Raw genomic sequence first — 230686 nt, 5'->3', positions numbered from 1 at the left:
GGGGGTTGAGCTTCACCTTCGACCGCTTCGCGTCCCAGCCGACGACCGTGATGTCGGACCGTGTGGGCGCGTCCTCGCGGCGCATCCCCGTGACCCACGCGGTGTACGGCGCGAGGCCCCGCTCGAGCGGCTCGACCTTGCGCAGCGCGCAGCACAGGTTCGGGTCGCGCTCGTGCAGCCGGGGCCCGTGCGCGGCGTCCTGCTGCTCGACCGTCAGCAGGGGCAGGACGGTGCGCAGCCGCACGTCGGTGAAGTCGGCGTAGTAGTCGCGCGTGCCGATGGTCTCCGCGAAGTGGTAGCCGGTGTCGAGGAAGATCACGTCGATGCCCGGCACGGTCCTCGCGGCGAGGTCGACGAGCACCTCGTCGCCCATGGACGACGCCACGACCAGGTCGGGGCCGAACCGGTCCGCGGCCCACCGCAGGATCTCGCTCGGGTGCGCGCCCTCGAGGTCGCGCCCGGCCTGCTCGGCCAGGGCGCGCAGCTCGTCGGGCGAGACCCCCGTCAGGGGGCCGGCGACGGCGCTCACCGCGCGCCCACCAGACCCACGAAGCGCAGCGCGAACGCGCGCCGGCACTCGCGGCACTCCCACTCGCCGTGCCGCTCCCCGGCGGGGAACAGGTCCTCGCCGGCGCAGAACGGGCAGTAGTAGGGCACAGCCCGCTGCCCGGAGCCGTCGCCGCTCATCGCAGGTCCTCCTCGTCCGCCCGGTGGGCCCACTCGGCGAAGAGCTCGCCGTCCAGGCGCTGCTCGTCGTAGCGGCGCGTCACGCGCTCGACGTAGTCCGGCAGCTCGGCCGCCGGCACGCGCAGGCCGCGCAGCGTGCGCCCGAGACCGCTCGTGAGGCCCAGCCCCCCGCCGAGGTGCACCTGGTAGGCGTCGGAGCCGTCGGGCGCGAGCACGCCCTTGAGGCCGATGTCGGCCACCTGGATCCGCGCGCAGGAGTTCGGGCAGCCGTTGAGGTTGATCGTGATCGGCTGCTCGAAGTCCGGCATCCGCCGCTCGAGCTCGTCGACCAGCGCGGCCGCGCGCGCCTTGGTCTCGACGATCGCGAGCTTGCAGAACTCGATGCCCGTGCAGGCCATCGTCCCGCGCCGGAACGTCGAGGCGGCGCGCACGCGCAGCCCGATCGCCTCGAGCCCCTCGACCAGCGCGTCCACGCGCTCGGGGAGCACGTCGAGCACGACGAGCTTCTGCTCGACGGTGAGCCGGATCCGGTCGGCCCCCGCCGCCTCCGCGAGGTCCGCGACCTGCGCGAGCAGCGGCCCGGAGACCCGCCCCACGGTCGGCGCGGCCCCCACGTACCGCAGGCCGTCGACCTGCTCGTGCACGCCGACGTGGTCCCGGCGACCGGACGGCGGCGGGGGCGGCTCGGGCCCGTCGGGCAGCGCGTGGCCGAGGTACTCGCGCTCCAGCACGTCGCGGAACACCTCGGCGCCCCAGTCGGCGACGAGGAACTTCAGGCGCGCGCGGTTGCGCAGCCGGCGGTAGCCGTAGTCGCGGAAGATCCCGGTGACGCCGGCCCACACCTCGGGCACCTGCTCGAGCGTGACGAAGGCGCCGAGCCGCACGGCGAGCTTCGGGTTCGTCGACAGCGCCCCGCCGACCCACAGGTCGAAGCCGGGGCCGAGCTCGGGGTGGACCACGCCGACGAACGACACGTCGTTGATCTCGTGCGCGACGTCGTGGTGCGGCGAGCCGCTGATGGCCGTCTTGAACTTGCGCGGCAGGTTGGAGAACGCGGGGTCGCCGATGAAGCGGCGCGTGATCTCCTCGATCGCGGGCGTGCCGTCGATGATCTCGTCCTTCGCCACGCCGGCGACGGGGGAGCCGAGCACGACGCGGGGGGTGTCGCCGCAGGCCTCCTGCGTGCTGAGCCCGACGGCCTCCAGGCGGCGCCAGATCTCGGGCACGTCCTCGATGCGCACCCAGTGCAGCTGGATGTTCTGCCGGTCCGTGATGTCCGCCGTCCCGCGGCCGAACTGCGTCGAGACGTCGGCGATCGCGCGCAGCTGCGGGACCGACAGCGCGCCGCCGTCGCACCGCACGCGCAGCATGAAGTACTCGTCGTCGAGCTCGTGCGGCTCGAGCGTGGCGGTCTTGCCGCCGTCGATGCCGGGCTTGCGCTGGGTGTACAGGCCCCACCAGCGCATGCGGCCGCGCAGGTCCTCGCCCGGGATCGACGCGAAGCCCTCACGGGCGTAGACGGTCTCGATGCGATGCCGCACGTTGAGACCGTCGTCCTCGGCCTTGAACTTCTCGTTCGCGTTCAGCGGCTCGCGCTCGCCGAAGGCCCACTGGCCCTCGGGTCGCTTGGGGGGTGCCACGACGGGTGTCTGCGCCACGGGGCGCCACCTTTCGGGGGATCTCGGGGCGTGCTCGCGCGTCCGCACGACGGGGGCGTCGTGTGCGCAGGACGCGGACCACGCGCCCGTGCAGGAAGGGACGGGGCGGGGTCAGCGGTTCCGCGGACAGCACGCACACGGGACCGCGACGGCGCGACAGCACCGACACATGAGGGAGGTCCCGTGGAAGATCACCGGACGAGAGTGTCACGCGTCCGCGTGACTCGGCACCATCCGTCCGGATGACGAGACCGGTGTTCGCCAGGTGGACGCGCGTCCGGCACGCGCCGGCGGGCACCGCCGCGGTCTGCGCGCCGCCGTATCCTCGAGCGTGTGACTCCCGCCGTGCCGGCCTCGCTCACCGCGCGCCGCCCCCAGGTGCCCGCGGACCGCCTGCTCGCCGAGCTCGTGCCCCCGCGCCACTTCGCGCACGAGTCGTTCGACACCTACCGGCCCGACCCCGCGCACGCGTCGCAGGCGCAGGCGCTCGCCCGCCTGCGCGAGGTCGCGCAGACGCTCGCCCGGCCCGCGGCCCGCAGCGGGTGGTTCGGCCGCCGGCGCCCGGCGCAGGCTCCCGCGGTCTACCTCGACGGCGGGTTCGGGGTCGGCAAGACCCACCTGCTCGCGTCCCTGGCGCACGCCGTGGGCACCGAGCAGGCGGCGTTCGGCACGTTCGTCGAGTACACCAACCTCGTCGGGGCCCTCGGGTTCGGGCCCACCGTGGAGGCGCTCGGCGGGAAGCGGCTCGTCTGCATCGACGAGTTCGAGCTCGACGACCCGGGCGACACGGTGCTCATGTCCCGCCTGCTGCGCGAGCTGGCCGACCGGGGCGTCGCGCTGGCGGCGACGTCGAACACCCTCCCCGAGTCGCTCGGCGAGGGCCGGTTCGCCGCTGAGGACTTCCTGCGGGAGATCCAGGCTCTCGCCGACCGGTTCGAGGTGATCCGGATCGACGGCGAGGACCACCGGCACCGGGCCGCCACGACCCACGCCGCCACCGTGCCCGACGCGCGGCTGCGCGCGGTCGTGGCCGGCCGCGACGACGCCACGCTCGACGACCTCGGCGCCCTGCTCGAGCACCTGTCCCAGGTGCACCCGAGCCGCTACGGCGCGCTGCTCGACGGGGTGGGCCTCGTGGCGCTGACCGACGTGGCGCCGGTCGACCGCCAGGACGTCGCGCTGCGCCTCGTGGTGCTCGTCGACCGCCTGTACGACCGCGACGTGCCCGTGCTCGTCGCGCGCGAGGGCGTCACGGACGCGGGGCTCGACCTGTTCACGCCCGAGATGCTGCGGGGCGGCTACCGCAAGAAGTACTACCGGGCGCTGTCCCGGCTCGGGGCCCTCGCGGCCGAGGGTGCGGCGCTCGCCGCGGAGCGGCCCGCCGCCTGACGCGCGCGCCCCGTGCCGCACCTCGACGGGGGCGGCACGGGGGCGCGCTCAGGCCAGGACGACCACGCTGCGCGCGGGGAGCTCCACGACGACGGGGCCGTCGGGGTGCTCGGCCGGCTGGACGACCCCGCCGTCCCACGCGGCACGGACCTCGACGGGCGCGGAGAGCGGCACCGGCACCGCGGCCGGCTCGTGCGCCAGGTTCAGCACCACGCGGGCGTCACCGCGGTGCAGCACGAGCGCCCCCTGCCACGGCCCGTCGCCCTGCCCCTCGACGGCGTGCACGTCGAGCGCCACGCGGCTCCGGTCACCCGACGCGAGGTCCGGCACCTGCCGGCGCAGCGCGACGAGCTCGCGGTACCAGTCGAGCAGGCGCGCGTGCTCCGGCTGCGCCGGCTCGGACCAGTCGAGGCGGCTGCGCTCGAACGTCGCCGGGTCCTGCGGGTCCGGCACCTCGATCTCGCCGCCGTACAGGCTCTCCCAGCCGTGGCCGCCGAACTCCTTCGTGCGGCCCTCGCGGACCGCCTCGGCCAGCTCGGGCTCGGGGTGGTCGGTGAAGAACATCCACGGGGTGCGGGCGCCCCACTCCTCGCCCATGAACAGCAGGGGCGTGAACGGGGAGAGCAGCACGAGCGCGGCCTGCGCGGCCAGCCCGCCGGCGTCGACGCGCGACGACGGGCGGTCGCCGAGCGCGCGGTTGCCCACCTGGTCGTGGTTGGCGTCGAAGACGACGAACCGGTGCCCGTCGACGTCGTCCGGCACGGGCCGGCCCCACGGCTTCCCGCGGAACGTCGACATCTCCCCGGTGTGCACGAACGCACCCGTGAGCGCCGTGCGCAGCGTCTCGGGGGAGCCGAAGTCGACGTAGTAGCCGTGCCGCTCGCCGGTGACGAGCGCGTGGATGCTGTGGTGCACGTCGTCGGCCCACTGGCCGGTCATGCCCCACCCGCCCTCGGCCGTGGGCGTGACCGAGACGACGTCGTTGAGGTCGGTCTCGGCGACGAGCGAGAGCGGGCGGCCCAGCTCCGCCGACAGCGCGGCCACCTCGTCGGAGAGCTGCGCGAGCAGGTGCCGGTCGGACTCGTCGACCAGCGCGTGGACGGCGTCCAGACGGAAGGCGTCCACGTGGAAGTCGCGCGCCCAGCGCAGCACGCTGTCGACGATCCAGCGCCGGACGTGCTCGGCGCCCTCCTGGTCGAGGTTGATCGCCGCGCCCCAGGGCGTGTGGTGCTCGTCGGTGAAGTACGGCCCGAACTCGTGCAGGTAGTTCCCCGACGGGCCGAGGTGGTTGTGCACGACGTCGAGGCACACCGCCAGACCGCGCGCGTGCGCGGCGTCCACGAACGCCTGCAGGGCCTCCGGTCCGCCGTACGGCTCGTGGACCGCCCACAGCGCGACGCCGTCGTACCCCCAGCCGTGCCGGCCGTTGAAGCCGGCCACCGGCAGCAGCTCGACGACGTCCACCCCGAGCCCGACCAGGTGGTCGAGCCGCTCGATCGCGGACGTCAGCGTGCCCTCGGGCGTGAACGTGCCGACGTGCAGCTCGTAGAAGACCTTGCCGCGCACGTCGACACCGCTCCAGCCGGTGTCCGTCCACGCGAAGCGCCCCGCGTCGAACACGCGGGCCGCGCCGTGCACGCCGTCCGGGAGCCACGCGGCCCGCGGGTCGGGGCGGCCGGGGCCGCCGTCGAGCGCGAACGCGTAGTCGGTGCCGTGCGGCAGGGGAGCGGGCCCGCGCCACCAGCCGTCACGGACGGCGTCCATCGGCACGCGCAGACCCGGGCCGCGCGCGTCGGCCCGGGCACCGCCGACGTCGACGCCCTCGGGCGCGCCGGACGGCAGCACGAGCTCGACGCGGCCGGCGGCGGGCGCCCACACCTCGGGGACGTAGGTCATCTCAGTGCTCCTCGTGCACGAGCAGGGCCACCGGCAGGCGCTCGAGCAGCTCGGCGACCGGCTGCACACCCCCGGTCACGGAACGGTCGGTGAGGACGTCGTGCCACGTGCCCTCGGGCAGCGCGACCGTGTGGTCGGCCCACCCGCCGAGCCGCTCGACCGCGGCGGCCAGACGCGTCGCGACGACCGCGACCCGCGGCTGGCCCGCGACCGTGCGCGCGTACGTGAGCGTGTGCCCCGAGGAGTGGGGGAGCGGGACGAAGCCCGCGTCCGGCCCCACGAACGCCTCGGGCAGGTCGCGGCGCAGCCGCACGGCGCGGGACGTGACGAGCATCTTCTCGTCCGCCAGCGACCGGGCGCCGGCGCCCCCGTCGAGCCGGTGCAGGCGCGCGGCGAGCGCGTCCGCGTCCACGGGCCGGCGGTTGTCCGGGTCGACGAGCGACAGGACGGGGACCTCGGTGCCCTGGTAGACGTCCGCGATCCCGGGCAGCGTCAGCTGCACGAGCTTCGTGCCGAGCGTCGCGGCGCGCACCGCCTCGTGCGTGCGGGCGTCCCACGCGGCCAGCAGCTCGAGCACGGCCGGGTCGGCGACCGCGCGCGTCGCGGTGCCGAGCACGGCCTCCTCGTACGCCGTGTCCGGCGCCGTCCACGAGGTGCGCGACTTCGCCTCGCGGATCGCCTTCGTGAGGTAGTCGACGAGGCGCTGCTCCTCGATCGGCGCCTGGCCGTCCCACGTGCCCACGAGCGTCTGCCACAGCAGGTACTCCGTGCGCCCGTCGAGCAGCGCACCCCGGTAGCCGGCGGTGGCGCGGCGCAGGTCGTCGACGAGCGCCGCCCACTCCGTCGGCAGCTCCGACAGCACCCCGATGCGGGCACGCGTGTCCTCGCCGCGCTTGGTGTCGTGCGTCGACAACGTCGTCATGCCCAGGGGCGTGGCGACCTGCGCGCGCGACGCCCAGGCGGCGAGGTCGGTCGGCGTGAACGCGAACCGGTCGGGCTCGCCGCCGACCTCGCACAGCGCGACGAGGTGGGTCCAGCGGTAGAACGCGGTGTCCTCGACGCCCTTGGCCATGACGGCGCCGCACGTCTGCTGGAAGCGCACGACCAGCTCGTCGCGACGCGGGTCGCGCGTGCGGCCGGCGGAGCCGACCTCGCGGCCCAGCAGCAGGTCCACCAGCACGGACATCGTCTCGTGGCGCTCCGCAGGCAGGCGGCGGCGGGCACGCCCGGCCGCGGCCTGCAGGACCGCGACCTGCTCGTGCGAGGGCGCCTCGCCGGGCACGACGTAGGCGCGGTAGCGGTCGAACGCGACGAGGAGCTCGACGAGGCACTCCTCGATCGAGCGCCACGTGTGGTCGCGCAGGCGCAGGTCCTCGTGGCAGATCTCCGCCGCGATCGTGGTGAGCCGGTGCACCTCGGCGTACAGCGGGCCGTCGACGATCTGCCGCTTGGCCTCGTCGACCAGCCGCTCGAACGCGTCCGGCTCGTCGCCGGTGTACCGGTGCATCAGCGCCCCGAGCCGCGCGGCGCCCCCGGGGTCGGTGAACGTCTGCTGGATGCGCCACAGCGCCTCGTACCCGGTGCTGCCCGCGGTGTCCCAGTCGCCGGGCAGCTCCTCCTCGCCCGCGAGGATCTTCTCCACGACGACCCAGGCGCCGTCGGTGGCCTCGCGCAGCCGCGCCAGGTAGCCGGAGGGGTCGGCGAGGCCGTCGGGGTGGTCGATGCGCAGGCCGTCGATCACGCCGTCGCGCAGCAGCCGCAGCACGAGCGCGTGGGTGGCGTCGAACACCTCCGGCTCCTCGACGCGGATCGCCACGAGCGTGCCGACGTCGAAGAAGCGCCGGTAGTTGAGCTCCTCGTCCGCGACCTTCCAGTACGCGAGCCGGTAGTGCTGCCGCTCGACGAGCTCGCCCAGCGGCAGCGCCTCCGTGCCGGCCCGGACGGGGAAGACGTGGTCGTGGTACCGCAGCACCCACGTGGTGCCGACCCCGGGCACGTCCTCCTCGACCAGGCGCAGCTCGTCGCGCGCGAGGACGGCGCCGATGCGGTCGCCCAGCACCGGCATGAGCACGGCGCCGTCGCCCGACGACCAGTCGACGTCGAACCACGCCGCGTACGGCGACTCCGGGCCGTGCGTCAGCACCGACCACAGGGCGCGGTTGTGCCACACCGGCGTGGGCACGGCCATGTGGTTGGGCACGATGTCGAGGACCAGGCCGAGCCCGGCCTCGTGGGCGACGTCGGCGAGGCGGCGCAGCCCGTCCTCGCCGCCGAGCACGGGGGAGACCTCGTCGTGGTCGACGACGTCGTACCCGTGGGTCGACCCGGGCGCTGCCGTCAGGACGGGGGACAGGTACACGTGCGTCACGCCGAGCGACGCGTAGTACGGCACACGCGCCGCGACGTCGTCGAACGTCAGGTCGGCCCCGAGCTGGACGCGGTACGTCGAGACGGGGACCTTGTGCGGCGCCCGGACGAGACGGCGCTCGGGCGTGGTCCAGGTCTCGGTCACTGAGCGCCACCCGCCACGCGAGCGGTGTCCCGCGCGGCCGACGCGGCCGACGGCGCCGCACCGGTGGCCGGTCCGCCGGGCGTCTGCGTCATCGGCGGGCGCGTGAGCACGACCATCGAGCGCGGGGCGACCTCGAGCTTGCCCCGCGCGTCGATCTCCGTGCCGGTCGCGACCGTCGAGTCCGTGTCGAGGATCGCGGTCCAGACCTCGCCGTACTCGGCCGCCGGGAGCTGGAACTGCCGCTTCTCCCAGTGCCCGTTGAACAGCAGCAGGAAGCTGTCGTCCACGACGTCCTCGCCCCGCATGTCCGGCTCGGCGATCGCGTCGCCGTTGAGGAACACCTGGACGGCGAACGCGTGGTCGGAGTCCCAGGCGGAGTCCTCCATGTGCTCGCCGCCGGGCGACAGCCACGCGATGTCGTGCAGGTCGGACTCCCCGCCGTGGTCGGGCGAGCCGGCGAAGAAGCGGCGCTGGCGGAAGACGGGGTGGTCGCGGCGCAGGCGCACGAGCCGCCGCGAGAAGTCCAGGAGCGACAGCCGGTCCTCGTCGAGGTCCCAGTCCATCCAGGTGATCTCGTTGTCCTGGCAGTACCCGTTGTTGTTGCCGCCCTGCGTGCGCCCGATCTCGTCGCCGTGCGCGATCATCGGCACGCCCTGCGACAGCAGGAGCGTGGCGAGGAAGTTGCGCTGCTGGCGCGCGCGCAGCCGGTTGACCTCCGGGTCGTCCGTCGGCCCCTCGACGCCGCAGTTCCAGGACCGGTTGTGGCTCTCGCCGTCCCGGTTGTCCTCGCCGTTCGCCTCGTTGTGCTTCTCGTTGTACGAGACGAGGTCCTTCAGCGTGAAGCCGTCGTGCGCGGTGACGAAGTTGATGCTCGCGATGGGACGGCGGCCCGTGTGCTCGTACAGGTCGGAGGAGCCCGACAGCCGGCTCGCGAACTGCCCGAGCGTCTGCGGCTCGCCCCGCCAGAAGTCGCGCACCGTGTCGCGGTAGTCGCCGTTCCACTCCGACCACAGGGGCGGGAACCCACCCACCTGGTAGCCACCGTCGCCCAGGTCCCACGGCTCGGCGATGAGCTTGACCTGGGAGACGACCGGGTCCTGCTGGACGATGTCGAAGAACGCGGACAGCCGGTCCACCTCGTGGAACTGCCGGGCGAGCGTCGCCGCGAGGTCGAACCGGAACCCGTCCACGTGCATCTCGGTCACCCAGTACCGCAGCGAGTCCATGATCAGCTGCAGCACGTGCGGGGAGCGCATGAGCAGCGAGTTGCCCGTGCCCGTGGTGTCGAAGTAGTGCGCGGGGTCCTCGTCGACGAGCCGGTAGTAGCTCGCGTTGTCGATGCCGCGGAAGCTCAGCGTCGGGCCCAGGTGGTTGCCCTCGGCGGTGTGGTTGTAGACCACGTCGAGGATGACCTCGATGTTCGCCTCGTGCAGAGCCTTGACCATCGACTTGAACTCCTGCACCTGCTGGCCGGAGGTCGTCAGCGAGGAGTACGCGTTGTGCGGCGCGAAGAAGCCGATCGTGTTGTACCCCCAGTAGTTCGACAGGCCGCGCTCCTGCAGCGTCGGGTCGTTGACGAACTGGTGCACGGGCATGAGCTCGATCGCGGTCACGCCGAGGCTCGACAGGTGCTCGACGACGGCGGGGTGCGCGATGCCCGCGTACGTGCCGCGCAGCTCCTCGGGCACGGCCGGGTGCAGCTGCGTCAGGCCCTTGACGTGCGCCTCGTAGATGACGGACTCGTGGTACTCGTGCTGCGGCGGGCGGTCGTGGCCCCAGTCGAAGAACGGGTTCACGACGACCGACGTCATCGTGTGGTCCTTCGAGTCCTCCTCGTTGCGCTCCTCCGGCGCGTCGAACCGGTAGGAGAACAGCGACGCGTCGCCGTCGATCTGCCCGTCGATCGCCTTCGCGTACGGGTCGAGCAGCAGCTTCGAGGGGTCGCAGCGGTGGCCCTGCGCCGGGTCGTAGGGGCCGTGCACGCGGAACCCGTAGCGCTGGCCGGGGGCCAGGCCGGGCACGTAGCCGTGCCAGACGAAGGCGTCGACCTCGGGGAGGTCGATGCGGGTCTCGGTGCCGTCGGCGTCGATGAGGCACAGCTCGACGCGCTCCGCCACGCCGGAGAACAGGGCGAAGTTGGTGCCCGTCCCGTCGTACGTGGCGCCGAGGGGGTAGGGGCGTCCGGGCCAGATCTGCATGGTGGACAGCGTGCCAGCGCACCGCCGGGTCGGCCCGTCGAGCGCGGGGCGACGGCCAAGGTCACAGCGCTGGTCGGCACGACGCGCGGGAGCGCGCCCCCCGACCGCTCAGCGCAGGGCGACGAGCCTGCGGACGTCGTCGTCGGGGAGCGCGTCGGCGACCGCGGTCACCTCGAGCGCGTCGAGCACGGCGACGCCGCCGTGGACGGTGAGGAACGCGGTGTCCGAGGCGTCGCGTCCCGTGGCCACGCGCACGAGCGCCGGGCGCGGGGCGAGCGTCGTCGCGTCGACGACGTGCCAGGCGCCGTCGACCCACGCCTCGGCCACCGCGTGGAGGTCCATGGGTGCCAGCCCGGGCGCGTACACGGCCACGACGCGCGCCGGCACGTCGAGCGCGCGCAGCAGCGCCACGACCAGGTGCGCGTAGTCCCGGCAGACGCCCTGCCGGGCCAGGAGCGTGCCGACGGCGCCGTCGGTGGGACGGCTGCTCCCGGGCAGGTACGCCAGGCGCGTGCCGACCCACGACGAGACCGCCGCGAGCAGGTCGGGGCCGTCCAGCCCGGCGAACTCGGCGCGGGCCGTCGGCGCCAGCGCGTCCGACTCGCAGTACCGGCTGGGCCGCAGGAACCACAGGCGGTCGGCCTCGTCGTCGCCCGGCGCGGCGGCAGCCCGTCCGCGCACCGTCGCCCGGTAGTCGACGACCAGCGCGCCGGGCGGGGCCGCGACGACCTGCAGCCGCGTCCCGTGCGGTCCGGCCGTCTCCCGCACCGGCGCCGGTGCGCCGTCGAGCGTGACCCGCAGCTCCTCCTCGGGGGCGTGCACGTGCGCCACGGCGACCTCGAGGACGAGCGTGGCGGCCGAGCGCACGGTCAGGGACAGGCGGGCGGAGACGTCGCGCTGCACGTGGCCATCGTGCCCGGCCTGTCCGGTTCGCGCCGCCCGTCCGGCCTAAGCGTTTCGCCGCTTCGGTGCCTTCTGCGTCCCCGGGACCGTCGGCTACCGTGACGTGGCGTCGCCGGCGACCGCCTGCGACGATCGAGCAGGACCAGTGACGAGCGTGAGCGAGGGCGAGATGACCGGACCGGCGCCGACCACGCCCCGTCTGACCGTCATCGTCCCCACGTACAACGAGGCGCCGAACGTCGCCGAGCTCGTGCGGCGCGTCGACGCCGCCACGCGCGGGCTGGACGCGGAGCTGCTGTTCGTCGACGACTCGACCGACGACACCGCGGACGTCGTGCGCGCCGTGGCACCGGGTGCCGGCCTGCCCGTGCGCGTGCTGCACCGCGACGACCCGGTCGGCGGCCTCGGCGGTGCCGTCGCGGAGGGGCTGCGGGCCTCGTCCGCGCCCCTGTGCCTGGTCATGGACGGGGACCTGCAGCACCCGCCGGAGCTGATCCCCGCGATGGTGGCGCGCGCGGGCGAGGAGGACGTCGACGTCGTCGTCGCCTCCCGGTACGTGGGCGACGGCAGCAGCGCAGGCCTGTCCGGCGTCGTGCGTCAGGCGGTGTCCTCGACCTCCACCGCCGTCACCCGCGCGATGTTCCCGGTGCGTCTGCGCGACTGCTCCGACCCGATGACGGGCTTCTTCCTCGTGCGCCGGGCGGCCGTCGACCTCGAGGTGCTGCGCCCGCGCGGGTTCAAGATCCTGCTCGAGATCCTCGCGCGGCACCCGATGCGCGTCGTCGAGGTGCCGTTCGTGTTCGGCGAGCGGTTCGCCGGCCGGTCCAAGGCGAACATGGCCCAGGGCCTGCACTTCCTGTGGCAGCTCGGCGGCCTGCGCTTCGGGCGGATGTCGCGCTTCGCCATCATCGGCGGGTTCGGCGCGGTGCTCAACGTCGCGATCGTCGCGGCGCTGACCTCGCTGGGCGCGGCGTGGCTGCTCGCCGCGCTCGTCGCGGCGGAGCTGACGATCGTCGGCAACTTCCTGCTCCAGGAGCGGTTCGTGTTCCGCGACCTGCGGCACGAGGGCAAGGGCGCGTGGGCGCGGTTCGGGCAGTCGTTCGCGTTCAACAACGTCGAGACGCTGCTGCGGATGCCGGTGATGGCGCTGCTCGTGGAGACGATGCACGTCGCCGCGGTGCTCGCCACGGCGATCACGCTCGTCGTGGCGTTCGTGGCCCGGTTCACGTTCCACTCGCGGATCGTCTACCGGCCCCGGTCCAGCCGTCGGCGGGTGCGCCTGACGCCGCCCGCGGCCGCGGCGGTCGCCGCCGCCGACCGCCCCGACGCGGTCACGCCCCTGCTCGAGGGCCCCGACGCCGTGGTGCCGTCCGAGCGTCCCTGACCTCGTCCCGCGACGGCGCTCGCCTGGCGCGCCCGCGCCGCAGGCCCGAGCATCGTGCCGAGCCCGCGGCGTGCACGCACGGCCGCCACCGGGGACGCGAGCGGAGGAGCGATGACCCACGAGCAGCCCGAGATCGACCGCACGCTGCTGACGACGTACCTCGAGGACCACGTGGCAGGCGCCTCCGCGGTCATCTCCCGGCTCACCCGGCTGTCCCGGGTGGAGGACATCGGGGACATGCGCGAACCCCTCGCGCGGCTGGCCGCCGAGCTGCGCGAGGAGCGCGCGACGCACGTCGCGACGGCACGCGACCTCGGCCTGCCGCTCTCGCGCTGGAAGGCGATGGCCGCCGCGCTCGGCGAGCGGGTGGCGCGGCTGAAGCCGAACGGGCGTGTCGTCGGCCGTTCCCCGTTGTCCCTCGTGCTCGAGCTGGAGATCGTGCGGTCGGGGCTCGAGGGCAAGCGCATGGGCTGGGTGACGCTGCGCGAGCACGCGGACGCGCTGGGGCTCGACGTGGCACGGGTGGAGGGGTTCGTCGAGCGCTCGCGCGACCAGGCCGAGCGCGTCGAGCACCTGGCGGCGCGCGCACGGGAGAAGGCGTTCGCCCCGCACCTGGGCACGACGTCGGCCGACGGGTCCTGACCGGCGCGTAGGCTCGCCGTCGCCGGGCCGGCGGGTGCCCGGCCGCGACGACCGGGGAGGACCGGATGACGGACGCCGAACCGCTGTACGACTGGCTCGTGCACGTGGCCGAGGTGCTCGACGTGGACCGCGCGCTCGTCGAGGACGCGACCGCACCGGTGCTGGGCATGGTGCGCGACGTCGCGCACGGGGTGGTCCGCCCGGCCGGACCCATGACCGCGTTCCTCGTCGGCGTCGTGGCCGGGCGCACCGGGGCGGGCACCGCCGAGGCGACCGCGCGCGTCCGCGAGGCGCTCGCGCAGGTCGAGCGCGAGCTGCGCGTGCGCGGCGCGGCCGGCGGCTGACCCGTCGACACCCGCACGGGGTCACCGGGCCGGCACGACGGTCGTCAGCCGGGGGCGGTGCCGTCCGCGGCGGTGCGCCGCGCCCGGTCGAGGTCGTCCGCGTCGTCGACGTCGAGCAGCTGGGCCGCCGGCAGCGGGACGGGCACGACGTCCAGCCCGGCGCAGAGGGAGCGCACCGGGCGGTGCGCGACCGGGCCGCGCAGCACCGTCGCCACGGCCGCCGTGCGGTACGCGGCGAGCAGCGGCTGCAGGCGTCCCTCGCCGTCCGCGGCGGCCGCCGCACCGGCCCGGGGGGCCGCGTCGAGCGCGGCGAGCAGCGCGGGCACGGCGCGCCCGGCGAACGGCTGGTCGCCGGCCACGGCGACGAGCACGCGCGCGCCCGGGGCGGTCGCGAGGCCCGCCGCGAGGGCCGCGAGCGGACCGGCGCCGGGCGGGTCCTCCCGGCACCAGCGCGCGTGCGGGGCACGGGCGCGCACGTGCGGTGCCGGCGGGTCGGCGACGACCACGGTCGGCCACGGCGCGAGGTCGGCGAGGAGCCGCTCGAGGACCGTGCGTCCGCCCACGTCGAGGGCGGTCTTGTCCCCGCCGCCGAGGCGGCGCGCCGTGCCGCCCGCGGGGACCACGACGAGGACGTCGGCGTCGCGTGCGCTCATGACCCCACCCCGGGGCCGCCGACCAGCTCGGCCACGTAGTCCGTCGCGGGGGCGTCCGCGAGGTCGTCGGGCGCGCCGCGCTGCACGACGCGGCCGCGCTCGAGGACCAGGACCTCGTCCGCGAGGTCGCGCGCGTCGTCCAGGGCGTGCGTCACGAGGACGAGCGGGACCCGCCGCGTGCGCACGTGGTCCGCCACGACGTCGCGCACGTGGCGGCGGGCGTGCGCGTCGAGCGCCGCGAACGGCTCGTCGAGGACGAGCGCGGCGGGGTCGACGGCGAGTGCCCGCGCGAGCGCCGCACGCTGGGCCTGCCCGCCGGACAGGCGCTCGGCGCGCGTGCGGGCGTGCGCGGCGAGGCCGACCGCCTCGAGCAGGCGGTCGGCGTGCTGACGCGCGGGGCGTGCCCGCTCGCCCGCAGCGCGGCGCCCGAACGCGACGTTCTCGCGCGCCGACAGGTGCGGGACCAGGAGCACGTCCTGCAGCACGACGCCGAGCCCGCGCCGCTCGGGCGGGAGGTCGACGCCCGCCTCCGCGTCGGCGAGGACCCGCTCGCCGAGCCGCACGTGCCCGCGGTCCAGCGGCACGAGCCCCGCCAGGGCCGCGACCGCCGTCGACTTCCCGCCGCCGTTCGGCCCGAGCACGGCGAGCACGCCGCCGGCCGGCACGACGAGGCGCAGGTCGAGCTGCCACGCGCCGCGGCGGACGACGAGGTGCGCGTCGAGGCCGGCCCCGACGCCGGCGGCGCCGCGGGCGGCCCTCACGGCGCCGCCACCTCGCGCGTCCGCGCCGCTCGCGGCGGCGCCGGCGCGGTACCCGTGAGCCCGCCGACCCACCGCCCGCGCAGCGCGACGAGCACCGCGACCGAGAGGACGAGCAGCAGCAGGGACATCGCGACCGCGGCCTGCGGGTCGCTGTCGAGCGCCAGGTACACCGCGAGCGGCATCGTGCGGGTCGTGCCGGGGAAGCTGCCCGCGAACGTGAGCGTGGCGCCGAACTCGCCCAGGGCGCGCGCGAAGCACAGCGCGGCCCCGGCGGCGATCCCCGGCGCCGCGGCCGGCAGGGTCACGCGCCGCGCGACGTACCAGCGGGATGCGCCCAGCGTCGCGGCGGCCGCCTCGCGCCGCGCGTCCGTGCCGGCGATCGCACCCTCGACCGCCAGGACGAGGAACGGCAGCGCGACGAACGTCTGCGCCAGGACCACCGCGGCGGACGTGAACGGCACGGTGACGCCGAACCACGCGTCGAGGTGGCGTCCCAGCAGGCCCTGGCGGCCCAGCAGGAGCAGCAGCGCGACTCCGCCGACGACGGGCGGCAGGACCAGCGGCACCGTGACGAGCGCGCGCACCAGCGCACGGCCCGGCACGTCGGTGCGCGCCAGCACCCAGGCGAGGGGAACGCCGACCAGCACGCACAGCAGCGTGCTCACGGCCGCCGTGACCAGCGAGAGCCGCAGCGCGTCGAGGACCCCGGGCGCCAGCACGCGCGCCCCGAGGTCCGCCCACGGCGTCGCGACGACCAGCGCGACGAGCGGGGCGACGAGCAGGACGAGCCCGAGCGCCGCCGGCACGAGCAGCGCGACCGGGGCGGGTCGGCGGCGGCTCACGGCGTCGTGAACCCGGCGGCGCGCAGTGCGGCGACACCGGCGGGGGAGCGCAGGTGGTCCACGACGGCGCGTGCCGCCGCCGGGTGGGGGGCGTCGGGCAGCACGAGGGCCGGGTACGTCGTCGCCACGTCGTGCGCGGCCGGCAGGTCGAGGCCCTCGACCTCGTCGCCGCCGGCGAGGACGTCGGTGCGGTAGACCAGCGCGGCGTCGACCTCCCGCAGCCGGACCTTCGTGAGCACGGCCCGCACGTCCTGCTCGAGCGTGTCCGGTGCGCCCGCCACGCCCGCGGACGCCAGCACCTCGGCCGCCACCGCCCCGCACGGCACCGCGGGGTCGCACAGCGCGACCGTCAGGGCGGGGTCGGCGAGGTCGGCCAGTCCCGTGACGCCCGCGGGGTTGCCGGCCGGCACCGCGATCTGCAGCGCGTTGCGTGCCACGACGACGGGGTCGCCGCCGAGCGCGTCGGTGACGGTCGCCATCGTCGCCTCGCTCGCCGTGACGAGGACGTCCGCGGGTGCGCCCGCGAGCACCTGGGCGGCGAGCGTCGAGCTCGCCGCGGGGCTCGTGCGCACGTCGAGGCCCGGGTGGCGGGCCTCCAGGTCGGCCTCCACGTCGGCGAGGACGTCCGTCAGCGACGACGCCACCAGGACGACCACCGGGCCGGTGGGGCCGCCCGGGGCCGCCGCGTCCGCAGGGGCGGGCCCACCCGCGCACCCGGCGGCGAGGACGAGGGGCGCGAGGGCGAGGGCCCGTCGCGCGTGTCGGGTCCGCCGCGGGTGCGTCATGCGCGTTCGACGTGCTCGACGGCGACGTTCGTCGCCTTCACGGACGCCACGGCCACGACGCCCGGCTCGAGACCGAGCTCGTCGGCCGCCTCCCGGCTGATGAGGGACACGACCCGGTGCGGACCGGCCTGGATGTCGACCTGCGCCATGACACCGTCGCGCACGACGCGGGTGACGATCCCGCGCAGCCGGTTGCGCGTCGAGTGCCGCCCGCGGCCGCCGTCGCCCGCGTCCTGCTCGTCGGCGACCTGCTGGGCGAGGCGTGCGAGGTCGACCCCGTCGACCTCGTGGCGCCCCGACGCCGTGCGCGTCGAGCGCAGCCGCCCGGCGTCGATCCAGCGGCGCACGGTGTCGTCGCTGACCCCCAGGAGGCTCGCGGCCTCTCCCACCCGGTACCGCATGGCGACAGGCTAGGCCATGCCGTGCCGCAGGCGCGGCGTTCTGCGGGGGAAGAGCGCCGCGTGTGCGGTGCGCGGACGCGTCCTGCATCCGGCAGCGCCCCGCGAAGGGGCGTGCGGGCCGGCGGGCGTGCCTAGGGTGGCGCCGTGAGCCCGCACGACTCCTCCCGCCTCGCCGCGCCCGCACGTCGCGTGGTCGTCACCGACGTCACGCAGGCGGTGGTGGACGTCGCGGCGCTCGCGGCGGCCGTGGCCGACGCCGCCGCCGGCGCGGTGGTCACGTTCGCCGGCGTGGTGCGCGACCACGACCACGGCCGTGCCGTCACGGCCCTCGAGTACGTCGCGCACCCCGACGCCGGCCGGGTCCTGGCCCGGGTCGTCGCCGCCGTCGCCGCCGACGCCCCCGTGGACGCCGTGGCGGTCGTGCACCGGGTGGGACCGCTCGAGGTCGGCGACTGCGCCCTCGGTGTCGCGGTGGCGGCCGCGCACCGGCAGGAGGCGTTCGCCGCGGCGGCGCGGCTCGTCGACGAGGTCAAGGAGCACCTGCCCGTGTGGAAGCGTCAGGTCCTCGGCGACGGCACCCACGAGTGGGTCAACTGCGCCTGAGGGGCGCGGGACGGGCGCCTCAGCCCCCGGCGAAGGGCGGCAGCACGTCGACGACCTGCGGGGAGCCCAGCGGCTCGTCCCGGTCACGGTGCAGCGTGCCGTCGACCAGCAGCGCGCAGACCGCGAGCACGTCGCGCAGGCGGCCGTCGTGCCGGGCGGCGAGCGCGTCGAGCAGCCCGCCGACCGTCACCCCGTCCGGCACGTCGACCCGCTCCTCGCCCACCCCCGCCGCCTCGTGCGCCGCCGCGAAGTAGCGCACGGTCAGCGTGTGCACCCCTGTGCCGGTCCCGGCCGTCCCCGCCGCCATGTCAGCCTCCGATCGCGCTCATCGTGCGGGCCGGCTGCAGGAACCCGACGTCGTCGATCCCGTGCCCCGGCTTCTTGCCCCACATCGCCGCCCGCCACGCCTCGGCCAGCGCCTCGTCGTCGGCGCCCGAGCGCAGCAGACCGCGCAGGTCGTGCTCCTCGCGCGCGAACAAGCAGCTGCGCACCTGGCCGTCCGCCGTCAGGCGGGTCCGGTCGCAGGCGCCGCAGAACGGGCGCGTCACGGACCCGATGACGCCGACGGTCGCCCCCGGCCGCCCGCGCACCGTCCACGTCTCGGCGGGGGCGCCGCCGCGGGCACCGGCCGGCTCGGGCTCGAGGTCGAATGCGGCCGTGAGGGCGTCGAGGATCTCCTGCGCGGTGACGAGCCCCGCGCGGTCCCACGACCCGGCGGGGCCCAGCGGCATCTGCTCGATGAAGCGCAGGTGGTAGCCGTGCTCGAGGGCCCACGCGAGCAGCGGGACGGCCTCGTCGTCGTTGACGCCGCGCACCAGCACCGCGTTGACCTTCACGGGCCCGAGCCCGGCGTCGCGGGCCGCGCGCAGCCCGGCGAGCACGTCCGCGAGCCGGTCGCGGCGGGTGATGGCGGCGAACCGCTCCGGTCGCAGCGAGTCGAGCGAGACGTTGACGCGCCCCAGCCCGGCGGCCGCCAGCGCGCGCGCCCGCTTGTCCAGGCCCAGCGCGTTGGTGGTGAGCGCCGTCCCGACGGGCGCGCCGTCGGGGGTGCGCAGCGCCGCGGCGGCCGCGACGATGCCCTCGAGGCCCCGGCGCAGCAGCGGCTCCCCGCCGGTGAACCGCACGTCGCGCACGCCGAGCCGCTCGACGGCGACGCGCACCAGCCGCACCACCTCGTCGTCGGTCAGCACGGTGGCGTCGGGCGCCCACGGCAGGCCCTCCGCCGGCATGCAGTACGTGCAGCGCAGGTTGCAGCGGTCGGTGAGGGAGACCCGCAGGTCGGTGGCGACGCGCCCCCAGCGGTCGACGAGCCCGTCGCCGCGCAGCCGTGCCGGCGGTCGCGGGACCGCGGTCGCCTCGACCGGACGGGCGGGGGGCGGTCCGAGGGCGACCGGCACGGCACCGCGGGACGTGACGGGCTCCATCGGGCCGATCATACGGACGCCCGCCGCGACGCACCGGTCTGCCGGGCGGGCGGGCGCACGCGTCGCGGTCGTGCCCGCACGGCGCGCCGCTAGGTTGGTCGCGTGCCCGAGACCGTCGACCACGCGTCCGTCCCCGCGCGCCCCGTGCGCACGCTCGACGAGCACGCGGCGGCGGTCCTCGCGCTCGCGGGGCCGCTGCCGGTGCAGGTCCTGCCCCTCGCGGCGGCCCGCGGCGCGGCGCTCGCGCAGGACGTGGCGTCGACGCTCGACCTGCCGCCCTGGCCCTCCTCGGCGATGGACGGGTACGCGCTGCGCGCCGCCGACGCGCGCGCCGGCGCCGTGCTCGACGTCGCCGACGACGTGCCCGCCGGGGACACCCGCGCGGTCGTGGTGCCGGCCGGGGCCGCCGTGCGCATGATGACGGGCGCGCCCGTCCCCGCGGACGCCGACACGGTCGTCCCGGTCGAGCTCACCGACGGCGGCACCGACCGCGTGGCGCTGCGCGACGTCGTCGCGCCCGGCGCGCACGTGCGCCACCGCGGCGAGGACGTGCGCGCCGGCGAGGTCGTCCTGCGCGCCGGCGACGTGCTCGGCGCCGCGGCGCTCGGCCTGCTGGCGGCGACGGGCCACCGGCAGGTGGCCGTGCACGGCCGGCCGCGGGTCGCCGTCGTGTCCACCGGCAGCGAGCTCGTCACCGACGGGGGTGCGCTCGCGCACGGGCAGATCCACGAGTCGAACGGCGTGCAGCTCGCGGCCGCGGCCGAGGCGGCCGGTGCGCGCGTGGTGGACGTGCGCGTCCTCGCCGACGACGTGCCGGACGTGCTGCGCGTCCTCGACGAGCTGGGCACGGGGGCGGACGTCGTCGTCACCACCGGCGGCGTGTCGGTGGGCGCCTACGACGTCGTGCGCGACGCGCTGCTCGCGGGCGGGCACGGGGAGCTCGTGCACGTGCGCATGCAGCCGGGCAAGCCGCAGGGCGTGGGGCGCCTGCCGTCCGGCACGCCCGTGCTCAGCCTGCCGGGCAACCCCGTGAGCGCGTTCGTGTCGTTCGAGGTGTTCGTGCGTCCGCTGCTGCGCCGCATGCTCGGCGCGCGGCACGTGCACCGGCGCCGGCTGCCGGCGGTGCTCGCGTCCGACGTGCGCTCGCCCGCCGGTCGTCGCCAGCTGCTGCGCGCGCGCCTCGACGTCCGCGACGGCGCGCTCGTGGCGACACCCGTCGGCGGGCCCGGCTCGCACCTGCTCGGCGCGCTCGCGCGGGCCGACGCGCTCCTGGACGTCCCCGCCGACGCGACCCGCGTCGCCGCGGGGGAGACGGTGACCGTGGTGGACCTGAGGGAGGGGGACGCGTGAGCGACCCGGGGAGCGGCGCGCCCGGCGCGCGCCTGACGCACGTGGACGAGCGCGGGGCGGCGCGCATGGTGGACGTGGCCGACAAGCCCGTCACGGTGCGCACGGCGCGCGCGTCGGGGCGGCTGGTGACGACGCCCGAGGTCGTGGCGCTGCTGCGCGGCGAGGGCGTGCCCAAGGGCGACGCGCTCGCCGTGGCGCGCATCGCGGGCATCCAGGCGGCCAAGCGCACCCCGGACCTCGTGCCCCTGTGCCACCCGATCGCGATCCACGGGGTCGAGGTCGACCTCACGGTGGAGGACGACGGCGTGCGCATCGAGGCGCGCGTGCGCACCGCGGACCGCACGGGTGTGGAGATGGAGGCGCTGACGTGCGTCGCGGCGGCGGGCCTCACGCTCGTCGACATGGTGAAGGCCGTCGACAAGGGCGCGTCGATCACGGACGTGCGGGTCGAGGCCAAGGAGGGCGGGCGCAGCGGGGACTGGCACCGTGACTGACTCCGTGGCTGACTCCGCGGCTGAGTCGGTGACTGACTCCGTGTATGGCTCCGTGGCCGGCCGCGCGGCCGAGGCCGCCCTCGGGCGCGCGGTCGTCGTCACGGCGTCCGACCGGGCGGCCGCGGGCACCTACGAGGACCGGTCGGGGCCGGTCCTCGTCGCCGCGCTGCGGGGGCTGGGCTTCGACGTCGACGACGCGGTCGTGGTGCCCGACGGCGACCCGGTCGAGGCGGCGCTGCGTGCGGCCGTCGGCGAGGGCGCGGCCCTCGTGGTGACGAGCGGCGGCACGGGTCTGGGACCACGCGACCGCACGCCCGAGGCGACCCGGCGCGTGCTCGAGCGCGAGGTGCCGGGGATCGCCGAGGCGCTGCGTGCCGACGGTGCCGCGCGCGGGGTCGCCGCGGCCATGCTGTCCCGCGGGCTCGCCGGGGTGGCCGGGCGCACGCTCGTCGTCAACGTCGCCGGCTCCACCGGTGCCGCGCGTGACGCGGCCGCGCTGCTCGGGCCCGTGCTCGTGCACGCCGTCCGGCAGCTGCGCGGCGCCGACCACGGCTGAGACCGGCCCGCGGGCGCGCGCCCGCGGGTGGCGTCAGGGGACGACGAGCCCCGGGTCCACCTCGCGCGCCCACGCGACGAGCCCGCCGTCGAGGTTGCGCACGTCCCGGACGCCGGCGGCCCGCGCGTACGCCGCCGCACGTGCCGAGCGCATGCCGGAGCGGCAGACGAGCACGAGCGTGCGGTCCGGGTCCAGGTCGGCCACCGCGGTGCCGTCGGCCCACCGGCCGAGCGGGACCAGGCGGGCGCCCGGGAGCGTCCCGGCCGCCGTCTCGCCGGGTTCGCGCACGTCGACCACGTCCACGTCGGCGGTGCCGGCGTCGCGCGCGGCCAGCAGGTCGCGCAGCCCGGCCGGGGTCAGGTCGGTGGGGGCGTCGGGGGTCGTCACGGTCTCGACGGTACCCGCCGCGCGGGCGGGTGCCGGTGCGGGCCGGCCGGGCCGTGCCCGCACCGGGACCTCGCGCCACGTCGCGTCGAACGCGTCGAGGACGGCGACCCGCCCGAGCAGGGTCCGCCCCGTGCCGCAGACGAGCTTGACCGCCTCAACGGCCATCGCCGAGCCGGCGGCCGCGCAGACCGCGCCGAGCACGCCGTCCTGCGCGCACGAGGGCACCGTGCCCGGCGCGGGGGGCTCCCCGAACACGTCGCGCAGGTCGACCCCGCCCGGCACGCCCGCCCAGAACACGCTGACCTGGGCGTGCCCGCGCAGGACCGAGCCCCACACCCACGGCAGCCCCAGGCGCGCGCACGTGTCGTTCACGAGGTAGCGCGTCGCGAAGTTGTCCGTGCCGTCGACGACGAGGTCGTAGCCGCCGAGCAGCTCCTCGGCGTTCTGCGCCGTCAGCCGCACCGGGTGGGTACGGACGGTGACGTCGGGGTTCAGGTCACGGACGCGCCGCGCCGCGGAGTCGACCTTGGGGTGCCCAACGTCGGCCGTGCCGTGCACCACCTGCCGCTGCAGGTTCGACGTCTCAACGACGTCGTCGTCGACGACCCCGAGCGTCCCGACGCCCGCGGCCGCGAGGTACAGCAGGACCGGCGACCCGAGACCGCCCGCGCCGAGCACGAGGACGCGCGCGGCCAGCAGCCGGCGCTGCCCGACCTCCCCGACCGGGTCCAGCGCCAGGTGCCGGGCGTACCGGGCGACCTGCTCGGGCGTCAGCGGCGGCCCGGGCGCGACGAGCGGGGGGAGCGGGTCGCTCATCCGTGCGGCGTGCGGTCGACGCTCGTCACGGTCGTGAGCAGCACGACGGAGTCCTCGAGCGCGAGCACGGAGTGCCGCTCGTGCGTGAGCGTCCACAGCTCGCCCGCGGCCACCTCCTGCTGCACCTCGTCGCCGACGTGCACGCGGACGCGGCCGACGAGGGCCTGCAGGCTCGCCGCCGGCGGCGAGGCGTGCTCGCCGAGCTCGGTGCCCGCGGTGAGCGCGATGACGGTCTGGCGCAGCTCCCCGTCGTGCACGACGAGCTCGGCGCTGCGGCCGTGCGCGTCCGCGCGGGCCAGGTCCAGGTGGGTGGTCACGAGGGCGTTCAGGTCCGGCATGCGCCCATCCTGGCAGCCGCCGCGGGAACCGCCCGTCGGGACGCCGCGGGTCGGCACGTCCTCACACCTGCCGGCCCGGGCGTGTGCGGAAGACGTTCGCGGCGGGTTACGCCAGCCCGCGGTCGGGCGAAACACGACGTCCCTAGCGTCGGGGCACGCGGCCGCACCTCTCGGCCGCCGACGACCTGCAGCCCCCGCACCACCGCGAGGCTCCGGGCACCGCCCGGCGCCCGGACGCCCCACCCGTGCCGCGCACCGCGCGCACCCGACGCCCGGAGGCTCCCGTGACCCAGACCACCACGCCCGCAGCAGCGCCCGCACCGCCGGTCGCGCCCGCCCCCGACGCCGCAGCGGCGGCCGCCGGTCTGACCGTCCGCCGCGGCCGCTGGATCGACGGCTGGGACCCCGAGGACGCGCAGCAGTGGCGCACGGTCGGCCGTGCCGTCGCCCGCCGCAACCTCGGCCTGTCGGTGTTCGCCGAGTTCCTCGGCTTCGCCGTGTGGGCGCTGTGGAGCATCGTCGTGCCCCGCCTGCCCGACGCGGGCTTCGTGCTCACCGTCGACCAGATGTTCTGGCTCATCGCCGTGCCGAGCCTCGTCGGGGCGACGCTGCGCATCCCGTACACGTTCGCGGTGCCCGTGTTCGGCGGCCGCAACTGGACGGTGGTCTCGGCGCTGCTGCTGCTCCTGCCGACGGGTGCGCTCGTCTGGGCCGTGCAGAACCCGCAGCTGCCGTTCGGCGCGCTGCTGGCCGTGGCCGCGCTCGCCGGCGTCGGCGGCGGCAACTTCGCGTCGTCGATGGCCAACATCTCGTTCTTCTACCCGGAGCGGGAGAAGGGCAAGGCGCTCGGCCTCAACGCCGCGGGCGGCAACATCGGCACCGCCGCGGTGCAGCTCGCCGTGCCGCTGGTCGTCGTCGCGGGCGCGGGGCTCTCGCTCGAGCGGGCCGGCCTGATGTTCCTGCCGCTCGCCGTGCTCGCGGCCGTGCTCGCGTGGCGGTTCATGGACAACCTGAGCAACGCCAAGGCCGACCCGCGGGCGTACGGCGCGGCCGCCCGCGCGACGCACACGTGGATCATCTCGTTCGTCTACATCGGCACGTTCGGCTCGTTCATCGGCTTCTCCGGTGCGTTCCCGACGCTGCTCGACGCCCAGTTCCCCGAGGTGACGCTCACCATCGCGTTCCTCGGTGCGCTCGTCGGCTCCGTCGCGCGGCCCGCCGGGGGCGCGCTCGCGGACCGCTTCGGGGGCGCACGGGTCACGGTCGTCGCGTTCGGCGTGATGGCGCTGGGCACGGTCGGGGCGATCCTCGCCCTGCGGGCGCAGTCGTTCGGCCTGTTCTTCGGCTCGTTCCTGCTGCTCTTCCTCGCCACGGGTGCCGGCAACGGCTCGGTGTACCGCATGATCCCGGCGGTGTTCCGGTTCGGCGCGAGCGACGACGCGGACCGGGGCCGGCGGGCGAAGGCGGCCGCGGGCTGCATCGGCATCGCCGGCGCGGTCGGTGCGGTCGGCGGGTTCCTCATCCCCCGGGGGTTCGCCGTCTCGACGTCGCTGACCGGGTCGATCCAGGCCGCGCTGTGGGTGATCGTCGGCCTGTACGCGGTCATGGCGCTGACCACGTGGGCGGTGTACCAGCGTCGCGGGTCCGCGTTCGGCGCGGCGACGATCTGACGGCGGGGCAGGGGAGGGCACCGGCGTGACGGCCACCACCACCGCGCAGTCCGAGGGCACGACCGCGACCCGGGTCGCGACCGTGTGCTCGTACTGCGGCGTCGGCTGCGGCGTCGTCCTCGACGTGACCGAGGACGACGCCGGCACCCGGCGCGTGACGCGCGCCGCCGGCGACCGCGGCCACCCGTCCAACGGTGGGCGGCTGTGCACCAAGGGCGCGACGAGCGCGGACCTGTTCTCCGCCCGCGGGCGCCTGTCGACGGCGCTCGTGCGCGCAGAGCGGGGCGGGGAGGCGGGCCAGGCGTCCCTGGACGACGCGGTCGCGCTCGTCGCTCGGCGCCTGCGGGAGGTCCTCGACACGCACGGCCCGGACGCCGTCGCGCTGTACGTGTCGGGCCAGATGAGCATCGAGGCGCAGTACCTGGCGAACAAGCTCGCCAAGGGGTACCTGCGCACCAACCAGATCGAGTCGAACTCCCGGCTGTGCATGGCCAGCGCCGGCACCGGCTACAAGCTCTCGCTCGGAGCGGACGGGCCGCCGGGCTCCTACGAGGACCTCGACCACGCCGACGTGTTCCTTGTCATCGGCGCGAACATGGCCGACTGCCACCCCATCCTGTTCCTGCGCCTGCTCGACCGCGTCAAGGCGGGCGCGAAGCTCATCGTCGTCGACCCGCGCCGCACCGCCACCGCCGAGAAGGCCGACCTGTTCCTGCAGGTGCGTCCGGGCTCCGACCTCGCCCTCCTCAACGGCCTGCTGCACCTGCTGGTGGAGTCGGACGCCGTCGACGAGGAGTTCGTCGCGGAGCACACCGAGGGCTGGGAGCAGATGCCGGCGTTCCTCGCGGACTACCCGCCGGACGTCGTCGAGGCCCTCACGGGCGTGCCCGCCGACGACCTGCGCGCCGCGGCCGCGCTCATCGCCGGTGCCGGGAACTGGGTGTCGTGCTGGACCATGGGGCTCAACCAGTCCACCCACGGCACGTGGAGCACGAACGCTCTGGTCAACCTGCACCTGGCGACGGGCGCGATCTGCCGGCGGGGCAGCGGGCCGTTCTCCCTGACGGGGCAGCCCAACGCCATGGGCGGGCGCGAGATGGGGTACATGGGCCCGGGCCTGCCGGGGCAGCGGTCCGTGCTCGACGCCGACGACCGCGCGTTCGTCGAGGAGCTGTGGGGCGTGCCGCCGGGCACGATCCGCGCCGACGGCGTCGGCACCGGCACCGTCGACATGTTCCGCCGCATGGCCGACGGCGAGATCCGGGCCTGCTGGGTGATCTGCACCAACCCGGTCGCGTCGGTGGCGAACCGCCGCACCGTCATCGAGGGGCTCGAGCGCGCCGAGCTCGTCGTGACCCAGGACGTGTTCGCCGACACCGAGACGAACGCCTACGCCGACGTCGTGCTCCCCGCCGCGCTCTGGTCCGAGGCCGACGGGGTGATGGTCAACAGCGAGCGGACCATGACGCTCGCGCGTCACGCCCTGGACCCGCCCGGGGACGCCCTGCCCGACTGGCAGCTCATCGCCCGCGTCGCCACCGCGATGGGGTTCGACGGGTTCGCGTACACGTGCGCCGAGGAGGTCTTCGAGGAGATCCGCGGCAGCACGAACCCGCGTACGGGGTACGACCTGCGCGGCGTCACGTACGCGCGCCTGCGCACCGGGCCGGTGCAGTGGCCCGCCGCGCCGGACGGGCCTGCGCGCAACCCGGTCCGCTACCGCAACGACGGCGTGCACCAGCCGGTGCACGTGCGCCCCGACGGCAGCCGTCCCCACCTGGTGTTCCCGACGCCGAGCGGCCGGGCCGTCTTCCACGCCCGCCCGCACATGGAGCCCGCCGAGACGCCCGACGACGACTACCCCCTCGTGCTCACCTCGGGACGCGTGCAGCACCAGTGGCACACGCTGACCAAGACCGGGAAGGTGCCGGCGCTCAACCGTCTGAACCCGGGCCCGTTCGTCGAGGTCCACCCCGACGACGCGGCGCGGCACGGCGTCACGACCGGGAGCACCGCGGAGGTGGCCTCACGCCGCGGGCGCGCCGTCCTGCCGGTCGTCGTCACCGACCGCGTGCGCCCGGGCACGCTGTTCGCCCCGTTCCACTGGAACGACCTGTTCGGTGAGTACCTCGCCGTGAACGCCGTGACCAACGACGCCGTCGACCCCCTGTCGTTCCAGCCGGAGCTCAAGGCGTGCGCCGTCACGCTGACCCCCGTCGCCGGGGCGGAGGTGGCCGGTGACGGCGCGCGCGCGGACACGGCGGTCGCGGAGCCGACGGGCGCGGACCCGGTGGGCGCGGGCCCGGCGGACGGCGTCCGGGCCCCGGCCGGTGGCGCGGGCACCCCCCTCGACGGCCCCGCGACGATGCGCGCGCTCGCGGCCGCGCTCGGCCTCGAGGACGTCGCGCCCCCGGCGCTGGGCCCCGACGAGCAGCGCTACCTCGCCGGCTTCCTCGCGGGCCTCGGCGGCGGCACCCCCGGGACGCCGGTGCTCCCGCCGACCGCACCGCTCGACGGTGCCGCGGCCCTGTGGGTCGACGGCGTCCTGGCCGGCATGTTCTCGCGCGCCCCCGGCGGCGGACGCGCACCCGCCCTCACCACGCCCGTCCGCGAGCTCGTCGTGCTGTGGGCGTCGCAGACCGGCACCGCGGAGCAGGTCGCCGCGGACGTCGCCGCGCGCCTCGCCGCCGCGACCGGACGCCCCCGCGGGTCGTGGCCATGGACGACGCCCTCGACACCCTCCCGCGGCGCGCCGACGTCGTCCTCGTCACCAGCACCTTCGGCGACGGTGACGCCCCCGACAACGGCACCGCCCTGTGGGAGCTGCTCGCCGACCCGGCCGCGCCGCGCTTCGACGGCGCCCGGTACGCCGTCCTCGCCCTCGGTGACCCCGCCTACGACCAGTTCTGCGGGCACGGGCGCCGCCTCGACCGGCGTCTGGAGGAGCTCGGTGCCCGGCGGCTCGTCGCGCGTCTCGACCGCGAGCCCGGCGACGACGACGCCGTCGCGCGCTGGGTCGACGACCTCGCGGCCGCGCTCGCGGGCGGTGCGGCGCCGTCCGCTTCGACCGGCGCCGGCGAGGACGGGCGGGACGACGGCGACGCGAGCGCGACGGGGACGGCGACGGGGACGGGGACGTCGGGGCGCGCACCGGGGGCCGGCGGCCCCGCGCGCACCGAGCCGCGCCCGGTTGCCGCCCACGCCGCACCCGCCTCTCCCGGGCCGCCCGCCCGTGCGACCCGCAGCCACCCCGGCACCGCCCGCCTCGTCGTCAACCGCAGGCTCGGCGCCCCCGGGTCCGCCAAGGAGGTCCGCGAGCTCGTGCTCGACACGACCGCGAGCCCGCTGCCCGTGCCGTACCGCGCCGGCGACGCGCTCGCGGTCCGGCCGGTCAACGCCGCCGCGCTCGTGGCGGAGTGGCTCGACGTCACGGGCGCGGACGCGGACGCGCGGGTCACCGTCGCGGGGGCCGGCACCCAGGGCTTCGCGGACGCGCTGCGGCACGAGCTCGACGTCACCCGTCCGTCCACGGCGCTCCTGCGGTTCCTCGCCGAGCGCACGGGCGACGAGCGGCTGCGCCGCCTCCTGCGCCCGGACAACCGCGACGAGCTCGCCAAGTGGTCGTGGGGCCGGCAGGCCGTCGACGTCGTCGCCGAGCTCGGCGTGCGCGCCACGGCGCAGGAGTGGACGGACGTGCTGCGGCGCCTGCAGCCGCGGCAGTACTCGATCTCGTCCAGCCCGCTCGTCGACCCGGCGCGCGTGCGCCTGACGGTGTCGGTCGTGCGCTACGCCGGCCCGACGGGCGCCGCCCGCACGGGCGTCTGCTCGGCGTACCTGGCCGACGCGCCCGAGGGCGCCGAGGTGGCCGTGCACGTGCAGCCCTCCACCCACTTCCACCTGCCCGAGGACGGCTCCGTCCCGGTCGTCATGGTGGGGCCGGGCACCGGGGTCGCCCCGTTCGTCGGCTTCCTCGAGGAGCGCCGCGCCCGCGGCGACCGTGGCGAGAGCTGGCTGCTGTTCGGCGAGCAGCACGCGGCGACGGACTTCTGGTACCGCGAGGAGCTCGACGCGCTGCGCGCCGAGGCGGTCCTCACGCGCCTCGACACCGCGTTCTCCCGCGACCAGCGCACCAAGGTCTACGTGCAGGACCGGATGCGCGAGCAGGGCGCGCGGCTGTGGGCGTGGCTCGAGCGCGGCGCGCACCTGTACGTGTGCGGGGACGCCTCGCGCATGGCGGCGGACGTCGACCGGGCGCTGCGCGAGGTCGTCGCACGCCACGGCGGGATGGGCGAGCAGGACGCGGCCGCCTACGTGAAGCGGCTGACCGAGCAGCGCCGGTACGCGCGCGACGTGTACTGAGCCCTCGGGCGTCAGACGACCGTGACGTCGACCCGGTGGTACCCCGTCGCACCGTCCGGCACGACGCCCTGCCGGGCGCCGGTCTGCGGGCCCTGCGGGTCGGACGCGCGCACGTGCAGCCGGTGGCCGCCGGCGCCGGCGTCCCGCCACGTCCAGCGCCACTGCCGCCACGTGTCGACGCCGCCGTCGCCCGCGAGCTCGGCGTCCTGCCACGGCCCGTCGTCGACCCGCACCTGCACGCCGGTGACGCCCCGGCCCTGCGCCCACGCGGTGCCGGCGACGACGACGTCACCGGCCGGGACGGTCGCACCGGCGCGCGGGACGTCGATGCGCGACTGCGTCTTCACCGGCCCGCGCTGCGACCACCCGCGCTGCGTCCAGTACGCCTCGGCCGCGTCGAACCGCGTGACCTCGAGCTCGGTGACCCACTTCGTCGCGGACACGTACCCGTAGAGCCCGGGCACGACGAGCCGGACGGGGAACCCGTGCTCGGGCGGCAGCGGGGCGCCGTCCATGCCGACCGCCAGCAGGGCGTCGCGGTCGTCCGTGAGCGCGTCGAGCGGGGTGGACGCGGTGAAGCCGTCGACGCTGCGCGAGAGCACCATGTCGGCGTCCGCGGTCGGCACGGCCCGGGCGAGCACCTCGCGGACGGGCAGGCCCAGCCAGCGCTGGTTGCCGACGAGGTCCCCGCCGACCGGGTTGGAGACGCACGCCAGGGTCACCCACGCCTCGACGAGGTCGGAGGCCAGCAGCTCGTCCCAGGTCAGCTCGACCTCGCGCTCGACGAGGCCGTGCACGCGCAGCCGCCACGTCGCCGGGTCGACCTGCGGCACGACCAGGGCGGTGTCGATCCGGTAGAAGGTCGCGGGCGGCGTGACCCACGGGTCGACGCCGGCGACCGCCACCTGCACGTCGGGCGGGGGAGCGGGTGCGGGACGGACGGGCCGCGGCAGCCGGAGCCCCTCGCGGACGGCCTGCACGCCGCGTCCGGCCGCGCCGGCGACGCGGCCGACCGCGAGCCCGACGACCCCCAGCGCGGCGGCGAGCGACGCAGCGAGCAGGAACCCGCGCCTGGACGGGTCCGGCGGCAGGGCCGGTTCCGACGGCACGGCCGGTTCCGACGGCACGGCCGGGCCCGCCGGGACGGACGCGTCCGCGCCGGCCCGGTCGGCGCCGGCCGGGGGAGGCGGCGCAGCAGGGTCCGCAGCACGAGCAGCCCGGCGGCGGCACCCGCGACCGCCGGCAGCGGTGCGAGCAGGCCGGCGTCGGGGCGCGTCACGGCGGCGAGGCCCGCCAGGCCCCCGAGTGCGACGACGAGCAGGGCGCCCCACGACCACCGCCGGTGCGCCAGGACCCCGGCGAGCGCCGCGAGGGCCGCCAGGACGACCGCCTGGCCGACCGCGAGCGCCGTCTTGTCGGCGGTGCCGAACGTCGCGACCGCCCAGTCCTTCAGCCAGGGCGGCGTGCGGTCGACGAACGCCGCGCCCACGGCGACGAGCGGGTCCGACGACGCGCCGGTCACGGCCGCGAGGACCGCCCCGACGCCGACCGTGACGGCACCCGCCGCGAGGCCGGACGCCGCGGCCGCCGACCGGTGCCGGTCACGTCCCATCCCGCCACGGTAGGCGCCCGCCGCGCGCGCGTCCCGTCCGCGGGGACGTCCCCCGTCGGCGTCCTCACACCGCCACCCGTGCGGGTGTGCGCGGATCGTTCCGCCGGGGTAACGCACGCGCGACGCCGCCCGAAACACGCCGTTCGTAGCGTCGGCTCACGCCCCCGTCGGACCCGCAGCCGCGGACCCGCACCGCCACCCGCACCGCCACCCGCACCCGGAGGCCCCCATGGACGCCCCCGCCACCTCGTCGTCGTCGGCGGCGGCATGGTCGCCCAGCGCCTCGTCGAGGCCCTGCGCGACCGCGACACCGCCGGTACCTGGCGCATCACGCTCCTCGCGGAGGAGCCGCGCCGCCCCTACGACCGCGTCGCGCTGACGAGCTACTTCTCCGGCCGGACGCCGGAGGACCTCGCCCTCGGCGACGCCGCCCTGTGGGACGACCCGCTCGTGACGCTCGTGCGCGGCGACGCCGTCACGGCCGTCGACCGCGCCGCGCGGACCGTGACCGCCGCGTCCGGCCGCACGTACGCGTACGACCACCTGGTCCTCGCCACCGGCTCGTACGCCTGGGTGCCACCGATGGAGGGCGCGGACCTGCCGGGCGTGTTCGTGTACCGCACGCTCGACGACGTCGCGGCCCTGCGCGGGTACGTCACGCAGCTGCAGGAGGACCGGACGCACCCCGTGCGGGGCGTCGTCCTCGGCGGCGGCCTGCTCGGCCTCGAGGCGGCCGGGGCGCTCGACGCGCTCGGCGCCCGGGCCACCGTCCTGCAGGTCGACACGCACCTGATGTCGGCGCAGGTCGACCTCGGCGGCGGCGAGGCGCTGCGACGCCTGATCAACCGCATCGGCATCGGCGTGCGGACGCAGGCGATGACGACGCGCGTGCACGAGCACCGGCGTGGCGGCGTCGGGCGCGTCGAGCTCGCCGACGGCACCCGCCTCGACGCGGACGTCGTCGTGGTGGCCGCGGGCGTGCGGCCGCGGGACGAGCTCGCGCGGGAGTCCGGCCTCCCGGTCGGCCCCCGGGGCGGCGTCGTCGTCGACGACACCTGCCTGTCCGAGGACCCCGACGTCTCGGCGGTCGGCGAGGTGGCCTGCATCCAGGGCGCCTGCATCGGCCTCGTCGCCCCGGCTACGCGATGGCGGAGGTGACGGCCGACCGCCTCCTCGGCGGCGGGGCCACCTTCCCCGGTGCGGACACCGCGACCAAGCTCAAGCTCGCGGGCGTGGACGTGGCCAGCTTCGGCGACGCGTTCGCCCGCACGCCCGGCGCGCTCGAGATCGTCTGGGCCGACCCGGTCGCCGGCGTCTACAAGAAGCTCGTCCTGTCCGACGACGCGCGCACGCTGCTGGGCGGTGTGCTCGTCGGCGACGCGAGCGCGTACGCGAGCCTGCGCCCCATGCTCGGGCGGGAGCTGCCCGGCGACCCGTCCGCGTTCCTGCTCCCGAGGGCACCGGCGGCGCCCCCGACCTCGAGCTGCCCGACGACGCGGGTGTCTGCTCGTGCAACAACGTCTCCGCCGGCGAGATCCGGCACGCCGTCAGCGACGAGGGCTGCCACGACCTCGGCGCCGTGAAGGCGTGCACGCGCGCCGGCACGAGCTGCGGGTCCTGCCTCCCGCTCGTCAAGAAGCTCATGGCGACCGAGCTCGAGAAGCTGGGCGTCACCGTGAGCACCGCGCTGTGCGAGCACGTCGCGCTGTCCCGCGCGCAGCTCTACGACGCCGTCCGCGTGTCCGGGGTACGCACGTTCACCGAGGTGATGGAGCGGTTCGGCACGCGCGCCGCCGGCCGCGGGTGCGACATCTGCAAGCCCGCGGTCGCCTCGATCCTCGCGACGACCGCCCCCGGGCACGTCCTCGACGGCGAGCGCGCCGCGCTGCAGGACACCAACGACCACGTCATGGCGAACCTGCAGAAGGACGGCTCCTACTCGGTCGTCCCGCGCATCCCCGGCGGCGAGGTCACCCCGGAGGGGCTCATCGTCATCGGGCAGGTCGCCCAGGAGTTCGGGCTCTACACCAAGATCACCGGCGGGCAGCGCATCGACATGTTCGGCGCACGCATCGACCAGCTGCCCCTCATCTGGCAGCGGCTCGTCGACGCCGGGTTCGAGTCCGGCCACGCGTACGGCAAGTCCCTGCGCACCGTGAAGTCGTGCGTCGGGTCCACGTGGTGCCGCTTCGGCGTGCAGGACTCCGTGGCGCTCGCGGTCATGCTCGAACTGCGCTACCGGGGGCTGCGCTCACCGCACAAGATCAAGCTCGGCGTCTCCGGCTGTGCGCGCGAGTGCGCCGAGGCCCGCGGCAAGGACGTCGGCGTCATCGCGACCGACAAGGGGTGGAACGTCTACGTCGGCGGCAACGGCGGCTTCACGCCCCGGCACGCGCGCCTGCTCGCGGAGGACCTCGACACCGAGGCGCTCATCCGCACCATCGACCGTTTCCTCCTCTACTACGTGCGCACCGCCGACCGGCTGCAGCGCACCGCACCCTGGATCGAGGAGGTCGAGGGCGGCCTCGACGGCGTGCGCGCGGTCGTCATGGACGACTCCCTCGGCATCTGCGCCGACCTCGACGCGCAGATGGCCCGGCACGTCGAGGAGTACGAGGACGAGTGGCGCGCCACCCTCGAGGACCCCGAGAAGCTGCGCCGGTTCGCGTCCTTCGTCAACGCGCCCGACCTGCCCGACCCGTCCCTGGCCTACGTGCCCGAGCGCGGCCAGGCCCGCCCCGCCACCGCCGCCGAGCGGGCCGCCGCCGCGAACGGCGGACCCGTCCTCGTCGCCGGCTCGACCCTGGAGGTCCGCTCGTGACCACGCTCGACCTCACACTCGGCGCCCCGCGGCGGACCTGGCTCCCCGTGTGCCGCCTCGACGACCTCGCGCCGGAGCGCGGCGTCGCGGCCCTCGTCCCCGACGGGCCGGACGGCCGCCTCGAGCAGGTCGCCCTGTTCCGCCTCGTCGACGACCGGGTGCTCGCCGTGCAGCAGCACGACCCGTTCAGCGACGCGCACGTGCTGGCCCGCGGGATCGTCGGCTCACGGGCCGTCGACGGCACCGAGGTGCCGACGGTCGCCTCGCCCATGTACAAGCAGGTGTTCGACCTGCGCACCGGCGCGTGCCTCGACCCGGCCGGGAAGGAGCCCGTGGCCGGCCGGTCGGCGGACCTGCGGACCTGGCCCGTGCGGGTCGTCGACGGGAGCGTCGAGGTCGCGGTGGCGGCCGAGGACGCGCCGTGACCGCGCTGCTCGCCGTCGAGCTGACCGGCCGCACGGTCGTCGTCGCCGGCGGGGGACCGGTCGCCGCCCGGCGCGTCCAGGCGCTGCTCGGGGAGGGCGCGCTGGTGCGCGTCGTCGCCCCGGCGGTGTGCGAGCCGATCGCCGACCTGGTCGTGGCCGGCGGATCGGTGCGGTGGGTCGACCGCGAGGTCGTGGCGGCGGACCTCGACGACGCGTGGCTCGTGCACACCGCCACCGGCGACCGGGCCACCGACCAGGCCGTCGTCGCGTGGGCGGCCGCGCGGCGCGTGTTCTGCGTCGACGCCGGCGGTCCGCGCCGCCCCGCCCGCGGCACGGCGCGCACCCCGGCCACGACACGCGCCGGCGACGTGCTGGTCGGGGTCGTCTCCGCGGGCGGCGCCGACCCGCGCCGGTCGGTCCAGGTCCGCGACGCGCTCGCGGCGACGCTGCGCGAGGGACGCGTCGACCTGCGCCGCCGCCGGCGCGGCGCACCCGGCCAGGGCCGCGTCGTGCTCGTGGGCGGGGGACCGGGCGACGTCGACCTGCTGACCGTCGCCGGGCGGCGTGCGCTGGCCGAGGCCGACGTCGTCGTCACCGACCGCCTGGGGCCGACGGGCGTGCTCGACGAGCTCCCCGAGGACGTGGAGGTCGTCGACGTCGGCAAGTCCCCGGGCACCACCCGGTGCCGCAGGCGGAGATCAACCGCGTCCTCGTCGAGCAGGCCCAGCGCGGGCGCGTCGTCGTGCGGCTCAAGGGCGGGGACCCCTTCGTCTACGGACGCGGCGGCGAGGAGCTGCTCGCGTGCCGGGAGGCCGGTGTGCCGGTCACCGTGGTGCCCGGCGTGAGCAGCGCGTTCGCGGCGCCGGCCGCCGCCGGCATCCCGCTCACGCACCGGGGGACCGTCGGCGCCGTGCACGTCATGAACGGCACGGACGGCTGGTCGGCCGCCGCCCTCACGGGTCTGCGCGACGCCTCGTGCACCGTCGTGGTCCTCATGGGCGTCGCCGCCCTGCCCGGTCTCGTCGCGTCGGCCCTCGCCGCGGGCGTCCCCGGCACGACGCCGGTCGCCGTGGTGGAGGAGGCCACGCTCGCGGGGCAGCGCGTGACGCGCGCTCCGCTGGACGCGGTCGTCGCAGCCGCCGCGGCCGCGGGCGTGCGGTCGCCCGCGGTCGTCGTGCTCGGCGCGGTCGCGGCGCCGGGCCTGCTCGAGCCCGGGCGCGGCCACGACCCGCGGCTGCAGGACCTGGCGCACGAACCCGCGCCGCCCGCGACAATGGTGCGGTGACCGCCACGATGATCGACCAGACGCTCGCCGGCTGCGTCGTGCTCGTGACCGCGGACCGGCGCGCCGGTGAGCTGAGCGCCGCCCTCGAGCGGCGCGGCGCCACCGTGCGGCACGCGCCGTCGCTCGGGATGGTCCCGCACACCGACGACGCGCTCCTGCTGGCCGAGACCCGCCGCGTGCTGGCCGACCCGCCCGACACCGTGGTCGTCACCACCGGCATCGGCTTCCGCGGCTGGGTCGAGGCCGCCGACGCCGCGGGCCTGGCCGACCGGCTCGTGGAGACGCTGCGGGGGACGCGGATCATCGCCCGCGGGCCCAAGGCGCGGGGCGCGATCCAGGCCGCCGGCCTCAGTGCCGACTGGGTGGCCGAGTCCGAGACGAGCGCCGAGATCGCGGAGGTCCTCCTCGACGAGGGCGTCGCGGGGCGCGACGTCGTGATCCAGCACCACGGCGCCGGCGCCGACGGCCTCGACGAGGCGTTCGTGCTGGCCGGGGCGCGGGTGCGCAACCTCGTCGTCTACCGCTGGGGCCCGCCGCCCGACCCGGCGGTCGTCGCCGCGTCGACGCGGGCCGTCGCCGACGGCGAGGTCGACACCGTCGTCTTCACGTCCGCGCCCGGGGCCGCCGCGTGGCTCGCCGCCGCCGACGCCGCGGGCGTGACCGACGCCGTGGTCGAGCGCCACCGCGCCGGCACGGTGGTGTTCGCGGCGGTCGGGCCGGTCACCGCCAAGCCGCTCGAGGAGCGCGGGATCGCCCCGCTCCTGCCGGACCGCGGACGGCTCGGCTCGCTCGTCCGCGCGATCGTCACGCACTACGGCGGGCTCGAGGCGCTCGACACCGTGGCCGGGCCCCTGCGCGTGCACCGCGCCGCCGCCGTGCTCGACGGCCACGTGCTGCCGCTGTCCCGCACCGGGCTGGAGGTCCTGCGGCTGCTCGCGTCCGCACGCGGCTCCGTGGTGCCGCGCGAGCGCGTGCTCGCGGCCCTGCCGGGGGAGTCCGCCGACCCGCACGCGGCGGAGGTCGCGATCGCCCGCCTGCGCGACGCCACCGGCAGCCGGGGGCTCATCCGCACCGTCGTCAAGCGCGGCTACCGCCTCGAGCTGCAGGAGCAGGCATGACCGACCCGACCCCGACCGTCGCGCCGGCGCCCGTGCCCGCACCCGTGCTGGTGGGGTGCTCCCACGGCACCGACAGCGTCACCGGACGCGCGGCGATCCGGTCGATCCTCGAGGACGTCGCGCGCCTGCGCCCCGACCTCGACGTGCGCGAGGCGTTCGTCGACGTGCAGCAACCGGAGGTCGCGGACGTCGTCGCCGACGCGCTCACGGGTGCGCCGGCCGTGGTCGTGCCGCTGCTGCTGTCCGTCGGCTTCCACACGAAGGTGGACGTCGCGGCGGCGGTCGACCGCCCGGGCGCAGCCGCCTCGGGGCCGCTCGGGCCCGACCCACGGCTCGTGGAGATCCTCGCCGACCGGCTCGCGGCCGCCGGGCTGCGGGAGGCCGACGCCGTCGTGCTCGCAGCCGCGGGCTCGAGCGACCCGGCGGCGGCCGACGCCGTGCGCGTCGTCGCCGACGGGCTCGCGGAGCGCCTCGGCCGTGCCGTCGTCGTCGGGTTCGGGGCCGGTGCGCACCCGCGCGTGCCCGTCGCGGTCGCCCAGGCCCGCGAGGGGCTCGCGCCGGGCGGCCGCGTCGTCGTCGCGTCCTACCTGCTCGCGCCGGGGTACTTCCTCGACCGGGTGCTCGAGGCGGGTGCCGACGTGGTCGCCGACGCGCTGGCCCCCGACCCTCGGCTCGCCGAGGTCGTGCTCGACCGCTACGCGCAGGTCCGGGACGTCGCCGTCGGGGCCTGGTCCCGCCCGACGGGGCCGCACCCGGCCGCCGCGACCGACGCGCCGGCCCGCGCCTGATCCCGGCGCCCGACCCGCGCGCCTGCCCGCTGCCCCCGACCGGCGGGCCCGACCCCGCGGCGCGCCGCGGTCCCGCCGCGCGCGCCCCGGGCTCGCGACCTGCGGTGGCGGCCCCCGGGGCGGCGCCTAGCGTCGCAGGTGCCGGCCGGTGCACGCGGGCCGGCCGACCGGCGCCCGCCGCGCACGTCCGACCCCCGCGGCCGGCGCACCCCCCGGCAGCCCCTGCGGAGGTGCGGCGATGAACGAGTCCTCGACGTCGAAGGCGGCCACGGCACCGGCCCCAGACGACCCGCGCAAGCCCGACTCCCCGGGCGACCTGCAGAAGCGGTCGTGGAAGTACGTCCTGCGCAAGACCGTGCGCGAGTTCATGAAGGACCAGTGCACCGACCTGGCGGCGGCGCTCACGTACTACGGCGTGCTCGCGGTCGCGCCGGCGCTGCTGGCGATCGTGTCGCTGCTGGGGCTGGTGTCCGACCCCGAGGAGACGGTCTCGCGCATCACGTCGCTCGTGGAGGACGTGGCCCCGGGCGGCGCGGCGGCCGCGATCGAGCCGATCCTGCAGAACCTCACGCAGGCGCCCGCGGCCGGGCTCGCGCTGGTCGTCGGTCTCGTCACCGCCCTGTGGTCGGCGTCCGGCTACGTCGCCGCCTTCAGCCGCGGCATGAACCGGGTCTACGAGATCGACGAGGGCCGGCCCGTGTGGAAGCTGCGTCCGATCCTGCTGCTCGTCACCCTCGTGCTCGTCGTCATCGCGGTCCTGGTGATCGCCGCGATCCTGCTGTCCGGTGGCGTGGCGCGCGCGATCGGCGACGCGGTCGGCCTCTCCGACGCGGCCGTCACGGTCTGGGACATCGCGAAGTGGCCGGTCGTCGTGGTCCTGGTGGCGCTCGCGATCGCGATCCTCTACCACGCGACGCCGAACGTCCGGCAGCCCAAGTTCAGGTGGATCAGCGTCGGCGCGTTCGTCGCGATCCTCGTGTGGGTCCTGGCGACGCTCGGCTTCGCGTTCTACGTGACGCGCTTCTCCAGCTACAACGAGACGTACGGCTCGCTCGCCGGCGTCGTCATCGCCCTGCTGTGGCTGTGGATCACGAACCTCGCGCTGCTGTTCGGGGCCGAGCTCGACGCCGAGCTCGAGCGCGGTCGCCAGCTGCAGGGCGGGATCGAGGCCGAGCGGACCATCCAGCTGCCGCCGCGGGACACGAAGGCCAGCGACAAGAAGAAGGCGAAGGCGGAGGAGGACGTGCGCCGCGGGCGGGAGGTGCGCGAGGCCGCGCAGCGCGAGCAGGGGCAGGACGGCGGGGCCGACGAGGGGAGGGGCGCGTCGGCGAGCGGTGCGCACCGGGACACCTCGGGACGCCACGGTCGCTGACACGACGACGAGGCCCCCGGACCGCAGGGTCCGGGGGCCTCGTCGTGCCCGTGGGCGCCGGGGGACGCTCAGCCGCCGGCGCGTCCGCCGGCCACCCCGGCGGGGACGCCGCGGGTGCCGGTCGGGAGGGCCGCACCCGCCCGGGGGACGGGGACGCCCGTGCGGCGGCCCGGCCACGACAGCAGGACGAACATGTCGCGCTCGCCGCGCGGCCCCACGAGCGAGGCGCGCACGACCGGCGTGACGCCGTCCCGCTCGCAGCCCGCGAGCTCGTCGGCGAGCGTGCGGGCCCAGGACGCGGCGAGCCGGCCCACGGGCGCACCGTGCGCGTCCAGCAGGCACAGACCGCGCTCCTCGCGCACGACCTCGAGCTTGAACCGGCCCAGCCGGTCGGGGCGCGGCAGCACGCCCGACCCCTCGCGGAACCCCTCGACCCGGACCGTGACGTGCCCGCCGGCCCGCGGGACGATCCGCGTCTCCGGACGTGCCACCCGTGCCCGGCTCATCGCGGCAGGGGGAGGCCGGCGGCCTCGGCCAGGTACTCGCAGACGCGGTACGGGTCGCCTCGGAAGCTCGCGGCCCTCTCCACCACCTGCGCGGCGAGGTCGCGGATCGGCACGTTGCCGTTGTTCGAGGCCGCGCGCAGCACGCCGAAGGCGCTCTCGGGGTCGACGCCGTACGCGAAGGCGACGATGCCCTTGGCCTGCTCGATGTGGGCGCGGTGCGCCGCCGACGCGGCGATGTCGCGGTTCGCCTCGCTGCGTGAGCGCTCGGCGACCTCGTCCGTGACGTCGAGGAAGTACCCCTCGACGACGGCGCCCTCCTCGGGCGCGCAGGGGCGGCGACGCCCGACGAACGCGACGACCCGGGCCCGACCCGTCGCGTCCATGATGCGGTGGACGCTGCCGAACGGGGCGTCCGAGCAGGCGGCGTCGTCGAGCAGGCGACGCGCCACGTCACGGTCGTCCGGGTGCTTGTGGGCGAGGACGAGCGCCGTGGTGGGCACGACCTCGTGGGGCTCGAAGCCGTGGAGGCGGTACACGTCGTCGGACCACCACCACGAGTCGGCCCGGGTGTCGTAGGTGAACGCGCCGACCTGCGACCGGGGCCTGAGGGACGTCCTGTCCCGACGGTTCGCTGCACTGTGCACGGGCAACCCTCCACGGATGACACACCATCGTGGGCCGCGCCCTGACCCCGTCGTCCACGTTACCCGGACATCCCGGACGCGCCACCCGGGACGGGTGGGACCGGCACGAACCGGGCGTGGCGAGGGGAGGCGTCGGCCCGACGCCTCGCGCCGCGACCCCGGGACGGCGGCTTCATCCCCACGTGTGCGGCGGGACGACGTCACCACATGCGGGCGCGTGCCGCATCCCGAGCGGGCGTCCGGGTCCGCGGCAGACGCGGTCGGGCGGACGGTGCCGCCGGGACGGACCCTCGCGGGTGCCGGCGGCACGGCGGGCACGGCGAGGCACCGGCCGCCCTCGGGAGGAGCGGCCGGTGCCGGTGCCGCGCGAGCGCGGCGCGTCAGACCGGACCGGTCACGGCCAGGAGCTCTCGCCGGACGCCATCACGAGCATCTCGCGGATCTCGGACCCGACGGGCTGGGTGAGGGCCGCCAGGACCGCGCCGGCGGTCGCGCGCGGGTCGTTGAGGTCCGCGTCGGGGCCGGGCTTGTACTGCTCGGTGCGCCCGTCGAAGAACGCGGTGCGCATCCCGCCCGGGATGAGGCACGTGACGCCGACGGAGCCCGCGAGCTCGGCCGCGAGGGCGTGCGAGAAGCCGCGCACGGCGAACTTCGACGCGCTGTAGGCGGTGGCGTCGCTCATGCCGCGCAGGGCCAGCGTCGAGGCGACCGTGACGACCGTGCCGCGCACCTTCTCCAGGTAGGGGATCGCGGCGCGCACGACGGCGACCGTGCCGAACAGGTTGACCCGGACCACCTTCTCCCACGTGTCCGGGTCGACGTCCACGAGGCGCCCGCACGCGTCGGTGCCGGCCGCGGTCACGACGGCCGTCGGCTCGCCGAGCTGCTGCACGAGCTCCTCGACGGCCTGCGCGGCGGCGGCGGAGTCCGACAGGTCCACCTCGACGAACGGGACGTCGGGCGACGCCGGCTTCGCACGGTCGAGCACACCGGCCTTCCCGCCGGCGGCGACGACGGCCTCGACGACCGCGGCGCCGAGCCCGGACGAGCCGCCGGTGACGATGACGGTGCCGACCTCGCGCGGCGCGAGCAGGACGGGGGACTGCGGCGTGGTGCTCACACGGTCTCCTTCGTGGTGGTGGCGGCCCGGGCGGCGCCCGAGCGCTGGATGATCGAGGTCGTCGAACGACCGTCGAGGTAGGGCAGCAGGACGACCCGGCCGCCGTGGGCGCGCACGGTGGCGGCCTCCGGCAGCTCGGCGCCGCCGTAGTCGCCGCCCTTGGCCCACACGTCCGGCCGGAGGCGGTCGAGCACGGCGCCGGGGTCGTCCTCGTCGAACACGACGACCGCGTCGACGCAGTCGAGCGCCTCGAGCACGCGGGCCCGGTCGGCGGCGGTCACGACGGGCCGCCCCTCGCCCTTCAGCCGGCGCACGGAAGCGTCGGAGTTCATGAGCACGACGAGCGCGTCCCCCAGCCGGCGGGCGGCCTGCAGGGTGGCGACGTGACCGGCGTGCACGATGTCGAAGCAGCCGCCGGTGGCGACGAGCGACCGGCCGCCGGTGCGCAGGCGCGCCGCGAGGGCGACGAGGTCGTCGGCGACGGGCGTGACACCCGGGTCGGCACCGGGGTCGGCACCGTCGGGACGGCCGCCGCGGGGGTCGGCGTCGGGCGGCGCCCCGCCGGCGGACGCGGGCTCCTGCACGCCGTCGTCCGTGCGTCGCCGGTACGCCTCCGCGCCGCCGGACGCCACCCACGCGCTCGCGTCGGCCACGCCCCGCGCCACCGCCTCCACCGGCAGCGCACCGGCGGCCAGCGCGAGCGCCGCGGAGGCGGCGAAGCGGTCGCCGGCGCCGCACGGGTCGCCGCCGGCGACGGCGCGCGCCGGCACGTACTGCGCCTCGCCGCCCCCGGCGAGGAACGCGCCGTCGGCGCTCGCCGTCACGGCCACCGCCCGCGCCGCCCACAGGTCGCGCAGGCGCCGCGCGAGCTCGTCCGGTGCGGCGTCTGCGGTACCGGGCTCGTCCCGCAGCGCCCCGCGGGCCTCACCGACGTTCGGCGTGACCAGCGTCGTGCCCGGCACGGGCGCGCCGCCGCGCGGGTGCGGGTCCCACACGACCGGGCGCGCGCGTGCGGCCTCGGCGAGCAGCGCACGCAGGTCCGCGTCGCGCGTGACGCCGGCGCCGTAGTCCGACACGAGCACGACGTCGGCCTCCGCGAGCACGCGGCGCACGTCGTCGACCGGCACGGGACCGGGCGTGCCCGGTCCGCCGTCGTCGATGCGCACGAGGGAGTGGGCCGCGCTGCGCACGCGGACCTTGCGCCGGGTGCCGCCCTCGTGGGGCAGCGCGAGCACGTCGAGCACGCGCGCCAGGGACGCGGTGAGCCGCCGCCCCGCGTCGTCGTCCGCGACGGGGGCGACGAGCGTGACGCGCGCGCCCTCCGCGGCGAGCAGGGCGGTCAGGCCCGCGCCGCCGGGGCTCTCGCGCACGTGCGTGACGTCGAGCACCGGTGCGGGCGCGTCCGGGCAGAGCCGGTCGACGCGTCCCTCGACGTCGCGGTCGAGCACGACGTCGCCGACGACCACGACGTGCGGGCGCGCCGCGCTCACGCGGGCACCTCGACGGCCGGCACGACCGCCGCGGCCGTCGCCGCACCCGCGCGCGTCCCGCGGGTGGTCCGCAGGGCGAGGTGCTCGTCGAGGCTCGCGCACACGGCGTGCACCGCGACCAGGTGCACCGCCTGGACCGCGGCCGTCGACGGCGCGTCGACCGCGAGCACCTCGTCCGACAGCGCGGCCAGCGGGTTCGGGCGGGGCCGGTCATCGACCAGACCGCGACGCCGACCTCGTGCGCGCGCTCGGCGGCGCGCAGCACGTTGGGGCTGCGGCCCGAGGTCGACAGCAGCACGAGCACGTCGCCCGGCCGTCCGTGCGCCTCGACCTGCCGCGCGAACATCTCCTCGAGGCCGTAGTCGTTGACGAGCGCCGTCACGCTCGAGCTCTCCGAGCACAGGCACAGCGCCGACAGCGGGCGCCGGTCGTGCAGGAAGCGCCCCACCAGCTCCGACGTCAGGTGCTGCGCCTCGGCGGCGCTGCCGCCGTTGCCGGCCGCGAGCAGCCGGCCGCCGTCCGCGAGCCGCTGCGCCAGGGTCGCGCCCCACCGCTCGACGGTGCCCGCCTGCAGGCGCAGGCTGCGCAGCCCGTCGGCCAGCTCGGCGTCGTGCGTCTCCATCCACGTACGCGCGCTCACACCGCCACCTCCTCGACCCGTGCCGCCGCGGCGACCGGGCTCGTCAGGGACTGGTACACCAGCTCGGTCTGCGCCGCGACGCCCCGCCACGAGTAGCGGGTGAGGGCGCGACGGCGGGCCGCGGCGCCGAACGCGTGCCGACGGGCGGGGTCGGCGAGCAGCCCGCGCAGGGCCGTCGCGAGCGACTCGGGGTCGCGCGGCGGCACGAGCAGACCCGTCACGCCGTCGACGACCGAGTCGAGCAGGCCGCCGACGGCGCTGCCCACGAGCGGCACGCCGCACGCCGCCGCCTCGAGCGGCACGATGCCGAACGGCTCGTACCAGGGGGTCGCGACGACCACGTCGGCCGACGACACGAGCGCCGGCACGTCGTCGTGGCCCACGCGCCCGAGCAGGTGCACGCGGTCCGCCACGCCGAGCTGGCGGGCGAGCGCGGCGAGGCGGCACGCCTCGGGGTCGTCGGCGAGCGCGGCGGCGTCCGGGCCGCCGGCGACCAGCAGCTCGGTGTCGGGCAGGTCGGGCAGGGCGTGCAGCACGGTGTCGACGCCCTTGCGCTCCACGAGCCGCCCGAGGCACACGAGCCGGTGCCGGCGCGTGCGCGGGAACGGTCCGGTCGCACCGCGGACGGGACGGAAGTGGTCGACGTCGACGCCGCACGGCACGACCCGCACCCGCGACGCCGGCACGCCGAGGCGCGCGAGCTCGCGCACCTCGTCGCTGCACGTCGCCACGACCGCGTCGACGCGCCGGCCGATGGTCGCCTCGGCGGTGACCCGCCCCGACGGGCTCGTGTCCTTCACGCCCTGGTGGCGCCGCTTGACCGAGCCGAGCGCGTGGTAGGTCTGCACGGTCGGGACGCCGTGCACCTCGGCCGCCTGCACGGCCGCCAGGCCCGACATCCAGAAGTGCGCGTGCACGACGTCGGGGGCACCGTGCGTCGCCCAGTCGTCGGCGACCCACGCGCCGAGGTCCGGCATCCACGGCAGCAGGTCGTCCTTGGGGACGGCCGTCGCGGGTCCGGCGGGGACGTGCACGACCTCCACGCCCGGCGTCATCGGGACGCGCTCGGGCAGGTCGGGGTCGTCGCGCCGGGTGTAGACGGTCACGTCGTGCCCCAGGTCGGCCAGCGCCGCGGCGAGCGCCGCGACGTGCACGTTCTGGCCGCCCGCGTCGACGCCGCCCAGCACGGCCAGCGGGCTCGCGTGCTCCGACACCATCGCGATCCTCATCGCGTCACCCCCTCGATCACCTCTTGCCAGTCGGACAGGAACCGCTCGATCCCGAACCGCTCGAGCGCGTGCGCACGGGCGGCGAGCCCGCGCTCCTTCGCCTCGGTCGGGTCCGCGAGCCAGCGGCGCAGGGCGGCGACGAGGTCGCGCGGGTCGCTGCTCACGACGCCCGCGGCCGCCGGCACCGACTCCGGCGCCGCCGTCGTCGCGAGCACCGCGACGGGCATGCCGAGGTGCATGGCCTCGATCAGGGCGAGCCCGAGGCTCGTCCACCGGTACGGGTGGAGGTAGGCGCGCGCGCCGGCCAGGCGCGCGTGCATCTGCGCCTGCGGGACGTCGTCGTGGAGGTGGTCCGCCTGCGCCGGCAGGTGCTCGGCGAGCGCGGCCATGCCCATGCCGTACACCTCGACGGGCAGGCGCTCGGCGACGTGCAGCAGGACGTCGGTGCCCGCGACGCGCCAGCGCCGCACGGGCTCGTTGACGACCGCCGCGACCCGCTCCCGCTCGCCGGTCCACAGGTGCCCGGGGTCGGGCACGCCGTGCTCGACCACCGTCACGGGCGCGCGCCCGTTGTCCCACACGAGCGCGTTGAACCGCGTGACGTGCACGACCGGGATGTCGTCGCGGTCGGCGAGCAGGTGCCGCGTCGCCACGGGGTGCTCGACGGGCGTGTTGTGCTCGACGTACACCGCGGGCACGTCCACGCCGGCCCGCTTGCCGGCCCAGCGCTCGAGGAGCTCCAGGTCGCGCGGGCGCTGCAGGACGACGACGTCGAACGGCTCGTCGCGCAGCTGCTCGAGCGGCACCTCGCGCACGGTGTCGGGCCACGGGTACGTGCGGGCACGCCCCAGGCCGTCGGGGGAGCGCTCGGCGTCCACCGGGACGAGGTACTCGTGCGGGCCCTGGACGAACGAGGTCATCCACGAGCCGTGGACGTGCCAGGCGAGGATCCTCATGCGACCACCTCCTCGGGTGCGGCCGGCACGTCGGCGACCGCACCGGCGACGGGCTCGACGGCGGGCGCGGACGCCACCGTGAGCGCGTCGACGGCGGCGACCACCTGCGCCGGCGTGACGGACGACAGGCACGGGTGCCCGGGCACGGGGCACTCGCGCGCCCGGCTCCCGGCGCACGGCGCCTCCTGGTCGCCGAGCACGACGCTCGGCACGGCCCACGGCGACCAGCGGTCGGCGGGGACGACGGGGGAGAACAGGGAGACCACGGGCGCACCGACGGCCGCGGCCAGGTGCGCGGGTCCCGTGTTCCCGACGACGACGGCGTCGGCACCGGCGAGGACGGCCGCCAGGCCCGGCAGCGTCGTGCGGCCGGCGAGGTCGACGACGCCGGCGAGCCCGCCCGCGACGGCGGCGGCCAGGTCCCGCTCACCGGGGCCGCCGGTGACGAGGACGGTGCGCCCGGCGTCGGCGAGAGCGGCGACGACCGCCCGCGCGTGCGCCGGCGACGGTGCGCGCGCGGGCACCGACGCGCCCGGGTGCACCACGACGTAGCCGTCCGCGGCCGCGGCCCGCGCGTCCGGCGGCAGGGCCTCGGCGAGGGCGGGCAGCGGGCGGCGGACCGCGAGGTGCCCGAGGTCGCCGTCGGGGAGGCGGCCGCCGGCCGCGACGGCGAGGTCGAGCGCCGCCTCGACCTCGTGGAGGCCGTCGGGGCGCCGGTGGCGCACGTCGAGCAGCGAGCCCGGGTAGTCGACGCTCGTGCCCGCGACGAACGGCACGCCGGCGAGCCGGAGCACGAGCGCCGCGGGCAGCGGGCTCTGGTGGAACGACGTGAACACCACGGCGCGGTCGTAGGACCGCGCCGCGAGCGTCGCGACGAGCTCCTGCACCGCCGCGGGGTCGACGGCCGGCGGCCGGTAGCCGCTCCACGGCGCGTCGAAGACGAGAACGTCGTCGACGTCGGGCAGCAGGCGCGCCGCGGCGGCGCCGGCAGGCGAGGCGAGCAGGTCCAGCCCGTCGGCGGTCGCGGCGAGGGCGCGCAGCGCGGGACCGGTGAGCAGCACGTCGCCGTCGCTGTCGAGACGGACGGCCAGGACGCGCGTCACGGGCGGGCCTCCTGCGGCGTCGCCACCTCGGCCGGGGCGGCCGCGGCGACCACCCCGGGCAGCAGGTGCGCGAGGGCGGCACGCAGGTCGGGTGCGACGACGGGCGCGGCCTCGACCTCCTCCGCGCGGGTCACGGGCGTGGGGACCAGGACGGCCCGGGCACCGGCGGCGACCGCGGCGCCGACGTCCGCGCCGATGTCCCCGACGACGGCGAGCTCCTGCGGTGCGACGTCCAGCGCGTGCGCGGCGGCCAGCACCATGCCCGGCGCCGGCTTGCGGCACCCGCAGCCGTCCTGCGGGCCGTGCGGGCACACCTGCACGGTGTCGAACGGACCGACCAGCTCGGCCAGCCGCGCGTGCACGGCGTCGACCTGCTCGCGCGTCAGCAGCCCGCGTGCGACGCCGGACTGGTTGGTGACGAGCCCGACCCGCACACCCGCGGCCCGCAGCGCGTCGAGCAGGTCGCGGGCGCCGTCGACCGGGCGGACGAGGTCGGGGTCGCCGTTGTAGGGCACGTCGTGCACGAGCGTGCCGTCGCGGTCGAACAGGACCGCGCGGGGCGCAGGGCGGGAGCGGTCCGGCACGACGCTCGGGGCTGCGGCCGTCGGGGCGTCCGCCGTCACGGGGCGCGCCGCGCTCACGCGGCCGCCGACGGTGCGTGGCGGACGGGGCTGACGTCGAGCAGGCGCATGAGTGGCCGACCTTCCGTGTGTGGTCCACAGTCGTCCCGGACGAGGTCCGGCTGCAGATCAGGTGCGCATCCGGGCTTCTTCCGGAGGGGTCCGACCCCGGGCCCAGCGTGGAGCACTTCACCCGCTCCTGCACCTCGAACGGTTTTGATCTGGTTGCCCGGCTTGTCCTGGGGCTTCGCGCCCCGCATCCTTCGCCCGCCCGTCCGCCCGAACGGAGAGCACATGACCACGACGCCCGTCCCGACCACCGTCGCCGCCACCCCGGAGGACGCCCGCACGCCGGACCCGGCGGACGGTGTCGCCCCCGAGCGGCTCGCCGCGCACGTCCTCGACGGACGCGTCGCCGACGCGCTCGGCACCCGTGAGGTCGCGCGCGTCTCGCCGGTCGACGGTGCCCCGACGGTCGTGCTGGTGCCCGCCACGGACGAGGAGGTCGCGCAGGCCGTCGCGGGTGCGCACGCCGCGCGCCGCGCCTGGCGCCGCACGGCACCGGGGGAGCGTGCGGCCGCGCTGCGCACCGCGGCCGCACGGGTGCGCGAGCAGGCGGACGTCCTCGGCGCCGTGCTGTCCGCGGACACCGGCCGCCTCCTGCCGACGTCGGTCGAGTCCGCCCGCGTCGCCGCGGACATCCTCGACGAGGCGGCGACGACGGGCCTCGGGGCGACCGGGCGCACCCTCGCCGGCGACCCGCTCGCGCTCGACGTCGTGCGCCGCGAGCCGCACGGCGTCGTCGCGGTCATCACGCCGTGGAACGACCCGTTCCCGGCGGCGGCGGGCCTGCTCGCCGCCGCACTCGTGACGGGCAACACCGTCGTGCACAAGCCGTCGGAGCGCAGCCCGCGCGCGGGCTGGGAGCTCGCCCGGCTCGTCGCCGAGGCGTTCCCTCCCGGGGTGCTGCAGGTCGTGAACGGCGACGGCGCGACGGGCGCCGCGATCGTGGCCGACGCACGCGTGGCGCTCGTCGCCCAGGTCGGCAGCTCGGCGACCGGCCGCGCGATCGCGGCGGCCGCGGGCGCACGCGGCGCACGGGTGCTGCGCGAGAACGGCGGCAAGGACCCGATCGTCGTGGACGCCGGCGTCGACCCCGCGTGGGCGGCGCAGCAGATCGCCACGGGTGCCTTCACGAACACCGGCCAGCTGTGCACCTCCGTGGAGCGCGTCTACCTGCACGAGGACGCCGCCGACGCCGTCCTGGCGGAGCTCACGGCGCTCGCACGGGACATGCGCGTCGGCGACCCCGCCGACCCGGCGACGCAGCTCGGGCCGCTCGTGGACGAGGCCCAGCTGGCCGTCGTCGAGTCGCACGTCGACGCGGCCGTCGCGGCGGGTGCGCGGGTGCTCGCCGGCGGGTCGCGGCTCGACCGCCCGGGCGCGTTCTACGCCCCGACGGTGCTCGACGGCTGCACGGCCGACATGGCGGTCATGACGGAGGAGACGTTCGGCCCGGTGGCCGCGGTCACCCGCGTCCCCGACTTCGCCACGGCGCTCGAGCTCGCCGACACGGGCGCGTACGGGCTCGCCGCGACCGTCCTCACGCCGCGCCTCGAGCACGCCCTCGAGGCCGCCGAGGCCCTCGAGGTGGGGACGGTGAAGGTCAACGCGGTGTTCGGCGGCGCGCCGGGCGGCTCCGCCGACCCGCGCCGCGAGTCCGGGGCGGGTGCGGGATACGGGCCCGACCTGCTCGCCGCGATGACCGTCCTCAAGGCGGTGCACGTCGAGGCGGCGGTGACGCCCACGGCCTGAGCGGCGCCCGTCCCGGCGGGCACCGGACGTCGCCGCGCGTCCGGTGCCCGCCGGTGCCACAGTGGCGCTGCACGCACGCCAGCCGCCGGAGGGAGCCCGCCATGCCCCGCACCGTCTCCGAGGTCGTGGACCGCGACGTCGTCACCGCCGAGGTCACCACCACCGTGCGCGAGGTGGCCGAGCTCATGCGCGAGCGGGCCGTCGGCGACGTGGTGGTCACCGACGGCGGCCGGCTCGTCGGCATCGTCACCGACCGCGACCTGGTCACCCGGGTCCTCGCCGTCGGCGGCACGGGCGGCGACCCGGTCGGCCAGGTCTGCACGCCGGACCCGGTGCACGTGGGGCCCGGCACGACCCTCGAGCAGGCCGCCGCGCTGATGGCCGACAACGCCGTGCGCCGGCTGCCCGTGGTCGACGGGGAGGTCGTGCTGGGCGTCGTCTCCCTCGGCGACGTCGCCGTGGCGCGCGACGCCGGCGAGACGCTGGGCGACATCTCCGCGGCGCCCTCGACCTGACACCGGCCGGACGCCCGTGCGCCGGGGTGCGTGCCCGTGCGCCCCCGGCGATGCTGGGACGCGACGTCGAGCACGGGGCGTCGTCCGTCCGCCGCCGGGCCGATCCGCCCGCCGCCGCCCACGAGGAGCACCGATGGCCTCGACCGCACGCCGCCACGCCCGTCCCGGGCACGGCGAGGACCGCGCATGAGCGACGACGACATGCTGCTCGTCACCCGCCTCGACGAGCTCGTCGAGGTCGTCGAGGCGCTCGGCGAGACCGCGTACGTGCGGTTCAGCGCGGGGCCCGACGTGGACCGCGGCAACCCCAGCACGGACGGTGAGAGCGGTGCGACCCTGCCCGGGCTGAGCGTCAACCGCCTCAGCCCGGAGCCGTGGTGGCAGCGGCCCCCGCGCGAGTGGATGGCGCGGCAGGTGTGCCAGTACGCCCACCTCGCGGGGGGCGAGCGCTACGCCTGGGTGCTCACCGGGCGCGAGGCGGGCCGAGGACCGGACAGCGAGCCGCTCGTGGACGACGTGCGGCCGGTGGCGCGCCTCGCGCAGAGCGCCCTCGACGAGGCGACCGAGGTGTACCACCGGGCCATGGACCCCGGTTCTATGCCCGGCTGACCTGCGGCGACGCGCGCTGCGGTCGTCCCCCGCCGGGCGCGCCCCCGGCCCCGCGCGATCGTCCGCCCGGCGTGCGCGGCCCTGCGACCGGTGCCACGGTGGGACGCATGAGCGAGGAGACCACGGGCTACGACCCGGCACAGGACCCTGACAGCGACCCGGAGAGCCTGAACCCGCGCACGGGGGCCCAGGCCAGCGGTGCGGCGAGCGCCGAGTCCGGCGACCCGGACGCCGACCCGGACAACCTGAACCCGCGCAGCACCGAGGACGGCACCGCATGACGGAGCAGCTGCCCGAGAGCTTCGACCCCCAGCAGCCGGACCTGCCGTCGCTCGGCGTCGACCCGGACCCCGTGCCCGAGGGGCACGAGGGCGAGGCGCCGACGCCGGACCGCGACGTCGAGGACCCGTCCTGACCGCGGCCCCGTCGCACGTCGCCGGCCCCGCCCGGGAGCACCGGGTGGGGCCGCGTGACGTCGTGACCCTGGGACCGGCGGAGCAGGCGCGCGTGCTCGGCGGCGTCCTCGCCCCGCTGCTCGCGCAGGGCGCGATCGTGCGTCGCCCGCGCGTGACCGTGGCGGCCGAGCGCGCCCGCAGCGACGCGCGCGCCGCGGCCGTGCTGGAGCGGCTCGCCGAGCGGCACGACCGCCGGCCGGTCGCCGTCACGCTCGGCCCGCGCCGCCTGGTGCTCCCGCTGCACCACGACGACGGCCGCGCCGTGCTCGACGCGTCTCCCGACCCGTTCTCGCCCGCGTCGTGGGAGAAGCGCGCCGCGCTGTCGCACTTCCAGCCGCGCGGCGTGCTCATCAGCCCGCTCGAGGAGCGGCCCGCGCTGCGGGAGTGGAACGAGCGGGCGCTCGACACGGGCCGCCCGGTCCACGCCGCGGGCGAGGGCGTGGTCGGGGCCCTGCACGGCATCGCCGACGCGGTGGTCCGCGGCGCGCGCCGGCAGGGCGGCCTCGGCTTCGACGACGTCGACGGGCCGCTGTGGTCGGCCGCCCGCACCGTCACGCTCGGTCCTGGGGCGCGGGACGACACCGTGCTGACCGACGAGCTGCAGGCACTGCGCACGCGCGCCAACTGGGCGTTCGCCGTGCCGCAGCGCCGTGCGCTGCGCGCCCGGTTCTCGCGGCACGTGCTCGACCACGTGCGCCGTGCGCCGCTGGACAGCCTCGCGGGCGCGGGGGTGGCCCGGGGCGGGAACCCGCTGCTGGCCGCGACGCAGGTGCCGCACTGGCTCTTCGCCTTCGACGCCGCCCGCATCGCGCTGTGGCGGGCGCTCGCCGTCGCGGCTGCGCGTCCCGCGCTGCAGGACGCCCTGCGCGCCGAGGCGGTCGACGCGGCGGCGGCGGGCGGGGTGCACGTCCTGCCACTGGCGCGTGCCGCCGTGCTCGAGAGCGTGCGGCTGTGGCCGACGACGCTCGTGCTCCTGCGCGAGACGGTCGCGCCCACGGTCTGGGGCGACGACGTGCTGCCGCCGGGCCACGGCGTGGCCCTCGTCAGCTCGTGGTTCCACCGGGACCCCGACCGGCGACCGGCTGCCGACACGTTCGACCCGGGCTTCTGGGACGGCACCGACTGGACCGGTCCGGCGGGCTCCGTCGAGCCGTGGCTGGTCGTGCCGTTCAGCGCCGGGCCCGTCGTGTGCCCCGGTGAGGACGTGGTGCTCCTCACGGCGTCGACGCTCCTGTCCGACCTCGTGCGCGACGTCCGGTGGAGCCCGGACAGCCACCCGGCGCTCGCCGACGACCCGCTCCCGCCGACGCTCGCCCACGAGCACCTGCGCCTGCGCGCCGCCGCGGCCTGAGACGCAGCCCAGGCCGGGCGGCCCGTCGAGAAGTCGCGGAGCAGGAGAAGCAGTTCTATCGTCCGAACCGTCCTCGACGTTCCAGCAGGTGGACGCACGAGGGGGGGAGCTCCGACCCGGTTCGCCGGTGCGGACGGACGACGGGAGCCGGCGATGACGCATGTTGCGCCCGCAGTGGCGGGCGGCCCTGCGACCACGACGGGGACGGCGCCACCGCCGCGACGACGACGCCGGCTCGACCGCGAGGCGATCGCGGGCTACCTGTTCATCTCGCCCTGGGTCGTCGGGTTCCTCGTCTTCACCGCCGGCGCCATGGCGTGGAGCCTGTACATCTCGTTCACGCGGTACAACCTCGCGACGGGTGCCACGACGCCGGTCGGCCTCGACAACTACCGCGAGCTCCTCGACGACCCGCGGGTGGCGACGGCGCTCGGCAACACGCTCTTCTACGCCGTGCTGGCCGTCCCGCTGGAGATCGCGTTCGCGCTGTTCCTCGCGGTGCTGCTCGACCGCGTCGGCCGGGGCGCGGGCTTCTTCCGCACGGTCTTCTACCTGCCGAAGATGACACCGGCCGTGGCGACGGCGGCGATCTTCTTCCTGCTGCTCAACGGCTCGAACGGCGCGGTCAACCGCTTCCTGCGCAGCCTCGGCCTGCCCGCACCGCAGTGGCTCGTCGACCCCGACTGGATCAAGCCGTCGATCGTGCTCATGTCGCTGTGGGCCGTCAGCGGCACGATGGTCATCTTCCTCGCCGCGCTGAAGTCGGTGCCGCGCGAGCTGTACGAGGTCGCGACGCTCGACGGTGCCGGCCCGTGGCGCCTGTTCCGGCACATCACCGTGCCGATGATCTCCGGGGCGATCTTCTTCAACACGATCGTGCTGACGATCGCGGCCTTCCAGATCTTCGACTCCGCGTACCTGCTGTTCTGGCGTGACCAGGGCTCGACCGCGCCCGACGCGTCGCTGTTCTACGCGATCTACCTGTTCCAGCAGGCGTTCCGGCAGTTCAACTTCGGCTTCGCCGCCGCGATGGCGTGGCTGCTCTTCGTGATCGTCATGCTGGTCACGATCGTCCAGGTGCGGTTCGGGAACCGCTTCGTCTACTACGAGGCGGATCGCTGATGGCTGCCACGACCACCCCCCTCGGCGCGCCCCGGCAGGTGCCCGCGGCGACGGCCCGCGCCCGCGGTGTCGACGAGGCGACGCCCGTCTGGCGGCGCAGCAGGTTCAGCGGCGTCGGTCGCGTCGTGCGCTGGGTCGTGCTGCTCGCGATCACCGCGCTGTTCCTGTACCCGCTCGCCTGGCTCGTGGCCGCGAGCCTGAAGTCGCGCGGTCAGGTCTTCGACAACTCGCTGGTCCCCTCGCCGGTGCGGTGGGACAACTGGGTCACGGTGTGGCAGGAGCTGCCGCTGCTCAGCTGGCTCACGAACAGCGTCTCGATCGCGGTGCTCGCCGCCGTCGCGGTCGCGGTGTCGAGCTCGCTCGTCGCGTTCGGCTTCGCGTGGTTCCGGTTCCCGGGCCGCAGCCTGCTGTTCGGCCTCGTGCTCGGCACGATGATGCTGCCCGGCGCCGTGACGATGATCCCGACCTACCTCATCTGGAAGGAGACGGGGCTGCTCGGCACGTGGGTGCCGCTGTGGGGGGCGAACCTGTTCGGCTCGGCGTTCTACATCTTCCTGCAGCGCCAGTTCTTCCTCGGTCTGCCGCGCGAGATCTTCGAGGCGGCGACCATCGACGGCGCCGGGTACTGGCGGCAGTTCTGGCGGATCGCCATGCCGCTGGCCGTGCCGTCGTTCGTCATCGTGCTGCTGTTCGAGTTCCAGGCCTCGTGGAACAACCTCCAGTCGGCGCTGATCTACCTCAACGCGGGCAGCGTCGAGCAGTTCACCGCGCCCCTCGGGATCGCGTACGCGATGACCCGTTACAGCCCGACCGCCGGCGGTCAGGGCGACTACCAGTACGTGATGGTGGCGTCCCTGCTGGTGACGCTGCCCATGCTCGCGCTGTTCGCCTTCGGGCAGCGCTACTTCGTCGACGGCATCGCGACGACCGGACGCAAGGGATGACCCCCATGAAGAACGCACGACGCACACCTCTGCTGACCGGGCTCGCGCTCGTCACGGCCACCGCCACGCTCGCCGCGTGCGGACCGGGCGGCGGCAACGGCGGGGGTGCCGGTGCCGGCGACCCGACCGACTTCACGACGGCGCCCACCGGTGAGCTGTCGGCCTGGGCGTTCGACAACGCGGACGACGTCGGCGAGGCCCGCATGGCCTACGCCGCCGAGCAGCTGTCCGACCTCGAGATCACGATGGACCAGACCTCGTTCGACGCCCAGAAGTTCACGACCCGCGTCGCGGGCGGGCAGGTGCCCGACGTCGTGCAGATGGACCGTCGCTTCGTCCCGACGTACGCCGCGCAGGGCCTGATCCTGCCGCTGGACGCGTGCTACGAGGCCCACGGGGTCGAGGCGGACGAGCGGTTCTACGACTTCGTCGTCGACGACGTCGAGTGGGACGACCAGCTGTGGGCGGTGCCGCAGTTCTACCAGCCGCCGGCGATCATCCTGAACACCCGCGTGACCGAGGCGGCGGGCCTGACCGACGAGCAGTTCGACACCTCGAAGCCGGACCAGCTGCTGCAGGCGGTCGCCGCCACCTACCAGGCGGAGGGCGGCACGCCGACGCGGCTCGGCTTCGACCCGGTCGCCACCGGGCAGGCGGGGCTCTGGGTGATCGGCATGGGCGGGCAGCTCACGGACGAGGAGGGCCGGCCCACCCTCGACGACCCGTCGAACCACGCGGGCGTGGAGCTGCTCAAGCAGATCACCGACGCGCAGGGCGGGTACGCGCAGGTGAAGTCGTTCACCGACGCGTTCGACACGTTCGGCGACGCCAACCAGTACGTCACCGACCAGGTCGCCGCCCAGGTGAACGCGCAGTGGTACCCGAACGTGCTCTCGCCGTACATCGGCCAGGTGCAGCTGCGGGCCGTGCCGTTCCGCGGCGCCGACGGCGAGCCGTTCTCCGTCGCGGGCGGCTCGGCCTTCGTGGTCCCCGCCGGGGCGCAGAACCCGGACGCCGCGTGCGCGTGGATGCTCGCGCTCACCGAGCTCGGGGCGTGGGAGGCCGCCGGTGAGGCGCGTGCCGCCACGCGCGCCGAGGACGGCGGCATCAACACCGGCCTGTTCACCGGCTCGCCCGAGGCGGACCAGCTCGTCCGCGAGCGCTGGGTCGTCCCGAGCGGCGACCCCGGCTTCGACCAGGTGATCGCCACCTACTACGACGTGCTGGACTACGGTCGGACCTACGGCGCGTCGCCTGCCGGGCAGGAGATCACCAACGCGCTCAACAACGCGGTCACCGCGGCGCTGCTCGGCGACGCGACGGTCGAGGAGGCGCTCGCCGACGCCCAGCACGCGGCGGAGCGGGCGTACGAGAACGTGACGGCGGAGGGGTGACCGACCAGGTCCTCCCGTGAGGAGAGGACGGCACCGTGGACGAGCCGGTCGACAAGGCCATGGAGCGCCTGCACACGACCCTGGTCGAGGCGACCGACGTGCAGCAGGTCCTCGAGGCGGTGGCGCACGCCTGCGCCGCCGTCATCGCGGGCGAGGCGGGGGAGACGACCGTGACCCTGCGCCGCGACGGCCGCGCCAGTGCGGTCGCCTGGACCGGCGAGCGGGCCCGCCGCTGCGACGAGGTCGAGTACGCGAGCGGCGGTGGCCCCTGCCTCACCGCCCTCGACGTCGCCGAGACGATCCTCGTGCACGACGTCGCGAGCGAGTCGCGGTGGCCCGCGTGGCGCGACGCGGCGCTCGAGTCCGGCTTCGTGGCGTCGGCCGCGTTCCCGGTGCGCGTCAACAGCGACCTCGAGGTGTCGCTCAACGCCTACTCGGACGTCGGCGGTGCGTTCGACGACGCGACCGTCGCGCGGGCGCAGCGGCTCGCGACCGAGCTCCGGCACGTCCTCGACTACTCCCTGCGCCTGGCCGACCTCGCCACGACGACCGCCGACCTGCGCACGGCGCTGGAGTCGCGGGCGGTCATCGACCAGGCGATCGGCATGGTCATGGCGCAGAACCGCTGCTCGGCGGAGGAGGCGCTGGCGCTCCTGCGGCGGGCGTCGCAGGGGCGCAACGTCAGGCTGCGCGACCTCGCGCACGAGATGGTCCGACGTGTGGGTGGCGCGGAGCCGCCCGTGTCGACGTTCGAGCCGCGCAACGGCTGAGCGGTTCGTCGCCGGTCCAGGAGACGACGACGGGGGCGGCGGGTGCACCACCCGCCGCCCCCGTGGTGCGTCGTCCGTCGCTCAGTCGCGGCCCAGCACGTCCTCCGGGCCGACCCCGAGCAGGTACGGGGCGAGCCGTGCGGCGAGCGCCTCGATGCGGGTCCCGTGCGAGACCACGTGCTCGACCACGCCCTCGGCGATCGTGCGCAGGCTCACGTTGCTGCGCATCGACGCCTCCCGCAGCAGGGCGAAGCCGAGCTCGGGCGTGACGCCGTAGGCGGCGGCGAGCATGCCCTTGGCCTGCTCGATGGTGGCGCGGGACGCTGCCGACGCGGCGATCTGCGCGGTCGCGAGCCGGCTGCCCTCGGCCGCGACCAGCCGGGTCACGTCCACCAGGTCCGCCTCGACGGCGTCCTCGGGCGTGCGCCGGTAGACGGCGACCACGTGGCGCTCCTGGCCCAGCGCGTCGCGCAGCCGGAACCGGGAGTGCGCCGGTGCCGCGGTGGCGCCCGTCAGCTCGGCCCACCACCGGTCCCGGTCGCCGGCGTCCACGTGTGCCAGCACGAGCTCGGTGGTGGGGACGACCTCGCCGACCTCGAAGCCGTGGAGCGCGAAGCACTCGTCCGACCACCACCACGTGCCGTCCACGGGAAGGTGCCGGAGCCGCGCCGTCACGGCGGCGGGGAGGTCGCGACCCACGGGGTGGTCGTCGCGGAGAGTGGTGGACACGGGATGGGGCCTCACGTCGGTCACGAACCGGCGGGCCGTGTCCTGACCCGTGGTGAAAGTTAGGCGAACGCACGTGGCGAAGCAAACGGGCGACGGGCCGCCCGCCGGCGTGTGCGCAGGTCAGTCCAGCGACCGGTACCCGTTGACCTTGTGGGTGCCGTCGCACCACGGCTTGATGGCCGAGCCGCCGCAGCGGCAAAGCGCGACCGTCGGCCGCGGCTTGGTGACGGGCATCCCGTCCTCGTCGCGCAGCTCGACGTCGCCACGGACGAGCACGGGCCCGTCGGGGCAGAACGTCACCGAGGCGCGCGGTGCGGGCGTGCGCGGCGCCCCGTGCGTCGGCGCGTCCGTGTCGCTCGTCACGTCGGTGCGGTGCAGCTCCTGGGTCATGGCGTGCTCCTCGGGTCGGGCGGGGGCCGGCGGGACCGACGGGCCGGCGCAGGTCACGTTCACGGTGCGCGGCGACGCGCAGTCGCGTGCCGGCATAGGGCACGCCGCCCCGCGCGCGCAGCGCGAGCGCGGCCCACGCGCACACGCCGCGCTCCAGGCACCACAGCGGCGCCCACAGTGCCGCCGTCGGCGGGAACCGGCCGGCACCGCCGGCGCGCCGACGGCCGACCTCGGCGAGCGCGACGACGGCGGCCGCCGCGGCTGCGACGAGGCCGGGCCGGCGCCGCAGGAGCGCGGCCGCCGTCAGCGGCAGCACGGCGAGCTCGGCCGCGAGGCGCGGGGGCTGCGCGAGGCTGTCGTACGCCTGGCGCACGCGCTGGTCGAGGAACCGGTGCACGTCCGGCGGGCGACGCTCGACGAGCACGTCGAGGGCGACGTGCTCGCGCCCGCCGCCGGCGCGCACGGTCCGCACGAGCTCGAGGTTCTCGAACAGCACGCTGTCGTCGTACCCGTGCGGGGGCAGCGCCGAGCGGCGCACGAGCAGCGTGCCCGGCCAGTCGCCGCCGAGCGCCCGGTTGAGCAGGGCGCGGCCGGTGTCCCACCGCGCGTGCCACGGTGCGGGCGCGAAGACGTTCTGGGGCCGGACGACGTCGGCGTCGTCGAGCAGGCGCAGCGCGCGGCGCAGGTCGGCCGGGTCCCAGCGCACGTCGTCGTCCGCGACGACCACGCGCTCGGCGTCCGTCACGCGCAGGCCGTGCCGCACGGACACGGCCTTGCCGTTGCGCCCCGGCGGCGGTGTCCCGACCCGCTCCTGGCGCACGCCGTCGGGCAGGCGGTGCGCGTGCGCGTCCTGCACGTCCGGCGGCGAGCCGTCCACCACGACGACCGGCAGCACGCCGGCCACGCGGGCCAGGTACTCCCAGGTCTCGTCGGGCACGGGCGCGGGGGAGCGCAGGGGCAGGAGGTAGACGGCGTCGTCCACGGTGGCCGGGCCGGCGTCCACGGTCGGCGCGTCGGGACGCGGCGCGGCGCTCACAGCGGCAGGCGCAGGGAGGACTCGCCCGCCTCCCACCGCGCGATCGTGCGCGCACCCGCCCAGCCCTCGACGGCGAGGCACACCGCGGCGCCCCACAGCACGTCGTCGACGAGCGCCGGCTCCTCCTCGGCGAGGTTGCCGGCGAGGTCGCGCGCCGCGATCTGCTCGTGCACCGCGTCGGCCGCGACGTGCTCGTCGAAGTACCAGGTGGTGGCCTCGTCGTCGTGACCGAGGCGGCGCAGGCCGTTGCCGTACAGCCGGTTGGGCAGCGACGACGTCATCTCGAACGCGGCGAGGTGCCCGACCGTCGCGCCGCGCAGCCGCCGGTGCAGACCGAGGAGGGACATGACGTTGGACGACGCCAGCGTCGCGGCGGGGACGTGGTCGACGTACCGGCCGTACGTGTCGTCGAGGCCGAGCCCGCGCATGGCCCGCGCGAACAGCGCGTGGTGCATGCGCTCGGGGTCGCCGCCGCCGTACTCGTCGGCCTGGATCTCCACGAGCGCCGCCTTCGCGCGTCCGCCGAGGCGGGGCACCGCCCACGTGTGCGGGTCGGCCTCCTTGAGCTGGTAGACCGACTTCTGCACGAGCAGCTCGCGCACCTGCTCCTCGGTGGCGCGGCGCGCGACCCAGCGGGACAGGCTGGGGGAGTCGTCCTCCTCGGTGAGGCGGAACAGGCGCGCGGCCACACCGGTGCGGCTGCGGTCGGTGCAGTCGGGCACGGGGACGCGCGTGCGCAGCTCGGCCTCCACGAGACCCTCGAGCGTCGTGCGCACCCGCAGCAGGTCGACGTCCCACTCCCAGGCGTCGTCGACGCCGGCCAGGCCGCGGTAGTGCAGCTCGTACAGGCACAGCAGCGCGTGCTGCACGTCGTCGTCCTCGAGCCACGAGGCGGGGGGCGCCGCGACGGCGGCCTCGACGGCGGCGCGCAGGGGACCCGCGTCCGTGCCGGTGCCGGTCAGGAGCCGCAGGAGGGCCTCGCCCACCGGCCCGCGCGGCGAGGGCAGCGGCATGGGCCGCGTGGGCGCGGGCCCGGGCTCGGCAGGGACGTCCGTCGGCACCGACGTGCTGGTCATCGTTCTCGTTCCCTCGGGCTGCGGCGCCGGGGCTCGACGCGCGACCCATCGTGGCCCCGGCCCCGCACCCCGCCACCGGAACGAGTGACGCCCTCGACGCCCTCACCTGCGGCTGCGTCCCGAGTCCGCACCCGGGACGCAGCCGCAGGACGGGGGTGGGCGGGTCAGACCCCGCCCGGACGCAGCACCGCCCGCAGGCAGCCGTCGTCCTTCTCCTTGAACAGGCGGTACGCCTCGGCGCCGTCCTCGAGGTCGAGCACGTGCGTGGCCAGGTACTCCGGCGCGAGCTCGTCGCGGGCCATGAGGTCGAGCAGCGTCGGGATGTACTTCTGCCCGTGCATCTGGGCGCCCCGCAGGGTGAGCCCCTTGTTCATCAGGGCGCCCAGGGGGAACCGGTCGGCCCACGCCGCGAACACGCCCAGCACGGCGACGCGTCCGCCCTTGCGGCAGTGGTAGACCGCCTCCCGCAGCGGCGTGATGCGCTCGGTCTGCACCCGGGCGAGCTGCGTGACCTTGTCGAGCGCCGCCAGCGGGCCCGTGGCCCCGGACGCCTCCATGCCGACGGCCTCGATGCACACGTCCGGCCCCCGGCCGGCCGTGAGGTCGAGCAGCGCGTCGCCGAGCGCGTCCTGCGGGTCGAGCACGTCGCAGCCCAGCTGGTCGCGCGCGACGGCGCGGCGGTACGGGTCGGTCTCGATGACGACGACGCGGTCCGCACCGAGGATCTGGGCGGACCGGGCCGCCATCTGGCCCACGCCGCCCGCACCCCACACGGCCACGACGTCGCCCGGCCCGACCTCGCCCAGGTCGGCCGCGCCCATCCACCCCGTCGCCGCGGCGTCGGAGGCGAACAGCGCGCGCAGGTCCTCGACCCCGTCGGGCACCGGGAACGCGCCGACGTCCGCGAACGGCACCCGCACGTACTCCGCGTGCGAGCCCGCGTACCCGCCGAGCGCGTGGGAGTAGCCGAAGCAGCCGCCGGGCGCGAAGCCCCACAGCGTCTCGGTGACCGCGGGGTTGCGGTTGCCGTTGTCGCACAGCGAGAACAGCTGCTGCCGGCAGTACCAGCAGCTCCCGCACGCGATGAACGAGCTGACGACGACGCGCTCGCCCACGCGCCGGTCGCGCACGCCGGGCCCCACCTCGACGACCTCGCCGAGGAACTCGTGCCCGATGACGTCCCCGTGCCGCATGAACGGGATGTACCCGCCGAGCAGGTGCAGGTCGGAGCCGCACGTGACGCTCGCGGTGACCTTGACGATCGCGTCGTACGGCTGCTCGATCGCGGGGTCCGGCACGTCGCCCGTGCTGACCTCGTTGACCCCGGTCCACTGCACGGCCCTCACAGGCGTCCCTCCCGTCCCGCGGCGCGCAGCACCGCGTCCAGCACCAGCCCCTGCGGCGTCGGGGGCCGGCCCGACAGGTCGTCGGGCGGCATGACCGAGCCCGTCTCCAGCCGCTGCTTCAGCAGCCGCAGCGTCTGCCGCGTGCCGGCCCGGTCGTGACCGTCGTCGTCGACCCGCAGCTCCGTCCCGCGCCCGCCGGGCGCCGGAGTGCGCCGTGCGCGCGCCAGCAGGGCACCGAGCTCGTCGTCCAGGTCCGCCGCGCGCGCGTCGACCTCGTCGGAGGTCACCGCGACCGTGACGGCGAGCGTCCCGCGGCCGGGTGCGTCGAGGGCCGTGCGGCCGCGCCGGAGCGCGACCGCCGTGGCGGCGCCCGCACCGAGCGCCGCCACGGCCAGCAGTCGTCCGCGCACGCTCACTCGCGGTGCAGCTTGTCCTGCACCCGGCCGGCGATCTTCTCGACCGCGTTCGGCAGGTCCGTCGTGCCGTACAGGCGTGCGTCCGGTCGGGTGGGCGGGGGAGCGGGGACGCCCGCCGGCGGCTCCGGCACGTAGGTGAACTCGCCCTTGCCGTCGGGGGTGGGGCCCGACGCCCAGCTGCCCTCGGACGCGTGCTCGCCGTTCGAGAAGTTGATGTACTGGTAGGACACGTCGCGGTGCTCCTTCGAGAGCGGGAAGTTCGACGGCACCGGCAGCAGCTCGAGGCCCTCCTCCTGCAGCTCCTTCGCGGCCGCGATCCACTGGTTCTGGTGCATCGTGTCGCGCGCGAGCAGGAAGGCGAGCATGTCCCGCACGCCCTTGTCGTCGGTCATGTGGTAGAGCCGCGCGACCTGCAGGCGGCCCTGCATCTCCGCGTTCGCGTTGGCCGTGAAGTCGGCCAGCAGGTTGCCGCTCGCCGTGACGTAGCCGGCCGTCCACGGGTTCCCGTTCGAGTCCACGGGCCGTGCGCCCGCGCCCGCGACGATCGCGTGCTGCGGGTCCGTGCCGCCGACGATCGCCGCGACGGTCGGGTCGTCCTGGACGGCACCGTCCACGATGCCGATCGGGGCGTCCTCGAGCAGCTGCGCGATCATCGTGGCCAGCATCTCGACGTGGCCGAACTCCTCGGCGCCGATCCCGTACAGCAGGTCCTTGTACTTCCCCGGGATGTGGGTGTTCCAGGACTGGAACCCGTACTGCATCGCGACGGTGATCTCGCCGTACTGGCCGCCCAGCACCTCCTGCAGCTTGCGGGCGAACACGGCGTCCGGCTTCTCGGGCTTGGCGTGGAACTGCAGCTCCTGGCGGTGGAAGAACATGTGGCTCCCTCTCGCTGGCACACGGGGCCCCCGCGGACGGGACGACCCGCCGGCACGCGCCATCTCCTCGACGCGCAGTGTCCTGCCAGTCAAACAACGCCTCGCGAGCCCCGCACCCGGAGACCGGACGCGCGTCCGATCCGGCGCGGACGGCGCCGACGGCCGCCGGATGGCACTGGCAGGGTGCGCGGGGGACCATGTCCTGCGCCGGCGCGTGCAGCGGCCGCGCGGCGCGAGAGCACCGGAGGAGCAGCGTGAGCGCCACCCGTGCCCCGACGGCGCCCGTCGTCCGGCCCGTGCGCGAGCCCGTCGTGTCCGTGGTCGTGCCCGTCCGCGACGACGCGGCGCACCTGGAGGCGTGCCTGCGGCGTCTCGCACGTCAGAGCGTCCCGCCCGACGAGGTGGTCGTGGTCGACAACGGCTCCTGCGACGCGAGCGCCGACGTCGCGCGCCGGTGGGGTGCCCGCGTCGTGGACGAGCCGCGTGTCGGCATCCCGGCGGCCGCCGCCGCCGGCTACGACGCGGCCCGGGGCGACGTCATCCTGCGCCTCGACGCCGACTCACGGCCCGACGAGGGCTGGGTCGCGCACGCCCTGCACGTGCTGGCGGACCCGCGCGTCGACGCCGTCACCGGGACGGGCCGGTTCGACCTCGCCGGCGGGCGTGGGCGGCGCGTCGCACGGGCGTACCTGGGCGCCTACTACGTGCTGGGCCACCTGGCGGCGGGCCACCCCGTGCTGTGGGGGTCGTCGATGGCCGTGCGCGCCGACGCGTGGCGCCGGGTGCGCGAGCACGTCACGCGCGTGGAGGACGTGCACGACGACCTGGACCTGGCGCTCGCGCTCGGACCGGCGGCGCGCGTCGTCGTCGACCGCGGCTGGTGCGTGGGGGTGTCGTCACGGTCCGTGCGGCTCGGCCCGCAGTGGGTCACCCGCCTGGGCCGCGCCTTCCGCACGCTCGGCCGGCAGTGGCGCGTGCTGCCGCCGTGGGAGCGGTGGGCGGCACGGTGGCGTCCGGCGGCGCGCCGGTCCTGACGTCGTCACGCGGACGGGCCGGGCCCGGGCGGTGGCGCCCGGGCCCGCCGTCGTCGCTGCGGCTCAGGCGTCGCCCTGCGGCGACGTCGCGTCCGTGCCGTGCTGCGTGAGCTCGCCGAGGAACTGGTGGCAGCGCTGCGCACGCTCGGAGTCCTCGCGCATCACCTGCTCGAAGAACGCCGCGATCTCCTCCTTGCCCGCGTTGCGGGCGTCGCGCACGTACTGCCCGTAGTCGTGCCCGGCCTTCAGGGAGTGGTACTGCACCGAGATGAGGTCGAACGTCACGTCGTCGAAGCCGGTCTCGCCAGTCGCCATGGGTGCCTCCTGCGGTCGGCGCCCGCGGACCGTGGCCGGCCCGGCGGGGCGGTGTGCGGCGGCCGCGTCCTGGACCCCCGTCGTCGTCCACGCTACGAACGGCGGGCCCGTCCGCAACCGGCGGGGCGACGTGCGTCACACCTCGAAGGTGGAGCCCGCCGGCGTCGACGGACCCGTGAGCCCCCGGCCCCGGCGTCGGCGCACCCCTGACGCGGGGTGCGCCCGCCGGCGTCAGACCGCCGCCCGTGCCCGTGGGTCGTGCGACACCGCGAGCACGCGGCCGACCACGTCGTCCCGCTCGACCACGTCCGCGAGCACCTGCCCGACCTGGCTCCGCGCGACCTTCATCGACGCGGTGCGGTCGTCGTCCGTCACGAGCGCGGGCGCGGTCACGGCGTCGTCCGTGAGGTTGACCGGCTGGACCTCGACCCAGTCGAGGTCGCTGGCGTGCACGAGCCGCGCCTGCCGGTCCGTGTCCGCGATCTGCGGTGCGATGACCACCGCGAACAGCAGCCGCATCACGAGCGGCAGCCGCTCCGCGCTGGTGCCGACGCCGTAGGACGTCTGCACGACCAGCCGGCGCACCCCGTGCCGGCGCATCGCCTCGACGACGACCGCCGTCCCGCGCGAGCGGACGTCCGGCACGGTGCCGCGCGGGCCCCGCAGCCGCACGGCGAACGGGTTCTCGCTGATGCCGAGCGTCACCACCACCGCGTCCTGCCCCGCGACCAGCGCGTCGACGGTCGCGGCGTCCGTCGCGTCGCCGTCGACCCCGCGCACGCCCGGCCCCGTCATGGCCGACGCGTGCCGCGACAGCGCCGTCACCTCGTGCCTTGCCCGCACGAGCGCGGCCACCGCCGCCCGTCCGGACCCACCCGTCGCACCCACCACCAGCACCCGCATGTCGACCTCCGTCGGTTCCCGGGTCCCGCCCGGACACCTCCATCCCAGGGCCCCGGCCCCGGACGCGGAACGACCGGACGTCGTCAGGGCATTGCCGATCGTCCGGCGCGGGCGGGAGCATGACCGGATGACGACGACCGCGTCGGCCCCGCCCGCGCGGGCCACGGCCGCCCCCGTGGGCCTGGGTCCCGGCGGTCCGGGCCCGTGGAGCTCCGCCGACCCGGTGGGCGCGGCGCTGCACCGGCTGCGCGTCACCGGGCTCTTCTACAACCGCACCGACGCGGCGGCGCCGTGGGCGGTCGACATGCCCGCGCTCGGCGCCTGCGTGAGCTTCCACGTCGTCACGGCGGGGGAGTGCCACGTCGAGGTCGACGGCACGTCGGTGCACCTGCGCGCCGGCGACCTCGCGCTCGTCCCGCACGGGCGCGGCCACGTGCTGCGCAGCGCGCCGGGCGTGCCCTCGCTGGGCCGCGTCGACACCCTGCCGCAGGAGTACGTGACCGACCAGTACTCGGTGCTGCGCCACGACGGCCCGGGCCCGCGGACGCTGCTGGTCTGCGGGATCCTCGCCGTCGACGGACCCGCGTCGCGGCACCTGCTCGCGCTGCTGCCGCCCGTGGTGCACGTGCCCGCGGGACGCTCGCCGTGGGCGGCGGACACGCTGCGCCTCATGGCGGCGGAGGTCGAGCACGCACGGCCCGGCGGCGAGGCCGTGACCACCCGGCTGGCCGACGTCCTCGTCGTGCAGGCGATCCGCGCCTGGTTGGACGAGCAGGACGACGCCACCGGCTGGCTCGCGGCGCTGCGCGACCCCCACGTCGGCCGCGCCGTCGCCGCCGTGCACGCCGACCCGGCCGCGCCGTGGACCGTGGCGGCGCTCGCCCGCGAGGCGGCGATGTCCCGGTCCGCGTTCGCGGAGCGCTTCACCGCCGTCGCCGGCGTGCCGGCGATGACGTACGTGACCCGCTGGCGGATGCACGTCGCCGAGGACCGCCTGCGCCGCGGGGACACCGTCGCGCGCGTGGCGGCCGCGACGGGCTACGAGTCCGAGGCCGCGTTCAGCCGGGCCTTCTCGCGCGAGACGGGGCGGCCGCCCGGGACGGTCCGCCGCGGCGACGGCTGAGCCGACCCGCACGCCCGGCCCGGGCCGTCGGCTCGCACCGGCACGCGCCCTGGCACACGCTGGACCCGTGCCGAACCGACTCGCCGCCGCCACGAGCCCGTACCTGCTCCAGCACGCCGACAACCCCGTCGACTGGTGGGAGTGGGGCGACGACGCGTTCGCCGAGGCGCGCCGCCGCGACGTGCCCCTGCTGATCTCGGTCGGCTACGCCGCCTGCCACTGGTGCCACGTCATGGCGCACGAGTCCTTCGAGGACCCCGCCACCGCCGCCTTCATGAACGAGCACTTCGTCAACGTCAAGGTCGACCGCGAGGAGCGGCCCGACGTCGACGCGGTGTACATGACCGCGACGCAGGCGATGACGGGCAGCGGCGGCTGGCCGATGACCGTGTTCGCGACGCCCGACGGCCGGCCGTTCTTCTGCGGCACGTACTTCCCGCCCCGCCGGGTGCAGCAGGTACCGGCGTTCCCCGAGGTCCTCGCGGCGCTCGCCGCCGCGTGGTCCACCCGGCGCGACGAGGTCGTCGCGAGCGCGGGCAGCGTCGCCGACGCGCTCGCGCAGCGTCCCGCCACGGCGGACGGGCCGTCCGGGGGCGACCTCGTGGACGAGCGCGTCGTCGCCCGCGCGCTCGGCGCGCTCGGCACGACGTTCGACGAGCGCGACGGCGGCTTCGGCGGCGCACCGAAGTTCCCGCCGTCGATGGTGCTCGAGTGGCTCCTGCGTCACCACGCCCGCACCGGCGACGCGGACGCGCTCGCGATGGCGCGCCGGACCCTCGACGCCATGGCCCGCGGCGGCATGTACGACCAGCTCGCGGGCGGCTACGCGCGGTACTCCGTCGACGCGACGTGGACCGTGCCGCACTTCGAGAAGATGCTCTACGACAACGCCCTGCTCCTGCGCGTGCACCTGCACGCCTGGCGCCTGACCGGCGACCCCCTCGACCGCCGCGTCGTCGAGGAGACGGCGGACTGGCTGCTCGCCGAGCTGCGCACGCCGCAGGGCGGGTTCGCGTCCGCCCTCGACGCCGACAGCGAGGGCCGCGAGGGCGCCTTCTACGTGTGGACGCCGACGCAGCTGCGCGAGGTGCTGGGCGACGACGACGGCGCGTGGGCGGCCGACGTGCTGGGCGTCACCGACGAGGGGACCTTCGAGCACGGCGCCTCGGTCCTGCAGCGGCAGGCGGAGCCCGACGACGCGGACCGGTTCGCGTCGGTGCGCGCACGGCTGCGCGCCGCACGCGAGCGGCGACCGCGGCCGGCCCGCGACGACAAGGTGGTCTCGGCGTGGAACGGCCTGGCCGTCGCGGCCCTCGCCGAGGCGGGCGCGGTGCTCGAGCGCCCCGACTGGCTCGACGCCGCCCGCACGTGCGCACGTCTGCTGGCGGACCTGCACACGCACCCCGACGCGGCCGGCGACGACCGGCTCGTGCGCACCTCGCGCGACGGCGTCGCCGGCACCGCGGCCGGGGTCCTCGAGGACTACGCGGACGTCGCCGAGGGCTACCTCGCGCTCGCGGCCGCGACGGGCGAGCACGAGTGGTCGGCACGCGCCGAGCGGCTGCTCAGGACCGTGCTGCGGCGCTTCGCCGACGACGCCGGTGGCCTCTTCGACACCGCCGACGACACGACGGACGCCGTGCTCGGCGCGCTGCGGCGGCCGCAGGACCCGACGGACGGCCCGACCCCGGGCGGGCAGCCCGCCGCCGCGGCCGCGCTCGTCACGCTGGCCGCCGCCACCGGCTCCCTCGAGCTGCGGGAGGCGGCGCTCGCGGCGCTGCGGGTGCCGCTGCAGCTCGCCGTGCGCTACCCGCGCGCCGCCGGGTGGGCGCTGGCGACCACGGAGGCGCTGCTCGACGGACCCCGCGAGGTCGCCGTCGTCGGTCCCGCCGACGACGCCGCGACGCGTGCCCTGCACCGGTCGGCCCTGGCCGCGTCCGCGCCCGGCCTCGTCGTCGCGCTCGGGGACCCCGACCGGCTCGGAGCCGAGGCGCCCGCGCTGCTGCGCGACCGTCCGCTCGTCGGGGACCGTCCCGCCGCGTACGTCTGCCGGGGCTTCGTCTGCGAGCGGCCCGTGACCGACACCGCCGCGCTCGAGCAGGCCCTGCGCGCCTGAGCGGCCCGTCCCGGCCGGGGACGGCGGGTCGCGGACGCACGACGGCCCGGCACCCGCGGGGGTGCCGGGCCGTCGGCCGTCGCGCGCCGCGTCAGACGGTCGGGGTGCCGCCCTGGACCGACCCACGCCACGCACCGGTCTCGGTGCCGCGGCTCTCGATGAACTCCTTGAACCGCTCGAGGTCGTTCTTCACCTGGCGGTCGTCGGCGCCGACCGCGGCACCGACCTTCTCGACCAGGGACTCCGCCTCCCACTCGATCTTCGCGGTGACGCGCGTCGAGGTGGGGCCGAGCGACTGGAACGACACGTGCCCCGCGTGGGCGGTGCCGTCGACGCTGCGCCAGGCGACGACCTGGTCCGGCTCCTGCTCGACGATCTGCGCGTCGAACTCGCGGTCGACCCCGCCGATCTTCGTCTTCCAGTGCGTCAGCGTGTCGCTGACCTGGGTGATCTGCTCCACGCCGTTCATGAAGTGCGGGAAGTCCTCGAACTGCGTCCACTGGTCGTACGCCGTGCGCACCGGGACGTCGACGTCGATCGTCTGCTCGATCGTGGGCATGCCGTCTCCTCCTGCGTGATCGGGGATCGTGCGTCGTCCACGCTAGGTGCGGTGCGGGCAGCCCGCGCGCCGAGCGGGGCCCGGTTCGGCCCGGCCCGCCCTCAGGCTCGCCGCTCGTCGGCGGCGTCCGTCGAGCCCGCCGCGTGCGTCGCCGCGGGCCGGGAGGAGCGCCGGGTCAGCAGGTACAGCACGACGCCGACGGCGAGCAGGACACCCGCGAGCAGCCAGTGCCGCGGCTCCTGCTGCGTGAGCAGGCCGAGGCAGGTGCCGATCGCGAGCACGGGCAGCGGCGTCCACGCGCGGAAGTGCGGGTGGTCGACCCGGTCGCGGCGCAGCACGAGCACCGCCAGGTTCGTGCTGAGGAAGACGAGCAGGAGCAGCAGCACCACGGTCGACGCGAGGTCGACGAGCGAGCCCGTCGCGGTCAGCACCATCGCGACGAGCGTCGTGACCACGATCGCCACGACCGGGGTGCGGCGGTTCGGCAGCACCCGGCCGAGGACGGCGGGGAGCAGCCCCTCGTCCGCCATGCCGTACGCGAGCCGGCTGGACATGATCATCGTGAGCAGGGCGCCGTTCGCGACCGCGATGAGCGCGACGGCCGAGAAGAGCGCGAGCGGCACGCCGCCCGCGGCGCGGACCACCTCGAGGAGGGGACCGCTGGAGGCCTGCAGGTCCTCGGGCGCGACGACGGCCGGCGCCACGAGCCCGACGAGCAGGTAGACCACGCCGGCCGTGACGAGCGCGGCGAACAGCGCCGTCGGGTACACGCGGCGCACGTCGCGCACCTCCTCGGCGACGTTCGCCGAGGTCTCGAAGCCGACGAACGAGTAGAACGCGATGAGGGCGCCACCGAGGGTCGCGGCTGCCGCGGTGGTGTCCGCCGGCAGCTCGAGCAGGCGCGCCGGGTCGCCCTCGCCGCGGCCCAGGACCATCGCCCCGAGCACCACGACGAGCAGCAGGCCGCTGACCTCGACCGCGGTCATGACGAGGTTCGCGCGCATGGACTCCTTGATGCCGCGCGCGTTGAGGGCGGCGACGAGCGCGAGGAACACGATCGCGGCCGGGATCGGCGGCACGTCGAGGAACACGCCGAGGTAGTCGCCCGCGAACGCGAGCGACAGGCCCGCGGCGGACGTGACGCCCGCGGCCAGCATCGAGAACCCGACGAGGAACGAGACGACCGGCCGGCGGAAGGCGCGCTGGGCGTACACCGCGGAGCCCCCGGCCTGCGGGTACTTGGTCACGAGCTCGGCGTAGGACGCGGCCGTCAGCAGCGCCATGCCGAGCGCCACCAGCAGCGGCAGCCACACCATGCCGCCGGCCTCGGCGGAGAGCTCGCCGACCAGCGCGTACACCCCGGCGCCGAGGACGTCGCCGAGGATGAAGAGGAAGAGCAGCGGTCCGGTGACGGACCGCCGCAGGCGGGTGGGCGCGTCGGCGCCGGTGTCGGTGCTGGTCACCCGCCCGAGTATCGGCGCGCGGTGCCCGTCGCGCGCGTCGGGCGCCGGGGCGAGCGGCGGCGCGCGGCCGCGTACGCGGGCAGCCGCAGCGCAGCCGCCCAGCCGTACGTGCGGTAGGGCCCCGGCACGTGCAGCACCGGCTCGAACCGCACGTCGGCGTCCGGGTCGACCTCCTCGGCCACGAGCCGGCCGCAGCGCTGCCACGGGCCGCCGGCCCGCGCCGACAGGAGCAGGAGGTCGACGCGCAGGTCGGGGTCGTCGGCGTCGCCGCGTGCCCCGGGACCGGGGACCGCACCGAGCAGGACCGGCCCGTCCGCCGTGCGGAACGGCATCAACGAGCCCAGGAAGCCGCCCCACGGGCGCAGGCGGGGTGCGAGCAGGAACCGCGTGAGACGTCCGCTGCCGGTCCCCGACAGCAGCAGGTCGTGCAGGCGCCCGTCCACCTCCCAGCGCACGGCGACGCCGTGCACGTCGGGCAGCCCGGACGGCAGGCCGACGGACCGCGACACCCGCACGAGCGCCGGACCCGCGTACGCGAGCTCGGCGCCCGGTGCGTGCGGGTCGTCGCCGAGGCGCAGGGTGCCCCGCAGCACGGTGCCGCGGGGGTGCAGCGGCCGTCCCCTGCGCAGCACCGCGAGCGGGCCGAAGACGGCACCGAGGACGCGGCCGGCGACGCGGGCGGCGGCCGGTGCCGCGAGGTCGGGCCGGGAGGGAGCGGACGCGTCGGGCGTGGTGCCCTCGGGGACGGGCATGCGGGTTCTCCGGGACGGCGGACCGGGCGGGCCCGGGCGACGCGGCGCGTGCCCGTCCAGCATCCCCGCCGCGTCGGTGCGCCGCGCGTCGACCCGCCCCGCACCTCGGCCGGTGGCGGCCCGACGGCAGGCGTCGCGGCCGGCCGGCGAGCGCTCCGCAGGCGCACCGGCCCGGGCGTCGCGAGACTGGTCCTGCCGCTCGGCACCGGGACAGGGAGGGGCAGATGGACGCCATCGTCGTCGCGGTCGGCGGGTCCGCCGCCGACACGGTGCTCGACTGGGCGGCGGCGGAGGCCCGTGACCTCGGCCGCCCGCTCACCGCCGTGCACGTGCGCCACGGGCGGCGTGAGGCCGACGAGGCGGCGGCGGGGGCCGACCTCGCCGACCGGCTCGCCGCGGCGTGCGCGCGCGCCGGGGCCGACGTCGCCACGTCGGTGCGGGTGACGAGCGCGGAGCACGTCGCCGACGCGGTGACCGCGCTCGACGCGCACATGCTCGTGCTCGGCCGGCGGGCGCGCCGGCGCGCCCCGGGACGCACCACCACCGCGGTCCTCGAACGTGCCCGCGTCCCCGTCACCGTCGTCCCGCACGGTGAGGACGACCGTGCGGCGCCCGGGGGCCCGGTCGTGGTCGGGGTCGACGGCTCACGGCACGCGTGCGACGCCCTGCGGCACGGCGCGGACGTCGCGGCGCGCCGCGGTGTCGCGCTCGAGGCGGTGCTCGCCTGGCAGATCACGACCCTCGCGCCGCTGCCCGGCAAGGAGTGGGGGTACGTCCCGCCCCTGGACGACTACGAGCGGCACGCCGCGCGCCTGCTGGACGAGGTGGTCACGCACTCGGGGGTGACCCTGCCCGAGGGGCGGCTCGTGCGCACGCTCGTGCACGCCCCGCCGGGCCGGGCGCTGCTCGACGCGGCGACACGGGCGGAGCGCCTGGTCGTGGGGCACCGGGGCCTGACCGGGCTCGACCGCGTCCTGCTCGGCTCGGTCAGCCGCGACCTCGTCGCGCACGCGCCGTGCCCGGTCACGGTGACCCGCTGACCGCCGCGGGCCCGCCGGCGCACCGGCCGCCCCGCGGCGTAGCGTGGCCGGCACACGGCACGGGAGGTCACGATGGGGCGTGAGCCGGACCCCGACCCGGGGCTCGAGCGCGCCCGTGCCGTCCTGCGCACGCACCGGGCGCGCATCATCGCCGGGGGAGCGCAGGGCGTCGGCGTCTCGCGCGACCAGGACGGGCCCGTGATCGTCGTCGTGCTGGCGCCGGGGCGGGCGGTGGACGGCCCCCGCGAGCTCGACGGCGTGCGGGTGCGCTACCGGAGCGGGTCGTTCCGCCCGACGTGAGCCGCGGCCACCCGCGCGACGCGGCTCACGCCTCCTGGAGCCCCCGCAGGTACCGCACCAGCTCGGCCGCGATGGGCTGCCCGGTCGACAGCTCGTAGTAGCTGTAGGCGGGGCTCGGGTTGACCTCGAAGCAGACCACGTCCCCGTCGGGCGTGACCTTCAGGTCGATGCCGGCGAAGGGCAGCCCCAGGGCCCGCGCGAGGTCGACGCACCGCCGCGCGAGCGCGGGCTCGAGCTCGACCGGCCGCAGCTGCGCCTCGCTCCCGTCGTGCCCGTCACGCCCCGCGTACCGGTAGTCGACCCCGTCCGAGCGGATGGCCGTGGCCAGCACGCGCGTGCCGACGACGTGGACGCGCACGTCCTCGCCCGGGACGAAGGCCTGGAACTGCGTCGGGCACCACCGGATCCGGTCGAGCCGGGCGTCGTCCTCGTCGTCGAAGACCCGCACCACCGAGCGCACCCCGCTCATCGACTTGTAGACGATGCGGCCGTGGCGGCGGCGGAACTCGCGCACGAGCTGCGGGACGTTGGTGACGAGCGTCTCCGGCACGTCCAGGCCGTGCCGGCGGATCAGCTGGACCTGGTAGGGCTTCGAGCCGTTCGACGCCATCGCGGAGTACCGGTTGACGACGCGGCACGGGGCCACGTCGGACCACCGGACCAGCACCTCGTGCACCGCCCGCGCGTGCGTGCGTGCCGGGGACCCCTCGGGCTCGTCCGCCAGCTCGGGCAGCATCCGGTCGTCCATGAGCCGCAGGTACGCGGCGGTGAAGGACTCCAGGGGGTGGCTCACGCCGCCGAGCTCGAGCCGACCGCGGACGCGGCCCTCCTCCACGCGCAGGTCCACCGACGCACCGGCCACGTGGCGCTGGTGGAACGTCGTGTACGCCGCACCCACCCGGTCCAGCTCGTCCACCACGAGCGAGAGCGGTGTCTCGCTCGGGATGCCGGCCAGCAGGATCACGGCGCACCTCCTGTCGTCGCCGGGAACAGGTCGGCGAGGGCCGCCACGCCGGCGTCGCCGCCCACCCGCAGGTCCGGACGCACCTGCACGTCGTGCAGGCACCAGCCGTCCGCGTCGCGCCGGAAGGTGAGCCCGAGCAGCGGGACGCCCGCGCACCGTGCGAGCCGGACGCAGGCGGCATGGAGCTCCGTCGGGAGGTGCCCGGGCACGACGCGGTCGCCCACCACGAGGACGTCGACGTCGCCGCGCCGGCGCAGGCCGGTCCCGCCGGGATCGGGGAACCGGGCCGCCGCCGGGTCGGTGTCGTCCACGCGGTAGGGGCGGGTGCGCAGCCCGCACCGCTGCGCCTGCAGGACCCACCGCGACGGCGGCGCGGCCGGGCCGCCGAGGCCCAGCGGCGTGGCGGGGTTCACGACCGGGCAGGGGAGGGCGTGCAACCAGCTGAGCGCGAACGCGTAGAGCTCCGCGAGGGCGTACTCCTGGTCCTCGGGAGCGGCCAGCGCGAGGTGGTGCGGGGTCAGCCCCGTCAGCCGGTTCACGACACCGCCGACCCCCGCGGCGTCGAGCTCCCCGCCGTCCGCGAGCGTCAACCGCGTCGACGGCGCGTCCCGCCCCACCCGGTGCTCGACGGCGAGCGGCATCGACAGGCTCGCCTGGTCGACGAGGCGCACGGGCGTGCGCTCCAGGGCCCGCAGGCGCCGGTAGAGCCACAGCGCGCTGTCGTCCTCCGGCGTGCACAGGACGAGCCACATCAGCGACGCACCTGCCGTCCGCGCCCGCCGCCGACCGTCACCGCTCCGCCGGCTTCTCGGTGTCCTTCGTGTCCTTGGTCTGCTTCGCGCGGGCCGCGCGTCGGCTCAGGTCGGCCGCGAGGTCGTCCTGGGGCAGGTCCTCCTCGTGGCGCAGCGCCCCGGCGCTCAGGTCCGGCCGCAGGTCGCGCCCGATGAAGTGCTCCACCACCGACTCCAGCCGGGCCAGCCGCTCCTCGACGCCGATCGGTCCGCCGGCAGCGGGGGGTGGGCCCTGGTAGCTCTCGCGCTCGCCCTTCTCGAGCTCGAGCTTCTCCGCCTTCTCCTTCTCGCGCTTCGGCTTCTCGAGCTCCGGCTTGCCCGTGGCCGTGCGCCTGCCCCAGCACACCCGCGTCAGGAGCGTCTCGTCGTTGGGCGCCTCGATCATCACCACCGCGACCGGCCGTCGCCCGGATGCCCGCAGCGTCAGGGTCTCCACGACGCCCTGCGGGCCGCTCATCCGCGCCGAGTCGACCAACCACCCCGCGGCGTCGTACCCCTGCACCGACGCCGCCTCGGCGAAGTGGACGAGGTCGAGGGTGACCTCGCGCGCCGCGGACGGCAGCGTGACGACCGCCCGGTACCCCACCTCCCAGCCGGTCAGGCCGCCCCACGACACGATGCGCGAGCTCGGCCACGCGGTGCCGGACGGGTCCTCGGCGACGAGGTCGACGCCGGCGACGTGCCAGGGGTTGGGCAGCGGGGTCGGTGCGAGCGCGCCGAGGTCCAGGCACTGCGTCCCCCAGCCCTGCGGTCCCGCCGCCCCGCGGGCGACGGGCCACGGCCGGACCTCCTCCGGCTTCGGGCCCTCGAAGATCTCCTTGGGTTCCTTGAGGTCCTTGCCGCCTTCCTTGAGCTCCTTGATCTCCTTGGGTTCCTTGAGGTCCTTGCCGCCTTCCTTGAGCTCCTTGATCTCCTTGGGTTCCTTGAGGTCCTTGCCGCCTTCCTTGAGCTCCTTGATCTCCTTGGGTTCCTTGAGGTCCTTGCCGCCTTCCTTGAGCTCCTTGATCTCCTTGGGTTCCTTGAGGTCCTTGCCGCCTTCCTTGAGCTCCTTGATCTCCTTGGGTTCCTTGAGGTCCTTGCCGCCTTCCTTGAGCTCCTTGATCTCCTTGGGTTCCTTGAGGTCCTTGCCGCCTTCCTTGAGCTCCTTGATCTCCTTCGGTTCCTTGAAGTCCTTGCCGCCCTCCTTGAGGTCCTTGAGGTCCTTGCCGCCCTCCTTGACCTCCTTGGGCTCCTTGATCTCCTTGGGTTCCTTGAAGTCCTTGCCGCCCTCCTTGAGGTCCTTGAGGTCCTTGCCGCCCTCCTTGACCTCCTTGAACGGCTTCGACGAGGCGCACACGTGCACGCCGAGCGCGGCCTCGGCGGCGGCGATCGGGTTGGCGATCCCGAAGACTCCCTCGGCCAGCACGACGTTCCCGGCGGCGTCCCGCTGCTCGTTGTTGCCGGCGAAGTACAGGCCGACCACCCGGTCCTCGGCGTCGACGACGACCGACCCGGAGTCGCCGCCGAGGCCGAAGGCAGCGCTCCGGGCGGCGTCCACGTCGATGCCGATCTGGTCCTCGAGGACGACGTCGCCCAGGCCGTCGCCGTACGGGACGCGCACCGTCAGGTCGATCGAGTCGACGGTGCCGTGGGTGAGCTCGGTCGTCCGGCCGCGCTTGCGGACCGCGGCGCCGAGGGAGGCGGTGGCCGTGCCGCGCACCCGCCCGACGTCGACGATCTCGCACCTCGTCTCGCGGTCCGTGACGCGCACGACCGCACCGTCGACACCGGGGCCACCCGCCGTCGTGCCGGCCAGCACGGCGCGCTCGAGCGTCCCGACGACGTCCGCCGGGCACGAGCCGCCGTCCACCAGGCTCGGCTGCGCGATCGTGTCGCCGACGCTCCACGTGTCCGTGACGGCGGCGACGTGAAAGTTCGTCAGGAGCATGTGGTCGCCGGTCTCGTCGTCCGTGACGACCGCGCCGAGCGTCCCGACGAACACGTAGTCCCCGGGCTCGGGCGCGTCCGGGGGCTCCAGGTGGATGCTGCGGCAGGGGCCGATGCTCATCCCGCCCCGCAGCGTCGGGTACCGGGCGGCGTCGATCCGGGTGCCGACCTCGACCCGGCGGAACCGCTCGACAGCCATGGGGGTGAAGGACATCTGGATGACGTCGGTCGGCACGCCGTCGACCTCGGGCGGCACCGCCTCGGCCTCCGGCACGTCGCGCTTCTCGGCGACGAAGACGCGCACCGCCAGCACGTCGGTCCGCGACCCGCCCACCACCTTCGGTCCGACGTCGACCGCGGTCACCCCGGGTCTGTCCATGAACTCCGCGGCGACGTGCTGCTTCGCGCTGCGTGCGGCTGACAACGTGACCATCGGGACCGGCCCCCCATCGGCGTCGACGGTGCCTCGTTCGTTGCTCCGGGCCCTTCACAAGTTCCTCTCGCCCCCGCAGGGGGTCAAGGTGGAAAAACCGCGGCCGGGGCGGGTCGGACGGGCGGGGTCGGGCACCCGTGCGCCGGCGCCGGGACGGCCCTGCTCACCGGCGCGCGTACTCCTCGACCTCGCCGCCCCACGCACCACGCACGACGCCCGTCCCGCGCGCGACCTCGCGGTCACCACGCGCGCTGCGCACGTCGGACCCGCCCACCCTCCCCACGAGCGCGAGGAGGCTCCCCCGGGCGACGAGCGCGGCCCCGAGGGCGGTGAGCCCGGCCCGCGCGCTCACACCCTCCCGCAGCCCGCGCGCGAGCGACAGGTGCACGGTGCTCCACGTGCAGCCCGTCCGGTGCTCGCGCGCGAGGACCCAGCCGCGCTGCGCCCGGTGCCGGGGCACGGGGTCGAGCACGAGCGCGTCCTCGCACCACAGGATCGTGCCGCCGGCGGCCGTCAGCGCGAGGGTCAGCATGGTGTCCTCTCCGCCGGTCAGCCCGAAGCGCTCGTCGAAGCGCAGGCCGCGGTCACGCAGCCGGTCGAGGTCGAGCAGGAGGTTGTGGGAGGCGGCCGCGGGGACCGGCGCCCCGTGCGTGCGGCCCGGACGGGGCAGGAAGAACCCCGACGCCTGCACCCACCGGTCCACCGGCTGCGGCAGCACCTTGCGACTCGGTCCTGCGACGGCGTCGGCACCGGTGCGCTCCCACATCGCGACGAGTGCGGCGAGCCATCCGGGCTGCGGCACCTCGTCGTCGTCCACGAACACCACGACGCGGGCACCCGTGCCACGGGCCGCGTCCAGCGCCCGGTTGCGGACGGCTGCCAGGCCGGGCCGTGGCTCGTGCACGTAGTCGATGCCGAGGCCCGCGCGGGCGTCCGTCACGGCCCGCGCCCCGCCCTGCGGGTCGTTGTCGACGACGAGGACGCGAGCCGGCGGCTGCACGTCGCCGACCTGCGGCAGGACGGCGTCGAGCAGCACGGCCAGCTGCCGCGGCCTGCGGTACGTGACGACCGCGACCACGGACCGGCAGGGCGGGCCCGCGGCACCCGGGCCGGGTCGCACCCGGACCGGACCGGGGGCGCGGCGCCGCGTCGGCGCCGCGCGCCTCCCCGTCGTCGCGATCCGCATGCCGCTCCTCGCCCGCTCGTGGCGGGTGCCCCCCAGCGTCCCGGGCGGTTCACACTAGGGGCCGCACGGTCGGATGAAGGGTTTCGCGCCCGGGTGGTATGCGGCTTTTCACCCGGTCCGACGCGCCGCGTCCGGCCCCGGCCGCCGTAGGTTGCAGGCGGCCGGCCCGCGCGCACGACGGACGCGGGCCGCCGACCACGGGGCGGTGCGATCGGGGTGGGGCCGTGGCGGGAGCGGATCGACCGGCCGACCGGGCGCGGCTCGTCACGCCCGGGTGGCCGGCGGCGCCGCCCACAGACGCCGCGCCTCTGCACGGCCTGGCGGTGGTCGTCGTCAGCTACGGGTCCTCGCACCTGCTCGACGCCGGCCTGCCCGCGACCCTGACGGCCGCCGGCGCCCACGTGGTCGTCGTCGACAACGACTCGGGTGACGCCGAGCGCCGTGCCGCCACGGCGCTGTGCGCGGCGCGCGGCTGGCTCCTCGTGCCGTCGGCGAACGACGGCTTCGGCGCCGGGTGCAACCGGGGGGTGGCGGCCGCGCGCGCGGCCGGCTGCGACGTCGTGCTCCTGCTCAACCCCGACGCGGCGGTCACGTCCGAGGACGCCCGCACCCTGCTGGAGCACGTGCGTCGTCACCCGGGGGACGTCGTCAGCCCCGTCGTCGTGCTGCCGACGGGGCGCGAGTCGTTCGTCGGTGCCGTCGTGGACGTCCCGGCCGGTCGCACGCGCCGACCTCGTCCCGGCGACGCCGCGACGCTGCGCCCGTGGCTGTCCGGCGCGTGCCTCGCGCTGCACGTCGACACGTACACCGCGCTCGGCGGGTTCGACGAGCGGTACTTCATGTACTGGGAGGACGTCGACCTGTCCTGGCGCGCCGTCGGCAGGGGTGCGCGGCTGGTCGTGCGGGACGACGTGCGGGTCGTGCACGAGGTGGGCGGCACGGAGGGTGGCGTGGGGAAGTCGCCGCTGTACTGCTACTGGAACTGCCGCAACCGCATGCTCTTCGCCGCGCTGCACCTCGCACCCGCCGACCGGCGGCGCTGGGCGCTGCGCAGCGGTGCGTACGCGCTCGAGGTGGTGCTGCGCTCCGGCCGCCGGGTCGCCGTCCGGTCGCCGCGCGCGGCCCTGGCGGCGGTCCGCGGGACGGTCGCCGGCCTGCTCCTGGCCCGCCGGAGCGCGCCCGACGACCGGGCGGGCCACGGCGGTGGTGACGGTGACCGCGGCGCCGGCGGGGGAGCAGGGCCGGGCGGCGGGCGGCGGGCCTAGGGCGCCAGGTCGGGCAGCACGTGGGCGAGCTCCGCCCGGGACGTGACGCCGAGCTTGGCGAACACGTTGCGCAGGTGGAAGTCCACGGTGCGCGGGCTGACGAACAGCTGTGCCGCGACCTGGCGGGTGGGCAGGCCACGGGCGGTGAGCGCCGCGACCTGCCGCTCGGCGGGCGTCAGCGCTGCCGTCGGTGCCGCCGCCGTGTCGCGGCGGCGCAGCTGCTCGCCCGACGCGCGCAGCTCCTGCGCGGCCCGCTGCGCCCACCGCCGCGCACCGAGGTCGTCGAACGTGTGCAGCGCCGCACGCAGGTGCGGGCGCGCGTCGACGCGGCGGCGGGCACGGCGCAGCCACTCGCCGTACGCGAGCCGGGTGCGGGCCTCGTCCACCCGGCGCGTCGACGAGGCGTGCGCGTCGAGGGCGCGCCGGAAGTGCTCCTCCGCCTCGTCGGGGGGTGCGAGCAGGGCGCGTCCGTGCTCGGCGGCCGCCACCGCCCAGGCGGCGTCCGTGCCCTGCGCGAACTGCGCCACGTCCGTCACCCACCGGCGTGCGAGGTCGGGGCGTCCGGCGTGCACGGCCGCCTCCACGCGGTCCACGACGACGAGGCGCTCGGCGAAGCCGTGGCCCATCTGCGCCCAGTGGTGCAGCGCCGCCGCGGGGGAGTCGGCGAGGACGGCACGGACCCACCCGAGCTGGCCGCGCACGGACGCCTCCGTGGTGCCCATCGGCCCGGCCGCGACCGCGTGCTCGAGCGCGGCGAGGCGATCCGCCGCGTCCTCGTCGCCCCGCAGGGCGGCCACGAGCGCGAGCCACGCCTGCGGCATCGCGGTCAGTGCGGGGCGTCCCGTGGCCGTCGCCAGGTGCAGCGCCTCCTGCGCGCCCGCGGCCAGCTGGTCCCAGCGCCCGGTCACGACGTCGACCGCGCCACGGCGCGTCAGCGCGTAGACCACCAGCGGCAGCGCCCCCACGTCCCGGGCCTCGGCGAGCAGCCGCTCGTGCAGGCGCAGGGCGACGTCGTCCTGACCCACGTGCAGCGCGACGAGCGCGAGGTTGGGCAGGAGCCCCTCGAGGTCGAGCCGCGCCGTGGCCGCCAGCTCCGCGGCGCGCCGCACGGCCGGCACGGCCGTGCCCCAGTCCTGACCGGCGAGCGCGACGAACGCACGCAGGACCTCGGCGACGCAGCGGCCGTCCGCGGTGGTGGGCCCGCTCGCGAACCGCAGGACCTCCGGGTCGGGCTCCACGTGGGAGGTGGCCTCGAGCGACGCCGCGAACATCGCCGCCACCCGGGCACGGTCGGCGTCGTGCGGCGCGACCGCACGCGCCGACTCCACCAGGCGGCGGTGCGCGACCTGCACCGACCCGGTGTTCCACTCCACCCGCGCACGCAGCAGGGCGGCGTCCGCCCGCACGAGCGGGTCGTCGCCCGTGAGCAGCGCCGCGTCGGCGAGCACGCCCGCGCGGTCCGGGCGTCCCGCGGTCCACGCCGCCGCCGCGGCGCGGTGCAGGCGTCGGGCGCGCGCGTCGGGGGCGGCGGACAGCTCGGCCGCCCGCTCCCACGTCGCGGACGCCGCCTCATGGCCGCCCGCCGCCGCGGACCGCACGGCCGCTGCCTCGAGCGCGCCGACCACGTCCTCGTCCGGCCGTTCCGCGGCCGCCGCGCGGTGCCAGGCACGCCGGTCGGCGTCCTGGGGCCGGTGCAGCACCTCGGCGAGCGCCGCGTGCGTGCGCCGGCGCTCGGCCGCGGTGGCGTCGGCGTACACGGCGGAGCGGACCAGCGGGTGCCGCACGTCGACGTGCGCCCCCGCCACCGTCACCAGGCCGGACCGGCGGGCTGCGTCCACGGCGGCGTCGTCCGCCCCCAGGAGCCGGGCCGCGTCGCGCACGACCTCCGCGTCGCCCGAGTCGTCCGCCGCCGCGACCAGGACGACCCAGCGGGCGTGCGCGTCCAGCGCCCGGTACCGGCCGAGGAACGCGCTCTCGACGCCGCCGGTGAGCGGCAGCTCGGACGGCAGCGGACGCAGTCCGGTCAGCACGTCGCGGTCGAGCGCGGCCGCGAGCTCGACGAGGGCGAGGGCGTTCCCGCCCGTGCGCGCGTGCAGCCGCTCGACGACCGTGCCCGGCACGTCGGCGCCCGTCGCCGCCGCGAGCAGGGCCGCCGCGGCGTCGCGGTCCAGGCCGCCCGCCACGACGAGCGGCAGGTCCGGCTCGGTCAGCGTCCCGTCGCGCGCCGCGAGGAGCACCGCCAGGTGCTCGCCCTCGACGCGCCGGCCGACGAACAGCACGGCCTCGCGCGACGCGTCGTCGAGCCAGTGGGCGTCGTCCACCGCGACGAGCGTCGGCCGTGCCGCGGCCGCGTCCGACAGCAGGGTGAGCACGGCGAGGTAGACGAGGAAGCGGTCGGCCGGTGCGGCACCGTCCTCGTCGCTCTCGCCGAGCGCGGCGCGCAGCGCGCGCGCCTGCCGGGCCGGCAGCGCCTCGACCCCGTCGCGCAGGGGACGCAGGAGACGGTGCAGCGCCGCGAAGGCCAGCGGCGCCTCGGACTCCACGCCCCGCACCCGCAGGACGCGCATGCCGTCGGCCGCGGCGACGGCGTCCGCGAGCAGGGCGGACTTGCCGGCCCCCGGCTCGCCGCGCACGAGAGCGGCGCCGCCGTGCCCGGCCCGGGCGGCGTCGAGCACGGCGCGCAGCGCCGCCCGCTCGGCGTCCCGTCCCGCGATCACGGGCCGGGAGCCTAACGCGGACCGCCGCGCTCGACGGGTGCGGTCGCACGGCGATCCCGGTGGTTTCACCGGCGCGGACCCGGCAGCCGCACGGCGAGGCTCGACGACGTCGCCTGACCGGACCACCGAGGAGACCGCCGTGCTGCCCGCCACCCCCCGCACGTTCGTCGGCACCGCCACCGTGCGCGTCGCCGACGTCGTCTGCGGCCACTGCCTCGACGCCGTGCAGGCGTCCGTCCGCCAGGTCGCCGGCATCCGCTCGGTGACCGTCGACCACGCGGCGCGCACCCTCACGGTCGTCGCCGACGAGCCCGTGGACCGCGCCGACCTCGACGCGGCCGTGGCGCGCACCGGGCACGCCGCCGTCCCGCTGCGGTGACCGACGAGGCGTCACCACCCGCTCCCGCCGTGCACCACCGACCGGCCCCGCCGGTCCCGACCCCGTACCAGGAGGCACCGACCATGTCCGCACCCGCCCTCACCCGTCCGTCCCCGCCGCCGCGCACGGACCGCCCTGCTGCCGTCGTGCGCGGCGTGGTCCGGACCTACGGCACCGGGCCGACCGCCGTCCGCGCCCTCGACGGCGTGGACCTGGACGTCGCCGCCGGCCGGCTCACCGCCGTCATGGGCCCGTCCGGCTCCGGCAAGTCCACCCTCATGCACGCGCTGGCGGGCCTCGACCGGGTCGACGCGGGCTCCGTGCGGCTCGGCGACGTCGAGCTCACGACCCTCGGCGAGCGGCAGCGGACCCTGCTGCGCCGCGAACGGGTCGGGTTCGTCTTCCAGAGCTTCAACCTCGTGCCGTCGCTCACGGCGCTGGAGAACATCACCCTGCCGCTGCGCCTGGCCGGCCGACGCGCCGACGCGGCGTGGCTCGAGGAGCTGGTGGGGACGCTCGGGCTGCAGGACCGGCTGACGCACCGCCCGCACGAGCTCTCCGGGGGCCAGCAGCAGCGCGTGGCCGTCGCACGCGCGCTCGTCACCCGCCCCGACCTGGTCCTGGCCGACGAGCCGACGGGCAACCTCGACTCCCGGCACGGCCACGCGCTGCTGACGTTCCTGCAGCGCGCCACGCGGGAGCTGGGGCAGACCGTCGTCATGGTCACCCACGACGCGTCGGCGGCCGCGTTCGCCGACCGGGTCGTGCTGCTCGCCGACGGCCGTGTCGCCGGCGACCTCGTCGACCCGGCCGTCGCCACCGTCCTGGCCGCCGTGGCCGGGCTCGAGGCGCGGCGGGCGGAGGCGTGACCGCCGTGGGGCACCTGGCCCTGCGCAGCGTCCGGGTGCACGCCGGACGCCTCGCCCTCACCGTCCTGGCGGTCGCGCTGGCGGTCGCCGTCGTGGCCGGCAGCCTCGCGCTCACCGGCACCTCCGAGCGCCTGCTCGACGCGCAGTTCCGGACCGCGGCGGCCGGTGTGGACGTCACCGTGCGCGGCGCCGCGGCGTTCGACTCGGCGATGGGCGTCGAGGTCGACCGCGAGCCGCTGCCCGCCGCGCTCGTCGACGAGGTCCGGGCCGCACCCGGCGTCGAGGAGGTCCAGCCCGTCGCCGAGGGGTCCGGTCTGCTCGAGGTCGACGGCAGCGCCGTCGTGCCCACGGGCGCGTCCGTGCTGTCGTCCTACGCGCCCGCGCCGTTCGGCGCGTTCGGGCTGCGCGAGGGACGTGCACCGGTGAGCACCGGCGAGGTCGCGGTCGACGCGGCCACCGCACGCGCGGCGGGTCTCGCGGTGGGGGACACGGTCGACGTCCTCACGGACGGGCGCACGACCCTGCGCGTGGTCGGCCTCGTCGGCTTCGCCGGCGACGACGGCGTGCCGGGGGCCACGGTCGCGCTCGTGCCGCTCGCGGACGCCCAGCGCATGCTCGGCCTCGGGGACGGCCTGACCGAGCTGCAGGTCCGCGCCCGGGCGGGGACGCGGGTCGCCGACGTGGTCGCCGACCTGCGCGCGCGGCTCGGTGACGACTACGCGGTCGCCTCCGCGCAGGACGGCGCCGCCGCCTCGGCCGCGGCGGCCGCCGAGCAGCTCGGCCCCCTGCGCCTCGTCCTGACGGCCATGGCGGCGGCCGCCCTGCTCGTCGGCACCGTCCTCGTCGCCACCACGTTCACCGTCGTCGTGGGCCAGCGCAGGCGCGAGCTCGCGCTCCTGCGCGCCGCCGGGGCGACCGCGGGCCAGGTCACGCGCCTGGTCCTCGCCGAGGCGCTCGTCGTCGGTGCGGTCGGCTCCGCCGCGGGCACGCTGCTCGGGCTGCTCGTCGCCGACGGGCTGCGCGTGCTGGCGCGGGCCGCCGGCAACGACCTGCCGGAGGGACGCCTGGTGCTGACCCCGTCGGCGGTCCTGCTGTCGGTGCTCGTCGGCCTCGGCGCCACCGCCCTCGCCGCGGCCGGCACGGCCCGCCGGGCGGCACGCGTGGCGCCCGTCGAGGCGCTGCGCGCGGCCGTCGACGTCGTCGCGCCGCCGGGGCACGGGCGCCGGCGCACGGCCGCGCGGCTCGTCCCGCTCGTCGCGGGGACCGCGGGCGTCCTCGCGGTGGCCGCCGGTGCGCCGGTCGTGCTCCTCGCGCCGGCCGTGGTCGCGACGGTCGTGGGCGTCGTCCTGAACGCCGCCCGCGTGGCGCCCGCGCTGACCCGGGTTCTCGGGGCGCCCCTGGCGTGGGCCGGCGTCCCCGGGCGGCTCGCCCGCGAGTCCGCCGCGCGTGCACCGCGCCGCACGACCTCGACGGCGATCGCCCTGGCCCTCGGGCTCGCCCTCGTCGCCTTCACGACCGTCGCGGCCGCGTCGCTGCGGGACGGTCTGTCGGGCGCCTACCGCGAGACGATCACCGCGGACCTCGTGGTCGAGAGCGCGCGCGGCGAGATGCTGGGCGGGCTCTCGCCCGCGGTGGTGGAGCGGCTGCGGTCCGTGCCGGAGGTCGCGGTCGCCTCGCGCGTGCGGTACGGGCACGTGGTGGACGGCGCCGCGACGACCGCGGTCGCCGCGGTCGACCCGCGCACGCTCCCGGCGGTCGCGGACCTCGACCTGGTCGACGGGTCGCTCGCGGCGCTCGCCGACGGGGGAGTCGTGGTCGCCGAGTCGGTCGCGGCCGAGCGCGGGCTGCGGGTGGGCGACGTCGTCGTCCTGACCCTGTCGCACGGCGGACCCCAGGACTTCGTGGTGGTCGGCGTCGTCGACTCCCTCGACGCCCAGGCGCTCTCGACGGCCTGGTTCGTCTCGCTCGACACGTACGCGCAGCACTTCACCGAGGACGTGGACGCGAGCGTCCTGGTGCGCGCCGCCGACGGCGTCACCGCCGCCCAGGCGCGGACGGCCGTGGGAGCGGCCCTGCGGGACCACCCCACGGCGGCGGTGCGCGACCAGGCCGCCGCGGCGCACGCGCGCGGTGCGAGCGTCGAGCAGGTCCTGGGCCTGGTGCACGTCCTGCTCGGGCTCGTCGTGGTCATCGCGCTGCTGGGCGTCACCAGCACCCTCGCGCTGTCGGTCGCCGAGCGGGTCCGGGAGATCGGGCTGCTGCGGGCCGTCGGCACGACCACCGCCCAGGTGGGCCGGATGGTCCGTGCCGAGGCGGTCCTCGTCGCGGGGCTCGCGGCCGTGCTCGGGCTCGCGCTGGGGATCGGCTCCGCGTCCGTCACCGTCTCCGCGGTGCTGGGGCGGGACACGCCCCTGGCCGTCGCGCTGCCGGCCGGGCCGCTCGCGGTCGTCGTCCTCGCGGCGGTCGGCGTCGGTCTCGTGGCGGGCCTCGCGCCGGCACGCCGCGCCGCGCGCACCGACGTGCTCACGGCCCTCGCCGCCGACTGACCGCCGCCCGCGGGCGCCCGGCGTGGATCCCGGTGGTTCCACCGGTGCGACGCGGCGTGCGCCCGCGGGACGGTCGGGCCGTGCCCCTGCCACCCTCACCACCGCTGGAGACGACCATGACCTCGACACCCACCCACCCGGCCGCCCACCCCGCCACCCACCCGGCCGCCCACCCCGCCCCCGCGCGGACGCCGCCGTCCCGACCGTCCGGCGCGGGACGCCGGCGGACGCCGCCACCGTCCACGCCCTCGTCCTCGAGATCGCCGCCCACGAGGGGGACCTCGAGCACGTGCGCGCGACCCCGGAGGACTGGGGGCGCCTGCTCCGCCGCGACGACGTCGTCGTCCTGCTCGCCGAGCGCGACGGGCACGCGCTCGGGTACACCTCCGCCGTCCGCCGCCTCCACCTGTGGAGCGGCACCGACGTGCTGGCCGTGGACGACGTGTACGTGCGCCCCGGCGCGCGCGACCAGGGCCTCGGGCGCCGCCTGCTGGTCGCGGCCGCACGCGTCGCCGACGCCGAGGGCCTCACGGTGACGTGGGGCGTCGCGCCGGGCAACCACGGCGCGCAGCGGTTCTACCGGCGCCTCGGCGCGACGCTGCGCGACACGGTCGTCGCCCGGTGGGAGCCGGCGGTCTACCGTCGCGCGATCGCCGGGGCGGAGACCGGACGGTGAGCGGGGCGACGTCCTCGGCGGCCGCCGCGCTCGTCGAGCCACGCGCCGGCACGGCGCCCCGCCGGCGGGGCGCGCTCGCGCTGCTCGTGTCGGCGCAGCTCGTCGTCATGCTCGACACGTCCGTCGTCAACGTCGCGCTGCCGTCGATCCAGCGGGACCTGGGCCTCGGCCCCGGAGGCGCCGCCTGGGTCGTCAACGCCTACGTCCTCGCGTTCGGCGGCCTGCTGCTGCTCGGCGGACGCGCCGCGGACGTGGTGGGGCGGCGGCGGCTGTTCGTGGTCGGCTCCGCGGTCTTCCTGGTGGGCACGCTCGCCGCCGCGACGGCCACCGACGCCGCGGTCCTGGTGGCCGCGCGGGCCGTGTAGGGTGCGGGGGCGGCCGCCCTGAGCCCGGCCGCGATGTCGCTCCTGCTCGTCATGTTCCCGGGCGCCGGCAGGGCGCGGGCCATGAGCGCGTGGGGCGGGGCGTCCACCCTGGGCGGGGCGGGCGGGGTGCTCCTCGGCGGGCTCGTCACCGGGTCCCTCGGCTGGTCCGCCGTCTTCCTCGTCACGGTGCCCGTCTCCGCCGCCGCGCTGCTGCTCGCCCCGCGCCTGCTCGACGCCACGAGGGGCGTGGGCGGGCGGAGGTTCGACGCGGTCGGGGCGGCCACGGTCACGGGCGCCGTCCTCGCGCTCGTCCACACCGCGCTCGGCGTGCCGACGCACGGCTGGCTCGCCGCGCGGACCGTCGCCGGGGCCGCCGTGGCGCTCGCGCTCCTCGCGGCCTTCGTCGTCGTGGAGCGCGCCGCGAGCGACCCGCTCGTCCCGCTCGACGTGCTCGCGTCGCGGACGGTCGCGACCGGGACCGCGCTGGCCGTGCTCGGCGGCGCGGCGCGTGCGTCGACCTTCGTGCTCGTGGCCCTGCACCTGCAGCAGGGGCTGCTGCTCGCGCCCGCCGCAGCCGGCCTCGCCATGGTGCCCACGTCGCTGACCGGGTTCGTCGTCTCGGTGGTCGTGCTGCCGCGGGTCCTGCGTCGGGCGGGGCCCGTCCGGACCATGGTCGCGGGGCTGGTCGTCCTCGCGGCCGGGCAGGTCGTCCTCGCCGGCGCGTCGGCCCCGGCGTCCTACGCCGTCGACGTCCTGCCCGGCCTGCTCCTCGTCGCCACCGGTGTGGCGCTGAGCTTCACGCCGACGACGATGGTCGTCGCGGACGCCGTGCCCGCGCACCGCGCGGGCCTGGCCTCCGGCCTGGTGAGCACCGGCACGCAGGCCGGGGCGGCCCTGGGCGTCGCCGCGTTCGCGGCGGTCGCCACGGCGTCGTCGGGCGGTGCGGGGGCTCCCGGGCCCGGGTTCACGGCCGCGTTCCTCGCCGCTGCCGCCACGGCCGCGACGACCGCGCTCCTGGCGTCCACGCTGCTGCTGCGTCCGGTGGCGCACCGGGACGAGCACGCGGGACGCGGGGCAGCGGGTCACCGCGGGTGACAGGAGCACGTCGCGAGGTCCGGTGGTCCCCGGGCGGTGACGCCTCCTGACCGGGCGCGGACGGCGGGACGCCGCGCCGTCACTCGTCGGCGGACTCCTTCTTCCCCCGCGTCACCAGGAGCGGGTCGGGTCGCCCGACGACGGCCGCGTCCTTGTCGTCGTAGTCGAACTGGCCCAGGAAGAAGCGCATCGCGTTGAGGCGGGCCCGCTTCTTGTCGTTGGAGCGGATGATCGTCCACGGCGCGTACCTCTTGTCCGTGCGCCGGAACATCTCCTCCTTCGCCGCCGTGTAGTCCTCCCAGCGGTCCAGCGAGGCGAGGTCCATGGGGGAGAGCTTCCAGCGGCGGACGGGGTCCAGCTGGCGGATCGCGAACCGCGTGCGCTGCTCCGTCCGGGAGACGGAGAACCACAGCTTCGTGAGGTGGATGCCGGACTCCACGAGCATCCGCTCGAACGCCGGCGCCTGCGTCATGAACGTCTGGTACTCCTCCTCGCTGCAGAAGCCCATGACGCGCTCGACGCCGGCGCGGTTGTACCAGGAGCGGTCGAACATCACGATCTCGCCCGCCGTCGGCAGGTGCTGCACGTACCGCTGGAAGTACCACTGGCCGCGCTCGCGGTCGCTCGGCTTCGACAGGGCGACCACGCGCGCGGTGCGCGGGTTGAGGTGCTCGGTGAACCGGCGGATCGTCCCGCCCTTGCCCGCGGCGTCGCGGCCCTCGAACAGGACGACAGCGCGCCGGTCGGTGTCCTCCAGCCAGTACTGGAGCTTGAGCAGCTCGACCTGCAGCCGGTACTTCTCGACCTCGTACGCGTCGCGGTCCAGGAGCTCGTCGTACGGGTAGCCCTCGCGCCACGTGTACACCGGGTTGCCCTCGGGGTCGATCAGGTTCGGGTCGGGCGTGTGGCTGTCCGTGACGGTGTAGCCGCTGTCGCGCAGGAACTCGATGTACTCGCGCAGGTCCGTGGGCGGGTCGACGACGGTCATGCCGTCCTCCTCGGTCGTCGCCGGGCAGAGCGGAGACCCGGTCCCACGAGTCTGCGGAGGGTCGCCGCCCTCAGCGAGCCGAACGACGCCCTGCGCGCTCAGCCGGGGCGGACCGGCCCCGTGAGCTCACGGCGCACGAGCCACCGCTCGCGCCCACCGCTGTGCGCGCTCGTCCGGGCGGCGCGGTGGAAGCCCGCGGCCTCGACGAGCTCCACCGTCCCGACGTACGCCGACACCGTGTCCATGCGGGTCCCCGCCGTCTCGGCGGGGTAGCCCTCCACGACGTCAACCCCGTGCGTCCGGGCGTGCTCGACCGCACCGTCGAGGAGCACGTGCACCAGGCCGCGCCGCCGGAACGCGGGCAGCACGACGACGCACACGAGGCTCCACGGGTCCCGCTCGTCGAGGGCCGGGATGGTCCGGGAGCGCACGAGGCGCCGGTAGGTGCTGCGCGGCGCGACCGAGCACCAGCCCGCGACCTCGCCGTCGAGGTAGGCGAGGCCGCCGGGCCCCGGGTCCTCGTCGCACAGGGCGCGCACGTACGCGGGACGCTCCCCGTCGGGGACGCGGGCGTCGCGGTACGCGGTGCACCAGCAGCCGCCGGGTCCTCCCCGTCGCCGTCCGAGCACGGCGGCGAGGTCGTCGAAGCGACCCCTCGCCGGCAGCACCTGCGTCGCCGTGTCGCGACCGTAGACGGGAGGTCCGACGCCGGCGGGCGCTTCACCGTGGTCGTCGTGGGCTCGTGCGTCGCCGCGTGCCTGTTCTGCGCTCCGCCAGCGGGGACGTCCGCTCAGGAGCCCGACGGCCCGTCGTCACCACCGGTCGCCCACGCGCGCACGGCACGCGCGACGGGGGCCGGCAGCAGCACGACCTGCGGTTCGGCGACGAGCCGTCCCGGCTCCGTGGTCCTGCGCGCGTGCGCGACGTGGTCGCGGTCGACGGGGTGCGGGCTCGCGTCGGGTCCGGCGCCGTCCTCGCCCTGCAGCGTGAACCACCACAGGTGCTCGGTGCCGTCGGGCTCACGCGTGCGGAAGACGGCCTCGACGGCCATCCGCTCCCGCTCGAGCGTGTCGAGGCACTCCTCGTGCCGCTCGCGCAGCATCGTCATCCAGCGGTCCGCCTCGGCCGACGCCCCGGCGCGCACCCGTGCACGGGAGAGGGCCACCCGCACGCCCGGCGGGAGTCCGACGACGTCCGTCATGCCCTCGTCCACCGCTGCCCTCCGCAGACGGCACCCGCTACCGGCGGGGTGCTCGACGGTGTGCTCGACCTGCGGGGTCGGTGACGGTCATGCGGGTTCCTCCTCGAGGTCGGGGGAGCGGGTCGTCGGCGGGAACGGGTGCACGTGCTCCGCGAGGACGTGCGGCGGCGGCAGGGCCGGGCCACGGCGCGCGCCGTCCCGAGGGACCCCGCCCGTCACCAGCCGGGCCAGGGGAGCACCTCGGCAGGCCCCGGGCGGCGGCCGAGGTCGCGCGCGGCCGCGTGCGCCACGGCGGGGTCCGGGGGGAACGCGCCGACGGGCAGGCGAGACGTCCCCGGCACGAGGACCCGCACGCAGCGCCAGCCGGTCGCGGCGACCTCCGGCGTCGTGAGGTCGACCACCCAGACGTCGCGCCCGGCGGCCCGGACGGCCGCCGTCGCACCGGACCACCCCGCTGTGGCGCGGGGGTCGCGGGGCGCGTCCGCACGCGTGGACGCGCCGGCGCGCTGCGCGCGGCGTCGGGCAGACCCGGGTCCGAGCCGCGCGTGCAGGCGCGTGCGGACCGCAGGGTCGAGCGTGAGCTGCACGTGCGCCAGCGGGTCCACCAGCCCCCGGAAGCCCGGGCCGGCCGCGTCGAGGTAGTCGCGGTCCCGGCGGTACGGCGCGAGCCCCGGCACGCCGGACCGGACGAGCGACCCGCCGGCATCGGCGAGGTCGCGCGCCACGACGAGCTGCCACAGCGCCCGTGCGGCGGCACGGGGCTGCGCCTCGTGGTCCGGCCCGGCCGCGACGGCGACCGTCGCCACGTCGCCGTCGTCGACCACGGCCAGCACCACCGGGACGCCGAGGGGCGACGGCAGGCGCCGCAGGTCGAGGGACAGCGGGCTCGCCCCCCACGCCGTCGCCACGCCCTGCACGACCGGCACCGCCTCGGGCGTCGGTGCCGCGGTGTCCGACCACCAGGTCCAGGCGGCGTCCTGCGCGGCCACGTCGCGGCAGGCTGCCTCCAGCGCCGCCGCGTCGCCGCGGCCCGCACCCAGGCCCGTCATGTTCATCGTGTGCGCGACCGGCAGGTCGGGGCGGGCGTCGAGCCAGCGGACGACCGCCTGGGAGTACGGGACGCGCCCGGCGGTCACGGTGCCGTCCGCCCGGTGCCGCGTCGCCGCCACCCACGCGGTGCGCGTCCGGTCGTCGACGCGCACCAGCGGGCAGCCGGGCCGGGCGAGCACGTCCGGGTCGACCAGGCGCAGGTCGGACAGGTCGAGCAGCGGCACGCCGCGGGCACGCAGCTGCGCCGCCGTGGCGTCCACGACGTCGAGCTGGCCGTGGTCCTCGCCGGCCCAGTGCCGCACGACGGCGTCGACGAGCACGTCCGGGTCGGGGCGGCCGTCGGTCAGCTGCACCGCGACGGCGTGCGCGTCCACCCCGGGGGCCGGTGGCATGCGCACCTGGTGGTGGTGGAACCCGGGTGGCAGGCCGGGGCCGTGGCGCAGCCGCACGGCGGTGAGGGCGTCGAGGAGCGCCGCGTCAGGCATGCGGCATCGGGAAGGTCAGCAGCTCGTGCTCGGCGAGCGGCTCCTCGCGCCAGCCGAGCTCGACCGCGAGGTCCTGGACCCGTCGCCGGCCGAGGAAGGGGAACGCGGCGGGCGCGTTGCCCACCGTCCCGGGCACGAGCACCCGCACGACGCGCATCCCGGTCGACGCCACGTCGGGCGTCGTCAGGTCCACCACCACCACCTCGAGCCCCTGCCGCTCGACCGCCGCGCGGTAGGTCGCCGCGGACCTGTCGGGCAGGTGCGGCACCTCGTCGAGGGCGCGCGTCGCGGGCGGGGCGAGCAGGTGCTCCACCCGTCGTGCCGCGCGCGGGTCGAGGTACACCTGCTGCTGCACCATGAGGTCGTCGCAGTCGCGCATGTCCGGGCGGAAGTCGTCGAGGTACCGGCGGTCGGCCCGCCACGGCTTGAAGGCCCGGCCGTTGAGCTCCCCGTCGGCCATCACCTGCCAGTGCAGGCCGTCGCGGCGCAGCAGGTCGCGCGACCCCTCCTGCAGCGTGAACGCCTCGGTCCACGCCTTGAGCGCGGCGTCGCGGAAGTCGGGACGGGCCGAGAACCCGACGTTGACGAGCGCCTCCACGTCGTCGTGCACGACCGCGGCGGCGACCGGCACGCCGAACTCGTTGTCGAGGTGCAGCAGCGACGTCCGGCCCGTGACGACGGCGGCGAGCGCCGGGTCCGGCACGACGGCCGGCAGGGGGTGGCCGTTGAGCCACCACACCATCGTCGCGTGCCGCTCCACCACCTCCTCCAGCGCGCTCGCGACGGCGAAGTCCTCGTCGGGGCCCGCGGCGATGCCGGCGAACGCGCAGAAGTTCGTCGGCGGCGCCGACGCGTACCCCGCGGAGTACCAGTTGACGTAGACGAGCGACGCCGGGACGAGCACCTCGCGGCCCCGCGTGAGCGAGCGGCCGGGGACCCAGTGCACCGGCAGGTCGCGCGTCAGCGGCACGAACGGGAAGCCCGGCGCGCCGTACTGCGCCTCGGAGTAGAGGACGAGCTCGTCGGGGTCGAGCGCGGGCACACCGCGGCGCCGCAGCTCGTCCCAGGACGCCTGCGTCACCGGGAGCGTGTCGAGGACGTTGCCGCAGTACCGCTCGACCGACTCGCCGACCGCGGCCGCCGACGCGCCGTCGGGGTCGTCGAAGGCGCTGCCCTGGCAGAGGACGTTGTTGGCCCACGGCGAGACGGCGCGGACGTCGCCGACGTCGCACTGCCGGGTGACGAGCGCGGCCGGCACCGACGGGTGGTGGCGCACGTCCCGCACGCGCAGCACGAGACCCGTGCGCGGGTCGACGAGGTCGTCGACCGGGTGCGGGCGGTGCACGGTGCTGCGGTGCGGCAGCGGCAGCACCGGGTGACGCACGTGCACGACCCCGCCGTCCCCGCGGGTCACCTCGTGCAGCACGTCGCCGGGCGCGGCGACGCCGTCGTGCGCGCGGGCGGACGCGTCGGCGACGACGTCGAGCACGGCGTCGAGGACGTCGGGCACCAGGTCCGGCGGCGGTCCGGCGTCCCCGCCCGGGGCGGGCGTGCGGACGGTGCGGTGCACGCGGTGGTCGCGGGACGCGGCGGTGCGGCGCGCGACGGCGTCCTCGAACGACGCGCCGACACCGGGCGTGACCAGCGGACCGACCCACGCGCGCCCCCGCGTCAGCTCGACCGGCAGCCACGGCACGCGCATGTCGTGGCACGTCCGGTCGACGTCGGCGAGGTCGCCGTCCCGCGCGCCCCGGACCGCGACGACGAGCAGCCGCCGGGTCGCGTACGCGCGGTTGACCACGGCGCGCGGGTCCCACGGCAGCACGTCGAGCGCGACGTCCGGCCCGGCGCGGTCGACCAGCGCCGCGACGAGGTCGGCGTCGCCGGTCAGCAGGGCGTCGAGGGTGGGCCGGGAGCGCGAGGGAGGCGGTGCGGACGGTGGTGCGGACGCGTCCCAGGCCCCGCGGTCGGCGAGGAGCGCCCGCAGCGGGCGCGCGGCGACGGCGAGCGTCGCGTCGACGAGCCCGTCGACGCCCGCGTCCCACGACGCCACGAGCAGCTGGACCGTCGCGGCGGGCAGGCCGACCACGTGGTGCGTGTCGTCCGGGGTCGTCACGACGCACGAGCTCGGGTCGAGCGGGCGCACCTCGACGCGGGCGGGCCGTGGCGGTGCCGCGGGCGCGGTGCCCGGGGTGGGGGCGTCGACGGGGGTGGTCGTCATGGGAGTCCCTCGCGGGTGGGCGCGACGGCGGCGGCCGGCAGCGCGGCGGGCGGGCGGTCGGCGTGAGCGGGGCCCGGCGCGGGCGTAGCGTCGTCGCTGCGCACCGCGCCGACGCGGGTCCGGCCTCGTGCGCTGGGGCCGGACCCGCGCCCGGGCTCACGCCCAGGAGAACGCGGTGGCCACGTGGCCGTGGTGGTTCGAGTTCGGCGCGAGGACGGTCTCCGCCGCGCGCTGCTCCTCGACCGTCGTGATCGTGATCTCAGCCATGGTTCGTCACCTCCTCCCTGTGCTCGTCGGGACCGGGACCGGCCGGGGTCGCGAGCACCTCGCGGTAGCGCGCGCAGCCGGGGACCAGGGAGTCGTGGGTGCCGTCCGCGACGACGCGGCCGCCGTCGAGCAGGACGACGCGGTCGCACGCGCGCACCACGGCGGGACGGTGCGTGACGACGACGGTCGTGCGGCCGCGGCGCGCCGCGCGCAGCGTCGCGAGGAACGCCGCCTCGGTACGCGTGTCGAGACCGGCGGTCGGCTCGTCGAGGACGAGCACGGACGGGTCGCGCAGCAGGCCGCGCGCGAGCCCGAGGCGCTGCCGCTCGCCGCCGGACCAGGCGGCGCCCCGCTCGGCGAGGACGGTGTCGAGGCCCTCGGGCAGCGCCCGGACCCGGTCGGCGAGGTGCGCGCCCTCGAGCGCGCGCCACAGCGCGGCGTCGTCGGCGTCCGGCGCCAGCAGGTTGGCGCGCACGCTCGCCCGGAACACGTGCGCGTGCTGCCCCACGAGCACCACCCGCTCGCGCGTGCGGGCGCCGGGCTCGTCGGCCACGCGCACGCCGTCGACGTGCACCTCGCCGGCCTCGTGCCCGACGAGCCGGGCGAGGACCAGCGCGAGCGTCGACTTGCCGGCGCCGCTGGCCCCCACCACGGCCACGTGCTCCCCGGGCCGCACGTCGAGGTCGACGCCGTCGAGCACCGCGTGGTCGGTTCCGGGGTACGTCACGCGCAGCCCTCGCACCTGCAGGGCGCCGCGCTCGTCGGACGAGCCCGCCAGGTCCGCGTGCGGGCCGTCGGCGGGCCGGGCGCCCGGGGAGCGGAGCAGCGCGGCGACCCGGGCGGCGGCCGCCGACGTCTCCCCGAGCCGCTGCAGCCCGGCGACCACGGCGAGGGCCGGTGCGAGCCCCGCGCCGGCGAGTGCGACAGCGGCCGGCACGGACGCCGCGGGGACGGCCCCGTCGACGGCCAGCGCGAGCGTGCCGAGCACGGCGGCGGCCCCGACGCCCTCGAGGGCCGCCTGCTCGACGCCGGTGCGCACGGCGAGCCCCCGGCGCACGCGCTGCACCCGGGCGGTGCCGGCGCGCACGGCCGCGACGACCGCGGGGACGCGGCCCAGCAGCACGGTCTCGCGCGCCGCGGAGCGCGCCTCCATGACCGTCGACGCGAGCGCGGCCACCTCGGCGCGCAACGCGGTGCCCTGCCGGCTCGCGACCGGCAGCGCGAGCACGGGGACGGCGAGCACGAGCAGCTGCGCCGCGGGCACGACGAGCCCCACGGGCCCGAGCCACGCGACCGCCCCTGCGGACACGGTCAGCGCCGCGCCGCCCCCGGCCACGACCTGGGCGGCCGTGTGGGCGTAGAACCACTCGAGCTGCTCGGCGTCGGTCATCGCCGCGGCGACCGTCTCGCCGGACCGGCGCCGCCCCAGCCCGAGCGGCGCGAGCCGGGCGATGGCGGCGTGCACGTGCTGGCGGACGCTGTCGATGACGCGGTAGGCCAGCACGTGCGCGAGCCACTGCTCGGTCCACGCGAGCACCCCGACGGCCACCACGGCGACGCCGAGCGCGAGCATCGCCAGCCCGGCTGGGTCGCCGACCGCGACCGTCGTCGCGGCGCGCACCGACAGCACGGCCACCGCGACGCCGGTCACGAGGGCCGCCCACACGACGACCACGACCTCGGCGAACAGGCGCCGCTGCGTGCGCAGGTACGTGCCGAGCGCGAGCACGGGCGCCGTCACGTCCCGCCACCGGGACGCCGCGGCGCCGGGCGCGGCCGCCGCGCTCACGGGACCACCGCCCCGGCGAGCGCCGCGAACGCCCCGCCGCGCGCGAGCAGCGCGTCCGGCGGCCCCTGCTCCACGACGCGGCCGGCGTCGACCACGACGACCTGCCGCGCGGTGCGCGCGACGTCGAGCCGGTGCGTCACGGCCACGACCGGCCGACCGGGGTCGAGGGCCACCACGCCGGCGACGAGCCGAGCCTCCGACGCGGCGTCGAGCGCGGACGTCGCCTCGTCGAGCACGAGCACGTCGCGGCCCTGCACGAGCGCACGGGCGACGGCGACGCGCTGACGCTGCCCGCCGGACACGAGCGCGCCGCGCTCGCCGACGGGTGTGGACATCCGCAGCGTCGGGTCCTGGGTGCCGATGCCGGCGACGGCCGCTGCGGTGGCGACGTCCGGTGCGCCCGCGGCGGGTCCCGCGGGGACGCCGAGCGCGACGTCGTCCGCGACGGTGCCCGCGAACAGCACGGGGTCCTGCGGCACGAGCGCCACGTGCGCGAGCAGCCGGTCGGCGTCGGCGGGGGTCCCGTGCAGCAGCACCTGCCCGTCGGCGGGGGTGAGCAGACCGGCGAGCACGCCGGCGAGCGTGGACTTGCCGCTGCCGGTGGCGCCGACGACCGCGGTGAGCCCGGCGTGCAGCTCGAGGTCGACGTCCGCGAGGGCGTCGTGCGCGGCACCGGCGTGCCGGACCCGGACGCCGCGCAGCGCGACGGGCGCGGCACAGGGCACGGGCGCCGGCTCCGGGGTGGCGACGGCCGCGTCTGCGGGTGCCGACGCGAGCACCTGGGCGACCTGCTCGCCCGAGTACGTGCCGAGGTACCCCGCGTGCCACGCGGCGGCGAGGTCGCGCAGCGGCCGCACGAGCTCGACCGACAGCAGCACCAGCGTGAACACCTCGACCGCGGCCAGGTCGCCGCGGCGTGCGGCGACGACCGCGAGCACGACCGCCGGCACGGCGACGAGCGCGAGGCTCGACAGCCCCGACTCGACGAGCGAGACGCGCAGCTGGTGCAGCGTGCGGGAGAGCAGGTGCTCGGACGCGCGGGCGAGCTCGGCGGCACGGCGGCGCTCGGCGTTGACCGTGACGAGGGTCGTCATGCCCTGCATCGAGTCGACGAACTCGGCGTGCAGCTGCTGGTAGGCGTCCCAGTGGTCGGCGCCGCGCGCCGCGAGCACGCGGTCCCAGGCGCGGGGGAGCAGCGGCAGCAGGGCGGTGGCGGCGACCGCGACGACGCCGACGACCGGGTCGACGAGCACGGCGGCGGTCCCGACGGCCGCGACGACGACGCCGGTGACGAGGAGCTGCGGCAGGTACCCGGAGAGGTAGGCGTCGAGGTTCTCGACGCCGTCGACGACGACGGCGTGGTCGCGGCCGGTGCGGCCGGCGGCCGGGTCGGTCGCGGCGCGGCGGACGAACGCCCGGGTCACGCGCTCGCGCAGGTCCTGCTTGGTGCGCGTCATGAGCGCCTGCGCGACGAGCTGGCGCGCGAGGACGAGCAGCGGCCGGGCGACGAGGACCGCCGCGAGTGCACCGAGCAGCGGCGTGAGGCCGTGCACCCGGTCGGCGAGCGGACCCGTCCCGCCGGTGAGCGTGCCGAAGACGCGGGACAGCAGCAGCGCCTGGACGACCCACGTGCCGGAGACGGCGACGCCCGCGGCGGCGATCGCGAGCAGCACCCACCGGCGCCGGCCCAGCAGCCGGGACAGTCGCACGTGCACCACGTCGGCCCCCTGTTGCGAGTGGTTATCATTCGCGATGTGACACTAAGCGCGCACACCGGGCACGTCAACGCCCCGTCCGCACCGCCAGCCCCTCCGGCCCCGGCCGCGGCGGGCCCCCGTGCCCGGCGGCCCGCGCTGTGGCTGCCCGTCCTCGGGCTGCTCCTGCTCGTCTCGCTCGTCGTGACCGTCGGCATCGGCCCGCTCGTCGTGCCGCCCGCGGACGTCGCCGCGGTCGTGCACGCGCGGCTGACGGGCGCCGCCCCGCGGGCGGCAGCACGCAGGACACCGTGGTCTGGCTGCTGCGCGTGCCCCGCGTGCTCGTGGGCGCCCTGGTCGGCGCCGTCCTCGCCGCCGCGGGGGCCGCCCTGCAGGCGGTCGTGCGCAACCAGCTCGCCGACCCCTACCTGCTCGGCATCTCCTCGGGCGCCTCGCTCGGGGCCGCGCTCGTCCTGACGACGGGGCTCGGGTCGCTCGTCGGCGCCGTCACGCTCGCCGCCGGGGCGTTCGCCGGCGCACTGCTCGCGCTCGCGCTCGTCCTCGTGCTCGTCGGCGCCGGCCGTGGGCTCTCGTCCCACCGCCTCGTGCTCGCGGGGCTCACGGTGAGCTACTTCCTTGCGGCCGCGACGAACCTCGTCGTCGTCCTCGCCGACAGCCGCGACGCCGTGCGGGCCGTCACGTTCTGGACCCTCGGCTCCCTCGGCCAGGCGGACTGGGGCGACCTGCCCGTGCTCACGGCCGTCGGTGCCGTCACGCTCGGCGTGCTCGTCCTGCGCGCCCGCCGGCTCGACGCGATCGGCCTCGGCGACGACGTCGCCCGCAGCCTCGGCACCGACCCCGCCCGCCTGCGCCGCCACGTCGCGGCCGTCAGCGCGCTCGGCGTGGCCGCGGCCGTCGCGGTCAGCGGGTCCATCGGGTTCGTCGGCCTCGTCGTGCCGCACCTGGCGCGCCGCCTCGTCGGCGCGACGCACCGGCTCGTCATCCCCGCGAGCGCGCTGCTCGGCGCCCTGGTGCTCGTGTGGGCCGACACGCTCGCGCGCACCGTCCTCGCGCCGCGGGAGATCCCGCTCGGCATCCTCACCGCGCTGCTCGGCACACCGCTGCTCATGGCCCTCGTCCGCCGGCGGCTGCGCCGTCCGGCCGTCGACGGCTGACCACCCCGCCCGCACCACCACCCTCCGGAGGACCCCGTGACGCACCCCCGCACCGCCCGCACGCGCCTGCCCGCCACCGGCGGCGCCGTCCTGCTGCTCGCCCTCGCCGCGTGCTCCACCCCCGCGGCGGGCGACGCCGACGCGGCGCCCGGCGGCGCGCTCACCGTCGAGGACTGCGGCGCCGAGGTCACGCTCGACGCCCGCCCGCAGAGCGTCATGACCGTCGGCACGGCGGCCGTCGCGCTGCTCGACGCCGCCGGTGCCGCCGACCGCATCACGGCGCGCTCGGGCGAGTTCGGCGCCCCGCTGCCCGCGGACCTGCAGGACCCGCCGGCGGACGACCTCGTCGTCGACCCGTCGGACCCCACCACCGAGGCCGTCCTCACGGCCGCGCCGGACGTCGTCCTCGGCTACGGGCTGTTCGCCGCGGACCCCGACCAGGTGCGCGCCGCGGGCACCGAGCTGCTCACCGTGCAGGGGGAGTGCGGGCACGACGCCTCGACCGACGCCCCCGCGCAGGTCACGCTCGCGACGGTCGGTGACGACGTGCGGCGCCTCGGCACCGTCTTCGGCACCGAGGCCGTCGCGGAGGCGGCCGCCGACGCCCTCGACGCGCGCGTGGCGAAGGTCCGGCGCGACGCGACCGGGGACACGGCGGCGTGGCTGTACTTCTTCTCGTCCTCCGACCCGCTGTCGGGCTACGGCGGGACCGGCATGCCGCACGCCGTCCTCGAGGCCGCCGGCCTGGAGAACGTGCTCGGCGACCAGCAGGACGCCTACCTGACGGTGGCGGTCGAGAGCCTGCTCGCGGAGCAGCCCGACTGGGTCGTGCTGTCCTACGGCCTGTACGGCGAGAGCGAGGAGGACGCGCGCGCCGCGCTCCTGGCCCAGCCGGGCGTCGACCGGCTGACCGCGGTGCAGGAGGGGCGCGTGGTGCTGCTGCCCGGCGACGCGTCGGCGCCGTCCCCGGCCGCGGTCGACGGCCTGGAGCGGCTCGTCGACGCGACGCGCTGACGTGGCCGGCCCCGCTGTCCTGCACGCCGAGGACGTCGGCGTGCGGCACGGCCGCGTGACGGCCCTCGCCGGGGTGGACGTGCGCGTGCACCCCGGCGAGGTCGTCGCACTCGTCGGCCCCAACGGCTCGGGCAAGACGACCCTCCTGCGGGTGCTCGGCGGGCTGCGCCGGCCGAGCTCCGGTCGTGCGCTGCTCGCCGGCACCGACCTGCGCCGCGTCCCCGACCCGCAGCGAGCCCGGCGGATCGCCTACGTCGGCCAGGACGAGGAGGGGGACCTCCCGTTCACCGCCCGCGAGGTGCTCCTGCTCGGCCGCGCCGTCCGCCACCCGGACTGGCGCCCGTACGACGCCGACGACCGGGCCGCCGTCGCGGCACTCCTGCACACCTGGCAGCTGACCGCGCTCGCGGACCGGGGGCTCGACGAGATGTCCGGCGGCGAGCGCCGCCGGGTCCTGCTCGCCCGGGCCTTCGCACAGGGCGGCGACGTGCTGCTGCTCGACGAGCCGACCAACCACCTCGACCTGCGCCACCAGCACGCCCTGCTCGCCCACGTCGCCGACGCGGGCGGCACGGCGGTGCTCGCCCTGCACGACCTCGACCTCGCGGCGGCGTACTGCACCCGGGTCGTGGTCCTCGCGTCCGGGAGGGTCGTGGCGGACGGTCCGCCCGCCGACGTGCTCACGGCCGACCTCGTCGCCGACGTGTACCGCGTCGACGCCCGGACCCTGCACGACGGCCGCCGCACGCACGTGCTCGTGGGCCGCTAGGCCACCCCGCGCCCGTCCGGGCCCCACCTTCCGCCCCCCACCCCACCGCCCCAAGGAGAAGCACCATGAACGGTCTGCCCGCGTACCACCGACGGCCGGGACGGCCCGCCCGCCTCGCCACGGCGGGAGTCGCCGCTGCCGCCCTCCTCGTCCTCGCCGCCTGCAGCGGCACGGCCGGCGACGCGTCCGCCACCGGTGCGACGCCGTCCGGCCCCGCCTCGGCGTCCAGCCCCTCGTCGGACGCCGAGCGACTCGTCGTCGCGGACCCCGCGGCGGCCGCCGTGCACGCGTACTCGGTGCCGGAGCACGAGCTGCTCGGCACGATCGAGGACGTCGCGGTCGCCGACCACCCCGGCTTCGTGCAGCTCGAGGACGGCCGCCTGCTCGCCGCGAGCACCGAGCCGCCCGAGCTCGTGGCCCTCGACGTGACCGGGCGCGCGCCGGAGGTCGTCGGCCGCGTGGACCTGCCCGGTGCCGCCGTCCACATCGCCGTCGACCCCCAGGCCGGCCTCGCGGCGGTGAGCACGTCGGCCCCGTCGGAGGACGGCGACGCCGGCATCACGGTGGTGGACCTGGCGTCGTTCGAGGTCCGCAGCGCGCTCGAGGTCACCAGCGAGGAACCGGGCATCGCGTTCGTCGAGGACGGCCTGCTCCACCGTGACGGGGCCGAGGACGGGCGGGTGGAGCTGCTGCCGCTCGACCGTGTCCTGGCGGGGGAGTCGGAGCCTGCGGCGACGGCGCCCGCGGGCGCGTACGGGCACGGTGAGGCGGTCGTGGACGGTCAGCTGCTGCTCGCCACCGACGCCGGTCTCGAGCGCTTCCGCGTCACGGGGGACACCCTGACGGCGGGGGCCACGGTGCCCTGGGCCGCCGACGGCGGCGACTGGGGCCGCGGCTACTACCTGCGCACCGTGGGACGTGAGCAGCCGCACGTGTGGAGCTACGTCCGGGACCAGTCGAGCCCGAGCTGGGCGCAGTGGCGCAACGACGTCTACGTGCTCCCGGCCGGCGCGGACGTCGCCCGGCGCGCGCCGCTCGGCAACGGCCTCGCGTTCCGGTTCGCCGTGGCCGACGACCGGGTCCTGTTCGCGCGCATGCACCCGGACGGCTACGTCGCCCACGTCGTCGACGCCGACCCGGCGTCGCCCACGTTCATGACCACGCTGCACCACGTCGCGCTGCCGGTGCCGACCGGGGCCCCGGCCCCCGACGACGACGTGGACGCCGTGTGGGCGTCCCCGGGGCGCCCCATCGCCGCGCTCACCGGCGACGGCGAGGTCGGGTACGTCTCCCGCGGCGGGGACGGGGTCATCGACGTGGTCGACACCGACGCCGGGACCGTGACCGGCACCATCGAGGTCCCCACGCCGCTCGACGGCGGCGGCTACCTCGTCACGGCGCGGCCGGGTGTGGAGCCGGTGGACCGGCTGGGTCGCTGAGCCGGCGCGGCACCGTGCCGGCGCGCCCACCGCCGGCACGGTGCCGCTCCCGCCCGTGGACGTCCTGACTCAGCCGCGGTGGGGTGCGCGTTGCCGCACCCCGGTCCCGGACGTCGAAGAAGCCGCCCCCGATCTCTCCGACGACGTCTGACCTGCGGTGGTGCTGGTGGACGACACGGGGTTCGAACCGGTGGGCTCGTCCGTGCCGGCGTCCGTGCCGGCGTCCGTGCCGGCGTCCGGACGACGTCCGGCTGCGTCCCGGGCTGTCGGGTCCTCCTGGGGGAGAGCGGCGGCCCAGGAGGTCGGACCACCGCGGACAGGCCTGGACGCACGGGCGCCGGTGCACCACTGGTGCACGGGCGCGCTCATGCAGGTCGCGCGCGTGGTCATGCAGTGCCCGGGTGCGTACGGCTGTCGGTCCCGGGCGGCGGCGAGCCGCTCGCGGACGGAGGGAGCCGAGCCTCGGCGACGCAGGGTCCACGCGCGGCCACGACTACGCCTTCTCGCTGTCGCCATCGCCACCGAGGACTGCCCACACCCGCTTGCCGGTGCCGTTCACGTGCCATCCGGCGCTGGCGGCGACGCTCTGCGTGATCACGAGGCCGAACCCTCCGGCGCCCGGTGCGCGTCGTCCGGCGACGACGGGCTCCTGGGCGGCGTCCTGGTCGGTCACGCCGACGAGGAAGGCACCGTCGCGTGCCCCGAGCTCGACGATCACAGGCGGTGCGCCGTGACGCAGCGCGTTGGTCGCGAGCTCCGACGCGACCAGGGTCAGGTCGGCGACGATCCGGGGCACAGTGGGCGCCGGCATGCCCGTCCCGGCGGCGACGGCAACCCGCAGATCGCGCCGCAGCCGGGCGAGGTCGCTCAGCTGGTCGATCCGCCACCGGGCGACGGTGACGAACGTCCGGGGTGCCTCGTGCTGGGGAAGGGCGCGGTTCAGCCCACTCCTCGGGTCATGCATGCACAGACCTCGCGAGGACGCCCGCGCAGCCCGTCACGAGACGACTCCCGGCCCCGGCGGCCCGTCCGTGCCACGAGCCGGTCGTGCGAGATCGACCGGCACCGCCTTCACCCCGCTGAAGGACGTGCAAGCCAGGAGACGGCGGCCGGGCGCTCCGCCCGGACCTGCACCGTTCGCGGGCACCGCTGGTTCCCGGATCTCGACGAGGTGCGCAGCGGGAGGCCGGTCGGCAGTCGGCTCGGACGGGCCGCCCCGCCCGCGGCGTCGCGGCCGACGGGCGGTCACCGTCACGACGGATCTCCTCGGGGGTGAACAGCGGCGCGACACCGATGAGCGAGATGAGGTCCGCGACCGGCCGTGCCGGCTGGGGCATGGAGACGTCCAGCCCCTCGGCGCGAGCCACGGCGCAGCACTGGACGAGGAAGGAGAGTCCGGCCGAGTCGATGAAGGTCACCTGCGAGGTGTCGAGCTCGACGGGCACGTGGCGCAGCAGGACGAGCGACAGGGCAGCGCTGGCTCTGTCCCGGAGGGCTGCGTCGATCTCCCCGGAGAGGCGGACGATCGTCCGGTCCGGTGTCTGGGTGGTCCTGATGGCGCCGGTCGAGGGGAGTGCGACCACGGGAGCCTCCGTGTCTCGTCTGCGGGTCCTGCCGGGAGCGGCCGCTCCTCGCCCGCGGGTGAGCGGGCGGGTGCTGCCGCCCTTCGCCACTTTCGCCTGATGCGGCCGGCCGTGGCGCGCGCGCAGTCGTTGCCTGACGCATGATTTGCATCATGCAAGCACGCGTCCGCCGCGATCGAGCCCGCCCTGAGTGACTCTTGACCAGATCGTGACCTCAGCGAGGTCGGCGGGGCCGGAGGTGCTCGAGAGAGGTCCGGGCCGGAGGGGGCGCGCGGAGACGGTCGCCCGCTGCGCGCCGTAGCGGCGCCGCACGGAGCCGGACGCAGCGGGACGGCGCCTGCGGCACGCTCCCCGAAGAGGACGGGCCGCACGGGGGACCGGTGGAAGGAGCCTGATGCGGTGGCTGTACCTCGGCTACGCCGCGGTCGGCGGCACCGCGCTCGCGCTCGCCGTCGTCAGCCGGCCCCTGCGCCGGCTGCCCGTCAGCGAGCCGCTCGCGGCCCTGCTCGTCGGCGTGGTCCTCGGCCCCCAGGTCCTCGGAGCCGTCACGACGGCACCGCCTACCCGTGACCTCCTCCTGCTCGAGAGCGCACGGCTCCTGCTGGCCGCCTCCGTCATGGCCGCCGCGCTGCGCTTCCCGGTCGGGGCGCTGCGTCCGCTCGTCCGGCCCCTGGTGGTGCTGCTCGCGGTCGTGATGCCCCTGGCCGCGCTGGTGTCGGCCGGGGCGGCGGTCGCCCTCGGACTGCCGGTCGGGCTCGCGCTCGTGGTCGGCGCCTGCCTGAGTCCGACCGACCCGGTGCTCGCTGCCTCGGTGGTGACCGGTGAGCCGGCTGAGCGCGGGCTGCCACGGCGACTGCGCGCGCTGCTCACCGCGGAGAGCGGTGCGAACGACGGGCTGGCGCTCCCGCTCGTCGGCATGGCGCTCGTCGCCGTGGTCGCCGGTGAGGAACCCGCGACCGCCGGCGCCCGCCTCCTGTGGGAGGTCCTGGGCAGCATCCTCGTCGGGGTCGCAGGCGGCGCGGCGGCAGCAGCGGCCGTCACGTGGGCGAACCGTCGCGAGCTCGTCTCGGAGGGGCCGAGGCTCGTGCTGACCCTGCTGCTGGCCGTCAGCGTCCTGGGCGTCGCACGACTGGCGCACACCGACGGGGTCCTCGCGGCCTTCGTCGCGGGTCTGGCGTACAACGCCAGGGCGGACGACGCCGTCCGGGCCCAGCAGGAGGGACTCGACGAGGCGGTCAACCGCTACGCGGTGCTGCCGTTCTTCGCCCTGCTCGGCGCCGTGCTGCCGTGGGAGGACTGGACGCGCGCGGGCTGGCCCGTCGTGACGTTCGCCCTCGCCGTGCTGGTGCTGCGGCGCCTGCCGGTGGTGCTGTCGGCGCGTCGTGCGCTCCGCCTTCCGGCCCTCGACGCCGGGTTCGCCGGCTGGTTCGGGCCGATGGGGGTCAGCGCCGTCTTCTACCTCGCCCACAGCGCCCGTGCCGGGGTGCACGATCCTCGGCTCTTCGCCTGGGGCGTCCTCCCCGTGGTCGTGAGCGTCGTCGCCTTCGGCGTCAGCGCGTCTCCCGGTGTCGCGGTCCGCGCCGCACGACGTCCCTCGGCTGCGTGAGGCCGGGGCGACCCCCGATGCTCGACGAGAGGTGGTCCTGACCATGTGGTTCGACTCGTGGAACGACGTCTGGCGGGTGGTCGCCGTCGGCGCGGCGGCGTACGTGGCCCTGGTCCTGGTGCTGCGTGTGTCCGGCAAGCGCACGCTCTCCAAGCTCAACGCGTTCGACCTGGTGGTCACCGTGGCCCTCGGCTCCACGCTCGCCACGATCCTCCTGAGCAGCGACGTGGCCTGGGCCGAGGGTGCGGTCGCCCTCGCCCTGCTCACCGGGCTGCAGATGGTCGTGTCCTGGACGACGGCACGCGCCGGCCGCGGTCGCTCCCTCGTCACGGCCCGGCCGACGTTCCTCGTCCGTGACGGCGTCGTCGACGACGCGGCCCTGCGGTCCCAGCGCCTCACGCGCAGCGAGGTACGGCAGGCGCTGCGCAGCAGCGGGGTCGGCGGCCTCGACCAGGTCGCGGCCGTGGTGCTCGAGAGCGACGGAAGTCTGAGCGTCGTCACCCGTGACCAGGTCGGCGACGGCTGGGCCCTCGACGGCGCGGCGTCGTGAGCGGCCACCGCCCGGCCCAGGCGTCGCGACTAGGGTGGCGATCGCACAGTCCGGGGACGTCGGTGGCACGTCGGAGGGCACCAGGAGACCGATGAACCGCACCACCGTCTCGGCCCGCACGCGGGAGGGCGACGTCGAGGAGTGGGACGAGCCGCTCGTCGAGGCATTCCTCAACGCGAGCCGCGTCCTGGTCGCCGTCGCCGCACGCTCCCTGGCCGCCGGCGACACGGAGATCACGCTCCCGCAGTACCGCTCCCTCGTCGTCCTGGCGTCCCGCGGGCCGCAGCGCGTCAGCGACCTCGCCGTCCTGCTCGCCGTGAACACGTCGACCGCGACGCGTCAGTGCGACCGCCTCGAACGGCGAGGGCTGCTCGAGCGCGCCCGGTCCAGCGACGACCGTCGCTCGGTGGTCGTCTCGATCACCCCTGTCGGGCTGGCGCTCGTCCAGAGGGTGTCCGACGCGCGACGGGAGGAGATCGGCCGCATCCTCGGCTCGATGACCCCGAGCACCGCGACGAGCTGCTCGCGGCACTGCGGCAGTTCAGCGCCGCAGCAGGCGAGGTGCCGGAGCAGAGCTGGACCTTGGGCTGGGGGCCCGACGTGGCTCGAACCTGAGAGCGCGCCACCTGGAGCGCGCTCCCGTACCCGACCCGTGAATCTCCGCAGCGAGTCGTCCTCGAGGGACGGGACCGCCGACGCCGTCGGACGTGCGAGGACGTGGGGGGCTGCCTAGCGTCGTGAGGGCCGTGGTGGTCCGCCACGGGCACGCCGACGATCCGGGAGGAGCGGTCCTGTGTCGACCAACGACCACGAGGCGTCGAGCCGGCGCGGGTCGGGCCACGACCCGTCCGGCGAACCGGACGGCCACGGCAGCGGCACCGGGCACCACGGTGGGGGCGGGCACGCCGGCATGCAGGGACGGGGGACGTACCTGCGGTTCACGGCGATGATCCTCACCGGCATGGTCGTGATGTACGCGGTCATGTACGCCGGGACCTACGAGTGGGGCCATGTCCGGTGGAGCGAGAGCCGGCTGTTCATGGCGCTCACCATGGGCGGCGCCATGGGCCTGGTGATGCTCGCCTGGATGCTGAACATGTACCGCAGCGCACGGGCCAACGTCGCCGTCGTCGTCGGGAGCCTGCTCCTGCTCGGCGGCGGCGTCGCCCTGGACCGCACGCAGGCGACCGTGGACGACACCGACTGGATGAGCGCGATGATCCCGCACCACTCCCTGGCGATCACGCGCTCCGAGCGGGCGCAGATCGAGGACGTGCGGGTGTGCGAGCTGGCCGTGGAGATCAGCGAGGCGCAGCGGCGGGAGATCCTCGAGATGGACTGGCTGATCAGGGACATCCGCGAGAACGGTGTCGCCGCCACGCCGCAGGAGGCGGCCGACCGCGCGGCCCCGGAGTACGACGAGCCGGCGGAGCGGAGCTGCCCGACGCGGTGACGCGGAGGCGAGCGCGTCGGGACGGACGGGCGATCGGGCACGAGCCCACAGCCCTGGTCGCCCACGGCCTTCGTCCTCAGGTCCCCGACGGGCGCGCCGCTCGACCCTCGCTGCCGGGTTGCCGCACCCGTCGCTGCACACCGGTCCCCGGAAAGCGGAGAAGCCGCCCCGGATCTCTCCGTGACGGCTTCTGACCTGCGGTGATGCTGGTGGGCGATACTGGGTTCGAACCAGTGACCTCTTCCGTGTCAGGGAAGCGCGCTACCGCTGCGCCAATCGCCCATGGGGGAGTGCTACGAGGTGGAGACGGGATTCGAACCCGTGTATACGGCTTTGCAGGCCGCTGCCTCGCCTCTCGGCCACTCCACCGGTGGAACCGGAGTCCACATCGGCTCGGGAGCCGGCGGATGATCCTCCGAGCGGACGACGGGATTCGAACCCGCGACCCTCACCTTGGCAAGGTGATGCTCTACCACTGAGCCACGTCCGCACATCTCCGTCCCGCCGTTTCCGGCGTTCCGGGGTGCGTCGAAGACTCTAGACCAGGTTCGACGCAGGAGTCCAACCGGCTCCGGTGTGCCCTGGACCACGTCCTGCCCGACGGGCGCTCGACCTCCGGACGAACCCCCGTGGAACGGTCGCCGACGCGTCGGTGCAGGCCGGGGCGTCGTGGGGGCGGGCGCACGGTCCCGGGCGACCGCGGTCTCGGTAGGTTGTCGGCCGTGCCCGCCCCCTCCTCCTCACGCCCCGGCCGCGCCTGGTTCGCCGGCGTGCGCGCGAGCGGCGTCGTGGCGCACGTGGACGTCCGTGCGGACCCGACGGCGCTCGCGACGCCGGGGTGGTGGGCACTCGTCGGCACCTTCGAGGGGCGCGTCGAGGCGTGGCGGTTCGCGGACGTGCGCCCTGCCCCGGACGCCGACGTGGCCGCGGGTGGTCCGGGGGAGTGGCACGGGCCCGCCCGCGACGCGTGGACGACGTCCCTCGGGCGCGACGCCTACGTGGCCGCCGTCCAGCGCGTCCGCGACCACGTGCGCGAGGGGGACGTGTACCAGGCGAACCTCTGCCGGGTCCTGTCGGCGCCGCTGCCCGCGGGCGCCGCCGCACCCGACGCCGGTGCCCTCGCCGCGCGCCTCGCAGCGGGCAACCCGGCCCCCTACGCGGGCGGTGTGCACGTGCCGGCGTCGGACGACGACCCGGGCTGCTGGGTCGTCACCGCCTCGCCCGAGCTGTTCCTGCGCATCCAGGACGGCACGCTCACCTCGGCCCCGATCAAGGGCACGGCGGCGACCGCCGGCGGGCTCAGCCCCAAGGACCGCGCCGAGAACGTCATGATCACCGACCTCGTGCGCAACGACCTGCAGCGCGTGTGCCGCCCGGGGACCGTGCGCGTCGCCCGGCTGCTCGACGTCGAGGAGCACCCCGGCCTGGTCCACCTCGTGTCGACCGTGACCGGCGACCTCGCGGACGGCGTGCGCTCCGCCCCCGACCTCGTCGCGCGCGTGCTCGACGCGACGTACCCGCCGGGCTCGGTCTCCGGCGCGCCCAAGAGCTCGGCGCTGCGGCTGATCGACGCGCTCGAGCCGGTGCCGCGCGGCCCGTACTGCGGCCTCGTCGGCTGGGTGCGGGTGGGACGGGACGGCGACGTGCGCGCCGAGCTCGCGGTCGGCATCCGCACGTTCTGGTGGGCCGACGACGTCCTGCGTTTCGGCACCGGCGCGGGCATCACGTGGCACAGCGACCCGGCCGCCGAGTGGGCCGAGACCGAGCTCAAGGCCTCTCGCCTCGTGGCCCTCGCCTCCTCCGACGGTCCCGCGGCCGTCGACGGGCCGCCGGTGGCAGGATGACGGGCGTGGAGCACGTGATCTGGGCGGACGGCCGCCTGCACGACCCGGACGACCGGGTGCTGACCGCCGTCGACCACGGGCTGACCGTCGGCGACGGGGTCTTCGAGACGTGCGCGGTGTACGCGGGCCGGGCGTTCGCGCTCACGCGGCACCTGGCGCGGCTCGACCGGTCCGCGGCGGGCCTCGGCCTCCCGTCCGTCCCCAGGACGCCGTGCGGGCCGCCGTCGACGAGGTCCTGGCGGCCGCACCGGACGCGGGCCGGTTGAGGATCACCGTCACGGGCGGGCCGGGGCCCATGGGCTCGTTCCGGCTCCCCGCCGACCAGCAGCGGCCGACGGTCGTCGTCGTGGCCGGCCCCGCGCGCCGGTCGGAGACCTCCCGTGTCGTGCGGGTGCCCTGGGTGCGCAACGAGCGCTCCGCGGTCGCGGGGCTCAAGACGACGTCCTACGCGGAGAACGTGGTGGCGCTGGCGCGCGCGCAGGCGGCGGGCGCCGACGAGGCGCTGCTCGCGGACACGCGCGGACGCCTCAGCGAGGGGACGGGCTCCAACGTCTTCGTCGAGACCGGCGGGGAGCTGCTGACGCCGTCGCTGGAGACCGGCTGCCTCGCGGGCATCACGCGCGCCCTGCTCCTGGAGTGGGCGGCGCAGGCCGGGCTGCCGGTGCGCGAGGCGGCCCCGGACGAGCTGCCGTGGACCGTGCTCGACGACGTCGCGGCCGGCCGCGCGCACCTGGCGCTCAGCGGCTCGATCCGCAACGTGTGCCCGGTCGTGCGCCTCGACGACGTGGACGTCACGCCGGGCCCCCTCTCGCTCGAGGCGCAGCGGCTGTTCCAGGCGCGCGCGGCGGACGACCTCGACCCCTGACCGACCCACGCCGGGGCCCGGCCCTGAGGGCGGGGCCACAGCACGACGGCCGGCCCTGCCCGTGGGGGCGGGACCGGCCGGTGGTGGTCGGAGCGTCAGGCCGTCAGCAGCGCCGCGATGAGGGCGCTGATCTCGCCCTCCATCCGGTCGGACTCGGACCCCGCGGGCACGAGGGCCTCGGTCGCGGACAGGAACCGCAGGAGCGGCTCGGTCGACGCCGCGAGCAGCGCGCTGCCCTCGACACCGCTGAGCGAGACGAGCGTGTAGTCCGGGTCGTCGTCCCGCCACACCTGGACGTCCCCCGCGCCGGCGGGCGCGTCGGCGGTGGCGTGCACCCCGAGCGCGAGCAGCTCGCGCCCCAGCAGCCACGTGGACATCGTGTGCGCGCCGGTGAAGACGGCCCGCACGGTGTACGGGTCGCTGGTCCGGAAGGACAGCTCGGCGGAGACGGGGATGACGCTCGCGTCGGACCCGATGAGCTGCATGGCGACGACCTCGACGACGTCGTACGACGAATCCGTCATCGGGTCCTCCTGGTGCTCGGCGCCCACACCTGGGCTCGGAGTTCACATCATGGCAGTGCACGTGCCCGATTGGACCGGTCCGTGCGCACAGTTCACCCGGCCGGACGCGCGCCGGTGGCCACGGTGCCCCCTCCGTCCCTCGCGCAGGGTAGTGGGCGTGGGACGTGCGTGACCAGAGTGACGACGACCCCGGTCGGGCCGGGGTGTGCGGCGCGTCCACCGTGCCCGGCGACGCGCGCCGCGGCCCGCTCCGGCGCCTGGGCGGGGCGCGTTTCGCCAACTGCCCGGGACGTCGGCTAGCATCGTGCACCGCAGCGCTCCACGGAGTGCGGCACGGGCGATTGGCTCAGTGGTAGAGCGCCTCGTTCACACCGAGGAGGTCACTGGTTCGAACCCAGTATCGCCCACCCGCCTCGACGGCCCCCGACCACGACGGTCGGGGGCCGTCGTCGTCCCGGCCGTCGTCGTCTCGGGTTCGTTGCCCCGGGCTGACGTCGCGCGGCGCCCACCCTCGGCGGCGCCCACCCTCGGCGGCGCACGCCCGCCACCTGCACGCCCTCCACCTGCACGCCCTCGACCTGCACGTCCGCGCCCGCGTGGAAGACTCCCGGACGTGGACTTCCTCTCCGCCTACGCCCACGGCTTCGCCCGCGTGGCGGCGTGCACGGTCCCGGTGCGCGTCGCCGACCCCGCCGCCAACGCCGCCGCAGTCCTCGACGCCGCGCGCCGGTGCGACGCCGACGGGGTGGCGGTGGCGGTGTTCCCGGAGCTGTGCCTGTCGGGCTACTCGATCGACGACCTCTTCCTGCAGGACACGCTGCTCGACGCCGTCGACGCCGCGCTGCGCCAGGTCGTCGCCGCGTCCGCGCAGCTGCGTCCCGTCCTCGTCGTCGGGGCGCCGCTCGTGCACGGCACGCGTGTGCTCAACACCGCGGTGGTGGTCCACCGCGGCCGCGTCCTCGGCGTCGCCCCCAAGGCGCACCTGCCCACCTACCGGGAGTTCTACGAGCGGCGCTGGTTCGCCCCGGGGGACGACGTGCGGGGCACCGCGGTCGTGGCGGGTCAGGAGGTGCCGATCGGCACGGACCTGCTGTTCGCGGCCACCGACGTGCCCGACCTCGTCCTGCACGTCGAGGTGTGCGAGGACATGTGGGTGCCGGTCCCGCCGAGCGCGACCGCGGCCCTGGCGGGGGCCACCGTGCTCGCCAACCTGTCCAGCAGCCCGGTGACGGTCGGCCGCGCCGAGGAGCGGCGGCTGCTCGTGCGGTCGGCCTCCGCGCGCTGCCTCGCGGCCTACGTGTACGCCGCGGCCGGTCAGGGGGAGTCCAGCACGGACCTCTCCTGGGACGGCCAGACGCTCGTCTACGAGATGGGCGAGCTGCTCGCCGAGGGCGAGCGCTTCCCCGACGGCGCCCTGCTGACGGTCGCGGACGTCGACCTCGCGCGCCTGCGCCAGGAGCGCCTGCGCATGGGGACGTTCGACGACAACCGACGCGCCCTCGGGCTCGCGGCCGCGGGCGGGGACCGGCGCACGGTGCGGTTCGAGCTCGACCCCCCGGCGGGGGACATCGGGCTGCGGCGGGCGGTCGACCGCTTCCCGTTCGTGCCCGACGACCCCGAGCGCCTCGCCCTCGACTGCTACGAGGCCTACAACATCCAGGTGTCGGCGCTCGAGCAGCGCCTGCGCTCGATCGGCGACCCGAAGATCGTCATCGGCGTCTCCGGCGGCCTCGACTCGACGCACGCGCTCATCGTCGCGGCCAACGCGATGGACCGGCTGGGACGCCCGCGCAGCGACATCCTCGCCTTCACGATGCCCGGCTTCGCGACCAGCGAGACGACCAAGGGCAGCGCGCTCGCGCTCATGGAGGCGCTGGGCACGACCTACGAGACGATCGACATCCGGCCCGCCGCGCTGCAGATGCTCACCGACCTGGGCCACCCCGCGGGCGAGGGCGCCGACGTCTACGACGTCACGTTCGAGAACGTGCAGGCGGGGCTGCGCACGGACTACCTCTTCCGTGCGGCCAACCAGCGCGGGGGATCGTCCTGGGGACCGGCGACCTGTCCGAGCTCGCCCTCGGCTGGTGCACGTACGGCGTGGGCGACCAGATGTCCCACTACGGCGTCAACGCCGGAGTGCCGAAGACGTTCATCCAGCACCTCATCCGCTGGGTCGTCGGCGAGGGCCACTTCGACGACGCGACCAACGCGGTGCTGCTGCGCGTGCTGGAGCAGGAGATCTCCCCGGAGCTCGTGCCCGCGCGTGAGGGGGAGCGGATGCAGAGCACGGAGGACGTCGTCGGCCCGTACGCGCTGCAGGACTTCACGCTGTTCCAGGTGCTGCGGTACGGCATGCGCCCGTCGCGCATCGCCTTCCTCGCGTGGCACGCCTGGCACGACACGTCCGCGGGCTCCTGGCCGCCCGGCTACCCGCAGGAGCGGCGGGCGCAGTACGACCTGCCCGAGATCCGGCACTGGCTGCAGGTGTTCGTCCGCCGGTTCTTCGCGCACCAGTTCAAGCGCTCGGCGCTGCCCAACGGGCCCAAGGTCAGCGCCGGCGGCACGCTGTCGCCGCGCAGCGAGTGGCGCATGCCGTCGGACGCGAGCGCGGCCGCGTGGCTCGCGGAGATCGAGGCGCGCGTGCCCGAGCGGCTGCCCTGACGCACGGTTTCCCGTACGGGCCGCCCGGGTCGGGTCGGTAGCATCGACCCGCCCGCTCGGCGCCCCGCCGACCTGCCGCGCCCCGCGGCGCGGGCGCACGACAAGGAGCCTGGACCCGTGCCCGAACTCATGGACCTCACCGTCGACGGCGTCGCACGACAGGTGGAGGCGGGCACGACGGGCACGGACCTGTTCGGCGACCGCCGGGACGTCGTCGTCGTGCGCGTGGACGGCGAGCTGAAGGACCTCGCGCTGCCCCTGCCGGCGGGTGCGAACGTCGAGGCCGTGACGATCGACTCGCCCGACGGCCTCGCGGTGCTGCGGCACTCGGCCGCGCACGTCCTCGCGCAGGCCGTGCAGGAGGTCAACCCGAAGGCGCGCCTCGGGATCGGCCCGCCGATCACCGACGGCTTCTACTACGACTTCGACGTCGAGACCCCGTTCACGCCCGAGGACCTCAAGGCCCTCGAGAAGGTGATGAACCGCATCGTCAAGGAGGGGCAGACCTTCCGGCGGTGGGACGTCACGGAGGCGCAGGCACGCGAGGTGCTCGCCGACGAGCCGTACAAGCTCGAGCTCATCGGGCTGAAGGGTGAGGCGTCGGACGCCGCCGAGGGCGCGTCGGTCGAGGTCGGTCTCGGCGGCCTGTCCATCTACCAGAACGTCCGGGGCGCCGGCCGCGAGTCCGAGACGGTCGTCTGGCAGGACCTGTGCCGCGGACCGCACCTGCCCAGCACCCGGCTGATCGGGAACGGCTTCCAGCTGACCCGCTCCGCGGCGGCGTACTGGCGCGGGTCGGAGAAGAACCCGCAGCTGCAGCGCGTCTACGGCACCGCGTGGCCGACCAAGGACGAGCTCAAGGCGTACCTCGAGCGCCTCGCGGAGGCCGAGCGCCGCGACCACCGCCGCCTCGGCAACGAGCTCGACCTGTTCTCGTTCCCCGAGGAGATCGGGTCCGGCCTCTCGGTGTTCCACCCCAAGGGCGGCATCGTCCGCATGGAGATGGAGCAGTACTCGCGTCGGCGGCACGTCGAGGCGGGCTACTCCTTCGTGAACACCCCGCACATCACCAAGGAGCAGCTCTTCCAGATCTCCGGCCACCTGGACTGGTACGCCGACGGCATGTACCCGCCCATGCAGCTCGACGAGGAGCGCGACGCGGACGGGCACGTCAAGCGGGCGGGGCAGAACTACTACCTCAAGCCCATGAACTGCCCGATGCACAACCTGATCTTCCGGTCGCGCGGGCGCTCCTACCGCGAGCTGCCGCTGCGCCTGTTCGAGTTCGGCACGGTGTACCGGTACGAGAAGTCCGGCGTCGTGCACGGGATGACGCGCGGCCGCGGCTTCACCCAGGACGACGCGCACATCTACTGCACCCGCGAGCAGATGCGCGACGAGCTGACGAGCCTGCTCACGTTCGTCCTGGACCTGCTCAAGGACTACGGCCTCGACGACTTCTACCTCGAGCTGTCGACCCGCAACCCCGAGAAGTCGGTGGGCTCGGACGAGGTGTGGGAGGAGGCCACCGAGACGCTGCGCTCGGTCGCCGAGGCCTCGGGCCTCGACCTCGTCCCGGACCCGGGCGGCGCGGCGTTCTACGGGCCGAAGATCTCCGTGCAGGCGAAGGACGCGATCGGCCGCACCTGGCAGATGTCGACCATCCAGCTCGACTTCAACCTGCCCGAGCGGTTCGAGCTCGAGTACACGGCGCCGGACGGCTCGCGCCAGCGCCCCGTCATGATCCACCGCGCGCTGTTCGGCTCGATCGAGCGGTTCTTCGCCGTGCTCACCGAGCACTACGCGGGCGCCTTCCCGGCCTGGCTCGCGCCCGTCCAGGTGCTCGCCGTGCCCGTCGCGGAGCCGTTCGAGCCGTACCTCGACGAGGTCGTCGCGCGGCTGCGCGCCGAGGGGATCCGTGCCGAGGTCGACCGGTCGGACGACCGCTTCGGCAAGAAGATCCGCAACGCCAGCACGCAGAAGATCCCGTTCGTGCTCATCGCGGGCGGCGAGGACGCCGAGGCCGGTGCCGTCTCGTTCCGCTACCGCGACGGCCGGCAGGACAACGGCGTGCCGGTGGACGAGGCGGTCGACCGCATCGTCGCCGCCGTCCGCGACCGTGTGCAGGTCTGAGCCGTGCAGGTGCCCGACGACCTGAGGGTCGAGGACGCCGGCGGCCTGCCGGGCGTCCCCGACGGGTTCGGGCGGCTGTGGACGCCGCACCGGATGGCGTACATCGGCGGCGCGGACAAGCCCGCCGACGACGCGCCGGGGGAGGGCTGCCCCTTCTGCCGCGCGCCGGGCCTGACCGACGAGGAGGGGCTGGTCGTCACGCGCGGCGAGGTCGCCTACGTCGTGCTCAACCTCTACCCGTACAACGGCGGTCACGTCCTCGTCTGCCCGTACCGCCACGTCGCCGACTACACGGAGCTGACGGACGACGAGGTCGCGGAGGTCGCCGCGCTGACGCGCACGGCCATGCGGGTGCTGCGCCAGGTGTCCGCGCCGCACGGGTTCAACCTGGGCATGAACCAGGGCGAGGTCGCGGGGGCGGGCATCCAGGCGCACCTGCACCAGCACGTCGTGCCCCGGTGGGGCGGGGACGCCAACTTCCTGCCGATCGTCGCGCGCACGCGCGCGCTGCCCGAGCTCCTGGCGGACACCCGCGCGCGCCTCGCCGCCGCGTGGCCCGTCGCGGGGGAGTGACGCGCCCGTGCTGAGCCGACTGCGCGGCGCCATGACGCGCCTGTGGACCCCGCTCGCCGACGCGCTCCTGCGCGCGGGCGTCTCGCCCGACGCGGTGACGGTGGCGGGCACGCTGGGGGTCGTCGTCACCGCCCTGTGGGCGTTCCCGACCGGGCACCTGCTGCTGGGCGCGCTCGTCATCACCGTCTTCTCGCTCACCGACTCCCTCGACGGCGTCATGGCGCGCCGCTCGGGGCGCTCCGGGCCGTGGGGGGCGTTCCTCGACTCCACGCTGGACCGCTTCGGCGACGCCGCGATCTTCTCCGGCCTGGTCGTCTGGTACGCCGGTGGCGGGGACGACCGCGTCACGGCGCTCCTCGCGCTGGTGTGCCTGGTGCTGGGGTCGGTGGTCCCGTACGCCCGTGCGCGGGCGGAGGGCCTGGGCATGACCGCGAGCGGCGGCATCGCCGAACGCGCCGACCGGCTGTTCGCGGTGCTCCTCGCGGCGGTCGTGGTCGGGCTCGGCGCGCCGACCGCGGTCATGACGGTCGTCCTCGCGCTCCTGGCGGCCGCGTCGGCCGTGACGGTCGTGCAGCGGGTCGCGACGGTCCGCCGTCAGGTCCGGGAGGCGGCACGGTGAGGGTCGACGTCGCACGGGCCTACCAGCTGGCGTGGCGGTACGGGCGACGCGTGCCCGCTCCCGTCGTCCGGGCGCTGACGGCGGTCGCGGCGGACGTGACGTGGGCGCGCCGGGGCGGCGGCGTGCGCCGCCTCGAGGCGAACCTCGCCCGCGTGCGGCCCGAGCTGGACGCCCGCGCGCTGCGCCGGCTGTCCCGCGCCGGCATGCGCTCGTACCTGCGCTACTTCGGCGAGGCCTTCACGCTGCCCGCGCTGACCCCGGCACAGGTGGCGGCGCGCGTGCGGGTCACGGGCCGTGAGCACGTCCAGCCGCACCTGGACGAGGGACGGCAGGTCCTGCTCGCGCTCGCGCACATGGGCAACTGGGACCTCGCGGGTGCGTGGGCGACCGTGCACCTCGCACCCGTCACCACGGTCGCCGAGCGGCTCGAGCCCGAGGCCCTGTTCCAGGAGTTCGTCGCGTTCCGCGAGAGCATCGGCCTGACGATCGTGCCGCTCACCGGGGGCGGCGACGTCTTCCGCCGGCTGACCCGTGTCGTGCGCACCGGTCCGGGCCTGCTGCCCCTGCTCGCGGACCGGGACCTGACGGCCCGCGGGGTCGAGGTGGACCTGTTCGGCCGGCGCGCACGCGTGGCCGCGGGTCCGGCCGCGCTGAGCGTGAGCAGCGGGGCGCCGCTCGTGCCCACCTCGATCACCTACGAGCGCCTGCACGGGGCCCGCCGGCGCGCGGCCGGCAGCCCGTGGGGGATCGTCATCACGTTCGGGGCCGTGGTCCCCGTGCCGACGGACGTCCCGCGGGCCGACCAGGTGCGCGCGGTCACGCAGGCGTGGGTCGACCGCGTCGCCGAGGCCATCCACGCCCGTCCGCAGGACTGGCACATGCTCCAGCGCGTCTTCGTCGAGGACCTGGACCCCGCCCGGGACGCCGCGGTGCGCGCCGGCGCGGACGCCGGGGGTGGCGCATGACGGCGCCCACGGCCACGCGCCCGCTGCGCGTCGGCCTCGTCTGCCCGTACTCGTTCGACGTCCCGGGCGGCGTGCAGTTCCACGTCCGCGACCTCGCCGAGGCGCTGCTCGCCCGCGGGCACGAGGTGTCGGTGCTCGCGCCCGCCGCGGACGACACGCCCGTGCCGCCGTACCTCGTCCCGGCGGGGCGCGCGGTGCCCGTGCACTACAACGGCTCCGTCGCGCGCCTGACGTTCGGCCCCGTCACCGCCAACCGTGTGCGGCGCTGGCTCGCGGCCGGACGGTTCGACGTGCTGCACCTGCACGAGCCCGTGACGCCGAGCCTGGGCATGCTCGCGCTGTGGATCGCGGACGGCCCGGTCGTCGCGACCTTCCACACGTCGTTGGTCCGCTCGCGCTCGCTGCAGGTGGCGTACCCGCTCGTGCGCCAGTCCCTCGAGAAGATCTCGCTGCGCGTGGCCGTCTCCGAGGACGCCCGGCGCACGCTCGTCGAGCACCTCGGCGGCGACGCCGTCGTCATCCCGAACGGCGTCTGGGTCGACACGTTCGCGTCCGCCGGCCGGGACGAGCGCTGGACGGGGACGCCCGAGGCGCCCACCATCGCGTTCCTCGGCCGGCTCGACGAGCCGCGCAAGGGGCTGTCCGTGCTGCTGCGCGCGCTGCCCGCGGTGCTGGACCGGTACCCGGGCGCGCGCGTCCTCGTCGCGGGCACGGGTGAGACCGGGCAGGAGCAGGCGCGGGAGGCGCTCGGTGCGCGTGCGGGCGCGGTCGAGCTGCTCGGCGGCGTCAGCGAGCAGGACAAGGGGAGGCTGCTCGCGTCCGCCGACGTGTACGTGGCGCCGCAGACGGGCGGGGAGAGCTTCGGCATCGTGCTCGTCGAGGCCATGGCGGCCGGCGCGACGGTCGTCGCGAGCGACCTCGGCGCGTTCGCGCGCGTGCTCGACGACGGGGAGGCGGGCGTGCTGTTCCGCACCGGCGACCACGACGACCTCGCGCGGACCCTGCTCGCCGTGCTCGGCGACCCCGCGCGGCGGGCCGCGGTGACCGCGCACGCGGCGCGCGTGGTCGGCCGGTACGACTGGTCGGCGGTGACGGACCAGGTGCTCGCGGTGTACGAGATGGCGGTCGCCGGGCGCGATGCGCCGGTGGGCGAGGACCCGTCGTCGCTGCGCGGGGCGCGCCTGCTCGAGCTGCGCCGGAGCCGGGCGTGAACGGCACGGCCTGGACCGACGCGGTGCTGCTCGTCGTGGCGGTCCTGGCGCTGCTGCTCTGGCTGGTCTGGGTGCGTGCGAGCCGCCTCGACCGGCTGCACCGCAAGGTCGGGGCGTCGCGGGCGGTGGTCGAGGCGCAGCTCGTGCGGCGGGCGACGGTCGCCGCGGAGCTCGCGACCAGCGGTCTGCTCGACCCGGCCAGCTCGGTCGTCGTCGGCGAGGCCGCGTGGGCCGCCCTCAGCGCCAGCGGCGCGGACGGGGACGTGCCCTCGGGCCTGCTGCCGGCGGACCTGCGGGTCCTGCTGCGCGCGGACGCCGGCGGGCGCGGGGGTGCCACGCCGCCGGGACCCACGCCGGGCGCGGACCGCGGTCTCGTGGAGAGCGAGCTGACCGCCGCCCTGCACGAGGTGCTGGACGACGTCGACGAGGTCGCAGGCCTCGCCGCGGACCCCGGCGGGCAGGAGCTCCTCGACGCCCTCGCGGCCGCGTGGTACCGGGTGCAGCTGGCCCGGCGCTTCCACAACGAGGCGGTCGCCCAGACGCAGCGCGTGCGCCGCGGGCTGGTCGTCCGGGCGCTGCGCCTGGCGGGGCACGCGCCCGAGCCGCGCACGGTGGAGCTGGACGACGCGTGGCCGGCGGGGCTGGCCCGTCCGGGGGAGGGCAGCGCCCCGCGCGCCGGTGGGACGCGCGGACCCGCGGGGAGCGCGACGAACTAGGATGTGGCGTCCGACCGCGGCGGCCGGCGCTCGAGGGCGCGCCCCGGAGCGTCGCTCGTCCCGAACCCTGGATCGAAGAGGTCTGCAGTGACCGAGAACACGCAGCACAGCACCGCCGCCGGCGAGGTGGGCACCGCGCGCGTCAAGCGCGGCATGGCGGAGATGCTCAAGGGCGGCGTCATCATGGACGTCGTCACCGCCGAGCAGGCCAAGATCGCGGAGGACGCCGGCGCCGTCGCCGTCATGGCGCTCGAGCGCGTCCCCGCCGACATCCGCGCGCAGGGCGGCGTCGCGCGCATGAGCGACCCGGACCTGATCGACGGCATCATCTCGGCCGTCTCGATCCCCGTGATGGCCAAGGCCCGCATCGGCCACTTCGTCGAGGCGCAGGTGCTGCAGAGCCTCGGGGTCGACTACGTCGACGAGTCCGAGGTGCTCACGCCGGCCGACTACGCGCACCACATCGACAAGTGGGCGTTCACGGTGCCCTTCGTCTGCGGTGCGACGAACCTCGGTGAGGCGCTGCGGCGCATCACCGAGGGCGCGGCCATGATCCGCTCCAAGGGCGAGGCCGGCACGGGCGACGTCTCCAACGCGACGACGCACATGCGCACGCTGCGCGACGAGATCCGCCGCCTGACGTCCCTGCCCGAGGACGAGCTGTACCTCGCGGCGAAGGAGCTGCAGGCGCCGTACGAGCTGGTCAAGGAGGTCGCGACCACGGGCAAGCTCCCCGTCGTGCTCTTCACCGCCGGCGGCATCGCGACCCCCGCGGACGCGGCGATGATGATGCAGCTCGGCGCCGAGGGCGTGTTCGTCGGCTCCGGCATCTTCAAGTCCGGCAACCCGGCGGAGCGCGCCGCGGCGATCGTCAAGGCGACGACGTTCTACGACGACCCCGACGTCATCGCGAAGGTCTCGCGCGGTCTCGGCGAGGCCATGGTCGGCATCAACGTCGACGACGTCCCCGTCCCGCACCGTCTGGCCGAGCGCGGCTGGTGACGTCGCCGCTCCCGCAGGACCCCGGCACCGCCCCCGCCCCGCCCGCCGGCGAGGACGGGGGCGGTGCCGTCCGCGGCTTCGGGCCGGAGTGGCGGCTCGGGCCGGACGGTCTGCTGTTCCGGCGGGCCGCGCGCGTCATCCTGCTCGACGAGCACGACCGCGTCCTGCTGGTGCGCGGGCACGACGCCGACCAGCCGGACCGCTCCTGGTGGTTCACCGTGGGCGGCGGGCTGGACGACGGCGAGGACCCGCGGTCGGCCGCCGTGCGCGAGGTGCGCGAGGAGACCGGCATCGCGCTGCACGCCGAGGACCTCGTCGGTCCGGTGTTCACGCGCTCGGCGATCTTCGACTTCTTCGCACGGCACTGCCGCCAGGACGAGGACATCTTCCTCGCGCGCGTGCGCTCGACCGACGTGGGTGCGCTGTCGCGCGCGGGATGGACCGACGTGGAGCTCGACGTCATCGACGAGCTGCGCTGGTGGGACCTCGACGCGCTGGCCGCCGTCGACATCGAGGTCTTCCCGGCCGGTCTGGCGGAGCTCGTGCGGTCCGTGCTCGTGTGGGACGGGCAGGTGCGGCACCTCGGGCTCGCCCGGGAGTGAGGCCACGCCTGCACCGCGCGGGTGCGCCGGCGGCGGCCGGGGCGGGGCCGCGCGCGACCTAGGATCGTCGTCCGTGAGTCCCACGATCGGTGTCCTGGCCCTGCAGGGCGACGTGCGCGAGCACGTCGCCGCCCTCGAGCACGAGGGTGCCCGCGCGGTCGGCGTCCGGCGCAGGAGCGAGCTCGACGCGGTCGACGCGCTCGTCGTCCCCGGCGGGGAGTCCACCACGATCGACAAGCTGCTGCGTGCGTTCGACCTGTTCCAGCCCGTGCAGCAGCGGCTGCGCGACGGCATGCCGGCCTACGGCTCGTGCGCGGGGATGATCCTGCTCGCCGACCGCATCCTCGGCGGCATCGAGGGGCAGCGCACGCTCGGCGGCGTCGACATCACGGTGCGGCGCAACGCGTTCGGCCGGCAGGTCGACTCGTTCGAGACCGACCTGGCGATCGAGGGCGTCGAGGGCTCGGCGGAGGAGCCCGTGCACGCCGTGTTCATCCGGGCGCCGTGGGTCGAGGAGGTCGGGCCGGCCGCGACGGTGGTCGGCCGCGTCGAGGAGGGTCCGGCCGCCGGTAGGATCGTCGCGGTGCGCCAGGGCCCTGTGCTCGTCACCTCGTTCCACCCGGAGGTGACCGGGGACACGCGGGTGCACCGCCTGTTCGTGCAGATCGTCCGCGAGAGCCGGTGAGCTCGCGGCGCCCGGCACCGTCGACGTGCGGGGCAGCGCGCCACCGGACCAGCGGAGACGGAGGGTAGACGAGGCATGTCGGGTCACTCCAAGTGGGCCACCACCAAGCACAAGAAGGCCGTGATCGACGCGAAGCGCGGCAAGCTCTTCGCGAAGCTCATCAAGAACATCGAGGTCGCGGCCCGCACGGGCGGCGGTGACCCCGCCGGCAACCCCACGCTCTTCGACGCCATCCAGAAGGCGAAGAAGTCGTCGGTGCCGAACGACAACATCGACCGCGCGGTCAAGCGCGGTTCGGGTGCCGAGGCGGGCGGCGCCGACTACCAGACGATCATGTACGAGGGCTACGGCCCCGGGGGCATCGCCGTCCTGGTCGAGTGCCTCACCGACAACCGCAACCGCGCGGCCTCCGACGTGCGCGTGGCGTTCACGCGCAACGGCGGCCAGATGGCCGACCCGGGGTCGGTGTCGTACATCTTCAGCCGCAAGGGCGTCGTCATCGTGCCGAAGGAGGGCACCGACGAGGACGCGGTGATGGAGGCGGTGCTCGAGGCCGGCGGCGAGGAGGTCACCGACCTCGGCGAGCAGTTCGAGGTGCTGTCCGAGGCGACCGACCTCGTGCCCGTCCGCACGGCCCTGCAGGAGGCCGGCATCGAGTACGACTCCGCGGACGTCGTGTTCTGGCCCTCGACGCAGATCGAGGTCGACGTGGACGGTGCGCGCAAGATCCTCAAGCTGATCGACGCTCTCGAGGACTCCGACGACGTCCAGAACGTGTACGCGAACTTCGACGCCCCCGACGAGGTCATGGCGCAGCTCGACGACGAGTGAGGCACCGACGGCGCGCCGGGACCCCGCCGGGTCCCGGCGCGCTGTCGTGCCTGCACGGTCCGCGCGGCACGGGCTGAGACGATGGGCGCGTGCGCGTCCTCGGAGTCGACCCCGGTCTCACCCGCTGCGGCCTGGGGGTCGTGGACGGCCTGCCCGGGCGGCGCCTGCGCATGGTCGCCGTCGACGTCGCGACGTCCGACGCGGGTCTCGACGTGGACCAGCGGCTGCTGCGCATCGAGCGCCGGATCGAGGAGTACCTCGAGGAGCACGCGCCGGACACCGTCGCGGTCGAGCGGGTGTTCGCGCAGCACAACGTGAGCACCGTGATGGGCACCGCGCAGGTCGCCGGGCTGGCCCTGGTCGCCGCCGCGCGCCGCCGCATCCCCGTCGCGATGCACACGCCGAGCGAGGTCAAGGCGGCGGTGACGGGCAGCGGCCGGGCGGACAAGGCGCAGGTCCAGTCGATGGTCCGCCGGCTCCTGGACCTGGAGACCGCACCGCGCCCGGCCGACGCCGCGGACGCCCTCGCGCTGGCGATCTGCCACCTGTGGCGCCCGGCCGGCGCCCTCGGTGCGCCGCAGCGCGCGCCGGGGTCGCTCACGGCGGCGCAGCGCGCCTGGGCGGCGGCGGAGCAGGCCGCGCGACGCCGCGCGTGAGCGTGTCGTTCGTACACGTGTTCGCCCCTGTGGCACAGTGAGCAGCCGTGCGCCCGCCGCCGCGGCGGGGTGCGGGATCGGGAGGTGCGTGCGGTGATCGCGTCGGTGCACGGGACGGTGCTGACGGTGCGGCTCGACTCCGCCGTCGTCGAGGTCGGCGGCGTCGGGATGCTCGTGCAGGCGACGCCGACGACGCTCGCGGGCCTGCGGGTCGGGCAGCCGGCACGCCTGTTCACGTCCCTCGTCGTCCGCGAGGACTCGCTGACGCTGTTCGGGTTCGCCGACGCGGACGAGCGGGACGTGTTCGAGGTGCTGCAGACCGTCACCGGCGTGGGTCCGCGCCTCGCGCTCGCGATGCTCGCGGTGCACACGCCGGACGGGCTGCGCCGGGCGGTCGCCGACGAGGACCTCGCGGCGCTCGTGCGCGTGCCGGGGATCGGCCGCAAGGGCGCGCAGCGCATCGTCCTCGAGCTCGGGGACCGGCTCGGTGCGCCGACGCCGGCGGCAGGCGCCCCGGCGCCCGCGGCGGGCTCCGCGGACCACCGCGACCAGGTGGTCGACGCGCTCGTCGGCCTCGGCTGGCCCCTGCGTGCGGCGCAGGACGCGGTGACCGGCGTCCTGGACGGCGGGGCCGAGCCCGTCGGGGCGGACGAGGTGCCGGGCGTGCTGCGCGCGGCGCTGCGGGTGCTGGGCGGCTCGCGTGCGTGACGACGACGCCCGGGAGGTCGCCGGCACGGCGGCGGAGTCGCTCGTGCGCCCGGGGGCGGACGACCTCGAGCGGGCCGCCGAGGCCGCGCTGCGGCCGCGGCGCCTGGACGAGTTCGTCGGCCAGCGGGTGGTGCGCGACCAGCTGTCGCTCGTGCTGCACGCGGCGATGAACCGCGGCCGCGCGCCCGACCACGTCCTGCTGTCCGGGCCGCCGGGTCTGGGCAAGACGACGCTCGCGATGATCATCGCCGCCGAGCTCGGCACGTCCCTGCGCGTCACCAGCGGCCCGGCGATCCAGCACGCCGGCGACCTCGCTGCGGTGCTGTCCTCGCTCGAGGAGGGCGAGGTGCTCTTCCTCGACGAGATCCACCGCCTCGCGCGGCCGGCGGAGGAGCTGCTCTACGTCGCGATGGAGGACTTCCGGGTCGACGTCGTCGTCGGCAAGGGCGCGGGTGCCAGCGCCATCCCGCTGTCGCTGCCGCCGTTCACCGTCGTGGGGGCCACCACGCGGGCCGGTCTGCTGCCGGCGCCGCTGCGCGACCGGTTCGGGTTCACCGGGCACCTCGACTTCTACGCCGACGACGAGTTGGAGCGCGTCCTGCTGCGCTCGGCCGGGCTCCTCGGCGTCCCCCTCGACGGTGACGCGGCCGCCGAGATCGCGAGCCGGTCCCGCGGCACCCCGCGCATCGCGAACCGTCTGCTGCGGCGGGTGCGCGACTGGGCCGAGGTCCGCGGCGACGGGCGGCTGACGCTCGCTGCGGCGCGGGCCGCCCTGGAGGTCTACGAGGTCGACGCGCGGGGCCTGGACCGACTCGACCGGTCGGTGCTCGAGGCGCTGTGCCTGCGCTTCGGCGGCGGACCCGTCGGGCTCACCACGCTCGCGGTGGCCGTGGGGGAGGAGCCGGAGACGGTGGAGACCGTCGCGGAGCCGTTCCTCGTGCGGGAGGGCCTGGTCGGCCGCACGCCGCGCGGCCGCGTCGCGCTGCCGGCCGCGTGGGACCACCTCGGGCTGGACCGGCCGGCACCCGCCGACACCCTGTTCGGCTGAGCAGGGCCACCACGCCGGGAACCCCCCGGCGCGGACGGACGTTGGAGGCTCCGGCCGCGGCGCCTAGACTGCGGCGGACGTCGACACCGATGCGGAGATTCCCGACCTCATGGACTACTCGTTCCTCGTCATCCTGCTCGTCGCCTTCGCGGCGCTGTGGTTCATGTCGAGCCGCACCCGCAAGCAGCAGCGCGAGATGATGGACCTGCGCAACACCCTCCAGGTGGGCGACGAGGTCATGACCGGCTCGGGCCTCTTCGGCACCGTCACGGCCGTCGACGGCGACGTGGTGACGCTGGAGTCCACGCCGGGCTCGCAGACCCGCTGGCTCAAGGCCGCGATCGCCCGCAAGGTCGACCCGCCGGTCGTCGAGGACGCCGAGGAGGTCGTCGTCGAGGACGACGTGACCGCTGCGGACCGCCGCGGCGACGACGTCATCGAGGTGCCGGACGACCTGTCGTCGCTGCCGCCGGAGAACCCGCGGCGCGACGACGACGACACCGACAGGAAGTGACCGCCGGCCCGGGCGACGACGCCCGGGCCTCGATCCCACCGGCCGCCCGCGTCCGGTGCGCGCACGAGAGAAGAACTCCGTTGGCCCCTCCTCCTCGCCGCCGTGAACGGCCGATCCGCACACTCGTCACCCTCGGGGTCCTGATCGGCGCGATCTTCGCGACGATCCTCGCCGGGAACCGCTGGGGAGACGCCGACCTGACCCCGAGCCTGGCGCTGGACCTCGAGGGCGGCACGCAGATCATCCTCGAGCCCGTCGCCGAGGCGGAGGGGGACGTCACGCCGGAGACGATCGCGCAGGCGATCGGCGTGATCCGGCAGCGGGTCGACGCGTCCGGCGTGGCCGAGGCCGAGATCACGAGCCAGGGCAACACGAACATCGTGGTGGCCCTGCCCGGCCGGCCGAGCGAGGAGACGCTCGACCTCGTCCGCACGCCGGCGCAGATGGAGTTCCGCCCCGTCCTCGTCGTCGGCGCGCCGACGCCGACGACGCAGGAGGACCCGGCCGCGTCCGCGACGCCGACACCGGAGGAGTCCGCGGCCGCGGCCGACCCCGCAGCGGAGGGCGGCGACGCGGTCGAGGGCGCGGACTCCGCCGAGGGCGCCCAGGGTGAGGCCGCGGCCACCCCGGCCCCGCGGAGACGGCCGCCGCCGAGGAGCCGTCCGACGAGCCGGCCACGGCCGAGCCGACGAGCCCGAGCGACCTCGCGTACTACGTGACGCCCGCGGTCCAGGCGCAGTTCGACGAGCTCGACTGCACCCTCCCGGAGAACCGCACGGGCGGCGTCCCCGGCGCCGCGGACAAGGCGTTCGTCACCTGCGACCAGGAGGGGACGGCGAAGTTCATCCTCGGCCCGGTCGAGATCGAGGGCTCGGACATCGACACCGCGACGTCGGGCCTGCGCACGCTGCCCAGCGGCGCGACCACGAACGAGTGGGTCGTCAACCTGGAGTTCACGTCCTCCGGCACGCCGAAGTTCACGGAGACGACGACGCGCCTGGCCACGCAGCAGCAGCCGCTCAACCAGTTCGCGGTCGTGCTCGACGCGCTCGTGATCTCCGCGCCGTCGGTCAACGAGGTCATCCCCAACGGCCAGGCCGAGATCTCCGGCACCTTCACGCGGGACTCCGCCGCCGCGCTCGCCAATCAGCTGAGCTTCGGCTCCCTGCCCATCAGCTTCACGGTGCAGAGCGAGGAGCAGATCTCGGCGACCCTCGGCTCCGAGCAGCTGCAGCGTGGTCTGCTCGCGGGGCTGCTCGGTCTCGTCCTGGTCGTCGTGTACTCGCTGATCCAGTACCGGGCCCTGGGTCTGGTGACGGTGGCCTCGCTGGTCATCGCCGCGGTCCTGACCTACGGCGTGATCACGCTGCTGTCGTGGTGGCAGGGCTACCGCCTCTCGCTGCCGGGCGTCGCGGGCCTCATCGTCGCGATCGGCATCACGGCCGACTCGTTCATCGTGTACTTCGAGCGCATCCGCGACGAGCTGCGCGACGGCCGCTCTCTGGCTGCGGCCGTCGAGACCGGCTGGCGTCGCGCCCGGCGCACGATCCTCGCGTCCGACGCGGTGAACCTCCTCGCGGCGATCGTGCTCTACTTCGCCGCGGTCGGTGGCGTGCGCGGGTTCGCGTTCACGCTGGGACTGACGACGGTCATCGACCTGCTGGTCGTCGTGTGCTTCACGCACCCGGTGATGGTGCTGCTCTCGCGCACGCGCTTCTTCTCGCACGGGCACCCGTGGTCGGGGCTCGACCCCCGGCGGCTCGGGGTGGAGCCCGGCAGGCCCCGCTACGTCGGCCGCGGTCGCGTCGTCACCGCGGACCGCGAGGCCGGAGGGGCCGAGCCCGTCACGAGCGGGACGTCCTCGGCCGCGCCCGCTCCGAGCAGGCAGGCCGTCGCCGTGGGCGCGGGCCAGCAGACCATCGCCGAGCGGCGGGCCGCGGCCCGTGCCGCGGCGGCGCAGCAGGAGACCACGACCGACGCCGACGACGCCTCCGCGGCCGGCACCGACGCGCCCGGCAGCGGGCGTCCCGAGGGGAGCGACCGCTGATGGCCGCCGGATTCGCCCAGTGGGGCAACGACCTCTACACGGGTCGTCGTTCGTACGACATCGTCGGCAAGCGGCGGCGCTGGTACGCCGTGTCCGCCGTGCTGCTGCTCCTGTCCGTCGTGCTGCTCGTCACGCCCGGCCTGAACCCGGGCATCGAGTTCCGCGGCGGCTCGGAGTTCCGGGTCTCCGACGTGGCGGAGGTCGACCAGGACCTCGCAACCCGCACCGTGCAGGAGGTGTCGCCCGAGGAGACCCCCGCGTGACGACGGTCGGCGGCTCGTCGCTGCGGATCCAGACCGCCCAGCTCGACCAGGAGCAGGTGCAGGAGGTGTCGCGGGCGCTCGCCGCCGCCTTCGACGTCCCCGAGGAGCAGGTCACCAGCTCCTACATCGGCCCGCAGTGGGGCCGTGACGTCTCGCAGAAGGCCCTCACCGGCCTCGCGTTCTTCCTCGTGTTCGTCGCGGCCGTCATGACGCTCTACTTCCGCAACTGGCGCATGGCCGTGGCGGCGCTCGTGGCGCTGGCGCACGACCTCGTCATCACCGTGGGGCTCTACTCCGGCGTCGGCTGGGAGGTCACGCCGGCGACGGTGATCGGCTTCCTGACGATCCTCGGGTACTCGCTCTACGACACGGTCGTGGTCTTCGACAAGGTGCGCGAGAACACCGCGGACACGCTGGAGCAGACGCGGTTCACCTACGCGGAGAAGGCGAACCTCGCCGTCAACCAGACGCTCGTGCGCTCGATCAACACGTCGGTCGTGGCGCTCCTGCCCGTCACGTCGATCCTGGTCGTCGGCGCGTTCATCCTCGGCGCGGGCACGCTGCGCGACATCGCGCTCGCGCTCTTCGTGGGCATGGTCGTCGGCACGTTCTCCTCGATCTTCATCGCCACGCCGTTCGAGGTGTCCCTGCGCGAGCGGGAGCCGGCGATCCGGGAGCACACGGCGAAGGTCCTCGCCCGGCGCTCCGGTGCCACCGTGGACGCGGGGGGCGAGGGGGAGCCGGTCGCTGCCGGTGTCCCGCGCGCCACGGCGGCCCTGCGGCCCGGCGCCCACCAGGGCCAGGCGGCGCAGCCGCGGCGCAAGAACCGGTGAGCGCGCTGACCGACGACGCCCGGGCGGCCCTCGTCCGGCGGGTCGACGCGCTGCTGCGCACGGTGCCCGACTTCCCGGAGCCCGGCGTGCAGTTCCGCGACATCATGCCGCTGCTCGCCGACGCCGGGGCGTTCGCGGACGTGGTGGGGGCGCTCGTGGCCGACGCCCCGGGGCCGATCGACCTGGTCGCCGGCATGGAGGCCCGCGGGTTCCTGCTCGCGGCACCGGTCGCGACGGCCCTCGGGGCCGGCGTGGTGCCGGTGCGCAAGGCGGGCAAGCTGCCCGGGCCGGTCGCGTCCGCGACGTACGACCTGGAGTACGGCTCGGCGACCGTGGAGGTCCAGCCCTTCACGATCCCCTCCGGCGCCCGCGTCCTGGTCGTCGACGACGTGCTGGCGACGGGCGGCACGGCCGCCGCGACGGTCGACCTCCTCGAGCGGTGCGGTGCGCAGGTGGCGGGCCTCAGCTTCCTCGTCGAGCTCGAGGCGCTCGGCGGACGCGCGCTCCTGCCCGGCCGGCGCGTGGACGCCCTGCTCGCGATCTGAGCACGAACGGCGCGCGGCGGTCCGCATCACCCGTGCGGACCGCCGCGTGCGGTTCCTCGTCGGCGCCGACGTAGACTCGTGCGACCAGGTCCTCGTCGTCGGTCGCGCCGGCGACGCAGGAAGACGGGTCCCGGGGGAGGGGGTGCCGTGAACGAGAAGGTCAAGGCCGCGCCGTCCGACGCGCCCGCCGCGGCGTCCACCCCGCCCGCGGGGTCCCCTGCCGCGACGCCCCCCGCCGGCACGCCCGGGACGGGTGTACCCGTCGCCGGTGACGGCGGCGACGGCGCGGGCTCGTCCGCGAGCCGTGTCCGCGCCCGGCTGGCGCGTCTGTCGGGCCGCTCCACCGTCACGTACCCGGCGCTCGAGCCGGTCCTGCAGGCCGTGCGGCAGAACCACCCCAAGGCGGACCTGTCCGCCGTGGAGCAGGCGTACGTCGTGGCGGAGCGCGCGCACCGCGGTCAGCTCCGCAAGAGCGGTGACCCGTACATCACCCACCCGGTGGCGGTCGCGACGATCCTCGCCGAGCTCGGCATGACGCCGTCGACGCTGGTCGCGGCGCTCCTGCACGACACCGTGGAGGACACCGACTACTCCCTCGAGCAGCTGCGGCGCGAGTTCGGGCCCGAGGTCGCGATGCTGGTCGACGGCGTCACGAAGCTCGACAAGGTGGCGTACGGCGACGCCGCGCAGGCCGAGACGGTCCGCAAGATGGTCGTGGCGATGTCGCGCGACATCCGGGTCCTCGTCATCAAGCTCGCGGACCGGCTGCACAACGCCCGCACCTGGAAGTTCGTGGCCGCGTCCTCGGCCGAGAAGAAGGCGCGCGAGACGCTCGAGATCTACGCCCCGCTCGCGCACCGCCTCGGCATGAACACGATCAAGTGGGAGCTCGAGGACCTCTCGTTCGCGACGCTCTACCCGAAGGTGTACGACGAGATCGTGCACCTGGTCGCGGAGCGTGCACCGGCGCGCGAGGAGTACCTCGCGACCGTGCGCGAGCAGGTGGGCACCGACCTGCGGAACGCGAAGATCCGCGCGACCGTGACGGGGCGGCCGAAGCACTACTACTCGATCTACCAGAAGATGATCGTGCGGGGCCGCGACTTCGCCGACATCTACGACCTCGTGGGCGTCCGCGTCCTCGTCGACACGGTGCGCGACTGCTACGCGGCCCTCGGCGCCCTGCACGCGCGGTGGAACCCGGTCCCCGGCCGGTTCAAGGACTACATCGCGATGCCGAAGTTCAACCTGTACCAGTCGCTGCACACCACCGTGATCGGCCCGGGCGGCAAGCCCGTCGAGATCCAGATCCGCACGCACGACATGCACCGGCGCGCGGAGTACGGCGTCGCGGCGCACTGGAAGTACAAGGAGAACGCCAAGAACGGCGCCCAGGACGGCAACGACATGACGTGGCTGCGTCAGCTCGTCGACTGGCAGCGCGAGACGGCGGACCCCACCGAGTTCCTCGACCTGCTGCGCGACGAGATCGCCGGCGCCGAGGTCTACGTGTTCACCCCGAAGGGCGACGTCATCGCGCTGCCGGCCGGGTCGACCCCCGTCGACTTCGCGTACGCCGTGCACACCGAGGTGGGGCACCGCACCATGGGCGCGCGCGTCAACGGGCGCCTCGTCCCCTGGACTCGACCCTCGAGAACGGCGACGTCGTCGAGGTCTTCACGTCCCGCTCCGAGACGGCCGGCCCGAGCCGCGACTGGCTCGGCTTCGTCAAGAGCCCCCGGGCGCGCAACAAGATCCGGCAGTGGTTCACCAAGGAGCGCCGCGAGGAGGCCGTCGAGCACGGCAAGGACGCCATCGCGAAGGCGATGCGCAAGCAGAACCTGCCGATCCAGCGGCTGATGTCCCACGAGGCGCTCGTCGCCCTGGCGCACGAGATGCGCTTCGCGGACGTGTCCGCGCTCTACGCGGCGGTCGGCGAGGGCCAGGCATCGGCGGCGTCGGTGGTGCAGAAGCTCGTGCACTCCCTCGGCGGGGAGCCGGCGGCGGAGGAGGACCTCGCCGAGACCGCTCGCCCCGGTCAGGCCACCCGACGGGTCCGTACCGGCGACCCCGGTGTGGTCGTCAAGGGTGTCGACGACGTCTGGGTGAAGCTCGCCAAGTGCTGCACCCCCGTTCCCGGTGACGACATCCTGGGCTTCGTCACGCGCGGGCAGGGCGTCTCCGTGCACCGCACCGACTGCATCAACGTCGAGGCGCTGCGACGCCAGCCGGAGCGCCTCGTCGACGTCGCGTGGACGCACACCAGCTCGCAGCTGTTCCTCGTGCAGATCCAGGTCGAGGCGCTCGACCGCAGCCGCCTGCTCTCGGACGTGACGCGGGTGCTGTCCGACCACCACGTCAACATCCTGTCCGCGTCGGTCTCGACGTCGCGGGACCGGGTGGCGCTGTCGCGGTTCGTCTTCGAGATGGCCGAGCCGTCCCACCTCGCCTCGGTGCTGTCCGCGGTGCGCAAGGTCGAGGGCGTCTTCGACGTCTACCGCGTCACGGGCGCCCGCGCCGCCGAGGAGCCGGTCATCCGAGCCTGACGCGGACCCGGCCCGCCCGTGGGCCGAGGGGCCGGCGCGCCGTCGCCGTGGCGGCACCGGCGCGGTCCGGGGGAACGCATCCTCCCGCCACGGTCACGACGTCAGCGCGGCCCGGAGCACGGTACGAGCCCGCCGCACGCCGCGACGGCCCTCGAACCTCGCCAGCGCCGCCTCGGCCTCGTCGAGCCCGAGGCCGAGCTGCGCGAGCCGCACGAGCGTCGCGTGCGCGAGCCCCGGCTCCTCGCAGCGGGCGACGTCCACCGCGGTCCGCAGCGCCGTCGTGACGCGGACCGGACCGACCGTCACGACGTCGTCGGCATCCAGCGCGGCCTCGCCCACCCACCGCTGCGGGTGCGGGTCGGGACGCCGCGCACCGGCCGCGACGAGGACGGCCACACGCCGGGGCGGGGTGCCGCCGGTGTGCAGCCAGGCCGCGGTGCGCCCCGCGACGGCGGCGCGGGGCGGGACGAGGGCGGCCACGGCGGCTGCGCGGACGGCGGGCGAGTCCGGCGTGCCGACCGTGCGCGCCACGTCGCCCCACAGGGGAACCAGCGCACCGTCCGCGTGCAGCCCCGCCCATGCCAGCGGCCCGACCTGGGAGCGGTGCACGACCGGAGGCACCTGCACGGGAACCGGGCGCAGGTCGCGCAGCGCCCGAGGGGTCGCGGGAGGCGGGGACGACACGGCCGGAGCAGCGGCCGGGCCGGTGCCGACCCCACCGGGCGGCGGAACGGTCCCGTCCTGGGCGCGGCGAGGACCGGGCGAGCAGGGACCGGGCGAGCAGGGGCCGGCCGTGCCGGTGTCCCGGGTGGGCGACGTCATGGACGTCAGCATGACGACCCGAGGGCCCTCGGTCCGGGGCGGGCGACGTCCTGTGGACGACGCCCGCCCCGGGCGGCGGGATCAGCCGCGCGCGTCCTGCGCGGCCCGCTGCACCTGCTCGAGCCAGGCCCGGCGCGCGTCGAGCGCGGCGCGGGCGTCCTTGACGCGGCGCTGGTCGCCGGCAGCCTCCGCCGCAGCGAGGTCCGCCTCGAGGGACGCGATCGCCTGCTCCAGCTGGGCGGCGGCACCCTCGGCACGGGCGCGGGTCTCGGGGTTGGTGCGACGCCACTGCGCGCTCTCCGCGTCGCGCACGGCCTGCTCCACGGCGCGCAGACGGCCCTCCACGCGCTGGATGTCGGCGCGCGGCACCTTGCCCGCCGCCTCCCAGCGGTCCTGGATCGAGCGCAGCGCCGACTTCGCGGCGCCGATGTCACGCACCGGCAGGAGGGCCTCCGCCTCGACGAGCAGCGCCTCCTTGACCTCGAGGTTGGCGCGGAACTCGGCGTCGACCGCCTGGTTCGCCGCGTCCCGCGCCGAGAAGAACGCGTCCTGCGCCGCGCGGAACCGCGCCCAGAGCGCGTCGTCCACCTGCCGGTTGGCCCGACCGGCGGCCTTCCACTGCGCCATGAGGTCGCGGAACGCCGCCGACGTCGCGCCCCAGTCGGTGCTGCCGGCGAGGGACTCCGCCTGCGCGACGAGCGCCTCCTTCGTGGCCTTCGCCTCCGCGTTGCGCGACTCGAGCTCGGCGAAGAAGTGCCGACGCTCGCGGTCGAACGTGGTCCGCGCGTGGCTGAACCGCTTCCAGAGGGACTCCTCCGTGGGGCGGTCGATGCGCGGGCCCTGGCGCTGCGCCTCCTTCCACTGCTCGAGGAGCGCGCGCAGCTGCTCGCCGGCGGGCCGCCACTGCAGGCGCGCGGGGTCCGTCGTCGCGATCTTCTCGGCCTGCTCGACGATGCGCGTGCGCGCCGCGACCGCCGCCTCGCGGGCCGCCTGGCGCTCGGCGTCCGCCTGGGCACGGCGCTCGGCGGCGCGTTCGCGCAGGCCGTCGAGCCGGGTGCGGAGGCCGTCGAGGTCGCCGACCGCGGCGGGCTCGGCCAGCTCCTGCGTGAGCTTCGTGAGCGTCTGGTCGATCTCCTTGACGGACAGGTCGGTCGCGGACAGCCGGGCCTCGAACAGCGCGACCTTGGCCTGCAGGTCCAGGAAGCGGCGCACGTACAGGCCGAGCGCCTCCTCGGCGGTCGCCCCGGGGAACTGCCCCACGACGCGCTCGCCCGCGGCCTCGCGGACGTGGACGGTTCCGTCCTCGTCGACGCGCCCGAACTGCGCCGCGTGCGCGGCCTCGGCCGGGTCGACCGGCGGCGCGACGGGCGCGGCCGGCGCGGGCGCGGCGGGAGCGTGCGAGGACGGGCGGGGCGTCGGGCGCGGCCCGGGCCGGACGGACCCCGGGGTCGGGCGGGGACCGGGACGGCGGGTCGCGGCGGGCGCGGGCGCCTCGGTGGACGCTGCGGTGTCGGACGCTGCGGTGTCGGACGCTGCGGTGTCGGACGCCGTCCCCGGGGTGGCGCTCACGTCGGGCGCGTCACCGCCCTGCGCCGCGGAGGTGTCGTCCGTCGTCGGCGCGGGGGTCGGCTCCGTGGCGGCCGTACCGCCCTCGAGGACGTCGGTGGCAGAGTCGGCCTCGGTCGTCGCGTCGGTGCCGGTCCCGGTCGTCGCCTCGGCGCCCGCCTCGGTCCCGGTCTGCTCCGCGGGAGCGGCGTCCGTCGCCGAGGCGTCCGCCTCGGACGGTGAGCCGGCGTCCTCGGCGGCGGTCGGCGCAGCGTCGTCGGTGCTCGTGGCGTCGTCGGCGGGGACGGCCTCGGTGGCGGGGGTCGTGGTGCCCTCGTCGGTCTGCGCCGTGGTGCCCACGTCCGCGGGGTCGGCCGCGGACGCCGTCTGCGTGAGGGCGGGAGCCTGGTCGGCGTCGTCCGCGGACGGCGTCGTGGTGTGCTCGGTCACTGGATCTCCACTCCCTCGATGGTGACGTCCTGGACGGGCCGCTCGGAGCCCGGCTGCGTCCCGGCGTCAGCGATGGCCTGCACGACGTCCAACCCGGACGTGATGCGGCCGAACACGGTGTAGCCACCCGCCGTGTCGGACGGGATGGTCGAGTCCTCGTAGACGAGGAAGAACTGGCTGCCCATCGACTCGGCGTCGTTGCCGATGCGGGCCATCGCGATCGTGCCGGCGGGGTAGACGTCGTCCGCCGGGGCGTTCTCCACGGGCCCCCAGCTGTAGCCGGGGCCGCCCGTGCCGGTCGCCGTCGGGTCCCCGCACTGCAGCACGTGGATGCCCGTGGTCACGAGGCGGTGGCACAGGGTGCCGTCGAAGTAGCCCTCCTGCGCGAGCGTCACGAAGTTCGCGACCGCCTGCGGCGCGACGGCGCCGTCGAGCTCCACCTCGACGGGCCCCTGCGACGTCGTGATCGTGCCGGTCCAGGTGCGTCCCTCCGCCGCGGCGGGGTCCGGCACGACGCCGCCGTTGCCCTCACGGGCGGGGTACGTCGGTGCGGGCGTCGCCTCGGCGGTGGGCGTGGCGGTGGCGGCCGGGGGAGCGTCCTCGTCCCGCGACAGCGCGACGGCGGCGACGATGCCCGTACCGAGCACCAGTGCGCCGGCGACCGCCCCGGCGATCACGCGCTGACGCCGGTGGCGGGCCTGCGCGGCGGCCCGACGGGCCTGCCACTTCTCGTAGCGCCGCCGCTCGTACTCGCGCTTGGAGTTCACCGCCACCCCTCGTCGTCGTCCCGCGGACCATGCGCCGCGCCGCGCCCGGACCCCCGCCGGACCCGGCACAGTCTAGGCAGGGCGCGGCACGCCGCGACCACCCCGCACGCCGTGCCCCGCACGGGGCGCCCGAACGGCGGGACGCGAGGTCTAGCGTGCGGGCATGCAGATCCTCACGCTGGTCGCACCCGTGTTCGGCGCGCGGTGCTCGGTGGTCGTCGGGACGCGCGGCTCGTGCGTCGTCGTGGACGCGGGCGCGGGGGCGGGGGAGCAGGTGCGGACGCTCGTCGAGCGGGAGGGCCTGCGGCCCCGGGCCGTCCTGGCCACGCACGGGCACGCCGACCACACGTGGGACGCGCCCGCCCTCGCAGCGGCGTACGACGTGCCCCTCGTCCTGCACGCGGCCGACGCGTACCGCCTGGCGGACCCGTTCGGGACGCTCGGGGTCCTCGACCCGCGGCACGACCCGCGGGGGCCGCTCGCACAGGCGCTCGTCGCCGCGGGCGTCGACCTCGCGGGGTGGCGACCGCCGGCACGCGTCGAGGCGTTCGGGTCGCCGGCGGACGGCCGGTCGGCCGACGTCGAGCTGGTCTGGGACGACGTGCGGCTGGTCGCCCGGCACGCGCCCGGTCACACCGAGGGGTCCACCCTGTACCTCGTCGACGAGGGGCGTCCCGCCCCGACCGTGCTGTCCGGGGACGTGCTGTTCGCCGGCAGCATCGGGCGCACCGACCTGCCCGGCGGGGACGACGCGGTGATGGCCGCCACGCTGCGCGACGTCGTCGCGACGCTCCCGCCGGACGCCGTCGTCCTGCCCGGGCACGGGCCCGCGACCGACGTGCGGACCGAGCTTGCGACCAACCCCTACCTGCCGCGCCCGCGCTGACGTCGCCGGGACGCGCCGACGGGCGTCGTACGTCTGGGATCATCGGGCGCATGGCGCGACCCACACCCCTGTCCGGATTCCCCGAGTGGCTGCCCGAGGGGCGGCTCGTCGAGCAGCACGTGCTCGACACCCTGCGGCGCACGTTCGAGCTGCACGGGTTCGCGGGGATCGAGACGCGCGCGGTCGAGCCGCTCGACCAGCTGCTGCGCAAGGGCGAGACCTCCAAGGAGGTCTACGTGCTGCGGCGTCTGCAGGAGGACGCGGACGCGGACGAGCAGGACCCCGGCCGCCGGCTCGGCCTGCACTTCGACCTCACGGTGCCGTTCGCGCGCTACGTCCTGGAGAACGCCGGCCACCTCGCGTTCCCCTTCCGGCGCTACCAGATCCAGAAGGTGTGGCGCGGCGAGCGCCCCCAGGACGGGCGCTTCCGGGAGTTCGTGCAGGCGGACATCGACGTCGTCGGGGCGGGCGCCCTGCCGTACCACTACGAGGTCGAGCTGCCGCTCGTCATGGCGGACGCCCTCGGTGCCCTGCGGGGGATCGGCGTGCCGCCCGTGCGCATCCTCGTGAACAACCGGAAGGTCGCGGAGGGGTTCTACCGGGGTCTCGGGCTGGACGACGTCGAGGCGGTCCTGCGCTCGATCGACAAGCTGGACAAGATCGGCCCGGACGCGGTCGCCGACCTGCTCGTCGCCGAGGCCGGCGCCACGCCCGAGCAGGCGCGGGCGTGCCTGCGCCTGGCCGAGGTGCGCGGCGACGACGCCGGCGTCGTCGACCGTGTGCGCGCCCTCGCCGCCGAGCACGGCGCCGGGACCGACCTGCTCGAGGAGGGGCTCGCGGAGCTGGGTGCGCTCGTCGCCGCCGCCGCGCAGCGCGCTCCCGGCGTCGTCGTCGCGGACCTGCGCATCGCGCGCGGTCTCGACTACTACACGGGCTCCGTGTACGAGACGGTGCTCGTCGGGCACGAGGACCTGGGCTCCATCTGCTCCGGCGGGCGCTACGACACGCTCGCGTCCGACGGGGCGACGACCTACCCCGGCGTCGGCCTGTCCATCGGCGTGTCGCGTCTCGTCTCGCGCCTGCTCGGCGCCGGTCTCGTGCGCGCCACCCGGTCGGTGCCCACGGCCGTGCTCGTCGCCGTGACGTCCGAGGAGCGCCGCGGGCGCTCGGACGCGGTCGCGGCGGCGCTGCGGGCGCGCGGCGTGCCCGCCGAGGTGGCGCCCAGCGCCGCGAAGTTCGGCAAGCAGATCCGGCACGCGGACCGGCGCGGCATCCCCTACGTGTGGTTCGTCGGCGACGACGGCGCCGACGGCACGCCCGGCGAGGACGAGGTCAAGGACATCCGGTCCGGGGAGCAGGTGCCCGCCGACGCGGCGACGTGGTCGCCCCCGGCCGAGGACCTGTGGCCGCGCGTCGAGGCGACACCGGCGGGCTGACCCGCGCCGGGAACGGCCGCGCCGGGTGCGCCCGGCGGGCACGCGCCGGACCGTCGCAGCGCCCGCGCCCGCGGGCGGGGGGCGCGGACGTCCCGCGCGCCGCCCGCGCGCAGCCGCGGCCGCACACCCCTAGCGTGACGCCCATGACGCACGCGGCCGCGCCGTCCGCCCGGGACCGGGTCACGCTCGACGGGCACATCGCCGGCGCGGGCACGCAGGAGGGCACCCGCCTCGTCGTCGGGCGCTGGCTGCGCTCACCGCTCGGCGCGTTCGCGGACGTCATGGTCGAGCGCGCGGACGGCACGCGCGTGCTGCTCGCGCCCCGTGCCGACGTCGCCGACCTGGTCACGCGCCTGTACGCGTTCGACGCCGTGCACGTCGTGGACGTGCGGGTCGCGGCGGACCGCGCCGCACGCACCTGGACCGTCGAGGCGGGGCCGCTCGACGCGCGCCTCGTGCTGGGGGACCGCACGGCGGTCGGCCACCTGCTCACCGCCGTGCCCCGCCCGCTCACCCGGTCGGCCGTGACGGCGGGCCTCGTCGCGGCCGTCGCGGGCGCCGTGCTGCCGGGCGTGCGCACCCGCGGCGCCGGCCGGGACGGCACGCCCGAGCGGTACGCCGCCCACGACCAGCACGCCGTCGTCGCGATCGACGCCCGCTGGGGCGACCGGACGCTCGGTGCCCTGCGACCGGTCGTGCCCGCGGTCCGCTTCGGCTTCTCGTCGGTCCCGGCGCGGCCCGCCGTCACGGCCGTGCACGTCGTCCTGGGCTGACGGACGGTACCGCCGGGCGACACCGGCGCCGGTGCGCGCCACGTGCGCGACCCGTGCGACGACGACCGGGGAGCCGGCGTTGACACCCGTTCGAACACGTGTTCGACTGGTGCCGTGCGATGGGACGGGCAGAAGGTCGAGGCGGCCTCCGACGGCGTGCTGCCGGGCATGGACCTGCGCACGCTCCCGGGGCTGGTGCGCAGCGTGCGCACGCCGGAGTTCGCGGGCGTCACGTTCCACGAGGTGCTGTGCCGCAGCGCCCTGAACAGGGTGCCGGACGCGTCGAGCGTGCCGTTCCGCTGGACCGTGAACCCCATGCGCGGGTGCCTGCACGCGTGCGCCTACTGCTTCGCCCGTCCCACGCACGAGTACCTCGACCTGGGCGCCGGCCGGGACTTCGAGTCCCAGATCGTGGTGAAGACGAACGTCGTCGAGGTCCTGCGGGCCGAGCTGGGCAGGCGCTCCTGGCGGCGCGAGCACGTCGCGCTCGGGACCAACACCGACCCCTACCAGCGGGCCGAGGGCCGGTACCGCCTCATGCCGGGGATCCTCGAGGCGCTCGCGGCGTCGGGCACGCCGCTGTCGGTGCTGACGAAGGGCACGCTGCTGCGTCGCGACCTGCCGCTGCTGTCCGACGTCGCCACGAGCGGCGGGTCGGTCGCCGTGAGCATCTCGCTCGCCACCGTCGACGACGAGCTGCAGCGCGTCCTGGAGCCGGGCACGCCGACGCCGCGGGCACGGCTCGAGCTCGTCCGCGCCGTGCGGGAGGCAGGCCTGACGTGCGGCGTGCTCGTGGCGCCGGTGCTGCCGTGGCTGACGGACTCCGAGGAGCACCTCGACGCGCTGCTCGCGGCGCTGGCCGACGCCGGTGCGACGGGTGTGAGCGTCATGGCGCTGCACCTGCGCGGGGCGGTGAAGCCGCTCATGGAGGACTGGCTGCGCACCCACCGCCCCGGGCTGCTCGCGCGCTACCGGCGCCTGTACGGGCGCGGCGCCTACACGCCGGAGGAGTACCGGCGGTGGCTGGACGCACGGGTCGCGCCCCTGCTGGCGCGGCACGGGTTCGCCGACCCGCGGGAGCACCGGGCGTGGCGGGCCGCCGCGACGTCGCCGTCGGGCGGCCCTGCCGTCGGCGAGACGGCGGACGAGGCCGTCGCAGCGGGCGCCGGACGCGCACGGGCGTCGACGTCCGCCCCGCCGCCACCCGCGATCGCCTCGCCGACGCTGTTCTGACGTCGGCCCGCGCAGGTGGGGCGCACTAGGATCGTGCGGGCGTCCGCCGGACGCGTCCCCGTCACCCCGAGCGCGAAGGACCACGCTGTGCTCCGCACCCACACCGCCGGCTCCCTGCGAGCCGAGCACATCGGCACCACCGTCACCCTCACCGGGTGGGTGGACCGCCGCCGCGACCACGGTGGGGTGGCCTTCGTCGACCTGCGCGACGCCTCGGGGATCGCCCAGGTCGTCGTCCGTGACGAGGCGGTCGCGCACAACCTGCGCGCCGAGTTCGTGCTCCAGGTGACGGGCGAGGTCGGCCGCCGCCCCGAGGGCAACGAGAACCCGAACCTCGCCACGGGCGAGATCGAGGTCGTCGCGCACGAGGTCGTCGTCCTCAACGAGTCCGCGCCGCTGCCGTTCCCGGTGTCGACGTCGCTCGACGAGCCCGTCGGGGAGGAGGCGCGGCTGCGCCACCGCTACCTCGACCTGCGCCGGCCCGCGCCCGCGCACGCGATCCGCCTGCGGGCGAAGGCGAACGCCGCGGCGCGGCGGGTGCTCGACGCCGACGGCTTCGTCGAGGTGGAGACCCCGACGCTGACGCGCTCGACCCCGGAGGGTGCCCGCGACTTCGTCGTGCCGGCCCGTCTGGCGCCGGGCAGCTGGTACGCCCTCCCGCAGTCGCCGCAGCTGTTCAAGCAGCTGCTCATGGTCGGCGGGCTGGAGAAGTACTACCAGATCGCCCGCTGCTACCGGGACGAGGACTTCCGCGCCGACCGGCAGCCGGAGTTCACGCAGCTCGACGTCGAGGCGAGCTTCGTCGACCAGGACGACGTGATCGCCCTCGGCGAGAAGATCCTCGTCGCCCTGTGGGACCTGATCGGCTACACCGTGCCGACGCCGATCCCGCGCATGACGTACGCGGACGCGATGGAGAAGTACGGCACCGACAAGCCCGACCTGCGCTTCGGGCTCGAGCTGACGGACCTCACCTCGTACTTCGCCGACACGCCGTTCCGCGTCTTCCAGGCGCCCTACGTCGGTGCCGTCGTGCAGCCCGGCGGGGCCTCCACGCCGCGTCGCGGGTTCGACGCGTGGCAGGAGTGGGCGAAGCAGCGCGGGGCGAAGGGGCTGGCCTACGTCACGGTCGGCGAGGACGGCGAGCTCGGCGGCCCGGTCGCCAAGAACATCTCCGAGACCGAGCGCGCGGGTCTCGCGGCCGCGGTCGGCGCGAAGCCCGGTGACGCGGTCTTCTTCGCCGCCGGCACGGCGTCGGAGGCGCGCGCGCTGCTCGGTGCCGCACGCCTGGAGATCGGGCGTCGCGGCGGTCTGGTCGACGAGGACGCGTGGTCGTTCGTGTGGGTCGTCGACGCCCCGCTGTTCAAGCCCACCGGCGAGGACGACGACGTGGCGGTCGGCGGTGGCGCCTGGACGGCGGTGCACCACGCCTTCACCTCGCCGACCCCGAGTGGGTCGACCGCTTCGAGGAGGACCCGGGCGCGGCGCTCGCGTACGCCTACGACATCGTCTGCAACGGCAACGAGATCGGCGGCGGGTCCATCCGTATCCACCGCCGGGACGTGCAGGAGCGCGTCTTCGCCGTCATGGGCATCGGGCCCGAGGAGGCGCAGGAGAAGTTCGGCTTCCTGCTGGACGCGTTCCAGTTCGGCGCCCCGCCGCACGGTGGCGTCGCCTTCGGCTGGGACCGCATCGTCGCGCTGCTGACGCGCTCGGAGTCGATCCGCGAGGTCATCGCGTTCCCGAAGTCGGGCGGGGGCTACGACCCGCTGACCGGCGCGCCCGCGCCGATCTCGCCCGAGCAGCGCCGCGAGACGGGCGTCGACGCGAAGCCCAAGCAGGACCCCGGCGCGGCGGGGCAGGCCGCGCGCGCGGAGTGACGACGACGGCCGGGGGGCTGCTCCCGCGGCTGCCCGGCGCGTTCCGGGCGCGCCGTTGGCTCCTCGCCGACCGCGACCGCTGGCACGCCGCCGACGTGCGCGGCGACGACCACGCGGTCGTGCTGGTGCGGTCGGAGGAGGCCGGCGACGTCGTTCTCGGGGCCGGCGACCCGGACGCCGTCGCCGCCCTGGTACGCGACCTCGCGCACGAGCGGCGTGCGGCTGGAGCCGGGGCCCTCGGCTGGCTGACGGTGCCCCGCAGCACGGTCCTCGGGGCGTCCGAGCTGGAGGCGCTCGGCGTCGCGCCCTACTCGACGTGGGACCGGATGTCGACGGACGAGCCCCCGCCGGCGGTGGCGGGGGAGGAGTCTGTCGTCCGGCTCGGCCCCGCCGAGGCGGACGAGGCCGCCGCCTGCCTCGCGGAGGCGAACCCCGGGACGCGCGCCCGCCCGGGCGGCGCGGACGACGCCGGCTGGTGGGGCGTGCGCGAGCAGGGACGGCTCGTCGGGGTGATCGGGGCGGCCGACCGCCTCGGTGCGGCCGACGGTCGGCGGTCGTGGCACCTGCACGGCCTGGGCGTGCGGCCGGCAGCCCGCGGCCGGGGCCTCGGCGCCGCTCTCACGGCCGCCGCGCTGCGCGCCGGGCTCGGCGCGGGCCTGGCCTGGGTCTCGCTGGGGCTCTACGCCGACAACGCGGTGGCACGTCGGCTGTACCTGCGGCTCGGCATGGCCGTGGACGAGGAGAACGCGTCGTACGCCGCGCCGGGGTACGGCGGGTCCTGGCGGCGCTGAGCGGGCACGTCGCGGCGGGCCCGCGGCCGGCACGGAGGCGGTGCGGCCGCCCTGCGGCCCGGCCGGCAGGGCGGCGGTGGCAGGCGCGGGGCGCCCAGGCCGGTCAGTGCAGGATCGCGAACCGCTCGTGCAGGCGTCGCAGCGGCCGCGGCGCCCACCAGTTGGCGCGGTCGAGGATCGTCATCGTCGCCGGGACGAGCAGCAGGCGCACGATCGTGGCGTCGATGACCACGGCCACCGCGAGGGCGAAGCCCACCTGCTTGATGACCACGAGCTCGCCGGCGACGAAGCCCGCGAAGACGACGACGATGATCGCCGCCGCCGACGTGATGATCCGGCCCGAGCGCTGCAGCCCCAGGCGCACCGCCTCGTCCGTGCGGTGCCCGGAGTCGTGCAGCTCCTTGACCCGTGCGAGGAGGAACACCTCGTAGTCCATCGCCAGCCCGAACGCGAACGCCACCACGAGCGCGAGCACGTACGTCTCGATGCCGCCGGTGGACGTGAACCCCAGCAGGCCCTCGAGGTGCCCGTCCTGGAACGCCCAGACCAGCACCCCGAGGGAGGCGAGGATCGACAGCGTGTTGGTCAGCAGCGCCTTCAAGGGGATCACGACGGAGCCCGTCATGAGGAACAGCAGCAGGAGGGTCGCGACGGCGACGACCGTGAGGGCGAGCGGCGCGCGCTCGGCGAGGGCGTCGGTGAAGTCGATCTGGCTCGCCGCCTGCCCCACGACCCAGCGCTCGAAGGGCGCGTCGAGGGCACGCACCTCGCGCACGACGTCGACGGCGACGTCGCCGCCGGGGTCGTCCGAGTCCGGTCGTACCCCGAGGACGACGTACGAGCCGCTGGGCGTCGGCGGGTCGACGGAGGCGACGCCGTCCAGCGACGCGAGCTCCTGCGCCCACGCGCCGGCCTCCTCGAGGGACGCGGCCGCGACGACGGTGACGGCGGGGGCCGACGCGCCGGCGTAGTCCTCCTCGAGCGCCGCGACGTACTCGCGCTGCGTGGTGCCCGACGGCAGGAGCTCGATGCCGCTGATGCGCAGGTCCATGCGCAGGACGGGCAGCGCGAGGACGACGAGCACGGCGCAGGCGCCGAGCATCACCCACCAGGGCCGTCGCTGCACGCGCGCCGCGAGGGCCGAGAACGCGCCCTCGTCGTGCCGCACGTCGGACGCGCGCGCGAGGACGCGCCGCACGCCGGGGATGCGCGCGAGGACGCCCTCGCGCGCCAGGCGTCGCCCCGCGAGGGTCAGCAGGGCGGGCACGAGCGTGAGCGCCGTGGCGGCGGCCACCAGCACGACCAGCAGACCGGCGGCGGCGATGGCCCGCAGGATCTCGGGCCGGAAGGCGAGCAGACCGGCGATGGCGATGGCGACCGTGACGGCGGAGAACGCGACCGTCCGCCCGGCGGTGGCCATCGTGGCCTCCACGGCCGCGACGACGGCGCCGTCCCCGCGCCTGCGCCGGCTGCCGGCACCGCCGTCGTCGTCCACGCGCCGGTGCAGCTCCTCGCGGAACCGTGACACCACGAGGAGCCCGTAGTCGATGGACAGGCCGAGACCGAGCACGGTGACGACGTTGACGACCGACGCCTCGACGTCCATGAGGTAGGTCAGGGCGAGCAGGCTGCCGAGGCCGCCGGCGATCGACGCGAGCGCGCCGGCCATCGGCATGGCGGCGGCGAGGAACCCGCCGAAGACGAGCACCATGACGACGAGCGCGATAGGCAGCGCGACCAGCTCACCGGTGCGCAGGTCCTCCTCGACCTGGTCCGTGATCTCCTCGACCACGAGGTGCTCCGCCCCGACGACGCCGCTGACGTCGGGAGCGAGCGTGCGCAGCTCGCCCGGGACCTCCCGCAGGCGCTCCTCGACCGCGGCCAGCGCCTCGTCCTGCGCGGCCGCGCCGAGGTCGGGCTCGAGCTCGACGACGACGAGGAAGCCGTCGCCGTCCTCCGCGAGCAGGGGCGCCGCGGCCGGGTTGGCGGGGCCCTGCGGCAGCGCGAGGGGGTCGATGACGGCGGCCACCCCGTCCACCGCCGCGAGCGCGCCCCGCGCGGGGTCGAGCGCGGCGCCCAGCTCGGGCGTCGCCGGGTCCACGCCGTCGAGCACGAGCGTCACCGACGGCCCCGTGGTCCTCGCCCCGGCCAGCAGCTCCTGGCCCTGCGTGCTCTCCGCGCCCGCGACCCCCGGGGCGCCCGTGGCCACGCGGTCGAAGAGCGTCTCGCCCTGCACCCCCAGGACGGCCAGGCCGTAGCCGGCGACCGTGAGCACGAGCCACACGACGACGGTCAGGCGGGGGTGGTGGGCGACGAGCCGGCCCAGGCGAGGGAACACGCGGGCCATCGTGGCAGGTCGCGCGCAGCCCCCGCACGTCGCGGCGCGGGACCCGCGGCACCGGGCGGCGGCGCCGCACGGTGGCGTCGGTGGGCGACCGTAGGCTCGGGGCATGGACCTGTTCGACGCGGTCACCTCCACCGCGCAGGGTGTGCCCGCACCGGGGGCGGGTGCGCCGCTCGCCGTCCGGATGCGGCCGCGCTCGCTCGCGGAGGTCGCGGGGCAGGCCCACCTCCTGGTCCCCGGGTCGCCGCTGCGGCGCCTCGTGGAGCCGGCGGACGACGCGGCACGGCGTGCGGCCCCGTCGTCGGTCGTGCTGTGGGGACCCCCCGGCACCGGCAAGACGACGCTCGCGTACCTGGTGGCGGCGACGTCGGGCCGCCGCTTCGTGGAGCTGTCGGCCGTGACGGCCGGGGTCAAGGACGTGCGCGCGGTCGTCGACGACGCACGGCGCCGGCTCGCGACCGACGGCGCGGAGACGGTCCTGTTCGTCGACGAGGTGCACCGGTTCACCAAGGCGCAGCAGGACGCGCTCCTGCCGAGCGTCGAGAACCGCTGGGTCACGCTCGTCGCGGCCACCACGGAGAACCCGTCGTTCTCCGTGAACTCGCCGCTGCTGTCCCGGTCGCTGCTGCTGACGCTGCAGCCGCTCACCACGGACGACGTGCGCGCGCTGGTGCTGCGGGCGGTCGAGGACGAGCGCGGTCTCGGCGGCACGGTCTCGCTCGCCGACGACGCGCTCGAGCACCTGCTGCGGCTCGCCGGCGGGGACGCGCGCAAGGCGCTGACCATCCTCGAGGCGGCCGCCGGCGCGGCCCTCGCCGACGCCCCCGGGGCCACCGCGCAGGACCCGGTCGGTGTCGACCTCGCGACGGTCGAGCGGGCGATCGACGTGGCGGCGGTGCGCTACGACCGCGACGGTGACCAGCACTACGACGTCATCAGCGCGTTCATCAAGTCGATGCGCGGGTCGGACGTGGACGCCGCGCTGCACTACCTCGCGCGCATGGTCGCGGCGGGGGAGGACCCGCGCTTCATCGCCCGGCGGATCGTCATCGCCGCCGCCGAGGAGGTGGGCATGGCGGACCCGAGCGCGCTGCAGACCGCGGTCGCGGCGGCGCAGGCGGTCGCGCTCATCGGCATGCCGGAGGCGCGGATCATCCTCGCGGAGGCCGTCGTGCACGTCGCGACGGCGCCGAAGTCGAACGCCGCCTACGTCGGCATCAACCGGGCGCTCGAGGACGTGCGGGCCGGGCGGCTCGGGTCCGTGCCGCCGCACCTGCGCGACGCGCACTACGCCGGTGCCGCGGCGCTCGGGCACGGCGCCGGGTACCGGTACGCGCACGACGAGCCGCACGCCGTCGCACCCCAGCAGTACCTGCCGGACGAGCTCGCCGGCACGCGGTACTACGAGCCGAGCGACCGCGGGTTCGAGCGGTCGGTGCAGGAGCGGCTCGCGCGGATCCGCGACATCCTCGGACGTGCGTGACCGTGCGTGACCGTGCGTGACGCGGCCCACCGGCGCGCGTTTGGGTGCGGGCGGCACGACCCGGTAGAGTGACGCGGTCGTCCACCCGAGGTGGACGCCACCTGGGGCCCTAGCCCGCGACGCACGCCGACCGCACCGTCCTCGACGGGCGGAAACCGCGCCGCACCGTGGTCGGCCCCACGCCCGCCGGATCCCTTCCGTCCGGAGCCTCGCTCCGGTGCGCGGGTGTGTTCGTCAACGAGACACGACAGGAAGTACCGCTGTGAGCAGTGTGACCCGTTCGCGCCGCCAGGTCCGCCTGAGCCGCGCCCTCGGCCTGGCCCTGACGCCCAAGGCCGTCAAGCACTTCGAGAAGCGCCCCTACCCGCCCGGTGAGCACGGCCGCGCCCGTCGCCGCACCGAGTCGGACTACGCCGTCCGTCTGCGTGAGAAGCAGCGTCTGCGCGCCCAGTACGCGCTGCGCGAGAAGCAGCTGGCCAAGGCGTACGAGAACGCCCGCAAGGCCCCGGGCCTGACCGGTGAGGCCCTCGTCGAGGACCTCGAGACCCGTCTCGACGCGCTCGTCCTGCGTGCCGGCTTCGCCCGCACGATCCTGCAGGCGCGCCAGGTCGTCACGCACCGGCACGTGCTCGTCGACGGCAAGATCGTCGACCGTCCGTCCTTCCGCGTGAAGGAGGGCCAGACCCTCCAGATCAAGCCCAAGAGCCAGACGACGACGCCGTTCCAGGTCGCCGCCGCCGGCGCGCACCGCGACGTCCTGCCGGCCGTCCCGGGCTACCTCGACGTGCAGCTCGAGAAGCTCACGGCCGTCCTCGTGCGCCGCCCCAAGCGCGCCGAGGTCCCGGTCACGTGCGAGGTCCAGCTGGTCGTCGAGTACTACGCCCGCTGACGCACCGCACCGCCCGACCGGCGACGCACCCGTCCCGGTCCTGCACGAACGCCCCGCAGCGCGCCGCGCCGCGGGGCGTTCGTGCACGTGGCCGCCGCTCGGCGCGCGGGTAGGGTGACCGGGGCGCGGCCGTCGGCCGCCGCCCACACGTACCGAGAGGGGAAGCGCCGCATGATCGGGGACGTCGCCGGGCTGATCGCCGCCATCGCCTTCGTGCTGCTGGTGGGCGTGCTCGCCGTGCCGCTGGTGAAGCTCGGACGGGTGCTCGACGAGGCGCGCGCGTCGGTGCGCTCGCTCACCGAGCACAGCGTGCCGGTGCTCGACGAGACGGCCCAGCTCGTCGCGTCGTCGTCGACCCAGCTGGACAAGGTCGACACCGTGACGACCGCGGCGGCGCAGGTGAGCGAGAACGTCTCGGCGCTCACCTCGCTCGTGACCGCGACGCTCGGCGGCCCGCTCGTGAAGGTCGCCGCGTTCTCCTACGGGGTGCGGCGTGCGTTCGCCGGGCTGCGCCGGGGTCCGCGGTGAAGCGCCTGTTCTGGGTCGGTGTCGGCGTCGCGCTGACGGTCGCCGCGGTGCGCAACGGCCGCCGCGTCGTCGAGACGTGGGCGCCGGCAGGCACCGTGGAGACGGTCGAGGGCGTCAGCCGCGTGTCGCGCGCGCTGCACGCCGCCCGCAACGACTTCCGCGCCGGCGTCGCCGCCCGCGAGGCCGAGCTCCTCGAGGCGCTGGTGGGCGACGTGGACGTCGACGAGCTGCGCGCGTCCGCCCCGCGCCGCAAGGACGAGCTGCGCGCGGCCTTCGGCGGCACCCCTGACCGGGACGACCTCGCGGGGGGCCTGCGCGCGCGCGGCTGGGACGGCGCGCCGACGCAGGACCCCGACGACGACGACCGGGCCCCCTTCTTCTGACCCGCAGGCCGGACCCCTCCGCCCCGCACCACCGCTCGAGCCGACGCGTCCGCGCCGGCAGAACCCGACCGAGGACGACATGCGCACCGCCGAGATCCGCCAGCGCTGGCTCGACTACTTCGCGAGCAAGGACCACGCCATCGTGCCGTCCGTGCCGCTCATCTCCCCGGACCCGTCGATCCTCTTCACGATCGCCGGCATGGTGCCGTTCATCCCGTACATCCTGGGCACGCAGGACGCTCCCTGGCCGCGCGTCGCCAACGCGCAGAAGTGCATCCGCACCAACGACATCGAGAACGTGGGCCGCACGACGCGCCACGGCACGTTCTTCCAGATGCTCGGGAACTTCTCGTTCGGCGACTACTTCAAGGAGGGCGCCATCGAGCTCGCGTGGGGCTTCCTCACGGGCTCGCAGGCCGAGGGCGGCCTCGGCATGGACGGCGACCGCTTCTGGGTGACGATCTGGAACGAGGACGCCGAGTCCGCGGACGCGCTCGTGCGCGTCGGGGTGAACCCGGACCACATCGTGCGGCTCACGCGCGAGGAGATCTTCTGGGACACGGGCCAGCCCGGCCCCGCGGGCCCCTGCGCCGAGTGGCACTACGACCGCGGTCCCGAGTTCGGGCCCGACGCCGTGGGCGGCACGGTGGACCCCGGCGGCGACCGGTACGTCGAGATCTGGAACCTCGTGTTCGACCAGTTCGTGCGCGGCGAGGGCCGCGGCAAGGACTACCCCCTGCTGGGTGAGCTCGAGCGCAAGGCGATCGACACCGGCGCCGGCCTGGAGCGCATCGCGTACCTCCTGCAGGGCGTCAACAACATGTACGAGACCGACGAGGTCTTCCCGGTGATCCAGCGCGCGGCGGAGCTGACCGGCCGCCGCTACGGCGCCGGCGGCGAGGACGACGTGCGTCTGCGCGTCGTGGGCGACCACGTGCGCTCGGCGCTCATGCTCATCGGCGACGGCGTCACGCCGTCCAACGAGGGTCGCGGCTACGTGCTGCGCCGGCTCGTGCGGCGCACGGTCCGCTCGATGCGCCTGCTGGGCGTCGAGGAGGCGTCGCTGCCCGAGCTCCTGCCCATCAGCCGCGACCTCATGGGGGCCTCGTACCCCGAGGTGATCCGGGACTTCGACCGCATCTCCCAGGTCGCGTACGGCGAGGAGGACGCGTTCCTGCGGACCCTGACGGCCGGCACGACGATCTTCGAGGGCGCGGTCGGCCGGGCGCGCGCCGCGGCCGGCACCTCGCCCGCGGTGCTGTCGGGCGAGCAGGCGTTCGCGCTGCACGACACCTACGGCTTCCCGATCGACCTCACGCTCGAGATGGCCTCGGAGCACGGCGTCACGGTCGACGAGACGGCGTTCCGCTCGCTCATGCAGGCGCAGCGCGAGCGCGCCCGCGCGGACGCGCTCGCCAAGAAGACGGGCCACGCGGACACGTCGGCGTACCAGCAGCTGCACGCGACGCTGTCGGAGGAGAGCGGCGCGCCCGTGCGCTTCGTCGGGTACACCGACACGTCGGCGCGCGCGAAGGTCGTCGGCCTGCTCGTCGACGGCGTCCCGGCGCCGTCGGCGACCGCGCCCGCGCACGTGCAGGTGGTGCTCGACGTCACGCCGTTCTACGCCGAGGCGGGCGGCCAGCTCGCCGACACCGGGACGATCGCGCTCGACGGCGGCGCGCTGGTCGAGGTGGACGACGTGCAGGCGCCCATCAAGGGGCTGTCGGTGCACCACGGCCGGCTGGTCGACGGCACGCTGACGCTCGGCGACGCGGGCACCGCCACGATCGACACGACGCGTCGGCGTGCCATCGCGCGCGCCCACACCGCGACGCACATGGTGCACAAGGCGCTGCGCGAGGAGCTCGGCGACACCGCGACCCAGGCGGGGTCGGAGAACGCGCCCAGCCGGCTGCGCTTCGACTTCCGCTCCGGTGCGGGTGTGCCGTCGTCGTCGCTGGCGCAGATCGAGGGCCGGGTCAACGAGCGGCTGCAGGACGACCTCGAGGTGACCGACCGGGTCATGGCGATCGACGAGGCGCGCGCGCTCGGTGCGATGGCGCTCTTCGGTGAGAAGTACGGCAACGAGGTCCGCGTGGTCTCGATCGGCGGCGACTGGTCGCGCGAGCTGTGCGCCGGCACGCACGTGCGCCGCTCGGGCGAGCTGGGGCTCGTCACGCTGCTCGGGGAGTCGTCCATCGGGTCCGGTGTGCGCCGCGTCGACGCGCTCGTGGGCGACCAGGCGTACGGCTACCAGGCGAAGGAGCGGGCGCTGGTGAGCCAGCTGTCGGGCCTGCTCGGCGCGCGTCCGGACGAGCTGTCCGACCGCGTGTCGTCGCTGCTGACGCGGCTGAAGGAGTCGGAGAAGGCGCTCGCGTCGCTGCGGCAGGGTCAGCTCCTCGCGGCGGCCGGCACGCTCGCGGCGGCGCCCCAGCAGGTCGGCACCACGCTCGTGGTCACGCACGACGCCGGGGACGTGGCCTCCGCGGACGACCTGCGCACGCTCGCGCTCGACGTGCGGGGCCGGCTGGGGGAGGCGTCCCCGTCCGTCGTCGCGGTCGGTGGGACGAGCAAGGGCCGGCCGGTCGTGGTCATCGCGACGAACGCCGCCGCGCGCGAGGCCGGCCTGCGGGCCGGGGCGCTCGTGCGCACGGCCTCGGGCGTGCTGGGCGGCGGTGGCGGCGGGAAGGACGACGTCGCCCAGGGCGGCGGCTCGGACGCGGCGGCGCTGCCCGCCGCGCTCGACGCGGTCCTCGCGGCGGTGCGCGGCTGACGTGCCGGACCTCGACCCGGCGGACGGGCCGGATGCCGTGACCCGCGGCGTCCGGCTCGCCGTCGACGTCGGCACCGTGCGGGTCGGGGTCGCGGCGAGCGACCCCGACGGCATGCTGGCGACGCCTGTGGCGACGCTGCGGCGGGCCGAGGGACGCGCGCGTCCGGGGTCTGCGGACGTCGTGACGATCGCCGAGCACGTGCGTGAGCGCGACGCGCAGGTGGTCTACGTCGGCCTGCCTCGGCATCTCTCGGGCGGCGAGGGGTCGTCGGCAGCGCTCGCGCGCGCGTACGCTGTCGCACTGGCGCGCTCGGTCGCCCCCGTGAGGGTGCGGCTGGTCGATGAGCGGATGAGCACGGTGACCGCACATCAGGCGCTCCAGGCGTCCGGCCGATCCGGACGCCGCCACCGACAGGTCGTCGACCAGGCGGCCGCGGTGGTCATCCTGCAGCACGCGCTCGACGCCGAGAGGGCGACGGGGCGGCGCCCCGGGGAACGGGTCGACGTCGACCGACGCGCTCCGCGCCGAGGCGTGGAGGGGCCTGCGGGCGACGGCACGACGACGGTGGAGTGACGGCAGGTGAGCAACCAGACGGAGTGGTGGGCCTCGGTGACGTCCGACGAGAGCGCGGCCGACCTGTTCGGTGCCGAGCGGGTCGGGCACGCCCCGACGCCCCCGCAGGGCGGGACCGCACGCCGGTCACGGTCCGCGGGGCGGCGGCACGCGGAGCGCATGCGCAAGCAGCGCCGGCGCCGTTCGGTCGCCGTGCTGGTCGTGGCGCTCGTCATGGTCGCCGGTGCCGCCTACGTCGTGTTCTCCGTGCTCGGCGGGGCCGACCTGTTCGGCGGACGGGGGCAGTCGCAGGAGGCGCAGGTCGAGGACTTCCCGGGTCCGGGACGTCCGGGGGCGCCGCCCGTCGTCATCAACCCCGGTGACACCGGCGCCGCGATGGCGACGACCCTCGTGGAGGCGGGCGTCGTGGCGACCGCCGGCGCGTTCCTCGACGCGTACGAGGCGAACCCCGACGCCGCGTCGATCCAGCCGGGCACGTACCAGCTCCTGCTCGAGATGAAGGCGTCGGACGCGGTCCTCGCGCTGCTCGACCCGACGAGCAAGGTCTCGATGAAGGTCACGATCCCCGAGGGCTACACGGCGGCGCAGATCTTCGACCGGGTCAGCGAGGTGACGCTCCTGCCGGTGGACCAGGTGGCCGCCGCCGCAGCGGACCCGGCCGCGATCGGGCTGCCCGCCGAGGCCGGCGGCAAGGTCGAGGGCTGGCTGTTCCCGTCGACGTACCAGGTGGAGCCGGGTGCCGACGCGGCGTCCGTGCTGCGGCAGATGGTCGAGCGCACGGTGCAGGAGCTCACGAGCCGCGGCGTGCCGCAGGACCAGTGGGAGACCGTGCTGAACAAGGCCTCCCTCGTGGAGCGCGAGGCCCGGCACGACGAGGACCGGCCGAAGATGGCGCGCGCGATCCAGAACCGCCTCGACCGCGGCATGATCCTGCAGATCGACGCGGCAGTGGCCTACGGCCTCAACATCTCCGGGACCCAGCTGACGCGGGAGATGACGCGCGACGCGTCCAACCCCTACAACACCTACATGCACACGGGCCTCCCGCCCACGCCGATCGCGTCCCCGGGTGGCAAGTCGATCGACGCGGTGCTCAACCCCGAGCCGGGACCGTGGATCTTCTGGGTCGCGGTCAACCTCGACACCGGTGAGACCCGGTTCGCCGAGACGCACGAGGAGCACCTCGAGAACGAGGCCCTGCTGCGCCAGTGGCAGGCGGAGAACGAGGGGTGAGCCGGCCGCGTCGCTGCGCCGTCCTCGGCCACCCGGTCGCCCACTCGCTGTCCCCGGTCCTGCACGGTGCCGCGTACGGCGCGCTCGGGCTCGACGACTGGCGCTACGAGGTGCACGACGTCACCGAGGAGGCCCTGCCCGGGTTCCTCGAGGCGCTCGACCCCACGTGGGCCGGACTGAGCCTGACCATGCCGCTCAAGCACGCGGTGCTGCCGCTGCTCGACCACGTCGAGCCGCTCGCGCAGGTGGTGGGCGCGGTCAACACGGTGCTGCCGCAGGGTGCGGGTGCGCGCCGCACGCTGACCGGGGCCAACACCGATGTGCACGGCATCGTCGCCGCGCTGGGGGAGGCGGGCGTGACCGGGGGCGTGCGGTCGGCCGCGGTGCTCGGCGCGGGCGCCACGGCGGCGTCGACGCTCGCCGCGCTCGCCCAGCTCGGGTGCGCCACGCCGTCCGTGCACGTGCGCTCGGCCGCGCGCGCGGGCTCGCTGCTGCGGGCGGCCCACCGGATGGGGGTCGAGCCGGTCCTGCGACCGCTCGACGCGTCCGCCCCGGAGCTCGCGACGGCGGACGTGGTCGTGTCGACGCTGCCGGCGCGCGCGCCCGACGCGCTGGCGCCCGCCCTGCCCGACGCGGCGCGCGGCGTCCTCCTCGACGTCGTCTACGACCCCCGCCCGACGGCACTCGCACAGGCGTGGGAGGCCCGCGGCGGGCGCACGGTCGGCGGTGAGCGGATGCTGCTCCACCAGGCCGTCGAGCAGGTGCGCCTCATGACGGGTCGCCCGGCCCCGGTCGCGGCGATGGACGCCGCGCTGCAGGCGGCGCTCGCACCCGTCGTGCGCTGACGCCGCGCGCCGGCACCGTCGGCCGACCCCGCCGGCTGACGGCCGCCGCCGGGCGGGCAGGGCACCGGTCCGCCGTCACACCGACCCGGGCCACCGCCACGGTCGGGTGATGACGACCACCCGCCGTACGGGTGGTCGTCCGCCGACCCTCCCGGGGCTGCTCAGGCCCGCGTCGTCGCCTGCCGATGTCCCCGTTCGGGTGCAGCACCGGCGCACCCGACGAGGGTGGAGGGACGCGCGTGAAGCAGCTCGGGGAGATCCTGCTCGACGAGGGGCTCGTGTCGGAGGCGCAGCTCCTCGCCGCGATCGACGAGCAGGCGTCCATGGGGACGTCGCTCGGACGCACGCTCGTCGAGCTGGGGATCCTCAGCGAGGCCCAGCTCGTGCGCGCGCTCGCCGCGCAGGTCGGCATGGAGTTCGTCGACCTCGACGAGTACCCGGTGGACCGGACCGCGGTCGCGATGGTCCCGGCGTCGGTGTGCCGGCGGTACTCGGTGCTGCCGGTCGCGATCCGCAACGGCGCGCTCGTGCTCGCGACCGCGGACCCGGCGAACGTCGTCGCCGTGGACGACGTGCGGACGGTCGCGCGCGTCCCCGTCGTGCCCGTCGTGGCCACGTACGACAACGTGCTGCGCGCGATCGACCGGTTCTGCCGCGCGGACGACGAGATGGAGGACCTGTCCTCGGCGTTCGTCGAGGAGGCGCCCGAGCCCGAGGTCGACCTGTCCCGCATCGGCGACAGCATCGACGACGACGCGCCGATCGTCCGCTACGTGAACCTGCTCGTGACGCAGGCGATCACGGACCGCGCGTCGGACATCCACATCGAGCCGAGCGAGCACGACCTGCGGGTGCGTTACCGCATCGACGGCGTCCTGCACGAGATGCAGCGCTCGCCCAAGAACATCCAGGGCGGCGTCATCAGCCGCGTGAAGATCATGAGCGACATCGACATCGCCGAGAAGCGCAAGCCGCAGGACGGGCGCATGTCGGTCAACCACAACGGGCGCAAGATCGACCTGCGCGTGGCGACCCTGCCGACGGTGTGGGGCGAGAAGATCGTCATGCGCATCCTCGACAACTCGACCGCGAGCCTGGACCTGCGCGACCTGTCCTTCCTCGAGCACAACTACGAGACGTACCGCGAGTCGTACACCAAGCCCTACGGGATGATCCTGGTGACCGGCCCGACGGGGTCCGGCAAGTCGACGACGCTGTACGCGACGCTCAACGCGGTGTCGAAGCCGGACATCAACGTCATCACCGTCGAGGACCCCGTCGAGTACCGGCTGCCCGGGATCAACCAGGTGCAGGTCAACCCGAAGGCGGGTCTGACGTTCGCCGCCGCGCTGCGCTCGATCCTGCGCTCCGACCCCGACGTCGTGCTGCTCGGTGAGATCCGCGACCACGAGACCGCGCAGATCGCCGTCGAGGCGGCGCTCACGGGTCACCTCGTGCTCTCGACGCTGCACACCAACGACGCGCCGTCCGCCGTCACCCGGCTCACCGAGATGGGGATCGAGCCGTTCCTCGTCGGGTCGGCGCTCGACTGCGTCGTCGCCCAGCGCCTCGCGCGGCGGCTGTGCCCGAAGTGCAAGGAGCCCTACACGCCCACGCCCGGCGAGCTCGAGGCCGCGCGGTTCCCGTGGGTGCCGGGCGAGCCGATCCCCGAGCTGTTCCGCCCCGCCGGCTGCGTGGCGTGCTCGCGGACCGGGTACAAGGGCCGCCTCGCGCTGCACGAGGTCATGCGGGTCACCGAGGAGATCGAGCGGCACGCCGTCGCGCACGCGTCGTCCGCGGAGATCGGGGCGACTGCGGTCAGGCAGGGCATGCGGACCCTGCGCGACGACGGCTGGTTCAAGGTCGCCGCGGGCGACACGTCGCTCGAGGAGATCCTGCGGGTCGTCGCCTGACGGGCGCCGCGGACGGCGGCGGGTCTCAAGTCGGGACCGCGCGCGGCCGATGACGAACGTGCCGTGCACCGCTGCGGCGACGGCACACCGTGCTGGAGAGCCTGGAGGCAGACGACGTGACTGAGACCTACCGGCCGGCGTCGGGCGAACCGACGCGGCCCCTGCCGCCCTACCAGCCGGCGGGACCGGCTGCGGGGGAGGCGCGCCCCGTGCCGCCCGGGACGTACCAGCCCGTGCCGTCCCAGAGCCGGCCCTTCCCACCCACCGCGGCGCCGCCGCCGGCCGCCACGCCCGCGCCGCCGTTCGGTCCCGGCGCGCCGTACGCGCCGACGCCTGCGGGGACGCACCAGGCCGAGCCGGCCCGCCCTGCGGAGCCGCGGCCGGCCGCGCGCCCCGGTGCCACCGCGTCGGCGCGCGCCGGCATGGGCACCGCGCGCCACGAGGGCGACGTCTCGATCGACGAGGTGCTCATCGAGATGCACCGCCTCGGCGCGTCCGACGTCCACCTGACGGCCGGCTCCTCGCCGATGGTCCGCGTGTCGGGCGCGCTGCGGCCGCTGGAGCAGTTCGGCACGATGCTGCCCGACCCGCTGCGCCGCAGCGTGTACGCGATGCTGACGCAGAAGCAGCGCGAGCAGTTCGAGACGGCGCTCGAGCTCGACTTCTCGTACTCCGTCCGCAACGTCGCGCGGTTCCGCGTGAACCTGTACCAGCAGCGCGAGTCGATCGGCGCGGCGTTCCGCGTCATCCCCTACGAGATCAAGCCGCTCGAGGAGCTCGGCGTCCCGGCGTCGGTCGGCTCGTTCGCGGGCCTGCCGCGCGGGCTCGTGCTCGTGACGGGCCCGACGGGCTCCGGCAAGTCGACGACGCTCGCGTCGATCATCGACCTCGCGAACCGCACGCGCGAGGACCACATCATGACGGTCGAGGACCCCATCGAGTTCCTCCACCGGCACAAGAAGTGCATCGTCAACCAGCGCGAGGTGGGCGCCGACACCCACTCGTTCGCCAACGCGCTCAAGCACGTGCTGCGCCAGGACCCGGACATCATCCTCGTCGGCGAGATGCGCGACCTCGAGACGATCGGCGTCGCGCTCACGGCGGCGGAGACCGGCCACCTCGTGTTCGCCACCCTGCACACCCAGGACGCCGCCCAGACGATCGACCGCATCATCGACGTCTTCCCGTCGGGCCAGCAGGCGCAGATCCGCACCCAGCTCGCGGCGGCCATCCAGGGCGTCGTCTGCCAGACGCTGTGCAAGCGCGCGACGGGCACGGGGCGCGTCGTCGCGACCGAGGTGATGCTCGCGACGCCCGCGATCCGCAACCTCATCCGCGAGGGCAAGACGCACCAGATCTACTCGGCGATGCAGGCCGGCGCGGACGACGGCATGCACACGATGGACCAGCACCTGGCCGAGCTGGTCAAGCGCGGCAAGATCACGTACGAGGTCGGCCTGGACAAGGCCCACCACACCGAGGACTTCAACCGCCTCGTCGGGCGCACCGCGCGCGTGCGGCAGGGCGCCTCGTCCATCCAGGCCGGCGGGTTCGGCGGCATCCAGGGCGGGGGCCCCGCCACCATCGCGTCCCTCGGGGGGTACTGATGGCCGTCATGCGCACGTACGAGTACGAGCTGTCGGACCGCACCGGCAAGGTCGTCAAGGGACGGATCGACGCGCAGAACGAGGAGGCGGTCGCCAACCGCCTGCGCTCGATGGGCATGGCGCCCATCGCGATCACCGAGGTGTCCACCAGCGGCCTGAACACCGAGATCTCCATCCCCGGCCTCGGGGACCGGGTGAAGCTCAAGGACCTCGCCGTCATGGCGCGCCAGCTCGCGACGATGATCAGCGCGGGCCTGTCGCTGCTGCGCGCGCTGACGATCCTCGCCGAGCAGACCGAGAGCAAGCCGCTCGCGAAGGCGCTCGCGACCGTGCGGTCCGACGTCGAGACGGGCGGGGCGCTGTCCGAGGCGCTCACCAAGCACCGGGAGATCTTCCCGCCGCTCATGATCAACATGATCCGGGCGGGGGAGGTCGGCGGGTTCCTCGAGGACGCGCTGGTGTCGGTCGCGGAGAACTACGAGTCCGAGGTCAAGCTGCGGGCGCAGATCAAGTCCGCGATGACCTATCCCGTGATGGTGTTCGCGATGGCGGTGCTCGCCGTCATCGGCATGCTGCTGTTCATCGTCCCGATCTTCGAGCAGATGTTCACCGACCTCGGTGGTGCCTTGCCCGCACCGACGCAGTTCCTGGTGTTCCTGTCGGGGATCATGAAGTGGCTCGCACCCGTGCTCGCGGTCGCGGCCGTCGCCTTCGCGATCTGGTGGCGCAAGCACAAGAACGACGACGCCATCCGGTCCAGGGTGCAGCCCGCGATGCTGCGGGTCCCGGTGTTCGGGCCGTTGTTCAAGAAGGTCGCGATCGCGCGCTTCACACGCAACTTCGGCACCATGCTCGGCGCCGGCGTCCCCATCCTCCAGGCGCTCGACATCGTGGGGGAGACGAGCGGCAACTGGGTGATCGAGGTCGCCGTGCGGGACATCCAGCAGAGCGTCCGCCAAGGTCAGCCGCTCTCGGTGCCCCTGGCCAAGCACAGCGTGTTCCCCCCGATGGTCGTCCAGATGATCTCCACGGGTGAGGACTCCGGCTCGCTCGAGCAGATGCTGCACAAGGTCTCGGTGTTCTACGACGAGGAGGTCACCGCGACCACCGAGCAGCTCACGAGCCTCATCGAGCCGCTCATGATCGCGTTCCTCGGCGTCATCATCGGCGGCATGATCGTCGCCCTCTACATGCCGATCTTCTCGATCTTCGAGCTGGTCGAGTGACCCCTGCGGGCCGGTAGGTCGGCCGTCCGGGTGATTGGCGGACGGCGGCTCAAGCCCCGGCCCCCGCGCCCCGATGACCAGGACGCACGACCGAAACCGGCTGCTGCCGGACCTGAATCCCGACACCGAAAGCAGGGCACCAGCATGATCGCTCGCGTCCGCACGGCGATGGACAAGCGCGAGGGTGAGAAGGGCTTCACCCTCATCGAGCTCCTCGTCGTCATCATCATCATCGGCATCCTCGCCGCGATCGCCATCCCGGCGTTCCTCAACCAGCGCACGCGGGGCTGGGAGGCGCAGGTCGAGTCCGACCTGAAGAACGCGGCGCTCGCCGCCGAGACCTACGCGGTCAGCAACAACGGCTCGTACGTGGGCCTGACCCACACGGCCGGCACCACGGGCAAGTCGCTCAAGGAGAACGGCTACAACGCCACGGACCGCGTCTCGGTCACCGTGACGGGTGCGTCCGCCACGTCGTTCACGCTGTCGGCGCAGCACTCCGACCTGACGTCGAAGACGTGGACGTACAACAGCACGGACGGCGTCATCAAGGAGTCCACGTCGGGTGGCGGCACCCCGTGATCTCGGCCTGACCCGCACAGGGGTGTGGGGCGTCGCACGTGCGGCGCCCCACACCCCTGCGGTCCACCCCGCCGGCCACGGCCGGCACGGCACCACCCGTACGACCACTCGAGCACCGCCCGTCGACGAGCCCACGGAGGTCAGCTGTGCGCACCTGGTGGCACCGCCTGCAGCGCGTCCGCGCCGGTGACGAGGGCATCGGCCTGGCCGAGGTGCTCGTCGCGATGCTCCTGTTCGCGGTCGTCAGCACCGGGCTCGCGTACTCGATGCTCGGCGTGCTGCACCTCTCGCGCGACTCGCGCGTGCGCGCCATCGCGGCCAACCTCGCCGCCGAGGAGATCGACCTCGCGCGCGACACGCCGGACATCTTCGGCCTGCTGGACGAGACGCGTGACGTGACGGTCGGCTCGGACACCTTCCGCGTGCAGCGTCGCACGCAGTGGGTGTCCGACCCGGACACCGACTTCACCTGCGGCTCCGCCGGCGTCGGCTCGGCCCTGCGCTACAAGCGGGTCAACGTCACCGTGACCTGGAACGGCATGAAGGCCGGCGCGGAGCCCGTGCGCAGCGACACCGTGCTGAACCCCGAGAACCACATCAACGACCCGAGCAAGGGCACGATCCTGGTCTCGGTGCTGCGCGCCGACGGGACGGGGAACGAGGGCGTCACGGTGAGCGCGAGCCCGAGCGTCGGCAGCGTCATCGACACGACCGACGCGCAAGGCTGCACCTACGTGCTCCGCGTCAACCCCGGCAAGTACACCGTGACGGTGTCGCGGTCGGGCCACGTCAGCCAGGACCAGGTGGCGGCCCCGTCGCAGGAGGCCGTCGTCACGGCGAACGCGACCGCGTCGCTCGGCTTCCAGCTCGACCGCGAGGCGACGTACACGGCCCGCCTGGCGCCGCACGCGCCGGGCGCGGTCGCGATGCCCACCGGGGGCTCCCTCAAGGTGACCTTCCTCAGCACGTACGGACGCGCGACGCCGACCGCGTCGAGCGGCGGGGACAGCTGGCAGCGCAGCTACCGGCTGCACCCCTTCACCGCCGGCTACCAGGCGTACGCGGGGCAGTGCGAGGCCGCGGACCCGACGGCGTGGCCCGAGAGCGTCGTGGGGGGCCAGACGCTGCGGGGAGCGCTGCCGGAGAGCGTCGCCGCCGCGCCGGGCGGCACCGCCACCCTGGACGTGCCGATGGGTGTCGTCGAGATCAGCGGCGCCGGCGGTGACCGGTTCCTGCGCGCCGTGCCGGTCGACCCACCGGCCGGGAGCGGGCTGCCCGGGTGCACGACGAAGGTGGACCTCGGCTACGGGCAGGCGATCCCCTCGTCGCCCGCGTCCCGGGTCGCGGTCGCGCTGCCCTACGGGACGTGGCGGCTGTACTACGGGAACGCCGCCGCCAACGCGAAGACGCCGTTGCCCCTGAGCCGCGTGACGGTCCCCACGCCCAACGTCCCGGGTACGGTGACGGCGGTCGAGTCGGGCGGCGTCGTCGTCACCGTGGACCCCCGTCAGCCGGTGACCCCGTGACCCGGCTCATCGCGACCCGGCTCCGTGGCCACCACGACGACCGGGGCGTCACGCTGCCCGAGCTGCTCGTGACCATGCTGCTGATGTCGATCCTGTCCCTCATGGTCGTCGGCATGGTCGCCGGCTTCTCGCGCACCTTCGCGCGCGAGCGGGAGGCGACGGACTCGACCACCATCGCCTCGGCGGGCATGAAGGAGGTCACGCGCGTCGTGCGCGCCGCCACGGAGATCCGTCCGGCCGGCGAGCCCGACAACGTGCCGGCGTTCATCGACGCGAGGCCGAACGAGCTGACGCTGTACGCGTACATCGACACCGCGGCCGCCGCCCCGAAGCCCGTGAAGGTGCGGTTCTGGATCGACCCGCAGCGGCGGCTCATGGAGACGCGGTGGGTGACGACGTCGACGGCGTCGCCGTGGTCGTTCCCCGCGACGGGGGCGCCGACGACGGTCCGGCCCATCGCGCGGTCGCTGCCCGTGACCGCGCCGGCCGTCTTCGAGTACCTCGACAAGGACAACGAGCCGATGGCCATCCCGGCGGGCGGGTTCTCCGACGCGCAGAAGCGTCTGATCGCCGCCGTCCGCGTGACGCTGACGGTGCAGACCGACCCGACCGGGCGGGCCAAGGCAGTGACGATGCGGAACGCGGTCGGTGTCCCGAACCGCGCCCTGGACCGAGTGAGGGCGACCCCATGAGCCTGTCCCGCCTCCTGCGCACCCCGGCCGACGAGCGCGAGCGGGGGGCCGCGCTCATCCTCGTGCTGGGCATCACCGTGCTCGTCTCGGGCCTCGTCGTCGCCGCGATCGCGTACGCGACCGGCGCCGCCCGGCAGTCGCAGCGCGACCAGACGTGGAACGCCGCGCTCGCCGCCGCGTACGCCGGCGTCGAGGAGTACGAGAGCCGCCTCGCGGCCGACCTGACGTACTTCTCCTACGGCAACCCGGCCGCGCCGTTCAGCGCGACGAGCACCGTGAAGCTGCCGCCCGCCGCCAGCGCGAACCCCGCGTTCGGCCTCGGTCCGACCGGCACCTGGGCGACCGTGCCGGGCAGCAACGGCCAGGCGCAGTTCCGGTACGAGGTCGACAGCTCGTCCTTCTACTCCGACGGCATCCTGCGGCTGCGCTCGACCGGACGCGTGGGCCAGACGACCCGGACCATCGTCGCGGACCTCAAGCAGCTCGGCTTCATCGACTTCCTCTACTTCACCGACTTCGAGGTGTCCGACCCGCAGGCGAGGAACCCGGGCAGCACCACGAACTGCGCCATCTACTACCCGAGCTCGCGCCCCGGCTGCGACCCGATCTACTTCGGCGGCAAGGACGCGATCAACGGCCCGCTGCACACGAACGACGCGATCCAGACCAACGGGGCCGCGAAGTTCGACGGCAAGGTCACGACGAGCTACAAGGCGCCGTCCGGGAAGAACTACGTGCGCCAGTCCGGGACGGACCTGCCGGTCTTCAAGGAGTCCGACGACCCGGAGCAGATCGGCAAGATCGGGATGCCGGCGACGAACTCGCAGCTGCGCAAGGAGACGCGCCCGGACCTGCCGCAGGAGGTCCCGAACCCGGGGTGCCTGTACACGGGGCCGACCAAGATCACGTTCCACCCGGACGGCACGATGACGGTCGTCTCGCCGTGGACGAAGCACACCAACCCGGACGGGGCCGGGAAGGCGGGCGTCGCGGAGGCCAAGTGCGGGACGCCCGGCGACGCCGGTCTGGCCCGGCGGAGCGGCTCCGACTACGTCGGCGAGAGGATCCCGGTACCGGCGAACCTCGTGGTGTACGTGCAGAACGTGCCGAGCGTCAGCGGCGACGTGAACGCGACGTCGGGCAACCGGCCGCCGTACCCCGCCTGGGGTGGGTCGTCCTGCGCCACGAACAGCAACTCGATCGGGTTCCCCTACAAGGGCAGCAAGTCGTCGGAGACGGAGGTCCCGCCGTTCTCCAGCGCGTACTCGTGCAGGGCCGGGGACGTCTTCGTCCAGGGCACGCTGAAGGGCAAGGCGACCGTCGCGGCCGAGAACTACGTCTACGTCACGGGTGACATCGCGTACACCGACCGGGGCGAGGGCGGCGACATGCTGGGCCTCGTCGGCAACAACGCGGTCTGGGTGTGGAACCCGGTGAACTCCTCCGAGCAGACGCTGCTGGGCGACAACCGCCGCATCGACGCGGCGATCCTGTCGGTCGCGCACACCTTCATGGTGCAGAACTACGACAAGGACAAGGGCGACAACCGCGGCACGCTCTCCGTCTGGGGCGCCATCGCGCAGAAGTTCCGCGGCCCCGTCGGGACGAGCTCCGGCGGTGCGATGTCGACCGGCTACGCGAAGGACTACAACTACGACTGGCGCTTCCGGCAGACGGCGCCGCCGAAGTTCCTGTCGCCCGTCACCACCACCTACGGTGTCAACGTGTGGGTCGAGGTGGAGCCGGCGTTCGCCGCTGACGGGACGGCGCGGAGCTAGGTGTGACCCTCCCGCTCCTCGTCCTCGCGGCGGTCCTCGGGCTCGCCGTCGGGTCGTTCCTCAACGTCGTCGTCTGGCGGGTGCCGCGCGGTGAGTCCGTCGTGCGGCCGCCGAGCGCGTGCCCCCGGTGCGGGCACCTCATCCGTCACCGGGACAACGTGCCCGTGCTCGGCTGGCTGCTGCTCCGCGGCCGGTGCCGCGACTGCGGGGAGCCGATCGCGGTGCGCTACCCGCTGGTCGAGGCAGGCACGGCCGTGCTGCTCGTGGCCGCGACCGCCTGGACGCTGACGCGCGACGACGGGCTCTGGCTGCTGCCCGCGGTGGCCTACCTCGTCGCGATCGGCGTCGCGCTCGCGCTCATCGACCTCGACACGCACCGCCTGCCCGACGCGATCGTGCTGCCGTCGTACGTCGTCGTCGCGGTGCTCCTGGCCGTGGCGGCGGCCGGCACGGGCGACTGGGGCGCGCTGCTGCGCGCGGTCGTGGGCGGCGCCGCGCTGTGGACGTCCTACTTCCTGCTCGTCCTCGTCTACCCGCGCGGCATGGGCTTCGGCGACGTCAAGCTCGCCGGCGTGCTCGGCATGTACCTCGGCTGGGTGGGCTGGGGGGCGCTGCTCGTCGGCGCCTTCGCGGCGTTCGTGTGCGGGGGCTCTACGCGCTCGTCCTCGTCGCGCTCCGGCGTGCCGGGAAGGGGTCGGGCGTCCCGTTCGGGCCGTGGATGCTCGTCGGGTGCGCGCTCGGTCTCGTGCTCGGCGAGCAGCTGTGGCGCGGGTACCTCGACGCCGCGCTCCTGGTCTGAGCCCACCCGCGCGGGCGCGTCCTTCCCGACCGGTCGCGCCTGCGCGATCCGGGCTTGTGCTCAAGGCGTCGCCCCCGCACGCCGATAGAGCAGTCGTCGTCGCGCCGCACGAAGGGATGCCACGTGGCCAAGACACGTGTGATCGGACTGGACATCGGGACCACCCACGTCCGGGCCGCCGAGCTCGAGTTCGGGAGCGGGGGGCCGTCGATGACGGCCCGGCCGCGGCTCGTCCGCCTGGCCGTCGCCCAGCTGCCCCCGGCGCCGTGCGCGAGGGCGAGGTCGTGGAGCGCCAGACCGTCGGCAGCACCATCAAGCGGATGTGGGCCGAGCACAAGTTCAGCGGCAAGCAGGTCGTCATCGGCGTCGGGAACCAGCGCGTCGTGGTGCGCGACCTCGACCTGCCGGCGATGCCGATGGCGCAGGTGCGCTCGTCGCTGCCGTTCCAGGTGGCCGACCTCATCCCCGTCGCCGTCGACGACGCGATCCTCGACTACCTGCCCACCGGCGTGCGCCAGGGCGAGGGCGGGGACGTCATGCAGGGTCTGCTCGTGGCCGCCACGAAGGACACGGTCGGCGCCAACACGGCCGCCGTCGAGGTGGCGGGCCTGCGTCCGACGGTCGTCGACCTCAGCGCGTTCGCCCTCGCGCGCGTCATGGCGCGCGGTGAGGCGCTCGAGCACACGGTGGCCGTGCTGGACGTCGGCGCCCGGGTGACGACCGTGGCCGTGGTGACGCGGGGCGTGCCGCGCATGGTCCGCATGCTGCCGTCGGGCGGCCAGGACGTGACCGAGGCCGTCGCCGCGGCGCTGCAGATCCCGCTCGACCAGGCCGAGGTCGCCAAGCGCGCGATCGGCGTCGGCTTCGCGACCGCGCCCGAGCACCAGCGCGCGGCGGAGCAGATCACCACGGTCGTCTCGGCACTGGTCGAGGCCGTCCGCAACACGCTCGTGTACTACGCGAGCAGCCACCCCGGCGAGGGGGTCGAGCACGTGTTCCTCACGGGCGGCGCCTCGCACCTGCCGGGGCTCGGGCAGTACCTGTCCACGGCGACCCGCCTGCCGGTCAGCGCCGGGCAGCCCCTCGACAACGTCGAGGTCGCGCGCGGCGTGGCGTCCGACCGCCTCGCGGAGGAGCAGCACACGCTCGCGATCGCGCTCGGACTCGCGATGGGAGCAGCAGCATGAGCTCGATCCTCACCCGGTCCGTCGGGACGCGGCGGCCGGCGACGGTGGGCGTGCCGGCGGTGCCGCAGGTCAACCTGCTCCCGCCCGAGTACACCCAGCGCCAGCGCCTGCGGGGCCTCAAGCGGCGCCTGCTCGCGGTCCTCGTGGGCGTGGTCGCGTTCGCCGTCGTCGGCTACGGCGCGGCGGTCGTGTCGCTCAACGACGCGCGTGCGGAGCAGACCCGCGCCGAGGACGAGACCACGCGCCTGCTGCAGGAGCAGGCGAAGTACTCGGAGGTGCCCCAGGTGCTGGCCGAGCTGGACCGCGCCACGGCGGCACGGACGCTGGGCATGTCGACCGAGATCCTGTGGGCGCCGTACCTGCGCGCCGTGGGCACGGTCATGCCGGAGGGGGTCGGGCTCACCGCCTTCGCCATGGACGGGGCGACGCCGATGCTCGCGCCCGGCGCACCGGCCAGCCCGCTGGACGACCCGTCGGTGGCCACCCTCACCTTCACGGCGAAGGCGTCGCAGCTGGTCGACACCGCTGCCTGGACGGACGCCCTCAACGCCGTGCCCGGCTTCCACGGCGCGTGGGTGAGCAGCGCGACCGTCGAGGAGTTCGACGGCCAGCCCGTCTACGGCTACACGAGCCGCGTGCTCGTCTCGGCCGACGCCTACGCCGACCGCTTCGCCCCGGAGGAGTGACATGAACACGAAGTCCACCCCCTGGGTCGGCGGCACGATCGTGCTGTCCGTGCTCGTCGCGGCGCTCGCGTGGTTCCTCGCGATCTCGCCGACGCTCGCCTCGGCCGCGACGGCGCGCACGGAGACGGCCGCCGCCGAGGACCGGAACGCGCAGCTGCAGGCCCAGCTGGACCGTCTGGTGCAGCAGGCCGCGCAGCTCGACGCGACGAAGGCGGACCTGGCCGCCATCGGCCGTCAGATCCCCGGCGACGCGCAGATGGCGGAGTACACGCGCACGCTCCAGGCGGCGGCGGAGGCCACGGGCGTGACGATCGTCGGCCTGGACGCGTCCACGCCCGAGGGCATCGCACCCGCCGCCCCCGCCGAGGCCCCGGTCGCCGAGGCCGCGCCGGCGGAGGCGCCCGCGGAGGGGACGGAGGGCGGCGAGGCGCCGGCGGACGGCGCCGCCGACCCGGCGGCGGCCCCGGCGCCCGCCGGTCCCGCACCCGTCGAGGGCATGGCGGGCGTGCAGCTGAAGATCACGGTCGTCGGTCCGGTCCCCAACGCGCTGGCGTTCGTCGAGCAGCTCCAGACGGGCACCGAGCGGCTCTTCCTCGTGACGCAGTACTCGGGCAAGGGGCTGCAGGCAGCGGCACCGGAGAACGGACGCCCGGCGATCAACCAGGGCGACGTCGAGCTGCTGCTGACGGGGTACGTCTACGCGCTGGCCCCGCTCGACGGCGCGACCCCCGCGGAGCCCACCGAGGAGACCCCGCTCGCGCCGCTCCCGGCGGGCACCGACCCGCGCGTGGTCGCCGAGGCGGGCGCCGCCACGACGAGCTGAGCCCCGGACGCAGCACGCGGCCCGCACGTCCCCACGTGCGGGCCGCGTGCTGCTGTCCGCCGTAGGGACGCCGTGACGACCGGTCACGGCCACGTGGGAGGATCCCCCTCATGCTCCGTTGGTTGACGTCCGGCGAGTCGCACGGTCCCGCGCTCGTCGGCATCCTCGACGGCCTGCCGGCCGGCGTCCAGGTCCGCACCCCCGACATCCAGGCCGCGCTCGCGCGGCGCCGGCTGGGCTACGGCCGGGGCGCCCGGATGAAGTTCGAGCAGGACGAGGTCCGGCTGCTCGGCGGGGTGCGGCACGGCCTGACGCAGGGCGGCCCGGTCGCGATCGAGGTCGGCAACAGCGAGTGGCCCAAGTGGACCGACGTGATGTCCGCGGACCCGGTGCCGGCCGAGGCGCTGACGATCGACGCCGGTACCGGCGACGTGCGGGAGATCGCGCGCAACCGGCCGCTGACGCGGCCGCGCCCCGGCCACGCGGACCTCGTCGGGATGCGCAAGTACGGCTTCGACGACGCGCGCCCGGTGCTGGAGCGGGCGAGCGCCCGCGAGACCGCCACCCGCGTGGCGCTCGGCACGGTCGCCGCGCACTTCCTCGAGCAGGCCGCGGGCGTGCGGCTCGTCTCGCACGTCGTCGGCATCGGCCCCGTGTCGGTCCCGCAGGACGCGCCGGCGCCGACGCCCGACGACGTGGCCGCGCTCGACGCGGACCCGGTGCGGTGCTTCGACCCGCAGACGTCGGCCGCGATGGTCGCCGAGATCGACCAGTGCCACAAGGACGGGGACACCCTCGGCGGCGTCGTGGAGGTCCTGGTGCACGGGCTGCCCGCGGGCGTCGGCACGTACGTGCAGGCCGACCGGCGCCTCGACGCCCGCCTCGCCGCCGCCCTCATGGGCATCCAGGCCATCAAGGGCGTCGAGGTCGGCGACGGCTTCCGCACGGCGGCGCGCCGCGGGTCGCAGGCGCACGACGAGATCGAGCGCGACGCGACGGGCCGCATCGTGCGCCGCACGAACCGCGCGGGTGGCATCGAGGGCGGCATGTCGAACGGCGAGGTCGTGCGCGTGCGTGCCGCGATGAAGCCGATCTCGACCGTGCCGCGTGCGCTCGACACGGTCGACACGGCGACGGGGGAGCCGGCGAAGGCCCAGCACCAGCGCTCCGACGTGTGCGCGGTCCCGCCGGCCGCCGTCGTCGCCGAGGCGATGGTCGCGCTCGTCGTCGCGCAGACCCTGCTGGAGAAGACCGGCGGCGACTCGGTCGCGGAGGTCCGCCGCAACCTCGACGCCTACCTCGCGTCGGTGCCCGAGCTCCTGCGCTGAGCAGCTGACGCCGAGGTCGGTGCGGCGGCACGCCCGCCGCAGCGACCCCGGCACGGGCCGGTATCACCCGGCGCCCCCGGGTCCTCCTGTCCACGAGCCGCCGCTCCCGCGACGGCCGGACCAGGTCTGGGGGACCATGACGCTCGAACAGCACCGCCCCGACGCACACACCGCTCCGCGGACCGCCGAGCAGCTCGCGGCAGCGGGCACGTCCGCGCACGGCCTGGGCTACGGCAGAAGGCCCGCACGGGGCCACGGCTACGACCAGCGCGGGTTGCAGTACCTGCCCCTGTCGACGCTGCACGAGGGGCGCTTCGGCCGCATGTTCCGGCTGCCCCCGTACGTGCCGTCGGACGCCGAGATCCAGGACGTGGCCGCCCTCATGGAGGAGGGCCGGTCCGGCGGCGACCCGACGCTGGACAACCCGCGCATCCCGTCCGGCTACACGTACCTGGGCCAGTTCGTCGACCACGACCTGACGTTCGACCCCGTGTCGAGCCTGACCCGGCAGAACGACCCGGACGCCCTCACCAACTTCCGCAGCCCGCGCTTCGACCTCGACTGCGTCTACGGGCGCGGCCCGGCCGACGACCCGTTCCTGTACGACCAGGACAGCCAGGTCGCGGGGGCGGCCAAGCTCCTCGTCGGGTCGAACGGCCTCGACGACGACCTGCCGCGCAACAGCCAGGGGGTCGCGCTCATCGGCGACCCGCGCAACGACGAGAACACCTTCGTCAGTCAGCTGCAGCTGACGATGGTCAAGTTCCACAACGCGGTGATGGACCGCGTGCTGGACGACCCGCACCTGGCGCGGGGGAGCGAGACGCCGTTCGAGACCGCCCAGCGGATCGTGCGCTGGCACTACCAGTGGGTGGTGGTGCACGACTTCCTGCGCCGCACCGTCGGGGACGCGCTGTTCGCCCGGCTCCTGGACGAGAGCGAGGGGGTCCCGCGGCCGGTCCTGCGGCACTTCACGTGGCGCTCGGGGCCGTACATGCCGGTCGAGTTCTCCGTCGCGGCGTACCGGTTCGGGCACTCGCAGGTGCGGGGGCGCTACCGGCTGAACTCGGTCGTGGGAGCGCCCGACCCGGCCGACCCCGAGGCGGTGCCGGGACTGCCCACGTTCACGCCGCAGTCGGTCACCTCGGACCCGCTCGGACAGTTCGGCGGGTTCCGTCCGCTGCCCCGGTTCTGGACGGTCGAGTGGGCGCGCTTCTTCGAGGTGGACGGCGCGGGCAGCGACGCCCTGCAGCTCTCGCGGCGCATCGACACCCAGCTCGCGAACCCGCTCAAGGCCCTGCCGCCGGAGATCGGCGGCCAGGTCCCGTCCCTGACCCTGCGCAACCTCACGCGCGGTGCCCGCCTGCTGCTGCCCTCGGGCCAGGCGGTGGCGGCACGGATGGGCGCGGCGATGCTCACCGAGGACGAGATCGGGCTCGACGGCCGACCTGCACCCCTCTGGTACTACGTCCTGCGCGAGGCGCAGGTGCAGGCCGGTGGGGAGCACCTCGGCCAGGTGGGCGGGACGATCGTCGGCGAGGTGTTCCTCGGGCTGCTCGCGGCCGACCCGTCGTCATGGCTGCGCAACGAGCCGACGTGGCGGCCCTTCCTGGGCGAGGACGGCGACTTCGACGTGCCGGCGCTGCTGCGCGTGGCGGGGCACGGGCTCGGTCCGACCCCGGCACCGCGCGGGCCGGGCGACGAGCGCACCGACGACCGGCCGACCGACGGCGCCCCGCAGGGCGGCGTGCCGGGGGCGGCGTGCCGGCCTGACGCACGGGCACGACCGGTGGCGCCGGTGGTCCGTGGCACGGCCCGCGGACCACCGGCGCCCGCCCGCGCGTCGACGGCTACCCTGCCGTCCGTGCCCGCAGCGTCCCCACGTCCCCGTGTCGTGCTCGTCGGTCCGCCCGGGGCGGGCAAGTCGACCGTCGCCGCCGCGCTCGCCGAGCGCTGGCGGCTCGCGGTGCGGGACACCGACGCGGACGTCGAGCGGACCGCCGGCAAGCCGATCGGCGAGATCTTCGTCGACGACGGCGAGCCGCACTTCCGCGCGCTCGAGCGCGACGCCGTCCTCGCGGCCCTCGCGACGCACGACGGGGTGCTCGCGCTGGGGGCGGGGCGGTCCTGCACGAGGACACCCGGGCCGCGCTGGCGTCCTACCGGGACGCCGGCGGGGTGGTCGTGTTCCTCGACGTGTCGCTCGCGCACGCCGCGCCGCGGGTCGGGCTGAACCGCTCGCGCCCGCTGCTGCTCGGCAACCCGCGGGCCCAGTGGCAGGCGCTGATGGACGCCCGCCGCCCCGTGTACGAGGAGGTCGCCACCGTGCGGGTGCCGACCGACGGCGTGCGTCCGGCCGACGTGGCGGAGGCGATCGAGAAGGCCCTCGCCGACGTGCGCGTCGGCGACGGCGGCGAGGAGGAGCGGTGAGCACGACGGCGACGCCCGAGGGCGCGGGGACGCGCACGGTCACGGTGGCGGGGGAGCAGCCGTACGACGTGGTCGTCGGCCGGCACCTGCTGGCCCACCTGCCGGCGCTGCTCGGCACGTCGGTGCGGCGGGTGCTCGTCGTGCACCCCCCGACCCTGGCCGCGTCCGCCGACGCGGTCCGCGAGGACCTGCTCGCCCAGGGGTACGAGGTCTTCCTCGCCGAGGTCCCCGACGCCGAGGAGGCGAAGACCGCCCAGGTCGCGGCGTTCCTGTGGCAGGTGCTCGGGCAGGCGGACTTCACGCGCAGCGACGCCGTCGTGGGCCTGGGCGGCGGTGCGACGACCGACCTCGCGGGCTTCGTCGCCGCGACGTGGCTGCGCGGCGTGCGCGTCGTGCACGTGCCGACGACCGTGCTCGCGATGGTCGACGCGGCCGTCGGCGGCAAGACGGGCATCAACACGGCCGAGGGCAAGAACCTCGTCGGCGCGTTCCACCCGCCCGCGGGGGTGCTGTGCGACCTCGCGGCCCTGGAGTCGATGAACCGGCACGACTTCGTCGCGGGGCTGGCGGAGATCGTCAAGGCGGGCTTCATCGCCGACCCGCGCATCCTCGAGCTCGTCGAGGCGAACACCGCGCTGCTCACGGACCCCGTCGCCGCGGCGTCCTCACCCGTGCTGCTCGAGCTCGTCGAGCGGGCCGTCGCGGTCAAGGCGCGCGTGGTGGGGGAGGACCTGCGCGAGGCGGGGCTGCGCGAGATCCTCAACTACGGGCACACGCTGGGCCACGCGATCGAGCACGTCGAGCGGTACCGGTGGCGGCACGGCGCGGCGGTGTCCGTCGGCATGGTCTTCGCCGCCGAGCTCGCCCGCCTCGCCGGCCGGCTCGACGAGGACGTCGTCGCACGGCACCGCGCGGTGCTCACCTCGCTCGGCCTGCCCGTGACCTACCGCGGCGACCGCTGGGAGCAGCTGGTGGCGGCGATGCGCCGGGACAAGAAGACCCGCGGCGACCTGCTGCGGTTCGTCGTGCTCGAGGACGTCGGCCGGCCGGTGCGGCTGGAGGGACCCGACCCGACGCTGCTCGCGGCGGCCTACGCGGAGATCAGCGCCGACCCCGAACCGGGCCGCGGCGTCGTCGAGCTCTGAGCGCCAGGCTCAGGCCGCGCAGCCGGTGATCGCGTAGAGCGTCCCCGGCCCCGCGTGCAGGACCGGGGTGAGCGCGGAGGTCGGCAGGCGACGCGTCTGCGGGTCGACCGAGCCGGCACGCGCCACGGTGGGGTCGACGTACACGAAGCCCACTCCTAGGTCGTCCGCGACGGAGCACGCCGTACTGCCGGGGGCGAGCTCGTCGAGGTGGGTGCGCAGGTACCGCCATTGCGGGGTGTCGGCGGCGAACGGCGTGCGCGGCAGGACGTCGATCCCGGTCACCGCGAACAGGTGCGCGGTGCCCGAGAGCGCCGCCCCGACCACCACCGCGTCGCCGACGCGTCCGCGGTCGACGGTGGTGAGGGCGTCGAGCTCCGCGTCGCCCGCGACGGCGGTGGGGCCCGTGACGTGCCGGTCGCGCAGGTCCTGCGCGGTCGCGCCGGCGCCGAGCAGCCCGCACAGGACGGCGACGGCGACGACCGCCGGCGCGGGGGACCGCAGGGACGCGCGACCCGCCACCCGGCGCAGGCGCGCCGCGCCGGCGCGCGCCGTCGCACGCAGCCCGAGCGCCGCGAAGGGCACGAGGACCGCGGCCAGCACGGGGGCGATGCGGCGCGGCTCGCCGTACCAGGGGCGGTCCAGGTCGGTCAGCACCGGGACCGACGACATCGAGCAGGCGAGGAGCACGAAGGTCAGCGCGGCGGCCGCCGCCAGCGGCCGCGCGTGCGGGACGCGCCGCGACCACCACGCCGCGAGGAGCGCGACGACCACCACGGGTGCGGCGACGGGGAGCCCGACGCCCGTCGCCTTGACACCGAGCAGCTCGCCGAGGGCGCTCGCGAGCGGCAGCGGCGCGTCCGGCTCGAACCGCAGGACGCCGGACATGCGCGGGTGGGCCGACACGAGCAGCGCGGCCAGCGGCAGCGCACCGGCCCCCACGAGGACGGCGAGGCGCACCGGGTGCAGGGGCGGACGGGTGCGGACGGCCCGCGTGGCGACGGCCACGGCGGCCGGCAGCAGGACGACCAGGAGCGAGACGAGGCCCAGCGGGTGGGTGAGGGCGAGGCCGCCCGCGGCGACGACGGCCAGCCCGGCCGCGGCCCAGGTGCGGTCGCGGGCGGCGCGCAGCACGAGCGCGAGCACCGCCGGCAGCACGGCCAGCGCGACGCCGTTCGGCACCATGCCCCCGGAGCCGAGGGCGAGCTCGACGGGGACGGCGACGCCCGCGACGCTCGCGAGGGCCGCCCACGGCAGCAGGGCCGGCCGGCGGGGGAAGGTCGCCGCGGTCAGGGCCGTCGTGGCGAGCGGCCACACGACCACCGTGGCCACCAGGACGCTCACCAGGAACGTGACGGCGGGTGCCGTGTTGGGCAGCAGTGCCGTCAGGGCGTGCCACGCCGCGGCGTCGACCTCGCGCGGCTGCAGCGCCGGGTCGTTGACCGCGCTGACGTCGAGGCTGGACGCCGCCCCGGTGCGCCGCACGAGGGCGACGGCGTTGAGGTGCACCGGCACGTCGTAGCCGGACACCAGGCGGTCCGGTCGGCCGAGGGCGAGGGCGACGACGGCGGCCGGCAGCGCCGCGGCCGCGGGGAGCGCGACGCGCAGGGCGGTGGGGACGCGCCGGGGCGACCCCGGCACCTGTGCCGGGACCTGTGCCGGAACCTGCTCCCGGACCTGGGCGCGGGCGACCTGCTCCGCGTGGACCGCCGGGCGCGCGGTGCGCCGCACGGGCGCCCGGTCGACCCAGCGCCGCACCGCGAGCCCGGTGAGCGCGAGGGCGACGGTGCCGCCGGCGGCGACCGGCCACGACCAGGCCACGGGCAGGCCGCGCAGGAGCAGGGGGACCGCGCCGCAGACGGCCAGCGTCAGGACCGGCGCGGTGGCGAGCAGCCACAGGCGTCCGCGCACGCCCCACGAGGCGGCGACGAGCGTCCCGGGCAGCCACAGCGCGAGGAGGCCGACGGCGACGGTCGGGACCGCTGCCGTCCACGTCATGCCCTCGCATCGGACGGGACGACCGGGGACTTGAGGGAGGCGAACAAGGCTGTGACCTTGACCGTCCCGACACAAGGCGTCAACCTTGTCGCATGTTCGTGCTCACCATCGACCAGCGTGGCAGCCGCCGTGGCACCGACAGGGTGCCCGAGCTGCTCGCGCACCTGACGGACGCGCCCGGCCTCGTGCGGGGCTTCGAGCGCACCGTCGGCGACGAGGTGCAGGGCGTGCTCGACGACGCGCGCGACGTCGTCGAGCTGGTCCTCGACCTCGTCCGGGTCGGCGGGTGGAGCGTCGGCGTCGGGGCGGGCCCCGTCCACGAGCCGCTGCCGCCGTCGCCGCGCGCCGCGTCCGGGGAGGCGTTCGTGCTCGCGCGCGCCGCCGTCGAGGCGGCGAAGAGCCGGCAGCGCCCGGTGCCGCTCGCGGTCCGCGGCGTCGACGTCACGGCGGCCGCGGACGCCGAGGCCGTGCTCACGCTCCTCGGCGCGGTCGTGGTCCGCCGCACGGCGGGCGGCTGGGAGGCGGTCGACGCCGCCCGCGCCGGTGACGGCCAGGAGGTGGTCGCCCGGGCGCTGGGCGTCACGCAGCAGGCCGTCAGCCAGCGGCTGCGCGCCGCGCTGTGGGCGGAGGAGCAGGCCGTGCGACCCGTCGCGGCGCGTCTGTTGACGGCCGCGCAGGGCTGACGCCAGGGTCGTCGCGTGCACCCCGCCCTGCAGGCCCTCGTCTGGGTCACGGCCCTCGCCGTGTCGACCGGCGGCGGCTGGTACGCCACGCGCCTCGTCCTCGACCTCGCCTCGCGCTCCGCGGACGCCGGGCGCGACGTGCCGACCACGCAGGCGCAGGCGGGCCCGCTCACGCTCAGCGACGGACCAGAGGGCCCGGGTGCACGACGCGTCCTGCGCGGCGGCACGTGGATCGGCCTGCTCGAGCGGCTCGGCGTCACGGGGGCGATCCTCGCCGGGATGCCCGAGGGTGCCGCGATCGTCGTCGCGGTGAAGGGCCTGGGCCGGTACGCCGAGCTGCGGGACAACCCGGGGGCGTCGGAGCGGTTCGTCATCGGCACGCTCGCCTCCCTCGTGTGGGCGTCGCTCGTGGGGTTCGCCGGCCGCCTGCTCCTCGCATGACGCCCGCCTGACGCGCCCGCCCCTCACGCGCCCCGCGCCCCGCGCGCCGCGCCCGGGAGCGCGTCGTCCCCGACCCGGTACGATGGACGACGGCCCGCGGCCGGGTGGTCGTCCCGTCGGCGCGCTGCCCCCGGTCCCACCGGGGCCAGGCGCCGCGCAGGACCCGCCGCCGAGGGTGCCCGGCGCACGCGCGCCGCACGCGCCGAGCCCGGCGCGCACGCCGACCACCGACTGGGAGAACGACGCTCGTGGCGACCACCAACGACCTGAAGAACGGCACCGTGCTGCGCATCGACGGCCAGCTGTGGACCGTCATCGAGTTCCAGCACGTCAAGCCCGGCAAGGGTGGCGCGTTCGTCCGCACCAAGCTGAAGAACGTGCTCTCCGGCAAGGTCGTCGACCGCACGTTCAACGCCGGCGTCAAGGTCGAGACGGCGAACGTCGACAAGCGCGACATGCAGTACCTGTACAAGGACGGCGACGACTTCGTGTTCATGGACACGGACACGTACGACCAGCTCCACGTCCCGGCCGCGACGGTCGGCTCGGCCGCGAACTTCATGCTCGAGTCGCAGACCGCGCTCGTCGCCACGAACGAGGGCGTCCCGCTCTACGTCGAGCTCCCGCCGTCGGTGGTCCTCGAGGTCACGTACACCGAGCCCGGCCTGCAGGGCGACCGCTCGTCGGCCGGCACGAAGCCGGCCACGCTCGAGACCGGCTACGAGATCCAGGTGCCGCTGTTCCTCGAGGCGAACACGAAGGTCAAGGTTGACACGCGCGACGGGTCGTACCTCGGCCGCGTGAACGACTGACGTGGGCGCCCGGACCAAGGCGCGCAAGCGCGCGCTCGACGTGCTGTTCGAGGCGGACCAGCGCGGCGTCGCGGTCGGCGAGCTCCTCGCGCGGCGCGTCGTCGAGCCGGGCGCCGAGACGGCGCTGCCGCAGTACAGCGTCGACATCGTCGAGGGCGTGCTCGCCCACCTCGAGCGCATCGACGAGGTGCTGGCGACGCACGCGCACGGCTGGACGATCGCGCGCATGCCCGCGGTCGACCGCGCGCTCCTGCGCGTCGGCACCTGGGAGATCCTGTACAACGACGACGTGCCCGACGCGGTCGCGGTCGACGAGGCCGTCCACCTGGCCCGCGAGCTGTCGACCGACGAGTCGCCGTCGTTCGTCAACGGTCTGCTCGGGCGCATCGTCGAGCTGAAGCCGACGCTGCTGGCCTGACCGCCGCACCACGACGCGGGCGGTGCGACCCCACCGGGTCGCACCGCCCGCGTCGTCGTCCTGGAGCCTGTCCGTCGTCCCTAGAGCATGTCCGGCGGGTGGGTGTCGATGCCGCCGACGACGCGCAGCGGGCGCGGCACGGTGCGGCTGCGCGGACGGCGCGGCAGGTCCGAGCGGGGCGTCGGCCGCGCACCGCGCACCGGCAGCCCCGGCGCCGGCCGGCCCACGAACATGCCCTGCGCCTGCCGCACGCCGAGCTCGACGAGGACCTGCAGGTCGCCCGCGGACTCCACGCCCTCCGCCACGACGTCGAGCCCGTGGTGCTCCGCGAGCGCGACGATCGCCCGCACCGGCCCGGCGCCGCGGGGCGTGCGCACCTCCCGCACGAACGACCGGTCGATCTTCAGCACGTCGACGGGGAGCCGGGCGAGGCGCGCCAGCGAGCTGAACCCGGTGCCGAAGTCGTCGAGCGCGATGCGCGCGCCCCGTGCGCGCAGCTCCGAGAGCACGGGCACGGCCGTCGTGGTGCGCAGCATCGTGCTCTCGGTGATCTCCACCGTCAGGTGCTCCCACAGGCCGCCGCCCCACGCCTCGTCGATGCGCTCGAGGACGTCCGCCTCGTGCAGCTCGCGCGCCGAGAGGTTGACGGCCACCGGCATCTGGTGGCGGTCCAGGGCGCGGCGCGCCTGACGGAACATCGCGTGCCCGATCGGCACGACCAGGCCCGTCTGCTCGGCCAGTGCGAGCCAGTGCTCGGGCAGCACGACCTTGTCGCCCTCCTGCCAGCGGGCGAGGGCCTCGAGACCGACGACCTCGAGGCTGCGCGCGTCGACGATCGGCTGGAACCACGCCGTGATGCGGTCCTCCGCGACGGCGCGCTCGAGCGCGGCGCGCAGCCGGCGGGAGTCCTCCGCGCGGGCGCGCAGCGCCGAGTCGAAGACGCGGTGGCCGCTGCGCGCGCGCTTGGCCTCGAGCATCGCGTCGTCGGCGTGCCGCAGCAGGGCGTCGGCGTCGACGACCTCCTCGGGGTTCCACGTCGCGACGCCGCACGTCAGGTGCGGGCCCGCAGGGCTGCCGACGCGCGCGTCGAAGCCGGCGCGCAGCCGGCGGGCGAGGTCCGCGAGGTCGGCGTCCTCGGGCGCCCGGGAGACGACGACCGCGAACTCGTCCCCGGCGAGGCGGGCGACGTACGTCTCGCTGTCGCTCCACGTGCGCAGGTAGTCGGCGGTCCGGCGCAGCAGCTCGTCGCCCTGCGCGTGCCCCTGCCGGTCGTTGACGTCCTTGAAGCCGTCGATGTCGCAGTACAGGACGGACACGCGTGTGCGCTCGACGGCCGCCCGCTCGAGCGTGTCGTGCAGGTACCGGTCGGCGGCGCGCCGGTTCGGCAGGCCCGTGAGCGCGTCCGTCTCGGCGGCCCGGGAGAGCCGGTCGGTGAGCGCGTAGCGCTCGGCGGCGGAGGCCACCACGACGGAGAGGTCGACGAGGAACGTCCGCTCGTGCGGGGCGAGCCGCGCGGGGTCGGGCGGGAACAGCTCCGCGACGAACCGGTCGCGCTGCAGCGGTCGCAGGGAGCCCTCGATGCCCGGCTCGTCGAGGACGGCGCGAGCCGCCTCGCAGGCCTGCTCGAGCAGCGCGTCCGCGTCCCGGCTGAACCACGCCGCGTTCGTGACCGCCGCCAGCGCGTCGCGCATCTGCTCGCGTCGCCGCGCCGTGAGCTGCGAGCGCAGCAGCCGCACGAACGCGAGCGACTCCAGCCCGACGGCGAGGGGGAGGGGCCACAGCGCCCCGAGCGCCGCCGCGTGCACGACGCCGGGCAGGACGAGCCCGACGGTGAGCAGGACGACGGACAGCGAGGCCGCGGCCACGAGCAGCCAGCCGACGCCGGTGATCCGGGCGGCGCCGAGCGCCGCCACGACGTACCCGACGGTGACCGCGAGGGCGACGAAGAGCAGCCCGGCGGCCATGGCCCGGCCGGACGGGTCCCCGTCCTCGGCGGCGCGCACGGCGGGCGCCCACAGCAGCGCGCGGACGGCCAGGAGGCCGGCGGCGACGACGACCCACGGCGTCAGGCGGGGGCCCTTGCCCCCGAAGGCGCGGGTGGCCGGCAGGCACAGCAGGACCACCGCGGCGACGAGCTGCGCGTGCACGAACCCGAGCGCCTCGCGCGCCGGCGCGGACTGCGCGACGTCCCGGACGCCCGCCGTGAGCAGCATGAGCGACATGGCCGCCGAGAGCGCGACCGCCCACTGCGAGCCGTCCTCGCGCAGGGAGCCGCGCCACCACACCCACTGGAGCACGCAGAAGCCACCCACCAGCCCGGCAGCGAGGAGCTGCAGGACGGTGGTCCACAGCGGTACGTCACCGAGCACGTCTTCCGCATCGGCCGTCCGTGCGCTCGTGTTGAACGGCATCCGGGTGACGTGGCGGGGCGCCGCGGCCGGTAAGGTGGCACCGCCACCCCCTTTAAGCCCGTCCCGTGAGGCGGGGAAGGAGCGCACGCATGAGCACTGGCACACCCGCGCCCGCGTCCGGGCGCACGGACGCCGTCCCGGACGGCACGGGGACCGAGGTCCTCGGCGCGGCGGACATCGGCCGCGCACTGACCCGCATCGCGCACGAGGTCGTGGAGCGCAACAAGGGCGTCGACGACGTCGTCCTGCTGGGCATCCCGACCCGCGGCCTGCCGCTCGCCGAGCGCCTCGCGGCGCGGCTCGCGCAGGTCGAGGGCGTCGCGGCCGACGACCTCGTCGGCAGCCTCGACGTGACGATGCACCGCGACGACCTGGCCCGGCAGCCGATCCGCCCGATCGGCACCACGCGGCTCCCGGCGGCCGGTGTGGACGGACGCGTGGTCGTCCTCGTCGACGACGTGCTGTTCTCGGGCCGGACGATCCGCGCCGCGCTGGACGCGATCAGCGACCTCGGGCGCCCCCGCGCGGTGCAGCTCGCCGTCCTGGTCGACCGCGGCCACCGCGAGCTGCCGATCCGCGCGGACTACGTGGGCAAGAACCTGCCGACGGCCGCGAGCGAGCGGGTCCGCGTGCTGCTGGCGGAGACGGACGGCCGCGACGCCGTGGTCATCGAGGGTGCGCGGGGGTCGGACGATGAGGCACCTGCTCTCCGCCGGGGACCTGAGCCGTGACGAGGCGGTGCTGGTCCTCGACACCGCCGCGCAGATGGCCGCGACGCAGGCCCGTGAGATCAAGAAGCTGCCCACGCTGCGCGGGCGCACCGTGGTCAACCTCTTCTTCGAGGACTCCACGCGCACCCGGATCTCGTTCGAGACGGCCGCGAAGCGGCTGTCCGCGGACGTCATCAACTTCTCCGCCAAGGGGTCGAGCGTCTCCAAGGGGGAGTCCCTGAAGGACACCGCCCTGACGCTGCAGGCGATGGGGGCGGACGCGGTGGTGATCCGCCACCACGCGTCGGGCGCGCCGCACACGCTCGCGCACGCGGGCTGGACGCACGGCGCGGTCGTGAACGCGGGCGACGGCATGCACCAGCACCCGACGCAGGCGCTGCTCGACGCGTTCACCCTGCGCCGCCACCTCGTGGGTGACGGCGGTCGTGCGGACGCCACCGGTCGCGACCTCGCGGGCGCGCACGTGGCGATCGTCGGGGACGTGCTGCACAGCCGGGTCGCGCGCTCGAACGTGCAGCTGCTGCACACGCTCGGCGCGCGCGTGACGCTCGTCGCACCGCCGACGCTCGTGCCCGTCGGCGCGCACACCTGGACCGCCGACGTGTCCTACGACCTGGACGAGACGCTCGCGACGCGGCCCGACGCGGTCATGATGCTGCGCGTCCAGCGCGAGCGGATGTCGAGCGCGGGCGGCGGGTACTTCCCGAGCCCGCTCGAGTACACCCGCGCGTACGGGCTCGACGGGCGTCGGCTCGCGGTGCTGCCGGACCACGCGGTGGTCCTGCACCCCGGGCCCATGAACCGCGGGCTGGAGATCTCGGCCGACGCGGCGGACTCGCCGCGGGCGGTGATCGTCGAGCAGGTGGCGAACGGCGTCGCGGTCCGGATGGCGGTGCTGTACCTGCTGCTGGCGGGCGGGGACGCGCGGACGGCGCCGGCCGTCGCCGGGCAGGACGTGGAAGGGCGCACGGGCGTGCGCACGGACGAGACGAGGGTGCACGCGTGAGCACGACGTACCTGCTGCGGGGCGTGGCGCCCCTGGGCGGCGACCGCACGGACGTCCGGGTCGAGGACGGGGTCGTCGCGGCCCTCGGGACGGACGCCTCGGCGGACGGCGCGACGGTGGTCGACGGCGACGGGCTGGTCCTGCTGCCCGGGCTGGTCGACCTGCACACGCACCTGCGCGAGCCCGGCCGGGAGGACGCCGAGACGGTGGCGTCCGGCACGCGGGCCGCGGCCGCCGGCGGGTTCACCGCGGTGCACGCGATGGCGAACACCTCGCCCGTGCAGGACACCGCCGGTGTGGTCGAGCAGGTCTGGCGGCTGGGCCGGGACGCCGGCTGGGCGGAGGTGCGGCCGGTCGGCGCCGTCACGGTCGGCCTCGCCGGGGAGCGGCTCGCGGAGCTGCAGGCGATGGCGCGGTCGGCCGCCGCGGTGCGGGTGTTCTCCGACGACGGGAAGTGCGTGCACGACCCGGTGCTCATGCGCCGCGCCCTGGAGTACGTCAAGGCGTTCGACGGCGTCATCGCCCAGCACGCACAGGAGCCGCGCCTGACCGAGGGCGCGCAGATGCACGAGGGCGTGGTGTCGGCCGAGCTCGGCCTGACGGGCTGGCCCGCGGTCGCCGAGGAGGCGATCATCGCCCGCGACGTGCTGCTCGCGGAGCACGTCGGCTCGCGGCTGCACGTCTGCCACCTGTCGACGGCCGGGTCGGTCGAGATCGTCCGCTGGGCGAAGGCGCGGGGGATCGCGGTGACCGCGGAGGTCACGCCCCACCATCTCGTGCTCACCGACGAGTCGGCGCGCGGCTACGACCCGCGCTTCAAGGTGAACCCGCCGCTGCGCACCGCGGAGGACGTCGAGGCGGTCCGTGCCGGCCTCGAGGACGGCACGATCGACGTCGTCGCGACCGACCACGCCCCGCACACGCGCGAGGACAAGGACTGCGAGTGGGCGGCCGCGGCCTTCGGGATGACCGGCCTGGAGACCGCGTTGTCCGTCGTCCAGGCCACGATGGTCGACACGGGCCGGCTCACCTGGACGGCCGTCGCCCGCGTGCTGTCGCACACGCCCGCCGCGATCGGCCGCGTCGCCGGGCAGGGCCGGCCGATCGCCGTGGGCGAGCCCGCGAACCTCACGCTGGTCGACCCGTCCGCCCGGCGCACGGTCGTGCCGGAGCGGCAGGCGACCGCGAGCGTGAACTCGCCGTTCGCCGGCACGGAGCTGCCGGGTGCCGTCGTCGCGACGTTCCTGCGCGGTCGTCCCACGGTGCTCGACGGCGTGCTCGTCGACGCGGGCGCCGGGGTGGGTGCCTGATGCCGACGTGGCTCTCGGTGGCCCTCCTGCTGGTGCTGCTCGCGCTGGCGCTGTGGGGGATGCGGGCCGGGTGGCGGAACCGCACGCGCCGGACGGCCCTGCTCGTACCCACGCTGCCCGACGTGCCCGCCGACGCCGGTCCCGCCAGGACCGAGCCCGCCGAGGCCGTCTACGTGTCCTCGACGCGCGCGGGCGACTGGCTCGACCGCGTCGCCGCGCACGGGCTCGGCGACCGCAGCCCCGCGGTCGTCACCGTGCACGACGCCGGCGTGCTGGTGCACCGCCCCGGTGCCCGCGACCTGTGGGTCGCCGCCGACCGCCTGACGGCCGTCGGCACCGCGCGCGGCCAGGCCGGCAAGTTCGTCGGGCCCGAGGGGCTCGTCGTCCTCACGTGGGTGCCCGACCTCACCACGGGCACCGCCCTCGACACCGCGCTGCGTGTGCGCCACGACGCCGACAAGGAGCTGCTGCTGACCGCGGCCCGCTCCCTGCTGCGGGCGCGTGGCGACGGCGGCGCCGACCACGACAGCGCGCCGACGGCGCAGGAGGAGCAGGCATGAGCGACGCGATCCTCGTCCTCGAGGACGGCCGCACGTTCACCGGACGGGCCTACGGCGCGACCGGCCGGACGCTCGGCGAGATCGTCTTCAACACGGGCATGACGGGCTACCAGGAGACCCTGACCGACCCGTCGTACCACCGGCAGGTCGTCGTGATGACCGCGCCGCACATCGGCAACACCGGCGTCAACGACGAGGACCCGGAGTCGCGGCGCATCTGGGTCGCCGGGTTCGTCGTGCGCGACCCCGCCCGCCGTCCCTCGAGCTGGCGCTCGCGCCGCACGCTGGACGACGAGCTGGCCGAGCAGGGTGTCGTCGGCATCAGCGGCATCGACACGCGCGCCCTGACCCGGCACCTGCGCGAGCGCGGCGTCATGCGCGCCGGCGTGTTCTCCGGCGACGCGCTCGTGGACGGGCACGGCGACCGCCGGCCCGTGGACGAGCTCCTCGACGAGGTGCGCTCGGCCCCCGCGATGGTGGGTGCCGACCTCGCGGGCGAGGTCAGCGTCGACGCGGCGTACGTGGTGCCCGCGCTCGGCCCGGACGGCACGCCGCTCGACGCGCCCGTGGCGCGGGTCGCGGCGGTCGACCTCGGGATCAAGTCGATGACCCCGCAGCGCCTGGCCGAGCGCGGCGTCGAGGTGCACGTGCTGCCCGCGACGTCGTCGATCTCGGAGGTCCTGGCGCTCGCCCCCGACGGCGTCTTCTTCTCCAACGGCCCCGGCGACCCGTCCGCGGCGCGGCACGAGATCGACCTGCTGCGGGGCGTGCTCGACCGCCGGATCCCGTTCTTCGGCATCTGCTACGGCAACCAGCTGTTCGGTCGCGCCCTCGGGTTCGGCACGTACAAGCTGCGCTACGGCCACCGCGGTGTGAACCAGCCGGTGATGGACCGCACGACCGGCAAGGTCGAGATCACGGCGCACAACCACGGGTTCGCGGTCGACGCGCCGCTGGACGCCGAGACGGTCGCACCGTTCGACGGCGGCCGGTACGGCCGCGTCCGCGTCTCGCACGTCGACCTCAACGACGACGTCGTCGAGGGCCTCGAGGCGCTCGACCTGCCGGCGTTCTCGGTCCAGTACCACCCGGAGGCGGCCGCCGGCCCGCACGACGCGGCCTACCTCTTCGACCGCTTCGTCGACCTCATGACCCGTCACCCCGAGGGCACCGCCGACGACGCGGGCCTCCACGACTCCCAGAAGGGCGCCGCCTGATGCCCCGCCGCGACGACCTGCACAGCGTCCTCGTCATCGGCTCCGGCCCGATCGTCATCGGCCAGGCCGCCGAGTTCGACTACTCCGGGACGCAGGCGTGCCGCGTGCTGAAGGAGGAGGGCCTGCGGGTCGTCCTCGTGAACTCCAACCCGGCCACGATCATGACCGACCCGGAGTTCGCCGACGCCACCTACGTCGAGCCGATCACGACCGAGGTCCTCACGTCGATCATCGCCAAGGAGCGGCCCGACGCGATCCTGCCGACGCTGGGCGGCCAGACCGCCCTCAACGCGGCCATCGCGCTGGACGAGGGCGGCGTGCTCGCCGAGTACGACGTCGAGCTCATCGGCGCCAACATCCCCGCCATCCAGAAGGGCGAGGACCGCCAGCAGTTCAAGGACGTCGTCGAGATCGCCGGCGGGGAGTCCGCGCGCTCGGCGATCGTGCACACCGTCGACGAGGCGCTCGTCGCCGCCGAGGACCTCGGCTACCCGATGGTCGTGCGCCCGTCGTTCACCATGGGCGGCCTCGGCTCGGGCATGGCGTACGACGAGGCGGACCTGCGGCGGATCGTCGGTCAGGGCCTGCACTACTCGCCGACCACCGAGGTGCTCCTGGAGGAGTCCATCCTCGGCTGGAAGGAGTACGAGCTCGAGCTCATGCGCGACAAGCACGACAACGTCGTGGTCGTCTGCTCGATCGAGAACGTCGACCCGGTGGGCGTGCACACCGGCGACTCCGTGACGGTCGCGCCCGCGCTGACGCTCACGGACCGCGAGTACCAGCGCATGCGCGACATCGGCATCGCCGTGATCCGCGAGGTCGGCGTCGACACCGGCGGCTGCAACATCCAGTTCGCCGTCCACCCGGACACGGGCCGCATCATCGTCATCGAGATGAACCCGCGCGTCTCGCGCTCGTCCGCCCTCGCGTCGAAGGCGACCGGCTTCCCGATCGCGAAGATCGCCGCCAAGCTCGCGGTCGGCTACACGCTCGACGAGATCACGAACGACATCACCGGCTCCACGCCCGCGTCGTTCGAGCCGACGCTCGACTACGTGGTCGTCAAGGTGCCCCGGTTCGCGTTCGAGAAGTTCCCCGCGGCGGACGACACCCTCACGACCACCATGAAGTCGGTCGGCGAGGCCATGGCCATGGGGCGCAACTTCACCGAGGCCCTCGGCAAGGCGATGCGCTCGATCGACAAGAAGGGCTCGACGTTCCACTGGGACGGCGAGCCCGCGACGGGCGAGGAGCTCGACCGACTCGTCGAGTCGATCGCGCGGCCCACCGAGCACCGGCTCATCGACGTGCAGCAGGTGCTGCGCGCCGGCGTCGCGGTCGACGAGGTGTACGCGCGCACGGGCATCGACCCGTGGTTCCTCGACCAGGTCCAGCTCGTGAACGAGGTCGCGGCCGAGACCGCGGCCGCGCCCGCGCTGACCCGCGAGGTGCTCGCGCACGCGAAGCGGCACGGCCTGTCCGACGCCCAGGTCGCGAGCCTGCGGCAGACGAGCGAGGACGCCGTGCGGCGCACCCGCTGGGCGCTCGGCGTCCGGCCGGTCTACAAGACCGTCGACACCTGCGCGGCGGAGTTCGCGGCCCGCACGCCGTACCACTACTCGTCCTACGACGAGGAGACGGAGGTCGCGCCGCGCGAGCGTCCCGCGATCCTCATCCTCGGGTCGGGGCCGAACCGCATCGGCCAGGGCATCGAGTTCGACTACTCCTGCGTGCACGCCGCGCTGGCGCTCAAGGGCGAGTACGAGACCGTGATGGTCAACTGCAACCCCGAGACCGTCTCCACGGACTACGACACCTCCGACCGCCTGTACTTCGAGCCGCTGACGTTCGAGGACGTGCTCGAGGTCTACGAGGCCGAGCTGGCCGCGGGGCCCGTCGCGGGCCTGATCGTCACGCTCGGCGGCCAGACGCCGCTGTCGCTCGCGCAGCGCCTCGCCGACGCGGGCCTGCCCATCCTCGGGACCCCGCCGGAGGCGATCGACGCGGCCGAGGACCGCGGCGAGTTCGGCAAGGTGCTCGAGGCGGCCGGGCTGCCGGCGCCGGCCTTCGGCACCGCGACGACGCTCGAGGGCGCCCGCGAGACGGCCCGCCGGATCGGCTTCCCCGTGCTCGTGCGCCCGTCGTACGTGCTGGGCGGCCGCGGCATGGAGATCGTGTACGACGAGCACCAGCTGACCGAGTACGTCGAGCGGGCGCTCGCCGAGGCGGCGGGCACGCGCGCGTCGCTGCCGCCGCTGCTCATCGACCGGTTCCTGGACGACGCGATCGAGATCGACGTCGACGCGCTCTACGACGGCACCGAGCTGTACCTCGGGGGCGTCATGGAGCACATCGAGGAGGCGGGCATCCACTCGGGCGACTCGGCGTGCGCGCTGCCGCCGATCACGCTCTCGGCGGCCGAGCTCGAGCGCATCCGGACGTCGACCGAGGCGATCGCCCGCGGTGTCGGGGTGCGCGGGCTGCTGAACATCCAGTTCGCGCTCGTCTCCGACGTCCTCTACGTGCTCGAGGCGAACCCGCGCGCGTCCCGCACGGCGCCGTTCGTCTCGAAGGCCACCGGTGTCTCGCTCGCGAAGGCGGCCGCGCTCGTCATGGCGGGCCGCTCGATCGCGCAGCTGCGCGCGGACGGCGTCCTGCCGGACGTCGACGCGGGCACGCTCGACCTCGACGCCCCCATCGCCGTGAAGGAGGCCGTCCTGCCGTTCAAGCGGTTCCGGACGGCCGACGGCACGGTGGTCGACACCGTCCTCGGGCCGGAGATGCGCTCGACCGGTGAGGTCATGGGCTTCGACGTCGACTTCCCGACCGCGTTCGCGAAGTCGCAGGAGGCGTCCTTCGGCGGCCTGCCGCAGTCCGGCACGGTGTTCATCTCCGTCGCCGACCGCGACAAGCGCTCCATCGTGCTGGAGGTCAAGCGCCTGCAGGAGCTCGGCTTCGAGGTGCTCGCGACCGAGGGGACGGCCGCCGTGCTGCGCCGCTCCGGCATCGCCTCGCGCGTCGTGCGCAAGCACTCGGCGGGCCGCGGGCCGGCCGGGGAGCCCACGATCGTCGACCTCATCACGAGCGGCGAGGTCGACATGGTCGTCAACACCCCGTCCGGCCAGGGCGCCCGCGCCGACGGCTACGAGATCCGCGCGGCCACGACGGCGGCCGACAAGGCGATCATCACCACCGTGCAGCAGCTCGGCGCCGCGGTGCAGGCCATCGACGCGGCCCGGTCCGGCCCGTTCCGCGTCACGAGCCTGCAGGAGCACGAGCAGGCGGCGCACGCGCGCCGACGCGAGCTGACGCAGGCGGCGGCCGGGGGAGCGGCGTGACCACGAGCACCACGCGCGGACCGGGTGCGCCCTTCGGGGCGCGCCTGGCCGCGGCCATGGACGCGCACGGGCCGCTCTGCGTCGGCATCGACCCGCACGCGACCCTGCTCGCCGACTGGGGGCTCGCCGACGACGCGTCGGGTCTGCGGACGTTCGCGCTCACCGTCCTCGACGCGGTCGCCGGGCGGGTCGCCGCGGTCAAGCCGCAGGCGGCGTTCTTCGAGCGGCACGGCTCCGCCGGCCTCGCGGTGCTCGAGGAGGTCGTCGCGGGGGGCCGCGAGGCCGGCACGCTCGTCGTCGTGGACGCCAAGCGGGGCGACATCGGCTCGACCATGGGCGCGTACGCCGACGCGTTCCTGCGCGACGGCTCCCCGCTCGCCGGGGACGCGCTGACGGTCTCGCCCTACCTGGGGTTCGGCTCTCTCGACCCGGCCGTCGACCTCGCGCACGCCACGGGGCGGGGCCTGTTCGTCCTGTGCCTGACCTCCAACAAGGAGGGGCACGAGGTGCAGCACGCGCGCACGCAGGACGGGCCGACGGTCGCCGCCACCGTGGCGGCGCGTGCCGCCGCACTGAACGCGGGGGAGCGGCCGCTGGGCTCGGTCGGCCTGGTCGTGGGCGCGACGGTCGGGGACGCCGCGGAGCGTGCCGGGGTGGACCTCGAGCGGGTCAACGGACCGCTGCTCGCACCGGGGGTCGGCGCGCAGGGCGCGGGCGCCGCCGAGCTCGCCCGCGTCTTCGGCCCCGCCCGCCGGCAGGTCCTGGCGTCGTCCTCGCGCGCCGTGCTCGCGGCGGGTCCCGACCGGGAGGCGCTGCGGTCCGCCGCGCGCCGGGCCGCCGCCGAGGCCGCGGCCGCCCTGCGCTGACGGTGCGGGCGACCGTCGTCGCAGGTCGCGGCGCGACACGCGACCCCCGCCGCGTTGCCGACACGCATCCGCGTCGCTAGGTTCGATCCCACCGATCCCTGCTTCGGCGACGAGGATCACCGGCCCAGTGACGAGAAGGTGACGCGCGTGGCTCTCCCCCCGCTGACTCCCGAACAACGAGCCGCCGCGCTCGAGAAGGCAGCCGCGGCACGTCAGGCACGTGCCGAGGTCAAGAACCGCCTGAAGTACTCGCAGGGCTCCCTGTCCGAGGTCATCGAGCAGGGGCAGAAGGACGAGACGATCGGCAAGCTCAAGGTCGCCGCCCTGCTCGAGTCGCTGCCGGGCGTCGGCAAGGTCAAGGCCCGCGCGATCATGTCCGAGATCGGCATCTCGGAGACGCGTCGCGTCCGCGGCCTGGGTCCGCACCAGGTCAAGGCGCTCGTCGACCGCTTCGGCTGAGCCGAGCCGCTGCTTCCCGGCGCCCGCCCCGACCCGGGGACGGGCGCCGAGGCGCGCCCGCGCCGCACCACCCGCACGAGAAGAGGCACCGACCCCATGACGACGCAGCCGGCACGGCTGACCGTGCTCGCCGGACCGACCGCCGTGGGGAAGGGGACCGTCTCGGCGGACATCCGCGCCCGCTACCCGCAGGTGTGGCTGTCGGTCTCGATGACGACCCGCGCACCGCGACCTGGCGAGGTCGACGGCGTCCACTACCACTTCGTCTCGCCCGAGCGCTTCGACGAGATGGTCGAGCGGGGCGAGCTGCTGGAGTGGGCGGTCGTGCACGGGCGCAACCGGTACGGCACGCCGCGCGGACCGGTCGAGGAGCGGCTCGCCGCCGGGGAGCCGGCCCTGCTCGAGATCGACCTGCAGGGCGCACGCCAGGTCCGTGCGTCGATGCCCGACGCACGCTTCGTGTTCCTCGCCCCGCCCTCGTGGGACGAGCTCGTCCGCCGGCTCGTGGGCCGCGGCACCGAGGACGAGGAGGAGCGCGAGCGCCGGCTCGCGTCCGCACGCGTGGAGCTCGCCGCGGAGCCGGAGTTCGACCACGTCGTCGTCAACGACGACGTGCACCGCGCCACGGACGAGCTCGTCGGCCTGATGGGCCTGCCGACCCGGTAGCATGGGGCCTGTCTGCGCCCGCCCGACCGGGTCGTCCGACCGCGTCGTCCGACCGAGCTCGTTCGCTCGTCGTGCCGGTGACCGCGGCGGACGCACGGCCGGGCCGCGGTCCCGCCGCGGCGCAGCGTCCAGCACCCCTCTCAGGACGGGAGTCCTCCGTGTCCGGAACCGTCGCCGCCCCCACGGGCATCACCGACCCGCCGATCGACCGCCTCCTCGAGCGCGCCGACTCCAAGTACGCGCTCGTGCTCTTCTCCGCCAAGCGCGCGCGGCAGATCAACGCCTACTACGCCCAGCTCAACGAGGGCCTGCTCGAGTACGTCGGGCCGCTCGTCGAGACGCGTCCGCAGGAGAAGCCGCTGTCGATCGCGATGCGCGAGATCGACGCGGGCCTGCTCACGGCCGAGCCCACCGAGGGCTGACGCACCGCCGTGCGCATCGTCCTCGGCGTCGCGGGCGGGATCGCCGCGTACAAGGCGGTCCTGCTCCTGCGGCTCCTGCGCGAGCAGGGTCACGAGGTGCGCGTCGTGCCGACGCGCGCGGCGCTGGAGTTCGTCGGGCGTGCGACGTGGGAGGCCCTGTCGGGCCAGCCCGTGACGACCGAGGTGTTCGAGGACGTCGACCGCGTCGCGCACGTGGCGATCGGCAAGCAGGCCGAGCTGGTGGTCGTCGCCCCCGCGACGGCCGACCTGCTCGCCCGTGCGGCGGGGGGCCACGCGGACGACCTGCTGACGGCGACGCTGCTCACGGCGCGGTGCCCGGTGCTGCTCGCACCGGCGATGCACACCGAGATGTGGGAGCACCCCGCCACCGTCGCCAACGTCGCGACGCTGCGGGCACGCGGTGTGCACGTGCTGGACCCGGCGTCGGGCCGCCTCACCGGCGCCGACACCGGACCGGGTCGGCTGCCCGAGCCCGAGGTGATCGCCGACGCCGCGCTCGCGCTCGTCGGCGGGGGTGCGCGTCCGCACGACCTCGACGGCGTCCGCGTGGTCGTGTCCGCGGGCGGCACCCGGGAGCCGCTCGACCCCGTGCGGTTCCTCGGCAACCGCTCGTCCGGCCGGCAGGGCGCCGCTCTCGCGCGGGCCGCGGCGGAGCGGGGCGCCCGGGTGACGCTCGTCGCCGCCAACGTCGCCCCTGACGTGGTCGCGCAGGCCGGCGACGTCGCGGTCGTCCCCGTCGAGACGGGCGAGGAGCTGCGGCACGCCGTGCGCTCGGCGGCGAAGGACGCGGACGTGGTCGTCATGGCGGCGGCCGTCGCGGACTACCGGCCCGAGACCGTGGCCGACGCGAAGCTGAAGAAGACCGGCGAGGCGCCCGTCCTGCGGCTCGTGGAGACCGTGGACGTCCTGCGCGAGCTCGTGACGGACCCGCCGCGGCCCGGGCAGGCCGTCGTCGGGTTCGCCGCGGAGACGGGTGACGCCCACGCGTCCGTGCTCGAGCACGGACGGGCGAAGGCGCGGCGCAAGGGCGCGGACCTGCTCGTCGTGAACGCGGTCGGCGCCGGCCTCGCGTTCGGCGCGGCGACGAACGACGTCACCGTCCTCGACCGTGACGGCGAGGTCGTCGCGAGCGCCTCCGGGCCCAAGCAGGACGTCGCGCACGCGGTCTGGGACGCCGTCCGGGCGCACCTGGACGGGCGCGCGGACGACGGTTCGGGCGCCGATACGCTGCGGTCATGAGTTCGACGCCCCTTCGTCTGTTCACCTCCGAGTCCGTCACGGAGGGGCACCCCGACAAGATCTGCGACCAGATCTCCGACGCGATCCTGGACGCGATCCTCGAGCAGGACCCCGCGGCGCGCGTCGCGGTCGAGACGATGGTCACCACCGGCCTCGTGCACGTGGCCGGCGAGGTGACCACCAGCGCCTACGTCGAGATCCCGCAGATCGTGCGCGAGGTCGTGCGCGGCATCGGCTACACCTCGTCGCACATCGGCTTCGACGGCGACTCGTGCGGCGTGTCGGTCTCCATCGGCCAGCAGTCGCCTGACATCGCGGCGGGCGTCGACAAGGCGATCGAGGTCCGCGAGGACGCCTCCGACATGGACCCGCTGGACCTGCAGGGCGCCGGTGACCAGGGTCTGATGTTCGGGTACGCCAGCGACGACACGCCCTCGCTCCTGCCGCTGCCGATCTGGCTCGCGCACCGGCTCGCCGAGCGGCTCGCGGCCGTGCGCAAGGACGGGTCGCTGGCAGGGCTGCGACCGGACGGCAAGACGCAGGTGACGGTCGGCTACGAGGGGGACCGCCCGGTGAGCCTCGACACCGTCGTGCTGTCGACGCAGCACGAGCCCGACGTCCTCGAGGCCACGCTCGCGGGCGACGTCGCCGAGCTCGTGGTCGCGCCCGTGCTCGAGGGTCTCGACCTCGACGTCTCCGCGCACCGGCTGCTCGTGAACCCCACGGGGCAGTTCGTCGTCGGCGGCCCGCAGGGGGACGCGGGCCTGACGGGCCGCAAGATCATCGTCGACACCTACGGCGGCATGGCACGCCACGGCGGCGGCGCGTTCTCGGGCAAGGACCCGTCGAAGGTGGACCGCTCGGCCGCGTACGCGATGCGGTGGGTCGCCAAGAACGTCGTGGCCGCGGGCCTGGCGCGCCGGTGCGAGGTGCAGGTCGCGTACGCGATCGGCAAGGCGCACCCCGTCGGGCTGTACGTCGAGACGTTCGGGACGGGGACCGTCCCGGTCGACCGGCTGACGGCGGCGATCCAGGACGTGTTCGACCTGCGTCCCGCCGCGATCATCCGCGACCTCGACCTGCTGCGTCCCGTCTACCGCCGCACGGCCGCGTACGGGCACTTCGGGCGCGAGCTGCCCGAGTTCACCTGGGAGCGCACGGACCGCGTCGCCGACCTGCTGTCGGCGGTCGGCTGACCGCGGCCCGTCCGGCCGGCCGGGTGCGCGACGCGGCGTCGCGGCGGCCGCAGGCCCACCTGCGCGGGGCGTGTCGCCGGGACGTGGTGGGATGACGGACGTGAGCGCAGGGTCCGGTCCGGAGCAGCCGACGCTCGCCGGTCTCGACGTGCCGGCGCCGCGCCGCCCGCGGACCCCCCCGTCGCTCACCCCCGCCGCGTCGCTGCCCGTGGCGCGGGTCTGCGTCGACCTGGCGCCGCCGCACCTCGACCGCACGTTCGAGTACCTCGTGCCGGAGTCCCTCGACGACGTGGCGCGACCGGGGGTGCGGGTCAAGGTCCGCTTCGCGGGTCAGGACGTCGACGGGTGGCTGCTGGAGCGGACGGCGGACGCCGAGCACGGCGGCCGCCTCCTGCCGCTGCGCCGGGTCGTGTCGGCCGAGCCGGTGCTCACGCCGCAGGTCGCGCGGCTGGCCCGGGCGGTCGCGGAGCGCTGGGCCGGCACCACGGCTGACGTGCTGCGGCTCGCGGTGCCACCCCGGCACGCGCGCGTGGAGGGCGAGCCGCGCGAGGCGGGCGCGGGCGGGGCGGGCTCGGACGAGGCGGGCACGGGCGGCGCGGGCGCGGGCGGCGACCCGGGCCCCGCAGGGGCGGCACCCGCCGTCGACCCGTCCGCGTGGGCGGCGTACCGCGGCGGCGTGGCGTTCTGCCGGCACGTCGCCGACGGCGGCGCGCCTCGCGCGGTCTGGTCGGCGCTGCACGCCGTGGGCGAGCACCGGTGGGCCGTGGCGGTCGCCCAGGCGGTCGCCGCGTGCCTGCGCGGGGGCCGCGGAGCCCTGGTCGTCGTGCCCGACGGACGGGACGTGGACCGCGTGGTGCGCGCGCTCGCCGAGCTGGGGCTCGCGGGCACGGGCGCCGGGGGACCGGTCGCACGGCTCGTCGCCGAGGACGGACCCGCCGCCCGGTACCGCGCGTTCCTCGCGACGCTGCGCGGCACCGCGCGCGTCGTCGTCGGTACCCGCGCCTCGGCGTTCGCCCCGGTGGCGCGCCTGGGGCTCGCGGTGGTGTGGGACGACGGCGACGGGCAGCACGCCGAGCCGCGCGCGCCGTACCCGCACGTGCGCGAGGTGCTCGCGCTGCGCTCGGAGCTCGAGGGCTGCGCGCTGCTGGTCGGCGCGCACGGCCGCACCGTCGAGGCCCAGCACCTCGTGGAGACCGGCTGGGCGCGGGAGGTCGCCGCCGAGCGGGCCGTCGTGCGCGCGAGCACGCCGCGCGTGCGCGCGCTGACGTCGGTCGAGCTCGCCCGGGAGGGACCGGCGGCCGCCGCGCGGCTGCCGGGCCCCGCGTGGCGCGTCCTGCGGGACGCGCTCGCCGCGGGGCCGGTGCTCGTGCAGACACCGCGGGCGGGCTACGTCCCGGTGCTCGCCTGCGGCCGCTGCCGCGCCGCCGCACGCTGCGCCACGTGCCACGGCCCCCTGGGCCTGACCACGGGCGGTGGTGCGCCGTCGTGCGGGTGGTGCGGGCGGCTCGCCACGGGCTGGCACTGCGGCGAGTGCGGGGCGACCGCGCTGCGGTCGGTGCGCGTCGGCTCCGAGCGGACGGCCGAGGAGCTGGGCCGCGCCTTCCCGGGCGTGACGGTGCGCGTGTCCGGTGCGCGCGCGGCCGGCGGTGTGCTGGGCGAGGTCCCCGACCGGCCCGCCCTGGTCGTCGCGACGCCCGGGGCGGAACCCGTGGCGCCCGGCGGCTACGCGGCGGCGGTCCTGCTCGACGCGGCGGTCGCGAGCGCCGGCACGCGGCTGGGCGCGGAGTCCGACGCGCTGCGCCGGTGGCTCGCCGCGGCGGCGCTCGTGCGTCCCGCGGGCGACGGCGGCCAGGTGCTGCTCGTCGGGGACGGCCTGGTCCGGCCCACCCAGGCCCTCGTGCGCTGGGACCCTGCGGGGCTCGCGTCGCGCGAGCTCGCCGAGCGGGCGGAGCTGCGCCTGCCGCCGGCCGTGCGCGTGGCGGCGGTCACCGGCACGCGGGACGCCGTGGCCGCCGTCCTGGGCCGCCTCGACCTGCCGGACGTCGAGGTGCTCGGCCCCGTGCCGGTCCAGACGCCGGACGGCGGACCGACGCTCGACCCGGAGGTCCGTGCGCTGCTGCGCGTGCCGGTCGCGGCGGGACGCGCGCTCGCGCAGGCGGTCGCTGCCTCGGTCGCGATCCGCAGCGCGCGGCGCGAGGGCGGCACCGTGCGTGTCGCGGTCGACCCGGTGGACCTCCTCTGAGCCGCCGCGCCGGTGCCGGCGGACGCCGTGAGACCGGTGCCGGCGGACGCGGGGCGGGCGGGCCGGCGGGAGAGGGTGGCACGGGCGCGACCTAGGATCGAGCCCATGCGTCTGCTGTTCGCCGGGAGCCCCGCCCCGGCAGTGCCGTCCCTCGAGGCCCTGCTCGCGTCCCGGCACGAGGTGGTGGCGGTGCTCACGCGACCCGATGCCCGGGTCGGCCGCGGCAGGGCGCTGACGCCGTCGCCCGTCGCGGCGGTCGCGCGGGAGCGTGGGATCCCCGTGCTGACGCCGCGCACGCTGCGGGACCCGCAGGCGCGCGACGAGATCGCCGCGCTGGGCGTGGACGCCGCTCCCGTCGTCGCGTACGGCGTGCTGGTCCCGCCCGCCCTGCTGGACGTGCCGCGGCACGGCTGGGTCAACCTGCACTTCTCGGTCCTGCCCGCGTGGCGCGGGGCGGCGCCGGTGCAGCACGCCGTCATGGCCGGCGACGAGGTCACGGGCGCGTCGACGTTCCGCCTCGAGGAGGGCCTGGACACCGGGCCGGTGTACGGCACGCTCACCGAGCAGGTCCGGCCGCGCGACACCTCGGGCGACCTGCTCGACCGCCTGTCCACGGCGGGCGCGGAGCTGCTCGTGCGCACGCTCGACGGCATCGAGGACGGCGCCCTCACGCCCGTCGCGCAGCCCGCGGAGGGCGTGAGCCACGCCCCGAAGCTGGGCCCCGAGGACGCCCGCGTGCGCTGGTGGCACCCGGCCCACGTGGTGGACCGGCGCGTCCGCGGCTGCACGCCCGCGCCGGGCGCCTGGACGACGCTGCCGGACGGGTCCCGGCTCGGGCTGGGCCCGGTCGAGCCGGTGGCCGACGTGACGGGGCTGGCACCGGGCGAGCTCCGGGCGACCAAGCGGGAGGTCCTCGTCGGCGCCGGTGGCGGCGCGGTGCGCCTCGGCGAGGTGGTCCCCCCGGGCGGCGTGCGATGGCGGCGGCCGACTGGGCGCGCGGGGCGCGCCCGGCGGACGGCACCGTGCTCGGCGCCGACGGCGACGCGACCGGCGTGCGGCAGGCGGGGGCGGCCTCGTGAGCGCCGGCGACGCGCAGGGACGTCCGCGGCCGTCCGGAGGCGGACGGCACGGAGGCGGCCGGGACGGCGGCGGTCGGGACGGCGGCGGTCGAGGCGGCGGCGGCCGTGCCGACGACGGCATGGGACGTCCCGGCTCCGGGCGCCCGCCGGGGGAGGGTGGACGGCGCGACGCCCGGGGACGGGAGCGCGGCGCCGCCCGTGCGCAGGGGCGGGGGCACCGCACGGCGGCGGCACCGGGACGGCGTGCGCGCACGGGTGACGCGGCACGTTCGGCCGCGTTCGACGCGGTGCGGGCCGTGGCGGACGACGAGGCGTACGCGAACCTCGTGCTGCCGCCGCTCCTGCGGGAGCGGGGCGTGGAGGGGCGGGACGCCGGGTTCGCGACCGAGCTCGCGTACGGCACGCTGCGCCTGCGCGGACGGTACGACGCCGTCCTGACGCTCGCGTCGTCGCGTCCGCTGGACCAGGTCGACCCGCCCGTGCTCGACCTGCTGCGGCTCGGCGCCCACCAGCTGCTCGGGATGCGCGTGCCCGCGCACGCCGCCGTGTCCGAGACCGTCGGCCTGGCGCGCGAGCGCGTCGGGGCGGGTGCGGCGCAGTTCGTGAACGCGGTCCTGCGCCGGGTCGCCGAGCGCGACGTCGACGACTGGCTGGCGCGCATCGGTGACGCGGCCGACCCGGCGGGCACGGACGAGGTCGCGCGGCTCGCCGTCACGCAGAGCCACCCCGCGTGGGTCGTGCGCGCGCTGCGCGAGGCGCTCGTCGCGGACGGCCGGCCCGCCTCGGAGGTCGGCGCGCTGCTCGCGGCCGACAACGCCGCGCCGCGGGTCACGCTCGTCGCGCGGCCCGGGCTCGTCACGACCGCCGAGCTCGCCGCGCAGGCCGGTCCCGACGCGGCGCCCGCGCCGTTCGCGCCGACGGCGGTCGTGCTGCCCGGCGGCGACCCGGGGTCCCTGCCGGCCGTGCGGGAGGGACGTGCGGGCGTCCAGGACGAGGGCAGCCAGCTCGTCGCGCTCGCCCTCGTGGCCGCTGGGCTCGACGGGCCGGACGAGCGCTGGCTGGACCTGTGCGCGGGGCCGGGCGGCAAGGCGTCGCTGCTGGCGGCTGCCGCGGGGCAGCGCGGCGCACGCCTGGTGGCGAACGAGGTGCAGCCGCACCGCAGCCGCCTGGTCGCGCAGTCGCTGCGGGCGGCCCCGGGCGGGGCGGTGGAGGAGGTGCGCACGGGGGACGGGCGGACGGTCGGGGACGACGAGCCCGGGTCCTACGACCGCGTGCTGCTGGACGCGCCCTGCACGGGCCTGGGCGCGCTGCGGCGGCGACCCGAGGCGCGCTGGCGCCGCACGCCGGCCGACCTCGCGACCCTGGGGACGCTGCAGCGTGAGCTGCTCCGTTCGGCGCTGGCCGCCGTGCGACCGGGTGGCGTGGTGGCCTACGTCACCTGCTCGCCGCACCTGGCCGAGACCCGGCTCGTGGTGACGGACGCGGTGCGCGCGGCCGCCCGCGCCGGCACGGAGGTCGAGGTGCTCGACGCCGGTGCCGTGCTCGCCGAGGTGGCGCCGGAGTGGGCCGCCACGCGCACGGACGGGCACCCGGACGTGCAGCTGTGGCCGCACGTGCACGGCACGGACGCGATGTACCTCGCGTTGCTGCGGCGCACCTGACCCGCACCGCAGCGCCGCGGGGCTGCGGCGGGCGCCGGACGCGGGCCGGCGGGGACCTCGGTAGCGTGGCCGCGTGGCGCCCGTGCAGATCAACCCCAGCATCCTGTCCGCCGACTTCGCGAACCTCGAGCGCGAGCTGCAGGCCATCGCGTCGGCCGACTTCGTCCACGTCGACGTCATGGACCAGCACTTCGTGCCGAACCTGACGCTGGGGCTGCCGGTGGTGCGCCGCATCGCCCAGGTGAGCCCGGTGCCGCTGGACGTGCACCTGATGATCGAGGACGCGGACCGCTGGGCGCCGCAGTACGCCGAGGCCGGGGCCGCGTCCGTCACGTTCCACGCGGAGGCGACGCAGGCACCCGTGCGCCTCGCCCGTGAGCTGCGCGCCGGCGGGGTGCGTGCCGCGGTCGCGCTGCGGCCGGCCACGCCCGTGGAGCCGTTCCTCGACCTGCTCGGCGAGCTCGACATGGTGCTGGTGATGACCGTCGAGCCCGGCTTCGGCGGGCAGTCCTTCATCGAGGGCACGCTGCCGAAGATCCGCCGGACCCGGCAGGCGATCGACGCCGCCGGGCTGGCGACCTCCGTGCAGGTCGACGGCGGCGTCTCGCGGGACACGATCGCGGGGATCGCCCGGGCCGGCGCGAACGTCTTCGTGGCGGGGTCCGCGGTGTACGGGGCCGACGACGTCGCGGGGGAGATCGCCGCGCTGCGCCGGCTCGCCGAGGCCCCGCCGACGCTGGTCTGACGCCGTCCGCGCGCCGGCGACCGGAGCGCGGACGGGCGCGAGCGGGAATGCCCGCTGTGGCATGATCGTTGGCCGGTACGAACAGCAACACACGTGCTCCGGGGTCGGTGCAATTCCGAGCCGGCGGTGACAGTCCGCGACCCGCAGGGCCCTCGGGCCCGGCGGTTGACCTGGTGGAACTCCAGGACCGACGGTGACAGTCCGGATGGGAGGAGACACGTGGCGGCGCGCCCGGTGCGCGCCGTGACGGTCCGCGGTGCGCCGCGGCGACCCGTCCACCCCGGAGCGCCCGCGCGCACGGAGGTGGGACGGATGAGCGGGACGAGCGGCCCCGCCGTGGTGACGGCCCCGGCTGCGGCACCCGTCGAGGTCGACGCCATGCGCCGCGCCCTCGAGCTCGCGGCGCGCGGCCCGCACGGCCCGAACCCCCGCGTGGGGTGCGTCCTGCTCGCGCCGGACGGCGAGGTCCTGGGCGAGGGGTGGCACCGCGGTGCCGGCACCGCGCACGCCGAGGTGGCCGCGCTGGCCGACGCCGCCGCCCGGGGTGCCGGCACGCGTGGCGCGACGGCCGTGGTGACGTTGGAGCCGTGCGACCACACCGGCCGGACCGGCCCGTGCACGCGGGCCCTCCTCGACGCCGGCGTCGCGCGCGTCGTCGTGTCCGTCGAGGACCCCAACCCGGTGGCCGCCGGCGGCGCCGGCCGCCTGCGCGACGCGGGGGTGGAGGTCGTCACCGGTGTGCTGGCCGCCGCGGGGGAGCAGGCGCTGGGCGCCTGGCTGCCCGCCGTCCGGCGCGGACGGCCGTTCGTCACCCTCAAACTCGCGTCGACGCTCGACGGACGCGTGGCAGCGGCCGACGGCACGAGCCGCTGGATCACCTCCGCACCCGCGCGGCACCACGCGCACGGCCTGCGCGCCGAGGTCGACGCCATCGCCGTGGGCACCGGCACGGTGCTCGCGGACGACCCGTCCCTGACGGCCCGCACGGTGGACGGCGGGCTGGTCGAGCGCCAGCCGCTGCGCGTCGTCGTCGGCCACCGCGACGTGCCGCCGGGCGCCCGCCTGCACGGACCGGGCGGCGCGCTCGTGCACGTGCGCACGCACGACCCCGCCGAGGTGCTGCGCGTCCTGCACGAGCGGGAGGTGCGGCACGTCCTGGTCGAGGGCGGCCCGACCCTGGCGGCCGCGTTCCTCGGCGCCGGTCTCGTCGACGAGGTGCACGCCTACGTCGCCCCCGTCGTCCTGGGTGCCGGCCCGGCGGCCGTCGCCGACCTGGGTGTGCGGACGATCGCCGAGGCCGTGCGGCTGCGCACCGTCGAGGTCGTCCCGCTCGGCCCCGACGTGCTCGTCGTCGCCACCCCCGTGCTCGACCCCACCACCACTGAGGAGCACTGATGTTCACCGGGATCGTCGAGGAGATCGGGACCGTCGTCGCGCTCGAGCCGGGCACGCCCACCCCCGAGGGCGAGGGGGACGCCCGCCTGCGCGTGCGCGGGCCGCTCGTCGTGTCCGACGCGCGCCCGGGGGACTCGATCGCCGTGTCCGGCGTGTGCCTGACCGTGACCGACCTGCCGGGCGACGGGACGTTCGCCGTCGACGTCATGCCCGAGTCGCTGCGCCGCACCGCGCTGGGGGCCCTCGCGGCCGGCGACGCCGTGAACCTGGAGCGCGCGATGGCGGTCGGCGGCCGGTACGGCGGGCACGTGGTCCAGGGGCACGTGGACGGCGTGGGCACCGTCCGCTCGCGGCGACCGGGCCCGCGCTGGGACGACGTCGAGATCGCGCTCGACCCGTCCCTCGCGCGGTACGTCGCCGAGAAGGGCTCGATCACCGTCTCCGGCGTCTCGCTCACGGTGACGCACGTGGCCGAGGACGCGTTCGGGGTCTCGCTCATCCCGACGACGCTCGCCGCGACCACGCTGGGCACGCTGGAGCCGGGGGCGCGCGTGAACCTGGAGGTGGACGTGCTCGCGAAGTACACCGAGCGGCTGCTGGCCGCGGCCGGCGCCCTGCCCGGCGCGGCGGCGTCCCGATGAGCGCCCCGGTGCGCCTCGGCACCGTCGAGGAGGCCCTGGACGCGCTGCGCGCGGGCCGGCCCGTGCTGGTGGCCGACTCCCCGGACCGCGAGGACGAGGCGGACGTCATCCTCGCCGCGCAGTCCGCCACCCCGGAGTGGGTGGCGTGGACGATCCGGCACTCCTCGGGCTACCTGTGCGCCCCGATGCCCGCGGCGCGCGCGGACGCGCTCGACCTGCCCCTCATGGTCCCGCACAGCCAGGACCCCCGGCGCACCGCGTACACCGTGACGGTCGACGCCGCGACGGGCGTGTCGACCGGCATCTCCGCGGCCGACCGCGCCCGCACCCTGCGCGTGCTCGCGGACCCGGCGAGCGGGCCGCACGACCTCATCCGCCCCGGCCACGTGCTGCCGCTGCGCGCGGTGCCGGGCGGTGTCCTGCACCGCGCGGGGCACACCGAGGCAGCCGTCGACCTGTGCCGGCTCGCGGGCCTGGAGCCGGTCGGCGCGATCGCCGAGCTCGTGCACGACGACGGCACGATGGTCCGGCTGACGGAGGCGTCCCGGATCGCGCAGGAGGAGGGCCTCGTCCTGCTGACGATCGCCGACCTGCGTGCGTGGCGCACCGAGCACGGGGACACCGAGCCGGTGCCGGGCGACGTCACGGAGCCGTCGGGGCGCGTGCACGCGACGCACACGGCGCACCTGCCGACGCGGCACGGCGACTTCCGCATCCACGGCTTCCGCGACCTGCGCACGGGCGACGAGCACGTCGCGCTCGTGCCGACGACCGGGCTCGCCGCCGTCCCCACGGTGCGCGTGCACTCGGAGTGCCTCACCGGCGACGCGTTCGGCTCCGCCCGCTGCGACTGCGGGCCGCAGCTCGACGCGGCGCTCGAGCTCGCGGCCGCCGAGGGCGGCGCGGTCGTCTACCTGCGCGGCCACGAGGGACGCGGCATCGGGCTGCTCGCCAAGGTGGCCGCGTACGCGTTGCAGGACGCCGGCCGCGACACCGTCGAGGCGAACCTGGACCTCGGCTGGCCCGCCGACCGGCGCGAGTACGGAGCCGCCGCGGCGATCCTGTCCCACCTGGGCGTCACCCGGGTGCGCCTGCTGACGAACAACCCGGCCAAGGTCACGGGCCTGCGGGCGCACGGCGTCGAGGTCGTCGAGGTCCGTGGCCTCGAGGTCGGGCGCACGCCCCACAACGAGGCGTACCTGCGCACGAAGGCGACGAGCATGGGGCACGTGCTCCACCTGCCCGGCGCCGCCACGGGCGAGCCGATCGCGGTCGAGCCCGTGCACGCCGCCCCCGCGCCCGCGGGTGCGGACACCACCGACCACGCGTTCGACCCCCTGGAGGAGCTGGCATGAGCGGTGCGGGAGCGCCCACCCTGACCCTGGACGGGCGCGGTCTGCGCGTCGTCGTCGTCGCCGCGAGCTGGCACACGACCGTCATGGACGGGCTGGTCGCCGGGGCGCGGCGCGCCCTGGAGGCGGCGCACGTCGAGGACGTCACGCTCGTGCGCGTGCCGGGCTCGTTCGAGCTCCCGGTGGCCGCGCAGCGCGTCGCGGCCCACGCGGACGCCGTCGTCGCGCTCGGCGTGGTCATCCGCGGCGGCACGCCGCACTTCGACTACGTCTGCCAGGCGGCGACGTGGGGGCTGACCGAGGTCGCGCTGCGCACGGGCGTCCCGGTGGGCTTCGGCGTGCTCACGTGCGACGACGAGCAGCAGGCCCTCGACCGCGCGGGCCTGGACGGCTCGCGGGAGGACAAGGGCGCCGAGGCCGCCGAGGCCGCCGTGGCGACGGTCCTGGCGCTGCGCGCGCTCGCGTGACCGACTGGCTGTTCGACGCGCAGCTCGTCGTCGCGGGCGCGCCGATCCTGTGGCGGGAGGTCGTCGGCAACCTGTTCGGCCTCGCCTCGGCGGTCGGCGGGATGCGCCGGCGCGTGTGGGCGTGGCCGGTCGGGGTCGCGGGCAACGTGCTGCTGCTCACCGTCTTCCTCGGCGGCGTCTTCGACACGCCGCAGGCGAAGGACCTGTACGGGCAGGCCGCCCGGCAGGTGTTCTTCGCGGTGGTCGCCGTCTACGGGTGGGTGCGCTGGCGGCAGGCGCGCGGCGACGGCGGCGGGCCCGCGGTCGTGCCCCGTTGGGCGAGCACGCGCGCACGCGTGGGCATGGTCGTGGTCGCAGCGGTCGGCACGGTCGTGTCGGCGCTGGTGTTCCGGGCGCTCGGCTCGTGGGGCCCGTGGGCGGACGCGTGGATCTTCATCGGCAGCCTGCTGGCGACGTACGGCATGGCGCGCGGCTGGACCGAGTTCTGGCTCGTGTGGATCGCCGTGGACGCCGTCGGGGTGCCCCTGCTCCTGCGTGCCGGCTACTACCCGTCCGCCGTCCTGTACGCGGTGTACGGCGGCGTGGTCCTGTACGGCTTCGGCGTGTGGCTGCGGGCGCAGCGGGCGGGTGAGCCGCAGGAGGTGACCGCGTCCGCGGGTGCGGGCAGCCTCACGGCGGACGCGCCCGACGCGCTCCGGCAGGACGTCTAGGCTCTACCCACGTGAAGACCTTCGACTCCCTGTTCGCCGAGCTCGCCGAGAAGGCGACGACCCGCCCCGCGGGCTCGGGCACCGTCGCGGAGCTGGACGCGGGGGTCCATGCCATCGGCAAGAAGGTCGTCGAGGAGGCCGCCGAGGTGTGGATGGCCGCCGAGCACGAGTCCGACGAGCGCACCGCCGAGGAGATCTCGCAGCTGCTCTACCACCTGCAGGTGCTCATGCTGGCCCGCGGCCTGACGCTCGAGGACGTGTACACGCACCTCTGAGCGCCCCGCGCGCCGCCACCCCCCGTCCGTCCCGCACCGCACCCGGTGCGACCGCACCACCCGAGGACATCCGTGCTGAGGATCGCCGTCCCCAACAAGGGCTCGCTGAGCGAGCCCGCCGTCGAGATGCTGCGCGAGGCGGGCTACCGCCAGCGCCGCGACTCGCGTGAGCTCGTCCTGCCCGACCCGGACAACGACGTCGAGTTCTTCTTCCTGCGCCCGCGGGACGTCGCCGTGTACGTCGGGGCCGGGACCGTCGACGTCGGCATCACCGGCCGCGACCTGCTCATCGACTCGGGGTCCGCGGCGGTCGAGCACCTGCCGCTCGGCTTCGCGCGCTCGACGTTCCGGTTCGCGACGACCGCCGGCACCCTCACCGACACGCGCGAGGTCGCCGGGAAGCGCATCGCGACCTCCTACCCGGAGCTCGTCGCGGTGCACCTGCGCGAGCGCGGTGTCGAGCCGGCCGGGATCGTCCGTCTCGACGGCGCGGTGGAGTCGGCGATCCGGCTCGGTGTCGCGGACGTCATCGCGGACGTGGTGGAGACCGGCACGACGCTGCGGGCGGCCGGGCTCGAGGTGTTCGGCGAGCCGATCCTGCGCTCGGAGGCGGTGCTGGCCCGTCGGTCCGACGTCGCCGAGCCCGCGGGGCTCGACGTGCTCACGCGCCGCCTGCAGGGTGTGCTGACCGCCCGCGAGTACGTGCTCATGGACTACGACGTGCCGCTGCCGCTCGTCGACAAGGCGGTCGCGATCACGCCGGGCCTGGAGTCGCCGACGGTGTCCCCGCTGCACAACGGGGAGTGGGCGGCCGTGCGCGCGATGGTCCGCCGCGACCAGACCAACCGGGTGATGGACGACCTGTACGACGTCGGAGCGCGCGCGATCCTCGTCACGTCGATCCACGCCTGCCGGATCTGACCGTGGCCGACGGCACGGGCACCCCGGCGGAGGACGCGCGCCTCGCGGCGCCGTTCCGCCCCCGGCTCGCGCGCCGCGTGACGCTCACCGTCGGGGTGGTCTTCCTCGCACTGACCGTCGCGCTGGTCCTCGCGATGCCGGGCCTCGGCCCGCTCGACGCCGCGGGCTTCCTGCTGTTCGGCGCGGCGGTCGCGTGGTTCTGCTGGCGCCAGGCGAGCGTGCGGGCCGTGCCGGACGAGACCGGCCTGCTCGTGCGCAACCTGCTCTTCACGCGGCACGTCACGTGGGCCCAGATCGTGTCCGTGCGGTTCGGTCAGGGGCGGGCGTGGGTCCAGCTCGACCTGGCCGACGGGGACACCCTCGCGGTCATGGGCGTGCAGCGCGCCGACGGCGCGTTCGCCGAGCAGGAGGCGCGCCGGCTGGCGACGCTCGTCGCGCGGCGCAGCGCGACCCCCCGGGACGACTGAGCCGGGGGCGCGGGGGGCGGTCGGGACCTCGTGTCGGGCCCTCGTCCGGCCGCCCGTCAGCCGAGCAGCCGCACCGCGTGCACACCGGCGGCGGCCGCGGCGAGGAACGCCGCGGGGTCGGCGTCGAGGCCGCGTCCCATCGTGGAGAGGCGGACGGGGCTGGTCCGCAGCGCGTCGAGCAGGGTGCCGTCCGCCGTGACCCGGTGCGCGCGGTGCCGTCCGACCGGTGCGACGAGCCTGGTGGTCTGCTCCTCCACGCGGTGCGCGAGCTCGGCCCACGCGTCGGGGTCGGCCGGCGCGGTGAGGTCGGCCGGCGTGCCCGGCAGGTCGGCGAGCACCGGCACGGGCACGTCCGCCGCGGCGAGCGCCACGCGGCCGTAGGCCGTGAGGGAGTGGTGGGACACGCCCAGGTGCCGCTCGCGCGGGTCCGCCCCGGAGACGCGCAGGGACGCCACGGGACGCCCGCCCAGGACGCCGGCCGCGTTGACGGCCTCGCCCGCGGCGACGCCCGAGAAGCCCCACCGCGTGCCGGTGCCCAGGTTGCCCGGTCCCTGCGCCACGACCGCGAGGTCGGCACCCACGACGTGCCGGGCCGCGAGCAGCCCGGTGTGGACCGTCACGGCCTCGAGGTCACCGCCGAAGGCCTGCCCGGTGGTGACGCACGCGTCGACCCACCCCGCGTCGCGCAGCCCGGCGACGGCGCGCGAGAACCACGCCGGCAGGGCGCCGCCGTCGGTCATCACGTACGCGACCCGCAGGGCGCGACCCCGCAGCCCGGCCTCGGCGCGCGCGCCGGCGAGCACCGCCGGCAGCGCCGAGTGCAGGTCGGCGACGACGACGGGCATGCCCGCGAGGTCGTCGGCGTCGCGCAGCGCCTCGTGGTGCGGGGACTCCTGGTCGTCGACGCCCAGCACCATCGCCTGCAGGGGCGTGTAGCGGGCCTTCACCAGGTGCCCGGGCCCGGGCGGCGGGTCCGCCGGGAGCGCGTCGGCGCGCGCGACGACGAGCGCGTACCCGCCGGTGCCGAGACCGCGCGCCTGGGCCGTCACGTTGAGCAGCACGCGGGCGCCGGGCTCGAGCTCGCCGACGAGCCCCGGGTAGGCCAGGGCCCGCACCGTCCGGTCGTCGTCCTCCAGGGCGACCCGCGCCTCCAGGGCGCCGTCCCAGCGGGCACCGCACTCCGTCACGACACCCGCACGCCACGCGATCACGCGGGCCACCGTATACGGGGCGGCACGTGCGACCGCCGTCCGGGTGCCCCCGGCGCGCGCGCCCGCGAGGGGGCGCGCCGCCGACTACGGTGGTCCCGATGCCCCCCGCGATCCCACCCGCCGAGCGCCTGCTCAACCTCGTCATCGCCCTGGTCAACACCCCGGGACGCATGACGAAGGAGCAGGTGCGCGCCTCCGTGGCCGGGTACCAGGACGCCACCTCGACCGAGGCGTTCGAGCGGATGTTCGAGCGGGACAAGGACACGCTGCGCGAGCTCGGCATCCCGGTGCTGACCGTCACGCACGCCGGGCACGGCGACGACGTCGGCTACCGCATCGACACCGAGCGCTGGTCGCTGCCGCCCGTGGAGCTCACCGCCGCGGAGCTGGGGGTGCTGGCGCTGGCAGCCCAGCTGTGGCAGGACCAGTCGCTGCGCGCCGACAGCTCGCGCGCGCTGACCAAGCTGCGCGCGGTCGGCAGCGGCCCCGAGGCGGGCGACCTCGTCGCCGGCCTGGCGCCGCGGGTGCGCGCCGGCGGGGAGGCGTTCGCGCCGCTCGTCGACGCCGTGCAGGCCCGGCAGGCCGTGCGGTTCACCTACCACGCGGCGACGACCGGCGAGGTGCGGGTGCGGCACGTCGAGCCCTGGAAGCTCCTCGCGCGCCGGGGCGGCTGGGTGCTGCTCGCCCGCGACCGGGACCGGGGCGCGAGCCGGTCCTTCCGGCTGAGCCGGATCCGGGGCGCGGTCCGGGCGGTGGGGGAGCCGGGCGCGTTCGACCCGCCGACCCCCGAGGAGCTCGCGGACGCCTCCCGCACGTGGGCCGGGGACGGCCCGGAGCGGCTCGCGCTGCTCGCCGTGGCACCCGAGCGTGCCGGCGCCGTACGCGCCCGCGCGACGGCACCGCCCGCGGACGTCGTGCTGCCGCCCGGTGCCGGGCCGGTGCTGGCCGCCCGCGACCTCGTGGCCGTGCCGTTCCGGCTCGCGTGGGAGCTGGCGGAGGAGCTCGTGGGGTACGGGGACGCGGTGGTCGTCCTGGAGCCCGCGGACGTGCGCGACGAGGTGCTGCGGCTGCTGCGGGTCGCCTCGCGGCTCGACCGGCCGCGCACCGACGCCGGCCCGCACGGCACCGTCGTCGCGGAGGAGGCGCGCGGTGCCTGAGCGCGCGAGCGACCGCCTCGTGCGGATGCTGGGGATGATCGCCTACCTGGAACGGCACGAGGACGTGCGGGTCGAGGAGGTCGCGGCCCAGTTCGGCGTGACGCCGGAGCAGGTCATGGCCGACGTCGACACCCTGTGGGTGACGGGCACGCCCGGCTACCTGCCGGACGACCTCATCGACTTCGACGCGGCGTCCTACGAGCAGGGCGTCGTGCGCCTCACGGAGGGCCGCGGCGTGACCCGGCCCCTGCGGCTCGGCCCGCGCGAGGCGGTCGCGCTGGTCGCGGCGCTGCGCGCTCTGGCCGCGCTGCGCCCGGCGCTCGACCCCGCGCGCGCCGCCGTCCTCGACTCCGCCCTGGCCAAGGTGCAGGCGGCCGCCGGCGACGCGGCCGCGGGGGTCGACGTGGAGCTGCAGGTCAACGGGCGGCCCGAGGTCGTCGCGGCCGTCGGCGCCGCCCTCAGCGGGCGTCGCCGCCTGCTGCTGCGGTACGTCGACGCCTCCGACGTGACGAGCGAGCGCGAGGTCGACCCGCTGCGCCTCGTCACGCAGGACGAGCGCTCGTACCTCATCGGGTGGTCGGTGGAGGCGGACGCCGAGCGGCGCTTCCGCATGGACCGCATCGTGGCCGCGACGGTGCTCGACGCCCCCGCGGACGCGCACGCCCTGTCGCCCGACGCCGACGAGTTCTCGCCCGACCCCGACGCCGACCTCGTGACCGTGCGTCTGGCCGGGCGGGCCCGCTGGGTGGTCGAGTCGGTGCCCGTGGAGGCGACGCGCGAGCTGGCGGACGGCTCGTTCGAGGTGGACCTGCGGGTCGTGCAGCCGGCGTGGCTGCGGCACCTGCTGCTGCAGGCCGCCGACGAGGTGCTCGACGTGCGCCCGCCGCACGTCGCGCGCGAGGTGGCCGAGGCCGCCCGCGCGGCGCTCGCCGCGTACGGGCCCCTGCTCGCCGCGGCGGACGCGCCGGGCGCTCCTGCCGGTGCGGCCGCCGCCGTGCCCGGCCCGACCGCCGAGGAGGCGTGAGACGTGCTCTGGACCGTCGTGTGGGTGGTGCTCGTGCTGGCGACGCTCGTCGGCGCGTTCCTGCTGGGGCGGCGGCTGTGGCGCTCGGCCGTCGCGCTGGGCGCCGAGCTGTCGCGGGCGAGCGAGACGCTGGCCGCGCTGAGCGAGCGGGTGGAGGAGCTGGAGGCGGCGGCGCGCGCCGCACGGGACCTGTCCGTCCGGCGCTGGGCCAGGACGTCGAGGTGCTGGGCGCGCGCGTGCAGGAGCTGCGCGACGAGCGGCGCGTGCGGCGGGCGGCGCGCCGCGCACGGCACGCGGTGACGGTGCGCGAGGCGGTCGCACGCTGGTTCGGCTGACCCCCGTCACGTTCCGGTCACCGGGCCGTCGCCGACCCGTCGCCCCCGGGCGTGCCGGTGAAGCGCTTCGACGCACCGTGTCGTCGGCGTAGACTGACCACGTCAACGCCGTCGATGGCAGGAGTGCGTCGTGCGTCCTCAGCTGAGCCACATCCTCATCGTGCTGGTGGTGGTCGTCCTCCTCTTCGGGGCGAACCGGCTGCCCGGCCTCGCGCGGTCCGTGGGCCAGTCGATGAAGATCTTCAAGAACGAGGTCAAGGACCTCGCGGACGACGACCGACGCGACGCGGCCGCACCGAAGACCGCCGTGACCGGTCCCGCGGTCCCCGGACCCGACCCGGTCGCCGGCACGGCACCGCAGGCTCCCGCGGACACGCCGCCGGACGCCGCCGCACCGCCGCGCGCCTGACGCCGGCGTGAGCAGGTCCCCCCGCCGCTCGCGCGAGCCCGGCGGCCGGATGCCGCTGCGCGAGCACCTGCGCGAGCTCCGGCGCCGCCTGGTGCTCATCGCCGTCGGCCTCGTGCTCGGCGGCATCGCCGGGTGGCTCCTCTACGAGCCGGTGTTCGCGCTGCTGCAGGAGCCGGTGCGGCAGGTCGCCGCCGGGCGTGACGAGGTCGTCACGCTGAACTTCGCCGGCGTCGCCACCGCCTTCGACATGCAGGTCAAGGTGTCGCTGTTCCTCGGGGTGCTGATCAGCAGCCCGTGGTGGCTGTACCAGCTGTGGGCCTTCATCACCCCGGGACTGACGCGTCGGGAGCGGCTCTACGCGGTCGGATTCCTCGCGGCCGCCGTGCCGCTCTTCCTCGCCGGCGCCGGGCTGGCGTGGCTGGTGCTGCCGAACGCCGTGCGCCTCCTTCTCGACTTCACCCCGCCGGGCACGGCGAACGTCACGGACGGGCAGCTGTACCTCAGCTTCGTCATGCGGCTCATGCTCGCGTTCGGGGCCGCGTTCCTGCTGCCGGTCGTGATGGTGGCGCTCAACATGACCGGGCTCGTGCAGGCCCGCACCTGGGCCCAGGGCTGGCGCTGGGCCGTGCTCATCTCGTTCGTCTTCGCGGCCGTCGCGACGCCGACGCCCGACGTGGTGACGATGCTCGCGGTGGCGTTCCCCATGTGCCTGCTCTACGTCGGCGCGCTCGGGCTGTGCCTGCTGCACGACCGGCGCGTGGACCGTCGTCTCGTGGCCGAGGGACTGCCGCGGCTCGACGGCACGATGCCGGGCGAGCGGCCGGGGGAGCGGGCGGACCGCGCCCCCCGCACCGGGGGCCCGGCGACCGACGCCGGGTGAGCGTCCTCGGGCTGGTGGTCAACCCCACGGCCGGGGGCGGACGCGACGCAGGCCGTCGGACGCTCTCGCTGCTGCGCGCGGACGGCCACGACGTGCAGGACCTGTCCGCCGCCACCGCGGCCCAGGCCGCGCACCACGCACGAGCGGCCGTCCGTGACGGGATCGACGCGCTCGTGGTCGTCGGCGGCGACGGGACCGTGCACCTCGGGGCCGAGGCGGTCGTCGGCACCGACGTGCCGCTGGGCGTCGTCGCGACGGGCACCGGCAACGACGTCGCGCGCTCTCTCGGGCTGCCGCGGGGCGACGTCAGGGCCGCCGTCGCCGCGGTGAGCCGGGGCCTGCGCACGGGGCCGGTCGCCGTGGACGCCGTCCGCGTCGGCCCACCCGACGCCGCTCCGCGGGCGTGGTACGTCGGGGTGCTGTCGTGCGGCCTGGACGCCGCCGTCAACGCCCGCGCCAACGGCCTGCGGTGGCCGCGGGGGAGCGCGCGCTACGTGCGCGCCCTCGTCCCCGAGCTGCGGACGTTCCGGCCGTACGGGTACCGCGTCACCCACGACGGGTCCGTGTGGGAGGGCGGCGGCACGCTCGTCGCCGTGGCGAGCACCCCGTGGTTCGGCGGCGGGCTGCACGTCGCGCCCGGAGCCGACCCGGCGGACGGGCTGCTCGACGTCGTCCTCGCCGGGCCCCTCAGGCGCGCGGACGTCGTCCGGGTCTTCCCCGGGGTCTACCGCGGCCGGCACGTGCGCGACGCGCGCGTGACGGTCCTGCGGGCGCGGCGCGTGCTCGTCGAGCCCCTGCCGGACCACGGGCCGCCGCCCCCGGCGGCGTTCGCGGACGGGGAGCCCGTCGGCCCGCTCCCGCTCGTCGCCGAGGTCGTCCCCGGGGCGTTGTCGCTGCTCGGCGCGAGGTCCGGGCCGACCTGAGCCTAGGGTGGACGGGTGGCACGCTCGTCCCGCCCCCGCCCCCGCACCGACGAGACGGAGCTCTCGCCGGCCGAGCGCTACGCCGCGGCCCGTCGCCGCGCGAGCGCCGACCGCAGCGCGCTCGGCGAGTTCCGCGCGCGCCTCGACTTCCCGCTCGACGACTTCCAGGTCGAGGCCTGCGTCGCGCTCGAGCGCGGCAGCGGCGTCCTCGTGGCCGCCCCGACGGGAGCCGGGAAGACGGTCGTGGGGGAGTTCGCGGTGCACCTGGCGCTCGCGTCCGGCCGCAAGGCGTTCTACACGACCCCCATCAAGGCGCTCTCGAACCAGAAGTACGCCGACCTGGCCCGCGTGCACGGCCAGGAGCGCGTCGGGCTGCTGACGGGCGACACGAACGTCAACGGCGACGCCGACGTCGTCGTCATGACCACCGAGGTCCTGCGCAACATGCTCTACGCGGGCTCGCCGGCGCTGGCGGGCCTCGGGTACGTCGTCATGGACGAGGTGCACTACCTCGCCGACCGGTTCCGCGGGCCGGTCTGGGAGGAGGTGATCATCCACCTGCCCGACGACGTGCAGCTGGTGTCCCTCTCGGCGACGGTCTCGAACGCGGAGGAGTTCGGCGACTGGCTGTCGACGGTGCGCGGCGACACCACGGTCGTCGTCAGCGAGCACCGTCCCGTGCCCCTGGGCCAGCACGTCCTGGTCGGTGACGAGCTGCTGGACCTGTACGCCGGGCACGTCGACCCCACCGACCCGGGCGTCGACCCGCCGATCAACCCGGACCTCACGCACCTGCTGCGCCGCGCGTCCGGCGACGGGCGCGACCGGCGCGGCCCCGGGGACCGCGGCCCCCGGGGACGCGGACGCGGCGGCCCGGGCATCGGCATCCGGCAGGCGCCGCGGTTCGCCGTCATCGACACCCTCGCGCAGGAGAGCCTCCTGCCGGCGATCGTGTTCATCTTCTCGCGGGCGGGCTGCGAGGCCGCCGTGCAGCAGTGCCTCTCGGCGGGGGTGCGCCTGACCACGCCCGCCGAGCAGGCGGAGATCCGCCGCATCGCGGAGGAGCGCTGCGCCGCGATCCCGCCCGAGGACCTCGGCGTCCTCGGCTACGACGCGTTCGAGGACGCCCTCGCACGGGGCGTCGCCGCGCACCACGCGGGCATGCTGCCCCTGTTCAAGGAGACCGTCGAGGACCTGTTCTCCCGCGGCCTGGTCAAGGTCGTGTTCGCGACCGAGACCCTGGCCCTCGGCATCAACATGCCCGCCCGGTCCGTCGTGCTCGAGCGCCTCGTCAAGTGGGACGGCTCGCAGCACGTGGACATCACACCGGGCGAGTACACCCAGCTCACCGGGCGTGCAGGGCGGCGCGGCATCGACACCGAGGGGCACGCGGTCGTCGTCGCCCACACCGGGCTCGACCCCGTCCAGCTGGCCGGTCTCGCGTCGCGCCGGCTGTACCCGCTGCGCTCGTCGTTCCGGCCCACCTACAACATGGCCGTGAACCTCGTCGCCCAGGTGGGGCGTGAGCGCGCCCGCGAGGTCCTCGAGACGTCCTTCGCGCAGTTCCAGGCCGACCGGGGCGTCGTCGGGCTCGCACGCCAGGCGCAGGCGCACGCGGAGGCGCTCGACGGGTACGCCGAGGCGATGGCGTGCGACCTGGGGGACTTCACGGAGTACGCGGCCCTGCGCCGGGCGATCGGGGACCGCGAGCGCGAGCTGACCAAGCAGGCGGCGTCCGCCCGTCGCGCGGACGTCGCGCGCTCGCTCGAGGGCCTGCGCGTCGGCGACGTCCTCGAGGTCCCGGCGGGCCGGCGCGCGTCCTACGGCGTCGTCGTCGACCCCGGCGGCCGCCCGGGGTTCGACGGCCCGAAGCCGACCGTGCTCACCACGGACCGGCAGGTGCGGCGCCTGACGGTGGCCGACGTCGGCCCCGGAGCGCGCACCGTCGGCTCCCTGCGCGTGCCGGGGTCGTTCAACGTGCGCGTTCCGGCGGCGCGCCGCGACCTCGCCGCGCGCCTGCGCGGGTACCTGGACGACCTCGACCTCGTCCCGCCCGCGGGACGGCAGGGCCGCCGGGACGCGCGCCGCACGGCGGCCGCCGACGACGCGGAGCTGGAGGCCATGCGCCGCCGCCTGCGTGCCCACCCGTGCCACCGCTGCCCGGACCGCGAGGAGCACGCGCGCTGGGCCGAGCGCTGGCACCGGCTCAAGTCGGAGCACGACGCGCTCGTGGCGCGGATCGCGGGCCGCACGGGGTCGATCGCGGCCGTGTTCGACCGCATCTGCGACGTGCTGGTCACCCAGGGCTACCTGGAGCGGACCGAGCCGAGCGGTGGTACCGGCACGTCGCTCAGGGTCACCGACGCCGGCCGCTGGTTGCGCCGCCTGTACGCGGAGAACGACCTGCTGCTCGCGGAGTGCCTGCGCCGCGGCGTGTGGGACGAGCTGGACGCCCCGCAGCTCGCCGCGGCCGTCTCGGCCCTCGTCTACCGGTCGCGGCGGGACGAGGAGGTCGAGCCGCGCGTGCCGGGCGGGCCGGAGAGCCGGCTGGGGCGGGCGCTCGACGCGGCCGTGCGCGCCTGGTCGGAGCTGGAGGACCTCGAGCACCGGCACCGGCTGGAGACGATCCAGCCGCTCGACACCGGGCTCGTCGAGCCCATCCACCGCTGGGCCGCCGGACGCAGCCTCGACTCGGTCCTGCGCGGCGGCGACCTCGCCGCGGGCGACTTCGTGCGCTGGGTGAAGCAGGTCGTGGACGTGCTCGACCAGATCGCGGGCGCCGCACCCACCGCACGCCTGCGCACGACGGCCGACCGGGCCGTGACGGCGCTGCGCCGCGGGGTGGTGGCCTACTCCGCCGTCTGAGCGACCCCCGCGGGCCTAGGGTGTGCGGATGTGACCTCGACCCTCTACCGCCACGGCGTCGTCCACTCCCCGTCCGACCCCTTCGCGGAGGCCATCCTCGTCGAGGACGGCACCGTCGCGTGGATGGGCTCCGACGACACCGCCGACGGCCTGGTGGCCAGCGTCGACGAGGTCGTCGACCTCGAGGGCGCGCTCGTCGCCCCGGGTTCGTCGACGCCCACGTGCACCTGCTGGAGACCGCGCTCGCGGCCCGCGGGGTGGACCTGTCCGCGGCCGCGGGCGTGCGCAGCGTGGCCGACGCGCTCGCCGCGCTCGCGCGCGCCGTCGCCGACCGCCCGGGGGGACCGCCGGCCGCTGCTCGGCTCGGGCTGGGACGAGCGGACGTGGCCGGAGGGCCGGCCGCCGACGCGCGCGGAGGTGGACGCGGTCGCACCGGGGATCCCCGTCTACCTGGCGCGGGTCGACGTCCACTCGGCCGTCGTGTCGACGCCGCTCGCGGACGCGGCGGGGCTGCGTGCCCTGCCCGGGTGGAGCGAGGACGGGCGCGTCGAGCGCGAGGCGCACCACGCCGCCCGCGCCCTCGCCCGCGAGGTGGACGCGGAGGAGCGGACCGCCCTCTACCGCGAGGCCCTGACGGCCGCCGCGGCGGCGGGTGTCGTCGCGGTGCACGAGCAGTCGGCCCCGTCGATCGACACGAGGGCGGGTCTGCGCGAGCTGCTCGCCCTGACCGCCGACCCGTCGTCGGCCCTGCCCCTCGTGATCGGCTACCGCGGCGAGCGCTGCGTCACGGTCGACGACGCGCGGGCGCTGCTCGCCGACCTGCCCGGCCTCACCGGCATCGGCGGGGACCTCAACGTCGACGGCTCGATCGGCTCACGCACCGCGGCGCTGCGTCAGCCGTACGCCGACGCGCCGGACACGCGCGGCCGCCTCTACCTCACCGCGGAGGAGGTGGCGAACCACGTCACGGCCGTGACCCGCGCCGGCTCGCACGCGGCGTTCCACGTCATCGGCGACCGCGCGCTCGACGAGGTCCTGCTGGGGCTGCGTGCCGCGGCGGACGTGGAGGGCATGGCCGCGGTGGCGGGCGCCGGGCACCGGCTGGAGCACGCGGAGCTCGTCGACGCGCCCTCGCTCGCGCAGATCGTGCTCCTGGGGCTGCGGCTCTCGGTGCAGCCGGCGTTCGACGCCGCGTGGGGCGGCCCCGACGGCATGTACGCCGCGCGGCTCGGTCGCGGACGTGCCGCCGCCCTGAACCCGCTGGCGGACCTGGCCGCCGCGGGCGTGCCGCTGGCCCTCGGCTCGGACGCCCCGGTGACGCCCGTCGACCCGTGGGCGGGCGTGCGCGCCGCCGCGCACCACCACGAGCCCGACCAGCGCGTGTCCGTGCGCGCCGCGTTCCGGGCCGCCACCCGTGGCGGGTGGCGACTGGCCCACCTCGACCACACGGGCGCCGGCGAGCTGCGGGTGGGGGCACCGGCGCACCTGGCCGTGTGGCGGGCCGAGCACCTGGTGGTGCAGGCGTCGCGGACCTCCACGTGGAGCGCCGACGCGCGCGCGGGGTCCCCGCTGCTGCCCGACCTGTCGCCCGGCGCACCCGCGCCCAGGTGCGTGCGGACCGTCCGCGCCGGGGTCGTGCTGCACGACGAGCTGGACTGACGACCAGCACGGCGGTGCGGCCGAACGGGTGAATCCGCGCACGATCGGGTCGGGCCCGCCGCCGCGGTGCCCCGCGGCGCCCGCGCGTGTCGGCCGACACGCGCGGCGACACGCCGGGGCTGCGCGCGCGTACCCGACGAATCGGACGGGCCTGACCAGGGCTGAGGCCGCTGACCTGCTGCGACGCGGTCTTGACACCCTGCGCGACCCGCGGAGTAGGTTCGCTGGTGGCTTGCCGGCGCGGGCACCACAGGGGGGCCACCGACTGCTCGTCGGGTGCCGCTCGGCACGAGCTCCGGCCGGGCCCGCGCGCTCAACAGACAACGGCAGGACCCCGGTCCTCGCCGGTACGAAGGGCGCGCGGGCCGGTCGGTCGGGTGCACCGGGCCGGGGCAGGCCCCGCAGGGACACCCCGGCCCGGTGCGCCCGTGACACGGGCCACCGCACGTGCGTCGCGCGGCCGGCGGTCGCGCCCGGCGGCTGACGTACCCTGACGCGGTGCCCCTCCCGCCTCCCACCCGCTGGGTGACGCTGCTGCTCGCCGCGGCGGGCGGCCTGCTCACCCGGGCGGCGTTCCCCGATCCGGGGTGGTGGGGAGCCGCCTACGCCGGGGTCGCCCTGCTGTACCTCGCCCTGCGGCGCGACAGCGCACGCTGGAACGCGCTCGTCGGTCTCGTGTGGGGGCTGGCCTGCTTCGCGCCGATGATCCTGTGGGCGCACGAGGCCGTCGGCGCCGTGCCGTGGGCTGCCCTGAGCCTCGTGGAGGCGGGGTTCGTCGCGCTGTTCGGCGCCGCCTGGTCCTGGGCCCGCCGCGGGCACGCGGTGTGGCGCAGCGGCGGGTGGCAGCTCGTGGTGTTCGTCGTGCTCTGGGTCGGCGTCGAGGAGCTGCGGTCCGCGTGGCCCTTCGGCGGGTTCCCGTGGGGCCGGCTCGCGTTCTCCCAGGCGGACTCGCCGCTGGCGGCCGTGACGTGGCTGGGCGGCACACCTCTGCTCACCGCGGCCGTCGCCGCCGTCGGCGTGCTCCTGGCCCGTGCGCTGCTCGCGGCGCGGCGGGTGGCGCTCGGCCGCACCGTCGGCGCCCTGGCGGCGGTCGCCGCCGTCGTCGTGGGCGCCCTCGCGATCCCGCTCGAGACGGGCGCCGAGTCCGGCACGCTGCGGGTGGGCGCGGTGCAGGGCAACGTCCCCGAGCCTGGTCGGCTCGACGCGTTCGGGCAGCGCCGTCAGGTGCTCGACAACCACGTCGCGGGGACACGCGCGCTGCTCGAGCAGGTGGCGCCCGGCGAGCTCGACGTGGTGCTGTGGCCCGAGAACGGCTCGGACATCGACCCGCAGGTCGACGCGGAGGCCGCGGGGCTCATCGACGCGGCCGCCAGTGACGTCGGGGCGCCGATGCTCGTCGGGACGGTCGAGTACCCGGAGTCCGGCGGCCGGTGGAACACCGCCGTGCTGTGGGAGGCCGGCACGGGCGTCGTGGCGGAGTACTCCAAGCAGCGGCCCGCGCCGTTCGCCGAGTACATCCCGATGCGCTCGTTCGTGCGGCACTTCTCGTCCGCGGTCGACCTCGTGACGCAGGACATGCTCGCCGGCTCGGAGCCGGGGGTCGTGCCGCTGGAGTCCGCGCGCCTGGGGCGCACGGTCGTCCTCGGCGACGTCATCTGCTTCGAGGTGGCCTACGACGGCCTCGTGCGCGAGGCGGTCCGCGAGGGCGGCGAGGTGCTCGTCGTGCAGACGAACAACGCGTCGTTCGGGTGGACGGACGAGTCCACGCAGCAGCTCGCCATGTCGCGCCTGCGCGCGATCGAGCACGGCCGCGCGACCGTGCAGATCTCGACCGTCGGGGTCAGCGCGGTCATCACGCCCAACGGCGCGGTGACGCAGCGCACGGACCTGTTCACCGCGGCGCAGATGGTCGCGACGCTGCCGCTGCGCACGTCGTTGTCCCCGGCGACGCGGTTGGGGGAGTGGCCGGCGTGGGTGTTCTCCGCCCTCGCGGTCTGCGTGGTCGTGGCCGGTGCCGCCGGTGCACGCAGCCTCCGCCGCGAGGACCGGCCGGACGCGGCCTGAGGGCTCCGGACGCGGCCCGAGGCGGCGCCACAGGCCATCGGGCTGCCCCGGCAGCACGACGCCCCCGGGACGTGTCACCGGGGGCGTCGGGGATCGCGGGGTCAGGCGCTGCGGCGCAGCTTCCCAGCCCGGAGCAGGTCGAGCCGCTCGTCGAGCAGCTCCTGCAGCTCGTTCACCGTGCGGCGCTCGAGCAGCATGTCCCAGTGCGTGCGCGGCGGCTTGCCGGCCTTCGCCTCGGGCTTCGTGGCGTCCCGGAGCAGCGCCTCGGCGCCGCAGCGGCACTCCCACACGACCGGCACGTCCGCCTCGACGGAGAACGGCAGGATGATGGTGTGCCCGTTGGGACAGTCGTAGTACGCCTGGAGACGCGGGGCGAAGTCGACGCCCTGCTCCGTCTCCATGCTGTGGGACCCGATGCGCATCCCGCGCAGGGACCTGTTGGCCATGTGGGGACCTCCGTGCCGTGGTGCGGCCGTCGTGCCTGGATGCTTCCGGTGATCTCAACGGGGACGTCGACGACGGTGTTCCTCGTCCGCCGTGAAGGTCTGGTGAAACAACTCTCACCCAGACCCGCGCCGAGCGCGCGCGGAACGCTGGACCGGCTCGCGGCTCGCCGGTACCTGCCACCCGCACGCCCCGCGGCGCACCCGCGGACCGGGGGAGCGCCCGACGGCGCCAGCGGAGCCTCCCGCAGCGCCCGGCCGCCCCGCCCGTCCTAGGCTGCGACGGTGACCATGACCTACCGCCGTCTCGGCGACTCCGGACTGACCGTCTCCACCGCCGGGCTCGGCTGCAACACCTTCGGCGCGACCCTCGAGCCCGACGGCGTGGCCGCCGTCGTGCACGCCGCGCTGGACGCGGGTGTGACGTTCTTCGACACCGCCGACGTCTACGGCGGGACGCCCGGCCAGAGCGAGGAGCTGCTGGGCGCGGCGCTGCGCGGACGTCGCGACGACGTCGTCGTCGCGACGAAGTTCGGGATGGACGTGCAGGGGCTCAACGGCGCCGACTGGGGCTCCCGCGCGTCGCGGCGGTACGTCCGCCGCGCGATCGAGGGCTCGCTGCGCCGGCTCGGGACCGACCACGTCGACCTGTACCAGCTGCACCGGCCGGAGCCGGAGACGCCCATCGAGGAGACGCTCGCCGCGCTGCAGGAGCTCGTCGACGAGGGCAAGGTGCGGTACATCGGGTCCTCCAACTTCGCGCCGTGGCAGGTCGTCGACGCCGACTGGGCGGCCCGGACCGCGGGGACGACCCCGTTCGTGTCGGCGCAGAACCGGTACAACCTCATGGACCGGGGTGCCGAGGCCGAGCTGGTGCCGGCGGCCGAGCACGTGGGCGTCGGCATCCTGCCGTACGTGCCGCTCGCGTCCGGGCTCCTCACGGGCAAGTACCGACGCGGCGAGGGGGCACCCGCCGGTTCCCGGCTCGAGCGCATGCCGCAGCGCCTGCAGGGCGCCGACTTCGACCGCATCGAGGCGCTCGCCGCGCTGGCGGACGCGTGGGGCGTCGACCTGCCGACGGTGGCCCTCGGCGGTCTCGCCGCGCAGCCGGCGGTCGGGTCGGTCATCGCCGGCGCCCGGACGCCGGAGCAGGTCCGCGCGAACGTCGCCGCGACGCTGTGGGAGCCGACGCTCGAGCAGCTCGCCGCCATCGACGACGCCTCGCCCAGCCCCGCGGCCTGACGCCGCCCGACGGGCGCGGGCCGACCGCGGGTCGACCCGCGCCCGGGCGTCAGACGACGAGCACGCGCGCGCGGTGCTCGCCGATCGCGACCACGGCGCTGACCGTCAGGTCGCGGTCGGTGGCCGCGAGCACGAGCGCGTGCGCCCACGCCCGCTCGAAGGACCCGTGGTCCCCGCCCGCGGCACGCACGACCGCGACGACCACGCTGCCCCGGGGGCCTCCCGCTCGAGCACCGAGGCCAGCACGTGCACGACCTGGCGCGCGGCCGCCGGGTCGGGCCGCAGCGGCACCTCCGACAGCGGCAGCACGGCCGGGAGCAGGCGGCGCTCGGCGTCCAGGAGCGCGAACCACAGCGCCGGCGACCCGGCACGCTCGGGCCCGACGAGCCGGAGCATCAGGTCGAGCGCCGCGGGAGGGTCCGGCACCTCCACGCCCGGCACGGCGGAGTCGGCCAGGTCGTCGTCGGGGCCGGGCGCTTCCCAGGTCGAGGGTGCGGCTCGCGCGGGGCGCGGCGGCTGGGTCGGTGCTGCCGGGCCCGGGAGGCGGTCCGGGGCGGGTGCGTTTCCGGCGGGCCCGGGCCCGGGCTCGTCCGGGGCGGGGTCACGGGCGGGGTCGCGGGCCGGGTCGTGGGCGGGGTCGGGCGTCTCGGCGCCGTGGGGATCGGTCATGGCGGGGGAGCGTCACGTGTGTTCGCCGGTGCCCGTCGGGACGGGACGGTGCGGACGGGGACGAGGCGGCGGGGACGGCGGGCTGGGGTCGGCTCGGTGAAGCGGCATGTCGGAGGGTGCCGGTACACCGGTGCCGTCCCGTCCCAGCGAGCACCCCGAGGAGCACGCCGTGCGCATCGTCGTCAGCACGCCCACCGGCCAGGTCGGAGCACGTGTCGTCAGCCGTCTGCACCGCGCGGGGGAGCGGCCCGTCCTGCTCGTCCGCGACCCCGAGCGCCTCAGCGCCGAGGTGCGCGCCCGGAGCGAGGTCGTCGTCGCCGACCTCGCCGACGCCGACGCGGTCGTCGCCGCGACGGCCGGCGCCGACGCCGTGCACTGGGTGGTGCCGTCGACGGGGGACGACCCGCTCGCCGCGTACGACGCGTTCGGCGCCGTCGCCGCGACCGCCGTGCGGGCCAACCGGGTGCCGAGGGTCGTCCTGCAGAGCAGCGTCGGCGCCGAGGCGCGCGGCGGCTTCGGGGAGATCGACGGGCTCGGCCGCGTCGAGGAGCACCTGGACGGCACCGGGGCGAGCGTGACGCACCTGCGCTGCGGCTACTTCTTCAGCAACCTGCTCATGGACCTCGAGGCGCTGCGCGACGGCGTCGTGGCCACCCAGCTGCCGGTGGAGCAGCGCATCCCGTGGGTCGCCCCGGACGACGTGGCCGACGTCGCAGCCCTGCGCCTGCTGTCGACGGCATGGTCGGGACGCACCACGCAGGGCGTGCTGGGCCCCGAGGACCTCTCGGCGGGCGACGTCGCCCGGACGCTGTCCGAGCTCACCGGACGCGAGGTGCGCGCCGAGCAGGTCCCCGACGAGGTGGTCACGGCGCAGCTGCGGTCGTTCGGCATGGCCGAGCGCCGCGTGGACGCGATCGTCGGCATGGCACGGGGCTTCCGCTCGTCGTTCGTCCCGGAGGACCCGCGCGACGACGTCAGCACCACGCCCACGACGTTCCGGGCGTGGGCGTCCCAGGAGCTCGTGCCGCTGCTCGCCGCAGGGTGAGCGGTCCGCTGTGGCCTGCGGTCAGGCGGGTGCGAGCGGCGCGACCCGCACGGCCCGGGGTCAGGGCCCGCCGCGGCGACCTCAGGCGAAGCCGCCGCTGCTGTGGAGCAGCTGTCCGGTGATCCAGCCGCCCTGGGCCGAGCAGAGGAACGTCACGAGGTCGGCGGTGTCACTCGGCGTGCCGAGACGGCCCAGGGGAGTCTGGCGCGTGCCTGCAGCGCGAGCGGCGTCGGTCATCCAGCCGGTGTCGATCGGGCCCGGGTTGATGACGTTGGCGCGGACCCCGAGATGCGCCAGCTCGGATGCGGCGGCCAGCGTGATGCGGTCCAACGCGGCCTTGCTCGCGCCGTACGGCAGGTTGCCGACCGTGTGGTCGGACGTCAGCGCGATGACCCGCCGTCGTGCGTCCTCGCCCTCGGCGCGCTCCGCGAACGCGCGGATGAGCAGCCACGCGGCTCGGGCATTGACGGCGAAGTGGCGGTCGAAGCTCTCGACCGAGGTGTCGAGGATCCCGCTGGCGACCGACTCGCAGTGACACATCACCAGCGCCTGCACCCCACCCAGGGCGTGCACGGCGCGGTCGAGCACCTGGTCCGCAGCCAGCGGGTCCGCGAGGTCGGCCTCGATCGCCACCGCCTCGGCCCCGGCGGCGCGCAGCTCGTCGGCGATCGCGTCGGTGGCCCCCGGTTCACCGCCCCACGGCATGCGGGTGTCGTAGGCGGAGTAATACGTGAAGGCGATGTCCCAGCCGCTCGCCGCCAGCCCGCGGGCGACACCGGCGCCGATGCCCCTGGTGCGGCCCACCCCGGTGACGAGAGCGACCGGGCGGCGACCGGCGTCGTCGAGATCCTGCGTCATCCGTCCAGTGTCGTCGGCTCGCGCAGTGCCGGCGACGTCATTGCGCGCAGCGACTGGGGACGCTGCGTGCACGACGAGCAGGTCGCGGGTGCACCGTCACGTGCACCACGAGCGAGCCTCACGTGTCACCTCGAGCCCCGTGGGAGCCCGTGATGGGCGGCGTCCGGCACGTCGAGCCCCAGCTGAGAACCCCGTCTGCAGCCTCTCCGCGTGACGCCGATAATGTGCATTATGTCAGAACGCCGGGGCGGCGGCCCCCGGGTCCCGCCCGTGCCTCTCCCGCGCCTCACGCGCCGGCGGCGAGACCGGCGACGTCCACGTGGCGCTCGTACCGCTCCTCGACGCGGTCCGGGTCGCGCGGCAGCGCCTGGCGCTCGCCGGTGCGCACGAAGCCGGCGCGCACGTACAGGTCGACGGCCGACGCGTTGTCCTCGACGACCCACAGCGACACCGTGCGTGCGCCGTCCTCCGCGGCTGCGCGCACCACGGCGTCGAGCAGCGACCACGCGACGCCCTGTCGACGCACCTCGGGCGCGACCCACATCTGCTGCACGTGGCGGTCGTCCTCCGGCGAACCCGGCTCGCGGATCATCGACACCAGCCCGCGCGGTGTCCCGTCGTCGTCGACGGCAACCCAGGTGGGGCTGGTGCGCAGCCGCATGCGCCAGTGCGACTCGACGAACCGCTCCTCGCGGGCGAGCGACGAGCCGAACACCTCGGGTGACTCCCGCAGGGCCCGCAGCCGGACCTCGCGCACCAGCGGCCAGTCGTCCTCGACCACGGCTCGGATCTGCATCAGGCAAGGATGCCCTAGTCGGCGCCGCCCGTCGCTCAGCCCACCTCGCGCGCCGTCGGCCCGTCCTCGGGGCGCTGCTCCCCCAGTCCGTCCGTGGCGTCGAGGTCCGCCGCGGCGCGACGCTCCTCCCCGTGCCCCGCGGGGTCGGGACGGGTGCGGGCCAGGTCGGCCATCTCCTCCTCCGGGCGCGGCGGGACGGTCTCGTCCTGCTCGAGGCGGGGCAGGTCGGCGTTCTCGGTCACGGCGGCTCCTCTCCGTCGCGGGCGACGCTAGCGACCGACGGCGGCACCGGCGACCGCAGCGGGGCGGGACCGACGCCGGGACGCTCAGGCGTCCGGCACGAGGACGCGCTCGCCGGGCGCGGGCGTGAGCACCTGCGCGGACGTCAACGTCCGCAGCAGGTTCACCGCTCCCCCCGGCCGAGGTCGCTGAGCAGCGCGTCGTGGATCGGCACGACGCGCCGCGGCCCGACCGCGCGCACGTAGTCGGCCGCCTCCCCGAGCCGCAGCCAGGGCGCACCGAGGGGCTGCAGCAGCAGGTCGACGGCCGTGCCCGCGGGCGGCGGCGTGTACGAGTCGCCCGGGTGCAGGACGAGGTCCTCGACGAGGTAGGCGACGTTCGCCGGCACCGGCAGGTCCGGGTGGATCACCACGTGCCGCTCCCCCAGCACGCGCACCCGCAGACCGGCGGCGTCGAGCTCGTCGCCCGACGCGACCGTGCGCAGGGCGTCGGCCGGCGCGCCGGCGGCCTCGAGCGCGGCGACGACCGGGCCGGGCGCCCGCACGGGCAGCCCTGCCGTCGCGCGCGCGACCAGCGCGTCGAGAGCCAGGTGGTCCGGGTGCTCGTGCGTGACGAGCACGACCTCGGCGTCGTCGAGCACCGTGAGGTCGCTCCACACGCCCGGGTCCACGACGAGGGCGCGCCCGGCGCGCTCGATCCGTACGCAGGCGTGCCCGTGGCGGCTGACGGCGAGGGTCATGGTCCCCATCCTGGCCCACGCGCCTCGCGACGCGCCCGGCGCCGCGTTTCGTGCCGGGTGCACCGCCCGGCTACCGTGGCGCCCGTGCTCGTCCTCGGTGTGTGCAGCCTCAAGGGTGGCGTGGGCAAGACCTCGGTGACGCTCGGGCTGGCCTCGGCCGCCCTCGAGCGCGGGCTGCGCACCCTCGTCATCGACCTCGACCCCAGGGTGACTCGACCATGGCGCTCGGTGCGGCCGGTGCGGCCGCGGGCGACGTCGCCTCGGTGCTCGACTCCCCCTCCGGCGAGTCGGTGGCGGCCGCCACGGCGCCGTCCGGGTGGGCGGACCACGGCCTGGACGTGCTCGTCGGCTCGGAGCGCTCGGTCCTGCACGACCGCGTCGACGACAGTGACCTCGACCGCCTGCGCTACGCGCTGTCCTGGCTCTCGGGGTACGACCTGGTGCTGATCGACTGCCCGCCGTCGCTCGGCGGCCTGACGCGCACGGGCCTGACCGCGTGCGACCGCGCCGTCGTGGTGACCGAGCCCGGCCTGTTCGCCGTGATGGCCGTGGGACGGGCCATGCGCACGATCGACGAGCTGCGGCGTAGTGCCGCACCCGCGCTGCAGCCGCTCGGCATCGTCGTCAACCGCGTGCGCGCGCGGTCGGTGGAGCAGGCGTACCGCCTGCAGGAGCTGCAGACCCTGTACGGGCCGCTCGTCCTGTCCCCCAGCGTCCCCGAGCGCGCCGCCCTGCAGCAGGCCCAGGGGGCGGCGCAGCCGGTGCACGCGTGGCCCGGGGCGGCGGCCGCCGAGCTCGCCGGCGTGTTCGACCAGCTCCTCGAGCGCGCGCTGCGCGCCCCCCGCCGCTGACAGCAGACCGCCCCGCCCGGTGACCCGGACGGGGCGTCGTGCTGGGCGGTCGTCAGCCGGCGGAGCGTGCCTGCCGACGCAGCGCGAGCTCGTCCTGCGGTGCGGGCGCCGCCGCGTCGTCCTCGGCACGCTCGGTCGGCAGCTCGGCCAGCGTGCCCTCGACCTCGCGCCAGACGCGGCCGACGGCGATCCCGAAGACGCCCTGCCCGCCCTGGACGAGGTCGATGACCTCGTCGGCCGACGTGCACTCGTACACGCTGGCCCCGTCGGACATGAGCGTGATCTGCGCGAGGTCGTCGACCCCCCGCTCGCGCAGGTGGGACACGGCGCTGCGGATCTGCTGCAGGGACACGCCCGTGTCCAGCAGCCGCTTGACCACCTTGAGGACGAGGATGTCGCGGAAGCTGTACAGCCGCTGCGTCCCGGAGCCCGTGGCCGGCCGGATGGACGGCTCCACGAGTCCGGTGCGAGCCCAGTAGTCGAGCTGGCGGTAGGTGATGCCGGCGGCGCGGCAGGCGGTCGGCCCGCGGTACCCGGTCGCGACGTCGAGGTCCGGCAGGTCGTCGTCGAACAGCAGACCCTGCGCTCGCTGGGGGACGGCGCCGGCGTTCTCGGCGGTCTCGTTGCTCACCACGGGTGCCTCCCTCGGCGTCCGCGAGGCGGGCGCGCTGTTCCTGATCTGCTGCAACGCTAGGCCTGCACCGACAGGCACGCAACGAGCGTGTCCGGCGTGTCGCCCGGTGCGTGTCTCACCTTCACCCTGAGGTCGAAGGTCGGTCCCTCGTCCGGCGTCACGTCTCGCGACCTCCCGGCTCCTGCCCCGGCTCGTGCCCCGTCTCGAAGTCCTCCGCCGACACCTGGTCGAGGAACTCCCGGAACTGCGCCAGGTCCTCCTCGCTGCCCGCCGGGCGGACCTCGACCCCGGCGAGGGCCACCACCTCCGCCGAGCAGAGCACCGGGCAGCCGAAGCGCAGCCCCACGGCGATCGCGTCGGAGGCGCGCGAGTCCACACGTCGACCGCCCCGCAGCACGAGCGCGGCGTGGAAGACGCCGTCCTCGAGACGCGTGATCTCGACCTGCGTGACGGGCGCACCCGCCGCGAGCAGGGCGTCGCGCAGCAGGTCGTGCGTCATGGGCCGCGGCGGCACGACGCCCGCCTGCGCCGCGGCGATCGCCGAGGCCTCCGCCGGGCCGATGAGGATCGGGACCAGCAGCGCCGAGTCGGGGTCGAGCAGCAGCACGACGATCTCGTCGTCGGCCAGGTGCGTGCGCACGCCGACGACCTCCACCGGGACCAGCTCGGGATCCTCCGCCACGTGCCCACGCTACGACGCGGCGGCGGCCGCGTCTGCCCCAGCGCTCGACGACCCGCGTGTCGTCCTCGGGCCGCCCGTCAGGGGGCGAGGTCGGCGACCGACGACCGCAGCAGCGCCGTGTGCATCTGCGCGCACAGCTCGCCGACCTCGGCGGCGAGCGTGCCGGCGCGCGCGCGTGCCGACACGCTGCGCTGCCCCGCCAGGGGGCGACGACCTGCTCCACGAGGTCCGCCTGCCGGTCCGCGGCCGCGCGGAACGCCCGCAGGTGCCGGGGGTCGATGCCGTGCTCGCCGAGCGCCGCCGCCGCGACCACCACGTCCCGCGCCCAGGAGTCGAAGGCACCGCGGTGGTCGGGACGCAGGACGCCCAGCGCCACGAGCTCCTCGACCAGACCGGGGGCGACGCCGGCGTCCTGCGCGAGGCGCTCGGCGGTCATCCGGGCCGGGGTGCGCGCGACACCGTCGCTCGTGGCCAGGCGCGCGCGCGGCGGGGCCTCGTCCTCCTCCGCGCCCGCGTCGAGCGCGGCGAGCCGCTCCCCGATCACCTTCAGCGGCATGTACCGGTCCCGCTGCTGGCGCAGGACGAAGCGGAGCCGCTCGACGTCGGCCGGCGAGTACTGCCGGTACCCCGACGGGGTCCGCACCGGCGCCACCAGCCCCTGCTCCTCGAGGAACCGCAGCTTGGAGGTCGTCACCGCCGGGAACTCCAGGCGCAGCGCGGCGAGGACGTCCGAGATGCGCATGCTCGCGCGGCGGGACAGCCCGCGCGGCCAGGGCTCCGGGGAGGGCGTCGTCGCCTCGTCCGGGGCGGCTGCGCGGACCGCGCGCGCCGCCGCGCCGTCAGGAGGCGTCACGGTGCGGGCTGGGGTGGAACGTCATGCGGTACTTGCCGATCTGGACCTCGTCACCCGCCCGCAGGACCGCCTGGTCGATGCGCGACCGGTTGACGTAGGTGCCGTTCAGCGAGCCGATGTCGCGCACGACGAACTGGTTGCCCTCCCGCACGAAGTCGGCGTGCTTGCGCGACACCGTGACGTCGTCGAGGAAGATGTCCGCGCTCGTGCTGCGACCCGCGGTGGTGCGCTCGGCGTCCAGGAGGAAGCGGGCACCCGAGCTCGGACCCCGCTGCATGATCAGGAGCGCCGACGTCGGCGGGAGCGCCTGCACCGCGGCCGCCTCGTCCGCGGTGAGACCGACGCGTGCGGGCGCCTCCTGGTCGACGGGCGCGAGCGACCCGAAGCTGACGGTCGTGTCCGGACCGTCGCCGCGGTACTCGGGCAGCCCTCCGGCCGGAGCCGGTCGATCGTCGCTCATGTGCACCTCCCGTGTCGGATGCGGGCGCGTCGCAGCTCCCGCCTCGACCCAGCCGTCGCGGGTCTCACCCTATGTGGTGTCGGCACGTCCGTGCAGCACGCTGAGCACCTGGGCGAGTGACGTGCGCGCGGCGCGCCGTCCGTCAGCCGTCGCCCGGCACGGGCGTCGCGTGCACCGGGTCCGGCAGCTCCCGCAGGGCCGTGACGTCGACCCGGACGACCCGCTCCACGGTGCCGCGCCCGCCGTCCCGCCGGACCGCGGCGATGGCCCCGCCGGGGATCTCGAGCGCGGTCGCGATCGTGTCCGGGTCGCCGATGACGAGCCAACGGTACGGCGGGGACAGCATCACGCCGTCGAGCACGACGGCGCCGGCGGTGCCCGTGAAGGCGCTGCTCGCGGTCACGCGCAGGTCGTTGAGCTGGATGGCCTCGGCGCCCGCGTTCCGCAGCTCCTCCAGCACGTGGAGCATGGTGGCCGGGCGGATGCCCGGGTCCGCGTCGTGCAGCGTCACGCGCACCCCCGGGCCCGTCGCGGGCAGCCGACCGGTGAGGATGCCCTGCGTGGCGGCGTTGCGGCGGGCCGCGTCGAGGGCGGCCTGCTGACGGTCCGAGCCGGACAGCAGCTCGTCCCGCTCGCGCTGCAGGTCGGCCGCCTCGCGGGCGAGCTCGTCCGCGCGCGTGGTCGTCTCGTCGAGCAGGCGCACGAGGTCGTCCTGGCGCAGGGACCCGAGCTGGGCGTCGGTCGTCTGCCGGACCTGGACGACGAGGGCGAGGCCGAGCATCGCGCACAGCGCGGCGGTGAGGAGCTGCCCGGTGGTGATGCGCGGGCGCATCGCGTGGGCCAGACGGCTCCACGCCGAGCGCTCGCCCGCCGCCGGGTGCGCGGCCGTGCGGGACGGACCCGGCTCGTCGGCGCCGCCGGGTGCGTCCGGGTCCGGCTCCCGGGGCGTGGGCCCCGGGACCGGGAGCGGCTCGTCCGCCGCGGACGGGACCTGCGCGCCGTCGGCGGGGCCGCCCGGACCCACCGAGGCGGTGACCGTCGAGGCGCCGTCCAGGGCGGAGGTGCCGGTCGCGACGGGCCCGTCCTGCGACTGCGCGACCGGCTCGTGCCCGGTCGTGCCGGGCGACGCGTCGTCCTCGCGCTCGGCAGGGGCGAGGGACCGGTCCTCGCGGGCCGGTCCGCCGGACGCCGCGTCGACCCCCGCAGGCGCGTCCTCGTCGGCCGCCGTCGGCACCGCCACCGCAGAGAGGTCGTGGGAGTCGGTGCGGGGCACGTCCGCGTCGTCGACGCCCGACCCGCCCCCGGAGCCGTCGTCCGCCGGGGCCTCGCCGACGGGCGCGTCCGCCGGCTCGCCGACCGACCCGTCCGCCGGCTCGCGTCGCAGGTCGTCCGTCTGCTCGTCGCCGGGCCCGCGGGTCTCCTCGGACGTCGGCGACCCGGCGTCCGGCAGCAGGTCGCCCAGGCCGAGCGGGTCGCGCGGGTCGATGACGGGCGCGTCGTCGAGCGGGGGGCGCGGCGGCTCGGGCACCGCCGGCGTGGCGCCGGTCGGCGGGGTGGGAGGCCCGTGCTCGTCCGTCATGCCTTGAACAGGTGGCGTCGGATCGACGCGGCGTTCGAGAAGATGCGGATGCCCAGGACGACGATCACGGCCGTCGTCATCTGCGACCCGACCCCGAGCTGGTCGCCCAGGAAGACGATGAGCGCCGCGACCACGACGTTCGACAGGAACGACGTGAGGAAGACGCGCTCGTCGAAGATCCCGTCGAGGAACGCGCGCAGGCCGCCGAAGAGCGCGTCGAGGGCGGCGACGACCGCGATCGGCAGGTACGGCTGCAGGTTCGCGGGCACGGTCGGCTCGATCAGGAGCCCGGCGACCACGCCGAGCACGAGCCCGATCACCGCGATCACGAGCCCTCCCCTCCGTCAGGACGGACAGACACTGCCACATCCGGTGACGCGGCCCCAAGAGCGTCCGCCTCCCCGGCGTCCCCTCCGTCCTCCCCCGCACCCTCGGGCACGGAGGACGCGGTCGGCTCCTCGAGCACACGGGCGACGTGCAGCGTCGAGGATCCCGACGCCGGGAGCCGGAGCCTGTCCTGCGCGGTCACGTCGACACCGATCCGGTACTGCGAGCGCAGCATCGCCAGGCGCTGCCCGGCGGCCCCGCGCGCCAGCCCGGTCTGCAGACCCACCGCGTCACCGATCGCCTCGACGGTGAAGGGGCTGACGATCGGCCGCATGTCGACGAGGACGGCAGCCCCCGCGCTGCGGATGGCCGTGGTGGACGTGAGCCGCGCGCCGTTGATCGCGATCGCCTCCGCACCGGAGGCCCACAGGCCGTTCGCCAGGACCTGCAGGTCGACGTCCTGCACGCGGCTGTCCGGGTCCAGCTCCTCGCCCTCGGGGGCTGGCGGTCGGTGAGCACGATCCGCAGACCCGGCCCGGTGACCGGGACGCGTCCGGCCGGGACCGCGTCCTGCTGCAGCTGGGCGAGCAGCGCCGGGTCCTCGCTGGAGGCCGCCGCCGTCTGCAGGCCCGCGATCTCGGCGGAGAGCCGCGCGTTCTGCACCCGCAGCTCCTCGGCGCGCGCGGTGCGCTCGCGGATCTCGTCCTCCAGCAGCGTGCGCGCCTCCAGCACCGCCGGCGGCGGGCGCCGCAGGGCACTGGCGGCGGACGTGGCCGCGGCACCGAGGACGACGGCGAGCACGAGGAGCGCCGCCGCTCCCCGGGCCGTCCGCCGCGGCGCCAGACCGGCCGCGCGTCGTGCCGCCACCTCCTGGTACCCGGGGTCCAGGGGCCGCCGGTACGTCTCGTTGATGAGCGTCATCGAGGCGTCGGCCGCCCGGGTGGGCCCGGGCTGCGCGTGGCGGCGGTTCACCGTGCCGCCGCCCGGTCCAGGCGCCGCTCGCGGCGCAGCACCGACCCTGCCTGGGCGAGGTAGAGGGCACCGGCGAACCAGTACAGGCCCACGCCCCACAGCGCGCAGGCCCAGCCGAGCACGCCTGCCGCCTGCCCCACGGCCGACGGCCACTGCGAGAGCAGCAGCAGCGGGAACGCGTACAGGAGCACCATCGTGCCGGCCTTGCCCGCCAGGTGGACCCGCAGCGGCGGGTAGCCCGCGCGGGCGAGGACGACGAGCATGCCCGCGAGCACCACGTCGCGCGCCACGAGCACGACGACGAGCCACACGGGGACGATCTCGCGCCAGGCGAGGCCCACGAGCGTGACGAGGATGAACAGGCGGTCCGCGGCGGGGTCGAGCATCTGCCCGAGCCGCGTCACCTGGTGCATCCGCCGCGCCAGGACGCCGTCGAGCCAGTCGCTCGCGCCGGAGACGGCGAGCACCAGCAGCGCCCACGCGTCGTCCCCGCGGGCCACGAGCACGGCGAAGACGGGGACCAGCAGCAGCCGCACGAGGCTGATGACGTTGGGGACGGTGAGCACGCGAGCGCTGACCGCCGGCTCCTCCGTCACGCCTTCCCCCGTCGTCGTCCTGACCGTGATCCTATGCGCACCCGCAGCGCCGCCCGGCGCGACGCTCCGGTACCGCCCGGCGCGGGCGGGTGGCAGGCTCGGACGCATGAGCGCCGCCGTCGACCCCGACGTCGTGGACCGTCTGCTGCGCACGCCGGCGACGTGGGCGGTGGTCGGCCTGTCGACGAACACCGCGCGCGCGGCGTACGGCGTCGCCGCCTACCTGCAGCGCCTCGGGCACCGGGTCGTCCCGGTGCACCCGAGCGCGCCGACGGTGCACGGCGTGCGCGGTGTGCGCCGCCTCGACGAGCTGCCCGAGCCGCCCGACGTGGTGGACCTGTTCGTCAACAGCCGGATCGCGGGCGGCGTCGTGGACGAGGCTGTCGCGGTCGGCGCCCGCGCCGTGTGGCTGCAGCTGGGCGTCGTCGACGAGGCGGCGGCCGCGCGCGCCCGCGCCGCGGGCCTCGACGTGGTGATGGACCGCTGCCCCGCGATCGAGGGGGGCCGGCGCGGCCTCGGCTGAGCCGTGTGCGTGACGTCACCGCGTCCTGCCGACCCACGGAGCGGCGCGCACGGGTAACCTGGACGGGACAACAGGAGTCGTGTCGCGTCCCCGCGCGGGACGGCGAGCCCCTCGCGGGGCCGCCGGGTCCCGCCGATGCGTGTCGGACCGCCCGAGGGCGGCCAGGTGTGACGGGGTGAGCGACGTCGATGGACGCCCTCGGGCGGCCCCGTCTCCCCCACCTCCGACCGAACGGTCCCCTCTGTGACGCTGCTGCACTCCCCCCTGCCCTCCACCGACGACGCCGCTCCCGCTGCGGCCGGCTCGTTCGCCGACCTCGGTCTGTCCCCCGAGCTCCTCGCCGCGGTCACCGACCTCGGTTTCACGGCCCCCACGCCCGTCCAGGCGCGCACGGTGCCGGCGCTGCTCGCCGGCCGCGACGTCGTCGGCGTCGCGCAGACCGGCACCGGCAAGACCGCGGCCTTCGGTCTGCCCCTCCTCCAGCGGGTCGACCCGTCGGTCCCGGCCGTCCAGGCGGTCGTGCTGACCCCGACGCGCGAGCTCGCGATGCAGGTGGCGGACGCCATCACGTCGTTCGCCCGGCACCGCGAGGGGCTGCAGGTCGTCCCCGTCTACGGCGGCTCCCCCTACCTGCCGCAGCAGCGCGCGCTCGCGCGCGGCGCCCAGGTCGTCGTCGGCACGCCCGGCCGCGTCATCGACCACCTGGACCGCGGCACGCTGAAGCTGCAGGACGTGCGCTTCCTCGTGCTGGACGAGGCCGACGAGATGCTGCGCATGGGCTTCGCGGAGGACGTCGAGCGCGTGCTGTCGCAGACGCCCGCGGGTCGGCAGGTCGCGCTGTTCTCGGCCACCATGCCGGCACCCATCCGCCGCGTGGCCGACCAGCACCTGAGCGACCCGGTCGAGGTGGCGGTCGCCCGCCAGTCGTCCACGGTCACGGCGATCACGCAGCAGTACGCCGTGGTGCCGCACCGGCACAAGGCGGGCGCGCTCGCGCGCGTCCTCGCGGTGAGCGACGCCGACGCCGCCATCGTCTTCGTGCGCACGCGCGAGGCGGCGGAGGAGGTCGGGAACCTGCTCGTGCAGCGCCAGATCGCCGCGGCGCACATCTCCGGCGACGTCGCCCAGGCGGACCGGGAGCGCATCGTCGAGCGGCTGCGCACGGGCGCGCTCGACGTGCTCGTCGCCACCGACGTGGCGGCCCGCGGTCTCGACGTCGAGCGGATCGGGCTCGTCGTCAACATGGACGTCCCGCGCGAGGCGGAGACCTACGTGCACCGCATCGGCCGCACGGGGCGCGCCGGTCGCACGGGTGCCGCGCTGACCTTCGTCACGCCGAACGAGCGCGGCAAGCTGCGCCAGATCGAGCGGACGACCCGCACCCCCCTGGTCGAGACGACCATCCCGTCCCCGGCCGAGGTGTCGGCGCACCGGGTCGCCCGCCTCCTGGCGCGCACGCCCGAGCGCCTGGCCGCCGGCCGTCTGGAGCTGTACCGCGAGGCCGTCGGTGCGCACCTGGCCGAGCATCCCGAGGTCGACGTGACCGACCTGCTCGCCGCGGTCGCGGCACTCGCGGTCGGCGACGAGGGCCCGGCGCCGCGCACGGGCGACGGCGACGACCTCGACGACGCGGTGCGCCGCGCCCGAGAGACGCCCGACGACGGGCGCACGGCGGGGGCCGGTCACGGCACGGCGGGTCGCCGTCGCGCGACGACCGGCGGTCCCAGCGGGCGGCCGCGCTACCGGGTCGCCGTGGGCCACCGCGACGGCGTGCAGGCGGGGCAGCTCGTCGGTGCCCTGACCGGCGAGGGCGGGCTGCAGGGCTCCGACGTCGGGCGGATCGACATCTTCCACACGTTCGCCCTGGTCGACATCCCGGCGGGCCTGTCGCCCGAGGCGGTCGACCGCATCGGGCGCGCCCGCGTGGCGGGGCGCCCGCTGCGGATCCGGGTCGACACCGGCCCCCGCGCCGACCGGCACCCCAGCCGCGGCGAGAAGGTGCGCCGGGCGCACGTCTGACGGTCCCCGACGCACCGCGACGGCCCGGTACCCCTGGGGGGGTGCCGGGCCGTCGCCACGTCGGGGCCCCCGCCGGCGCACGGGGCCCAGCGCAGTACACCCGGCTCAGCGCAGCCGGCTCAGCGCAGCACGGGACCTCGCAGCGGGTCCTGCCGGGTCTGCTCGCGCAGCAGCACGATGTCCGCCTCGCGCAGCACGTCGGCGGCGTCCCGCATGCCGCGGATGCTGCCGAGCACGCCGATCGCGATGCGCGGCCCGATGTCGCGCCGGAGCCGCTCGAGCAGCTCGGCCAGGCGCTGCGGCATGCCGCCCGCACCCACGTCGTCGACGAGGACCGCGAAGTCGTCCTCGCCGATGCGCGCGGTCGTGTCGCCCTCGCGCAGAGGCCGGCGCAGCTGCCGCACGACCTCGCGGTGCACGTCCGGGGCGACCTCGGCGGCCTCGCGCACGGCCGTCGGGGTGGGCTCGACGACGCGCACGAGCGCGAGCGCGCAGTCGTACGCCGGGGACCGCCGCGTGCGCAGCAGCGCGGCGCCCAGGCGGTCGAGGAAGAGCAGGCGGTTGACGAGCCCGGTCTCGGGGTCGTGCAGCGCGTCGCGCTGGAGGGCCATCTCGGCCTCCTTGCGCTCCGTGACGTCGACGAGGGTGCCCACCAGGCGGGCGGGGCAGCCGGCGTCGTCGAGGACCGTGACGGCCCGGCAGAGCATCCAGCGGTAGTCGCCGGAGCACGTGCGGACCCGGTGCTCGAGCTCCAGCGGCGTGCCGCACCCGGCGAGCTGGGCCGCGATCGCCGCGGACAGCTCGTCCCGGTCCGCCGGGTGGACGCGCTCGAGCCACTCGGCGGGCTGGTCGCCGATGACGTCGTCGGCGTAGCCGAGCGTCTGCTTCCAGCGCGGCGAGTAGTACACGGTGCCCGCGGAGACGTCCCAGTCCCAGGTGCCGTCGTGCGCCGCCATCGAGGCGAGCGCGTACCGCTCCTCGCTCTCGCGCACCGTGTCCGCGAGAGCGCGCTCGCGCGCGGCGGCCTGCTCGAGCGCCTTGCGCTGCTCGCGCAGGGACGCCAGGAGCCGCTCCTGGTCGAGCGCGACGGCGAGCAGCGCGGCCCAGTGGTTGAACCGGTCGCGGGGCTGGGTCGACCGGGTCTCCACGACGCCGTCGATGGCGAGCAGGCCCCAGTCGCTGCCGCCGAACGTCACCGGCACGACGAACGTCAGCTCGTTCGAGCCGACGGTGCCCGCGCGCGTCAGGGCCGCGGGCGGGAACTGGCTGGCGGTCGTCCGCACGCCCACGAGCCGCGAGAGCGTGCCGGTCGTGTCGTGCACGCCCACGATCTCCATCTCGCGGTCCCCCGGCCCCCGGTCGGAGCCGACCCACAGGCCGAGGCAGGCGTGGCCGCGCACGCC

General features: G+C 76.0%; 199 protein-coding genes, 4 tRNA genes, 15 pseudogenes and 1 riboswitch (2 of these 219 only partly in view). Of the genes and pseudogenes, 139 read left to right on the top strand and 79 right to left on the bottom strand.

Annotated features, from left to right (window positions below):
- The 3 genes in view from GC089_RS09900 to GC089_RS09895 are tightly spaced (each overlapping or abutting the next) and all read right to left on the bottom strand, a layout consistent with a single transcriptional unit that may run on beyond the window.
- Positions 1–529, bottom strand: the 5' portion of a protein-coding gene (locus tag GC089_RS09900) for a phosphoadenylyl-sulfate reductase (protein WP_155377546.1). Its footprint begins 191 nt before the window's first position; only the first 529 of its 720 coding nucleotides appear in the window; its start codon is at positions 527–529; its stop codon lies beyond the left edge, outside the window.
- Complete coding sequence (locus GC089_RS18435; protein WP_196250678.1) at positions 526–687, bottom strand: hypothetical protein; 162 nt, start codon at positions 685–687, stop codon at positions 526–528. The genes GC089_RS09900 and GC089_RS18435 overlap by 4 nt, the downstream gene beginning before the upstream one ends.
- Positions 684–2345: a nitrite/sulfite reductase gene (locus GC089_RS09895; protein WP_155377545.1), complete on the bottom strand. Its 1662-nt coding sequence runs from the start codon at positions 2343–2345 to the stop codon at positions 684–686. Before GC089_RS09895 ends, GC089_RS18435 begins: the two co-directional genes overlap by 4 nt.
- 333 nt (positions 2346–2678) lie before the next feature.
- Here GC089_RS09895 and zapE point away from each other — a divergent pair, with 333 nt between their 5' ends.
- Complete coding sequence (zapE, locus tag GC089_RS09890; RefSeq protein ID WP_230684721.1) at positions 2679–3734, top strand: cell division protein ZapE; 1056 nt, start codon at positions 2679–2681, stop codon at positions 3732–3734.
- A 48-nt stretch (positions 3735–3782) separates the two neighbouring features.
- On the opposite strand, the gene treZ is transcribed toward zapE, so the two are convergent.
- The 4 genes from treZ to GC089_RS09870 form a co-directional block, all read right to left on the bottom strand.
- Complete coding sequence (gene treZ, locus GC089_RS09885) at positions 3783–5630, bottom strand: malto-oligosyltrehalose trehalohydrolase (protein ID WP_155377543.1); 1848 nt, start codon at positions 5628–5630, stop codon at positions 3783–3785.
- Between the two features lies 1 nt (position 5631).
- Positions 5632–8142 carry a malto-oligosyltrehalose synthase gene (treY, locus tag GC089_RS09880; RefSeq protein WP_155377542.1) on the bottom strand — a complete coding sequence of 837 codons (2511 nt, stop codon included), beginning with the start codon at positions 8140–8142 and terminating at the stop codon, positions 5632–5634.
- Positions 8139–10340, bottom strand: a complete 2202-nt coding sequence (glgX, locus tag GC089_RS09875) for a glycogen debranching protein GlgX (protein ID WP_155377541.1) — start codon at positions 10338–10340, stop codon at positions 8139–8141. Before glgX ends, treY begins: the two co-directional genes overlap by 4 nt.
- A 108-nt stretch (positions 10341–10448) precedes the next feature.
- Entirely contained in the window at positions 10449–11243 is a 795-nt protein-coding gene (locus GC089_RS09870) for a transglutaminase family protein (protein ID WP_155377540.1), read from the bottom strand.
- Between the two features lie 169 nt (positions 11244–11412).
- On the opposite strand from GC089_RS09870, the gene GC089_RS09865 reads away from it, so the two are divergent.
- The 3 genes from GC089_RS09865 to GC089_RS09855 all read left to right on the top strand — a co-directional run bounded on the left by GC089_RS09865 (position 11413) and on the right by GC089_RS09855 (position 13613).
- Positions 11413–12627, top strand: coding sequence for a glycosyltransferase family 2 protein (locus tag GC089_RS09865; RefSeq protein ID WP_155379098.1), 1215 nt, complete (start codon positions 11413–11415; stop codon positions 12625–12627).
- 111 nt (positions 12628–12738) lie between these two features.
- Positions 12739–13269, top strand: a complete 531-nt coding sequence (locus tag GC089_RS09860) for a hypothetical protein (protein ID WP_155377539.1) — start codon at positions 12739–12741, stop codon at positions 13267–13269.
- Between the two features lie 65 nt (positions 13270–13334).
- Positions 13335–13613: a DUF6457 domain-containing protein gene (locus tag GC089_RS09855; RefSeq protein WP_155377538.1), complete on the top strand. Its 279-nt coding sequence runs from the start codon at positions 13335–13337 to the stop codon at positions 13611–13613.
- Between the two features lie 44 nt (positions 13614–13657).
- Here GC089_RS09855 and GC089_RS09850 read toward each other — a convergent pair whose 3' ends face one another.
- The 5 genes from GC089_RS09850 to GC089_RS09830 form a co-directional block, all read right to left on the bottom strand.
- Positions 13658–14266: a molybdenum cofactor guanylyltransferase gene (locus GC089_RS09850; protein WP_155377537.1), complete on the bottom strand. Its 609-nt coding sequence runs from the start codon at positions 14264–14266 to the stop codon at positions 13658–13660.
- Complete coding sequence (locus tag GC089_RS09845; RefSeq protein WP_196250677.1) at positions 14263–15027, bottom strand: ABC transporter ATP-binding protein; 765 nt, start codon at positions 15025–15027, stop codon at positions 14263–14265. The genes GC089_RS09850 and GC089_RS09845 overlap by 4 nt, the downstream gene beginning before the upstream one ends.
- Positions 15024–15869, bottom strand: a complete 846-nt coding sequence (locus GC089_RS09840; RefSeq protein WP_155377535.1) for an ABC transporter permease — start codon at positions 15867–15869, stop codon at positions 15024–15026. Before GC089_RS09840 ends, GC089_RS09845 begins: the two co-directional genes overlap by 4 nt.
- Entirely contained in the window at positions 15866–16513 is a 648-nt protein-coding gene (modA, locus tag GC089_RS09835; RefSeq protein WP_230684720.1) for a molybdate ABC transporter substrate-binding protein, read from the bottom strand. Before modA ends, GC089_RS09840 begins: the two co-directional genes overlap by 4 nt.
- Before the next feature lie 137 nt (positions 16514–16650).
- Complete coding sequence (locus tag GC089_RS09830) at positions 16651–17055, bottom strand: molybdopterin-binding protein (RefSeq protein ID WP_155377533.1); 405 nt, start codon at positions 17053–17055, stop codon at positions 16651–16653.
- Between the two features lie 144 nt (positions 17056–17199).
- Here GC089_RS09830 and GC089_RS09825 point away from each other — a divergent pair, with 144 nt between their 5' ends.
- Positions 17200–17658, top strand: coding sequence for a molybdenum cofactor biosynthesis protein MoaE (locus GC089_RS09825; protein WP_230684719.1), 459 nt, complete (start codon positions 17200–17202; stop codon positions 17656–17658).
- 19 nt (positions 17659–17677) lie between these two features.
- Here the strand turns inward: GC089_RS09825 and GC089_RS09820 are convergent, their stop codons facing one another.
- Positions 17678–17965, bottom strand: coding sequence for a MoaD/ThiS family protein (locus GC089_RS09820; RefSeq protein ID WP_155377532.1), 288 nt, complete (start codon positions 17963–17965; stop codon positions 17678–17680).
- 1 nt (position 17966) lies between these two features.
- Positions 17967–19082, bottom strand: coding sequence for a GTP 3',8-cyclase MoaA (moaA, locus tag GC089_RS09815; RefSeq protein ID WP_155377531.1), 1116 nt, complete (start codon positions 19080–19082; stop codon positions 17967–17969).
- 102 nt (positions 19083–19184) lie between these two features.
- Here moaA and glp point away from each other — a divergent pair, with 102 nt between their 5' ends.
- The 3 genes from glp (at position 19185) to GC089_RS09800 (ending at position 21482) form a co-directional block, all read left to right on the top strand.
- A complete protein-coding gene (gene glp / locus GC089_RS09810) occupies positions 19185–20432 on the top strand; it encodes a gephyrin-like molybdotransferase Glp (RefSeq protein ID WP_230684718.1) in 1248 nt (415 codons plus the stop codon).
- Positions 20433–20497: 65 nt separating this feature from the next.
- Positions 20498–20926: a cyclic pyranopterin monophosphate synthase MoaC gene (gene moaC, locus GC089_RS09805; RefSeq protein ID WP_155379093.1), complete on the top strand. Its 429-nt coding sequence runs from the start codon at positions 20498–20500 to the stop codon at positions 20924–20926.
- Between the two features lie 28 nt (positions 20927–20954).
- Positions 20955–21482, top strand: a complete 528-nt coding sequence (locus GC089_RS09800) for a molybdenum cofactor biosynthesis protein B (protein WP_230684717.1) — start codon at positions 20955–20957, stop codon at positions 21480–21482.
- A 33-nt stretch (positions 21483–21515) separates the two neighbouring features.
- Here the strand turns inward: GC089_RS09800 and GC089_RS09795 are convergent, their stop codons facing one another.
- Positions 21516–22685: a ThiF family adenylyltransferase gene (locus GC089_RS09795; protein WP_155377530.1), complete on the bottom strand. Its 1170-nt coding sequence runs from the start codon at positions 22683–22685 to the stop codon at positions 21516–21518.
- Positions 22682–23023, bottom strand: coding sequence for a cupin (locus GC089_RS09790; protein ID WP_155377529.1), 342 nt, complete (start codon positions 23021–23023; stop codon positions 22682–22684). The genes GC089_RS09795 and GC089_RS09790 overlap by 4 nt, the downstream gene beginning before the upstream one ends.
- A 284-nt stretch (positions 23024–23307) precedes the next feature.
- Here GC089_RS09790 and GC089_RS09785 point away from each other — a divergent pair, with 284 nt between their 5' ends.
- The 3 genes and pseudogenes from GC089_RS09785 to GC089_RS19090 all read left to right on the top strand — a co-directional run bounded on the left by GC089_RS09785 (position 23308) and on the right by GC089_RS19090 (position 29052).
- A complete protein-coding gene (locus GC089_RS09785) occupies positions 23308–24693 on the top strand; it encodes an MFS transporter (RefSeq protein WP_155377528.1) in 1386 nt (461 codons plus the stop codon).
- A 25-nt stretch (positions 24694–24718) separates the two neighbouring features.
- Positions 24719–26833 (top strand): annotated as a pseudogene (locus tag GC089_RS19095) (molybdopterin oxidoreductase family protein); the annotation flags it as partial.
- A 578-nt stretch (positions 26834–27411) separates the two neighbouring features.
- Positions 27412–29052 carry a sulfite reductase flavoprotein subunit alpha gene (locus GC089_RS19090; protein WP_230685226.1) on the top strand — a complete coding sequence of 547 codons (1641 nt, stop codon included), beginning with the start codon at positions 27412–27414 and terminating at the stop codon, positions 29050–29052.
- An 11-nt stretch (positions 29053–29063) separates the two neighbouring features.
- Here the strand turns inward: GC089_RS19090 and GC089_RS09775 are convergent, their stop codons facing one another.
- Positions 29064–30161, bottom strand: a complete 1098-nt coding sequence (locus GC089_RS09775) for a molybdopterin-dependent oxidoreductase (protein ID WP_370513983.1) — start codon at positions 30159–30161, stop codon at positions 29064–29066.
- A gap of 770 nt (positions 30162–30931) precedes the next feature.
- On the opposite strand from GC089_RS09775, the pseudogene nirB reads away from it, so the two are divergent.
- From nirB to GC089_RS09745, 6 genes and pseudogenes are all read left to right on the top strand, one after another.
- Positions 30932–33485, top strand: a pseudogene (gene nirB, locus GC089_RS19750) (nitrite reductase large subunit NirB).
- The gene (gene nirD, locus GC089_RS09765) at positions 33482–33910 is read left to right on the top strand and encodes a nitrite reductase small subunit NirD (protein ID WP_155377527.1); all 429 of its coding nucleotides are present in this window, start codon (positions 33482–33484) and stop codon (positions 33908–33910) included. Before nirB ends, nirD begins: the two are co-directional and overlap by 4 nt.
- Positions 33907–35195: pseudogene (gene cobA / locus GC089_RS09760) on the top strand (uroporphyrinogen-III C-methyltransferase). Before nirD ends, cobA begins: the two are co-directional and overlap by 4 nt.
- 8 nt (positions 35196–35203) lie before the next feature.
- Positions 35204–36313: a uroporphyrinogen-III synthase gene (locus GC089_RS09755; protein ID WP_155379089.1), complete on the top strand. Its 1110-nt coding sequence runs from the start codon at positions 35204–35206 to the stop codon at positions 36311–36313.
- The gene (locus GC089_RS09750; protein WP_155377526.1) at positions 36310–37101 is read left to right on the top strand and encodes a sirohydrochlorin chelatase; all 792 of its coding nucleotides are present in this window, start codon (positions 36310–36312) and stop codon (positions 37099–37101) included. The genes GC089_RS09755 and GC089_RS09750 overlap by 4 nt, the downstream gene beginning before the upstream one ends.
- 238 nt (positions 37102–37339) lie before the next feature.
- Complete coding sequence (locus GC089_RS09745; protein WP_230684715.1) at positions 37340–38473, top strand: YihY/virulence factor BrkB family protein; 1134 nt, start codon at positions 37340–37342, stop codon at positions 38471–38473.
- 68 nt (positions 38474–38541) lie between these two features.
- On the opposite strand, the gene GC089_RS09740 is transcribed toward GC089_RS09745, so the two are convergent.
- The 10 genes and pseudogenes from GC089_RS09740 to GC089_RS09700 form a co-directional block, all read right to left on the bottom strand.
- Entirely contained in the window at positions 38542–38979 is a 438-nt protein-coding gene (locus GC089_RS09740; RefSeq protein ID WP_155377525.1) for a hypothetical protein, read from the bottom strand.
- Positions 38976–39623: a PAS and ANTAR domain-containing protein gene (locus GC089_RS09735; RefSeq protein ID WP_255449006.1), complete on the bottom strand. Its 648-nt coding sequence runs from the start codon at positions 39621–39623 to the stop codon at positions 38976–38978. Before GC089_RS09735 ends, GC089_RS09740 begins: the two co-directional genes overlap by 4 nt.
- A gap of 394 nt (positions 39624–40017) precedes the next feature.
- Complete coding sequence (locus GC089_RS09730; protein WP_230684714.1) at positions 40018–40743, bottom strand: SDR family oxidoreductase; 726 nt, start codon at positions 40741–40743, stop codon at positions 40018–40020.
- Positions 40740–42233, bottom strand: a complete 1494-nt coding sequence (locus GC089_RS09725) for a PfkB family carbohydrate kinase (protein ID WP_155377523.1) — start codon at positions 42231–42233, stop codon at positions 40740–40742. Before GC089_RS09725 ends, GC089_RS09730 begins: the two co-directional genes overlap by 4 nt.
- Entirely contained in the window at positions 42230–42403 is a 174-nt protein-coding gene (locus tag GC089_RS20065) for a hypothetical protein (protein WP_370513981.1), read from the bottom strand. The genes GC089_RS09725 and GC089_RS20065 overlap by 4 nt, the downstream gene beginning before the upstream one ends.
- Before the next feature lie 95 nt (positions 42404–42498).
- Positions 42499–42855: pseudogene (locus GC089_RS20060) on the bottom strand (SIS domain-containing protein); the annotation flags it as partial.
- A gap of 14 nt (positions 42856–42869) precedes the next feature.
- The gene (locus GC089_RS09715) at positions 42870–44102 is read right to left on the bottom strand and encodes a glycosyltransferase (RefSeq protein WP_155377522.1); all 1233 of its coding nucleotides are present in this window, start codon (positions 44100–44102) and stop codon (positions 42870–42872) included.
- On the bottom strand, positions 44099–45058 hold the full coding sequence (locus GC089_RS09710) for a glycosyltransferase family 4 protein (RefSeq protein ID WP_155377521.1): 960 nt from the start codon (positions 45056–45058) through the stop codon (positions 44099–44101). The genes GC089_RS09715 and GC089_RS09710 overlap by 4 nt, the downstream gene beginning before the upstream one ends.
- Positions 45055–46161, bottom strand: a complete 1107-nt coding sequence (locus tag GC089_RS09705; RefSeq protein WP_155377520.1) for a glycosyltransferase family 9 protein — start codon at positions 46159–46161, stop codon at positions 45055–45057. The genes GC089_RS09710 and GC089_RS09705 overlap by 4 nt, the downstream gene beginning before the upstream one ends.
- Positions 46158–46802 (bottom strand): HAD-IIIA family hydrolase, encoded by a 645-nt coding sequence (locus GC089_RS09700; protein ID WP_230684713.1) that lies wholly within the window; start codon positions 46800–46802, stop codon positions 46158–46160. The genes GC089_RS09705 and GC089_RS09700 overlap by 4 nt, the downstream gene beginning before the upstream one ends.
- Before the next feature lie 273 nt (positions 46803–47075).
- On the opposite strand from GC089_RS09700, the gene GC089_RS09695 reads away from it, so the two are divergent.
- The 10 genes from GC089_RS09695 to GC089_RS09650 all read left to right on the top strand — a co-directional run bounded on the left by GC089_RS09695 (position 47076) and on the right by GC089_RS09650 (position 55756).
- A complete protein-coding gene (locus GC089_RS09695; protein ID WP_155377518.1) occupies positions 47076–48596 on the top strand; it encodes an aldehyde dehydrogenase in 1521 nt (506 codons plus the stop codon).
- A 101-nt stretch (positions 48597–48697) separates the two neighbouring features.
- Entirely contained in the window at positions 48698–49111 is a 414-nt protein-coding gene (locus GC089_RS09690) for a CBS domain-containing protein (protein ID WP_155377517.1), read from the top strand.
- Between the two features lie 186 nt (positions 49112–49297).
- On the top strand, positions 49298–49720 hold the full coding sequence (locus tag GC089_RS09685) for a DUF6098 family protein (protein WP_155377516.1): 423 nt from the start codon (positions 49298–49300) through the stop codon (positions 49718–49720).
- 107 nt (positions 49721–49827) lie between these two features.
- Positions 49828–50001, top strand: a complete 174-nt coding sequence (locus tag GC089_RS09680; protein ID WP_155377515.1) for a hypothetical protein — start codon at positions 49828–49830, stop codon at positions 49999–50001.
- The gene (locus GC089_RS09675) at positions 49998–50135 is read left to right on the top strand and encodes a chromosome partitioning protein (protein WP_136520100.1); all 138 of its coding nucleotides are present in this window, start codon (positions 49998–50000) and stop codon (positions 50133–50135) included. Before GC089_RS09680 ends, GC089_RS09675 begins: the two co-directional genes overlap by 4 nt.
- Positions 50136–50197: 62 nt before the next feature.
- Positions 50198–51526, top strand: a complete 1329-nt coding sequence (locus tag GC089_RS09670) for a cytochrome P450 (RefSeq protein ID WP_155377514.1) — start codon at positions 50198–50200, stop codon at positions 51524–51526.
- Positions 51527–51679: 153 nt separating this feature from the next.
- Entirely contained in the window at positions 51680–52648 is a 969-nt protein-coding gene (locus tag GC089_RS09665) for a carbohydrate ABC transporter permease (protein ID WP_155377513.1), read from the top strand.
- Complete coding sequence (locus tag GC089_RS09660; protein ID WP_155377512.1) at positions 52648–53592, top strand: carbohydrate ABC transporter permease; 945 nt, start codon at positions 52648–52650, stop codon at positions 53590–53592. The genes GC089_RS09665 and GC089_RS09660 overlap by 1 nt, the downstream gene beginning before the upstream one ends.
- A 5-nt stretch (positions 53593–53597) precedes the next feature.
- Positions 53598–54986, top strand: a complete 1389-nt coding sequence (locus tag GC089_RS09655) for an extracellular solute-binding protein (protein WP_155377511.1) — start codon at positions 53598–53600, stop codon at positions 54984–54986.
- Between the two features lie 35 nt (positions 54987–55021).
- Positions 55022–55756, top strand: a complete 735-nt coding sequence (locus GC089_RS09650; RefSeq protein WP_155377510.1) for a GAF and ANTAR domain-containing protein — start codon at positions 55022–55024, stop codon at positions 55754–55756.
- Positions 55757–55837: 81 nt separating this feature from the next.
- On the opposite strand, the gene GC089_RS09645 is transcribed toward GC089_RS09650, so the two are convergent.
- From GC089_RS09645 to GC089_RS09615, 7 genes and pseudogenes are all read right to left on the bottom strand, one after another.
- Entirely contained in the window at positions 55838–56455 is a 618-nt protein-coding gene (locus tag GC089_RS09645) for an ANTAR domain-containing protein (RefSeq protein ID WP_196250676.1), read from the bottom strand.
- Between the two features lie 150 nt (positions 56456–56605).
- Entirely contained in the window at positions 56606–56875 is a 270-nt protein-coding gene (locus tag GC089_RS09640; protein ID WP_155377508.1) for a CDGSH iron-sulfur domain-containing protein, read from the bottom strand.
- A 370-nt stretch (positions 56876–57245) separates the two neighbouring features.
- Positions 57246–57752 (bottom strand): annotated as a pseudogene (locus tag GC089_RS19065) (glycosyltransferase family 2 protein); the annotation flags it as partial.
- Positions 57753–57907: 155 nt separating this feature from the next.
- Positions 57908–58987, bottom strand: a complete 1080-nt coding sequence (locus GC089_RS09630; RefSeq protein ID WP_155377507.1) for an iron-containing redox enzyme family protein — start codon at positions 58985–58987, stop codon at positions 57908–57910.
- A 164-nt stretch (positions 58988–59151) separates the two neighbouring features.
- Entirely contained in the window at positions 59152–60333 is a 1182-nt protein-coding gene (locus tag GC089_RS09625; RefSeq protein WP_155377506.1) for a zinc-dependent alcohol dehydrogenase, read from the bottom strand.
- Positions 60330–60743: a hypothetical protein gene (locus GC089_RS09620; protein ID WP_155377505.1), complete on the bottom strand. Its 414-nt coding sequence runs from the start codon at positions 60741–60743 to the stop codon at positions 60330–60332. Before GC089_RS09620 ends, GC089_RS09625 begins: the two co-directional genes overlap by 4 nt.
- 2 nt (positions 60744–60745) lie before the next feature.
- The gene (locus GC089_RS09615; protein WP_155377504.1) at positions 60746–61627 is read right to left on the bottom strand and encodes a manganese catalase family protein; all 882 of its coding nucleotides are present in this window, start codon (positions 61625–61627) and stop codon (positions 60746–60748) included.
- Positions 61628–61881: 254 nt separating this feature from the next.
- Between GC089_RS09615 and GC089_RS09610 the strand changes: the two genes are divergently transcribed.
- A complete protein-coding gene (locus GC089_RS09610) occupies positions 61882–62661 on the top strand; it encodes a glycosyltransferase family 2 protein (RefSeq protein ID WP_230684712.1) in 780 nt (259 codons plus the stop codon).
- Positions 62662–62724: 63 nt separating this feature from the next.
- Here GC089_RS09610 and GC089_RS09605 read toward each other — a convergent pair whose 3' ends face one another.
- Positions 62725–62976 carry an acyl carrier protein gene (locus tag GC089_RS09605; RefSeq protein ID WP_155377502.1) on the bottom strand — a complete coding sequence of 84 codons (252 nt, stop codon included), beginning with the start codon at positions 62974–62976 and terminating at the stop codon, positions 62725–62727.
- A 231-nt stretch (positions 62977–63207) separates the two neighbouring features.
- Positions 63208–63879, bottom strand: a complete 672-nt coding sequence (locus GC089_RS09600; RefSeq protein WP_155377501.1) for an NAD(P)-dependent oxidoreductase — start codon at positions 63877–63879, stop codon at positions 63208–63210.
- Positions 63880–64006: 127 nt separating this feature from the next.
- Between GC089_RS09600 and GC089_RS19745 the strand changes: the two genes are divergently transcribed.
- Both GC089_RS19745 and GC089_RS09590 read left to right on the top strand, forming a co-directional pair.
- Positions 64007–65002: an AraC family transcriptional regulator gene (locus GC089_RS19745; RefSeq protein ID WP_155377500.1), complete on the top strand. Its 996-nt coding sequence runs from the start codon at positions 64007–64009 to the stop codon at positions 65000–65002.
- Between the two features lie 67 nt (positions 65003–65069).
- Positions 65070–67118 carry a thioredoxin domain-containing protein gene (locus tag GC089_RS09590; protein ID WP_155377499.1) on the top strand — a complete coding sequence of 683 codons (2049 nt, stop codon included), beginning with the start codon at positions 65070–65072 and terminating at the stop codon, positions 67116–67118.
- Between the two features lie 91 nt (positions 67119–67209).
- On the opposite strand, the gene GC089_RS09585 is transcribed toward GC089_RS09590, so the two are convergent.
- The 3 genes from GC089_RS09585 to GC089_RS09575 all read right to left on the bottom strand — a co-directional run bounded on the left by GC089_RS09585 (position 67210) and on the right by GC089_RS09575 (position 69892).
- Positions 67210–67677 (bottom strand): SRPBCC family protein, encoded by a 468-nt coding sequence (locus GC089_RS09585; RefSeq protein ID WP_155377498.1) that lies wholly within the window; start codon positions 67675–67677, stop codon positions 67210–67212.
- A 101-nt stretch (positions 67678–67778) separates the two neighbouring features.
- On the bottom strand, positions 67779–69140 hold the full coding sequence (locus tag GC089_RS09580; RefSeq protein WP_155377497.1) for an APC family permease: 1362 nt from the start codon (positions 69138–69140) through the stop codon (positions 67779–67781).
- Positions 69137–69892 carry a hypothetical protein gene (locus GC089_RS09575; protein ID WP_230684711.1) on the bottom strand — a complete coding sequence of 252 codons (756 nt, stop codon included), beginning with the start codon at positions 69890–69892 and terminating at the stop codon, positions 69137–69139. The genes GC089_RS09580 and GC089_RS09575 overlap by 4 nt, the downstream gene beginning before the upstream one ends.
- A gap of 224 nt (positions 69893–70116) precedes the next feature.
- Between GC089_RS09575 and GC089_RS09570 the strand changes: the two genes are divergently transcribed.
- Complete coding sequence (locus tag GC089_RS09570) at positions 70117–70932, top strand: universal stress protein (protein WP_155377496.1); 816 nt, start codon at positions 70117–70119, stop codon at positions 70930–70932.
- 72 nt (positions 70933–71004) lie between these two features.
- Positions 71005–71232, top strand: a complete 228-nt coding sequence (locus tag GC089_RS09565) for a hypothetical protein (RefSeq protein WP_155377495.1) — start codon at positions 71005–71007, stop codon at positions 71230–71232.
- 25 nt (positions 71233–71257) lie between these two features.
- Here GC089_RS09565 and GC089_RS09560 read toward each other — a convergent pair whose 3' ends face one another.
- The 4 genes from GC089_RS09560 to GC089_RS09545 all read right to left on the bottom strand — a co-directional run bounded on the left by GC089_RS09560 (position 71258) and on the right by GC089_RS09545 (position 76424).
- A complete protein-coding gene (locus tag GC089_RS09560) occupies positions 71258–72196 on the bottom strand; it encodes a RimK family alpha-L-glutamate ligase (protein WP_155377494.1) in 939 nt (312 codons plus the stop codon).
- Positions 72193–72948, bottom strand: a complete 756-nt coding sequence (locus GC089_RS09555; RefSeq protein WP_155377493.1) for a hypothetical protein — start codon at positions 72946–72948, stop codon at positions 72193–72195. Before GC089_RS09555 ends, GC089_RS09560 begins: the two co-directional genes overlap by 4 nt.
- 37 nt (positions 72949–72985) lie before the next feature.
- Complete coding sequence (locus GC089_RS19740; protein WP_155377492.1) at positions 72986–75337, bottom strand: hypothetical protein; 2352 nt, start codon at positions 75335–75337, stop codon at positions 72986–72988.
- A 172-nt stretch (positions 75338–75509) separates the two neighbouring features.
- Positions 75510–76424: a glycosyltransferase family 2 protein gene (locus GC089_RS09545; RefSeq protein ID WP_196250675.1), complete on the bottom strand. Its 915-nt coding sequence runs from the start codon at positions 76422–76424 to the stop codon at positions 75510–75512.
- 332 nt (positions 76425–76756) lie between these two features.
- Here GC089_RS09545 and GC089_RS09540 point away from each other — a divergent pair, with 332 nt between their 5' ends.
- Positions 76757–77797, top strand: a complete 1041-nt coding sequence (locus GC089_RS09540) for a glycosyltransferase (protein WP_196250674.1) — start codon at positions 76757–76759, stop codon at positions 77795–77797.
- Here GC089_RS09540 and GC089_RS09535 read toward each other — a convergent pair.
- On the bottom strand, positions 77794–80514 hold the full coding sequence (locus GC089_RS09535) for a LuxR family transcriptional regulator (protein ID WP_196250673.1): 2721 nt from the start codon (positions 80512–80514) through the stop codon (positions 77794–77796). The two genes, GC089_RS09540 and GC089_RS09535, sit on opposite strands and share 4 nt — an antisense overlap.
- A gap of 139 nt (positions 80515–80653) precedes the next feature.
- Between GC089_RS09535 and GC089_RS09530 the strand changes: the two genes are divergently transcribed.
- The 5 genes and pseudogenes from GC089_RS09530 (at position 80654) to GC089_RS20055 (ending at position 86444) form a co-directional block, all read left to right on the top strand.
- Positions 80654–80893 carry a heavy-metal-associated domain-containing protein gene (locus GC089_RS09530; RefSeq protein ID WP_155377488.1) on the top strand — a complete coding sequence of 80 codons (240 nt, stop codon included), beginning with the start codon at positions 80654–80656 and terminating at the stop codon, positions 80891–80893.
- 83 nt (positions 80894–80976) lie between these two features.
- Positions 80977–81762 carry an ABC transporter ATP-binding protein gene (locus tag GC089_RS09525; protein WP_155377487.1) on the top strand — a complete coding sequence of 262 codons (786 nt, stop codon included), beginning with the start codon at positions 80977–80979 and terminating at the stop codon, positions 81760–81762.
- Positions 81759–84308 carry an FtsX-like permease family protein gene (locus tag GC089_RS09520; protein ID WP_155377486.1) on the top strand — a complete coding sequence of 850 codons (2550 nt, stop codon included), beginning with the start codon at positions 81759–81761 and terminating at the stop codon, positions 84306–84308. The genes GC089_RS09525 and GC089_RS09520 overlap by 4 nt, the downstream gene beginning before the upstream one ends.
- Before the next feature lie 289 nt (positions 84309–84597).
- Complete coding sequence (locus GC089_RS09515; RefSeq protein ID WP_230684710.1) at positions 84598–84984, top strand: GNAT family N-acetyltransferase; 387 nt, start codon at positions 84598–84600, stop codon at positions 84982–84984.
- Positions 84930–86444: pseudogene (locus GC089_RS20055) on the top strand (MFS transporter). Before GC089_RS09515 ends, GC089_RS20055 begins: the two are co-directional and overlap by 55 nt.
- Positions 86445–86523: 79 nt before the next feature.
- Here the strand turns inward: GC089_RS20055 and ppk2 are convergent.
- The 7 genes from ppk2 to GC089_RS09470 all read right to left on the bottom strand — a co-directional run bounded on the left by ppk2 (position 86524) and on the right by GC089_RS09470 (position 96163).
- Positions 86524–87432, bottom strand: a complete 909-nt coding sequence (ppk2, locus tag GC089_RS09500; protein WP_155377483.1) for a polyphosphate kinase 2 — start codon at positions 87430–87432, stop codon at positions 86524–86526.
- A gap of 98 nt (positions 87433–87530) precedes the next feature.
- A complete protein-coding gene (locus tag GC089_RS09495; RefSeq protein WP_155377482.1) occupies positions 87531–88100 on the bottom strand; it encodes a GNAT family N-acetyltransferase in 570 nt (189 codons plus the stop codon).
- A gap of 122 nt (positions 88101–88222) precedes the next feature.
- Entirely contained in the window at positions 88223–88633 is a 411-nt protein-coding gene (locus GC089_RS09490; RefSeq protein WP_155377481.1) for a DUF6176 family protein, read from the bottom strand.
- A gap of 215 nt (positions 88634–88848) precedes the next feature.
- Positions 88849–90168 carry a YcaO-like family protein gene (locus GC089_RS09485; protein WP_155377480.1) on the bottom strand — a complete coding sequence of 440 codons (1320 nt, stop codon included), beginning with the start codon at positions 90166–90168 and terminating at the stop codon, positions 88849–88851.
- A complete protein-coding gene (locus GC089_RS09480; RefSeq protein ID WP_155377479.1) occupies positions 90161–92389 on the bottom strand; it encodes a YcaO-like family protein in 2229 nt (742 codons plus the stop codon). Before GC089_RS09480 ends, GC089_RS09485 begins: the two co-directional genes overlap by 8 nt.
- Positions 92390–92648: 259 nt before the next feature.
- Entirely contained in the window at positions 92649–94445 is a 1797-nt protein-coding gene (locus GC089_RS09475) for an amino acid ABC transporter ATP-binding/permease protein (RefSeq protein ID WP_155377478.1), read from the bottom strand.
- Positions 94442–96163 carry an ATP-binding cassette domain-containing protein gene (locus GC089_RS09470; protein ID WP_155377477.1) on the bottom strand — a complete coding sequence of 574 codons (1722 nt, stop codon included), beginning with the start codon at positions 96161–96163 and terminating at the stop codon, positions 94442–94444. Before GC089_RS09470 ends, GC089_RS09475 begins: the two co-directional genes overlap by 4 nt.
- Positions 96164–96450: 287 nt before the next feature.
- Between GC089_RS09470 and GC089_RS09465 the strand changes: the two genes are divergently transcribed.
- The 4 genes from GC089_RS09465 to GC089_RS09450 all read left to right on the top strand — a co-directional run bounded on the left by GC089_RS09465 (position 96451) and on the right by GC089_RS09450 (position 100536).
- On the top strand, positions 96451–97314 hold the full coding sequence (locus GC089_RS09465) for an iron ABC transporter permease (protein ID WP_230684709.1): 864 nt from the start codon (positions 96451–96453) through the stop codon (positions 97312–97314).
- 36 nt (positions 97315–97350) lie between these two features.
- On the top strand, positions 97351–98328 hold the full coding sequence (locus GC089_RS09460; protein WP_155377475.1) for an ABC transporter substrate-binding protein: 978 nt from the start codon (positions 97351–97353) through the stop codon (positions 98326–98328).
- Between the two features lies 1 nt (position 98329).
- A complete protein-coding gene (locus GC089_RS09455; protein WP_155377474.1) occupies positions 98330–99097 on the top strand; it encodes an ABC transporter ATP-binding protein in 768 nt (255 codons plus the stop codon).
- Positions 99098–99162: 65 nt separating this feature from the next.
- On the top strand, positions 99163–100536 hold the full coding sequence (locus tag GC089_RS09450) for a hypothetical protein (RefSeq protein WP_155377473.1): 1374 nt from the start codon (positions 99163–99165) through the stop codon (positions 100534–100536).
- Positions 100537–101029: 493 nt separating this feature from the next.
- On the opposite strand, the gene GC089_RS09445 is transcribed toward GC089_RS09450, so the two are convergent.
- Both GC089_RS09445 and GC089_RS20050 read right to left on the bottom strand, forming a co-directional pair.
- Complete coding sequence (locus tag GC089_RS09445; protein WP_155377472.1) at positions 101030–101500, bottom strand: ATP-binding protein; 471 nt, start codon at positions 101498–101500, stop codon at positions 101030–101032.
- Positions 101493–102119 (bottom strand): STAS domain-containing protein, encoded by a 627-nt coding sequence (locus tag GC089_RS20050; protein ID WP_196250672.1) that lies wholly within the window; start codon positions 102117–102119, stop codon positions 101493–101495. The genes GC089_RS09445 and GC089_RS20050 overlap by 8 nt, the downstream gene beginning before the upstream one ends.
- 394 nt (positions 102120–102513) lie before the next feature.
- Between GC089_RS20050 and GC089_RS09435 the strand changes: the two genes are divergently transcribed.
- The 4 genes from GC089_RS09435 (at position 102514) to GC089_RS09420 (ending at position 105728) form a co-directional block, all read left to right on the top strand.
- Positions 102514–103725, top strand: a complete 1212-nt coding sequence (locus GC089_RS09435; protein WP_155377471.1) for a cation:proton antiporter — start codon at positions 102514–102516, stop codon at positions 103723–103725.
- Positions 103726–103768: 43 nt separating this feature from the next.
- Entirely contained in the window at positions 103769–104275 is a 507-nt protein-coding gene (locus tag GC089_RS09430; protein WP_155377470.1) for a DUF421 domain-containing protein, read from the top strand.
- A gap of 91 nt (positions 104276–104366) precedes the next feature.
- Complete coding sequence (locus tag GC089_RS09425; protein ID WP_230684708.1) at positions 104367–105008, top strand: MarR family winged helix-turn-helix transcriptional regulator; 642 nt, start codon at positions 104367–104369, stop codon at positions 105006–105008.
- Positions 105009–105068: 60 nt separating this feature from the next.
- Positions 105069–105728 (top strand): DUF305 domain-containing protein, encoded by a 660-nt coding sequence (locus GC089_RS09420; protein WP_230684707.1) that lies wholly within the window; start codon positions 105069–105071, stop codon positions 105726–105728.
- Between the two features lie 207 nt (positions 105729–105935).
- Here GC089_RS09420 and GC089_RS09415 read toward each other — a convergent pair.
- From GC089_RS09415 to GC089_RS09405, 3 genes are all read right to left on the bottom strand, one after another.
- Positions 105936–106010: transfer RNA gene (locus GC089_RS09415), tRNA-Val, on the bottom strand.
- A 16-nt stretch (positions 106011–106026) separates the two neighbouring features.
- Positions 106027–106097, bottom strand: a tRNA-Cys gene (locus GC089_RS09410).
- A gap of 49 nt (positions 106098–106146) precedes the next feature.
- Positions 106147–106218 (bottom strand) — tRNA-Gly (locus GC089_RS09405).
- A gap of 232 nt (positions 106219–106450) precedes the next feature.
- Here GC089_RS09405 and GC089_RS09400 point away from each other — a divergent pair.
- Both GC089_RS09400 and GC089_RS09395 read left to right on the top strand, forming a co-directional pair.
- Positions 106451–107572, top strand: coding sequence for a chorismate-binding protein (locus GC089_RS09400; RefSeq protein WP_155377469.1), 1122 nt, complete (start codon positions 106451–106453; stop codon positions 107570–107572).
- A 5-nt stretch (positions 107573–107577) separates the two neighbouring features.
- Positions 107578–108437 (top strand): annotated as a pseudogene (locus GC089_RS09395) (aminotransferase class IV).
- A gap of 95 nt (positions 108438–108532) precedes the next feature.
- Here the strand turns inward: GC089_RS09395 and GC089_RS09390 are convergent.
- Complete coding sequence (locus tag GC089_RS09390) at positions 108533–108961, bottom strand: SsgA family sporulation/cell division regulator (RefSeq protein ID WP_155377468.1); 429 nt, start codon at positions 108959–108961, stop codon at positions 108533–108535.
- A 335-nt stretch (positions 108962–109296) separates the two neighbouring features.
- Here GC089_RS09390 and GC089_RS09385 point away from each other — a divergent pair.
- The 21 genes and pseudogenes from GC089_RS09385 (at position 109297) to GC089_RS09290 (ending at position 130122) form a co-directional block, all read left to right on the top strand.
- Positions 109297–109368: transfer RNA gene (locus GC089_RS09385), tRNA-Val, on the top strand.
- Positions 109369–109574: 206 nt separating this feature from the next.
- Positions 109575–111625: pseudogene (locus GC089_RS09380) on the top strand (NAD(+) synthase).
- 129 nt (positions 111626–111754) lie between these two features.
- Complete coding sequence (gene thrS / locus GC089_RS09375; protein ID WP_155379078.1) at positions 111755–113758, top strand: threonine--tRNA ligase; 2004 nt, start codon at positions 111755–111757, stop codon at positions 113756–113758.
- Positions 113759–113761: 3 nt separating this feature from the next.
- On the top strand, positions 113762–114331 hold the full coding sequence (locus tag GC089_RS09370) for an HIT domain-containing protein (protein ID WP_155377467.1): 570 nt from the start codon (positions 113762–113764) through the stop codon (positions 114329–114331).
- Positions 114332–114338: 7 nt separating this feature from the next.
- The gene (pgsA, locus tag GC089_RS09365) at positions 114339–114950 is read left to right on the top strand and encodes a phosphatidylinositol phosphate synthase (protein WP_155377466.1); all 612 of its coding nucleotides are present in this window, start codon (positions 114339–114341) and stop codon (positions 114948–114950) included.
- Entirely contained in the window at positions 114947–115915 is a 969-nt protein-coding gene (locus GC089_RS09360) for a phosphatidylinositol mannoside acyltransferase (protein WP_155377465.1), read from the top strand. Before pgsA ends, GC089_RS09360 begins: the two co-directional genes overlap by 4 nt.
- A 23-nt stretch (positions 115916–115938) precedes the next feature.
- Positions 115939–117126 (top strand): glycosyltransferase family 4 protein, encoded by a 1188-nt coding sequence (locus GC089_RS09355; protein WP_155379076.1) that lies wholly within the window; start codon positions 115939–115941, stop codon positions 117124–117126.
- Positions 117123–117842, top strand: a complete 720-nt coding sequence (locus GC089_RS09350) for a hypothetical protein (protein ID WP_155377464.1) — start codon at positions 117123–117125, stop codon at positions 117840–117842. The genes GC089_RS09355 and GC089_RS09350 overlap by 4 nt, the downstream gene beginning before the upstream one ends.
- Positions 117843–117929: 87 nt before the next feature.
- The gene (gene pdxS / locus GC089_RS09345; RefSeq protein ID WP_155377463.1) at positions 117930–118844 is read left to right on the top strand and encodes a pyridoxal 5'-phosphate synthase lyase subunit PdxS; all 915 of its coding nucleotides are present in this window, start codon (positions 117930–117932) and stop codon (positions 118842–118844) included.
- A complete protein-coding gene (locus GC089_RS09340) occupies positions 118841–119446 on the top strand; it encodes an NUDIX hydrolase (protein WP_155377462.1) in 606 nt (201 codons plus the stop codon). Before pdxS ends, GC089_RS09340 begins: the two co-directional genes overlap by 4 nt.
- A gap of 73 nt (positions 119447–119519) precedes the next feature.
- Positions 119520–120131, top strand: coding sequence for a pyridoxal 5'-phosphate synthase glutaminase subunit PdxT (pdxT, locus tag GC089_RS09335; protein WP_155377461.1), 612 nt, complete (start codon positions 119520–119522; stop codon positions 120129–120131).
- A 75-nt stretch (positions 120132–120206) separates the two neighbouring features.
- Positions 120207–120962, top strand: a complete 756-nt coding sequence (locus GC089_RS09330; RefSeq protein ID WP_136520064.1) for a YebC/PmpR family DNA-binding transcriptional regulator — start codon at positions 120207–120209, stop codon at positions 120960–120962.
- A gap of 89 nt (positions 120963–121051) precedes the next feature.
- Entirely contained in the window at positions 121052–121618 is a 567-nt protein-coding gene (ruvC, locus tag GC089_RS09325) for a crossover junction endodeoxyribonuclease RuvC (protein ID WP_155377460.1), read from the top strand.
- Positions 121619–121711: 93 nt separating this feature from the next.
- Positions 121712–122326 (top strand): Holliday junction branch migration protein RuvA, encoded by a 615-nt coding sequence (ruvA, locus tag GC089_RS09320; protein ID WP_155377459.1) that lies wholly within the window; start codon positions 121712–121714, stop codon positions 122324–122326.
- Entirely contained in the window at positions 122319–123374 is a 1056-nt protein-coding gene (ruvB, locus tag GC089_RS09315) for a Holliday junction branch migration DNA helicase RuvB (protein ID WP_155377458.1), read from the top strand. Before ruvA ends, ruvB begins: the two co-directional genes overlap by 8 nt.
- Before the next feature lie 109 nt (positions 123375–123483).
- Complete coding sequence (gene yajC / locus GC089_RS09310) at positions 123484–123888, top strand: preprotein translocase subunit YajC (RefSeq protein ID WP_155377457.1); 405 nt, start codon at positions 123484–123486, stop codon at positions 123886–123888.
- A gap of 80 nt (positions 123889–123968) precedes the next feature.
- On the top strand, positions 123969–124607 hold the full coding sequence (locus tag GC089_RS20045) for a hypothetical protein (RefSeq protein ID WP_370513980.1): 639 nt from the start codon (positions 123969–123971) through the stop codon (positions 124605–124607).
- A complete protein-coding gene (secD, locus tag GC089_RS09305; RefSeq protein WP_370513979.1) occupies positions 124604–125935 on the top strand; it encodes a protein translocase subunit SecD in 1332 nt (443 codons plus the stop codon). Before GC089_RS20045 ends, secD begins: the two co-directional genes overlap by 4 nt.
- Positions 125935–127031: pseudogene (gene secF / locus GC089_RS09300) on the top strand (protein translocase subunit SecF). Before secD ends, secF begins: the two are co-directional and overlap by 1 nt.
- Before the next feature lie 5 nt (positions 127032–127036).
- Positions 127037–127576: an adenine phosphoribosyltransferase gene (locus GC089_RS09295; RefSeq protein ID WP_370514108.1), complete on the top strand. Its 540-nt coding sequence runs from the start codon at positions 127037–127039 to the stop codon at positions 127574–127576.
- Between the two features lie 147 nt (positions 127577–127723).
- A pseudogene (locus tag GC089_RS09290) lies at positions 127724–130122 on the top strand (bifunctional (p)ppGpp synthetase/guanosine-3',5'-bis(diphosphate) 3'-pyrophosphohydrolase).
- A gap of 93 nt (positions 130123–130215) precedes the next feature.
- On the opposite strand, the gene GC089_RS09285 reads toward GC089_RS09290, so the two are convergent.
- The 3 genes from GC089_RS09285 to GC089_RS09275 form a co-directional block, all read right to left on the bottom strand.
- A complete protein-coding gene (locus GC089_RS09285) occupies positions 130216–130731 on the bottom strand; it encodes a hypothetical protein (RefSeq protein WP_155377455.1) in 516 nt (171 codons plus the stop codon).
- Between the two features lie 294 nt (positions 130732–131025).
- Complete coding sequence (locus GC089_RS09280) at positions 131026–132939, bottom strand: DUF349 domain-containing protein (protein ID WP_230684706.1); 1914 nt, start codon at positions 132937–132939, stop codon at positions 131026–131028.
- Positions 132936–133712, bottom strand: a complete 777-nt coding sequence (locus tag GC089_RS09275; protein ID WP_155377454.1) for a peptidylprolyl isomerase — start codon at positions 133710–133712, stop codon at positions 132936–132938. Before GC089_RS09275 ends, GC089_RS09280 begins: the two co-directional genes overlap by 4 nt.
- A gap of 157 nt (positions 133713–133869) precedes the next feature.
- Between GC089_RS09275 and GC089_RS09270 the strand changes: the two genes are divergently transcribed.
- The 6 genes and pseudogenes from GC089_RS09270 (at position 133870) to GC089_RS09245 (ending at position 140705) form a co-directional block, all read left to right on the top strand.
- Entirely contained in the window at positions 133870–134592 is a 723-nt protein-coding gene (locus GC089_RS09270) for an MBL fold metallo-hydrolase (RefSeq protein WP_155377453.1), read from the top strand.
- A 50-nt stretch (positions 134593–134642) separates the two neighbouring features.
- On the top strand, positions 134643–136028 hold the full coding sequence (gene hisS, locus GC089_RS09265) for a histidine--tRNA ligase (RefSeq protein WP_155377452.1): 1386 nt from the start codon (positions 134643–134645) through the stop codon (positions 136026–136028).
- A gap of 143 nt (positions 136029–136171) precedes the next feature.
- Entirely contained in the window at positions 136172–136801 is a 630-nt protein-coding gene (locus GC089_RS09260; RefSeq protein WP_155377451.1) for a hypothetical protein, read from the top strand.
- 114 nt (positions 136802–136915) lie between these two features.
- Positions 136916–138034, top strand: a complete 1119-nt coding sequence (locus GC089_RS09255; RefSeq protein WP_155377450.1) for an Rv2578c family radical SAM protein — start codon at positions 136916–136918, stop codon at positions 138032–138034.
- 87 nt (positions 138035–138121) lie between these two features.
- Positions 138122–139914, top strand: a pseudogene (gene aspS / locus GC089_RS09250) (aspartate--tRNA ligase).
- Complete coding sequence (locus GC089_RS09245) at positions 139911–140705, top strand: GNAT family N-acetyltransferase (RefSeq protein ID WP_155377449.1); 795 nt, start codon at positions 139911–139913, stop codon at positions 140703–140705. Before aspS ends, GC089_RS09245 begins: the two are co-directional and overlap by 4 nt.
- A gap of 103 nt (positions 140706–140808) precedes the next feature.
- Here the strand turns inward: GC089_RS09245 and GC089_RS09240 are convergent, their stop codons facing one another.
- Positions 140809–143052, bottom strand: a complete 2244-nt coding sequence (locus GC089_RS09240; RefSeq protein ID WP_155377448.1) for an MMPL family transporter — start codon at positions 143050–143052, stop codon at positions 140809–140811.
- A gap of 103 nt (positions 143053–143155) precedes the next feature.
- Here GC089_RS09240 and GC089_RS09235 point away from each other — a divergent pair, with 103 nt between their 5' ends.
- From GC089_RS09235 to aroB, 22 genes and pseudogenes are all read left to right on the top strand, one after another.
- Complete coding sequence (locus GC089_RS09235; protein WP_155377447.1) at positions 143156–144532, top strand: replication-associated recombination protein A; 1377 nt, start codon at positions 143156–143158, stop codon at positions 144530–144532.
- 262 nt (positions 144533–144794) lie between these two features.
- On the top strand, positions 144795–145421 hold the full coding sequence (gene rpsD / locus GC089_RS09230; RefSeq protein WP_155377446.1) for a 30S ribosomal protein S4: 627 nt from the start codon (positions 144795–144797) through the stop codon (positions 145419–145421).
- Positions 145422–145592: 171 nt separating this feature from the next.
- Positions 145593–145949, top strand: a complete 357-nt coding sequence (locus GC089_RS09225; RefSeq protein WP_155377445.1) for a DUF948 domain-containing protein — start codon at positions 145593–145595, stop codon at positions 145947–145949.
- Positions 145946–146332: a hypothetical protein gene (locus tag GC089_RS09220; RefSeq protein WP_155377444.1), complete on the top strand. Its 387-nt coding sequence runs from the start codon at positions 145946–145948 to the stop codon at positions 146330–146332. Before GC089_RS09225 ends, GC089_RS09220 begins: the two co-directional genes overlap by 4 nt.
- A gap of 79 nt (positions 146333–146411) precedes the next feature.
- The gene (gene alaS / locus GC089_RS09215) at positions 146412–149105 is read left to right on the top strand and encodes an alanine--tRNA ligase (protein ID WP_155377443.1); all 2694 of its coding nucleotides are present in this window, start codon (positions 146412–146414) and stop codon (positions 149103–149105) included.
- Positions 149106–149142: 37 nt separating this feature from the next.
- Positions 149143–149679, top strand: coding sequence for a Holliday junction resolvase RuvX (gene ruvX / locus GC089_RS09210; protein ID WP_230684705.1), 537 nt, complete (start codon positions 149143–149145; stop codon positions 149677–149679).
- 6 nt (positions 149680–149685) lie between these two features.
- Complete coding sequence (gene mltG / locus GC089_RS09205) at positions 149686–150912, top strand: endolytic transglycosylase MltG (RefSeq protein ID WP_155377441.1); 1227 nt, start codon at positions 149686–149688, stop codon at positions 150910–150912.
- Positions 150909–151757: a shikimate dehydrogenase gene (locus GC089_RS09200; protein ID WP_155377440.1), complete on the top strand. Its 849-nt coding sequence runs from the start codon at positions 150909–150911 to the stop codon at positions 151755–151757. Before mltG ends, GC089_RS09200 begins: the two co-directional genes overlap by 4 nt.
- 239 nt (positions 151758–151996) lie before the next feature.
- Complete coding sequence (locus GC089_RS09195; RefSeq protein ID WP_155377439.1) at positions 151997–153670, top strand: GspE/PulE family protein; 1674 nt, start codon at positions 151997–151999, stop codon at positions 153668–153670.
- A gap of 116 nt (positions 153671–153786) precedes the next feature.
- Positions 153787–155277: a type IV pilus twitching motility protein PilT gene (locus tag GC089_RS09190; protein WP_155377438.1), complete on the top strand. Its 1491-nt coding sequence runs from the start codon at positions 153787–153789 to the stop codon at positions 155275–155277.
- Positions 155277–156503, top strand: a complete 1227-nt coding sequence (locus GC089_RS09185) for a type II secretion system F family protein (protein ID WP_155377437.1) — start codon at positions 155277–155279, stop codon at positions 156501–156503. The genes GC089_RS09190 and GC089_RS09185 overlap by 1 nt, the downstream gene beginning before the upstream one ends.
- 144 nt (positions 156504–156647) lie before the next feature.
- A complete protein-coding gene (locus tag GC089_RS20040) occupies positions 156648–157085 on the top strand; it encodes a prepilin-type N-terminal cleavage/methylation domain-containing protein (protein ID WP_155377436.1) in 438 nt (145 codons plus the stop codon).
- A 146-nt stretch (positions 157086–157231) separates the two neighbouring features.
- On the top strand, positions 157232–158611 hold the full coding sequence (locus GC089_RS18430) for a type II secretion system protein (protein WP_196250671.1): 1380 nt from the start codon (positions 157232–157234) through the stop codon (positions 158609–158611).
- A complete protein-coding gene (locus GC089_RS09175; protein WP_196250876.1) occupies positions 158608–159303 on the top strand; it encodes a type II secretion system protein J in 696 nt (231 codons plus the stop codon). The genes GC089_RS18430 and GC089_RS09175 overlap by 4 nt, the downstream gene beginning before the upstream one ends.
- On the top strand, positions 159300–161081 hold the full coding sequence (locus GC089_RS09170) for a hypothetical protein (RefSeq protein WP_155377434.1): 1782 nt from the start codon (positions 159300–159302) through the stop codon (positions 161079–161081). Before GC089_RS09175 ends, GC089_RS09170 begins: the two co-directional genes overlap by 4 nt.
- A gap of 2 nt (positions 161082–161083) precedes the next feature.
- Positions 161084–161968 (top strand): A24 family peptidase, encoded by an 885-nt coding sequence (locus GC089_RS09165; protein ID WP_370514099.1) that lies wholly within the window; start codon positions 161084–161086, stop codon positions 161966–161968.
- 178 nt (positions 161969–162146) lie between these two features.
- Positions 162147–163067 carry a type IV pilus assembly protein PilM gene (gene pilM, locus GC089_RS09160; RefSeq protein ID WP_230685168.1) on the top strand — a complete coding sequence of 307 codons (921 nt, stop codon included), beginning with the start codon at positions 162147–162149 and terminating at the stop codon, positions 163065–163067.
- Complete coding sequence (locus GC089_RS09155; protein ID WP_155377433.1) at positions 163064–163753, top strand: fimbrial assembly protein; 690 nt, start codon at positions 163064–163066, stop codon at positions 163751–163753. Before pilM ends, GC089_RS09155 begins: the two co-directional genes overlap by 4 nt.
- A gap of 1 nt (position 163754) precedes the next feature.
- Positions 163755–164576 carry a hypothetical protein gene (locus GC089_RS09150; protein WP_155377432.1) on the top strand — a complete coding sequence of 274 codons (822 nt, stop codon included), beginning with the start codon at positions 163755–163757 and terminating at the stop codon, positions 164574–164576.
- Between the two features lie 110 nt (positions 164577–164686).
- A complete protein-coding gene (aroC, locus tag GC089_RS09145) occupies positions 164687–165904 on the top strand; it encodes a chorismate synthase (RefSeq protein WP_155377431.1) in 1218 nt (405 codons plus the stop codon).
- A gap of 136 nt (positions 165905–166040) precedes the next feature.
- Positions 166041–168334, top strand: a pseudogene (locus GC089_RS20035) (shikimate kinase).
- Positions 168331–169479, top strand: a complete 1149-nt coding sequence (gene aroB / locus GC089_RS09130) for a 3-dehydroquinate synthase (RefSeq protein WP_155377430.1) — start codon at positions 168331–168333, stop codon at positions 169477–169479. Before GC089_RS20035 ends, aroB begins: the two are co-directional and overlap by 4 nt.
- 9 nt (positions 169480–169488) lie before the next feature.
- Here aroB and GC089_RS09125 read toward each other — a convergent pair whose 3' ends face one another.
- Positions 169489–171474, bottom strand: a complete 1986-nt coding sequence (locus GC089_RS09125; protein ID WP_155377429.1) for a DUF6541 family protein — start codon at positions 171472–171474, stop codon at positions 169489–169491.
- Positions 171475–171566: 92 nt separating this feature from the next.
- Between GC089_RS09125 and GC089_RS09120 the strand changes: the two genes are divergently transcribed.
- The 4 genes from GC089_RS09120 (at position 171567) to nusB (ending at position 173828) form a co-directional block, all read left to right on the top strand.
- A complete protein-coding gene (locus GC089_RS09120) occupies positions 171567–172157 on the top strand; it encodes a hypothetical protein (RefSeq protein WP_155377428.1) in 591 nt (196 codons plus the stop codon).
- Positions 172158–172172: 15 nt separating this feature from the next.
- Positions 172173–172598, top strand: a complete 426-nt coding sequence (locus GC089_RS09115; RefSeq protein ID WP_155377427.1) for a hypothetical protein — start codon at positions 172173–172175, stop codon at positions 172596–172598.
- Positions 172599–172846: 248 nt separating this feature from the next.
- On the top strand, positions 172847–173410 hold the full coding sequence (gene efp, locus GC089_RS09110; RefSeq protein WP_155377426.1) for an elongation factor P: 564 nt from the start codon (positions 172847–172849) through the stop codon (positions 173408–173410).
- 1 nt (position 173411) lies between these two features.
- The gene (nusB, locus tag GC089_RS09105; RefSeq protein ID WP_155377425.1) at positions 173412–173828 is read left to right on the top strand and encodes a transcription antitermination factor NusB; all 417 of its coding nucleotides are present in this window, start codon (positions 173412–173414) and stop codon (positions 173826–173828) included.
- Positions 173829–173908: 80 nt separating this feature from the next.
- Here the strand turns inward: nusB and GC089_RS09100 are convergent, their stop codons facing one another.
- A complete protein-coding gene (locus tag GC089_RS09100) occupies positions 173909–176197 on the bottom strand; it encodes a bifunctional diguanylate cyclase/phosphodiesterase (protein ID WP_230685167.1) in 2289 nt (762 codons plus the stop codon).
- A gap of 131 nt (positions 176198–176328) precedes the next feature.
- Here GC089_RS09100 and pyrR point away from each other — a divergent pair, with 131 nt between their 5' ends.
- From pyrR to GC089_RS08980, 24 genes and pseudogenes are all read left to right on the top strand, one after another.
- On the top strand, positions 176329–176970 hold the full coding sequence (pyrR, locus tag GC089_RS09095; RefSeq protein ID WP_155377423.1) for a bifunctional pyr operon transcriptional regulator/uracil phosphoribosyltransferase PyrR: 642 nt from the start codon (positions 176329–176331) through the stop codon (positions 176968–176970).
- A complete protein-coding gene (locus tag GC089_RS09090; protein WP_155377422.1) occupies positions 176933–177976 on the top strand; it encodes an aspartate carbamoyltransferase catalytic subunit in 1044 nt (347 codons plus the stop codon). Before pyrR ends, GC089_RS09090 begins: the two co-directional genes overlap by 38 nt.
- Entirely contained in the window at positions 177973–179286 is a 1314-nt protein-coding gene (locus tag GC089_RS09085) for a dihydroorotase (protein ID WP_155377421.1), read from the top strand. The genes GC089_RS09090 and GC089_RS09085 overlap by 4 nt, the downstream gene beginning before the upstream one ends.
- Positions 179286–179846 carry a hypothetical protein gene (locus GC089_RS09080; RefSeq protein WP_155377420.1) on the top strand — a complete coding sequence of 187 codons (561 nt, stop codon included), beginning with the start codon at positions 179286–179288 and terminating at the stop codon, positions 179844–179846. The genes GC089_RS09085 and GC089_RS09080 overlap by 1 nt, the downstream gene beginning before the upstream one ends.
- On the top strand, positions 179843–181063 hold the full coding sequence (gene carA / locus GC089_RS09075; protein ID WP_155377419.1) for a glutamine-hydrolyzing carbamoyl-phosphate synthase small subunit: 1221 nt from the start codon (positions 179843–179845) through the stop codon (positions 181061–181063). The genes GC089_RS09080 and carA overlap by 4 nt, the downstream gene beginning before the upstream one ends.
- Positions 181063–184404 carry a carbamoyl-phosphate synthase large subunit gene (gene carB, locus GC089_RS09070; RefSeq protein WP_155377418.1) on the top strand — a complete coding sequence of 1114 codons (3342 nt, stop codon included), beginning with the start codon at positions 181063–181065 and terminating at the stop codon, positions 184402–184404. The genes carA and carB overlap by 1 nt, the downstream gene beginning before the upstream one ends.
- The gene (pyrF, locus tag GC089_RS09065; RefSeq protein WP_155377417.1) at positions 184401–185270 is read left to right on the top strand and encodes an orotidine-5'-phosphate decarboxylase; all 870 of its coding nucleotides are present in this window, start codon (positions 184401–184403) and stop codon (positions 185268–185270) included. The genes carB and pyrF overlap by 4 nt, the downstream gene beginning before the upstream one ends.
- A gap of 147 nt (positions 185271–185417) precedes the next feature.
- Positions 185418–185729, top strand: a complete 312-nt coding sequence (gene mihF / locus GC089_RS09060; protein WP_136520018.1) for an integration host factor, actinobacterial type — start codon at positions 185418–185420, stop codon at positions 185727–185729.
- A gap of 96 nt (positions 185730–185825) precedes the next feature.
- Complete coding sequence (gmk, locus tag GC089_RS09055; RefSeq protein ID WP_155377416.1) at positions 185826–186395, top strand: guanylate kinase; 570 nt, start codon at positions 185826–185828, stop codon at positions 186393–186395.
- A 158-nt stretch (positions 186396–186553) separates the two neighbouring features.
- A complete protein-coding gene (gene rpoZ / locus GC089_RS09050; protein WP_136520016.1) occupies positions 186554–186817 on the top strand; it encodes a DNA-directed RNA polymerase subunit omega in 264 nt (87 codons plus the stop codon).
- Between the two features lie 9 nt (positions 186818–186826).
- Entirely contained in the window at positions 186827–188077 is a 1251-nt protein-coding gene (gene coaBC, locus GC089_RS09045) for a bifunctional phosphopantothenoylcysteine decarboxylase/phosphopantothenate--cysteine ligase CoaBC (protein ID WP_155377415.1), read from the top strand.
- Complete coding sequence (metK, locus tag GC089_RS09040; RefSeq protein ID WP_155377414.1) at positions 188074–189273, top strand: methionine adenosyltransferase; 1200 nt, start codon at positions 188074–188076, stop codon at positions 189271–189273. Before coaBC ends, metK begins: the two co-directional genes overlap by 4 nt.
- 91 nt (positions 189274–189364) lie before the next feature.
- Entirely contained in the window at positions 189365–191515 is a 2151-nt protein-coding gene (locus tag GC089_RS09035; RefSeq protein WP_155377413.1) for a primosomal protein N', read from the top strand.
- A gap of 105 nt (positions 191516–191620) precedes the next feature.
- Positions 191621–192594 (top strand): annotated as a pseudogene (gene fmt / locus GC089_RS09030) (methionyl-tRNA formyltransferase).
- A 119-nt stretch (positions 192595–192713) separates the two neighbouring features.
- On the top strand, positions 192714–194255 hold the full coding sequence (locus GC089_RS09025) for an RsmB/NOP family class I SAM-dependent RNA methyltransferase (protein WP_155377412.1): 1542 nt from the start codon (positions 192714–192716) through the stop codon (positions 194253–194255).
- A 73-nt stretch (positions 194256–194328) separates the two neighbouring features.
- Positions 194329–195000: a ribulose-phosphate 3-epimerase gene (rpe, locus tag GC089_RS09020; RefSeq protein WP_155377411.1), complete on the top strand. Its 672-nt coding sequence runs from the start codon at positions 194329–194331 to the stop codon at positions 194998–195000.
- Between the two features lie 91 nt (positions 195001–195091).
- A riboswitch (FMN riboswitch) is annotated at positions 195092–195221 on the top strand.
- A 91-nt stretch (positions 195222–195312) separates the two neighbouring features.
- Entirely contained in the window at positions 195313–196395 is a 1083-nt protein-coding gene (ribD, locus tag GC089_RS09015; protein WP_155377410.1) for a bifunctional diaminohydroxyphosphoribosylaminopyrimidine deaminase/5-amino-6-(5-phosphoribosylamino)uracil reductase RibD, read from the top strand.
- Entirely contained in the window at positions 196395–197036 is a 642-nt protein-coding gene (locus GC089_RS09010) for a riboflavin synthase (RefSeq protein WP_155377409.1), read from the top strand. The genes ribD and GC089_RS09010 overlap by 1 nt, the downstream gene beginning before the upstream one ends.
- Positions 197033–198391 (top strand): GTP cyclohydrolase II, encoded by a 1359-nt coding sequence (ribA, locus tag GC089_RS09005; RefSeq protein ID WP_155377408.1) that lies wholly within the window; start codon positions 197033–197035, stop codon positions 198389–198391. Before GC089_RS09010 ends, ribA begins: the two co-directional genes overlap by 4 nt.
- Positions 198388–198855: a 6,7-dimethyl-8-ribityllumazine synthase gene (gene ribH, locus GC089_RS09000; RefSeq protein ID WP_155377407.1), complete on the top strand. Its 468-nt coding sequence runs from the start codon at positions 198388–198390 to the stop codon at positions 198853–198855. The genes ribA and ribH overlap by 4 nt, the downstream gene beginning before the upstream one ends.
- A complete protein-coding gene (pnuC, locus tag GC089_RS08995) occupies positions 198852–199565 on the top strand; it encodes a nicotinamide riboside transporter PnuC (protein ID WP_155377406.1) in 714 nt (237 codons plus the stop codon). Before ribH ends, pnuC begins: the two co-directional genes overlap by 4 nt.
- Before the next feature lie 11 nt (positions 199566–199576).
- Positions 199577–199840, top strand: a complete 264-nt coding sequence (locus GC089_RS08990; protein ID WP_136520006.1) for a phosphoribosyl-ATP diphosphatase — start codon at positions 199577–199579, stop codon at positions 199838–199840.
- A 72-nt stretch (positions 199841–199912) separates the two neighbouring features.
- On the top strand, positions 199913–200761 hold the full coding sequence (hisG, locus tag GC089_RS08985; protein WP_155377405.1) for an ATP phosphoribosyltransferase: 849 nt from the start codon (positions 199913–199915) through the stop codon (positions 200759–200761).
- 2 nt (positions 200762–200763) lie between these two features.
- The gene (locus tag GC089_RS08980) at positions 200764–201228 is read left to right on the top strand and encodes a PH domain-containing protein (RefSeq protein WP_230685166.1); all 465 of its coding nucleotides are present in this window, start codon (positions 200764–200766) and stop codon (positions 201226–201228) included.
- Between the two features lie 56 nt (positions 201229–201284).
- Here the strand turns inward: GC089_RS08980 and GC089_RS08975 are convergent, their stop codons facing one another.
- Positions 201285–202439, bottom strand: coding sequence for a DUF3866 family protein (locus GC089_RS08975; RefSeq protein WP_155377404.1), 1155 nt, complete (start codon positions 202437–202439; stop codon positions 201285–201287).
- Between the two features lie 98 nt (positions 202440–202537).
- Here GC089_RS08975 and GC089_RS08970 point away from each other — a divergent pair, with 98 nt between their 5' ends.
- From GC089_RS08970 to lnt, 9 genes are all read left to right on the top strand, one after another.
- The gene (locus tag GC089_RS08970) at positions 202538–203596 is read left to right on the top strand and encodes a YafY family protein (protein WP_155377403.1); all 1059 of its coding nucleotides are present in this window, start codon (positions 202538–202540) and stop codon (positions 203594–203596) included.
- On the top strand, positions 203589–204620 hold the full coding sequence (locus GC089_RS08965; RefSeq protein WP_155377402.1) for a YafY family protein: 1032 nt from the start codon (positions 203589–203591) through the stop codon (positions 204618–204620). Before GC089_RS08970 ends, GC089_RS08965 begins: the two co-directional genes overlap by 8 nt.
- A 3-nt stretch (positions 204621–204623) precedes the next feature.
- Positions 204624–204920 (top strand): hypothetical protein, encoded by a 297-nt coding sequence (locus tag GC089_RS08960; RefSeq protein WP_196250875.1) that lies wholly within the window; start codon positions 204624–204626, stop codon positions 204918–204920.
- Between the two features lie 165 nt (positions 204921–205085).
- Complete coding sequence (gene tatA / locus GC089_RS08955) at positions 205086–205364, top strand: Sec-independent protein translocase subunit TatA (protein ID WP_155377401.1); 279 nt, start codon at positions 205086–205088, stop codon at positions 205362–205364.
- Positions 205365–205413: 49 nt separating this feature from the next.
- Complete coding sequence (tatC, locus tag GC089_RS08950) at positions 205414–206244, top strand: twin-arginine translocase subunit TatC (protein WP_155379071.1); 831 nt, start codon at positions 205414–205416, stop codon at positions 206242–206244.
- Positions 206241–207167 (top strand): diacylglycerol kinase family protein, encoded by a 927-nt coding sequence (locus tag GC089_RS08945; protein ID WP_155377400.1) that lies wholly within the window; start codon positions 206241–206243, stop codon positions 207165–207167. Before tatC ends, GC089_RS08945 begins: the two co-directional genes overlap by 4 nt.
- Positions 207168–207182: 15 nt before the next feature.
- The gene (locus tag GC089_RS08940; protein WP_155377399.1) at positions 207183–210032 is read left to right on the top strand and encodes an RNA helicase; all 2850 of its coding nucleotides are present in this window, start codon (positions 207183–207185) and stop codon (positions 210030–210032) included.
- A 30-nt stretch (positions 210033–210062) separates the two neighbouring features.
- The gene (locus GC089_RS08935) at positions 210063–211691 is read left to right on the top strand and encodes an amidohydrolase (protein ID WP_370514098.1); all 1629 of its coding nucleotides are present in this window, start codon (positions 210063–210065) and stop codon (positions 211689–211691) included.
- Positions 211692–212189: 498 nt separating this feature from the next.
- The gene (lnt, locus tag GC089_RS08930; protein ID WP_155377398.1) at positions 212190–213755 is read left to right on the top strand and encodes an apolipoprotein N-acyltransferase; all 1566 of its coding nucleotides are present in this window, start codon (positions 212190–212192) and stop codon (positions 213753–213755) included.
- A 101-nt stretch (positions 213756–213856) separates the two neighbouring features.
- Here lnt and GC089_RS08925 read toward each other — a convergent pair whose 3' ends face one another.
- Complete coding sequence (locus GC089_RS08925) at positions 213857–214201, bottom strand: RNA polymerase-binding protein RbpA (RefSeq protein WP_136519996.1); 345 nt, start codon at positions 214199–214201, stop codon at positions 213857–213859.
- A 288-nt stretch (positions 214202–214489) separates the two neighbouring features.
- Here GC089_RS08925 and GC089_RS08920 point away from each other — a divergent pair, with 288 nt between their 5' ends.
- Entirely contained in the window at positions 214490–215440 is a 951-nt protein-coding gene (locus GC089_RS08920; RefSeq protein ID WP_155379069.1) for an aldo/keto reductase, read from the top strand.
- A gap of 49 nt (positions 215441–215489) precedes the next feature.
- Here GC089_RS08920 and GC089_RS08915 read toward each other — a convergent pair whose 3' ends face one another.
- Positions 215490–215645: a hypothetical protein gene (locus tag GC089_RS08915; protein ID WP_155377397.1), complete on the bottom strand. Its 156-nt coding sequence runs from the start codon at positions 215643–215645 to the stop codon at positions 215490–215492.
- Positions 215646–216239: 594 nt separating this feature from the next.
- On the opposite strand from GC089_RS08915, the gene GC089_RS08910 reads away from it, so the two are divergent.
- Entirely contained in the window at positions 216240–217154 is a 915-nt protein-coding gene (locus GC089_RS08910; protein WP_230685165.1) for an NAD(P)H-binding protein, read from the top strand.
- Positions 217155–217235: 81 nt separating this feature from the next.
- Here the strand turns inward: GC089_RS08910 and GC089_RS08905 are convergent, their stop codons facing one another.
- From GC089_RS08905 to GC089_RS08890, 4 genes are all read right to left on the bottom strand, one after another.
- Positions 217236–218012: an SDR family oxidoreductase gene (locus GC089_RS08905; RefSeq protein WP_155379065.1), complete on the bottom strand. Its 777-nt coding sequence runs from the start codon at positions 218010–218012 to the stop codon at positions 217236–217238.
- Positions 218013–218298: 286 nt separating this feature from the next.
- Positions 218299–218808, bottom strand: coding sequence for a GNAT family N-acetyltransferase (locus GC089_RS08900; RefSeq protein WP_155377396.1), 510 nt, complete (start codon positions 218806–218808; stop codon positions 218299–218301).
- 35 nt (positions 218809–218843) lie between these two features.
- Complete coding sequence (locus GC089_RS08895; RefSeq protein ID WP_155377395.1) at positions 218844–219050, bottom strand: hypothetical protein; 207 nt, start codon at positions 219048–219050, stop codon at positions 218844–218846.
- Between the two features lie 161 nt (positions 219051–219211).
- The gene (locus GC089_RS08890; RefSeq protein WP_196250874.1) at positions 219212–219787 is read right to left on the bottom strand and encodes an MBL fold metallo-hydrolase; all 576 of its coding nucleotides are present in this window, start codon (positions 219785–219787) and stop codon (positions 219212–219214) included.
- A gap of 84 nt (positions 219788–219871) precedes the next feature.
- Between GC089_RS08890 and GC089_RS08885 the strand changes: the two are divergent.
- Positions 219872–220638, top strand: a pseudogene (locus GC089_RS08885) (ParA family protein).
- Positions 220639–220690: 52 nt separating this feature from the next.
- Here GC089_RS08885 and GC089_RS08880 read toward each other — a convergent pair.
- From GC089_RS08880 to GC089_RS08845, 8 genes and pseudogenes are all read right to left on the bottom strand, one after another.
- The gene (locus tag GC089_RS08880) at positions 220691–221272 is read right to left on the bottom strand and encodes a MerR family transcriptional regulator (RefSeq protein ID WP_155377393.1); all 582 of its coding nucleotides are present in this window, start codon (positions 221270–221272) and stop codon (positions 220691–220693) included.
- 157 nt (positions 221273–221429) lie between these two features.
- Positions 221430–221954, bottom strand: a complete 525-nt coding sequence (locus tag GC089_RS08875) for a bifunctional nuclease family protein (RefSeq protein ID WP_230685164.1) — start codon at positions 221952–221954, stop codon at positions 221430–221432.
- A gap of 583 nt (positions 221955–222537) precedes the next feature.
- Positions 222538–222696, bottom strand: a pseudogene (locus tag GC089_RS19035) (MerR family transcriptional regulator); the annotation flags it as partial.
- Positions 222697–222793: 97 nt separating this feature from the next.
- Positions 222794–223267 carry an FHA domain-containing protein gene (locus GC089_RS08865; RefSeq protein WP_155377392.1) on the bottom strand — a complete coding sequence of 158 codons (474 nt, stop codon included), beginning with the start codon at positions 223265–223267 and terminating at the stop codon, positions 222794–222796.
- A 142-nt stretch (positions 223268–223409) separates the two neighbouring features.
- Positions 223410–224846 (bottom strand): DUF881 domain-containing protein, encoded by a 1437-nt coding sequence (locus GC089_RS08860; protein ID WP_155377391.1) that lies wholly within the window; start codon positions 224844–224846, stop codon positions 223410–223412.
- Positions 224843–225175: a small basic family protein gene (locus GC089_RS08855; RefSeq protein WP_136519984.1), complete on the bottom strand. Its 333-nt coding sequence runs from the start codon at positions 225173–225175 to the stop codon at positions 224843–224845. The genes GC089_RS08860 and GC089_RS08855 overlap by 4 nt, the downstream gene beginning before the upstream one ends.
- Positions 225172–225639, bottom strand: coding sequence for a DUF881 domain-containing protein (locus GC089_RS20030; RefSeq protein ID WP_196250873.1), 468 nt, complete (start codon positions 225637–225639; stop codon positions 225172–225174). The genes GC089_RS08855 and GC089_RS20030 overlap by 4 nt, the downstream gene beginning before the upstream one ends.
- A gap of 502 nt (positions 225640–226141) precedes the next feature.
- Positions 226142–226741, bottom strand: a complete 600-nt coding sequence (locus GC089_RS08845; protein ID WP_230685163.1) for a CDP-alcohol phosphatidyltransferase family protein — start codon at positions 226739–226741, stop codon at positions 226142–226144.
- 106 nt (positions 226742–226847) lie between these two features.
- Between GC089_RS08845 and GC089_RS08840 the strand changes: the two genes are divergently transcribed.
- Together GC089_RS08840 and GC089_RS08835 are read left to right on the top strand one after the other, a co-directional pair.
- Entirely contained in the window at positions 226848–227264 is a 417-nt protein-coding gene (locus GC089_RS08840) for a CoA-binding protein (RefSeq protein WP_155377388.1), read from the top strand.
- Between the two features lie 243 nt (positions 227265–227507).
- On the top strand, positions 227508–229283 hold the full coding sequence (locus GC089_RS08835; RefSeq protein WP_155377387.1) for a DEAD/DEAH box helicase: 1776 nt from the start codon (positions 227508–227510) through the stop codon (positions 229281–229283).
- Positions 229284–229402: 119 nt separating this feature from the next.
- Here the strand turns inward: GC089_RS08835 and GC089_RS08830 are convergent, their stop codons facing one another.
- On the bottom strand, positions 229403–230686 hold the final stretch of the coding sequence (locus GC089_RS08830) for a substrate-binding domain-containing protein (protein WP_155377386.1). The gene runs 1398 nt beyond the window's last position; only the last 1284 of its 2682 coding nucleotides appear in the window; the start codon falls outside the window, past its right edge; it ends in the stop codon at positions 229403–229405.

The sequence above is a fragment of the Cellulomonas sp. JZ18 genome (assembly GCF_009720485.1).
Classification (GTDB): Bacteria; Actinomycetota; Actinomycetes; order Actinomycetales; family Cellulomonadaceae; genus Cellulomonas.
Note: the sequence above shows the minus strand (reverse complement) of the source record. Positions and strands in the feature narration are given on the sequence as shown.

Coding starts and splice junctions, on each gene's coding strand:
- GC089_RS09830 (WP_155377533.1), bottom strand. CDS start 17,055: ATGCGGTACCGGGTGGGAGAGGCCGCGAGCCTCCTGGGGGTCAGCGAC.
- GC089_RS08860 (WP_155377391.1), bottom strand. CDS start 224,846: ATGACGGACGAGCACGGGCCTCCCACCCCGCCGACCGGCGCCACGCCG.
- GC089_RS09450 (WP_155377473.1), top strand. CDS start 99,163: ATGAACGGTCTGCCCGCGTACCACCGACGGCCGGGACGGCCCGCCCGC.
- GC089_RS09640 (WP_155377508.1), bottom strand. CDS start 56,875: ATGACCCAGGAGCTGCACCGCACCGACGTGACGAGCGACACGGACGCG.
- GC089_RS09425 (WP_230684708.1), top strand. CDS start 104,367: ATGAACCGCACCACCGTCTCGGCCCGCACGCGGGAGGGCGACGTCGAG.
- GC089_RS09270 (WP_155377453.1), top strand. CDS start 133,870: ATGCAGATCCTCACGCTGGTCGCACCCGTGTTCGGCGCGCGGTGCTCG.
- GC089_RS09120 (WP_155377428.1), top strand. CDS start 171,567: ATGTTCGTGCTCACCATCGACCAGCGTGGCAGCCGCCGTGGCACCGAC.
- GC089_RS09690 (WP_155377517.1), top strand. CDS start 48,698: ATGCCCCGCACCGTCTCCGAGGTCGTGGACCGCGACGTCGTCACCGCC.
- GC089_RS09615 (WP_155377504.1), bottom strand. CDS start 61,627: ATGTTCTTCCACCGCCAGGAGCTGCAGTTCCACGCCAAGCCCGAGAAG.
- GC089_RS09150 (WP_155377432.1), top strand. CDS start 163,755: ATGAACACGAAGTCCACCCCCTGGGTCGGCGGCACGATCGTGCTGTCC.
- GC089_RS09445 (WP_155377472.1), bottom strand. CDS start 101,500: ATGCATGACCCGAGGAGTGGGCTGAACCGCGCCCTTCCCCAGCACGAG.
- GC089_RS09435 (WP_155377471.1), top strand. CDS start 102,514: ATGCGGTGGCTGTACCTCGGCTACGCCGCGGTCGGCGGCACCGCGCTC.
- GC089_RS09710 (WP_155377521.1), bottom strand. CDS start 45,058: ATGAGGATCCTCGCCTGGCACGTCCACGGCTCGTGGATGACCTCGTTC.
- GC089_RS09570 (WP_155377496.1), top strand. CDS start 70,117: ATGGACGCCATCGTCGTCGCGGTCGGCGGGTCCGCCGCCGACACGGTG.
- GC089_RS09660 (WP_155377512.1), top strand. CDS start 52,648: ATGGCTGCCACGACCACCCCCCTCGGCGCGCCCCGGCAGGTGCCCGCG.
- GC089_RS09125 (WP_155377429.1), bottom strand. CDS start 171,474: ATGACGTGGACGGCAGCGGTCCCGACCGTCGCCGTCGGCCTCCTCGCG.
- ribD (WP_155377410.1), top strand. CDS start 195,313: ATGAGCGGGACGAGCGGCCCCGCCGTGGTGACGGCCCCGGCTGCGGCA.
- GC089_RS08890 (WP_196250874.1), bottom strand. CDS start 219,787: ATGACCCTCGCCGTCAGCCGCCACGGGCACGCCTGCGTACGGATCGAG.
- yajC (WP_155377457.1), top strand. CDS start 123,484: ATGGACTACTCGTTCCTCGTCATCCTGCTCGTCGCCTTCGCGGCGCTG.
- moaC (WP_155379093.1), top strand. CDS start 20,498: ATGGTGGACGTGGCCGACAAGCCCGTCACGGTGCGCACGGCGCGCGCG.
- ribA (WP_155377408.1), top strand. CDS start 197,033: ATGAGCGCCCCGGTGCGCCTCGGCACCGTCGAGGAGGCCCTGGACGCG.
- GC089_RS09170 (WP_155377434.1), top strand. CDS start 159,300: ATGAGCCTGTCCCGCCTCCTGCGCACCCCGGCCGACGAGCGCGAGCGG.
- GC089_RS09795 (WP_155377530.1), bottom strand. CDS start 22,685: ATGAGCGACCCGCTCCCCCCGCTCGTCGCGCCCGGGCCGCCGCTGACG.
- GC089_RS08920 (WP_155379069.1), top strand. CDS start 214,490: ATGACCTACCGCCGTCTCGGCGACTCCGGACTGACCGTCTCCACCGCC.
- ppk2 (WP_155377483.1), bottom strand. CDS start 87,432: ATGACCGTCGTCGACCCGCCCACGGACCTGCGCGAGTACATCGAGTTC.
- carB (WP_155377418.1), top strand. CDS start 181,063: ATGCCCCGCCGCGACGACCTGCACAGCGTCCTCGTCATCGGCTCCGGC.
- GC089_RS09585 (WP_155377498.1), bottom strand. CDS start 67,677: ATGCCCACGATCGAGCAGACGATCGACGTCGACGTCCCGGTGCGCACG.
- GC089_RS08970 (WP_155377403.1), top strand. CDS start 202,538: ATGCCCCCCGCGATCCCACCCGCCGAGCGCCTGCTCAACCTCGTCATC.
- GC089_RS09480 (WP_155377479.1), bottom strand. CDS start 92,389: ATGACGACCACCCCCGTCGACGCCCCCACCCCGGGCACCGCGCCCGCG.
- GC089_RS09715 (WP_155377522.1), bottom strand. CDS start 44,102: ATGAGGATCGCGATGGTGTCGGAGCACGCGAGCCCGCTGGCCGTGCTG.
- GC089_RS08865 (WP_155377392.1), bottom strand. CDS start 223,267: ATGAGCGACGATCGACCGGCTCCGGCCGGAGGGCTGCCCGAGTACCGC.
- tatC (WP_155379071.1), top strand. CDS start 205,414: ATGCCGCTGCGCGAGCACCTGCGCGAGCTCCGGCGCCGCCTGGTGCTC.
- GC089_RS09685 (WP_155377516.1), top strand. CDS start 49,298: ATGAGCGACGACGACATGCTGCTCGTCACCCGCCTCGACGAGCTCGTC.
- GC089_RS09755 (WP_155379089.1), top strand. CDS start 35,204: ATGATCGACCAGACGCTCGCCGGCTGCGTCGTGCTCGTGACCGCGGAC.
- metK (WP_155377414.1), top strand. CDS start 188,074: ATGAGTTCGACGCCCCTTCGTCTGTTCACCTCCGAGTCCGTCACGGAG.
- gmk (WP_155377416.1), top strand. CDS start 185,826: ATGACGACGCAGCCGGCACGGCTGACCGTGCTCGCCGGACCGACCGCC.
- GC089_RS09820 (WP_155377532.1), bottom strand. CDS start 17,965: ATGGCGGCGGGGACGGCCGGGACCGGCACAGGGGTGCACACGCTGACC.
- treZ (WP_155377543.1), bottom strand. CDS start 5,630: ATGACCTACGTCCCCGAGGTGTGGGCGCCCGCCGCCGGCCGCGTCGAG.
- aroC (WP_155377431.1), top strand. CDS start 164,687: ATGCTCCGTTGGTTGACGTCCGGCGAGTCGCACGGTCCCGCGCTCGTC.
- GC089_RS08900 (WP_155377396.1), bottom strand. CDS start 218,808: ATGCAGATCCGAGCCGTGGTCGAGGACGACTGGCCGCTGGTGCGCGAG.
- GC089_RS09745 (WP_230684715.1), top strand. CDS start 37,340: ATGAACGAGTCCTCGACGTCGAAGGCGGCCACGGCACCGGCCCCAGAC.
- moaA (WP_155377531.1), bottom strand. CDS start 19,082: ATGGAGCCCGTCACGTCCCGCGGTGCCGTGCCGGTCGCCCTCGGACCG.
- GC089_RS08840 (WP_155377388.1), top strand. CDS start 226,848: ATGAGCGCCGCCGTCGACCCCGACGTCGTGGACCGTCTGCTGCGCACG.
- GC089_RS09185 (WP_155377437.1), top strand. CDS start 155,277: ATGGCCGTCATGCGCACGTACGAGTACGAGCTGTCGGACCGCACCGGC.
- GC089_RS09240 (WP_155377448.1), bottom strand. CDS start 143,052: ATGGCCCGCGTGTTCCCTCGCCTGGGCCGGCTCGTCGCCCACCACCCC.
- GC089_RS19090 (WP_230685226.1), top strand. CDS start 27,412: ATGGACGACGCCCTCGACACCCTCCCGCGGCGCGCCGACGTCGTCCTC.
- alaS (WP_155377443.1), top strand. CDS start 146,412: ATGCGCACCGCCGAGATCCGCCAGCGCTGGCTCGACTACTTCGCGAGC.
- pyrR (WP_155377423.1), top strand. CDS start 176,329: ATGAGCACTGGCACACCCGCGCCCGCGTCCGGGCGCACGGACGCCGTC.
- GC089_RS09850 (WP_155377537.1), bottom strand. CDS start 14,266: ATGAGCGCACGCGACGCCGACGTCCTCGTCGTGGTCCCCGCGGGCGGC.
- GC089_RS09010 (WP_155377409.1), top strand. CDS start 196,395: ATGTTCACCGGGATCGTCGAGGAGATCGGGACCGTCGTCGCGCTCGAG.
- GC089_RS09675 (WP_136520100.1), top strand. CDS start 49,998: ATGACGGAGCAGCTGCCCGAGAGCTTCGACCCCCAGCAGCCGGACCTG.
- GC089_RS09155 (WP_155377433.1), top strand. CDS start 163,064: ATGAGCTCGATCCTCACCCGGTCCGTCGGGACGCGGCGGCCGGCGACG.
- GC089_RS09860 (WP_155377539.1), top strand. CDS start 12,739: ATGACCCACGAGCAGCCCGAGATCGACCGCACGCTGCTGACGACGTAC.
- GC089_RS09855 (WP_155377538.1), top strand. CDS start 13,335: ATGACGGACGCCGAACCGCTGTACGACTGGCTCGTGCACGTGGCCGAG.
- GC089_RS08905 (WP_155379065.1), bottom strand. CDS start 218,012: ATGACGCAGGATCTCGACGACGCCGGTCGCCGCCCGGTCGCTCTCGTC.
- GC089_RS20040 (WP_155377436.1), top strand. CDS start 156,648: ATGATCGCTCGCGTCCGCACGGCGATGGACAAGCGCGAGGGTGAGAAG.
- GC089_RS09225 (WP_155377445.1), top strand. CDS start 145,593: ATGATCGGGGACGTCGCCGGGCTGATCGCCGCCATCGCCTTCGTGCTG.
- GC089_RS09430 (WP_155377470.1), top strand. CDS start 103,769: ATGTGGTTCGACTCGTGGAACGACGTCTGGCGGGTGGTCGCCGTCGGC.
- GC089_RS09740 (WP_155377525.1), bottom strand. CDS start 38,979: ATGAGCCGGGCACGGGTGGCACGTCCGGAGACGCGGATCGTCCCGCGG.
- GC089_RS09695 (WP_155377518.1), top strand. CDS start 47,076: ATGACCACGACGCCCGTCCCGACCACCGTCGCCGCCACCCCGGAGGAC.
- GC089_RS09485 (WP_155377480.1), bottom strand. CDS start 90,168: ATGCCTGACGCGGCGCTCCTCGACGCCCTCACCGCCGTGCGGCTGCGC.
- GC089_RS09025 (WP_155377412.1), top strand. CDS start 192,714: ATGGGACGTCCCGGCTCCGGGCGCCCGCCGGGGGAGGGTGGACGGCGC.
- GC089_RS09605 (WP_155377502.1), bottom strand. CDS start 62,976: ATGGCGACTGGCGAGACCGGCTTCGACGACGTGACGTTCGACCTCATC.
- GC089_RS09490 (WP_155377481.1), bottom strand. CDS start 88,633: ATGACGGACGTCGTCGGACTCCCGCCGGGCGTGCGGGTGGCCCTCTCC.
- GC089_RS09260 (WP_155377451.1), top strand. CDS start 136,172: ATGACGCACGCGGCCGCGCCGTCCGCCCGGGACCGGGTCACGCTCGAC.
- GC089_RS09750 (WP_155377526.1), top strand. CDS start 36,310: ATGACCGACCCGACCCCGACCGTCGCGCCGGCGCCCGTGCCCGCACCC.
- GC089_RS09575 (WP_230684711.1), bottom strand. CDS start 69,892: ATGCCCGTCCCCGAGGGCACCACGCCCGACGCGTCCGCTCCCTCCCGG.
- GC089_RS09790 (WP_155377529.1), bottom strand. CDS start 23,023: ATGCCGGACCTGAACGCCCTCGTGACCACCCACCTGGACCTGGCCCGC.
- GC089_RS09090 (WP_155377422.1), top strand. CDS start 176,933: ATGAGGCACCTGCTCTCCGCCGGGGACCTGAGCCGTGACGAGGCGGTG.
- GC089_RS09665 (WP_155377513.1), top strand. CDS start 51,680: ATGACGCATGTTGCGCCCGCAGTGGCGGGCGGCCCTGCGACCACGACG.
- GC089_RS09390 (WP_155377468.1), bottom strand. CDS start 108,961: ATGACGGATTCGTCGTACGACGTCGTCGAGGTCGTCGCCATGCAGCTC.
- GC089_RS09680 (WP_155377515.1), top strand. CDS start 49,828: ATGAGCGAGGAGACCACGGGCTACGACCCGGCACAGGACCCTGACAGC.
- GC089_RS09035 (WP_155377413.1), top strand. CDS start 189,365: ATGACGGACGTGAGCGCAGGGTCCGGTCCGGAGCAGCCGACGCTCGCC.
- ribH (WP_155377407.1), top strand. CDS start 198,388: ATGAGCGGTGCGGGAGCGCCCACCCTGACCCTGGACGGGCGCGGTCTG.
- GC089_RS09865 (WP_155379098.1), top strand. CDS start 11,413: ATGACCGGACCGGCGCCGACCACGCCCCGTCTGACCGTCATCGTCCCC.
- GC089_RS09555 (WP_155377493.1), bottom strand. CDS start 72,948: ATGTGGCTCGTCCTGTGCACGCCGGAGGACGACAGCGCGCTGTGGCTC.
- thrS (WP_155379078.1), top strand. CDS start 111,755: ATGGACCTCACCGTCGACGGCGTCGCACGACAGGTGGAGGCGGGCACG.
- carA (WP_155377419.1), top strand. CDS start 179,843: ATGAGCGACGCGATCCTCGTCCTCGAGGACGGCCGCACGTTCACCGGA.
- GC089_RS09080 (WP_155377420.1), top strand. CDS start 179,286: ATGCCGACGTGGCTCTCGGTGGCCCTCCTGCTGGTGCTGCTCGCGCTG.
- GC089_RS08925 (WP_136519996.1), bottom strand. CDS start 214,201: ATGGCCAACAGGTCCCTGCGCGGGATGCGCATCGGGTCCCACAGCATG.
- GC089_RS19745 (WP_155377500.1), top strand. CDS start 64,007: ATGACGACGACCGCGTCGGCCCCGCCCGCGCGGGCCACGGCCGCCCCC.
- GC089_RS18435 (WP_196250678.1), bottom strand. CDS start 687: ATGAGCGGCGACGGCTCCGGGCAGCGGGCTGTGCCCTACTACTGCCCG.
- GC089_RS09565 (WP_155377495.1), top strand. CDS start 71,005: ATGGGGCGTGAGCCGGACCCCGACCCGGGGCTCGAGCGCGCCCGTGCC.
- hisS (WP_155377452.1), top strand. CDS start 134,643: ATGGCGCGACCCACACCCCTGTCCGGATTCCCCGAGTGGCTGCCCGAG.
- glgX (WP_155377541.1), bottom strand. CDS start 10,340: ATGCAGATCTGGCCCGGACGCCCCTACCCCCTCGGCGCCACGTACGAC.
- GC089_RS09600 (WP_155377501.1), bottom strand. CDS start 63,879: ATGCGGGTGCTGGTGGTGGGTGCGACGGGTGGGTCCGGACGGGCGGCG.
- GC089_RS09655 (WP_155377511.1), top strand. CDS start 53,598: ATGAAGAACGCACGACGCACACCTCTGCTGACCGGGCTCGCGCTCGTC.
- GC089_RS09525 (WP_155377487.1), top strand. CDS start 80,977: ATGTCCGCACCCGCCCTCACCCGTCCGTCCCCGCCGCCGCGCACGGAC.
- GC089_RS09630 (WP_155377507.1), bottom strand. CDS start 58,987: ATGACCAGCACGTCGGTGCCGACGGACGTCCCTGCCGAGCCCGGGCCC.
- GC089_RS09330 (WP_136520064.1), top strand. CDS start 120,207: ATGTCGGGTCACTCCAAGTGGGCCACCACCAAGCACAAGAAGGCCGTG.
- GC089_RS09235 (WP_155377447.1), top strand. CDS start 143,156: ATGGACCTGTTCGACGCGGTCACCTCCACCGCGCAGGGTGTGCCCGCA.